This is a genomic window from Xanthobacter sediminis (assembly GCF_043195015.1).
In the GTDB taxonomy this organism is placed as follows: domain Bacteria; phylum Pseudomonadota; class Alphaproteobacteria; order Rhizobiales; family Xanthobacteraceae; genus Xanthobacter.
On the sequence record NZ_JBAFWH010000002.1, the window covers coordinates 57,672 to 288,357 of the forward strand.

Annotated in this window: 186 protein-coding genes, 2 tRNA genes and 1 CRISPR repeat array (1 of these 189 running past the window's edge); of the genes, 109 read left to right on the forward strand and 79 right to left on the reverse strand. The window is 68.8% G+C overall.

Annotated features, from left to right (window positions below):
• Positions 1-265 precede the first annotated feature (265 nt).
• A complete protein-coding gene (locus V5F61_RS02310) occupies positions 266-871 on the forward strand; it encodes a DUF938 domain-containing protein (protein WP_393987449.1) in 606 nt (201 codons plus the stop codon).
• A gap of 18 nt (positions 872-889) precedes the next feature.
• Here V5F61_RS02310 and bla read toward each other — a convergent pair whose 3' ends face one another.
• The 6 genes from bla to mgtA all read right to left on the reverse strand — a co-directional run bounded on the left by bla (position 890) and on the right by mgtA (position 9,350).
• Positions 890-1,771 carry a class A beta-lactamase gene (bla, locus tag V5F61_RS02315; RefSeq protein ID WP_393987147.1) on the reverse strand — a complete coding sequence of 294 codons (882 nt, stop codon included), beginning with the start codon at positions 1,769-1,771 and terminating at the stop codon, positions 890-892.
• A 678-nt stretch (positions 1,772-2,449) separates the two neighbouring features.
• Positions 2,450-2,532: transfer RNA gene (locus V5F61_RS02320), tRNA-OTHER, on the reverse strand.
• 341 nt (positions 2,533-2,873) lie between these two features.
• The gene (gene ggpS / locus V5F61_RS02325) at positions 2,874-4,391 is read right to left on the reverse strand and encodes a glucosylglycerol-phosphate synthase (RefSeq protein WP_393987148.1); all 1,518 of its coding nucleotides are present in this window, start codon (positions 4,389-4,391) and stop codon (positions 2,874-2,876) included.
• Positions 4,388-5,212 carry an HAD family hydrolase gene (locus V5F61_RS02330; RefSeq protein ID WP_393987149.1) on the reverse strand — a complete coding sequence of 275 codons (825 nt, stop codon included), beginning with the start codon at positions 5,210-5,212 and terminating at the stop codon, positions 4,388-4,390. The genes ggpS and V5F61_RS02330 overlap by 4 nt, the downstream gene beginning before the upstream one ends.
• The gene (locus tag V5F61_RS02335) at positions 5,209-6,369 is read right to left on the reverse strand and encodes an NAD(P)H-dependent glycerol-3-phosphate dehydrogenase (RefSeq protein WP_393987150.1); all 1,161 of its coding nucleotides are present in this window, start codon (positions 6,367-6,369) and stop codon (positions 5,209-5,211) included. Before V5F61_RS02335 ends, V5F61_RS02330 begins: the two co-directional genes overlap by 4 nt.
• Before the next feature lie 404 nt (positions 6,370-6,773).
• On the reverse strand, positions 6,774-9,350 hold the full coding sequence (mgtA, locus tag V5F61_RS02340; RefSeq protein ID WP_393987151.1) for a magnesium-translocating P-type ATPase: 2,577 nt from the start codon (positions 9,348-9,350) through the stop codon (positions 6,774-6,776).
• A 292-nt stretch (positions 9,351-9,642) separates the two neighbouring features.
• On the opposite strand from mgtA, the gene V5F61_RS02345 reads away from it, so the two are divergent.
• Together V5F61_RS02345 and V5F61_RS02350 are read left to right on the forward strand one after the other, a co-directional pair.
• On the forward strand, positions 9,643-10,323 hold the full coding sequence (locus V5F61_RS02345) for a dienelactone hydrolase family protein (protein ID WP_393987152.1): 681 nt from the start codon (positions 9,643-9,645) through the stop codon (positions 10,321-10,323).
• Complete coding sequence (locus tag V5F61_RS02350) at positions 10,320-10,985, forward strand: phosphoribosyltransferase (protein ID WP_393987153.1); 666 nt, start codon at positions 10,320-10,322, stop codon at positions 10,983-10,985. Before V5F61_RS02345 ends, V5F61_RS02350 begins: the two co-directional genes overlap by 4 nt.
• Here the strand turns inward: V5F61_RS02350 and V5F61_RS02355 are convergent.
• From V5F61_RS02355 to V5F61_RS02380, 6 genes are all read right to left on the reverse strand, one after another.
• On the reverse strand, positions 10,973-11,419 hold the full coding sequence (locus V5F61_RS02355; protein WP_393987154.1) for a YbhB/YbcL family Raf kinase inhibitor-like protein: 447 nt from the start codon (positions 11,417-11,419) through the stop codon (positions 10,973-10,975). The two genes, V5F61_RS02350 and V5F61_RS02355, sit on opposite strands and share 13 nt — an antisense overlap.
• A 124-nt stretch (positions 11,420-11,543) precedes the next feature.
• Positions 11,544-11,756, reverse strand: coding sequence for a ChaB family protein (locus tag V5F61_RS02360; protein ID WP_393987155.1), 213 nt, complete (start codon positions 11,754-11,756; stop codon positions 11,544-11,546).
• Positions 11,757-11,781: 25 nt separating this feature from the next.
• Positions 11,782-12,198: a DUF3775 domain-containing protein gene (locus V5F61_RS02365; protein ID WP_393987156.1), complete on the reverse strand. Its 417-nt coding sequence runs from the start codon at positions 12,196-12,198 to the stop codon at positions 11,782-11,784.
• Between the two features lie 93 nt (positions 12,199-12,291).
• Positions 12,292-12,843 carry a hypothetical protein gene (locus V5F61_RS02370; RefSeq protein WP_393987157.1) on the reverse strand — a complete coding sequence of 184 codons (552 nt, stop codon included), beginning with the start codon at positions 12,841-12,843 and terminating at the stop codon, positions 12,292-12,294.
• 48 nt (positions 12,844-12,891) lie between these two features.
• Positions 12,892-13,422 (reverse strand): flavin reductase family protein, encoded by a 531-nt coding sequence (locus V5F61_RS02375; RefSeq protein ID WP_393987158.1) that lies wholly within the window; start codon positions 13,420-13,422, stop codon positions 12,892-12,894.
• A 297-nt stretch (positions 13,423-13,719) separates the two neighbouring features.
• Complete coding sequence (locus tag V5F61_RS02380) at positions 13,720-14,766, reverse strand: helix-turn-helix domain-containing protein (RefSeq protein ID WP_393987159.1); 1,047 nt, start codon at positions 14,764-14,766, stop codon at positions 13,720-13,722.
• Positions 14,767-15,179: 413 nt separating this feature from the next.
• Between V5F61_RS02380 and V5F61_RS02385 the strand changes: the two genes are divergently transcribed.
• Positions 15,180-15,521 carry a hypothetical protein gene (locus tag V5F61_RS02385; RefSeq protein WP_393987160.1) on the forward strand — a complete coding sequence of 114 codons (342 nt, stop codon included), beginning with the start codon at positions 15,180-15,182 and terminating at the stop codon, positions 15,519-15,521.
• Between the two features lie 102 nt (positions 15,522-15,623).
• Here the strand turns inward: V5F61_RS02385 and V5F61_RS02390 are convergent, their stop codons facing one another.
• The gene (locus V5F61_RS02390) at positions 15,624-16,793 is read right to left on the reverse strand and encodes an alpha/beta hydrolase (protein WP_393987161.1); all 1,170 of its coding nucleotides are present in this window, start codon (positions 16,791-16,793) and stop codon (positions 15,624-15,626) included.
• Positions 16,794-16,858: 65 nt separating this feature from the next.
• On the opposite strand from V5F61_RS02390, the gene V5F61_RS02395 reads away from it, so the two are divergent.
• Both V5F61_RS02395 and V5F61_RS02400 read left to right on the forward strand, forming a co-directional pair.
• Complete coding sequence (locus V5F61_RS02395) at positions 16,859-17,599, forward strand: hypothetical protein (RefSeq protein ID WP_393987162.1); 741 nt, start codon at positions 16,859-16,861, stop codon at positions 17,597-17,599.
• Between the two features lie 28 nt (positions 17,600-17,627).
• Positions 17,628-18,692 (forward strand): AI-2E family transporter, encoded by a 1,065-nt coding sequence (locus V5F61_RS02400; protein WP_393987163.1) that lies wholly within the window; start codon positions 17,628-17,630, stop codon positions 18,690-18,692.
• 18 nt (positions 18,693-18,710) lie between these two features.
• On the opposite strand, the gene V5F61_RS02405 is transcribed toward V5F61_RS02400, so the two are convergent.
• The gene (locus tag V5F61_RS02405) at positions 18,711-20,171 is read right to left on the reverse strand and encodes an alpha/beta hydrolase (RefSeq protein ID WP_393987164.1); all 1,461 of its coding nucleotides are present in this window, start codon (positions 20,169-20,171) and stop codon (positions 18,711-18,713) included.
• A 237-nt stretch (positions 20,172-20,408) separates the two neighbouring features.
• Here V5F61_RS02405 and V5F61_RS02410 point away from each other — a divergent pair, with 237 nt between their 5' ends.
• On the forward strand, positions 20,409-20,816 hold the full coding sequence (locus V5F61_RS02410) for a hypothetical protein (protein ID WP_393987165.1): 408 nt from the start codon (positions 20,409-20,411) through the stop codon (positions 20,814-20,816).
• Positions 20,817-21,110: 294 nt separating this feature from the next.
• On the opposite strand, the gene V5F61_RS02415 is transcribed toward V5F61_RS02410, so the two are convergent.
• Together V5F61_RS02415 and V5F61_RS02420 are read right to left on the reverse strand one after the other, a co-directional pair.
• Positions 21,111-24,563, reverse strand: a complete 3,453-nt coding sequence (locus V5F61_RS02415) for an AAA family ATPase (protein ID WP_393987166.1) — start codon at positions 24,561-24,563, stop codon at positions 21,111-21,113.
• Positions 24,560-25,819, reverse strand: a complete 1,260-nt coding sequence (locus V5F61_RS02420) for a metallophosphoesterase family protein (RefSeq protein ID WP_393987167.1) — start codon at positions 25,817-25,819, stop codon at positions 24,560-24,562. Before V5F61_RS02420 ends, V5F61_RS02415 begins: the two co-directional genes overlap by 4 nt.
• 280 nt (positions 25,820-26,099) lie before the next feature.
• On the opposite strand from V5F61_RS02420, the gene V5F61_RS02425 reads away from it, so the two are divergent.
• Both V5F61_RS02425 and V5F61_RS02430 read left to right on the forward strand, forming a co-directional pair.
• Positions 26,100-26,882, forward strand: coding sequence for a hypothetical protein (locus V5F61_RS02425; RefSeq protein ID WP_393987168.1), 783 nt, complete (start codon positions 26,100-26,102; stop codon positions 26,880-26,882).
• Between the two features lie 140 nt (positions 26,883-27,022).
• Positions 27,023-27,412, forward strand: a complete 390-nt coding sequence (locus V5F61_RS02430) for a TfoX/Sxy family protein (RefSeq protein WP_393987169.1) — start codon at positions 27,023-27,025, stop codon at positions 27,410-27,412.
• Positions 27,413-27,690: 278 nt separating this feature from the next.
• On the opposite strand, the gene V5F61_RS02435 is transcribed toward V5F61_RS02430, so the two are convergent.
• Both V5F61_RS02435 and V5F61_RS02440 read right to left on the reverse strand, forming a co-directional pair.
• Entirely contained in the window at positions 27,691-28,587 is an 897-nt protein-coding gene (locus tag V5F61_RS02435) for an alpha/beta hydrolase (protein ID WP_393987170.1), read from the reverse strand.
• Between the two features lie 192 nt (positions 28,588-28,779).
• Positions 28,780-30,231: a DEAD/DEAH box helicase gene (locus tag V5F61_RS02440; RefSeq protein ID WP_393987171.1), complete on the reverse strand. Its 1,452-nt coding sequence runs from the start codon at positions 30,229-30,231 to the stop codon at positions 28,780-28,782.
• A gap of 275 nt (positions 30,232-30,506) precedes the next feature.
• On the opposite strand from V5F61_RS02440, the gene V5F61_RS02445 reads away from it, so the two are divergent.
• The gene (locus V5F61_RS02445; RefSeq protein WP_393987172.1) at positions 30,507-31,664 is read left to right on the forward strand and encodes an MFS transporter; all 1,158 of its coding nucleotides are present in this window, start codon (positions 30,507-30,509) and stop codon (positions 31,662-31,664) included.
• Between the two features lie 124 nt (positions 31,665-31,788).
• On the opposite strand, the gene parE is transcribed toward V5F61_RS02445, so the two are convergent.
• Positions 31,789-33,828 (reverse strand): DNA topoisomerase IV subunit B, encoded by a 2,040-nt coding sequence (gene parE, locus V5F61_RS02450; protein WP_393987173.1) that lies wholly within the window; start codon positions 33,826-33,828, stop codon positions 31,789-31,791.
• Positions 33,829-34,061: 233 nt separating this feature from the next.
• On the opposite strand from parE, the gene V5F61_RS02455 reads away from it, so the two are divergent.
• The 3 genes from V5F61_RS02455 to V5F61_RS02465 all read left to right on the forward strand — a co-directional run bounded on the left by V5F61_RS02455 (position 34,062) and on the right by V5F61_RS02465 (position 38,063).
• The gene (locus V5F61_RS02455) at positions 34,062-35,312 is read left to right on the forward strand and encodes an MgtC/SapB family protein (RefSeq protein ID WP_393987174.1); all 1,251 of its coding nucleotides are present in this window, start codon (positions 34,062-34,064) and stop codon (positions 35,310-35,312) included.
• 124 nt (positions 35,313-35,436) lie between these two features.
• Positions 35,437-37,239, forward strand: coding sequence for a single-stranded-DNA-specific exonuclease RecJ (recJ, locus tag V5F61_RS02460; RefSeq protein WP_393987175.1), 1,803 nt, complete (start codon positions 35,437-35,439; stop codon positions 37,237-37,239).
• Between the two features lie 140 nt (positions 37,240-37,379).
• On the forward strand, positions 37,380-38,063 hold the full coding sequence (locus tag V5F61_RS02465; protein WP_393987176.1) for a YoaK family protein: 684 nt from the start codon (positions 37,380-37,382) through the stop codon (positions 38,061-38,063).
• Positions 38,064-38,215: 152 nt separating this feature from the next.
• Here V5F61_RS02465 and V5F61_RS02470 read toward each other — a convergent pair whose 3' ends face one another.
• The 6 genes from V5F61_RS02470 to V5F61_RS02495 form a co-directional block, all read right to left on the reverse strand.
• Positions 38,216-39,607, reverse strand: coding sequence for a GntP family permease (locus V5F61_RS02470; protein ID WP_393987177.1), 1,392 nt, complete (start codon positions 39,605-39,607; stop codon positions 38,216-38,218).
• A gap of 252 nt (positions 39,608-39,859) precedes the next feature.
• A complete protein-coding gene (gene argC / locus V5F61_RS02475) occupies positions 39,860-40,912 on the reverse strand; it encodes an N-acetyl-gamma-glutamyl-phosphate reductase (RefSeq protein WP_393987178.1) in 1,053 nt (350 codons plus the stop codon).
• A 102-nt stretch (positions 40,913-41,014) separates the two neighbouring features.
• Positions 41,015-41,989, reverse strand: a complete 975-nt coding sequence (glpX, locus tag V5F61_RS02480) for a class II fructose-bisphosphatase (RefSeq protein ID WP_393987179.1) — start codon at positions 41,987-41,989, stop codon at positions 41,015-41,017.
• Positions 41,990-42,034: 45 nt separating this feature from the next.
• Positions 42,035-43,339, reverse strand: a complete 1,305-nt coding sequence (locus V5F61_RS02485; RefSeq protein WP_393987180.1) for a homoserine dehydrogenase — start codon at positions 43,337-43,339, stop codon at positions 42,035-42,037.
• 87 nt (positions 43,340-43,426) lie between these two features.
• Complete coding sequence (locus tag V5F61_RS02490) at positions 43,427-44,647, reverse strand: LL-diaminopimelate aminotransferase (RefSeq protein ID WP_393987181.1); 1,221 nt, start codon at positions 44,645-44,647, stop codon at positions 43,427-43,429.
• A 124-nt stretch (positions 44,648-44,771) separates the two neighbouring features.
• Positions 44,772-45,110, reverse strand: a complete 339-nt coding sequence (locus V5F61_RS02495; protein ID WP_393987182.1) for a hypothetical protein — start codon at positions 45,108-45,110, stop codon at positions 44,772-44,774.
• 325 nt (positions 45,111-45,435) lie between these two features.
• Here V5F61_RS02495 and phaC point away from each other — a divergent pair, with 325 nt between their 5' ends.
• Both phaC and V5F61_RS02505 read left to right on the forward strand, forming a co-directional pair.
• On the forward strand, positions 45,436-47,340 hold the full coding sequence (gene phaC / locus V5F61_RS02500) for a class I poly(R)-hydroxyalkanoic acid synthase (protein WP_393987183.1): 1,905 nt from the start codon (positions 45,436-45,438) through the stop codon (positions 47,338-47,340).
• A 441-nt stretch (positions 47,341-47,781) separates the two neighbouring features.
• Positions 47,782-48,360 (forward strand): hypothetical protein, encoded by a 579-nt coding sequence (locus tag V5F61_RS02505; protein WP_393987184.1) that lies wholly within the window; start codon positions 47,782-47,784, stop codon positions 48,358-48,360.
• A gap of 96 nt (positions 48,361-48,456) precedes the next feature.
• Here the strand turns inward: V5F61_RS02505 and V5F61_RS02510 are convergent, their stop codons facing one another.
• Genes V5F61_RS02510 through V5F61_RS02520 form a run of 3 tightly spaced genes read right to left on the reverse strand, consistent with a single transcriptional unit; the run spans position 48,457 to position 51,506 of the window.
• Complete coding sequence (locus tag V5F61_RS02510; RefSeq protein WP_393987185.1) at positions 48,457-49,467, reverse strand: YcjF family protein; 1,011 nt, start codon at positions 49,465-49,467, stop codon at positions 48,457-48,459.
• Between the two features lie 52 nt (positions 49,468-49,519).
• Positions 49,520-50,980 carry a YcjX family GTP-binding protein gene (locus V5F61_RS02515; RefSeq protein ID WP_393987186.1) on the reverse strand — a complete coding sequence of 487 codons (1,461 nt, stop codon included), beginning with the start codon at positions 50,978-50,980 and terminating at the stop codon, positions 49,520-49,522.
• Between the two features lie 4 nt (positions 50,981-50,984).
• On the reverse strand, positions 50,985-51,506 hold the full coding sequence (locus V5F61_RS02520; RefSeq protein ID WP_393987450.1) for a SixA phosphatase family protein: 522 nt from the start codon (positions 51,504-51,506) through the stop codon (positions 50,985-50,987).
• Positions 51,507-51,784: 278 nt separating this feature from the next.
• Here V5F61_RS02520 and V5F61_RS02525 point away from each other — a divergent pair, with 278 nt between their 5' ends.
• The 3 genes from V5F61_RS02525 (at position 51,785) to V5F61_RS02535 (ending at position 59,738) form a co-directional block, all read left to right on the forward strand.
• Positions 51,785-53,173: an FAD-binding oxidoreductase/lyase gene (locus V5F61_RS02525; RefSeq protein WP_393987187.1), complete on the forward strand. Its 1,389-nt coding sequence runs from the start codon at positions 51,785-51,787 to the stop codon at positions 53,171-53,173.
• A 296-nt stretch (positions 53,174-53,469) separates the two neighbouring features.
• Positions 53,470-55,434: an autotransporter assembly complex protein TamA gene (locus V5F61_RS02530; RefSeq protein WP_393987188.1), complete on the forward strand. Its 1,965-nt coding sequence runs from the start codon at positions 53,470-53,472 to the stop codon at positions 55,432-55,434.
• Positions 55,434-59,738 carry a translocation/assembly module TamB domain-containing protein gene (locus V5F61_RS02535; protein ID WP_393987189.1) on the forward strand — a complete coding sequence of 1,435 codons (4,305 nt, stop codon included), beginning with the start codon at positions 55,434-55,436 and terminating at the stop codon, positions 59,736-59,738. The genes V5F61_RS02530 and V5F61_RS02535 overlap by 1 nt, the downstream gene beginning before the upstream one ends.
• Positions 59,739-60,111: 373 nt before the next feature.
• Here V5F61_RS02535 and V5F61_RS02540 read toward each other — a convergent pair whose 3' ends face one another.
• Positions 60,112-60,462, reverse strand: coding sequence for a hypothetical protein (locus V5F61_RS02540; protein ID WP_393987190.1), 351 nt, complete (start codon positions 60,460-60,462; stop codon positions 60,112-60,114).
• Positions 60,463-60,579: 117 nt separating this feature from the next.
• On the opposite strand from V5F61_RS02540, the gene V5F61_RS02545 reads away from it, so the two are divergent.
• The 5 genes from V5F61_RS02545 (at position 60,580) to V5F61_RS02565 (ending at position 68,515) form a co-directional block, all read left to right on the forward strand.
• Positions 60,580-62,358: a potassium/proton antiporter gene (locus V5F61_RS02545; protein ID WP_393987191.1), complete on the forward strand. Its 1,779-nt coding sequence runs from the start codon at positions 60,580-60,582 to the stop codon at positions 62,356-62,358.
• 109 nt (positions 62,359-62,467) lie between these two features.
• Positions 62,468-62,758, forward strand: coding sequence for a hypothetical protein (locus V5F61_RS02550; RefSeq protein WP_393987192.1), 291 nt, complete (start codon positions 62,468-62,470; stop codon positions 62,756-62,758).
• A gap of 104 nt (positions 62,759-62,862) precedes the next feature.
• A complete protein-coding gene (locus tag V5F61_RS02555; protein WP_393987193.1) occupies positions 62,863-64,044 on the forward strand; it encodes an aminotransferase in 1,182 nt (393 codons plus the stop codon).
• Positions 64,045-64,203: 159 nt separating this feature from the next.
• On the forward strand, positions 64,204-65,355 hold the full coding sequence (locus V5F61_RS02560) for an efflux RND transporter periplasmic adaptor subunit (protein ID WP_393987194.1): 1,152 nt from the start codon (positions 64,204-64,206) through the stop codon (positions 65,353-65,355).
• 4 nt (positions 65,356-65,359) lie between these two features.
• Positions 65,360-68,515: an efflux RND transporter permease subunit gene (locus V5F61_RS02565; protein WP_393987195.1), complete on the forward strand. Its 3,156-nt coding sequence runs from the start codon at positions 65,360-65,362 to the stop codon at positions 68,513-68,515.
• A gap of 50 nt (positions 68,516-68,565) precedes the next feature.
• Here the strand turns inward: V5F61_RS02565 and ppk2 are convergent, their stop codons facing one another.
• Together ppk2 and V5F61_RS02575 are read right to left on the reverse strand one after the other, a co-directional pair.
• The gene (gene ppk2, locus V5F61_RS02570; protein WP_393987451.1) at positions 68,566-69,333 is read right to left on the reverse strand and encodes a polyphosphate kinase 2; all 768 of its coding nucleotides are present in this window, start codon (positions 69,331-69,333) and stop codon (positions 68,566-68,568) included.
• Positions 69,334-69,573: 240 nt separating this feature from the next.
• Complete coding sequence (locus tag V5F61_RS02575; protein ID WP_393987196.1) at positions 69,574-70,059, reverse strand: hypothetical protein; 486 nt, start codon at positions 70,057-70,059, stop codon at positions 69,574-69,576.
• A gap of 561 nt (positions 70,060-70,620) precedes the next feature.
• Here V5F61_RS02575 and V5F61_RS02580 point away from each other — a divergent pair.
• On the forward strand, positions 70,621-71,460 hold the full coding sequence (locus V5F61_RS02580; protein ID WP_394103997.1) for a MipA/OmpV family protein: 840 nt from the start codon (positions 70,621-70,623) through the stop codon (positions 71,458-71,460).
• 240 nt (positions 71,461-71,700) lie between these two features.
• On the opposite strand, the gene V5F61_RS02585 is transcribed toward V5F61_RS02580, so the two are convergent.
• A complete protein-coding gene (locus tag V5F61_RS02585; RefSeq protein WP_393987198.1) occupies positions 71,701-72,054 on the reverse strand; it encodes a hypothetical protein in 354 nt (117 codons plus the stop codon).
• Positions 72,051-72,896, reverse strand: coding sequence for an AAA family ATPase (locus tag V5F61_RS02590; RefSeq protein WP_393987199.1), 846 nt, complete (start codon positions 72,894-72,896; stop codon positions 72,051-72,053). Before V5F61_RS02590 ends, V5F61_RS02585 begins: the two co-directional genes overlap by 4 nt.
• Positions 72,897-73,329: 433 nt before the next feature.
• Here V5F61_RS02590 and dksA point away from each other — a divergent pair, with 433 nt between their 5' ends.
• Positions 73,330-73,746 carry an RNA polymerase-binding protein DksA gene (gene dksA, locus V5F61_RS02595; protein ID WP_393987200.1) on the forward strand — a complete coding sequence of 139 codons (417 nt, stop codon included), beginning with the start codon at positions 73,330-73,332 and terminating at the stop codon, positions 73,744-73,746.
• A gap of 165 nt (positions 73,747-73,911) precedes the next feature.
• Here the strand turns inward: dksA and V5F61_RS02600 are convergent, their stop codons facing one another.
• Positions 73,912-76,152, reverse strand: coding sequence for a flagellar biosynthetic protein FliO (locus tag V5F61_RS02600; protein ID WP_394103998.1), 2,241 nt, complete (start codon positions 76,150-76,152; stop codon positions 73,912-73,914).
• 198 nt (positions 76,153-76,350) lie between these two features.
• On the opposite strand from V5F61_RS02600, the gene V5F61_RS02605 reads away from it, so the two are divergent.
• The 30 genes from V5F61_RS02605 (at position 76,351) to V5F61_RS02750 (ending at position 109,344) form a co-directional block, all read left to right on the forward strand.
• Positions 76,351-79,284 (forward strand): hybrid sensor histidine kinase/response regulator, encoded by a 2,934-nt coding sequence (locus tag V5F61_RS02605; protein ID WP_393987202.1) that lies wholly within the window; start codon positions 76,351-76,353, stop codon positions 79,282-79,284.
• A gap of 91 nt (positions 79,285-79,375) precedes the next feature.
• On the forward strand, positions 79,376-80,083 hold the full coding sequence (locus V5F61_RS02610; protein WP_393987203.1) for a hypothetical protein: 708 nt from the start codon (positions 79,376-79,378) through the stop codon (positions 80,081-80,083).
• A gap of 596 nt (positions 80,084-80,679) precedes the next feature.
• The gene (locus V5F61_RS02615; RefSeq protein ID WP_393987204.1) at positions 80,680-82,191 is read left to right on the forward strand and encodes a DUF3300 domain-containing protein; all 1,512 of its coding nucleotides are present in this window, start codon (positions 80,680-80,682) and stop codon (positions 82,189-82,191) included.
• A 415-nt stretch (positions 82,192-82,606) separates the two neighbouring features.
• Positions 82,607-82,972 carry an NADH-quinone oxidoreductase subunit A gene (locus V5F61_RS02620; protein WP_393987205.1) on the forward strand — a complete coding sequence of 122 codons (366 nt, stop codon included), beginning with the start codon at positions 82,607-82,609 and terminating at the stop codon, positions 82,970-82,972.
• Positions 82,963-83,547, forward strand: a complete 585-nt coding sequence (locus tag V5F61_RS02625) for a NuoB/complex I 20 kDa subunit family protein (RefSeq protein WP_393987206.1) — start codon at positions 82,963-82,965, stop codon at positions 83,545-83,547. Before V5F61_RS02620 ends, V5F61_RS02625 begins: the two co-directional genes overlap by 10 nt.
• Before the next feature lie 30 nt (positions 83,548-83,577).
• Positions 83,578-84,186 (forward strand): NADH-quinone oxidoreductase subunit C, encoded by a 609-nt coding sequence (locus V5F61_RS02630; protein ID WP_393987207.1) that lies wholly within the window; start codon positions 83,578-83,580, stop codon positions 84,184-84,186.
• Positions 84,187-84,197: 11 nt separating this feature from the next.
• Positions 84,198-85,418 (forward strand): NADH-quinone oxidoreductase subunit D, encoded by a 1,221-nt coding sequence (locus tag V5F61_RS02635; protein ID WP_393987208.1) that lies wholly within the window; start codon positions 84,198-84,200, stop codon positions 85,416-85,418.
• Between the two features lie 78 nt (positions 85,419-85,496).
• Complete coding sequence (gene nuoE, locus V5F61_RS02640) at positions 85,497-86,159, forward strand: NADH-quinone oxidoreductase subunit NuoE (RefSeq protein ID WP_393987209.1); 663 nt, start codon at positions 85,497-85,499, stop codon at positions 86,157-86,159.
• A 5-nt stretch (positions 86,160-86,164) separates the two neighbouring features.
• Positions 86,165-87,460 (forward strand): NADH-quinone oxidoreductase subunit NuoF, encoded by a 1,296-nt coding sequence (gene nuoF, locus V5F61_RS02645; RefSeq protein WP_393987210.1) that lies wholly within the window; start codon positions 86,165-86,167, stop codon positions 87,458-87,460.
• A gap of 4 nt (positions 87,461-87,464) precedes the next feature.
• Complete coding sequence (locus tag V5F61_RS02650) at positions 87,465-87,833, forward strand: bleomycin resistance protein (RefSeq protein ID WP_393987211.1); 369 nt, start codon at positions 87,465-87,467, stop codon at positions 87,831-87,833.
• A 43-nt stretch (positions 87,834-87,876) separates the two neighbouring features.
• On the forward strand, positions 87,877-89,946 hold the full coding sequence (gene nuoG / locus V5F61_RS02655) for an NADH-quinone oxidoreductase subunit NuoG (RefSeq protein WP_393987212.1): 2,070 nt from the start codon (positions 87,877-87,879) through the stop codon (positions 89,944-89,946).
• A gap of 102 nt (positions 89,947-90,048) precedes the next feature.
• Positions 90,049-91,068, forward strand: a complete 1,020-nt coding sequence (gene nuoH, locus V5F61_RS02660; RefSeq protein WP_393987213.1) for an NADH-quinone oxidoreductase subunit NuoH — start codon at positions 90,049-90,051, stop codon at positions 91,066-91,068.
• Positions 91,069-91,120: 52 nt separating this feature from the next.
• A complete protein-coding gene (gene nuoI / locus V5F61_RS02665; protein WP_393987214.1) occupies positions 91,121-91,609 on the forward strand; it encodes an NADH-quinone oxidoreductase subunit NuoI in 489 nt (162 codons plus the stop codon).
• 297 nt (positions 91,610-91,906) lie between these two features.
• Positions 91,907-92,527: an NADH-quinone oxidoreductase subunit J gene (locus V5F61_RS02670; protein ID WP_393987215.1), complete on the forward strand. Its 621-nt coding sequence runs from the start codon at positions 91,907-91,909 to the stop codon at positions 92,525-92,527.
• 10 nt (positions 92,528-92,537) lie between these two features.
• Positions 92,538-92,846, forward strand: coding sequence for an NADH-quinone oxidoreductase subunit NuoK (gene nuoK / locus V5F61_RS02675; RefSeq protein ID WP_393987216.1), 309 nt, complete (start codon positions 92,538-92,540; stop codon positions 92,844-92,846).
• Positions 92,847-92,850: 4 nt separating this feature from the next.
• Positions 92,851-94,776, forward strand: a complete 1,926-nt coding sequence (gene nuoL, locus V5F61_RS02680) for an NADH-quinone oxidoreductase subunit L (RefSeq protein WP_393987217.1) — start codon at positions 92,851-92,853, stop codon at positions 94,774-94,776.
• 5 nt (positions 94,777-94,781) lie between these two features.
• Entirely contained in the window at positions 94,782-96,293 is a 1,512-nt protein-coding gene (locus tag V5F61_RS02685; RefSeq protein ID WP_393987218.1) for an NADH-quinone oxidoreductase subunit M, read from the forward strand.
• Positions 96,294-96,306: 13 nt separating this feature from the next.
• Positions 96,307-97,737: an NADH-quinone oxidoreductase subunit NuoN gene (nuoN, locus tag V5F61_RS02690; RefSeq protein WP_393987219.1), complete on the forward strand. Its 1,431-nt coding sequence runs from the start codon at positions 96,307-96,309 to the stop codon at positions 97,735-97,737.
• Between the two features lie 3 nt (positions 97,738-97,740).
• Positions 97,741-98,508, forward strand: coding sequence for a biotin--[acetyl-CoA-carboxylase] ligase (locus tag V5F61_RS02695; protein WP_393987220.1), 768 nt, complete (start codon positions 97,741-97,743; stop codon positions 98,506-98,508).
• 159 nt (positions 98,509-98,667) lie between these two features.
• Positions 98,668-100,338, forward strand: a complete 1,671-nt coding sequence (locus V5F61_RS02700; RefSeq protein ID WP_393987221.1) for a ribonuclease J — start codon at positions 98,668-98,670, stop codon at positions 100,336-100,338.
• A 51-nt stretch (positions 100,339-100,389) separates the two neighbouring features.
• Positions 100,390-100,794 (forward strand): methylmalonyl-CoA epimerase, encoded by a 405-nt coding sequence (gene mce / locus V5F61_RS02705; protein WP_393987222.1) that lies wholly within the window; start codon positions 100,390-100,392, stop codon positions 100,792-100,794.
• A gap of 10 nt (positions 100,795-100,804) precedes the next feature.
• Positions 100,805-101,077: a DUF1467 family protein gene (locus V5F61_RS02710; protein ID WP_393987223.1), complete on the forward strand. Its 273-nt coding sequence runs from the start codon at positions 100,805-100,807 to the stop codon at positions 101,075-101,077.
• 812 nt (positions 101,078-101,889) lie between these two features.
• Entirely contained in the window at positions 101,890-103,212 is a 1,323-nt protein-coding gene (gene proS / locus V5F61_RS02715; RefSeq protein ID WP_393987224.1) for a proline--tRNA ligase, read from the forward strand.
• On the forward strand, positions 103,209-104,507 hold the full coding sequence (locus V5F61_RS02720; RefSeq protein WP_393987225.1) for a lipoprotein-releasing ABC transporter permease subunit: 1,299 nt from the start codon (positions 103,209-103,211) through the stop codon (positions 104,505-104,507). Before proS ends, V5F61_RS02720 begins: the two co-directional genes overlap by 4 nt.
• The gene (locus V5F61_RS02725; RefSeq protein WP_394103999.1) at positions 104,507-105,238 is read left to right on the forward strand and encodes an ABC transporter ATP-binding protein; all 732 of its coding nucleotides are present in this window, start codon (positions 104,507-104,509) and stop codon (positions 105,236-105,238) included. Before V5F61_RS02720 ends, V5F61_RS02725 begins: the two co-directional genes overlap by 1 nt.
• Positions 105,239-105,727: 489 nt before the next feature.
• Positions 105,728-106,576, forward strand: coding sequence for a tonB-system energizer ExbB (gene exbB / locus V5F61_RS02730; RefSeq protein WP_394104000.1), 849 nt, complete (start codon positions 105,728-105,730; stop codon positions 106,574-106,576).
• Between the two features lie 12 nt (positions 106,577-106,588).
• A complete protein-coding gene (exbD, locus tag V5F61_RS02735) occupies positions 106,589-107,062 on the forward strand; it encodes a TonB system transport protein ExbD (protein ID WP_393987228.1) in 474 nt (157 codons plus the stop codon).
• Positions 107,059-107,901 carry a TonB family protein gene (locus V5F61_RS02740; protein WP_393987229.1) on the forward strand — a complete coding sequence of 281 codons (843 nt, stop codon included), beginning with the start codon at positions 107,059-107,061 and terminating at the stop codon, positions 107,899-107,901. Before exbD ends, V5F61_RS02740 begins: the two co-directional genes overlap by 4 nt.
• A 159-nt stretch (positions 107,902-108,060) precedes the next feature.
• Positions 108,061-108,825, forward strand: coding sequence for a hypothetical protein (locus V5F61_RS02745; RefSeq protein WP_393987230.1), 765 nt, complete (start codon positions 108,061-108,063; stop codon positions 108,823-108,825).
• 84 nt (positions 108,826-108,909) lie between these two features.
• The gene (locus V5F61_RS02750) at positions 108,910-109,344 is read left to right on the forward strand and encodes an EamA family transporter (RefSeq protein WP_393987231.1); all 435 of its coding nucleotides are present in this window, start codon (positions 108,910-108,912) and stop codon (positions 109,342-109,344) included.
• A gap of 47 nt (positions 109,345-109,391) precedes the next feature.
• On the opposite strand, the gene thiL is transcribed toward V5F61_RS02750, so the two are convergent.
• The 7 genes from thiL to glyA form a co-directional block, all read right to left on the reverse strand.
• Complete coding sequence (gene thiL, locus V5F61_RS02755) at positions 109,392-110,399, reverse strand: thiamine-phosphate kinase (protein ID WP_393987232.1); 1,008 nt, start codon at positions 110,397-110,399, stop codon at positions 109,392-109,394.
• Position 110,400: 1 nt separating this feature from the next.
• Positions 110,401-110,910: a transcription antitermination factor NusB gene (gene nusB, locus V5F61_RS02760; protein WP_393987233.1), complete on the reverse strand. Its 510-nt coding sequence runs from the start codon at positions 110,908-110,910 to the stop codon at positions 110,401-110,403.
• Positions 110,907-111,398 (reverse strand): 6,7-dimethyl-8-ribityllumazine synthase, encoded by a 492-nt coding sequence (ribH, locus tag V5F61_RS02765; RefSeq protein ID WP_393987234.1) that lies wholly within the window; start codon positions 111,396-111,398, stop codon positions 110,907-110,909. Before ribH ends, nusB begins: the two co-directional genes overlap by 4 nt.
• Positions 111,399-111,531: 133 nt before the next feature.
• On the reverse strand, positions 111,532-112,143 hold the full coding sequence (locus tag V5F61_RS02770) for a riboflavin synthase (protein ID WP_393987235.1): 612 nt from the start codon (positions 112,141-112,143) through the stop codon (positions 111,532-111,534).
• The gene (gene ribD / locus V5F61_RS02775; RefSeq protein ID WP_393987236.1) at positions 112,144-113,295 is read right to left on the reverse strand and encodes a bifunctional diaminohydroxyphosphoribosylaminopyrimidine deaminase/5-amino-6-(5-phosphoribosylamino)uracil reductase RibD; all 1,152 of its coding nucleotides are present in this window, start codon (positions 113,293-113,295) and stop codon (positions 112,144-112,146) included.
• A gap of 9 nt (positions 113,296-113,304) precedes the next feature.
• Positions 113,305-113,865, reverse strand: a complete 561-nt coding sequence (nrdR, locus tag V5F61_RS02780; RefSeq protein WP_393987237.1) for a transcriptional regulator NrdR — start codon at positions 113,863-113,865, stop codon at positions 113,305-113,307.
• Between the two features lie 27 nt (positions 113,866-113,892).
• Positions 113,893-115,206, reverse strand: a complete 1,314-nt coding sequence (glyA, locus tag V5F61_RS02785) for a serine hydroxymethyltransferase (protein WP_393987238.1) — start codon at positions 115,204-115,206, stop codon at positions 113,893-113,895.
• 350 nt (positions 115,207-115,556) lie between these two features.
• Here glyA and dnaE point away from each other — a divergent pair, with 350 nt between their 5' ends.
• Positions 115,557-119,018: a DNA polymerase III subunit alpha gene (dnaE, locus tag V5F61_RS02790; protein ID WP_393987239.1), complete on the forward strand. Its 3,462-nt coding sequence runs from the start codon at positions 115,557-115,559 to the stop codon at positions 119,016-119,018.
• A 77-nt stretch (positions 119,019-119,095) separates the two neighbouring features.
• On the opposite strand, the gene V5F61_RS02795 is transcribed toward dnaE, so the two are convergent.
• Positions 119,096-120,466, reverse strand: coding sequence for a dicarboxylate/amino acid:cation symporter (locus V5F61_RS02795; protein WP_393987240.1), 1,371 nt, complete (start codon positions 120,464-120,466; stop codon positions 119,096-119,098).
• 305 nt (positions 120,467-120,771) lie between these two features.
• On the opposite strand from V5F61_RS02795, the gene V5F61_RS02800 reads away from it, so the two are divergent.
• The 14 genes from V5F61_RS02800 (at position 120,772) to lpxB (ending at position 135,804) form a co-directional block, all read left to right on the forward strand.
• The gene (locus tag V5F61_RS02800) at positions 120,772-121,773 is read left to right on the forward strand and encodes a 30S ribosomal protein S2 (protein ID WP_393987241.1); all 1,002 of its coding nucleotides are present in this window, start codon (positions 120,772-120,774) and stop codon (positions 121,771-121,773) included.
• Positions 121,774-121,901: 128 nt separating this feature from the next.
• Positions 121,902-122,825 carry a translation elongation factor Ts gene (gene tsf / locus V5F61_RS02805; RefSeq protein WP_393987242.1) on the forward strand — a complete coding sequence of 308 codons (924 nt, stop codon included), beginning with the start codon at positions 121,902-121,904 and terminating at the stop codon, positions 122,823-122,825.
• 23 nt (positions 122,826-122,848) lie between these two features.
• A complete protein-coding gene (gene pyrH / locus V5F61_RS02810; protein ID WP_393987243.1) occupies positions 122,849-123,613 on the forward strand; it encodes a UMP kinase in 765 nt (254 codons plus the stop codon).
• 328 nt (positions 123,614-123,941) lie between these two features.
• Positions 123,942-124,505: a ribosome recycling factor gene (gene frr, locus V5F61_RS02815; protein ID WP_393987244.1), complete on the forward strand. Its 564-nt coding sequence runs from the start codon at positions 123,942-123,944 to the stop codon at positions 124,503-124,505.
• Between the two features lie 43 nt (positions 124,506-124,548).
• Positions 124,549-125,316, forward strand: a complete 768-nt coding sequence (locus V5F61_RS02820; RefSeq protein WP_393987452.1) for an isoprenyl transferase — start codon at positions 124,549-124,551, stop codon at positions 125,314-125,316.
• On the forward strand, positions 125,316-126,185 hold the full coding sequence (locus tag V5F61_RS02825; protein WP_393987245.1) for a phosphatidate cytidylyltransferase: 870 nt from the start codon (positions 125,316-125,318) through the stop codon (positions 126,183-126,185). The genes V5F61_RS02820 and V5F61_RS02825 overlap by 1 nt, the downstream gene beginning before the upstream one ends.
• Before the next feature lie 10 nt (positions 126,186-126,195).
• Positions 126,196-127,389: a 1-deoxy-D-xylulose-5-phosphate reductoisomerase gene (gene dxr / locus V5F61_RS02830; RefSeq protein ID WP_393987246.1), complete on the forward strand. Its 1,194-nt coding sequence runs from the start codon at positions 126,196-126,198 to the stop codon at positions 127,387-127,389.
• A 56-nt stretch (positions 127,390-127,445) separates the two neighbouring features.
• Positions 127,446-128,603 (forward strand): RIP metalloprotease RseP, encoded by a 1,158-nt coding sequence (gene rseP / locus V5F61_RS02835; RefSeq protein WP_393987247.1) that lies wholly within the window; start codon positions 127,446-127,448, stop codon positions 128,601-128,603.
• A gap of 184 nt (positions 128,604-128,787) precedes the next feature.
• Positions 128,788-131,295 (forward strand): outer membrane protein assembly factor BamA, encoded by a 2,508-nt coding sequence (gene bamA, locus V5F61_RS02840; RefSeq protein WP_393987248.1) that lies wholly within the window; start codon positions 128,788-128,790, stop codon positions 131,293-131,295.
• 63 nt (positions 131,296-131,358) lie between these two features.
• On the forward strand, positions 131,359-132,435 hold the full coding sequence (gene lpxD / locus V5F61_RS02845) for a UDP-3-O-(3-hydroxymyristoyl)glucosamine N-acyltransferase (protein ID WP_393987249.1): 1,077 nt from the start codon (positions 131,359-131,361) through the stop codon (positions 132,433-132,435).
• A gap of 5 nt (positions 132,436-132,440) precedes the next feature.
• The gene (gene fabZ, locus V5F61_RS02850; protein ID WP_393987250.1) at positions 132,441-132,923 is read left to right on the forward strand and encodes a 3-hydroxyacyl-ACP dehydratase FabZ; all 483 of its coding nucleotides are present in this window, start codon (positions 132,441-132,443) and stop codon (positions 132,921-132,923) included.
• Between the two features lie 2 nt (positions 132,924-132,925).
• Positions 132,926-133,732 (forward strand): acyl-ACP--UDP-N-acetylglucosamine O-acyltransferase, encoded by an 807-nt coding sequence (gene lpxA / locus V5F61_RS02855; RefSeq protein ID WP_393987251.1) that lies wholly within the window; start codon positions 132,926-132,928, stop codon positions 133,730-133,732.
• 9 nt (positions 133,733-133,741) lie between these two features.
• Positions 133,742-134,629: an LpxI family protein gene (locus V5F61_RS02860; RefSeq protein ID WP_393987252.1), complete on the forward strand. Its 888-nt coding sequence runs from the start codon at positions 133,742-133,744 to the stop codon at positions 134,627-134,629.
• Positions 134,630-134,643: 14 nt separating this feature from the next.
• Positions 134,644-135,804, forward strand: a complete 1,161-nt coding sequence (gene lpxB, locus V5F61_RS02865) for a lipid-A-disaccharide synthase (RefSeq protein ID WP_393987453.1) — start codon at positions 134,644-134,646, stop codon at positions 135,802-135,804.
• Positions 135,805-136,063: 259 nt separating this feature from the next.
• Here lpxB and gltA read toward each other — a convergent pair whose 3' ends face one another.
• The 4 genes from gltA to V5F61_RS02885 form a co-directional block, all read right to left on the reverse strand.
• The gene (gltA, locus tag V5F61_RS02870; RefSeq protein ID WP_393987253.1) at positions 136,064-137,374 is read right to left on the reverse strand and encodes a citrate synthase; all 1,311 of its coding nucleotides are present in this window, start codon (positions 137,372-137,374) and stop codon (positions 136,064-136,066) included.
• Positions 137,375-137,476: 102 nt separating this feature from the next.
• On the reverse strand, positions 137,477-138,112 hold the full coding sequence (gene mobA / locus V5F61_RS02875; protein WP_393987254.1) for a molybdenum cofactor guanylyltransferase MobA: 636 nt from the start codon (positions 138,110-138,112) through the stop codon (positions 137,477-137,479).
• A gap of 133 nt (positions 138,113-138,245) precedes the next feature.
• Positions 138,246-140,960 (reverse strand): glycosyltransferase, encoded by a 2,715-nt coding sequence (locus tag V5F61_RS02880; protein WP_393987255.1) that lies wholly within the window; start codon positions 140,958-140,960, stop codon positions 138,246-138,248.
• Positions 140,961-141,219: 259 nt separating this feature from the next.
• The gene (locus V5F61_RS02885) at positions 141,220-141,717 is read right to left on the reverse strand and encodes a hypothetical protein (protein ID WP_393987256.1); all 498 of its coding nucleotides are present in this window, start codon (positions 141,715-141,717) and stop codon (positions 141,220-141,222) included.
• Between the two features lie 208 nt (positions 141,718-141,925).
• On the opposite strand from V5F61_RS02885, the gene V5F61_RS02890 reads away from it, so the two are divergent.
• Positions 141,926-143,545, forward strand: a complete 1,620-nt coding sequence (locus tag V5F61_RS02890) for a glycoside hydrolase family 17 protein (RefSeq protein ID WP_393987257.1) — start codon at positions 141,926-141,928, stop codon at positions 143,543-143,545.
• Here the strand turns inward: V5F61_RS02890 and V5F61_RS02895 are convergent.
• Positions 143,505-143,903, reverse strand: a complete 399-nt coding sequence (locus tag V5F61_RS02895; protein ID WP_393987258.1) for a hypothetical protein — start codon at positions 143,901-143,903, stop codon at positions 143,505-143,507. The two genes, V5F61_RS02890 and V5F61_RS02895, sit on opposite strands and share 41 nt — an antisense overlap.
• Before the next feature lie 140 nt (positions 143,904-144,043).
• Between V5F61_RS02895 and glmU the strand changes: the two genes are divergently transcribed.
• The 3 genes from glmU to V5F61_RS02910 all read left to right on the forward strand — a co-directional run bounded on the left by glmU (position 144,044) and on the right by V5F61_RS02910 (position 148,707).
• Positions 144,044-145,390, forward strand: coding sequence for a bifunctional UDP-N-acetylglucosamine diphosphorylase/glucosamine-1-phosphate N-acetyltransferase GlmU (gene glmU / locus V5F61_RS02900; protein WP_393987259.1), 1,347 nt, complete (start codon positions 144,044-144,046; stop codon positions 145,388-145,390).
• Between the two features lie 159 nt (positions 145,391-145,549).
• Positions 145,550-147,373, forward strand: a complete 1,824-nt coding sequence (gene glmS / locus V5F61_RS02905; RefSeq protein ID WP_393987260.1) for a glutamine--fructose-6-phosphate transaminase (isomerizing) — start codon at positions 145,550-145,552, stop codon at positions 147,371-147,373.
• A 170-nt stretch (positions 147,374-147,543) separates the two neighbouring features.
• A complete protein-coding gene (locus V5F61_RS02910) occupies positions 147,544-148,707 on the forward strand; it encodes a GGDEF domain-containing protein (protein WP_393987261.1) in 1,164 nt (387 codons plus the stop codon).
• Positions 148,708-148,718: 11 nt separating this feature from the next.
• Here the strand turns inward: V5F61_RS02910 and V5F61_RS02915 are convergent, their stop codons facing one another.
• Both V5F61_RS02915 and recG read right to left on the reverse strand, forming a co-directional pair.
• A complete protein-coding gene (locus tag V5F61_RS02915; RefSeq protein ID WP_393987262.1) occupies positions 148,719-149,264 on the reverse strand; it encodes a YbaN family protein in 546 nt (181 codons plus the stop codon).
• Between the two features lie 87 nt (positions 149,265-149,351).
• A complete protein-coding gene (recG, locus tag V5F61_RS02920) occupies positions 149,352-151,445 on the reverse strand; it encodes an ATP-dependent DNA helicase RecG (protein WP_393987263.1) in 2,094 nt (697 codons plus the stop codon).
• Between the two features lie 120 nt (positions 151,446-151,565).
• Between recG and V5F61_RS02925 the strand changes: the two genes are divergently transcribed.
• The 7 genes from V5F61_RS02925 (at position 151,566) to V5F61_RS02955 (ending at position 158,486) form a co-directional block, all read left to right on the forward strand.
• Positions 151,566-152,228, forward strand: coding sequence for a protein-L-isoaspartate(D-aspartate) O-methyltransferase (locus tag V5F61_RS02925; protein ID WP_393987264.1), 663 nt, complete (start codon positions 151,566-151,568; stop codon positions 152,226-152,228).
• Positions 152,229-152,364: 136 nt separating this feature from the next.
• Positions 152,365-153,600 carry an alpha/beta hydrolase gene (locus tag V5F61_RS02930; RefSeq protein WP_393987265.1) on the forward strand — a complete coding sequence of 412 codons (1,236 nt, stop codon included), beginning with the start codon at positions 152,365-152,367 and terminating at the stop codon, positions 153,598-153,600.
• A gap of 236 nt (positions 153,601-153,836) precedes the next feature.
• Complete coding sequence (gene yajC, locus V5F61_RS02935; protein WP_393987266.1) at positions 153,837-154,184, forward strand: preprotein translocase subunit YajC; 348 nt, start codon at positions 153,837-153,839, stop codon at positions 154,182-154,184.
• Between the two features lie 18 nt (positions 154,185-154,202).
• A complete protein-coding gene (secD, locus tag V5F61_RS02940; protein WP_393987267.1) occupies positions 154,203-155,810 on the forward strand; it encodes a protein translocase subunit SecD in 1,608 nt (535 codons plus the stop codon).
• 13 nt (positions 155,811-155,823) lie between these two features.
• Positions 155,824-156,942 (forward strand): protein translocase subunit SecF, encoded by a 1,119-nt coding sequence (gene secF / locus V5F61_RS02945; protein WP_393987268.1) that lies wholly within the window; start codon positions 155,824-155,826, stop codon positions 156,940-156,942.
• Positions 156,943-157,015: 73 nt separating this feature from the next.
• Positions 157,016-157,396: an Mth938-like domain-containing protein gene (locus V5F61_RS02950; protein WP_393987269.1), complete on the forward strand. Its 381-nt coding sequence runs from the start codon at positions 157,016-157,018 to the stop codon at positions 157,394-157,396.
• A 181-nt stretch (positions 157,397-157,577) separates the two neighbouring features.
• A complete protein-coding gene (locus tag V5F61_RS02955; RefSeq protein WP_393987270.1) occupies positions 157,578-158,486 on the forward strand; it encodes a phytoene/squalene synthase family protein in 909 nt (302 codons plus the stop codon).
• 91 nt (positions 158,487-158,577) lie between these two features.
• Here the strand turns inward: V5F61_RS02955 and V5F61_RS02960 are convergent, their stop codons facing one another.
• From V5F61_RS02960 to uvrA, 4 genes are all read right to left on the reverse strand, one after another.
• Positions 158,578-159,681 carry a serine/threonine protein kinase gene (locus V5F61_RS02960; RefSeq protein WP_393987271.1) on the reverse strand — a complete coding sequence of 368 codons (1,104 nt, stop codon included), beginning with the start codon at positions 159,679-159,681 and terminating at the stop codon, positions 158,578-158,580.
• Positions 159,682-159,690: 9 nt separating this feature from the next.
• Positions 159,691-161,091, reverse strand: a complete 1,401-nt coding sequence (gene trmFO, locus V5F61_RS02965; protein ID WP_393987272.1) for a methylenetetrahydrofolate--tRNA-(uracil(54)-C(5))-methyltransferase (FADH(2)-oxidizing) TrmFO — start codon at positions 161,089-161,091, stop codon at positions 159,691-159,693.
• 227 nt (positions 161,092-161,318) lie between these two features.
• Positions 161,319-161,483 (reverse strand): DUF1127 domain-containing protein, encoded by a 165-nt coding sequence (locus tag V5F61_RS02970; protein WP_393987273.1) that lies wholly within the window; start codon positions 161,481-161,483, stop codon positions 161,319-161,321.
• A gap of 674 nt (positions 161,484-162,157) precedes the next feature.
• Complete coding sequence (gene uvrA, locus V5F61_RS02975; protein WP_393987274.1) at positions 162,158-165,268, reverse strand: excinuclease ABC subunit UvrA; 3,111 nt, start codon at positions 165,266-165,268, stop codon at positions 162,158-162,160.
• A 501-nt stretch (positions 165,269-165,769) separates the two neighbouring features.
• Here uvrA and ssb point away from each other — a divergent pair.
• The 6 genes from ssb to V5F61_RS03005 all read left to right on the forward strand — a co-directional run bounded on the left by ssb (position 165,770) and on the right by V5F61_RS03005 (position 171,964).
• A complete protein-coding gene (ssb, locus tag V5F61_RS02980) occupies positions 165,770-166,321 on the forward strand; it encodes a single-stranded DNA-binding protein (protein ID WP_393987275.1) in 552 nt (183 codons plus the stop codon).
• A 207-nt stretch (positions 166,322-166,528) separates the two neighbouring features.
• Complete coding sequence (gene gyrA / locus V5F61_RS02985; protein ID WP_393987276.1) at positions 166,529-169,282, forward strand: DNA gyrase subunit A; 2,754 nt, start codon at positions 166,529-166,531, stop codon at positions 169,280-169,282.
• On the forward strand, positions 169,279-169,890 hold the full coding sequence (locus tag V5F61_RS02990) for a LysE family translocator (protein WP_393987277.1): 612 nt from the start codon (positions 169,279-169,281) through the stop codon (positions 169,888-169,890). The genes gyrA and V5F61_RS02990 overlap by 4 nt, the downstream gene beginning before the upstream one ends.
• A 408-nt stretch (positions 169,891-170,298) precedes the next feature.
• Complete coding sequence (gene coaD / locus V5F61_RS02995; protein ID WP_393987278.1) at positions 170,299-170,799, forward strand: pantetheine-phosphate adenylyltransferase; 501 nt, start codon at positions 170,299-170,301, stop codon at positions 170,797-170,799.
• 60 nt (positions 170,800-170,859) lie between these two features.
• Positions 170,860-171,423 (forward strand): peptidylprolyl isomerase, encoded by a 564-nt coding sequence (locus V5F61_RS03000; protein ID WP_393987279.1) that lies wholly within the window; start codon positions 170,860-170,862, stop codon positions 171,421-171,423.
• A gap of 85 nt (positions 171,424-171,508) precedes the next feature.
• Positions 171,509-171,964, forward strand: a complete 456-nt coding sequence (locus V5F61_RS03005; RefSeq protein ID WP_393987280.1) for a peptidylprolyl isomerase — start codon at positions 171,509-171,511, stop codon at positions 171,962-171,964.
• 106 nt (positions 171,965-172,070) lie between these two features.
• Here V5F61_RS03005 and V5F61_RS03010 read toward each other — a convergent pair whose 3' ends face one another.
• The 4 genes from V5F61_RS03010 to V5F61_RS03025 form a co-directional block, all read right to left on the reverse strand.
• On the reverse strand, positions 172,071-172,856 hold the full coding sequence (locus V5F61_RS03010) for a peptidase (RefSeq protein ID WP_393987281.1): 786 nt from the start codon (positions 172,854-172,856) through the stop codon (positions 172,071-172,073).
• A gap of 129 nt (positions 172,857-172,985) precedes the next feature.
• Complete coding sequence (locus V5F61_RS03015) at positions 172,986-174,158, reverse strand: GNAT family N-acetyltransferase (protein WP_393987282.1); 1,173 nt, start codon at positions 174,156-174,158, stop codon at positions 172,986-172,988.
• 73 nt (positions 174,159-174,231) lie between these two features.
• Complete coding sequence (locus V5F61_RS03020) at positions 174,232-174,975, reverse strand: glycerophosphodiester phosphodiesterase family protein (protein WP_393987283.1); 744 nt, start codon at positions 174,973-174,975, stop codon at positions 174,232-174,234.
• Between the two features lie 23 nt (positions 174,976-174,998).
• A complete protein-coding gene (locus V5F61_RS03025; RefSeq protein ID WP_393987284.1) occupies positions 174,999-175,463 on the reverse strand; it encodes a RidA family protein in 465 nt (154 codons plus the stop codon).
• Between the two features lie 126 nt (positions 175,464-175,589).
• On the opposite strand from V5F61_RS03025, the gene V5F61_RS03030 reads away from it, so the two are divergent.
• From V5F61_RS03030 to V5F61_RS03065, 8 genes are all read left to right on the forward strand, one after another.
• Positions 175,590-176,426 (forward strand): EipB family protein, encoded by an 837-nt coding sequence (locus tag V5F61_RS03030; protein WP_393987285.1) that lies wholly within the window; start codon positions 175,590-175,592, stop codon positions 176,424-176,426.
• 21 nt (positions 176,427-176,447) lie between these two features.
• Positions 176,448-176,750 (forward strand): acylphosphatase, encoded by a 303-nt coding sequence (locus tag V5F61_RS03035; RefSeq protein WP_393987286.1) that lies wholly within the window; start codon positions 176,448-176,450, stop codon positions 176,748-176,750.
• A 118-nt stretch (positions 176,751-176,868) separates the two neighbouring features.
• On the forward strand, positions 176,869-178,410 hold the full coding sequence (locus V5F61_RS03040; RefSeq protein WP_393987454.1) for a glycosyltransferase family 39 protein: 1,542 nt from the start codon (positions 176,869-176,871) through the stop codon (positions 178,408-178,410).
• Entirely contained in the window at positions 178,407-178,877 is a 471-nt protein-coding gene (locus tag V5F61_RS03045; protein ID WP_393987455.1) for a GNAT family N-acetyltransferase, read from the forward strand. Before V5F61_RS03040 ends, V5F61_RS03045 begins: the two co-directional genes overlap by 4 nt.
• 246 nt (positions 178,878-179,123) lie before the next feature.
• Positions 179,124-179,837, forward strand: a complete 714-nt coding sequence (locus V5F61_RS03050; protein ID WP_393987287.1) for a glutathione S-transferase N-terminal domain-containing protein — start codon at positions 179,124-179,126, stop codon at positions 179,835-179,837.
• Positions 179,838-179,966: 129 nt separating this feature from the next.
• Complete coding sequence (locus V5F61_RS03055; protein WP_393987288.1) at positions 179,967-182,096, forward strand: tetratricopeptide repeat protein; 2,130 nt, start codon at positions 179,967-179,969, stop codon at positions 182,094-182,096.
• A 216-nt stretch (positions 182,097-182,312) separates the two neighbouring features.
• Positions 182,313-182,404, forward strand: a tRNA-Ser gene (locus V5F61_RS03060).
• Positions 182,405-182,650: 246 nt separating this feature from the next.
• Entirely contained in the window at positions 182,651-182,782 is a 132-nt protein-coding gene (locus tag V5F61_RS03065) for a hypothetical protein (protein ID WP_394104001.1), read from the forward strand.
• A 138-nt stretch (positions 182,783-182,920) separates the two neighbouring features.
• Here V5F61_RS03065 and V5F61_RS03070 read toward each other — a convergent pair whose 3' ends face one another.
• A complete protein-coding gene (locus V5F61_RS03070) occupies positions 182,921-183,583 on the reverse strand; it encodes a class I SAM-dependent methyltransferase (RefSeq protein ID WP_393987290.1) in 663 nt (220 codons plus the stop codon).
• Positions 183,584-184,041: 458 nt separating this feature from the next.
• Here V5F61_RS03070 and V5F61_RS03075 point away from each other — a divergent pair, with 458 nt between their 5' ends.
• Positions 184,042-185,730, forward strand: a complete 1,689-nt coding sequence (locus V5F61_RS03075) for a DUF262 domain-containing protein (RefSeq protein WP_393987291.1) — start codon at positions 184,042-184,044, stop codon at positions 185,728-185,730.
• A 202-nt stretch (positions 185,731-185,932) separates the two neighbouring features.
• Here the strand turns inward: V5F61_RS03075 and V5F61_RS03080 are convergent, their stop codons facing one another.
• Positions 185,933-187,744 carry a ShlB/FhaC/HecB family hemolysin secretion/activation protein gene (locus tag V5F61_RS03080; RefSeq protein WP_393987292.1) on the reverse strand — a complete coding sequence of 604 codons (1,812 nt, stop codon included), beginning with the start codon at positions 187,742-187,744 and terminating at the stop codon, positions 185,933-185,935.
• Between the two features lie 4 nt (positions 187,745-187,748).
• The gene (locus tag V5F61_RS03085) at positions 187,749-195,377 is read right to left on the reverse strand and encodes an MBG domain-containing protein (RefSeq protein WP_394104008.1); all 7,629 of its coding nucleotides are present in this window, start codon (positions 195,375-195,377) and stop codon (positions 187,749-187,751) included.
• Here V5F61_RS03085 and V5F61_RS03090 point away from each other — a divergent pair.
• Positions 195,298-195,582: a hypothetical protein gene (locus V5F61_RS03090; RefSeq protein WP_394104009.1), complete on the forward strand. Its 285-nt coding sequence runs from the start codon at positions 195,298-195,300 to the stop codon at positions 195,580-195,582. The two genes, V5F61_RS03085 and V5F61_RS03090, sit on opposite strands and share 80 nt — an antisense overlap.
• Before the next feature lie 672 nt (positions 195,583-196,254).
• Positions 196,255-197,544, forward strand: a complete 1,290-nt coding sequence (locus tag V5F61_RS03095; protein WP_393987294.1) for an RsmB/NOP family class I SAM-dependent RNA methyltransferase — start codon at positions 196,255-196,257, stop codon at positions 197,542-197,544.
• Positions 197,545-197,596: 52 nt separating this feature from the next.
• Here the strand turns inward: V5F61_RS03095 and V5F61_RS03100 are convergent, their stop codons facing one another.
• The 11 genes from V5F61_RS03100 to V5F61_RS03150 form a co-directional block, all read right to left on the reverse strand.
• Positions 197,597-199,624, reverse strand: coding sequence for a YgiQ family radical SAM protein (locus V5F61_RS03100; protein WP_393987295.1), 2,028 nt, complete (start codon positions 199,622-199,624; stop codon positions 197,597-197,599).
• Positions 199,625-199,755: 131 nt separating this feature from the next.
• A CRISPR array of direct repeats spans positions 199,756-201,527; the repeat unit is 32 nt; unit sequence GTTTCGATCCACGCCTCCGCGCGGGAGGCGAC.
• Positions 201,528-201,731: 204 nt separating this feature from the next.
• The gene (gene cas2 / locus V5F61_RS03105) at positions 201,732-202,022 is read right to left on the reverse strand and encodes a CRISPR-associated endonuclease Cas2 (protein ID WP_393987296.1); all 291 of its coding nucleotides are present in this window, start codon (positions 202,020-202,022) and stop codon (positions 201,732-201,734) included.
• 28 nt (positions 202,023-202,050) lie between these two features.
• A complete protein-coding gene (cas1c, locus tag V5F61_RS03110; protein ID WP_393987297.1) occupies positions 202,051-203,085 on the reverse strand; it encodes a type I-C CRISPR-associated endonuclease Cas1c in 1,035 nt (344 codons plus the stop codon).
• On the reverse strand, positions 203,082-203,723 hold the full coding sequence (gene cas4, locus V5F61_RS03115; protein WP_393987298.1) for a CRISPR-associated protein Cas4: 642 nt from the start codon (positions 203,721-203,723) through the stop codon (positions 203,082-203,084). The genes cas1c and cas4 overlap by 4 nt, the downstream gene beginning before the upstream one ends.
• A 308-nt stretch (positions 203,724-204,031) precedes the next feature.
• Complete coding sequence (gene cas7c / locus V5F61_RS03120) at positions 204,032-204,979, reverse strand: type I-C CRISPR-associated protein Cas7/Csd2 (protein ID WP_393987299.1); 948 nt, start codon at positions 204,977-204,979, stop codon at positions 204,032-204,034.
• A complete protein-coding gene (gene cas8c, locus V5F61_RS03125) occupies positions 204,976-206,736 on the reverse strand; it encodes a type I-C CRISPR-associated protein Cas8c/Csd1 (protein ID WP_393987300.1) in 1,761 nt (586 codons plus the stop codon). The genes cas7c and cas8c overlap by 4 nt, the downstream gene beginning before the upstream one ends.
• Positions 206,733-207,437, reverse strand: a complete 705-nt coding sequence (gene cas5c, locus V5F61_RS03130) for a type I-C CRISPR-associated protein Cas5c (protein WP_393987301.1) — start codon at positions 207,435-207,437, stop codon at positions 206,733-206,735. Before cas5c ends, cas8c begins: the two co-directional genes overlap by 4 nt.
• A 71-nt stretch (positions 207,438-207,508) precedes the next feature.
• The gene (gene cas3 / locus V5F61_RS03135; RefSeq protein WP_393987302.1) at positions 207,509-209,845 is read right to left on the reverse strand and encodes a CRISPR-associated helicase Cas3'; all 2,337 of its coding nucleotides are present in this window, start codon (positions 209,843-209,845) and stop codon (positions 207,509-207,511) included.
• Positions 209,846-210,101: 256 nt separating this feature from the next.
• Positions 210,102-210,620, reverse strand: a complete 519-nt coding sequence (locus V5F61_RS03140) for a hypothetical protein (RefSeq protein ID WP_393987303.1) — start codon at positions 210,618-210,620, stop codon at positions 210,102-210,104.
• The gene (locus V5F61_RS03145) at positions 210,617-211,042 is read right to left on the reverse strand and encodes a DUF3617 domain-containing protein (protein ID WP_393987304.1); all 426 of its coding nucleotides are present in this window, start codon (positions 211,040-211,042) and stop codon (positions 210,617-210,619) included. Before V5F61_RS03145 ends, V5F61_RS03140 begins: the two co-directional genes overlap by 4 nt.
• A 53-nt stretch (positions 211,043-211,095) precedes the next feature.
• The gene (locus tag V5F61_RS03150; RefSeq protein ID WP_393987305.1) at positions 211,096-212,064 is read right to left on the reverse strand and encodes an OmpA family protein; all 969 of its coding nucleotides are present in this window, start codon (positions 212,062-212,064) and stop codon (positions 211,096-211,098) included.
• 112 nt (positions 212,065-212,176) lie between these two features.
• On the opposite strand from V5F61_RS03150, the gene V5F61_RS03155 reads away from it, so the two are divergent.
• Positions 212,177-213,265 (forward strand): hypothetical protein, encoded by a 1,089-nt coding sequence (locus tag V5F61_RS03155; protein WP_393987306.1) that lies wholly within the window; start codon positions 212,177-212,179, stop codon positions 213,263-213,265.
• A gap of 391 nt (positions 213,266-213,656) precedes the next feature.
• On the opposite strand, the gene V5F61_RS03160 is transcribed toward V5F61_RS03155, so the two are convergent.
• Positions 213,657-214,637 (reverse strand): NAD(P)H-dependent glycerol-3-phosphate dehydrogenase, encoded by a 981-nt coding sequence (locus V5F61_RS03160; protein ID WP_393987307.1) that lies wholly within the window; start codon positions 214,635-214,637, stop codon positions 213,657-213,659.
• Positions 214,638-214,640: 3 nt separating this feature from the next.
• Positions 214,641-215,711 (reverse strand): tRNA (adenosine(37)-N6)-threonylcarbamoyltransferase complex transferase subunit TsaD, encoded by a 1,071-nt coding sequence (tsaD, locus tag V5F61_RS03165; protein WP_393987308.1) that lies wholly within the window; start codon positions 215,709-215,711, stop codon positions 214,641-214,643.
• A gap of 75 nt (positions 215,712-215,786) precedes the next feature.
• On the opposite strand from tsaD, the gene hemC reads away from it, so the two are divergent.
• The 4 genes from hemC (at position 215,787) to V5F61_RS03185 (ending at position 221,059) form a co-directional block, all read left to right on the forward strand.
• Complete coding sequence (hemC, locus tag V5F61_RS03170; protein ID WP_393987309.1) at positions 215,787-216,764, forward strand: hydroxymethylbilane synthase; 978 nt, start codon at positions 215,787-215,789, stop codon at positions 216,762-216,764.
• Between the two features lie 321 nt (positions 216,765-217,085).
• Complete coding sequence (locus V5F61_RS03175; RefSeq protein WP_393987310.1) at positions 217,086-217,784, forward strand: uroporphyrinogen-III synthase; 699 nt, start codon at positions 217,086-217,088, stop codon at positions 217,782-217,784.
• Positions 217,785-217,868: 84 nt separating this feature from the next.
• On the forward strand, positions 217,869-219,377 hold the full coding sequence (locus V5F61_RS03180; RefSeq protein ID WP_393987311.1) for a hypothetical protein: 1,509 nt from the start codon (positions 217,869-217,871) through the stop codon (positions 219,375-219,377).
• Positions 219,374-221,059: a heme biosynthesis protein HemY gene (locus V5F61_RS03185; RefSeq protein WP_393987312.1), complete on the forward strand. Its 1,686-nt coding sequence runs from the start codon at positions 219,374-219,376 to the stop codon at positions 221,057-221,059. The genes V5F61_RS03180 and V5F61_RS03185 overlap by 4 nt, the downstream gene beginning before the upstream one ends.
• Before the next feature lie 248 nt (positions 221,060-221,307).
• Here the strand turns inward: V5F61_RS03185 and V5F61_RS03190 are convergent, their stop codons facing one another.
• On the reverse strand, positions 221,308-221,607 hold the full coding sequence (locus V5F61_RS03190; protein WP_393987313.1) for an antibiotic biosynthesis monooxygenase family protein: 300 nt from the start codon (positions 221,605-221,607) through the stop codon (positions 221,308-221,310).
• A gap of 155 nt (positions 221,608-221,762) precedes the next feature.
• Between V5F61_RS03190 and V5F61_RS03195 the strand changes: the two genes are divergently transcribed.
• On the forward strand, positions 221,763-222,176 hold the full coding sequence (locus tag V5F61_RS03195) for an EVE domain-containing protein (protein ID WP_393987314.1): 414 nt from the start codon (positions 221,763-221,765) through the stop codon (positions 222,174-222,176).
• Positions 222,173-222,835 (forward strand): class I SAM-dependent methyltransferase, encoded by a 663-nt coding sequence (locus V5F61_RS03200; protein ID WP_393987315.1) that lies wholly within the window; start codon positions 222,173-222,175, stop codon positions 222,833-222,835. Before V5F61_RS03195 ends, V5F61_RS03200 begins: the two co-directional genes overlap by 4 nt.
• An 18-nt stretch (positions 222,836-222,853) precedes the next feature.
• Here the strand turns inward: V5F61_RS03200 and V5F61_RS03205 are convergent, their stop codons facing one another.
• Positions 222,854-223,225 carry a DUF423 domain-containing protein gene (locus V5F61_RS03205; RefSeq protein WP_393987316.1) on the reverse strand — a complete coding sequence of 124 codons (372 nt, stop codon included), beginning with the start codon at positions 223,223-223,225 and terminating at the stop codon, positions 222,854-222,856.
• 311 nt (positions 223,226-223,536) lie between these two features.
• Here V5F61_RS03205 and acs point away from each other — a divergent pair, with 311 nt between their 5' ends.
• A complete protein-coding gene (acs, locus tag V5F61_RS03210) occupies positions 223,537-225,495 on the forward strand; it encodes an acetate--CoA ligase (protein WP_393987317.1) in 1,959 nt (652 codons plus the stop codon).
• Between the two features lie 211 nt (positions 225,496-225,706).
• On the opposite strand, the gene V5F61_RS03215 is transcribed toward acs, so the two are convergent.
• From V5F61_RS03215 to V5F61_RS03225, 3 genes are all read right to left on the reverse strand, one after another.
• The gene (locus tag V5F61_RS03215; protein ID WP_393987318.1) at positions 225,707-225,979 is read right to left on the reverse strand and encodes a hypothetical protein; all 273 of its coding nucleotides are present in this window, start codon (positions 225,977-225,979) and stop codon (positions 225,707-225,709) included.
• 108 nt (positions 225,980-226,087) lie between these two features.
• Positions 226,088-226,516 carry a TIGR02301 family protein gene (locus V5F61_RS03220; RefSeq protein WP_393987319.1) on the reverse strand — a complete coding sequence of 143 codons (429 nt, stop codon included), beginning with the start codon at positions 226,514-226,516 and terminating at the stop codon, positions 226,088-226,090.
• A gap of 77 nt (positions 226,517-226,593) precedes the next feature.
• The gene (locus V5F61_RS03225) at positions 226,594-227,355 is read right to left on the reverse strand and encodes a YkgJ family cysteine cluster protein (protein ID WP_393987320.1); all 762 of its coding nucleotides are present in this window, start codon (positions 227,353-227,355) and stop codon (positions 226,594-226,596) included.
• A gap of 247 nt (positions 227,356-227,602) precedes the next feature.
• On the opposite strand from V5F61_RS03225, the gene lepA reads away from it, so the two are divergent.
• Entirely contained in the window at positions 227,603-229,408 is a 1,806-nt protein-coding gene (gene lepA, locus V5F61_RS03230; protein ID WP_393987321.1) for a translation elongation factor 4, read from the forward strand.
• An 86-nt stretch (positions 229,409-229,494) separates the two neighbouring features.
• Positions 229,495-229,695 (forward strand): YegP family protein, encoded by a 201-nt coding sequence (locus tag V5F61_RS03235; RefSeq protein ID WP_393987322.1) that lies wholly within the window; start codon positions 229,495-229,497, stop codon positions 229,693-229,695.
• A 54-nt stretch (positions 229,696-229,749) separates the two neighbouring features.
• Here V5F61_RS03235 and V5F61_RS03240 read toward each other — a convergent pair whose 3' ends face one another.
• On the reverse strand, positions 229,750-230,445 hold the full coding sequence (locus tag V5F61_RS03240) for a TIGR00266 family protein (protein WP_393987323.1): 696 nt from the start codon (positions 230,443-230,445) through the stop codon (positions 229,750-229,752).
• Between the two features lie 205 nt (positions 230,446-230,650).
• On the opposite strand from V5F61_RS03240, the gene V5F61_RS03245 reads away from it, so the two are divergent.
• Positions 230,651-230,686, forward strand: partial view of a pepsin/retropepsin-like aspartic protease family protein gene (locus V5F61_RS03245; protein ID WP_393987324.1) — the beginning only. Its footprint extends 1,080 nt past the window's final position; the window shows 36 of its 1,116 coding nt (coding positions 1-36); it begins with the start codon at positions 230,651-230,653; its stop codon lies beyond the right edge, outside the window.

The following is a 230,686-nucleotide window of genomic DNA, read 5'->3' on the forward strand; positions in this document are numbered from 1 at the left end:
GCGCGGCCCCGGCGACCCGTGCGCGCGGCCGCTTCTTTCCCGCGCGCGCGCCGCCGGACGTCGCATTCGAAAGAGCCTGTGGCATGGCCGAAGGTTACCGCAATCCCGCACGCCATTGAAGGCACGCGCCGCCGCCGGCCGTTCACCCTTTCTTACGCAGCGTTGCCGTTCCCGCGCGGTTGAGGCGCGCTGCCGCCTCGGGCACCATGCGAGGGTGGTTCGCGCCGTCGCGCGCCACAGCGCGAGGAGGTATTGCGTGTCCGGCATCGAAACTCAGGCCCGCCTTTCCGCGCCCTCGGCGGCGCGCAACCGCGAGCCCATCCGCGCGGTGCTGAGCCCGCTGCTTGCGCCCGGCGCGCGGGTGCTGGAGGTGGCCTCCGGCTCCGGCGAGCACGCGGTGCACATGGCGCGGGCGCGTCCGGACCTGACGTGGCAGCCCTCCGACCCCTCGCCCGAGGCGCGGGCCTCCATCGCCGCCTGGATCGCGGCGGAGGGCCTTGCCAACATGCGCGCGCCCCTCGCCCTCGATGCCGCCGCCGATTGGCCGGTGGAGGCGGCGGACGCTGTGGTGTGCATCAACATGCTCCACATCAGCCCCTGGGCGGCCACCGAGGGGCTGATGCGCGGTGCAGCCCGCCTGCTGCCGCCGGGCAGCCCGCTCTATGTCTACGGCGCCTTCCGCCGCGCCGGCATGCCTACCGTGGAGAGCAACGCGGCCTTCGACGCGGACCTGCGCCGGCGCGATCCGCGCTGGGGCCTCAGGAAGCTGGAGGACGTGGCGGCCTGCGCCGCCGGGCAGGGGATCGACCTTGAGCAGGTCGTCGAGATGCCCGCCAACAATCTCTCCCTGGTCTTCCGGCGGCGCGCCTGAGTCGCGCGTTTCCGGCTCTCACCGCAGCACCTCGACCAGGGCGCGGCCGATCTCGGCCATGACGGCGTCGCGCGCCTCCAGAGAAAGGTCGGTCTGCGTGAGATAGACGGCGGCCACCACCGGCGGCCGACCCGGCGGCCACATCATAGCGATGATGCCGCGCGAGCCGTGGCCGCCCGCGCCGGTGCGATCGGCGATGCGCCAGCCGGCGGGAAGCCCCGCGCGCAGCAGCGCCCCGGCCACGGCATCGGCCTCCAGCCATGCGGTGAGCTGCCCGCGCGAGGCGGGCGAAAGCACGTCCGCGAGCAGCAGCGCTTCGAGGCTGCGGGCCGCCGCTGCCGGGGTGGTGGTGTCACGCGGGTCGCCGGGCGTGCCAGCGTTGAGGGCGGTTTCCCAGCGGTCGAGCCGGGTGGCCTCGTCGCCCATGGCACGCATGAAGCGCGTCAGCCCCTCCGGGCCGCCGATCTGCGCCAGAATGAGGTTGGCGGCGGCATTGTCGCTCACGGCGGTGGCCGCCGCGCACAGCGCGCCAAGGGACAGCCTGCCGCCCGCATGTGCTCCGGTGACTGGCGAATGGGGCTGGATGTCGGCGGGCGTCACCGTCACCGGAGCGTCGAGCAGCGCCGCGCCGCGATCTACTTTCGCCAGCACGGCAGCGCAGGCGAAGGCCTTGAAGGTGCTCATGAGCGGGAAGCGCTCGTCCGCCCGGTGGCTCCAGCGCCGGCCGCTGCCGGTGTCGCGGATGGCGACCCCGAGGCGCCCGCCGGTGCGCGCCTCGATCTCCGCGAGGCGCGGAGCGAGCGTCTCGGCCCGCGCAGGCGGCGCGTGCCAGAAGCCGGATGTGCCGGCGAGGGTGGCCGCGGCCAGGAGGCGGCGTCGGCTGAGAGTAAGGGCGGCCATGGTGCTCCGGTCATTCACGCGGCAGGGGGCTTCCGTAGCGGGGGAAAGCGGCGGCGCGGCGGCGGTTGCGTCCGCGCCGCCGCTTCGCGGCCTCCCCCGCGCCCTCCACTTCTGCATGCGGTGCAGGGCGATGATCGCATCAGCGGCGCGAAGTGAACCCATGGGGGCGGGGTGGAGCGGCGCCGAGGGCGCGTGGGACAGTCGGAAAAGATCCGTGAGCCCGGCAGCGTGCGTGCACCGGCGCGGGCGGCCGAGCGCATCCGAGGCTGGTCTTTGCCGGTGCTTCACGCGACTGGACGGGCCTTTGACTGGCACCAAGGGAGTGCCGCCCGACCGTCGCGCGGGCTGACCAAGGCACCGAGAGCCAGCTCATGAGCCTTTGCCGTCATTCCCTTTTCTCGAAATCCCCGACGCGGGACGTCCGGCGGTCTCGCGGACACCGGCCGGCTGAGGGCGCATGCGAAGGGTGAGCGGCGAGGCCGCGCCGGCCGATCGTTCCGGCGCCGAAGGGGCGGTAGCTTGGGCCTCGAAGCCCGTCGGCGCCATGACAAAGCAGTCGGGCGTTCGATTGCGCGAGCCTGCCGCGCCCACGCCTTCCCCAGGCATCTGCGGGCCCGGCGCCTCGGACGGCCGCACCTAGCCTTGCACCGCCATCGGCGGAAGCCGGAAAAATCAGAGTGGTGTCCCCGGCGTGACTCGAACACGCGACACCAGGTTTCATCCCACTTCGGCTTTCGCCGCCGCCTTGGGCCCTCGGGGCCGCCGGCGTTCGTGGTCTGGACTATCCCTTCGCCATGGCCTGCGGAAGATTCCGCGAGGCTTTAGGCGCCGCCCGTCTAGTCTCTACACCTTCCGCCGTCCGGATGGAGGCATCACGGGCCGGGCGGCTTGGCTCGGGATCGGCATGGCCAAGCGGCCGAAGCTTTCCCCGACTTTGAGCGGATTCACGCCGGACGTTTCCGCCACGGGTGCCCAATTTTTAGGAAACCTGTGCTCTATCCTGCTGAGCTACGGGGACCTGCCCCTCATATAACGGCGTGCCCGCCGCCGCGCCAGCCGGAATGTGGCGCCATCCACGCCCTCTCGCGACGCCCTCTCGCCCTCAGGCGACATCGCACGCCGCGACGCCGCGCACGCTTGGCGCGCGCAGGGCCTCAAAGCCGGCGAGGGTGGTCTCGGCCCAGTCCTCCAAGGTGAAGCGGCGGGCGGAAGCGCGCAGCAGCCCCATGCGGCCGCGCGCCTCTGCCTCGGGCATGGCGAGCGCCTGGTCGAGGGCCTTGTCCATGTGGGCGTTGGAGAAGGGGTTCACGGGAATGGCGCCTTCCAGCAGCACCGCCGCCCCGGCGAACTCGGACAATATGAGCACCCCGCGCCCGTCCTCCCCCTGGGCGGCGCAGAATTCGCTCGCCACCAGGTTCAGGCCGTCCGCCAGGGGCGTGATGGCGGCGACGTCGGCGGCTTTGTAGTAGGCCACCAGCTCCGCCAGCGGGATGGCGGTGGAGACGAGCGAAACCGGCTGCCACTCGAAGCTGCCGAAGGCGCCGTTGATGCGCCCGGTCAGCTCCTCGATGCGCTGCTGCACGTCCTCATAGGCGCTCATGCCCCGGTTGGCGCCCACTGACACCAGCATGAAGCGCACCCGGCCGTGCAGCTCGGGCCGGCGCGCCAGCAGGCGCTCGAAGGCTTCGAGCTGCTGGATGTTGCCCTTGGTGTAGTCGGTGCGCGAAACGGAAAGCACCAGTTGCGCCCCGCCCAGACCGGCGCGGATGGCCTCCACCTTCTCCGCCACCGCGGGGGCCGCCGCGAGCGCCTCGATATGCCTGAAGTTCACGCCCACCGGCGTGGTGTCGATGCGCACGGTGCGCCCGCGCGCCGAAAGGGCGAGGGGGGTGAACATCTCGTTGAGGGCGGTGCCCTCGTGGGTCATGCTCGGGTCAGTCTCAGCGTCGCGCAGCGGGCGGGCGCCGGCGATGGAATGGGCCACCGCCATGAAGTTCTGCGCATAGCGCGGCACGTGGAAGCCCACCGCGTCGCAGGCGAGCAGGCTGTCCACGATCTCCCGCCGCCAGGGCAGCACGTTGAACATGTCCGGCGCGGGGAAGGGGGTGTGGTGGAAGAAGGCGATCCGCACTGAGGGCTTGAGCTGGCGCAGGTAGCCCGGCACGAGCCACAGGTTGTAGTCGTGCACCCACACCACGGCGTCATCAGCCGCTTCCTGCGCCGCGGCTTCCGCGAAGGCCCAGTTGACAGCCCGGAAGGTGGGCCAGTCCACGGGGTCGTAATTGTAGCGCTCCTTGAAGCCGTGGAGGATGGGCCAGAAGGCTTCCTTGGAGGTGACGTGGTAGAAGCTGCGCACCTGCTCGGCCGTCAGCGGCAGGCGGCTGACGGCATAGGTGCCGAAGCTGTCGGAGATTTCCACCACGCGCGCGAACCCCGGCTCGGCGGGGTCCTCCGCCTCCTTCCAGGCCACCCAGGCGGCGCGGTCGATGCGGCCGATGAGCGCCTTCAGCGTGGGCACGATGCCGTTGGGGCTCCCGTGCTCCCGGAGGACCGTCACGCCATCCTCCACCACCTCCTCGTAGGGCGCGCGGTGATAGACGATGACGAGATCCGATTTCATGAGCTCCCCTCCGGAGGCGTGGGGTGAAGGTTGAAGGCGGCGATGGCCTCCGCGATGCCGCCGGCGCCGGGCGTGCGGCAGTGCCGGGCGTGGGGCAGGGCCGCCGTCGCGTCCAGGAGCGCGGCTTCGGCGCCGCCCACCACCGCGCCGTGAAGGCCGGTGCGGAACATGGCGAGGTCGTTCAGCGTGTCGCCGGCCACCAGCACGTCCGCGCGCGGCACGCCGATGTGGTCGATGAGCGCCAGCAGGGTGGAGCCCTTGTTCACGCCGCCCGGCAGCACGTCGAGGAAGCAGCCGGCGGAAATCAGGATGTCGAGTCCCGACGCCTCCAGCGGGCGCACCGCCGCGGGATCGTAGGCGGCGGGGTCGTAGTGATAGGACATGCGGTGGCGGAAGGGCGTGTCCTGCGGCCGCAGGCCCGGCGCCCCTGCCAGGGTCTCCCGCACGAAAGCGGAGCGCGCGCCCCAGGCGGCCGCGATGGGCGCCTCCAGCTTATGGATGAAGGACAAGGCGGGGCGGCCCGCCCGCAGCTCCACCTGCGCCACCGTGGTGCCCACGTCGGCCACCACATAGTCGGGCAGGGGCACGCGCGGGCCGTCCCCCGCCTCGCCGGCGCACAGGGCGCGGATGAAGTCCGGATCGCGGCCGGTGACGAAGATGAGGCCGACGCTGTCGCGGTGACGGGAAATCCAGTCGTACAGCGCCGCGCGCATGGCCAGCGTGCCGCCCAGGAAGGTGCCGTCGAGATCGGTCGCGAGCACGAGGCGCCAGGTGGGCGCCGTGGTCGGGGATAGGACGCGCGCGCGCGTCACCGCCGTCACGGCAGCAGGGCCTCGAAGCGGCGCGTCACCTCGGCTTCGGCGGGGTGGGGGAAGGCAAGGTCGAGGGCGCGCGGCTCGGCCTGGATGGGCGCGGCCCAGAAGGCGGCGAAGGCCTCGCCGATGGGCCGGCCTTCGGCCACCACGGCGCGGACCATCTCGCAGATGGGCATGTGGAGGCCAAGGCGGCGGGCGAGGTCCGTCACCGTCACCGCATTGTGGCGGCCTTCCACCAGCACCGCCGCGCCGCCGAAGGCCTCGCCGTCGGAGCGGCCCTGGCCGCGGGCGAAACCGTAGCGGAAGTTGCGCGACTTAGGGCTGGAGCAGGTGAGCATGAGGTCGCCGAGGCCGGAAAGCCCGGTCACGGTCTCGCGCCGGCCGCCGAGGCGCACCGCCAGCTCCTTCATCTCGTCGAGCCCACGGGTGATGAGCGCGGCGCGGGTGTTCTCCCCGAAGCCGGCGCCCGCCAGCATGCCGCAGGCGATGGCGACCACGTTCTTCACCGCCCCGCCCACCTCCACGCCCGCCATGTCATCGGAGACGTAGGGGCGGAAGCTATGGCAGGTGAGGCTCGCGGCCATGCGGGCGCCGGGGCGGGCGTGGGGCGGCACGTCGGGCCCCGCGGCGCAGGCGACGGTGGCGGCGGTGGGGTGGCCGGCGGCGGTCTCGTCCGCGAAGGTGGGGCCGGAGACGACGCCGATGACGCGACCCGGCGCCGCCGCCTGCGCTACGGCCGACATCATGAGCCCGGTGCCGGCCTCGATGCCCTTGGCGCTCACGAACAGCGGCACCTCGGGCGCCGCGAGGCCGCCCATCCGCCCTGCCATCTCGCGAATGGTGGGGGAGGGCGTGACGAGCAGCACCGCCTCGGCGCCCTTGAGCGCGGCGGTGAGATCGGCGGTGGGCGTGATGCCGTCGGGCAGGGGAATGTCGCCGAGGCGCGCGGTGTTGCGTCCGGTGCGGGCGATCTCGGCGGCGCGTCCGGCGTCACGCAGCCACAGGCGCACCCCGCAGCCGGCGCGGGCCGCAACGACCGCGAGGGCGGTGCCCCAGGCTCCGCCGCCGAGCACCGTAAGCGTGGCGTAGGGCCTTGGCGTCAAGGGGGGCGGACAGGCGGCAGGCCACCGGGGCTGTCGCGACAGTGTGTCGAAGTCGGTCATGGGGTCCCCCTGTGTTGCAAGGGCGTGCCGCGCGCCGCGTGAAGCGGGTGGCGACGGGGCAAGAATTGCCCGGAAAGGCCTCCGTAGAGGCTCGATAGTTCAACGGATCATTGAATGTATCATATCTGCAACATGGAGCGAGTGTCAAATCTCGCCGTGACAGATATGGATATCGTCCTGTCTATTTGATGGCGTGATGGTGGAGAAATTGAAAATGCAACGTATATTTGTTTTTATTTTATAAATATAATCAAATATAAGTTTTTATAATTCATTTCGAATGATAAAAAATACGATAAGCATAATAATACAATATTATTACATTTATCGTACGGGCATTCCATTCATTTCTGCGGGGCGAAGGAAGCCTCTCGGCCCGTTCCGCCTGGGGTGGGGCGGGCTCGTCAGGGGCGGGAAAGCCAGTGTCTCCGGAACGACTTGGCGTGATGTTGGCGATGCCACACGTGGGCGCCCGAATAAAAGCGCTTCTTAGTCCACTCCACGCCCACCACATAAAGCACCACGATCCCCGCGCTTGCCGCCAGGAGGCTGGCGGGAACCGGCACGAAGCCGAATGCCTCCGCCACCGGCGGGATGAAGGGCAGGGCCACCGTGAGCGCCGCCACCAGCAGAGCGGCGGCGAAGAGGAAGCGGCTTGGCCGGCTGCGCCAGCTCGGCATATGCGTGCGCAGCACGAGGATCACCGAAAGCTCGGTGAGTACGGAGAGCACGAACCATGTGCTCTGGAACAGCGCCTCGCCGGCCTGGAACACGCCGAGCAGCACCGCGAAGGTGAGGAAATCGAACAGGGTGCTCACCAGCCCGAACACCAGCATGAAAACGGCGATGGCGCGGATGTTCCAGCGCTGCGGGGCGGCGAGGGCCTCCTCGTCCACATTGTCGGTGGAGATGGCCATGGCCGGGATGTCGGAGAGGAAGTTGTTGAGCAGGATCTGCTTGGCGAGCAGCGGCAGGAACGGCACCACAACAGAGGCGAAAGCCATGGAGATCATGTTGCCGAAATTGCCGGAGGTGGCGATGGAAATATACTTCAGCGTATTGGCGAAGGTGCGCCGGCCATCCACCACCCCCTGCCGCAGCACGTCCAGATCCTGCTTCAGCAGCACGATGTCTGCCGTCTCGCGCGCCACGTCCACTGCGTGGTCCACGGAAACGCCGGCATCGGCCACGTGGAGGGCGGGCGCGTCGTTCACGCCGTCGCCCAGGTAGGCCACCGCGTGGCCGCGGTGCTGGAGTGCGCGGATGATGCGCTCCTTCTGCTGCGGGTCCAGCTCCACGAACAGGCTGGCCTGCTCGGCGAGGTGCCACAGGGCCTCGTCGCGCATCTCGTTCATCTGCCGGCCGGTGATGAGGTGGCGCGTGTCGAGCCCCACGGCGGCGGCCACGTGGGCGGCCACGTGGCGGTTGTCTCCAGTGAGGATCTTCACGGCGATGCCGAGCTTCTCGATCTCACGCACCGTCTCGGTGATGCCCTCCTTCAGCGGGTCGAAGAAGAGCAGGAAGCCCTCGAACACCATGCCGGCCTCGTCGGCGCGGGCGTAGCCGGGCTGCGGCGGCAGCCGGCGGCTGGCGATGCCGAGCACGCGGAAGCCCTCCTCGCCGCGGGCGCGGAACAGCTCCTGGAGACGCGCCCGCCCGGCCTCATCGAGCGGCACGGGGCCGGAGGGGGAGGCGAGCGCGTCGCAGCAGTCCAGCACCGGGTCGAAGGCGCCCTTGGTCACCATCAGGTGTCGGCCGTCCTCCTCCACCACGATGGTGAGGCGCTTGCGCACGAAGTCGTAGGGGATCTCGTCCACCTTGGCGCCGCCGGGGCAGGGGCAGCCTTTCGCTTCCGCCGCGGCGACGATGGCGGCGTCGAGCGGATTGGCGATGCCGCTTTCCAGCCGCGCGTTGAGGGCGGCGAGGCCGAACACCGCGAGGCTCTCGGCACCCGCCGGATCGAGGGCGGCGTTGAATTCCACCACGCCCTTGGTGAGCGTGCCGGTCTTGTCCGTGCACAGCACGTCCACGCTGCCGAGGTTCTCGATGGCCTCCAGCCGCCGCACGATGACACCGCGCCGCGCCATGCCCCGCGCGCCGGCCGCCAGCGTGATGGAGACGATGGCCGGCAGCAGCTCCGGCGAGAGGCCCACCGCCAGCGCCACCGAGAACAGGAGCGATTCCACCACCGGCCGGTGCAGCAGCAGGTTCACCGTGAACACGAAGATGACGATGCCCGTCATCACCTGGGTGAGCAGGTAGCCGAAGCCGCGGATGCCGCGCTGGAACTCGGTGTCTGCCCCCTCGCGCGAGACGTGGCCGGCGATCTGCCCGAGCTCGGTGGCGCTGCCGGTGCGGGTGATGAGGACGGTGGCGGTACCGCTCTGCACCGATGTGCCCAGGAACACCATGTTCGTGCGCCCGGCGAGGGCGGCATCGGCCGCCACCGGCTCGGGAGATTTCTCCACCGGGAAGGTCTCGCCGGTGAGCGCGGCCTGGGAGACGAGGAAATCGCGCGCCGCCATCACCCGCCCGTCGGCGGGCACGAGATTGCCGGCGGAAAGCTCCACCACGTCGCCGGGCACGAGGTCCTCGGCGGCGATGGTCCGGGCCTCGCCGGCGCGGCGTGCGAGGGTGCGCAGCGCCAGCTTCGCGCGCAGCGCCGCCACCGCCTGGGAGGCCCGGTATTCCTGGAAGAAGCCCATCAGCGTCGAGCCGAGCACGATCGCCATGATGATGCCGGCGTCCGTCCATTCCCGCACCGACGCCGACACGACGGCGCCGAACACGAGGATGAGTACCAGCGGGCTCTGGTATTGCCGCAGCAGCAGGCGCAGCACGCTGGCGCGGCGGCTGGCGGAAAGGCGGTTGGGGCCGAACTGCGCGCGCCGGCGCTCCGCTTCCTCTGGGGTAAGCCCCTCGGGGCGCGCCTCTAGCGCGGCAAGGACGTCAGGGAGCGGCGAGGACCATGGATCAGTCATGGCGGGGTGCCCGGTTCGGCCAGCGGACGAGATGGAGCATCCTAGCGCAGCCGTGCGACCTCGGGGTGATGTCGTGTCGCGGCGCACGCCGACCGCGTGCGCCGGCTTTGCGCTCGATCAATGATCGCCATCCCCCATTGCACGGAAACTTCGGGATACGGCCCGGCGGGGGAGCCGGGGCCGGCGGCCGCCGGCCCGTCCGTGGCGATCCTTCCTGCCTTTGCCTCCGGGGTGTATCCTCTCGGCGCCGCAGTCCTGGATCGGCCTCGGTGACACCGAGGGAGTGCATCGCATGGTGCAACAGGCCGTCTCGCACGCTTCATCCATGGTGCGCCCGTGCGCCATCCCGCCGCTCGGCCTTCCCGGCGAGCTCGGCGTGCCCGGTGGCGCGCGGGGGCTCGTGGTGTTCGCCCACGGCAGCGGCTCCGGCCTGGGCAGCCCCCGTAACCGCGCGGTGGCGGAGCATCTGCGCCGCGACGGCCTCGCCACCCTGCTGTTCGACCTGCTGTTGCCCGCAGAGGAGGGCGACAGTCGAAAGATGTTCGATCCCCTGTTCCTGTCCGACCGGCTGCTCCAGGTGCTCGACTGGGCGGGCGGTGTGCGCGAGGCGCGGGGGCTGGCGGTGGGCCTGTTCGGTGCTAGCACCGGGGCGGCGGTGGCGTTGGCGGCCGCGGCCCGTTTCCCCGACCGTATCGATGCCATCGTGGCACGCGGCGGCCGGCCCGATCTGGTGCTGCCGGTCCTGGCCCTGGTGCGGGCGCCGACGCTGCTGCTGGTGGGCGGCGCCGACGAGGAAGTGCTGGAGCTGAACCGGCGCGCGCTGATCCGCTTCGGCGGGCCGGTGGCGCTGGAGGTGGTGCCGGGTGCCGGCCATCTGTTCGCGGAGCCGGGCGCGCTCGATCAGGTGGCGTTGCGCGCCTCGGCCTGGTTCCTGCGCCATCTCGGTGCGGGTGCGCAGGGGAGGGGGCCATGAACCGCTTTCGCGACCGCACCGATGCCGGGCACCGGCTCGCCGCCGCCCTTTCCGGCTATGCTGGGCGCGATCCGGTGGTGCTCGCCCTGCCGCGCGGCGGGGTTCCGGTGGCGCTGGAGGTGGCGGAGGCGCTCCATGCGCCGCTCGATCTCCTGCTCGTGCGCAAGATCGGCCTGCCGGATCAGCCGGAGCTGGCCATGGGCGCGGTGGTGGACGGGGCGGCGCCCATCGTGGTGCGCAACCGCGACATCATCGCCTTCTCCGGGGTGGACGAGGAAGCCTTCGAGGCCGTCTGCCGGCGCGAGCTGGCAGAGATCGAGCGTCGGCGGGCGCGCTACATTGGTGCGCGGCGCCGCGCGCCCATCGCCGGGCGGGTGGTGATCGTGGTGGATGACGGCATTGCCACCGGCGCCACGGTGAAGGCGGCGCTGGAGGCGATCCGCGCGCGCGGACCACAGGAGCTGGTGCTGGCGGTGCCGGTCGCGCCGCCCCAGGTCCTCGCCGCGCTGCGGTCGCTGGTGGATGACATCGTGTGTCTGCTGACGCCCGAGGCGTTCGACGCCATCGGCTATTTCTATGACGACTTCACCCAGGTGGAGGATGCCGCGGTGGAGGCCGCGCTCGCCCGATGCCCGGTGCCTGTGCCCGATCAGCGCGCGTAGAGGCCGGTGATGCGGGCGGTGTCGGCCGCCTGGAGGCGCGCGGCCCGTGCCACGTCGGCGGCCGAGGGCTGCAGGCCGCATTCCAGCCGCTGGGCATTGAGGGCGAACAGCTCGAACACGTAGCGGTGGGTGCCGTGGCCGCGCGGCGGGCAGGGGCCGCCATAGCCCAGCTTGCCGAAATCGTTGATGCCGCCGCGGATGCCGTAGAGCACCTGCCCCTCGGTGAGGCTGGAGAGGTTGGGGGGCAAGTCAAAGATGGCCCAGTGGTGGAAGGTGCCGCGGGGCGCGTCGAGATCGGTGCACACCAGGGCGAAGCTGCGTGTCGAGGAGGGCGCCGCGCTCCACTGGAGAGGGGGAGACACGTTCTCGCCGTCGCAGGTGAAGCGGCGCGGCATGGGCTGGCCGTTGGTGAAGGCCGGGGAGAACAGGCGCATCGAAATATTCCTCGGTGCCGTACTGGCAGGGGAAATCCGGGCGGAACGCCGTGTTGCCAGCGGCGGTCGGAGATCGGTGGGCGATCTCCATGACAGCCGCGCGGCGCTCCTGCAATCGGGAACATCACGTTTGAATGGGAACCCAGCGCGAACCGTCCTTCACATACCTCCGCTTCACCGCGGCCCAGGCGATGCGGTGTGCCGCTTCCTCGCGGCGGGGGTCGTCGAGGTGCGCGGCGAAGGCGGTATTGAACGCCGCGCGATAGATGTCGCACGCATGCTCGGGCAGGTGGTGCCGCACCGCCGGCGGCAGGTCGGCATTGCTCCGGTAGGGCATGGCGAATCGCGTCCCTACCGTCAGGTCATGCTTCGGCTTCGATGTCCTCGCACGAATAGCCGAGCTGGGAGAGCGCTTCCTCAAGGTAGTCCGAGAGCAGCGGTATGCCGAGCAGGTAGCTGGCGGTGCGGTTGTTGTGCGCCCGTGCGGCCTCGGCGTGCAGCTCGTCCCAGGTCGCGCTTTCGCCGTCGCCGCGGCCGAGCCAGGCGAGGGTGACGAGGTCCACCTGCTCGTCTTCGTTCAGGTCGCGGATGAAGCTGACGATCTCGCTGCGTACCGGATCGTCGGGGTGATCCTCCAGCACCGAGAGCATGGCGTCGTCGGCGGCGTTCGAGCCGGGATCGGGGTCGGTCACCGCGTCCTTCACGTCGAATTCCCGCGCCAGCTGCACGAGGAAGCACACCTTCTCGACGGGGATGGAAAGGTCTGGCGTTTCGGCCATGGCACGTCTCCTCGCAAGGTTGGCAGCGGCGTCCGCCGCCACGTGAACGTAACGCATTTTCACGCCGCGCGGGTTCCTGGGCGTTGAGCATCGTCAAACCCGGGTGCCGCCGGAAGCGACCACGACCACCTCCGCCCGTGCCAGCCGGCGGAACAGGTTGCGCTGGCGCACCAGGGGCCACCACTCGTAGAGAAAGATCTCCAGCGGGCGGGAGTTCGCCACCCAGCCGAGAATCACGAGGCTCTCCACCACGAAACTGGAGAAGGTGCCGGCTCCGAGCATCCCCGCCGCCTCGCGGGCGAGGAACAGGCACAGGGCCAGCACCGCGCCGCCGATGACCAGCATGCGCTGGCCGATGCGGAACAGCTCCCGCAGCTCGCGGGAGACTGCGGTGGCGCGCTCGCCGAAGAAGTTGCGGATCGCCTCGCCCACGCCACGCGCCTCCGGGCGCTCCGCCTCCTCGGCGGGCAGGTGGATGAGGATGCGGATGGGAGCGCGCACGGGCAGTTCCCGCGCCCAGCCGACGATGAACTCCTCCGCATCCGCATCGAGGTCCCGCTCGCGGAAGGGGAAGGGATCGAGCATGTTGAAGAGCTGGAGGACCCGTTCCAGGCGGATCTCGATGGCATCTTCCGGCTCGCTCACCGCTGTCCCCCTCGGGTTCGGGCGCACCCGCCGCGTGCGGCGCGGTCCTCAGGGCATCCGCGAGGGGATGGTGATGATCTCGCCGTCCACCGCGAACCTGCCGTAGCCCTGGTGGTGGATCGTCTTCGGCGCCTTGCGCGCTGGGTCGCGCCACGCTCTCACCACTTCCAGGATGAACAGGTTGTAGCTGTTCACCATGCGTGTGTTCACCACCCTGCATTCAAGATTGGCGAAGCATTCGGCGATGAGCGGCGCGGCCACCTCGGCAGCGGGCAACGGGGTGAGACCGAAGGCGGAGAACTTGTCGGTATCGGCGCCGGAGCAATTGCCGATGCCCACCACCTTGTGCGCCAGCTCCACGTCCGGAATGGCGATGACGCATTCCTTCGTGGCCTTCAGGGCGGCGTGGCTGAAATCGGCGACCGAAACCACGCAGGCAACGAGCGGCGGGGTGAACTCCACCATCATGTGCCACGACATGGTCATGACGTTGTGCCGCCCCCGGTGGCTGGTGGCGAGCAGCACCACCGGCCCCGGCTCCAGCAGCCCGTAGACCTCGCCGAGGGGAAGGTCCTTCACGGCCGGCGGCGTGCCCGCACGGGCACGGGCTTCATCTCGGCGGGACGCGCGGCGCTGAAGCGCAGGGCGAGGATGCCGAGAGATGCGATGAAGGCGAGCGGGACCAGGGACCACATGGCAATCTCCCTCCTGGGAGCTTGGCCGGAGGCCGCGCAAGAGCGACATCCGCGACTGGAATGAAAGCCCCGGGCGGCGCGCGGGTCCTTGCTCCCAATCAATTGGGGAGCCTCCTCGTGGCAAAAAAGGGGCTCACGATTTCTTGAGCGGAGCTTTCCGTAGCGGCAGACTGGTTGCCGCCTAAGGCTGGAGGCGGCCGAGCACGTTGCCGAGATCGTGCAGCCCGTGGTGGAGCCTGGGTTCGGCCGGGGGAGGGCCAGGGCGCGCAGGCGCGCCGCAGGCGCGGGCGGCGCTGGGGGAAAGATCGAACTCGGCCCGGAATGCCCGGCTGAAGCCCGAATGATCCATGAAGCCGAGCGCTTCGGCGATCTGCGCCACTGTCCGCCGTTCCCGCGGATCGCCGAGCATGGCGAAGGCCGTGAGCAGCCGCTGGCGCTGAATGTAGCGGGAGACGCCGCCCAGCTCCTCGAACAGCCGGTACAGCCGCGAGCGCGAGACGCCAAGTGTGCGGCACAGGCTTTCCGGCGAGAGCGCTGGGGAGGCGATGTTCTGCCGGATGATGCGTCGCGCCCGCTCCCGCAGGGTGTGGGCCACGAGCGCGCCGGCGCCGGCGGCATCGTCGGCATGGGGCGCAATGGCGGCAGCCACCAGGGCGCGCGTCGCCGCCGCGATCTGCGGCAGGTCCTGCGCGGAGCTGCGCGCCAGATGGCGCGCAAGGCTCGCCAGATGATCGGCCAGGATGCCGCCGAGGCCTTCCAGGGGCAGGTCCGCCGGGGCGTCGTCGAGACGCACGGCGAGCTGGGGGAAGAGGTCGCGCGGGAGGAACAGGCTGATCACCCGCTCGTCCGCCCCCATGCCGTGGAACGGCGACGCGAGGGAGCGCAGGCCGAACACGGGCGGGCCGCCAGCGGCCGGCGGGCACAGAACCAGGCACCAGTGGTCCAGCGCCGGTTGCCGCCAGTGCCGCCATGAGCGCACATAGCCGGCGCCCGGCATGGTGGCGACCGTCAGTGCCATGCTGCCGAGGTCCCACACCTCCTGCTCGGCCACGAAAGCGCCGTCCGGCGCGCTCGCCAGCGAGAGGTCCACCACCGGCGCCGTGAAGTCACGCCACGCGGCGAACTGGTCCGCCGGGGCGAAGGCGCGGGTGCTGAACCGTCGCGGCGCCGCAGGCTCGGCTTGCGCATGTGCCGGGCTCGGTGGGAGCGAGGGGATGAAGGAGGCCATCTGGTGTGCGGGAGTGTCCGGGGCCAAGCGGGAACGGTGATGCGCTGCAGGGGCTCGCACGTACCACGCAGGCGGTGCGCCCGTAACGCTTTCCGTTGGGATTGTGGTGCGAACATGGCTGCAATCGCACGATCACGCGGGTGTTCCGCGCGGCGTGATTGGGACGCACGGCACAGGCGCGGTACGTCACGCTCATGGCAAGGGGGGGCCTTGCGGCTAGATTCGCGGGTGTGATGCGTGAAGGCCGGCCGCGTTGCGGCGGGGAGGTGAGGCCAGAACGTCACCTGCCGCCTCCCCGAGGGACTCCCGTCGGATATCACCCCCTCCTGATGGGAGTGGCCGCCGCGTCATGAAGAGGCGCGGCACGGGGCTTGGCTCCGTGCCGCGCCCGCATTTCTTGAGGAGGTCGGCAGATGCTGTCCCGACGCGATATCTTCAGTTTTCTCATCGGTGCCGGCGCGGCCACGGTCGCCGCTGCGGCGCCGGCGGAGGCGCAGCAGTGGCGCCCGCCGAACCAGCGCTCCATGGCGCCGCCGATCAACCAGCCGCCGGCGCCACGCAGCCAGAGCCGTCCGCCGCCCCGGCGGGGCTACACCTGGGTGCCCGGCTACTGGTCCTGGAGCAGCCGGCGCCGCACCTATGTGTGGAATGACGGCGCCTGGATGCGCGATCGGCCCGGCTATCGCTATGTGGGGCCGCAATGGGTGCTCCGCCGCGGCGAGTGGGTGTTCGTCCCCGGCCGCTGGGTGCGCTGAGGACCGTCGGCGCCGCGGATCGGCCTCAGTGGCGAGGGACGGCGCCGCGCGCCGGAAGCCGTCCTTCCGTCCACGCGCCTTTGAGCCTCCGCGCGGGTGGGCCTATCGCGACAGCCCGGCGCGGAACACCTGGATGGGGGCGGTGACGACGGCGCCCACGGCGCCGCCCACCGCATCCACCGCGCCGACCGGTCCGCTCACGCCTTCCGAGATCTGCTGCCCGGCCACGAGCTGGTCGCCGATAAGGCGCACCATGTCGGCCTGGGTGGCGAACTTGGAGTGGTTGAGGCCGTCGCCGCCCTGCAGGGCGGTGAGATCGAGCACGGTGATGCCCTCCCCATGCTCCAGCCGCGCGGCATAGGCGGGGTTCGTGAGGTCCACGGCGCCGACCCGCTGCACATCCCCCGCGATGGTGCGGGAGAGGCTGAGGGCGTGGTCGTTGCGGGAAACGAAGATGGTCATCTTGGGCCGCTTCGGCCCCATTTCCTGAACCTGCCGCTCGAACACGTCGATGTCGAGATCGGGCGAGGCGAGGATCACGTTGCTGATCTTGGCCGGGATGCGCCCATCCTGCAAAGCGAGCTGGCGCAGCGCCTCCACCGCGAGCCACGCGCCCATGGAGTGGGCCAGCACCACCACTTCGTCCACATGGGGGCTGCGGGCTGCGGCGCCGAGCACGTAGGCAAGGTCGGAGCGCGAGAAATTGGCGCTCTCGCGATCGTAGACATAGCCCGTGATCTGCCCGCGCGAGGGCCAGGTGAACAGCACCGGCGCGAGGTTCGAGCTGCTGTCGTTCACGAACTGGGCGAAGCGGAACACCGCCGCGTCGAATGGCGTGTTGAAGCCGTGCACGAACACCAGCACGCGCCGCTTGTTGTTCGGCAGGCCCTGGAACCAGGGCAGCACCTGCTTGCGGGCGAGGGGATCGACCTGCGTCACCACGAACTCGCGCGCGGGGTCTCCCGGCACGCGGGTGGGCCACTGGATGGAGCCGGGCTCGCGATTGGGCGGAATGCTCACCACGATGTTGGCGAAGGAGAGGCTCTCGCCGCGCTCGCCGGTGAAGAGCACGCCCTCCACCTCCGAAGGCGCGCGGGTGGTGGCCACCAGCATGTCCACCTTGGATGAGCCCGCCTCCGCGCCCACGGCCACCGGGACCAGCACGCCCTCCGGCCGCGCGCAGCCGGAAAGGGCGAGCGGCACTGCGCAGGCGGCCGCGAGCGCCAGCATCCGTCCCGCGCGAAAGAAGAGGCCGTGGTTGCCTGTTGCCATGGTCGTGGGGCGTGTCCTGAAGGAGCTTCGTGCGTTCCTCATAGAGTATCGCGCGACGGATGAGAATGAACTTTCGCCAAGATCGGGCGGAGGCGGCGCCTGATGCGGCGAAAGGTGAAAAAACGCTTCATGTCGTTCCGCCGGGATGTGCGGCCCGTGACGGCAATGCAGCTAGATTTCATGCGGCCTCGCCACCGCTTGCCGGCTCTGCTATTGCGTTGCGGTGTGTTGCGGAAGGCGGTTTTTCCATGGGTGGGACGGCGAACGAGATTCATCTGCACCTGAGTGACGTGAAGAATTTCTTCCAGGTTCCCGAAATCGACCCCTTCGAAGGCGATGATCTCGACATTTCCGGTATCGATCAATTGATGGATGCGCTGAAGGCGCAGGGAGACTGGAAGCGCAAAAGTCTGCGTGCCGTGGTTCATCTGCCCGCCGCCGACGCGGGAGATCCGCGCATCGGCAACATGACGAAGTATCTGGAGCGCTATTGCGACAAGCAGATCCAGTATAATCGCCGCAAGATCGCGGAGCTGAGACTGGAAGGGCGCCACGCCCTGCGGGTGGGGTTGCTGTTCCTTTTCGTCTGCCTCGCCCTTTCAGCTGCGACGGAAAAGCTGGTCGGCTCGGAGTTGCTGGTGGGGCAAGTGCTGGTGGAAGGCTTCATCATCGCCGGATGGGTGGGGCTGTGGCACCCGCTGGACATGCTGCTCTACGCCTGGTGGCCCAATGCGCGGGACATCCGGCTCTACGAGAAGATCAGGTCCATGCGGCTCGACTTCGCATTCGATCACGAGACGGTCTGAGGCCGATGGCCGGGGGAAGGGGTGAACCATGCGGGTGTTGATCGCTCTGGTGGCGGCGGTGGCGGTTGGCTGCGCGCTCTATGTGGCGGAAGGGCTGTTCGCGCCCGTGGCGTTCGCGCTGTTCGTCATCGCCGTGGTGTGGCCGCTGCAGAGGCGGCTCCAGGCATACCTGCCGAAGCTGGTGGCGGTGCTGGTTACGCTCGTCGTCACCCTCGCGGTGGTGGGGGCGGTCACCTCCGTGGTGGTCTGGGGCTTCAGCCATGTGGGCCAGTGGGTGTTCCTGAACGCCGCCCGCTTCCAGCTCCTCTATGCCCAGCTCGGTGAATGGCTGGAAGGCCACGGCTTCGTGCTCGCGGCCGTGGTGGCCGAGCATTTCGACGTGCGCTGGCTGCTGCGCCTGTTCCAGGATGTATCGGGGCGGGTGCAGGGGCTGGCGAGCTTCCTGGTCTTCACCTTCGTCTATGTGCTGCTGGGCCTGCTGGAGGTGGACGCGCTGGCAAGCCAGCTCAAGGCCCTGGAGCGGCGCAGCCGTGGCGACTTCTCCGGCGCTTTCCTGCTGGCGGCGGGCGCTGACACCGCCCGCAAGCTCCAGAAGTACATGGCCGTGCGCACGCTCATGAGCGTCGCCACCGGCGCGGTGGTGTGGGTGTTTACCCTCACGGCGGGGCTGGAGCTGGCGCTGGCCTGGGGCGCCATGGCCTTCGCCTTCAACTACATCCCCTTCATCGGCCCGTTCATCGCCACCCTGCTGCCCACGCTGTTCGCCCTGGCGCAGTTCGAATCGTGGGAAATGGCGATGTTCGTGTTCGTGAGCCTGAACCTCATCCAGTTCCTGTCGGGCAGCTACATCGAGCCGCGCCTCGCCGGCAAGGCGACGGCGGTCTCGCCCTTCCTGGTGCTGTTCGCGGTGTTCTTCTGGGCCTTCCTGTGGGGCGTGCCGGGGGCCTTCATCGGCGTGCCCATCCTCATCAGCGCGGTCACCCTGTGCGCCCACCATCCGGCGACGCGGGCGGTGGCCGACGTGCTCTCCGGCCAGCCGGCGCATGAGGAGCATGCGGCGAAGGCGCCCGTGGCGGAGAGGCACGGGGCCTGAGGTCCCGGCCCCGCCCGCTCAGGGGCGGGGCGGCAGGCCGGCGTCCACCCGCTCCAGCAGGTAGGGGAAGAACGGGTTGGAGGACATGCGCACCAGCATGTCCACGTTCACGATGAGCGCGCCATATTCCCCCCGCGCGGCGATGTCGCCGAGCCGCACGCCGAAGTCGTCGGCGGGATCCGGCGTCAGGCCGTAGAGCCCGTCGGTGAGCGGGAACGGCAGCGCCACGTGGGACAGCGAATAGACATCGGGCGGGTAGGAGAGGGCGAGGGGCGCCACCTCCTCCGCCGTGGTGCCGGCGGGTGTCACGCGCACCTCAGCCTGGCCGGAGTCCGGGCTCACGTTGGTCACCACGGCGGTGCGGAAGCGGCGCGGGGCCAGCGGCAGCAGGCGCGCGAGCGCGGTGTCTGCGCGGGCGTTCAGAAGCTGCTCGAAATGGGTGTCGCGGTTGATGTCGAACAGCACCAGCTCGCTGCCGTTGTCTTCGAGGCGGGCGTGGAGTGTCTCGATCACCGCGCGCGTGCTCACCGTGTGGTCCAGCACCGACTGGAAGGTGAGTACAGGGGCGAGCCCGGCGAGCCGCCCATCGCGCAGGTGGCGGTCGATATTGGCCTGAAGCGCCCGTGTGAGCAGGAAGGACTGGCGCGCCGCCTGCACCGGAAACGAATTGTATTTGAACGGGTTGAACTCCGGGATGATGGACAGCCACGCGGCCTTGGCGAAGGCGGGAAACACCGCCGGCCAGCCCGCGATGCCGGCGAAGCGGGCGAATTGCGTGACCCCCACCATGGGCGAGATCAGCACGATCTTCTCCGGTGCCACCAGCTTCGGGTCGTCGAGCGCGTCGAGGGCGTGCATCAGCGCCAGCGCGCCGCCGTTGGAATAGCCGACGATGTGAATGGGCTTGCCGGGCCCCACGCGCCGGCGCGCCTCGCGCATGGCGAGGCGGGTGGCTGCGATCCAGTCCTCATAATCCGCAGCCGTCAGCCCGCCCGGCACGGTGCCGTGCCCCGGCAGGCGGATGGCGATGGAGAGGAAGCCGCGCGCCGCATAGCGCCGGGCCAGATGGCGCAGGCTGTAGGGCGAATCCGTGAGGCCGTGCAGGAACACGGCGGCGCCCACCGGGTCGCCTTCCGGCTCCAGCACGAAGGTGCGGTTGAAATCCTGCGCGAAGTGGCCGGGATAGGCGGGGCTCTGGGCGAAGTAGCGGTTGAAGCGCTCGCGGTCGCGCGGCGGCAGCTTGTCCGTCACCTCCATGCGCACCGCCTCGAACACCTTGTCCTCGGCGGCGAGGTAGGCGGAAAGGTCGGCGGTGGCCAGCGCCGCGCGGCTCATCTCCTGCGGCACGAAGGTATGCCAAGGCTCCAGCGGCGGTCCCCGCCAGGCATCCACCGCGCGCACGGCGAGGATGGTCGCGAGCACGATGAGAAGGCCGATGCTGATCCGCCGCATCCAGCGCCAGAGCCAACCGAGGATCATGCCGCCCTCCTCCTCCGCCTTGCCGCGCCCGGCGCGGCCGAAGGCGCTCTATAGCCGCGGGCCGTCCCTGCACCAAAGGACAATTCCAACGCAATGGTAATCGAGGGTGCCGCTCCCGCCATCGCCGCGCGCGTTTGGGATAAGCGGGACAGGGGCGGGACGCAGCGCTCATCCGTTCCGTACCGCTCCGGTGCAAAGATCGCCCCGACAGGTGAAGCGGAAACCGGGTGTGTCCGAATGAGCAGGGTGAAGGGGCCCGCCGGAGGTGCAGGCGCGCAGGGGGCGACTCTCGATGCGGCGAATCTCGATGCGGTAGTGCTGGAGCAGATCTTCCTTTCGGCAGGCGTGGAGAATGTCGCCGAGCGGCTGCGCCGCCGCCGCCTGCTGCGCCGCCTGCTGCGCCGTCCGGCGGCGCGGATCGCCAGCCGCAGGCTGAAGCGCAAGCGGCTGCTGCACCGGCTGGACCGCCAGGCGCTGGGGCAGCGGCTGCGCCCGATGCATCAGGAGCGGCGCGTCGAGGTGCGTCGGGCGCTCAGCCTGGTGCGGCCCGCCCGAGCCGCGCCGCCGAAGCCTGCGCCGCGCCAAAGCCGCATCGGCCGCTGGGCGCAGGCGGGATGGGCCGGCCGCGCCAGCCGCGGCTGGTGAGGCCGACACCGGTGGCTCCGGGGCTGGTCCCCACCCCTGTGGATTTCATCGCCGCCCGGTGACGGGATGCCAGCAGGCTTCCCCATGCTGGAGAGGGCTGGAGCATCGGCCGCGCGGGTGCGCTTAAACCCGCCTTCGGGCGGATTTCACGCCATTGGCTCCGGTCCACCGGAGGGCACAGCTCGCGCTTCTTTCATGCACCGCGCGGGTTTGACCGAAGGCTTATGGAGAGCGGCACGCGACAAGGACCCATGAACCCGGCTCGGTGAGCCGGGTTCATGGGCCTCTTCGGCATCAGAGCTGGATGACCTGCGCCTCCCGGCCCAGGGCGCGGGTTGCGCACTCCGCCACATGGATGTGGTGAGTGAAGACGATGACCTGCGTGACCGCCCCAAGGCCGGCGAGCAGGCGCATGCCCGCTTCCGTGCGGCCCTCGTCGAAGGTCACGAACAGGTCGTCCGCCAGGAACGGCAGGGGTGTCGCCCGCCGGGCGTGCTCCTCGATGGCGGCGACGCGCAACGCAAGAAAAAGCTGGTCCGCCGTGCCTTCGGAGAGGGCATCGACCCCGTGTAGCCGCCCCTCACGGATGGCCGCGAGGCGGGGTGGGTCCCTGTCGTAGTCGATGCCGATGCCGCTCCACCGCCCATCGGTGAGGGTGGCGAAGGCTTCCGCCGCTCGCGTCACGATGGGGCTCTGGTGGCGCGCGCGATACCGTTCGACAGCGAAGCCCAGCAACCGGGCGGCCACATGGGCGCGGGTGAAGCGCTCCATCGCGTCGCCCAGGTCGGCGATGGCGTCCTGCATGTCCTGGGCGGCGCCGGCCGCGCCGGCCTGCGCGGCCTGGGCCTTCTGCTCTTCCTGCGCCCGCGTGTCCGCCACGATGGCGGTGTCACGCGCTGCGCGGGCCGCCTCGTGCTCTGCGGCGGCCTCTTCCGCGTGGCGTGTGAGGGCCTCGTCGTCCCGTCCGGCGATCTCGTCGCGGATCTCCTCCACGGCGCGCGCGCCGCGCAGGCCGTCGAGGCGCTGCCGGGCGGCGGCGATCTCCCCGTCGCAGCGGGCCGCCTGCTCCAGCCGTTCCAGCTGCGCCGGCAGCTCGGCCGGCTGCGTCACGCCGGCACGGGCGAGCACCTCGGCAAGCCCCGCCTCGGCCCGCGCCTGGGCGGCGCGCGCGGCGGCGGCGGCGGCATCGCGCTCGGCCAGCTGGGCATCCGCCGCCTCGGCGCGGGTGCGGGCCTGGAGCGCGGCTTCGACCCTGCGCCGCAAGGCGCGCACGGTGGCGAAGAGGTCGTCGGAGGCCGGTTCCCCAAGGCGGCCGAGCAAGTCTTCCGCGCCCACGGTGAAGGCCCGCTCGTCCTGCTCGATGCCGGCGATGCGCCGTTCCGCCGTCGCGAGCTCGCCATGGAGGCTGGCCGCCTCGTGCCACAGGCCGAGGGCGGCGCGGGCCTCGTCCGCCGTCGCGCCGGGGCGAATGGCGAGGGTGGGGAATACCTCCGCCGCCTCCGCCGCCAGCCTGTCGCGCTCGGTGTCGAGGGTGGAGCGGCGCGCGTCGAGTTCGGCAGCGTCACGCACGTGGCGCTCACGATCGCGCCGCAGCTCGCGCTGGCGCTGGAAGGCCGCCTCAAGCGCGGCGATGGCGGCCCGCAGCTCCGCCATGCGCAGGGGCGCATCGCCCAGGGGCGGCAGGTGAAGGTCTGTCCGCAGCGCCTCGGCCTCGGCGCGGTCGCGCCGCGCTGCCTCGGCCTGCTGTGAGGCCTCGGCCTGTTGCGCCAGGAGGGCGTCGGCATCCTTGCGGATGCTGTCCACCTCGCGCAGCACGGGCAGGGAGGCCTCTTCCGCCGGCAGGCCGCTCGCGTTCCACAGCACGTGCCAGGCTTCCCGCGTCGCATCGAGGCCGGCCTGCGTGGTCGCCACGCGGGCGTCGGCGGTGGTGAGGCGGGCATCCAGCTCCGCAAGGTCGAGCTCGGTGCGGGCGAGATCGGCGAGGCGCCGGCTCTCGGTCTGGCGCTCGTCGGCCAGCCGGTCGGCGGCGGTGAGCGCGCGCTCGAAGGTCTCGGCCTCCGCGGCGTCGCCGGGAAGCACGGCGCGCTGGGCGAGGAGCGCGGGGCGCAGGGCGCGCCAGGAGGTGTCGCGGGCCTCGCGCGCGGCGGCGATGGCACTGGCCGTGGGGGCGGTGCCGGCGCCGTCGAGCACGCTTCGCCGTGCCCGGAGCTGGGCGCCCTGCGCGGCGAGGTCCGCGCGCTGCTCGCAGGCGCGCGCATGAACGGCCACCGCCTCCGCCACGCGTGCAAGGGCGCCTTCTGCGACCGCATGGTCGGGCAAGGGCCGGCGCAGCAGGTCGTCCGCCCGCCAGGGCCCGAACGGCAGCCGCGCGACATGGGCGGCCAGCGTCTCGCGGGCGGCGGCTAGGCGGCGGGCCAGGGTTTCGGCGGCGGCGGCGCGGGTCTCGGCACCGTCGAGGGCTTCGAGCCGGCGCCGGAGCGGAGCGGGGTCCGCCACCGGCGGCAGCTGTTCGGAATCGGTGTCGCGCTGGCGCCGTGCGAGGGAGAGCGCATCGGCCTCCAGCGTCTCGCGCCGGGCCGCATGGGCGCGCAGGCCGTCCGCCAGGGCCTCGGCCCGCGCCAGCAGCGGCCGGCCGGGCAGGCGGGCGCGCAGGGCCTCCACGTCCGGCAGGTCGAGCCCGGCGGCGATGCGCGCCAGGCCCACGCGGGCGGCGTCGGCCTCGCGTCGCCGGTTCGGCAGGCTCGCCAGCTTGTTCTCCACCTGCGCGCGCACCTCATCGCGCCGGGCGATGTCGTCGGCGAGGGCGAGAACGGCGTCGTCCACTGTGACGGCGTCGCGCGCGTCGCGGGCCTGCTCTGCGGCCAGGACGGCCAGGGCGGTCGTCTCGGCCGCGCGGTTGCGGGCGTCGAGCCGCGCGCGGGCCTGCATCGGGAAGGCTGTCTCTACCTCTGGCAGGGAGCCGAGGGCGTCGCGGGCGGCCTCGGCTGTCGCGATGGCGCGCAGCTCCCGCGCCGCATCGAGCAGGGCGCGGGCGCGGTTGGCGGCGCGCAGGGCTGCCTCCTCCGCGTCGATGGCCTGGGCGCGCGCATGCGCGGCCTCTTCCGCCTCGGCCCGCAGCCGGGCCACGGCCTCGCCACGCAGCTCGTTGTCCTGGCGGGCCTTGTCGGCCTCCTTGTAGCGTGTCACCGCCGCATAGAAGGGCAGGCCGGCCGCCGCACGGGCGGGGTTGAACACGGCCGCCGCGTCCGCCTTCATCTCGTCGCGCAGCGCCGCCACCCGGGAGAGGCCGGGCGCCGCCGCCACCAGCGTGTCGGCCAGGTCGCCGCCGCCCGCCAGCAGCTTGGCGCCGCCCTCGCGCAGGCGCGCCTGGTCGAGGCCGAAAATGGCGAGGAAGGCGTCCCGGTCGTGGGCGCCAAGGAAGGGGACGAGCAGGTCGTCTGGCAGCGGGGCCTCCGTCTGCGGGTCCACCAGGGTCGCCTGCCGGCGCTTCAGCCGGGCGAAGGAGAGAGGGTGCCCGTCCGCGCCGGCGATGGTGGCCGAGAGGCGCATGGACTTGTAATCGTGCAGGAAGCTGAAGCGCGAGCGCTCCTCGATGCCGAACAGCACGTCGCAGGCGGCGGAAAGGGCGGTGGTCTTGCCGGCCTCGTTGGTGCCCAGCACCACCACCACGCGGGCGGCGGGGTCGAAATCGAGCGTGCGGTCGGTGAAGCGGCCGTAGCGGTCGAGGCCGAGGCTGAGGAACCTCATGATGCGCTGCCCTCGCTATCGGAAAGCCGCGCCAGGACCATCTCCCGCGCCTGCGCCACCGCCTCTTCGATCAGCGCGTCGAGATCAGCGCCATCGTGGCCGAGGGCCTTCAGCCCCGCCTTGGGCGCGCGATCGTGCAGCTTGCGCAGGGCGGCGCCGATGTCGTCCCGCAGGCCCGGATCGGCCGCCACTTCGGCCAGGATGTCGCCGAAGTCCGCGAGCAGGGGCGCGGGCCGGGGCGGGGGCACCTCCAGCCGCACCGAGACCTTCTCGACGAGCAGCCGGTCCCCGGCCTCGGCGGCCACCGCCGCCATGTCTTCCCGCAGCTGCGCCGGGTCCGCGCGCAGCGCCGCTGCCAATGGGGTGCTGCCGGTGAAGGTGAGGCGCACGGCCAGCGGGCGGCCGTCGGCGCGTTCCACCGCCTCGGTGAGGGCGGCACGCGCGCGGTCCAGCATGTCCTCACGCGTGGCCGCGCCGGAAAGGTCGATGTCAACGGTGTCGAAGCGGGCGGCGTCGAGGGCCAGGGCGTCGAGCGCGGTGATGCGCCCGTCCTCCACCCGCACCAGGGTGGCACCCTTGGGCCCGGTCTCGCGCGCGTGGCGCCCCTGCAGGTTGCCGGGGAAGACGATGGCGGGGTGCTCGCTCACCACCTCGCGCTGGTGGATGTGGCCGAGCGCCCAATAGTCGTATCCCGCGCGCTCCAGGTCGGCCACGGTGCAGGGGGCGTACACTTCGTGTCCCTCCCGCCCGGTGAGGGAGGTGTGCAGCACGCCGATGTTGAAGTGCCCCGGCACCGGCGCCGGATAGCCGAGGGCGAGGTTCTGCGCCACGTGGCGCTGGGCGAAGCCGCGCCCGTGCAGCGCCACCTTCAGCTCCGGGAGCGTCACCGTCTCCGCTTCCTCCACCGAGAAGCTGTGCACGTTCTGTGGCAGCGGCAGCTCCCGGCTGATGACCGAGGCGGCATCGTGGTTGCCGCGCAGGATGAACACCGGAATGTTTTCCCGCGCCAGCCGTCCCGTCTGCCGCACGAAGGCGTGGCCGGTGGAGAAGTCCTTCCAGTCGCCGTCATAGATGTCGCCGGCGATGACCACGAAGTCCACCTGCCGCGCCAGCGCCGCCGAGACGAGGTTTTCCAGCGCACGCCGCGAGGCGCCCGTGAAGGGGGCGGCCTCCGGCCCGCGGCGGGCGAGGCCGCGCAGGGGGCTGTCGAGGTGCAGGTCGGCGGCATGGAGGAACTGGAACGAGCGGGACGACATGCGGGAATCACCGTGGCGCGCGGGCGCGGCACGCAAGAGTGCGGGCTGGGCTCCCCTCTTGGCAACCCGGCCGTGCTCCCGCTTGCCGTTGCCGCCGCGACCTTTTTCGCGGGAGGCGGGATTGCCAATGCGTCTTCCGCTTGTATGGTCGGCCCGCGCCCATTTCGCAGCGGTGGGTGTTGGAGGTATGATTGAACTTGAAGGGGAGGTCGGGCCTCCGCCGCCGGACGGGTGGCGCCGCCCCGGGCCCGGTCGCCCCGCCGTCGCTGGAGAACCGCCCATGACATCCGCCCTGCCGCCCACCGCCGCCGTGGTGGCCCACATCGTCGATGCCGTCGCGCGCGCGCCGCTGGTGGAGGAACCCTTCTGGCACCTCGAGCTTTCGGGCATCTTCCCGCAGGAGCTTTATGGCGCCATGCGCGCCGCCATGCCCGAAGGGAACGATTATCGCGCGCTGAAGGGCCGCAACAACGTGAACATCATGGCCGACGGCTCGGCCACGCGGGTGAAGATCGACCTTTATCCGGAGTACATCCGCCACCTGCCTTCCGAGAAGCGCAGCGTGTGGGCCCTGGTGGGCGAGGCGCTGTGCGCGGATGAGGTGAAGGAGGCGTTCAAGCGGCGCCTGGAGCCCGGCCTCAGCCGCCGGTTCGGCCCGCAATACATGGAGACCGGCCTGTTCCCGGTGCCCATGCTCACGCGTGACGTCGCCGGCTATGAGATCCCGCCCCACACCGACACCAAGTGGAAGGGCATCACCATCCAGTTCTATTTGCCGGAAGACGAGAGCATCGCCCATGTGGGCACGCGCTTCGACCGGCGGCGCGCCGACGGCGGGTTCGAGCTTGCCCAGCGCATGCGCTTCGCCCCCAACACCGGCTACGCCTTCGCGGTGGGCCCGGACACCTGGCACTCGGTGGACAGGCTGGGGCCCGAGGTGCGCACGCGCGACACCATCCTCCATACCTATTTCGTGGACAACACGCCCATGCTGGCGTTCCGCAACCGCGGCAAGCGCGTGGGCAACTTCCTGCTCAACGAATTGCGCAACCTCGCGGGCTGAAGCCATTCGAGCAATGGCGCGCAGCGGTGTTGCCTTCGGAAGTGCGGAACGGCGATAAGCTGAAGCGTATCCGGTGAATTCGCATTCGCCGGATACGCTTCAGGCGCGGCCCTTGGGCTGATCGGTACGGACGCATCGGCATGGACCCGGAAACCATCTGCGACCTGTTCAGCGCCTTCGGGCCGGTGCGCCTTCGGCGCTTGTTCGGCGGCGCCGGCATCTATGCCGATGGGGTGATGTTCGCGCTGGAGGCGGGCGGCCTCATCTACCTGAAGGCCGATGCCGCCTTCGCCGCCGATCTCGCGGAGCGTGGCTCGGCCCCGTTCGGCTATGTGGCGAAGACCGGCCCGCGCACCATCGCGAGCTTCTGGCGCGTGCCCGACGCGGCGCTGGACGACGCCGACGACCTCGCCGCCCTCGCCCGCCGGGCCCTGGAGGTCGCGCGCGCCGCAGCATCGCAGAAGGCCGCGCGGAGTGGCGCGCGCGCTGCCGGGGCCCCGCGCCGCCGCCGGATTGCTCCACCCGCGTGAGGGCGCGATCCGTCACCGCGCGGCGATACGGTGCTTGAGCGCCTGCACGAGACCGTCAGGCTCCGCCCGCGGCCTTAACGCGAGGCGCGCGAGGTCCGCATAGACCGCGGGCCGCGGTGAGGTGCACCCCTGCCGCCAGCCCTGCACGTGTCCCTGTGGACGCCCGGCGCGTGAGACATCGGGGCCTGCGAGTCGTCTCTCGAGAGGGCGCGTCCGGCGCGGATGATGAGGGGATCATCCGTCAGTCGACGATCCAAAATATGAGATATCCGAACCCGTCACCGCGCGGTGATGAAGTCTGCGAGGGTGGGGACCAGCGCCGCTGCCAGGGGCAGGGCGGGGTTCATGTAGGTGGCGAGGTTCGCGTCGCGCGCCGCCGGGGCGGTCTTCAGCACATGGTTCATGCCGGGGACTGGGACAAGACGCGCGGCGGGACGGGCGGCGGCGAGGCGTTCGGCGTCCGCCATGGAGATCTGGAGATCGTGTGTGCCCTGCACCACGAGCACGGGGACGGAGACCTGGGCGAGCGCGGCGGCCGGATCGAGCGGCAGCCAGGACATGAGATAGGGTTGGACACTCGGACGGTAGAGGGCGGCGAGCTCCGGCGGCACGTCAGCGGCCGGCTCTCCCCGCTCCAGGGCGGCGCAGATGCGGCCGGATCGCGCCCGCAGCATCTCGGGAACGCCGGCATCCTCAAGCTGGCGGGCGACGACCGCGCAGGCGGGCCGCCCCGCGCCGGCGATGAGGATCAGCCCATCCACCGCCGCGCGCCGGGCGGCGAGGGTCGCGACCAGCGCGCCCTCGCTGTGGCCGATGAGGAACACGGGCCCCGGAGAGAGCCCGGCGGCCCGCGCCCGCGCCGTGAGAACGTCGAGCCAGGAGAGGGCATCGTCCACATAGGTGCCGAAGCGCAGGTCCTCCTCGCGCCCGCTGCCGGCGGCGCTCGCGGCGATGCCGCGCTTGTCGATGCGCAGGGTCGCGGTGCCGCGGGCGGCGAGCCCGTGGGCGAGGAGCTTCAGGCTGTCATTGCGGGCGTGGGGCAGGTTGCCGTCCCGATCCACGGGTCCGGATCCGGAGAGGATCAGGACGAGGGGGGCCTGGGTCCGGCTGCGGGGCAGGGCCAGCGTGCCGCGCAAGGGCCCGTTGGCGATGTCATGCTCGCCAAAGGTTTCCATGGAGAGGCCAGGCTGCCGTAACGCAGCGGTTTGCAGGGCGGCCGCGGCCGGCGGGGCCACCTTGTCCGCGGAGGCGCGGGCAGACGCCGCGCAGAGGGCCAGGGCAAATACGAACCACGGCAAATGCCGGCGCGCCCCCGGAACGGTGCCGCTTACCCTTTGGGAAAGACGGCGCCGGGGGCGCGGCAGTTTTCAGCTCGCCTTCACCCGCACGGGGCGGAGCAGGAAGGCGGGCAGGTGGGACATGTCGGCGGGCTCGTTCACCGGAGCGCGCTCGCGGCGGGTGGGGCGGGCCTCGGCGGCCTCCTCGCGCTGCGGGCGACGGGGGCGCTCGGCGCGGGGCTGCTCCTCGGGTCGGGCCGGCGTCTCGGCGCGCGGCTGCTCCTTGCGGGGCTCCTTCTCGCGCTCGCGGCGGGTTTCGCCGCGCCCCTCCTTCTCCACCTTGCGCTTGCCGCGCAGGCGGCCGTCCTCGCGCTCGCGGCCGTCCTTCCGCTCCTTCTCCCGCGGCGGGGCCTCGCCCAGGGGGGGGCCCTGCCAGGGGATGTCATTGCCGATGAGCTTCTCGATGGCGGCAAGGGACTTGGCGTCGGCGTGGGTCACCACCGTGAAGGCGGTGCCGGAGCGCCCGGCGCGGCCGGTGCGGCCGATGCGGTGCACGTAATCTTCCGCATGGTGGGGCACGTCATAGTTGAAGACGTGGCTCACCGCGGGGATGTCGAGGCCGCGTGCCGCGACGTCGGAGGCCACCAGCAGGTTGGCATCACCGTTGCGGAACTGGTCCAGGGCCTTGATGCGGGCGTGCTGGTCCATGTCGCCGTGCAGGCACACGGCATTGAAGCCGTGCTTCTGCAGTGAGCGATGCAGCACCGCCACATCCCGCTTGCGATTGCAGAAGATGATGCCGTTCTGCAGGTTTTCGCTGTCGCGGATGAGGCCCCGCAGCACGTCGCGCTTCTCCCAGTCCTCCCGGCCGGAGGCCACCAGGAGCTGTGCCACCGTGGCGGCGGTGGAGGAGGGCTTGGCCACCTCGATCCGCACCGGGCTCGACAGGAACTGGTCCACCAGGCGCTGGATCTCCGGCGGCATGGTGGCCGAGAAGAACAGCGTCTGCCGGGTGAAGGGCACGAGCTTGCAGATGCGCTCGATGTCCGGGATGAAGCCCATGTCCAGCATGCGGTCGGCCTCGTCGATGACGAGCACCTCGATGCCGGAGAGCAGGAGCCGCCCGCGCTCCACATGGTCGAGCAGGCGGCCGGGGGTGGCGATGAGCACGTCAACGCCGCGCAGGAGCTTTGAGTCCTGGTCGCCGAACGAGACGCCGCCGATGAGCAGCGCCACGTTCAGCTTATGGTTCTTGCCGTAGCGGACGAAGTTTTCTTCGACCTGGGCGGCAAGCTCGCGCGTCGGCTCCAGAATCAGGGTGCGGGGCATGCGTGCCCGAGCGCGCCCCTGCTCCAGCAGCGTCAGCATGGGGAGGGTGAAGGCCGCAGTCTTGCCGGTTCCGGTCTGCGCGATGCCGAGCACGTCTCGGCGCGCCAGCACATGCGGAATGGCCTGGGCCTGAATGGGTGTGGGCTGCGTATAGCCCGTGTCGGCGACAGCCGCGAGAACCTTCTCGCTCAGGCCGAGTTCGGAAAATGACATTGCATCTTTTGGATGCGGCGGCGCGCCGCTGATCGAACGTCCCGTGCCGTACGGGCTCAGACGAGTGGTCGTCGGTCGGCGCGCTTGGATTCGACATAACTCGGACGACGGTTAGCACCATATGAAAAACAAACGGCATGTCAATGCGTACGTCAGCCTTCCCGTTTCGTCAGCGCAACGCAGGGCGGGGCTCATGGCGCGCATGCGGCGTATTGACCTGCCCGCCGTCTTGGAGGAGGGCTGTATTCCGCTCCCGTCCTGCCCCGGTTCCTCCCATGCCCTTCCTGCTCGTTCTCGGCCTCGCCACCTTCGCGAGCACCTTTTCCATGCGGGCCGTGGACCCCATGCTCAACATCCTCGCGGCCGATCTGAACGTGACGCTGCAGCAGGTGGCCATGCTGGCGAGCGCTTTCACCCTGCCTTACGCCACCATGCAGCTCGTGTTCGGCCCCATCGGCGATGCGGTGGGCAAGGTGCGCCTCGTGCGGTTCAATCTGGTGCTGCTGACGCTCGGCCTCGCCGCCTCGGCGCTGGCGACGGGCCACCACATGCTGCTGGCCGCGCGGGTGTTCTCCGGCGCCTTCGCCGGGGGCATCATCCCGGTGGTGCTGGCCATGGTGGGGGACCGGGTGAGCTTCGACAGGCGCCCCCTGGCGCTCAGCCGCATCCTGCTGGCGCTGGTGCTGGGGCAGCTCCTGGGCTCTGCGGCCTCTGGCTTCATCGCCGCATGGGTGGGGTGGCGGGAGGTGTTCGCCACGGCGAGTATCGTCGCCGGCGCGGCGGCGCTCGCCGCTTTCCTCGGCATCAAGGAGCTCAAAGCGAGCGAGCCGCTGTCCTTCGGCGCGTCCCTCGCCCGCTACGGCACGGTGCTGCGCAATCCCCTTTCCATCAAGGTCTACGGGGTGGTGGCCATCGAGGGCGCCTTCTCGTTCGGGGTGTTTCCCATGGTGGCGCCGCTGATGGTGGCCCACGGGCTGGGCGATGCGGTGGAGGCCGGGCTGGTGCTCGCCGCCTTCGCCATCGGTGGCGCCTTCTACAGCCTCGCGGTGCCGCTGCTTGTGCGCACCCTCGGCCTCGGCGGAATGATGGGCGTGGGCGCCGTGAGCCTCGGCCTGCTGTTCATCGCCTCCGCTTTGGTGCCGAACCTCGTGATGGTGGCGGGGTTGTTCGCCCTCGGCGGCTTCACTTTCTATATGCTGCACAACGTGTTGCAGATCCTCGCCACGGAGCTGGCCCCGGAGGCGCGCGGCTCGGCGGTGGCGCTGTTCGCGTCATCCTTCTTCATCGGCCAGGCGCTGGGGGCCCTGGTGATGGCGCAGGTCGCCGCGCGCGCCGGGGTGGAGCCGGTGTTCCTCATGGCCGGCGCGGTGTTGATCGCGCTCGCCTACCCCGCCTCGCGCCTTGCGCCACGGGGGAGCGCCAAGCCGGGCTGAGGCGGCGGGCGCCCCGCCTTCATGCCAAAGGGCCCGATGAGCTTTTCTCACTGGCCCTCTGGCCAAGCCCGCGCTTTGCTTGAGCGACCCGCTTGGCGCCGGTCAAAGACCGGGGCCGTTGGGATCAGATGTCGAGCAGGTCTTCGTCCGCGAAGGCGGCATGCTCGGAGATGAACACGAAGCGCGCTTCCGGCTTGTTGCCCATCAGCCGCTCCACGATGTCGGCGGTGGCGGCGCGCTCGGCGTCCTGGATGCTCACGCGCTGGAGGGTGCGCGTCTTCGGGTCCATGGTGGTTTCCTTGAGCTGGGCCGGCATCATTTCGCCGAGGCCTTTGAAGCGGCCCACCTCCACCTTGCCCTTGGCGGCGAACTCCTTCTTCAGCAGCTTTTCCTTGTGGGCATCGTCACGCGCATAGAGCGTCTTCGCCCCCTGCGTGATGCGGTAGAGCGGGGGCACCGCGAGATAGAGGTGCCCCTCCTCGATGAGATGCGGCATCTGACGGAAGAAATAGGTGACGAGCAGGGAGGCGATGTGCGCCCCGTCCACGTCCGCGTCGGTCATGATGATGACCTTCTCGTAGCGCAGGTCCGTGTCGCGGTAGCTTGATCCGGTGCCGCAGCCCAACGCCTGGGTGAGGTCCGAGATCTGCTGGTTCTGGGCCAGCTTGTCGCGCCCTGCGCTCGCCACGTTGAGGATCTTGCCGCGCAGGGGCAGCACCGCCTGGGTCTTTCGGTCGCGCGCCTGCTTGGCGGAGCCACCGGCCGAATCGCCCTCCACGATGAACAGTTCGGAACCGGCCGCCTCGGTGTTGGAGCAATCGGCGAGCTTGCCCGGCAGGCGGAGCTTGCGCACCGCGGTCTTGCGGGAGATCTCGCGCTCCTGCTTGCGGCGCAGGCGCTCCTCCGCCCGGTCTATGACGTGCTCGAGTAGCCGGCTCGCCTGGTTCGGGTTGGCGGCGAGCCAGTGGTCGAAGGGGTCGCGCAAGGCGCTTTCCACGATGCGCGCGGCTTCCGTGGTGGCGAGCCGGTCTTTCGTCTGGCCCTGGAACTCCGGCTCGCGCACGAACACGGAAAGCATGGCGGCGCAGCCGGTGGTCACGTCGTCGCCGGTGATGACGGCGCCGCGCTTGCCCTGGCCGGAGCGCTCGGCATGGTCCTTCAGGCCCTTCAGCAGGGCGGCCCGCAGCCCGTTCTCGTGGGTGCCGCCGTCGGGCGTGGGAATGGTGTTGCAGTAGGAAGCGATGCCCCCGTCGCCATCCGCCACCCAGGCCACCGCCCACTCCACTGAGCCATGACCGCCCGGCTTCTGGATGCGGCCGGAGAAGATGTCCGGATGCACCAGGGTGTGGCCTTCGAGGTCGGCGGCGAGATAGTCCCTGAGGCCGCCGGGGAAGCGGAACACCATCTTCTCCGGCACGCCCTCGACGCCCCTGAGAAGCTCCGCGTCGCACGACCAGCGGATCTCGACCCCGCCGAACAGGTAGGCCTTCGACCGCGCCATGCGGAACACCCGTGCCGGCTCGAAGCGCAGCGCGGGGCCGAAGATCTCGGGGTCGGGGTGGAAGCGCACCCGCGTGCCGCGCCGGTTGGTGATGCGGCCTACCTTCTCCACCGGGCCCTCGGGAATGCCCTTGGAGAAGCGCTGGCGGTAGAGGGTCTGCTCGCGCGCCACCTCCACCTCCAGGTGGTCGGAGAGGGCGTTCACCACGGACACGCCGACGCCGTGGAGGCCGCCGGAGGTCTCATAGACCTTGCTGTCGAATTTTCCGCCCGCATGCAGGGTGGTCATGATGACCTCCAGCGCGGACTTGCCGGGAAACTTGGGGTGGTCCTCCACCGGGATGCCGCGCCCGTTGTCGGTCACGGTGAGGTAGCCGTCGGTGCCCAGGTGCACCTCGATGAAGGAGGCGTGGCCGGCCACCGCCTCGTCCATGGAATTGTCCACCACCTCGGCGAACAGGTGGTGCAGCGCCTTGGCATCCGTGCCGCCGATGTACATGCCCGGCCGCCGGCGCACCGGCTCCAGCCCCTCCAGCACCTCGATGTGGGCGGCGGTGTAGTCGGAGGCCATGGCGGGAACGGCGGTGGCCTTGCTCCGCCCCGGCGCCTTGGCGGCGGCACGGGAGCGGGAGGCGGAGCCGAAGAGATCGTCGGTATCGGACATGGATCGTCGATAGCAGAGGGCAGGGGGCCGCGCACGCGAATCGTGTTCCGGCGCGACCGTCACTGGCGACATGATGGCAGAGCTTGCGCCGGATGGGAACAAAATAGAAACACATCGTGGCGCGAAGCTGAGCGTTCACCAGGGGAGGCCGGCGACCGCAGAGCGGACCTCCTCCGCCGGTTCGGTTAGGATCGGGCGGAAGCGGCAGTCCCGCCCGAGCGGCCTGGAGCATCATGGACCATCTGATCTTTCATCTCGCGGTCTCCCTCGCCATCGGCCTCCTGGTGGGGGTGGAGCGCGGCTGGCGCGAGCGCAAGGAAGAAGAGGGCAGCCGCACCGCCGGCGTCCGCACCTTCGCCTTGATCGGGCTGCTCGGCGGCGTCAGCGCCGCCCTCTCCCAGGCGCTGGCGAGCCCGGCGCTGCTGATCGTGGCCGGGCTTGCGGCCAGCGCGCTGTTCGCCGCCTTCAAGTATCGCGAGATGGTGCGTGATGACGACTATTCGATTACCGGCATCGTCGCCGCCATCCTGGTGTTCGCCCTCGGCGCGCTGGCGGTGGTGGGCGACACCCAGGCCGCCGCCGCCGGGGCCATCGCCGTCACGGTCCTGCTTGCCGAGCGGGAGATGCTCCACCGTATGGTGCGGCATCTCACCTGGCCCGAGCTGCGCTCCGCCGTGCTGCTGCTGGTGATGACCGTCATCGTGCTGCCCCTGCTGCCGGACCGGACCATAGACCCGTTCGACGCCATCAACCCGCGCCAGATCTGGCTTTTCATGGTGCTCACGGCCACGATCTCGTTCGCCGGTTACGTGGCGGTGAAGGTGGCGGGGCCTGAAAAGGGTATTCTCTTCTCCGCGCTCGGCGGCGCCATGGTGTCGTCTACGGCGGTCACCATCGCCTTCGCGCGGCGCGCCAGTGGTGGCGAGCCCGCGGGCCTGCTGGCGGGAGGCGCGGCGCTGGCGGCGATGGTCTCGGTGCTGCGCGTGCTGGTGATCTGCCTGCTGGTGCGGCCGGAGCTGCTTTTGCATCTCGGCCCGCCGGCCCTTGCGGCCGCCGCCGGGTTCGGCGCCTGCGGCACGCTCATGATGCGCCGGGGCGCCGGCGCGCGGGGAGAAGCGGCGCTCGGCAACCCCATCGATGTCGCTCCGCTCGCCGCCTTCGCGACCCTGTTCGGCGTCGTCTCTGCGGTCAGCGGCTTTCTGCTGAAAGCGGTGGGGCCGGACAGCCTCTATGTGGTGAGCGCGGTCGCCGGCCTCGTGGACGTGGACGTGCCCTCGCTGAACGCCACGCGCCTCGCCGGAAACGGCCTTTCCATGGAGGGCGCGGCCTTGTGCATCCTGATCGCGCTGGGAATGAACGGGCTGGGGCGGGTCGTCTTCGCCACGGCCGGTGGCACGCGCGCCTTCACCGCGCGCTTCGCCGGCGCCACCGGTGTGGCCGCCGTGGCGGCGCTGGCGATGCTGCTGGTGACGCACGCGCTCTGATCCCATCGGCGCCGGTCTGTGGTCGGCGCCGCGCGGGCTTCGCTCGAACACCGTGCCCCGCCCGCATGGTGGCCCTGCGCGCGGGTGCCTCGACGCGGCCTTTCCGCTCTGGCTTCATGCCGGCGTGAGCATCGCCCTGACGAATCGCCCCTTCCTCAATGTGTCGCACTCCGCCACCGGTCGCGCCTGGCGGGAGCGGCTCGACGCGCGCGGCGCGCAGACGGCGCTCGCCATGGCCCAGCGCTACGGCGTGAGCGAGCTGCTGGCCCGCGTGCTCGCGGGGCGCGGCGTGGGGCTGGAGGAGGTGGAGACCTATCTCGACCCCGCCATCCGCACCCTGCTGCCCGATCCCGATACCTTGACCGACATGGCGCCCGCGGTGGAGCGCCTCGCTTATGCCGCCATGCGCGGCGAGAGCGTGGCCGTGTTCGGCGACTATGACGTGGACGGCGCCTGTTCCACGGCGCTGCTGGTGGGGGTGCTGCGGGCGGCGGGGCTCGACCCCCGCTTCCACATTCCGGACCGCATCTACGAAGGCTACGGCCCCAACGTGCCGGCCATCGAGGCGCTGGCCGCCGAGGGCGTGACGCTGCTGGTGACGGTGGATTGCGGCACCACCTCCGCAGAGCCGCTGGCTGCCGCGCGGCGCCTCGGCATGGACGTGGTGGTCATCGACCACCATCAGGCGAGCGAGGCGCTGCCGCCCGCCCATGCCATCGTCAATCCCAACCGGGAGGACGACCTCTCCGGCCTCGGCCATGTGTGCGCGGCGGGGCTCACCTTCATCACCGCCGTGGGGCTGGTGCGGGCGCTGCGGCAGAAGGGTCATTTCGGCACCGCGCGGCCGGCGCCAGACCTGCTGGAGGCGCTGGACCTGGTGGCCCTGGCGACGGTGGCGGACGTGGTGCCCCTGAAGGGGCTCAACCGCGCCTTCGTCACCAAGGGGCTCATTACCCTCAGGCGGCGCAGCCGCGTGGGCCTCACCGCGCTGATGGACGTGGCGCGGCTCGACGGGCCGCCGCGGCCCTATCACCTCGGCTTCATCCTGGGGCCGCGCATCAATGCGGGCGGGCGCATCGGCGATGCCGCCCTCGGTGCGCGCCTGCTGCTCAGCTCCGATCCCATGGAGGCGAAGACCATCGCCGCCGAGCTGGATCGCCTCAACACCGAGCGGCAGGAGGTGGAGCGGGCCATCGTCGTCGCCGCCGAGGCGGAAGCCCAGGCGGCCCTCGGCCTCAACGACGAGGGGCCGGTGGTGGTGGTGAGCGGCGAGGGCTGGCACCCCGGCGTGGTGGGCCTCGTCGCCTCGCGGCTCAAGGAGCGCTTCCAGCGCCCGGCCTTCGCCATCGCCCTCAACGGGGCGACGGGCACCGGCTCCGGCCGCTCGGTGCCGGGGGTGGATCTCGGCCGCGCGGTGCGCGAGGCGGTGGAGAAGGGGCTGCTGGTGAAGGGCGGCGGCCACGCCATGGCGGCCGGCCTCACCGTGGAGCGCACCCGCCTCGGCGAGCTGCGCGCCCATCTGGAGACGAAGCTCTCCGCCGACGTGGAGCGCGCCCGTGCCGAGGGCGCGCTGACGGTGGATGGCGCCCTGACCGCCGCCGCCGCCACTCCGGCGCTGGCCGAGACCATCGCCCGCGCCGGGCCCTTCGGCGCCGGCAATGCCGAGCCCGTGTTCGCCTTCCCCAACCACAAGCTCGCTTATGTGGAGAGCTTCGGCGCCGGCCACGTGCGGGCGCGGCTCATGTCGGGCGACGGATCGGGCCTGCGGGCGGTGGCGTTCCGGGTGGCGGAGGAGCCCCTGGGCCGCGCCCTGCTGGCGGCGCGGGGGCGCCCGCTGCACGTGGCGGGCACGCTGGAGCCGGACACATGGCAAGGCGAGACGCGGGTGTCCCTGCGCATCAAGGATGTGGCGGAGACGGTGGGCTGAGGCTTCGCTCCGCCCCTCGTTCCCCCCTCCCGGCTTCCCCCGCCTGGCCCCGCTGGCGGGCGATAGGCTGTGCGGCCATGGCGCCGGCGGGGCATGATGCGCTGCGGTGCGTCGATTCTGTGGGGGATGTCGTGCGCCGAATGTTGCCGATCTTGCTGTGCTTCAATGCCGGCTTCGTGGATACGGCCGGGTTCGTGGCCCTGGGCGGCCTCTTCACCGCTCATGTGACGGGAAACATCGTCACCTTCTCGGCCGCGGTGGCCGAGGGCCGTGCGCCGGAGATCGGGAAGGTCATCGCCATACCGGTGTTCGCGGTGGTGGTGGCGGTGGCGCACCTGCTGGGCCGGGCCATGGCGATGCACGGGCAGAGCGACTTCCGCATCCTCATGGCGATGAAGCTGGTGCTGCTGGCCCATGCGGCGCTGGTGGCGATCACCCTCGGGCCCTTCCTCGATCCCGATGCGCCGAGCGCTCTGATGACCGCCATGACCCTGGTGAGCGCCATGGCGCTGCAGAACGCCCTGCACCGCACCCATCTGAAGGACCTGCCGCCCTCCACGATGGTCACCGGCACCATCACCCAGATCCTGGTGGATGCCATGGCCCTGTGGCGCCCCCACCCGGAGACGGACCGCCCCGCCACCCGCGAGCGCCTGGGCCGCTTCGGCGCCAATTTCGCCGCCTTCGTCGGCGGTTGCGCCCTGGCGGCCTTCCTGTATCTGCTGCTGGGGATGTGGGCGCTGATGGTGCCGCCGCTGGTGGCCGCCGCGGAGATCTTCGCGCTGCCGCCGGAGGAGGCCGGGAAGGGCGCGCGGATGGGCTGAGGCGAGGTGCCCGAAACGAAAACCCCCCGCACGCCGGTCGGCATGCGGGGGTACGTGGCATCAGGGGCTCATGCAGGGGCCGGTGGGTGGTTCCCATGGACCGTCCGCGCGAACCCGGCCGGGCGCCCGGCCAGAGGCCGCGGCCGTTGGCCTCAGTAGAGGCCGGTAAGCCAATAGAAGGCGATGACGAAGAACACCGCCGCCGTCTTGATGAGGGTGATGGCGAAGATGTCGCCATAGGACTGACGGTGGGTCAGTCCGGTCACCGCGAGCAGGGTGATGACCGCGCCGTTGTGGGGCAGGGTGTCCATGCCGCCCGAGGCCATGGAGGCCACGCGGCTCATCACTTCCAGCGGAATGCCGTAGGCGTGGGCCTGGGCGATGAACTGCTCCGACATGGCCGCGAGCGCGATGGACAGGCCGCCCGACGCCGAGCCGGTGATGCCGGCGAGGGTGGTGACGGTGATCGCCTCGTTGATGAGCGGATGGGGAATCGCCGACAGGGCTGACTTGATGACCAGGAAGCCAGGCAGCGCCGCGATCACCGCGCCGAAGCCGTACTCGGTGGCGGTGTTCAGGCTGGCGAGCAGGGCGCCGCCCACGGCATCCTTGGAGCCGCCGGAGAACTTGCCGGCGATCGCCTTGAAGCCGAGCAACGTCACCGTGACGATGCCCAGCAGCAGCGCCGCCTGCACCGCCCAGATGGCGGCCCAGGTGGCCGTGGGCACGCTCACGGCCGCGGCGCCGGGCACCAGCGTGGCGCTGGCGGTGGGCTCGAACCAGGTGGGGATGAGGCGGGCGAAGATCAGGTTGGCGATGCCAACCACCACCAGCGGGGAAAGGGCGAGCAGGGGCGACACCAGCGGCACGCTCTCGTCCACCACCACCTCGTTGAGGTGGCCGGTGCCGTAGCCCTCGCCCTTCTTCTGCGCCTGCTTGCGGCGGAACTCCAGGTAGGAGAGGCCGACCACCAGGATGAAGGCGGTGCCCACAAAGCCGAGGATCGGCGCGGCATAGGCCGTGGTCTTGAAGAAGGTGGTGGGGATGATGTTCTGGATCTGCGGGGTGCCCGGCAGGGTGTCCATGGTGAAGGAGAAGGCGCCGAGCGCCACCACCGCCGGCAGCAGGCGCTTGGGAATGCCCACCTGGCGGAACATCTCCGCGCCGAACGGATAGACCGCGAACACCACCACGAACAGCGACACGCCGCCATAGGTGAGCAGCGCACCCACAAGCACGATGGACAGGATGGCGCGCGAGGGCCCCAGCAGCTTCACGATGGCCGAGACGATGGAGCGCGAGAAGCCCGAAAGCTCAATGAGCTTGCCGAACACCGCGCCCAAAAGGAACACGGGAAAGTAGAGCTTGATGAAGCCCACCATCTTTTCCATGAACAGGCCGGAAAAGACGACGGGAACCGCGCCGGGATCGGTCAAAAGCACCGCGCCGAGGGCGGCGACCGGGGCGAACAGGATGACGCTGAAGCCACGATAGGCCACGAACATCAGGAAGAAGAGCGCCGCTAGGCAGATGATGAAACTCATCGGCGTTGAATCCAGAAGGCACGAATGGAGGGAACGTCGAGTCTATATGCCTGTGCATGCACAGGCATGGGGAAGCTATCCTGCCATAATCGAGGCGGCGACTCGTTCCAGGTTGATATCCACCAGGATATTTACGATCTGGTAACCATGCCGTAACGGAACAAGGCCCGCGCCAGCAACCTTCCCATACGAAAACGACCGCCGCGGCGGGGCCGTGGCGGTCGTCGAGAGATCGAAGCCGGCGGGGCCGGGTCAGGGCATCAGCGCGATCTGCTCCAGGCCCGTCGCCTCGGGGAAGCCGAGCACCAGATTCATGTTCTGCACCGCCTGGCCGGAGGCGCCCTTCACCAGATTGTCCAGGGTGGACAGGATGATGGCACGGCCGGGCACGCGATCCGCCACCACGCCGATGAACACCATGTTGGAGCCGCGCACATGGCGCGACTGCGGTACCGCCCCGAAGGGGAGCACGTGCACGAAGCCCTCGCCCTTGTAGTAGGTGGCGATGAGATTGTGCAGGTCCTGTGCGGTGGCGCCGGTGGTGCGCACGTAGATGGTGGCGTAGATGCCCCGGTTCATGGGCGCCAGCACTGGCACGAACATGGGCGCCACCGGTCGGCCGGCGGCCTTGGTATATTCCTGGTCCAGCTCGGCCATGTGGCGGTGCGAGCCCACCGAATAGGCGTGGATGCCCTCCGAGACCTCGGAGAACAGCATCGCCTCCTTCGCAGAGCGCCCGGCGCCGGACATGCCGGTCTTGGAATCGATCACGATGGTCTCGGGGTCGATGGCGCCGGCTTCCAGCAGCGGCACCACCGGCAGGATGGAGGTGGTGGTGTGGCAGCCGGGATTGGCCACCAGCCGCGCCTTGCGGATCTCCTCGCGGTAGATCTCGACCAGGCCGAACACCGCCTCCTGCTGCAACTCCAGGGCGGCATGGGGGTGGCCGTACCACTGCTCGTAGGCGCCGGGGTCGCTCAAGCGGAAGTCGGCGGAGAGGTCCACCACCTTCACGGTCGGCGAGGCCGCCAGCACCTTGCGGATGACCTCCTGCGTGGTGCCGTGGGGCAGGGCGCAGAACACGAGGTCCACGGCGGTGAAGTCCACCGCGTCGATGGTCACGAGCGTCGGCAGGGGAAAGGGCGCGAACTGGGGGAACACGTCGGCCATGGACATGCCGGCCTTGCGGTCGGCGGTGAGGGCGACGATCTCGACCCGCGGATGGCGCAGCAGCAGGCGCACCAGCTCGGAACCGGTGTAGCCGGAGGCGCCGAGAACCGCGATCCTTGCCTTTGCTTCCGCCATCTTGCTCTCCTCGCCTCGCCGCACGCACATCGTGCGGGCAATCCTGAGGCGACGCTCTCTACACCCTTCCCGTATCAGGGAAAAGACAGCCGGCGCGGGTGCCTACGCCTCGATGCGGAACTTGCGGAAATCGCGGTGCTGGGTGGTGATGCGGCGTACGGTGCCGGTGGCGGCGCGCAGCACCATGGTGTCGGTCTCGATCACTTCGCGGCCGAAGCGCACACCTTTCAGCAATGCGCCATCAGTGATGCCGGTGGCCGAAACGATGCAGTCGCCCCGCACCATCTCCTCCAGCTGGTAGATCTTGGAGCCGTCGCGGATGCCGAGCGCCTTGGCCTGCTCGCGCTTCTTCTCGCTGTCGATGACGAGGCGGCCCTGCATCTGCCCGCCGATGCAGCGCAGCGCCGCCGCCGCCAGCACCCCTTCCGCCGCGCCGCCGAGGCCGAGGTAGATGTCCACCCCGCTTTCCTGCGGATTGGTGGTGTGGATGATGCCGGCCACGTCGCCGTCGGTGATGAGCTTGATGGCCGCGCCGGTCCTGCGCACCGCTTCGATGAGCGGGGCGTGGCGGGGCCGATCGAGGATGAGGGCTGTGATTTCAGAAGGCGGCACGCCCTTGGCTTCCGCCAGCGCGCGCACGTTCTCTTCCGGCGCCTGCGAGAGCGAGACGATGCCCTCCGGATAGCCGGGCCCGATGGCGAGCTTCTCCATGTAGACCGGCGGCACCTTCAGCAGCGAATCCGCCTCGGCGATGGCGATCACCGAGATGGAGCCCTCCATGTTCTTGGCGCACAGGGTGGTGCCTTCGAGCGCATCCACCGCCAGGTCCACCTTCTCGCCGCCGGTGCCGAAGGCCTCGCCCACGAACAGCAGTTCCACCTCGTCCTTCACGCCCTCGCCGATGACGAGGGTGCCGCTCACGGGCAGGCCCTTCATCTCGCGGTGGCAGGCGGCCATGGCCGCGAGGTCGGCGGCCTGCTCGTCGCCTCGGCCACGCAGGCGGGCGGCAGCGACGGCGCTGCGTTCGGTGATCTGAGCCAGATCAAGGGAGAGGCGGCGGTCCAGGGTCTGGGGCATTCTCTGGGCCAGGGGAGCGGCACACATGATTCGAAACCTCTCGCCTCAGTCCTTTTCGATGCGGATGACCTGCGGCAGCGAGCTCACCACCCCGTCCGCCTCGATGGCGGCGATGGCGCGCCGCACGGCCGCTTCCGAGGTGGCATAGGTGATGAGGATCACCCGCGCCGTGCCCTGGGCGCGCTCGCCCTGCGCACCGTCCGGGCGGCGCTGCACGATGGATTCGAGCGAGATGCCCTCGTCCGCCATGCGGCGGGCTATGGTGGCCGCGGTGCCTGGCTTGTTCACCACCGAAAGGCGGATGTAGTAGCCGCCCTCGTGGCGCTGCATGGGCGCGCGCTCGGGCTTCATCAGGGTGGCCACGGGCTGCCCGAAGGCGAAGCTCTTGGCGCCACGCGCCACGTCGGCGAGGTCGCCGACCACGGCGGAAGCGGTGGCGTCGCCGCCGGCGCCGGGGCCCACCAGGGTGAGGTTCACCGCGTCCGCATCCACCGCCACCGCATTGGTGACGCCGGAAACCTGGGCGATGGGCCAGTGCTTGGGCACCATGGTGGGATGCACGCGCTGCTCGATGCCGGTCTCGGTGCGCAGGGCCACGCCCAGCAGCTTCACCTTGTAGCCGAGGTCATCGGCAGCCTCGAGGTCCTCCAGGGTGAGCTGGCGGATGCCCTCCACATAGATGGCGTCCGCATCCACCTGGGTGCCGAAGGCGAGCGAGGTGAGGATGGCGAGCTTGTGGGCAGTGTCGAACCCGTCGATGTCGAACGTGGGGTCGGCCTCCGCATAGCCCAGGCGCTGGGCCTCGGCGAGGCAGGTGTCGAACGCGAGCTTCTCGTCCGCCATGCGGGTGAGCATGTAGTTGCAGGTGCCGTTGAGGATGCCGGACACCCGCTCCACCGCATTGCCCGAGAGCGATTCGCGCAGGGTCTTCACGATGGGGATGCCGCCGGCCACCGCTGCCTCGAAATGGAGGCCGGCGCCGGTGGCTTCGGCGCGCCGGGCCAGCTCCGCGCCCCATTTGGCGAGCAGGGCCTTGTTGGCGGTCACCACCGGGCGGCCGAGATCGAGGGCCGCCAGCACCGCGGCCTTGGCCGGGTCGTCCGCCCCGCCCATGAGCTCCACGAAGACGTCGATGTCGGGGTCGCGGGCCAGCGCCACCGGGTCCTCGTGCCAGCGCACGCCGGAGAGGTCGACCCCGCGGTCGCGGGTCCGGTCGCGGGCGGCGACCGCCACCACCTTGATGCCGCGGCCGGTGCGGGCGGCAAGGTCGCCTGCGCGCCGTTCGAGCATGCGGATGACGGCGGCGCCGACGGTGCCGAGGCCGGCGAGGCCCACTTTCAAGTCGCTCATGGATCGGACCGGTTCTTCGGTGGGAACAGGACGCCCGCGCGAGGCGGGCGTGATGTCTGGAGAGAGTGGGTGCCGCGCCGGGAGGGGTCAGCCGGTGGCGGTGAGGGGCATCACATTGTGGAGGGTATGGCCGGCCTGGTCGAAGAAGCGGCGGATGTTGCGCGCCGCCTGGCGGATGCGCTGCTCGTTCTCCACCACGGCGATGCGCACGAAGCCGTCGCCGTGCTCACCGAAGCCGACGCCCGGCGCCACCGCCACTTCCGCCTTCTCGATGAGGAGCTTGGCGAACTCCACCGAGCCCATGGCGCGGAAAGGTTCCGGAATGGGGGCCCAGGCGAACATGGAGGCCTTGGGCGAGGGCACCGGGAAGCCGGCGCGGCCGAAGGAGTCCACCAGCGCATCACGGCGCTTCTTGTAGGTCTCCCGCATCTCCGCCACGCATTCCTGCGGGCCGTTGAGGGCCGCGGTGGCCGCCACCTGGATCGGCGTGTAGGCGCCGTAGTCGAGATAGGACTTCACGCGCGAGAGCGCGGCGATGAGGCGCTCGTTGCCCACCGCGAAGCCCATGCGCCAGCCGGCCATGGAATAGGTCTTGGACATGGAGGTGAACTCCACCGTCACGTCCATGGCGCCCGGCACCTGCAGCACGGACGGCGGCGGGTTGTCGTCGAAATAGAGCTCGGCATAGGCAAGGTCGGAGAGGACGATCAGCTCGTTCTTCTTCGCGAAGGCCACCACGTCCTTGTAGAATTCGAGATCCGCCACGCAGGCCGTGGGGTTGGACGGATAGCACAGCACCACGGCGATGGGCTTGGGGATGGAGTGGCGCACCGCCCGCTCCATGGCATGGAAGAATTCCGGGCCCGGCTCCACCGGCACCGAGCGGATGACGCCGCCCGCCATGAGGAAGCCGAAGGCGTGGATGGGATAGGAGGGATTGGGGGTGAGGATCACGTCTCCGGGTGCGGTGATGGCCTGCGCCATGTTGGCGAAGCCCTCCTTCGAGCCCAGAGTGGCCACCACGTGGCGCTCGGGGTCCAGCTTCACGCCGAACCGGCGCTCATAGTAGCCGGCCTGCGCCCGGCGCAGACCGGGTATGCCCTTGGAGGCGGAGTAGCGATCGGTGCGGGGGCGGCCGATGGTCTCCTTGAGCTTCTCGATCACATGCGCGGGCGCCTCCAGGTCGGGGTTGCCCATGCCGAGGTCGATGATGTCCACCCCGGCATTGCGGGCAGCGGCCTTCACACGGTTCACTTGCTCGAACACGTAGGGCGGCAGCCGGCGAATGCGGTGGAAATCGGTGGTCATCTGATTGCTCCAGGGTGCCGCGCGTCTTGTTACTCCCGGCGCGGCGGACGGGTCTTTTAGCACTCTTCGCGGAATCAAGAAGCAACGAATGCGATGGTTCTGGGGCGAAGAGGCATGTGAGGCATCAATTCCCGGGTGTCGCGGCGGCCTGGGTGGCGGCGTCGGCCCTTGCCACGTTCGCCTGCGAGGCGCGCTCGAGGTCGCCCTGCAGCTTGGCGCGGTCGGCCTCGGACAGCGGCTGTGCGCCGGGGCGCGTGGTGGTGCCCAGGGTGGGGTGGGAATCACCCTGGACTTCCGGTACCTGCGGATTGGGCGGCAGCAGCGAGAGCGAGCCGTCACCCGAGCACCCGGCGAGGGCGCCCGCCGTCGCGAGCAGCGCCAGGGCGAGCGCGCGCCGCGCCATCGGGCCCGGGTGCCGGCGCGGGGAGGGGCGGGTCCGGTTGCAGGGGCGCATCATGGACATGAATGCACGCTTGTCCCTCGGGTTGTGGGCGGCCTCCGTAGTCCCGCGAGGCTCGATCCGGGTCCGTTCGTCCGCTAATATGCGCAAAAATCGGAAACGCGAAACAAGCGACACCAAAGTCCGCTAAAAAAGCGGAACACAACAAGGGGATGGCGGAATGTCCGCACGCGAGGGAACGCCCGACATCGAATTTCCGCAGGCCTTTGCGCCGCGCCCTTTTGGGGCGGGCGGGGCGCCTGCCGCCGCCGCGGAGCCGCCCGGCTCCGGCCTCCACGCCTCTCACCCAACGGTTGCAATTCAGGGATGCAGCCCCAAGGAGCGTGACATGACCACTTCCGCCGCCCCGTCCGCCCCGCAGCCGGAGCCGAATGGGGGCGCCCCCGCGCAGCCGCTCCAGGGTGCGCCAGCGGCCGCACCCGCGGCCGTTCCCGCCAAACCCGCGGCCCCGGCGGCGGAGGAGCCCAAGAGCCTCAACGTGGAGACCTTCGCCCACAATCTCGCCCAGCTGGTGGAAGAGAGCGGCAAGGCGGTGGCGGCCTATCTCGCCCCGCGCGAGGCGGGCCGCACCGACGATCTCGCGGACGACATCGCCGATGCGCTGAAGACCGTGGGCCACGTGGCCGAATACTGGATGACCGATCCCCAGCGCGCCGTGGAGGCCCAGACGCGCCTGATGGGTGGTTATCTCTCGGTCTGGGCCGGCACCATGAAGAAGCTCGCCGGCGAGAAGACCGAGCCGGTGGCTGCCCCCGATCCGAGGGACTCTCGCTTCAAGGACGAGGGCTGGCAGGAAAGCCCCATCTTCGACGCCCTGAAGCAGGCCTATCTGGTCACCTCCAACTGGGCCAACGACATGGTGAGCGAGGCCGAGGGCCTCGACCCCCATGTGCGCCACAAGGCCGAGTTCCTGGTGAAGCAGATCTCCAACGCGGTCTCGCCCTCCAACTTCGTGCTCACCAATCCGGAGCTGATCCGCGAGACGCTCTCCTCCTCCGGCGAGAACCTCGTGAAGGGCATGCGCAACCTCGCGGAGGACCTCACCGAGGGCGGCGGCACGCTGAAGATCCGCCAGACCGACATGAACGCCTTCGAGGTGGGGCGCAATCTCGCGCTCACCCCCGGCAAGGTGGTCTACGAGAACGAGCTGATGCAGCTCATCCAGTATGCGCCGACCACGGACAGCGTGAAGAAGACGCCCGTGCTGATCGTGCCGCCCTGGATCAACAAGTTCTATATCCTCGATCTCACCCTCGAGAAGTCGCTCATCAAGTGGCTGGTGGACCACGGCATCACGGTCTTCACCATTTCCTGGGTGAACCCCGACGCGCGGCTCGCCGCCAAGGGCTTCGACGACTACATGCGCGACGGCATCATGGCCGCGCTCGACACGGTCGCCATCGCCTCCGGCGAGCGGCGGGTGCACACGGTGGGCTATTGCGTGGGCGGCACCCTGCTCGCCGCCACCCTCGCCTACATGGCCGAGACCGGCGACGACCGCATCGCCTCCTCCACCTTCCTCACCACGCAGATCGACTTTACCCATGCGGGCGATCTGAAGGTGTTCGTGGATGAGGAGCAGCTTGCGGCGATGGAACGCAAGATGAAGAAGATGGGATACCTGGAAGGCAGCAAGATGGCGACCGCCTTCAACATGCTGCGCTCCAATGATCTCATCTGGCCTTATGTGGTGAACAACTACATGAAGGGCAAGTCGCCATTCCCGTTCGATCTGCTTTACTGGAACGCGGATTCCACGCGCATGCCGGCGGCGAACCATTCCTACTACCTGCGCAACTGCTACCTCACCAACAACATCGCCAAGGGCAAGGCGGAGCTGGCGGGCGTGCGGCTGGACATGCACAAGGTGCAGGTGCCCGTCTATTCGCTGGCGACGCGGGAAGACCATATCGCGCCGCCGAAATCGGTCTATGTGGGCGCAAACCTGCTCTCGGGCCCCGTGCGCTACGTGCTCTCGGGCTCCGGCCACATCGCCGGCGTGGTGAACCCGCCCGCGAAGAACAAGTACCAGTACTGGTCCGACGGCCCCATCGGGCCGGACTTCGACCTGTGGCTGGAAGGCGCCCAGGAGCACAAGGGGTCCTGGTGGCCCGACTGGCTCAACTGGTTCTCCTCCTGGCACCCGGACGAGGTGCCCGCCCGCGAGGTGGGCGGCGGCCGCCTCACCCCCATCGAGGACGCGCCGGGCCGCTACGTGCGGGAGCGCTCCTGAGCGCTCCGGCTCTGCGGGTCGGATCGGGATGATTGCGCCGCGTCCCCCAGGGGGCGCGGCGCTTTCTTTTGCGGCGGTGCGTTTTGACGGCCCGGCGTCTCGCCGGACGATGCGCGGGTGTGGGTCAGCGCCGGGCGCCTGTATGTCGCGCGCTGCCGGCCCGCGGCGAGAACGGCCTTGCGCGCGGCCCCGGCTTCGCCGACACAGGCGCCGCAGCGAGGTACCATGCCCCAACCGACCGAAGCCCTGACCTATTCCTATCACCCCCGCCTGGGCGGCGCCGGCGTCCGGCTCGCCTTGGGGGGGGATGCGCTCGAGTGGCTGGTGGGCCCGCGCGAGGGGCGCCTGCGGCTCGCCGATGTCGCGCGCTGCCGGCCCGCGGCGAGAACGGCCTTGCGCGCGGCCCCGGCTTCGCCGACACAGGCGCCGCAGCGAGGTACCATGCCCCAACCGACCGAAGCCCTGACCTATTCCTATCACCCCCGCCTGGGCGGCGCCGGCGTCCGGCTCGCCTTGGGGGAGGATGCGCTCGAGTGGCTGGTGGGCCCGCGCGAGGGGCGCCTGCGGCTCGCCGATGTCGCGCGCCTCACCTTGCGCTTCCTGCCGGCCAAGTTCGCGAGCGCCACCTTCGAGGCGGAGATCATCGGCCGGGAAGGCTCGCGTCTCGTCGCCGCCTCCGCCTCGCGCACCTCGCTCACGGCGGTGCAGGATCAGGGGCCGGAATATGCCCGCTTCGTCCGCGCGCTCCATGCCGCGCTGGTGCAGGCGGGCGCGACGGTGGAATGCCGGGGCGGCTACGGCGCGCCGCGGTGGTGGCTCATGGTGGTCCTCGGCATCGTGGCGGCGTTCGGGCTCGCCGCGGTGGTGGGGTTCACCCTGGCCCAGGGGCAGTGGAGCACGGCGGGGATCATCGCGCTGCTGTCGGTGGTGGTGGGCTGGCCCACGGCGGAAACCTTGGCGCGCAACCGCCCGCTGCGCTACCGGCTCGCCGCGCCGCCGGCCCATCTGCTGCCGGCATGAGGCGCCCCGGTGTTCTGACTGAACGCGGCGGGCATCGCACAAGCGCGATGCGGACGGACCAGGGACCCGTCAGCCATGCTCAGGGGCCCTTCGGCCTCACTCCTCTTCCGCCTTGCGCAGCAGGCCGGTGGCCACATCCGCGAGGCGCGGCGCCGGCAGGGCGGTGAAGGGCAGGGGCCGCGTGACGGCGATGGCGGCGAGGCCCAGTCGCGCCGTGAGCAGGCCGTTCACCACGCCTTCGCCCAGCTTGGCGGAAAGGCGCGCGGCGAGGCCCTGGCCGATGATCTGCTGCACCAGCGTGTCGCCCGCCGCCATGCCGCCGGTGATGGCCAGGTGGCCGAGGACGTGGCGCACCAGCCGCACCATGCCGAGGGCGCCGGGCCGCCCGCCGTAGAGCTGCGCCAGCCGCCGCATCAGCGAGACCGCCGTGTAGAGCACGAAGGCGAGGTCCACCAGCGCCCGCGGCGACACCGCCGTGACCACCGATACGTTCTTGGCCGCCTCCGAGACCATCTGCCGGGCGCGGGCATCGAGGGCCGGCAGCAGCGTGCGCTCGGTGAGGCGAATGAGGTCCGCGCCGTCGATGATGCCGCCGAGGTGGCCCTGAAGCTCCTCCCGCGCGCGGGCGAGGGTGGGCTCGGCGGCGGTGACGCGGAGCATGTCGCGGGCCACCGCCTCGGCCAGGGCGCGGTCGTCCTGGGCAAGGGCGTCGGCGGCTTTCTCGCGCACCTTGTCGAGATGGGCGAGGCGGGCAAGGCCGAGGCCCTCGCGCGCCAGCACGGCGACGCCCGCCGCCACCAGCGCCGCCGAGAGGCCCAGCCCCACATAGCCGAGCACCGGCGACTGGGCGTAGAGATCGCTCACCAGCCGGCTCAGGCCCACATAGAGCGCGAGGCTCGCCACGCCCCCCGCCGCGGTCCAGAACAGTCCGCCGAGCGACATGCCGAAGCGGGAGCGCCGGGTGGTTTCATTCCGCATGGGCACCGGCAGGTCCGCCTCGGGCGCGGGCTCCGGCGGGGCGAGGGCGATGTCGCTGTCCTTGTCGTCGAGCTTGAACACCTGCGGCCGGCGCGGGGGGCGCTGCGGGCTCACGCGGTCGTCGGTCATGTCCTCTCCCTGCGGGTCCCCGCCTCGATGCGGACCGCATGCGTGGTGGGCCTCACGCCAGCCGGTCGCCCAGCAGGAATTCGAGCGCCCGGTCGAGGCGAATATGGGGAATGGCCGCGGCCGCGCCAATGCCGGCCGGCGGGCGGAACCGCAGGAAGCGGAAATCCGCCTCGTCCACATGGGCGCTGGCGAGGCCTCGGAAGCCGGCACCGGAGGGATCGAACAAAGCGTCCGGATCGGCCGGCAGGTCGCCGGGGAACACCGCCACCTCCTCCTCCCCGTCGAAGAGGTGGCCGCCCGCCTCCTGGCCCCGCTCCGGGGTGCCCACGATGGCGTCGAGCTCGTCGCCGTTGCGGCGCACGCGGGCCTCGCGGGTGGCACGGATGGCGGCCAGCGCCACCACGTCCAGCCGCGCGCCATGCTCGTGTGCCCGCCCGCGCGCCCGCTCCACCAAGCGGGCAAGAATGGCCTCCAGCCGGTCGTGGCTCGAATGGTGCAGGTGGTCGGCCTTGGTGGCGGCGAACAGAACCTTGTCGATGCGCGGCCGGAACAGGGCGCTGATGAGGCTGTTCCGCCCGGTGCGGAAGGCGGCGAGGATGCCGTCCAGCGCCCGCTCCAGGTCGGCCAGCGCCGCGGGGCCGGCATTGAGGGCGGAAAGCGCGTCCACCAGCACGATCTGGCGGTCGAGCCGGGCGAAGTGATTGCGGAAGAAGGGGCGCACCACCGCGTTCTTATAGGCCTCGAACCGCCGCTCCATCATGGCCGCGAGCGAACCCGGCAGGGGCGCGCCCACGCCCGGCGGGTCGATGGGCGCGAAGGTGAGGGCGGGCGAGCCCTCGAGGTCGCCGGGCATCAGGAAGCGGCCGGGCGGCAGCAGGCTCATGGCCAGCTTCTCGGAGCGGCAGGCGGACAGATAGGCGGTGAAGAGGGTGGCCAGCTCGCGCGCGTCGCTCTCCTCGGCTGGCGCGTCGGCGCGGCGCGCCGTCACCGCCGCCAGGAACGGCCCCGCCACCGCCGCGCGGGCCGGCGCGCGGGCGAGCTCCAGGCTCTGGCGGGCGAAATCGGCGTAGCTCATGTCGAGCAGCGGCAGGTCCAGCAGCCACTCGCCGGGATAGTCCACGATGTCGAGGGTAAGGGTGCGCGCGGCCCCGCGCTGGGTGGCGTAGCGGATGGAGAGGCGCAGCTCGCTGACCCGCGTGGTGGAGGCGGGCCATTCCCGCGCGCCGGCCAGGGTGGCGAGATGGGCCTCGTAGGCGAAGCGCGGCACCGCGTCGTCCGGCTGGGGCTCCAGCTCGGCACGGGCGATGCGGCCCGATTGCAGGGCCTCGAACACCGGCAGCCGCCCGCCCCGGATGAGCGCGTGCACCAGCGCGGTGGTGAAGATGGTCTTGCCCGCCCGCGACAGGCCGGTGACGCCGAGCCGCAGCGTGGGGTGGGCGAGGCCCTCAACCCGGTCGGCCAGGGTCGCGAGCGCGATGCGTGCGTCCTCGACGGCTCGGGTGAAGGGCGCCATCGGCTCAGGCGCCTCCCATCAGGTCGCGTGGGACGATGAATCGGTCGAGGCGGCCGCTGGCCGGGGTGGCGGCGCTCCAGTCGTCCACCGGCAGGTCGATGACGGCCAGCCCCCCGGTGGGGAATTTCTCCGACAGGCGCTGGAGATCGGGCGCGGCGCCGCTGGCAATGAGGCTCGCCGCCAGCTCCTCCATGCCGGGATTGTGGCCCACCAGCATGAGGGTGTGGATCTGCCGGGGCTGCTCGCGCACCACGGAGAGCAGGCGGGCGGCGCTGGCCTCGTAGATGCGTGGCTCGCTCGCCACGGTGGGCACCGGCGGCATCTGCCCGCACACCAGTTCCCAGGTCTCGCGGGTGCGGCGGGCGGGGGAGACGAGCACGCGGTCGGCGGTGAGCCCCTGCTGGGCCATGTAGGCCCCCAGGCGGGGCGCTGCGCCGCGGCCGCGCGGGGCCAGCGGGCGTTCCTGGTCCGCCACGCCGTTGGGCCAGTCGGACTTCACGTGACGCAGCAGGATGAGACGGCGCATGAGATGACCAGGCTGCTTCAAGACGGGCCCCTTATGCCGGGCTCGATGCCGCATCGCAACCCGCACGCTGACGCGCCGCCGCGTCGCGCCCGCCGCCGGGCGGTATCTCACGGCCATGCCAGGGCTTTTCGTCGCGGCGGAAACGTATTTTCAAAGCTGTCGGCGCAGATTTGGGGCAGACTTGCCCGAGCGGGCTCCCCTTCGGCGGGGCCTCCGCCCGTGCCGCTCGATTCCGCAAGGCGCCGCAGCGGGTGCCATGACATGACGGATGCCATGACATGACAGGACCCACGACCAGAAACACCCCTCAGCCGGCCGCAGCGCCCGCGCGGGACGCTGCCCTCACCCCCACCCGCGACTGCGATGTGTGCGTGGTGGGGGACGATGCCGCGGGCCTTCTCATCGCCTGCGACCTTGCTGCGCGCGGCCAGGAGGTGGTGCTTTTCCCGACCCCCGGTGAGGCGCCGGCGCTCGGCCTCGATGCGTCGCTTTCGCCGGGGTTCGCCCTTCCGGCCCGTGATCTGGTGGCGCAGGTGGGCGCCGTCGATGCGGCGGAGCTCCTTGCCCTTTCCGTGGAGGCCGCGCAGCGCGGGGTGCTGCTGGCGCAGGAAGCGGGCCTCGCCATCGGCCCCAAGGGGCGGCTGAAGGTGGCGCGGGCCCACGCGGCCGGGCAGCTCGCCGCCGAGCATGAGGCGCTCCAGGGGCTGGCGCCTGATTCGAGCGTGCTGCTCGGCACCGCCGACGTGGCCGGCCTGCTGGGCACGACGGCCTTCACGGCCGCGCTCGGCCTCGCGCCCGCGCACCGGCTGGACGCCGCCGCCTTCCGCGCGGTGCTGGCGGCCGCGGCGGCGGAAGGCGAGCTCGCCATCATGCCCGCCACCCAGGCGCTCTCGGCCGATGTGCACGGGCTGCGCAAATATGTGACCGCGCCGGGGGTGCGGGTGCGGGCGTTCCATGTGGTGTTCAGCGGCGGCGCGGCCCTGAGCCGCGTGGCGCCGGAGCTGGCGCCGAGCCTGGTGCCCACGCCCTGGGTCTGCGGCCGCTTCCATGTGGCGGGCGCCGATGCCGCCTTTCCAGGACTTGCGGAGGAGGTGGGGGGCACGGGCCTGCGCTGGCACTGGGATGGGGAGCGCCTCTCCCTCGCTGCCGAGACGGCGACGCGGGTGGCCGGGCGCGCCGCCGCCGCCCGCATCCTGCGCCGCCACGGCGCCGCCGTCGCTCCCGGCATCCAGGAGGTGCCCGGCGAAGAGGCGCGCGGTCTTGTCCTTTCGCAGGCCCGCCGCCGGATGCCGCTGATCCAGGAAGGGCCGAAGGGCGTGTGGTATTGCGTCACGCCGGGCGTCGACGCGCTCACCCATGCCATCATGGGGGCCGACCTCGTGGTGCGCGCCATTGCCGACCATGACGACCGCATCCGCCTGCTCGGCCCGTTCGGGCTGGAGCCGGCGGAGACGCGGCCGGTGCCCCCTCTGGGCCGGATGGCCGACTATTGGCGCAGGCACGTGGCCGACGGGCTGCCCGGCCCGGCGGATGCCGCGGTACCGGGCGCGCCTGCGCCGGGTGGCGGGTCTGCGGGAATCGGCTCCATGGTGGCGGCCTTCTGGCGGCGCTGCGCGCGTGTGGCTGCGCGGCTGGTCGGCGACGCCGAAAGCGCCTCCCGCGAGTGATTCCGGGCACGCTGTGGTTTCGCGTGGGTGCTCCAGCTCTGGCCAATTTTGTGCCGGGGATACGCCCCGAAGGGCGCCGGCTGGCGCGCCGTGCGGCGACAAGATGCTGGACCTGCCGCGTGAGCGGCGAATAGGAGGTGAACGGAGGAAGCGGCTACCCTAAGGCGAAATTTACGGACTGCACGTAGCGTGCCCTGCGGGAACCGGCGATCTGCCCGCCCCGGGGGGCTTGATAATCCGCCTTCGCAGGGCGGGGATCGTTTGTTAGACACGAGTGGACTTCGACACGAGCGGAAATGGCGAACCCGGCGAGATCTTCTGGTACCTTCCGTCTGCGCCCGGTGGCCCTGGCCGCGGTGATGACGGCGCTCGGGGTGCTGCCGGCGAAGGCCGACGAGGGCGGCCTGTTCGACCCCATCATCAACTTCTTCAATCCGAATCGCGAGACGGCCGAGGACGGCCCCGCCATCGACGCCGTGCCCTACACCATCGACATCGAGGTGGTGAACGCCGACCGCAGCGTGCGCAGCGCGGTGCTCGACGCCTCTAACCTGGAGAGCCTGAAGTCGCGCCCGCCCGCCGGCGCCGCCGGCCTCGTACGTCGGGTGACGGCCGACCGCGAGCGCATCATCGCCGCGCTCTATGCCAACGGCTATTACGGCGGCACCATGGAGATCACCATCTCCGGCAACCGCCTGGACACGCCCAACATCTTCGACATCGTGGAGGCGAGCCGCGCGCGCGGCCCGGTGCCGGTGAAGATCGTGGTGGACCCCGGCCCCCCCTTCACCTTCGGCACCGTGCGCATCCTCGACGCCGCCACGCGGCAGCCGCTCGCGGATGCGCCCTCCCTGCGCCTGCTGCGCCTGGAGCCCGGCCAGCCCGCGCGCGCCGACGCCATCGTCGGGGCCGAGGCCACCTTGTCCAATCACTGGCGTGACGCCGGCTACCCCTTCGCCAAGGTGGCTGACAAGCAGGTGGTGGCGGACCATGCCGACAACCGCCTCAACGTGACGCTGCTGGTTTCCCTCGGCCGACAGGCCACCTTCGGCGACTTCACGGTGACGGGGGCGGACTTCCTGCCGCCCGGCTTCATCGAGGACCGCATCGAGATCCGGCCCGGCGAGCCCTTCTCGCCGGAGCGCCTCGCGGCGCTGCGCCGGCGGCTCTCCAAGATCGACGCCATATCCGGCGTGCGCATCCGCGAGGCGGACCACCTGAACGCGCGGGGCGCGCTGCCCATCACCATCGAGGTGACGCCGCGGGCGCCGCGCTTCTTCGGTTTCTCAGCGAAGTATTCCAACACCGACGGTTCCTCGCTGAACGCCTATTGGGGCCATCGCAACCTGTTCGGCGGGGGCGAGACCCTGCGCCTCGATTCCAGCGTCTCCTGGTTCGGCCAGAAGTCCGAGGCGGTGCCGGATGCGGACCCGTTCGGCTACCGGCTCGCCGCCACCTTCACCAAGCCCGGCATCATCACCTCCGCCGACGATCTTGTGGCCGAGGCGGCGGTGCTGCGCGAGGTGACGAACGCCTATGTGCGCGAGGGCGTCACCCTCGTCACCGGCATCCGGCGCCGGTTCAACGACCAGTTCTCGGCCCAGGTGGGTATCGATTTCGAGGATTCCAACGTCCAGGACGCCGACACCAAGGGCGACTATTTCATCCTCGGCGTGCCCGTGGACTTCAACTTCGACAGCACCGATTCCTCGCTCGACCCCTCACGTGGCATGCGCTTCGCGGCCACCGTGGAGCCCTTCGCCTACCTGGGCGAGAGCGGCGCCGGGCCGGTGATGGCCAAGGCCACCCTTTCCGCCTACCACGCCTTCGACGAGGAGAAGCGCTACATCATTGCCGGGCGGGTCTCCACCGGCGGCTACGTCGGCGCCGATCTCCAGGACGTGCCCGCCCAGCGGCGCTTCTACGTGGGCGGCGGCGGCTCCCTGCGCGGCTACGACTACCAGTCCGCGAGCCCGCGCAACGCGCGCGGCGTCATCATCGGCGGCCTCTCCTTCTTCGAGGCGTCGGCCGAGATGCGCGTGCGCATCACCGACACCATCGGCATCGTGCCCTTCCTCGACATGGGCTCGGCCTACGCCACCGAATATCCCGACTTCAGCCAGATGAAATATTCCGCCGGCATCGGCCTGCGCTACTACACGGCCATCGGGCCGCTGCGGCTCGATCTCGCCATTCCGCTCAATCCGGGACCCGACGACGGCTCGTACGGCGTCTATGTCAGCTTGGGGCAGGCGTTCTGATGGCGGCGCGCGGCATATCCTCCCTTCTCCTGCGTGGCGCCGGCTATGCCCTGGCCGCCGTGGCGGTGATCCTCATCGCCCTGTTCGGGGGGCTGCAGACCGGGCCGGGCAAGACGCTGCTCGCCCGCGTGGCCTCTTCGCTCGCCTCCGTCTCCGGGCTCACGGTGTCCATCACCGACATCCGCGGCGGCGTGCCGTGGGATATGAGCATCGGCCGCGTCGCGGTGGCGGATGGCAAGGGGCCGGTGGCGGAAGTGGAGGCGCTGCGCCTCTCCTGGCATCCGCTCTCCCTGCTGTCCGGCGTGGTGAACGTGGAGGCGCTGGAGGCGCGCCGCATCGCGGTGGAGCGCCTGCCCGAGCTGCCGCCCACCCAGAGCGCGCCGGCCAAGAGCACGCCCACTAAGCCGGCGTCCGGCGGTTCCTCCTTCATGATGCCGGTGCGGCTCGGCCGGCTGGCGGTGGAGGACATCTCCCTCGGCGCGCCTGTGCTCGGCCATGCGGCGCAGCTCTCGCTCACCGCCTCGGCCGACCTGATGGCGGCGGGCAAGGGCCTTGCGGCCGATTTCGCCGTCGAGCGCAGGGATGCGCCGGGCACTGTGAAGGGCCGGGTGCATTACACGCCGGACAACCGCATCCTCGATGTGGACATCGCTGCCAGCGAGCCGGCCGGGGGCCTCGTCGCCCGCGCCGCCGGCATGGAGGGGCTGCCGCCCCTGGACGCGCGCGTGAGCGGCAAGGGGCCCATCGACGCCTGGGACGGCCGGCTCTCCCTTTCCGCCGGCGACGTGGCGCAGGTGACGGGCGCCGCCGGAGTGCGCGCGGTGGGCAGTGGCCATCGCGTCAATGTCGCGCTCGACGCCGACGTCTCGAAGCTGCTGCCGCCGGCCGTGGCTCCTCTTCTGGAGGAGCGCACCGAGATTTCCGCCACCGCGCTCGTGGAAGCCGCCGGCCCGGTGGAGGTGGAGACCCTCACCGTGCGCGCCACCGGCTTCGGCGTCGCCGCCAAGGGCAGGGTGGATGCCGAGGGCGCCTCCACCGACCTGGCCTTCAGCGCCGTGGCGGGAGATGCGGACCGCTTCCAGAAGCTGGCGCCGGGCGTCGGCTGGAAATCGGTGAAGCTCGAGGGCGGACTCAAGGGCCTGCTGGCCACGCCCGCCCTTTCGGCCCGTCTCGATGCCGCCGGCCTCTCTGGCGCCGGCTATGGCGCCGGCGCGCTCGCGGCCGAGGTGAAGACCGCGCCCGACAGTGGCGCGCTGAATATTGCTCTCGATGCCACCGCGTCCGGCCTTACCGCCGCCGACGCCAAGGTGCGCGGCGCTCTCGGCGACACTGCGCGCATCACCGCCACGGCCGTGAAGCCGGCGGCTGGCGATGTGGCGCTGACCGGCTTTACGGCCCAGCTCGCGGCGCTGTCGGCCCGCTTCTCCGGCACCGCCAGCGCCGATGCGGCCCGCGGCACCTTCCGGCTGGAGCGGCTGGACCTCGCAGCTTTCGGCCCCCTCGCCGGGCGCCCGCTCGCCGGCACCGCCCGGCTCGAAGCGGACGTGACGGGCGCGGACGGCTACGATCGCCTCACGCTGAAGCTCGCTGGCGGTACCGAGAACATCCGCACCGGCATCGCTGCCGTGGACGGCCTGTTCGGCGCCACCAGCCGGCTCGTCGGCACCCTCGCGCGCGCGGGCGCCGACGCCTTCACCGTGGAAGGGCTGACGCTGGCGGCAACCGGGCTCGACCTGAAGGTGGACGGCACCCTCTCGCGCCGGCTCGCGGACCTGAAGGCGAACCTCATCCTCGACGACCTGAAGCGGGTGGAGCCGCGTCTCACCGGCCGGCTGGACGGTTCCGCCGCCTTCTCCGGCAGCCTTGACGCACTGGCGGTGACGGCGCGCCTCGCCGTGCCCGAGGGCGCCGCCATGGGGCAGAAGATCGAGGGCCTGGCCCTTGGGCTGGAGGCCCGCGATCTCACCGCTCTGCCCTCGGGCCGCTTCACGCTCGACGGGCGCATCGCCGGCAAGCCGGCCACCGGCGGCGGCGCCTTCGCGCTGGGCGACCAGGGGGCGGCGCGGCTCGATGGGCTCGATCTCGCCATCGGCTCGGTCACGGCGCGCGGCGATCTCGCGCGCGGGGCGGATGGCCTCCTCGCCGGGCAGCTCGCGGTCGCGGCCGGCAACCTCGCGGACCTTTCGGCCCTGGCGCTGACGGAACTCGCCGGCCGGCTCGACGCCAAGGTGGAACTCGGCACCGCTGCCGGGCGCCAGACGGTGGCCGTGAACGCTACCGCCGACAACGTGCGCGCCGCCGGCCAGAGCGTGGGCGCCGCGCGCGTCAACCTCAACGTGGCGGACCCCGCCGGCCAGCCGGTGCTGGACGGCACCGTGAGCCTCACCAATGTGGAGGCGGGCGTTTCCATTCCGCGCGCGAGCCTGCAGGCGCGCCGGGCAGGGCAGGGCAGCGCCCTCACCCTCGATGCCCAGGTGAACGGGGCCAATGTGGCCGCCGCGGCACAGGTCGCCTACCAGGACGCAATTTCCCGCGTGCGGCTCGACCGCCTCAGTGTTGCCCGCGGCGGCACCACGCTCGCCACCTCGGCTCCGGCGAACATCACCATCGCCGACGGCGCGGTCGCCATCGACCGGCTGGCGCTGGCGAGCCGGGGCGGCGTGCTCACCGTCTCCGGCCGCGCGGGCTCCAGCCTCGACCTCAATGTGGACGTGCACGCCCTGCCGCTGGCGGTGGCGGAGCTGGCGGCGCCCGGGCTCGGCCTCGCCGGCACCGTGAGCGGCACCGCGCGGGTGCGCGGCTCCGCCGACCGGCCGGAGGGGCCTTACGACATCCAGGTCTCGCGCCTTTCGACACCGGATCTCGCCAAGGCCGGCGCCGGCCCCTTCGATATCCGGACTGCCGGGGCGCTGGGTGGGGGGCGGGTGACCACGCGCACCACCATCACCGGCAACCATCTGTCGAACTTCGCCATCACCGGCTCGGCGCCGCTCGGGGCCGGCGATCTCGACCTCGCGGTGCGCGGCGGGGTGGATCTTCGCATCGCCAACGCCTCCCTCGCCGCCATGGGTAGCCAGCTCACCGGCAACGCGGCGATCGACGCCACCGTGCGCGGCACCGCCGCGGCGCCACGCGCCGGCGGCACGGTGCGCATCTCCGGCGCGCGCTACAATGACGGCGCCAACGGCATCACCCTCGACCGCATCGAGGGCGTGATCGCCGGCACCGAGCGTTCGGTGACGGTCAATTCCCTCACCGCCCGCACGCCCAACGGCGGCAGCATTTCCGCGCGCGGCTCGGTGGGCCTCGACCCGGCGGCCAACTTCCCCGGCCGCATCGAGGTGACCATGCAGAATGCCGGCCTCGTGAACAGCGAGATGATCCGCCTCGTCACCGAGGGGCGCATCGCGGTGGAGGGGCAGTTCACCAATGATCCTCATCTTACGGGCCGGGTCGACATCCGCGCCATGGACGTGAATATCGCGGAGCACCGGGCGGGCGGCGTGCAGGCGCTGAACGTGCGCCATGTGAACGATGCGCGCGGGCGCGACGCGGCCCGAGCCACCCCCCCGGCACCCAAGCGCGAGCGCGGCGGCGGGGGAAGCGGCGGCATCACGCTCGACCTGACGGTGGCGGCGCGCAACAACATCTTCGTGCGCGGCATGGGCATGGAGGCGGAGCTGGGCGGCGAGCTGCGCGTGAGCGGCACCAGCCGCGCCCCCGTCACCCAGGGTGGCTTCGACATGCGGCGCGGGCGCTTCGACATCCTCGGCAAGCGCCTGAACTTCACCCGCGGCAAGATCACCTTTACGGGCAGCACCGACCCCGACCTCGACTTCATCGCCGAGACGACAGCCAACGACATCACCGCCCGCATCCTGGTGACGGGGCCGGCCTCGCAGCCCGAGATCACTTTCACCTCCGAGCCCACCCTGCCGCAGGACGAGGTGCTGGCGCGCCTGCTGTTCGGCCGTAACGCCGGCTCGCTCACGGCGGCGCAGAGCCTGCAGATCGCCCAGACCATCGCCCAGTTCTCGGGCGGCGGCGGGGTGCTGGAGCAGATGCGCCGCTCGCTCGGGGTGGACAGCCTGGACGTGGGCACCAACGCCGCCGGCACCGGCGGGCAGGTGGGCCTTGGCCGGCGCATCAATGACCGCATCTACATGGGCGTGCGCCAGGGCACGACGCCCAATTCCAGCCAGGTCACCGTGGATGTGGACGTGACCAAGAACATCCGCCTGCAGGGCGCCACGGGTGCGGATGGAAACACGTCGGTCGGTATCGGCGCCCAGTGGGACTATTGACCCCGGGCGCCCGCCGCCGACCGAACCTGGGAGGCCGCGGCCGAACAGGTGCCGCTTTCGGCGGCCCCCGGGGGCGGGTACTTCAGGTTGTGCCTGCGGGCCTTCCGGAGCACGGGCAGGCCGCGGCCGGCAGCTCATTCACCCGTTGGAAAAGGGCTGCGGCCGTTCGTCGCGCTAGGCGATTCCGTGAGGGTTCGCCATGCCCCGCGGTATGAAGATAGGACCTCCGGGCGCGATGGCTCGCGATCGGACGCCCCGGCACGGCGGCGGCCGCTGCCAAGTGCAGGGCGCCACATTATGGGAGCGCGACGCGGGCTATGGAATCGCGTGAATTCTCAGAAGTGAACCGGATTATGGTTCAATTCGCGCGTGTTCAATGAAGCCGCGGGCCGGCTTCCGCGCCCGCAGCGGCGGTTCCCACGCGGATGGTGCTGATGAGCGCGATGCTCGCGCTTGCGTCCGTCGGCGGTTCGGAAAGCCCGTACCAGGCTATGGGTGCCGCCGTCAGGCAGCGGCCCTCCGCATCGAGAGGATAGATGCCAACTCCCGAAGCAAATTCGCTTTCTGTCTGAGCGATATCGATCGCCAGGTCTCGATCGAGGCAGATGGTCTCTGCCTGCCTCGCCCACAGGCCGTTGGCCACGATGGCGAACGGGACGATGAGATATGCACTGACGTTGCCGAGCCACGGCATTTCCAGAATCCTTGCGAACGCGTTCGGCATGCCCCCGGAACCGCCCAAGAATTTCCGCAACAATCCGGACCTTACGCGCCAGCCGCCGGTGGCGCTACTGTTGCAGGTGCGCATCATGAGCGGCTTACAGTGGGGTGACGTGGCGCAATGAGCTCGGTGGTCGTCTCCAATGCCGTTCTTCTGGTTGTAGCCGCGCTGCTGGTCGCGGGCACCCTGTCGAGCCTGCTTGCCGCCCGTTTCGGCGCGCCCATTCTGCTGCTGTTCCTGCTGGTGGGCGTGCTGGCGGGTGAGGGCGGGCCCGGCGGCATCCACTTCAATGACTATTGGGCCACCTACATGGTGGGCTCGGCGGCGCTGGCGGTGATCCTGTTCGACGGCGGGCTGCGCATGCGCATGAGCGCCCTGCGGGGCGCGGTGGCGCCGGCGGTCACCCTCGCCACGGTGGGGGTGGTGCTGACGGCGGCGCTGGTGGGGCTGGTGGCCACGCCGCTGCTGAAGCTGTCGCCCATGGAGGGCTTCCTGGTCGGCGCCATCGTGGCTTCCACCGACGCTGCTGCGGTCTTCTTCCTGATGCACGCCCAGGGCCTGCACCTCGGCCGGCGGGTGGGCTCCACCATCGAGCTGGAATCGGCCACCAACGATCCCGCGGCGGTGTTCCTCACGGTGCTGCTGGTGGAACTGCTCTCCTCGAACCTTTCGGACCCCGGGCCCATGGTGCTGCTGGGGGTGGCGCGCGAGCTGGCGGTGGGCGCGGCGTTCGGGGTGGCGGGCGGCGTGGTGCTGGCGGCGCTGATGAACCGGCTCGCCTTGCCGGGCGGGCTGCATCCGGTGCTGGCGGTGGCGGTGGCGGTGCTGCTGTTCGCGCTCACCTCGCTGGCCCACGGCTCCGGCTTCCTGGCGGTGTTCCTCGCGGGGTTCGTCATGGGCAACAGGCCTGTGCGCGCCATCGCGCCCATCACCAGCTTCCTCAATGCCGTGACCTGGATGTGCCAGATCGTCATGTTCGTGATGCTGGGGCTCCTGGTGTCGCCGCAGAAGATCCTGGAATATGCGCTGCCGGCGCTGGGGGTGGCGGCGTTCCTCATCCTGGTGGGTCGGCCGGCGGCGGTATTTGCCTGCCTGTCGCCGTTCCGCTTCTCGCTGGACGAGAAGGCCTTCATCTCCTGGGCGGGGCTGCGCGGGGCGGTGTCCATCTTCCTCGCCACCATTCCCATGCTGGCGCACCTGCCCCATGCAGAGGTGTATTTCAACGTCGCCTTCGCGGTGGTGGCGGTGTCGCTGGTGCTGCACGGCTGGACCATGGTGCCCGCCGCCCGGCGGTTCGGGGTGGCGCTCTCAGATCCCATGCCCTCGGTGCGTCGGTTCGAAATCGACCTGCCGGGGCAGATGGATGTGGAGCTGGTGGCCTATCCGGTCGCGGAAGGCGCGCCGGCCGGCACGCCCGGCGCGCTGCCCGCCTGGGCGCGGCTGGTGATGGTGGCGCGCGGCGGCCAGACCCTGACGCCGGAGGCGGCGGGCCAGTTGCGGACGGGCGACTATGCCTATGTGCTCGCCCCGCCGCAGCGGGTGCACGGGCTCGACCGCCTGTTCCGCCAGCAGGACGCAGCGGCGGCGACGACCGACGTGGCGGCCTTCCCCTTCGTCGGCGCGGTGCGGCTGGGCGACCTCGCGGGGCTCTATGGCCTGCCGGTGCCGCAGGAGGAATGGGGCCTCAGCATCGCCGATGCCTTCGCGGACCGGGCCAGCGACCGCGTGGCGCCGGGCATGCGCATCGTCTACGGCCGGGCGATGATCGAGGTGCGGGACGTGGATGACGGGCGCGTCACCTGGGCGGTGCTGCGGCTGGAAGGGGGGCGGCTGCGCCGCGGTCTGCGCCGGCTGCGCGGCCTGCTCGGCCTGCCGGAGCCGGACGCGGACGACGAATGATGCGTGCCGCGCGGGCCCGGCGCCCGTTTGCGCTTCGGCAACCGCGCGGCCATCTTCCCGCCTCGCGACGCGGGCAGAAGCGGGCCGGCGCCACGGCGGGAGCGGGACCATGCGATTGTTCATGCGGAGGCGGGGCGAGGCGGACGGAAGCCGTGACGCGGCCCGCGCGCTCGCCGATCGGGTGCGGACGGCGCTCCAGCTCGATGCGGACGCGACGGTTTCCGTGTCCGAGATTTCCTGCGGCGATCCGGCCTGCGGCGGTGCCGAAACGGTGGTGCTGGTGATGCGCCCCGGCCGCCGCACCGAGGCGGCGAAGGTGCTGTGCCCCATGGCGGAGGTGACGCAGGAGGCGCTGCTGGCGGCGCTGAAGCCCCTCGCCGGGCCCGAAGGCGTGCGCTGACGGCGCCGGGGCGGGGTGGATCGCTCTTTCGCTGTGCCGGCGAAGGGGCTAAACGGCAGGCGGCCGGCGCCGATGGGCGCGGCCCCAATCAGACGATGCACACCATGACCTTCTCCGCTCCGCTGCGTCCCCTCAACACCATCTATTCGGCCCTGCCCACCACCATCTTCGAGGTGATGTCGCAACTCGCCCGCACCCATGATGCGGTGAACCTGGGCCAGGGCTTCCCGGACGACCCCGGCCCGCTCGACGTGCGCGAGAAGGCGGCCGATGCGGTGCTCAACGGCTGGAACCAGTATCCCTCCATGATGGGCCTGCCGGAGCTGCGGCAGGCGGCCGCCGCCCATTTCCGCCATTGGCAGGGGCTCGATCTCGATCCCGACACCGAGGTGATGGTGACTTCCGGCGCCACCGAGGCGCTGGCCGCTGCCCTGTTCGCCCTCATCGAGCCCGGCGACGAGGTGGTGCTGTTCCAGCCGCTCTATGATGCCTACCTGCCGCTGGTGCAGCGCGCCGGCGGCATCGCCAGGCTGGTGCGCCTGGAGCCGCCCTCCTGGGCCATCACCGAGGAGAAGCTGAAGGCGGCATTCTCGGACCGCACCAAGCTGGTGCTGCTCAACAATCCGCAGAACCCCACCGGCACCGTGCATTCCCGCGCCGAGCTGCAGCTGCTGGCGGACTTCTGCCTGCGCTTCGGCGCCTATGCGGTGTGCGACGACGTGTGGGAGCACATCGTGTTCGACGATATCGGGTTCACGCCGCTGATGGCGCTCGACGGCATGCGCGAGCGCACGGTGAAGATCTCTTCCGCCGGCAAGATCTTCGGCATGACCGGCTGGAAGGTGGGCATGGTGTTCGCCGCCCCGCCGCTGATGAAGGTGGTTTCCAAGGCCCACCAGTTCCTCACCTTCACCACGCCGCCGAACCTCCAGGCGGCAGTGGCCTACGGGCTCGGCAAGGAGGACGGCTATTTCACCGCCATGCGTGCCGGCCTCCAGCGCTCGCGCGACCGGCTGACGCGCGGGCTCTCGGCGCTCGGCTTCCGGGTGCTGCCGGCGGAGGGCACCTATTTCCTCACCGTGGACCTCTCCGCCCACTCCAACGCGCCCGATGACGAAGCCTTCTGCCTCGATCTGGTGAAGGCCCACGGGGTGGCTGCCATTCCGGTCTCGGCCTTCTACGCGCAGGATGCGGTGAGGAGCGTGGTGCGCTTCTGCTTCGCCAAGAGCGACGCCACCCTGGACCGGGCCCTGGAGCGGCTCGCGGGGCTGCGGCTCGGCGCCTGACCTTTGGGAAGTCTGGGCATCCCCTTGCGTCAGCGGCGACCATCCGCCGCGCATTCGCCTTCAAACCTGTCCAAACCGTAATTGGACCTGCCCGAAGGAGTGGCGTTGCATCGCGGCGACATCGGGGCCGGGTGGCCCGGGGGCGGGATCGAGGGTGGTATGACGACAGACGGGCGAAGGCGCGGCGGGCGGGTCCTCGTGGCGGTATTCTGCCTCGCGGCGGCGGGAGCCGGCGTGTGGGCGTGGCAGGAGAAGCCATGGGCCACAAAGGCACCCGCCGGCGCGGCGGAGGCGCAGCCCCGCGCTACGGCAGTGCTGGTCGCTCGCGCGGCGCGCAAGCCGATGCCGGTGCGCGTGGAGGCGCTCGGCACCGTCGAGGCCATGGTGACGGTTCCCATCCGCTCCCGCGTTGCCGCGGAGGTGGACAAGGTGGGCTTCCAGGACGGCGCCGTGGTGGCGGCCGGTGACCTGCTGTTCGTGCTCGATTCCCGTGTCATCGACGCGCAGATCAGCCAGGGCGAGGCCACCCTGGCCAAGGACCGCTCGCAGCTCGACAAGGCGCGGCGCGACGTGGAGCGCTATTCGAGCCTCGTCACCCGCAATGCCGTGTCCCAGGTGCAGGTGGAGGACGCCAAGACCACCGCCGACATGCAGCAGGCCACCGTGGCGCAGGACGAGGCCAACCTGCACGCCCTCAAGGTGCAGCGCGGCTATTACGAGATCCGCTCGCCGGTCAGCGGGCGCATGGGCGTCTCGGCGGTGCGTGCCGGCGCGGTCATCAAGGCCGACGACACCCTCGCCACCGTGCGCCAGCTCAAGCCCATCTATGTCGCCTTCGGCCTGCCCGAGCGCTACCTCACCGAGGTGCGCCGGGCCGATGACGCCCATGTGGCCATCACCCTCCAGGGCTCGGGCGAGACCATCTCCGGCGGCAAGGTGGCGGTGATCGACAACACCGTCGACCCGCAGACCGGAACCATCACCGTGCGCGCCGTGTTCCCCAACGAGGACGAGCGCCTGTGGCCCGGCACCCTCGGCGCCGTCACCGTGACGCTGCGGGTGGAGGAAAATGCCGTCACCATTCCCGGCGAGACGGTGCAGGTGGGCCAGGACGGTTCGTTCGTGTTCGTGGTGGAAGACGGGCTCGCGCGCGTGCGGCCGGTGACGGTGGCCCGTACCGTGGACGGGGAGGCGGTGATCGCCAAGGGGCTCGACGGCACGGAGACTGTGGTCACCGACGGCCAGCTCGCCCTGCGCAACGGCAGCCGGGTGAACGTCAAGCGGCCCGCCGCTCCGGCCACGGGGAGCTGAGGCCATGCTCGCGGAACTGTGCATCCGCCGGCCGGTGATGACCACGCTGCTGATGCTGGCGCTGGTGGTGGCCGGCCTGTTCGCCTATCGCCAGCTTCCCGTCGCCGCGCTGCCGCGGGTGGACTTCCCCACCATCACCGTCACCGCGACCCTGCCCGGCGCCAGCCCGGAGACCATGGCGACGGCGGTGGCCACGCCCATCGAGCGCCAGCTTGCCACCATCGCCGGCATCTCCTCGCTCACCTCGTCGAGCACCCAGGGCTCGACCTCCATCACCGTCCAGTTCGACCTGAACCGCGACATCGACGCCGCCGCGCTCGACGTGCAGTCCGCCCTTTCCGTGGCGCAGCGCCAACTGCCGGACGAGATGACCACGCCGCCGAGCTTCCGCAAGGTCAATCCCGCCGACGCGCCGGTGATTCTGCTCGCCATCTCCTCGGGCACGCTGCCCCTCTCGGCCGTGAACGAATATGCGGACACGCTGATCGGCCAGCAGATCTCCCAGCTTCCCGGCGTGGCGCAGGTGCAGATCTACGGCAGCCAGAAATATGCGGTGCGCATCCGCGTGGACCCGGCGGCGGCCGCGGCGCGCAACATCTCGGCATCCGATATCCAGGGTGCGGTGCAGGCGGCCGCCTCCAACACGCCCATCGGCGTGCTCTCCGGCCCCAAGCAGACCTTCACCATCGACATGGGCACCGCCAGCGCCAGCGCGGACCAGTTCCGCCGGCTGGTGGTGGCCTGGCGCAACGGCGCCCCGGTGCGGCTCGACGAGATCGCCCGCGTCAGCGACGGGGTGGAAAACGAGCGCGTGGCGAGCTGGTTCAACGACGACCGCGCCATCATCGTCGCCGTGGTGCGCCAGCCCGATGCCAACACCGTGGCCGTGGTGGACGAGGTGAAGAACCACCTGCCGGCCTTCCGCGCGCAGCTTCCCGCCTCGGTGGACATCAACGTTCTGATGGACCGCTCCACCTCCATCCGGGAGGCGGTGGCGGATGTGCAGAAGACCCTGTTCGAGGCCATCGTCCTCGTGGTGCTGGTGATCTTCCTGTTCCTGCGGAACGTGCGCGCCACCATCGTGCCGTCGCTGGCGCTGCCGCTGTCCATCATCGCCACCTTCGCGGCCATGTGGCTGTTCGGCTACTCCATCAACAACATGACGCTGCTGGCGCTCACCTTGTGCGTGGGCTTCGTGGTGGATGACGCCATCGTGGTGCTGGAGAACATCTACCGGCACATGGAGGAAGGGGTGAAGCCGTTCCGCGCCGCCATCATCGGCTCGCGGGAGATCGGCTTTACCATCATCTCCATGACGCTCTCGCTGGTGGCGGTGTTCATCCCCGTGCTGTTCATGGGCGGGGTGGTGGGGCGCATCTTCCGCGAGTTCGCGGTGACCATCTCGGTGGCCATTCTGGTCTCGGGCTTCGTCTCGCTCACGCTCACGCCCATGTTGTGCGCCCGCGTGATGAAGGCACCGGACCACGCGCGCCGGCCGAGCCTGTTCTTCCGCGTGACAGAGCGCATGTTCGACGCTTGGCTCGGCGCCTACCGGGTGGCGCTGGATGTGGTGCTGCGGCACCGTTTCCTGATGCTGCTGGTGACGTTCGCGACCATCGGCCTCTCGGCCTATCTCTACGTCATCATTCCCAAGGGCTTCTTCCCGCAGGAGGACAACGGCTTCATCACCGGCACGGTGGAGGCCGCCACCGATACCTCCTTCGACGCTATGGTGGAGCGCCAGCGCCAGGTGGCGGACGTGGTGCGCCAGGACCCGAGCGTCGCCTATCTGGTCTCCACCGCCGGCGCCACGGGGTCGAGCCGCACCACCAACACCGGCCGCCTCTTCGTCGCCCTGAAGCCGCGCGACGAGCGGGCCCTTTCCGCCAACGGCGTGATCCAGGAGCTGCGCAAGCGCGTGGCGCAGGTGCCGGGCGTGCGGGTGTTCTTCCAGCCGGTGCAGAACATCTCCGTGGGCGGGGTACAGTCCAAGAGCCAGTTCCAGTTCACCCTGCAGAGCTCGGATTCGAAGACCCTCTACGAGGCCGCCCAGCGCATGGAGGCGGAAATCGCCAAGCTGCCGGGCCTGCGGGACGTGACGAGCGACCTGCAGATCACCAATCCGCAGCTCACCATCGACCTGGACAAGGACAAGGCGGCCGCCCTCGGCATCACCGAGCAGATGCTGCGCGACGCCCTCTACACCCAGTTCGGCACCCGGCAGGTGGCGACCCTCTATACCGACACCAACCAGTATTCCATCATCGCCGAGGCGCAGCCCCGCTTCCAGAAGGATGCGGCCGACCTCTCGCGCGTGTACCTGCGCACCGCTTCCGGCGCGGTGGTCCCCATCGAGACGGTGGCCGACATCCGCCGCACGGTGGGCCCGCTCCAGGTGGCGCACCAGCAGCAGCAGCCCGCCGTCACCGTCTCCTTCAACCTCGCGCCCGGCACCTCCCTCGGCCAGGCGGTGGCGGAGATCGGCGAGGCGACGCGGGTGGCCGACCTGCCGGCCAGCATCATCACCGGCTTCCAGGGCACGGCGCAGGTGTTCCAGGATGCGCTGGGCAACCAGGTGCTGCTCATCCTGGCGGCGGTGCTGGTCATCTACATGGTGCTGGGCGTGCTCTACGAGAGCTTCATCCACCCGCTCACCATCCTGTCCGGCCTGCCCTCAGCGGGCATCGGCGCGCTCATCACGCTGATGGTGGCGGGCATGGAGCTTTCGGTGATCGCCATCATCGGCATCATCATGCTGGTGGGCATCGTGAAGAAGAACGCCATCATGATGATCGACGTGGCCCTGGAGCGCCGTCGCGCCGGCCTCAGCGCCCATGATGCCATCCGCACCGCGGCCCTGCTGCGCTTCCGGCCCATAATGATGACGACGCTGGCGGCCATCTTCGGTGTGCTGCCCATCGCCCTCGGCGCGGGCGCCGGGTCGGAGCTGCGCCAGCCGCTGGGCGTGGCGGTGGTGGGCGGCCTGCTGGTGTCGCAGATGCTCACGCTGTTCATCACGCCGGTGGTCTATCTCTATCTCGACCGGCTCGACCAGGTGGTGCACCACGCCATCTCCGGCCGCCACGCGCAGGAGGAGGCGGCCGATGCCGCCGCCGAAGCCGCCGCCCAGGCGCGCAAGCCGCGCGCGGCCGCGGAATAGTGCGGCGGGGCGGCGTCGAAGCCGCCCCATTCATCTCAGAGCGTTCCGGCTCAGAAGCGTTCCGGCACCGTGCGGAAGGGGCGGTCGGAGGGCTCGTAGCCGTGGGGCTTGTCGCGCTTCGGCAGCTTCACCTTTTCGTGCGGAACTTCCTCGTAGGGGATCTTGGAGAGAATGTGGGAGATGACATTGAGCCGTGTGCGCTTCTTGTCATCGGAATGCACCACGTACCAGGGCGCCCACTCGGTGTCGGTGGCGGCGAACATCTCGTCCCGCGCGCGGGAGTAGTCGTACCAGCGCGAATAGGACTCGAGGTCCATAGGCGAGAGCTTCCAGACCTTCCGCGGATCGTCGATGCGGCTCTCCATGCGGCGGGTCTGCTCGTCCTCCGAGACCTCCAGCCAGTATTTCAGCAGGATGATGCCGGATTCCGCCATGGCCTTCTCCACCAGCGGGGTGCCCATGAGGAACTTCTTCGCCTGGTCCTCGGTGCAGAAGCCCATGACCCGCTCCACCCCGGCGCGATTGTACCAGGAGCGGTCGAAGATCATGATCTCGCCCGCCGCGGGGAAGTGGGGCACGTAGCGCTGGATGAACATCTGCGACTTCTCCCGCTCGGTGGGCGGGGGCAGGGCGACCACGCGGAAGATGCGTGGGCTCACACGTTCCAGAATGGCCTTGATGACGCCACCCTTGCCGGCGCCGTCGCGGCCCTCGAACACGATGCAGACCTTGGCGCCGGTCTGCTTCGCCCAGAGCTGGAGCTTCACCAGCTCGGCATGCAGATCCTTCAGGTGAGCCTCGTAGGCCTTGCGCTTCATGCGCTCCGGCGGGCCTGGCTCCGCCAGCGCGGCGGCGTCCTGCGGGGCGTCGCTTCCATCGGGGCGGGCGGTGTCACCTCCGGTGTTGGCGTCCTCGGCCTTGCCCTTGCCGTGCTTGTCCTTCCTGTCCTTGCTCATGGCGGTGCTCCTTGGGCTGTGTCGTCGTTTCGCCACGGCGTGCCCCTCCGGCGGGCGGTGCCGGCTGGAGGGGGCGTCGGCTTCGCGGATGCGCGGGCGCCCTCAGGCCCAGCTGAGGAAGAAGCCCACGTCGCCCGGCATGCCGTTGGGCCAGTCCACGATCATGGCCTTCAGCTTGTAGTGGCCCTGGCGCAGGTGGTCGCGCCACAGCTCGAAGGCCTGGCGCGGCCGGCCGGTGAGGGTGTCGGGCCAGCCCTCCTCGGCGTTGTTGATGGCGCGTCCCTTGTCCGTGCACAGGGTATTGGGGAAGCGCATGACCATGATTTCGGTCTCGCCGCGCTGGGCGGCCAGCTTCATCTTGTTGATGAGGTTCTGGGCGATGCCGTGCAGCACGTCGGGGGTCAGGTCGAGGGGCGCGGAGAGGGTCTTCACCAGCTCTGCCCTCGCTTGCTCCTCCCGGTCCATGGCGGCAAGCTCCTTGCTGAGCTTCGCCTGTTCCAGCTCCTGCATGTAGTGCCGCAGGTCGTCTGCCGACATGAAGCTCTCGTCGCCCAGGGTGGCATGCTGCTCGGTGGCTGCTCCGGTCATGACAAAATCCTTCTGACGCGAGGTGGGGGAACACGCTGCAGAACCATCCTGTAGCGGAGGCGCGGCGGCGGCTTTACGGCATGTCAACCATCAACGGCGAAAGCGCCACCGCTCCGTGGCGGTAGGGCATGTATAGAAGGTTCGAGAGTACCTCGATTTTCATCGTTGCAGGCCGCATGGCTAGGCCGGGCTGCGGTCTCGCCCAGTCATGGCGCGTCTTTCCCTCCCTGGGCGTGCTGCTATTCCGGCTGCGCGGAAGCTGTTTCGCCGATGGCCGAGGGATTGTACTTCCGGAGAACTCGGCCGGGGAAGAGCGTCCCACGAGTTTGCCGCGGGAATGATGCCTCTGGCCGCTCCGCAAGGTCCGCGCGCCGGCGGTGATGGGCGGGGACGGAATGGCAGTGCTATTTTTGCAACCACGAATGAACATGATGCGGCTAGATTTCCCGCTCCGCACTGCGCGATGGCCTCGGCTGATTCGAGGCGCGCTGGAAGCGGGCTGCCGGCCGGTTGTTTCCTGCCGGCGGAAGCGCAGGTCAGCGTGCTCATTCGAGGTGTTTCATGGCGGTGTTCGGGCGGGGTCTCATCACGGCGTGTCTTGCGCTCTGCGCCACCGGGGGCGCCATGGCGGGGGACCTTGCGTCGGGGTCGTCCGCCGCGCCGCGGGCCACCATCGAGGACTGGTACCTCACCCTCGGCGTCTCCGGCCGCCTGGAGCCGGATTATCCCGGCTCCGGCAGCTACACCGTCCGGCCCGGTGCCATCTTCTCCATTTCCAAGGCGAGCCAGCTCAACGTCTTCCGCAGCGTGGACGACAATCCCTCCATCGCCTTCCTGGATACCGGGACCTTCCGCCTGGGCGCCGTGGGTCGGCTCGACTGGGGGCGGGACGAGGACGCCTCCGACCGGCTGACCGGCATGGGCGACATCGGCATGGGCGTGGAGGCCGGCGGCTTCGCCGAGTGGTACGCGTTCGACTGGCTGCGCCTGCGCGCGGAGCTGCGCTACGGCATGGGCAGCTTCTCCGGCGTCGCCGGAGATCTTGCGGCTGATTTCATCTACACCCTGGACCGCTGGCGCTTCGCGGTCGGGCCGCGCCTTTCCTACGCCGGCTCCGGCTACATGGAGACGTACTTCGGCATCACGCCGCTGCAGTCGCTTACCGCCACCGCCATGGGCAATCCGCTGCCGGTGTATCAGGCGGGTGGAGGCTTCGATCTCGTCGGCGTCACCGGCCAACTCACCTACAATTTCCGCAACGGCTTCGAGGCGGGCGTCTACGGCGGCTACGGCTACCTGCTCGGCGATGCCGGCGACTCCCCGCTCACCACCGACCGCGGCCAGTTCCGCACCGGCGTCTCGCTGAGCTATACCTTCAACATCGGCAAGGCCTGGTGGTGAGCCGGGCGGTCGTGCGCCGCGCCTGATAAGGCGCTTCTCGCCTTCGTCCGAGCTTCGGGGTGATCCGGCCGCGCGTCTCCACGCCAAAGGGGAGGGCAAGGCCTCGGGCTTTGCCACGGCGGATCAGCGGGGGCCGGACGTCTCTTCCGGCACCCGAGCGCTGGCCTTTCAATTCCCGTGAAGGCCGGAGAGGGGTGCTTCCCAGGCGGATGGGCCCCTTCCCGGTGAGGTTCTCGGGCGCTATCCCTGCCGACCGCCGTGGCCGCTGCCGTCGCGATCCGGCGCATGATCGCCGCCTTTCTCTTCCCCTGCGTCCGACCGATGGCTGGCGCCATAGCCGATGATGAGGGCGCCGCCCGCGGCAGCGGCCGCCGCGCCTGCGGTGCTGCTTGCGGAGGATTCGGCGGCGGGGGCGGGCGTCTCCGAATCGGTATCGCGGGCGAGGCCGAAGTCGGCCGCGGGCTCGGATACCTCAGCGGTGGGGGCGCGCGACGGTGCCTCGGTCCCGCGGCGGCGGCGCACCAGGGCGAAGAACAGCGCGATGGGCACCAGCGCCACCAGCAGCGGCAGGATGATGGAGGCGTCCACCGTCAACGGCCCTCGCGACGGGCGAGGAAGGCGAGGCGCTCGAAAAGGTGCACGTCCTGCTCGTTCTTCAGAAGCGCGCCGTGGAGCGGGGGGATGGCCTTGCGCAGGTCCTGCGCGCGCAGGGTGTCGGCGTCCACGTCCTCGGCCATGAGCAGCTTCAGCCAGTCGATGAGCTCGGATGTGGAGGGCTTCTTCTTCAGGCCGGGCACCTCGCGCAGCTCGTAGAACAGGCGCAGCGCCTCGCTCACCAGCCGCTGCTTGATGCCGGGGAAGTGCACCTCCACGATGGCGCGCATGGTCTCGGCGTCGGGGAAGCGGATGTAGTGGAAGAAGCAGCGGCGCAGGAAGGCGTCGGGCAGCTCCTTCTCGTTGTTGGAGGTGATGATGACCACGGGGCGCCGGCGCGCCTTCACCTGCTCGCCCGTCTCGTAGACGTGGAACTCCATGCGGTCGAGTTCCTGCAGCAGGTCGTTGGGGAACTCGATGTCGGCCTTGTCCACCTCGTCGATGAGCAGCACCGGCCGCTCGTCGGCGGCGAAGGCGCTCCAGAGCTTGCCCTTGCGGATGTAGTTGGCGATGTCGTGCACCTTGGGATCGCCGAGCTGACTGTCGCGCAGGCGTGCGACGGCGTCATACTCGTAGAGTCCCTGCTGGGCCTTGGTGGTGCTCTTCACGTGCCATTCGATGAGCTGCGCGCCCAGGGCCTGGGCCACTTCCTGGGCCAGCACCGTCTTGCCGGTGCCGGGCTCGCCCTTCACCAGCAGCGGACGCTCCAGGACGATGGCGGCGTTGACCGCGACCTTGAGGTCGTCGGTGGCGACATAGCTCTCGGTGCCCTCGAAACGCATGGACGCTCTCTTCCTCGTTGGGCCGGCGGGCCTTCCCTGTCCGGGCGCACGGCCGTGCGTCGCGGGGACGCAGTGGCCGCGCGCGCAGCCGGTGGTTGCGGCGGCATTGCGACGACGCAGGCCATGGGCGAAGGCGCCGAAGCCGCTGCTGCGCTGCGGCAGGGTCGGCAGGGGCGGGGACTTCGTCAAGCCCCGTCGCGATGTGCGCCCGATCGGGGCCGCTGGCAATGACAGTTGTCGTGGGCGGACGGCGTCGATATAAGCGCGGCGACCTTGGAGCGTCATTCCTGCCGGGAAAGGTCGCCTCGCCGCGCTTGATGGTGGGACGCCGCTCCAGTTCGTCGACGGGGCAGGCTTTGCCGCATCTGCCGGAGGCCGGGCGGGCGGATCCTGTACCGCGGGGATCAACGACGCTTTTTTGAGGACATGGCTGATGTCGATCCAACTCGACGAGGACTATCGGCCCCGTGAGGACGAGCCCTTCATGAATGACAGGCAGCGGGAATATTTCCGGCTGAAGCTGTTGCGCTGGAAGGACGATATCCTGCGGGAAGCGCGTGAAACCCTGCAGCACCTTCAGGACGAGAACCAGAACCATCCCGACCTCGCCGACCGGGCGTCGTCGGAGACCGACCGCTCCATCGAGCTGCGGGCCCGTGATCGCCAGCGCAAGCTGATCTCCAAGATCGATGCCGCCCTCCAGCGGATCGAAGACGGGAGCTACGGCTATTGCGAGGACACCGGAGAGCCGATCTCGCTCAAGCGGCTGGAAGCGCGTCCCATCGCCACCCTTTCGGTGGAGGCGCAGGAGCGGCATGAGCGTCGCGAGCGGGTGTATCGCGACGATTGACGCTCGGGTTCGCGAGCGTCGGGCGGTTCCCTTTGCCAGGCGGCGGGGTGCTGCCAAGCGCACCACGGACGAAAAAGCCGGCCCCGAGACATCGGGGCCGGCTTTTTTCTTGATCCGCTCTCTTCGGAGCGGGGAGCAGGGCCTTGGCCCGCTCCCCGGAGCCGGTCATCGCGAGGACGGCGTGCGGCCCAGCAAGGTCGCCATCTCCGCATCGAACTCGTCCAGGAAGCCGGCATCGTCGTCTGCGGCTTTTTTCTCTTCGGCCGGCGCTGCGGCCGGCTTGGTGATGGTCGCGTCGGGGACCATCCTGGGCAGGACATCGGCAAGCGGTCCCGCTTCGGCCGGGCGGGCGGAAAGCACGGGCTCACGCACCACGCGGACGGGCTCGGTCGCGCGGCTCGGCAGGGTGGTGACCTCGGGCGCCTTGCGCGCCGGCTCCTCCGGATGATCCGCGCGCCGGGTGGCACGCAGCCAGCCGTCGGAAAACAGCTCCCGCGCCTTGGCGCGGGCGGTCGTCTCCGCAGGGGCGTCATTCGGGGAGGTCGCTTCGTCCGAAAGGAAGCGTGCGTAGTCGGCCGAGGCCGCTCCGGCGCGGGCCTTCGGCTCCACACGCGGCGCCGTGGCTTCAGCGTGGCGCGGGGGCACCACGATGCGGGGCTGTTCAGCCGGAGCGGCGACGGGCGTATTCACCTCGGCGGCGGCGCCCTCAATGTCCTCGAGGAGGTCGGACAGGGAGAGACGCAGGCTGTCGTCCTGCGGGCGGGCGAGCGCGGCATCGAGGCGCTGCGCCATTTCCCGCAGCTGCGGCTCCACGGCCGCGTGGGGGCGCACTTCAGGCGCGGCATCCAGGCGCGCAGCAGGCCGGAGGGCGGGGTGGGCCGGCGCCTCCACCACAGGGGCAACGGCGGGTGCTGCGCGGTCCAGAGCCGAAACCTCCAGCGCGGCAGCCATCTCCGCCGCGATCTGATCGGCGAGCGCATTTTCCGCAGCCCTTTCGGCCGCCGCCTTCTCTGCAGCGGCACGCTCCGCTGCCACCTTCTCTGCGGCTGCCTTCTCGGCCGCCGCCTTTTCCGCAGCGGCGCGTTCCGCTGCCGCCTTCTCTGCGGCTGCCTTCTCGGCCGCCGCCTTTTCCGCAGCGGCGCGTTCCGCAGCTGCCTTTTCCGCGGCAGCCTTTTCGGCCGCCGCCTTTTCCGCAGCGGCGCGTTCCGCAGCTGCCTTTTCCGCGGCAGCCTTTTCGGCCGCCGCCTTCTCCGCAGCGGCGCGCTCCGCTGCTGCCTTTTCGGCCGCGGCGCGTTCCGCAGCGGCTTTTTCCATGGCTGCCTTTTCGGTGGCAGCCTTCTCTACAGCGGCTTTGCGGGCTGCTGCCTTTTCGCTTTCTCCCGCGCCGGCGAAGGGCGCTTCAGCCGCATCGGTGCCCTTCACACCCGGTCGCCCGGTCCCCAGCAGGAGGGCGAGACCGCGCTTGGCGGCATCCTCGGACAGGCGGGGCTGGATGGCGGCGGGCTCGGGCGCGGCTTCCTCCGAAACCAGCCGGTCGGCCTCCTGCAGCAAGGCGGCGACCCTGCGATCGATCCGCTTGATGGTCTCGGCGGCCTCGCGCTTCTGGTCGTCGGGGAGCGCGGGCAGGCGCTGGCGCAGGGCTGCGGCCTGGGCCTTGCGACGGTCGGCCGCCAGACGCAGCTCGTCGGCGCGTTCCTGCGGCGTCTTGTCCGCGGTGGCAACCGTGGGTTCCGCGGCGGGCCTGGGCTCCGGCGCAGGGGCGCGGGCCGTCACCCGCTGCGGCGGGCGTCCGGCGGCATATTCTTCCTCAGCTGAGGCTTCGGCATCGACAGGTGCGGCCGGCCGCTCCACCGCAGGGGGCTCCACCGGTGCCGGGCGGCGCTGGATCTCGGGCATGCGAGGCGGCATGCGGGGCTCGGCGGCCGGAGCCGAGAGCGCGGCCGCCGGAGCGGCGGCAGCCAGGGCCTCAGCCTGCGGGGTGGGCGGAAGCTGAGTCTTCTCGCGGGCCGCGTCCGGCCGCGGCGCGGCCAGCGGTGCCTTCGCGGCGGAGGGCACGGAGCGCTGGGCCTCCCGCTCGATCGGGGTGGCGGGGCGCGCGGGGGCGGCGGCTCGGCTGCCGTTGATGTTCTGTTCCACCACCACGTCGTTGCTGCCGCCGGTGAGCAGCAGGTGCTCCACATCGTCGCGGCGCACCAGCACGAGCCGGCGGCGCGGATCGAGGGAGATCGCGTCGACGATGGAGAGGCGGGGGCCGGGGCGTCCGCGTCCGGCGGCTCGTCCCGGCATGCCGGCGCCCAGCCTGCGCATCACGAAGACGGTGATGCCGAGCAAGGCGGCGATCACGACTACGGAGATCGCGAGGCGAACCGAAAAATCGAGCTCCGCGCCAAACAACTGCTGTAACATCACGCCTCCGTCGCGCAGCCTTCGGGGTTTCGAGTCATAGCGGGCGGATGACTCTGCGTCTGCATGTTAAGGCTCACCACTTAAGCATTTGTTGATAATCATGGCAGGATTTCAGTCGGTGACGAATCTGCGCGTATGCATGTGCGGCTGCGCGGGGAGCGGACCGGTGCCTCGGCGCGGAAGAAAAAAGGGTGTGCGATGAGCAAGACGAATGCGGCGGGGCACGCACCCCGGTCGACCGCCCGGGCGCGTCTCGGTGGCCAGGCGCTGCGCACAGTGGCCCTGGCTGGCGTCGCCCTCCTGGCGTCGGCGTCGGCTGCGGTGGTGGCCTATACGGGCGCGGCCGGCCCGTTCCTGTCAGGGCTGATCGGCGGCTTTGCCGTGTTCGGCGCGCTGTGGGCGCTCCTGCGGCTGTGGAAGGGGCTGAACGGCGAGGCCGAGACCGGCGAGGTCGCGAAGCCGGCGGTGGTCGCCGATTCCGCGGATGCCATGGCCGTGGTGGAGGATGGCGAGCGGGTGGTGGAGGCCAACGCCGCCTATCGCGCCATGTGCCGCAACGAACGCGGCGAGCCCCCGAGCCCGGAACGTTTCCTCTCGCGGGTGCCCGGCACCCAGGCCGCCATGTCCGAGCTGCTCAACGCGGTGGCGGACGGCAAGGCCTTCACCCGCCGCATCAGCTTCGATTCCGGCAGCGGCGGCCGGCAGATCGAGATTTCCGTGCAGCCCCTCGACAGCCGGCGCCGGGTGCTGTGGAGTCTTCGCGTCATAGAGGCGCAGGAGGCGGCCAGCCCCGCGGCCGCGCCGGTGGCTGCCGCATCCGCCGGCACGTCCCAGGCCGGCCCTGTCGCACCGGCCTCCGCTGGCGCATCTCAGGCCCCTGCCGCCGCTTCGGCGTCCGCGGCATCCCGGGCTGCACCCGCCGCACAGGCTTCGGCGCCGGTCTCCGCAGCCGCGGCGCCGGCGCCCGCCACGCCCAGGGCCGCAGCACCAGGCGTGGCGACGGACAGCAGTCCGCGCGTCGGTCCCGAAGGCGCTGTCGGGGCTGCGTCCGTTGCAACGACGGTCAGCAAGGTCCCTGAGCCGTCTGTTGCGAAATCTCCGCCGCAAACTGCCAAAGCGCCGCCGGTTGCAGCGCCGCCCGCCGCCAAGGCGGCAGCCGCGCGCCCCGCGGAGGCGGTGGTGGAGGCCGCACCGCCTGCCGCGCTCGACGAGGAAACCGCCGCCGCCCTGCTGGAGGCGTGGGAGCGCGCGCCGGCCGGCGTCGCCCGCTTTGGCCGTGAGAAGGTAGGGCTGGCCAACGCCAGCCTGTGCCGCCTGCTCGGCTACAGCCTGGCCGAATGGCCGGTGGAGGGCATGGCGCTCCAGGAGGTGGTGGCGCCTGCTCATGTTTCCTACCTGCGCGGCGCGCTCGGCGCCGGGCGTGGCCCGGCGAGCCTGGAGCTGGACCTGACCCGCAAGGACGGGCGCGCTCTCGCGGTGTTCATGCGCCTCGGCGTGTGCGATGCCGCCGGCGAGGCCACGGCCATCATCCTGCCGCGCTCGGTGCTGTCGGCTTCCGGCGCGGCTCCGGCGGCGCCGGCCACCCAGCCCACCCCCGCGTCCGCACCGGCGCGGGCCGCGGGCGATGTGGACCGCTTCTTCCTGCGGGCGCCGGTCGCGCTCGCGCTGCTGGATGCCCAGGGCCGCATCCGCGCCGCCAACGCGGCCTTCGCACGCCTGTTCGGCCCTGATGCCGCAGCGGCCGGCAAGCCCCTGCGCGCGGTTATCTCCGAGCGCGACGCTGCGGCGGTGGACGCCTTCCTGGGCGAGGCGCGCTCCGGCGCGCAGCCGTCGGGCTCGTGTGACGTCACGGCCACGGGGGCCGGCGGTCGCTCCGCCCGGCTCTATGCGGCGCCGCTGGGCGTGGCGGCGGGGCCGGGGGACGACATCGCCCTGTGCGCCATCGATACCTCCGAGCAGAAGGCCCTGGAGGCGCAGTTCGCCCAGTCCCAGCGGCTGCAGGCGGTGGGGCACCTCGCCGGTGGCGTGGCGCACGACTTCAACAACGTGCTCACCGCCATCATCGGCTATTGCGACCTGCTGCTGGCCAAGCACCGGCCGAGCGATCCGTCCTTCCCGGACATCATGCAGATCAAGCAGAACGCTAACCGCGCTGCGGCCCTGGTGCGCCAGCTGCTCGCCTTCTCGCGGCGGCAGACCCTGCGCCCCCAGGCGGTGGAGCTCACGGACGTCATCTCCGACGTGTCCGAGCTGCTGCGGCGCCTCATCGGCGAGCGCATCACGCTGGAGGTGCAGCACGCGCGCGACCTGTGGCCGGTGAAGGTGGACGTGAACCAGTTCGAGCAGGTCATCGTCAACCTGGTGGTGAACGCGCGCGACGCCATGCCCGACGGCGGCACGCTGACCGTGCGCACGGCCAACGTGCCGGCCGGCGCCTGCGCTGCCTACGGCGCCGGCAACCTCGCCCCCGCCGACTATGTGGTGGTGGAGGTGGAGGACACCGGCACCGGCATTCCGCCGGACATCATCGACAAGATCTTCGAGCCCTTCTTCTCCACCAAGGAAGTGGGCAAGGGCACCGGACTCGGCCTTTCCACCGTCTACGGCATCGTGCAGCAGACGGGCGGCACCATCCTGGCGGCCAGCGAGCCGGGCAAGGGCAGCGTGTTCCGGGTGTTCCTGCCGCGCTATGTGCCCTCCGAGGAAGCCGAGCCCCAGCGTGCGGCGGAGCCGGAAGTGAAGATGGGCGATTCCACCGGGCAGGGTCGCATCCTGCTGGTGGAGGACGAGGACGCGGTGCGGGCCTTCGCCAGCCGCGCCCTCTCCGCGCGCGGCTACGAGGTGCTCACCGCCGCCAGCGGCGTGGAGGCGCTGGAATTGCTCGCCAAGGGCGGACAGCCGGTGGACCTCGTCATCTCCGACGTGGTGATGCCGGAGATGGACGGGCCGAGCCTGCTCAAGGAGCTGCGGGCGCGGGACCCGGCCATGAAGGTCATCTTCATCTCCGGCTACGCGGAGGAGGCGTTCGCCCGCAACCTGCCGCCCTCGGAGCACTTCGCGTTCCTGCCGAAGCCGTTCTCGCTGAAGCAGCTGGTGGCGGCGGTGAACACCGCCATGCGCGGCGGGGAATAGCCCCCTGCCGCCGGATGGGCTGCCTCCTTCCCGTTGGGCGAAGAAAGGCGGCGGCCTTTCTTCGCCCAACGGGAAGGAAACGGTCCCGTCCATGCTTTCGCCCGCCCCGCGCGCTGCCATTGCCGCGCTTCTCGCCGCCACCGTGGTCGGTGCCATGATCCCATCCGCGCGGGCCTTCGAGCCGCCGCCCGTCACCGTCTGGCCCGACAGTGTTCCTGCGCGGCTCGCGGCCCTCGCGCTGCTGGAGAGCCTGAACGCCGAGCTCCTGAGCCACCCCAGCGCGACGCTCACGCTGGACCGCTGGTGCGCGGCCCACCGGCTGGCGCCCGAGGGCACGAGGATCGTGGCCGAGCGTGGTCCGGGGGCGGAAAAGCCCGCCGATGACGCCGTGCGGCAGGCACTGCGGGCCGGGCCGCAGGAGCGGATCGCCTATCGGCGGGTGCGCCTGCGCTGCGGCGAGAGGGTGCTTTCGGAAGCCGACAACTGGTACCTCCCCGCGCTGCTGACGGAGGAGATGAACCACCGGCTCGAAACCACTGACACCGCCTTCGGGCGGGTGGTGCAGCCCCTCGATTTCCACCGTCGGACCCTGTCCGCCACGCTGTTGTGGCAACCAATGCCCGAGGGGTGGGAAATGGGCGCCGCCATGCCGACGGCGTCCGGTACGCCGCTTTCGCCGCCCGCCCACGTGCTGGAGCACCGCGCCGTGCTGACCCTGCCGGACGGTACGCCCTTCAGCGCGCTGGTGGAGACCTACACCCGCGGCGTGCTCGATTTTCCCTGGCCAGTCCTCCCCTAACGGCAGTCGGCCCAACCGCGCGGGCCGAATTCCGCGCAACTCCGCATGGACTTGGAACCCGCCTCAACCTAGGCTTGGCCGCAACGGTATCTGGCGGGAGGATGGCCATGGGGCGGGGCAGGCGTTCCGGGCTTGATGTAAGAAGACGCGAGGGGCTCGCCGGCTGGTCGCGGATCGCGGTGGCGCTGGTGTTCGGCTGGTCGTCGACGGTTGGGCCGGTCTTGGCGCAGACACCTCCTGCGCCACCTGCGCCGGAATCGGTGCCGAGCACGGTGCCGGCGGCCGCTGGATCCGCGCCCGAGGCTGCTCCTGCGGGCGTGGCGCCGTCACCCGTGCAGCCCGCCGCCGGCGTATCCACCTCGGATGGGGAAGCTGCGACGCCGAGCCAGGGAACGGCTCCGGCCGCTTCCACCCCCGAGGCGCCCGGAGCGCCTGCCGCCGCCGTTCCGGCATCACCCGGGCTGGAGGCGGCGCCTGTGGCCGCCTCAGCTCCGGCGGCGCCTGCTCCTGTGGCGGGAAACGCGGCCCCGCCGCCGCCGCCCGCGCCGGAGCAACTGCCTGTGTCCGGACAGGCTCCGCCCGCGTCGGGCGGGGCCGTGCAGCCCGCGAATCTCTACACTGTGGCGGAGCTGGAAAAGCTGCTCGCGCCCTACGCCCTCTATCCCGATCCGCTGCTGGCGCAGCTGCTGCCCGCCACCACCTTCCCGCTGCAGATCGTCCAAGCGGCGCGCTGGCTGGAGAAGCACAAGAAAGCGGTGGCGAAGGGCGATTTCTCCGGCGTCGATGACCAGAGATGGGACCCCACGGTGAAGGCGCTGGCGCGCTTTCCCGAGGTGGTGAGGAAGCTCGACAAGGATCTGGAGGCCACCACCGCCATCGGCTACGCCTTCGCCAACCAGCCGGAGGACGTTTCCGTCGCCATCCAGGCCCTGCGCGCGAAGGCGGAAGCGGCCGGCAACCTCCAGACCACGCCCGAGCAGGTGGTCACCACCCAGCGCGGCAGCGATGGGGGCGGTGCCCGCACGATTTACATCACCCCGGCGCAGCCGGACGTGGTCTATGTGCCGCAATACGACTACTCCAGCATCTACAACACGGCGGGCCTCGGGCTTTTGGGCTTTGGCGCGGGTGTGCTGGTGGGCAGCGCCTGGAACAATTCCTGGAACTGGGGCGGCGGCTGGGTTTATCCGCCGGTGTGGCCGGGCTATCCGGGATGGCGTCCGCCGCGTCCGGGTCCCTGGCCCGGCCCCGGGCCTCGTCCTCCGGGACCGGGCCCCTGGCCGCGCCCACCCGGTCCGTGGCCGCGTCCGCCAATCCCCGGCCCGGCTCCGATTCCCGGCCCTGGCGGCGGCCTTAAGCCTTGGCGTCCCGGCCCGGGCCATGTGCCGGGTGGCCCAGGTTATCCGGGACGGCCCGGCTATCCGGGCGGGCCCGGCAAGCCCGGCTTGCCGGGGGGGCCCGGTCTCCCCGGTGGTCCGGGTTATCCCGGCGGCGGCTCCGGAGGGTCTGGGGGTCCGGGCCCCGGCATCGGTCCCGGGTTTCCCGGCGGCCCCGGGTATCCGGGAAGGCCCGGTGGCCCTGGCGGTCCCGGTATCGGCCCTGGGCGTCCTGGTCGCCCCGGTGCCGGTGTCAGCCCCGGCTTTCCCGGCGGTGCTGGCGGCCCTGCCTATCCAGTCCGTCCAGGAAAGCCCGGTCGGCCGGGCGGTCCCGGCATGCCCGGGGGGCCGGGTTATTCCGGCGCCGGCCCTGGCTTACCCGGAGGTCCAGGGGGGGCGGGCGCGCGTCCACCTCGTCCCGGGGGCCCTGGCATGAAGCCGTCGCCCGGCCAGCCGAGCTTTGTGCGTCCGCCGCACATCAGCCCGCCCCAGCTGCGCACGCCGCAGTTCAACAGGCCGAATGTACGGCCGCCGCAGATGGGCGGCCCGCAGACGGGAGGCCCCAAGGTGCGCGGCTCGCAGATGCGCCCGCCCAAGGGCGCCGGTTACGGCATGGCGCCAGGGCGCGGCGGGGGGCCGACTCAGTTCCGTCCTCCGCCGCGTGTTGGCGGCCCTGGCGGGCCGAAGATGCCGCCGCGCGGGGGGCGGCCCATGCCCATGGGTGGCCGCTGAGGCTTCTCCTAGCGCGCTCACCCGGGCGGCGGCGTTGCCGCCCGGGTGATTCCCTGCAGGATCCTTTCTGCAGCCATGAATTCGCCGCAGCTCTCAGGGTCACCGGGTGCTTCGGCGGGTCCGCAGAACGCCGGCGGCCGCACTTTTTGCCGCCGGTTTTCGGCTCCTGCCGTGGGAAATTTGTTGTCTGTGTGCCGCTGCGTACCAGTGCCTTCGAATGATGCGGAAGCATTGTGACTGCAAGACTTTCCGTGGCTCTGCCCGTGCCCTCCGGGGCACGTTCTCCACCGAAGCGCGCACTTGCCTCGCATCTGGGGGTGGGCTAAGGCTGCGGCGTGTTTCGAACTTCTCCAACCGAGGCCGGCGCGGTAGCTCCTTCCAGTCTGCCGCCCATGCGTCCCGAGGTGCGGGCAACATGAACGCCTTGCTCATGGATTATCTGCCGGTGGTGATCTTCATCGGCGTGTCGCTGGTGATCGGGCTTGCGCTGCTCGTGTCGCCTTTCCTCGTGGCCTACAGCAATCCCGATCCCGAGAAGCTGTCGGCTTACGAGTGCGGCTTCAACGCCTTCGATGATGCCCGCATGACTTTCGACGTGCGGTTCTACCTGGTGTCGATCCTGTTCATCATCTTCGACCTCGAGGTAGCGTTCCTGTTCCCGTGGGCGGTGACCTTCGGCGGGCTGGGCGACCTTGGCTTCTGGTCCATGATGATCTTCCTCGGCATTCTCACCGTCGGCTTCATCTACGAGTGGCGCAAGGGAGCTCTGGAATGGGACTGACCCCTTCTGCGGCCAAGCCGGAAATCGCAGCGGCCCCCAAAGGCATCATCGACCCTTCTACCGGCAAGCCGGTGGGCGCGACCGATCCCTTCTTCAAGGAAGTCAACGCGGAGCTTGCCGACAAGGGCTTCCTGCTCACGACGGCTGACGACCTCATCACTTGGGCGCGCACCGGCTCGCTTATGTGGATGACCTTCGGTCTCGCCTGTTGTGCCGTGGAGATGATGCAGGTTTCCATGCCGCGCTACGACGTGGAGCGCTTCGGCTTTGCCCCGCGCGCTTCGCCGCGCCAGTCGGACGTGATGATCGTCGCGGGTACGCTGACCAACAAGATGGCCCCGGCCCTGCGCAAGGTCTACGACCAGATGCCGGAGCCGCGCTACGTCATCTCCATGGGCTCGTGCGCCAATGGCGGCGGCTATTACCATTATTCCTATGCGGTGGTGCGTGGCTGCGACCGCGTGGTGCCGGTGGACATCTATGTGCCGGGCTGCCCGCCCACTGCGGAGGCGCTGCTTTACGGCGTGCTGCTGCTGCAGAAGAAGATCCGCCGCATCGGCACCATCGAGCGCTGAGGCTTGAGGGCTCAGGACGGGATTGTTGAGATGGACGAGACCCTGAAAGATCTGGCCGCTCACATCGCTGGCGTCCTCTCGGGCGCGGTGAAGGGTTGGCAGGTCGCCTTCGGTGAGCTCACCCTCGAGGTGGAGCCGGCCCAGATCGTGAAGGTGGCCACTTTCCTGCGCGACGATCCGGCGTGCCTGTTCCACTGCATCGTGGATGTATGTGGGGTCGACTATCCGGAGCGCGAGAAGCGCTTCGACGTGGTTTATCATCTTCTTTCGCTCAAGCAGAACCTGCGCATCCGTCTCAAGGTGCAGACGGATGAAGAGGGGCCGGTGCCGTCCATCTGTGGCGTGTTTCCGGGCGCCAACTGGTTCGAGCGCGAGGCTTATGATCTTTACGGCATCCTGTTCACCGGGCATCCCGAGCTGCGTCGCCTGCTGACGGACTACGGCTTCGACGGCTACCCGCTGCGCAAGGATTTCCCCACCTCCGGCTTTGTCGAGGTGCATTATGACGACGAGCTGAAGCGCGTCGTCTACGAGCCGGTGCGTCTTGCGCAGGAGTTCCGTAACTTCGACTTCCTCTCGCCATGGGAGGGCGTGGAATACGTCCTGCCGGGCGACGAGAAGGCATCGAAGGCCGGCTGAGGGAGCGAACGATGGCACAGGAACTCGCAACCGACGTCGAAGAGCTGAAGCCGGCCGACAAGGTCCGCAACTTCAAGATCAATTTCGGCCCGCAGCATCCCGCGGCCCATGGCGTGCTGCGCATGGTGCTCGAGCTGAACGGCGAGGTGGTGGAGCGGGTGGACCCGCACATCGGCCTTCTGCATCGCGGTACCGAGAAGCTCATCGAATCCAAGACCTACATCCAGGCCGTGCCCTATTTCGACCGGCTGGATTACTGCGCGCCCATGAACCAGGAGCACGCCTACTGCCTGGCGGTGGAAAAGCTCCTGGGGATCGAGGTGCCCAAGCGCGGCCAGCTTATCCGCGTGCTGTATTCCGAGATCGGGCGCCTGTTGTCGCACATTCTCAACGTCACCACGTTCGCCATGGATGTGGGCGCGCTGACGCCGCCGCTGTGGGGGTTCGAGGAGCGCGAGAAGCTCATGATCTTCTATGAGCGAGCCTCTGGCAGCCGCATGCATGCCGCCTATTTCCGTCCTGGCGGTGTCCATCAGGACCTGCCGCGGGCGCTGGTCGAGGATATCGGCACCTTCTGCGAGACCTTCCCCAAGGTGCTCGACGATCTGGACCGCCTTGTCACGGGCAACCGTATCTTCAAGCAGCGCACCGTCGACATCGGCAATGTATCGCTGGAGGACGCGCTGGCCTGGGGCTTCTCGGGTGTGATGGTGCGCGGCTCTGGCGCGGCCTGGGATCTGCGTCGTGCCCAGCCCTACGAATGCTATTCGGAGCTTGAGTTCGACATTCCCGTGGGTGTCCACGGTGACTGCTACGACCGCTACGTGGTGCGCATGGAAGAGATGCGCCAGTCCACCAAGATCATGAAGCAGTGCGTGGAGCGATTGCTGAAGGAAGGTGGGCCGGTTTCCACTTCCGACGGCAAGGTCTCCCCGCCTTCGCGGCGGGAGATGAAGCGCTCCATGGAAGCGCTCATCCACCACTTCAAGCTTCACACCGAGGGCTTCCATGTTCCGGCGGGCGACGTTTACGCCGCGGTGGAGGCGCCGAAGGGCGAATTTGGCGTGTATCTCGTGTCGGACGGGACCAACAAGCCGTACCGCTGCAAGATCCGCGCTCCCGGTTTTGCGCACCTGCAGGCCATGGATTTCCTCTCGCGCGGCTACATGCTAGCCGACGTGTCGGCCATCCTCGGCTCGCTCGATATCGTGTTCGGCGAGGTGGACCGCTGATGTCCCGCCCTTCCGCCATCTGCCCCGTGCGTGAGCGCCGCTGTGCGGCCGGCTCCGCCGCTGGCCTGGAGGTCTGAGATGACCGTTCGTCGCCTTGCTGCCGAGCAGCCCGAGAGCTTCGCCTTCACCCCCGAGCTGGAGGCAATCGCGAGCGCGCTCATCGCGAAGTACCCGGAGGGGCGCCAGGCGTCGGCCGTTGTTCCGTTGCTGTGGGAAACGCAGAAGGCTGCTGGCGGCTGGCTGCCGGAGCCGGCACTGCGCGCTGTGGCAGACCGTCTGGGTATGGCCCATATCCGCGTGCTGGAGGTAGCCACCTTCTACACGATGTTCAATCTTGCGCCGGTGGGGAAGTATTTCGTGCAGCTCTGCGGCACGACCCCCTGCATGCTGCGCGGTTCGGACGACCTCAAGGTGGTGTGTCAGCGCCGGATCGGCGACCAGGGGCACGTCTCTGCCGACGGCACCTTTTCTTGGCTTGAGGTGGAGTGCCTCGGTGCCTGCACCAACGCGCCCATGGTCCAGATCAACGATGACTTTTTCGAGGATCTCACGCCTGAGAGCCTGGAAAAGCTGCTGGATGATCTTGCTGCCGGTCGCCCTGTGAAGGTTGGGCCGCAGAATGGCCGTCACGGCTGCGAGCCCATCGGCGGGCCGATCGCGCTCACCGATCCCGCCATCTATGCGCCGCGGCCGAAGCAGGAGGAGACCTCCTCCGCTCCTGCACCGGCCGCCGGGGAGTGATGACCATGCTCGCCGACAAGGACCGCATCTTCACGAACCTCTACGGCCTGCAGGACTTCAGCCTGAAGGGCGCCATGTCGCGCGGCCACTGGGATGGCACCAAGGCCATCCTGGAAAAGGGGCGTGACTGGATCATCAACGAGATGAAAGCCTCCGGCCTGCGCGGCCGTGGTGGCGCCGGCTTTTCGACCGGCCTCAAGTGGTCGTTCATGCCCAAGCAGTCGGATGGGCGGCCCCATTATCTGGTGGTGAACGCGGACGAGTCCGAGCCCGGCACCTGCAAGGACCGCGAGATTCTGCGCAACGATCCGCACACGCTGATCGAAGGCTGCCTGATCGCCTCCTTCGCCATGGGCGCGCACGCGGCCTACATCTATGTGCGTGGCGAGTTCATTTATGAGCGCAAGCGCCTGCAGCAGGCCATCGACGAGTGCTATGCCGCTGGCCTCCTCGGGAAAAACAACGTCCACGATTATCCCTTTGATCTCTATGTGCACCACGGCGCCGGTGCCTACATCTGCGGTGAGGAAACGGCGCTGCTGGAGAGCCTTGAGGGCAAGAAGGGCATGCCGCGGCTGAAGCCGCCGTTCCCCGCCAACATGGGCCTCTATGGTTGCCCTACCACGGTGAACAACGTGGAGAGCATTGCGGTGGCGCCCACCATTCTGCGGCGGGGCGCGTCGTGGTTCTCATCCATCGGCCGGCCGAACAACGTAGGCACGAAGCTCTACGGCATTTCCGGACACGTGAACAAGCCGTGCGTGGTGGAGGATGCCATGGGCATCACCTTCCGCGAGCTCATCGAGAAGCATGGCGGCGGCGTGCGGGGCGGTTGGGACAATTTGCTCGCCATCATCCCCGGCGGTGCCTCGTGCCCGGTGGTTCCTGCGGAGCAGTGCGAAGAGCTCATTATGGACTTTGACGGCCTGCGTGCCGTGAAGTCGTCCTTCGGCACCGCAGGCGTGCTGGTGATGGACAAGTCCACGGACATCGTGAAGGCCATTGCGCGCATCTCGTATTTCTTCAAGCACGAGAGCTGTGGCCAGTGCACGCCCTGTCGCGAGGGCACGGGCTGGATGTGGCGCGTGGTGAACCGCATGGCGGAGGGGCGCGCCCACAAGCACGAGATCGACATGCTGCTGGAGGTGACGACCCAGATCGAGGGTCACACCATCTGCGCGTTGGGAGATGCCGCGGCGTGGCCGGTGCAGGGGCTCATTCGTCACTATCGTCATGTGATCGAAGAGCGCATCGAGCAATATGCGGCCAATCCGCATCCGCACCCGGTGGCTGCGGAATGAGGTGATGGGCCGCATCACCCAGCTGTGCCCCACCTTCGCCGCCGCAGATCCGCAGGCGGCGGCAGAGTGGTATCGGGACCGGTTGGGATTTGTGGTGAAATTCGTGATGGACGGCTACGCGATCGTAGGCCGGGACGATGTGGAGTTTCATTTTTGGCGGTGCGCCGACCGGGCGATCGCGGAAGCCACGTCGGCCTACGTAAGGGTGGACGACATCGACGCCATGCACGCGGAATTCGCGGGCGCGGCGGAAGGCGGGCGCATCTCTCCGGTCGCGGACCGGGAATGGGGGATGCGCGAGTTCTATGTCTGGGACCCGGACGGCAATCTCTTGCGGTTCGGTGTTCCGGTGGCCGCCGCGGAGGCGGCCTGAAGCAGGGTCCGCGCCGGGCGCGGCAAGAGGCGAGGTGGAAGGGATGGCGAAGATCGTCGTCGACGGCTCCGAGATCGATGTCCCGGCCGAGTTCACGCTGCTTCAGGCGTGCGAGGCGGCGGGGGTCGAGATTCCGCGATTCTGCTTCCATGAGCGCCTCTCCATCGCCGGCAACTGCCGCATGTGCCTGGTGGAAGTGAAGGGCGGTCCGCCCAAGCCCACCGCCTCGTGCGCCATGGCGGTGAAGGATCTGCGCCCTGGCCCCAACGGCGAGCCGCCCGTGGTGCTCACCAAGAGCCCCATGGTGAAGAAGGCGCGCGAAGGGGTGATGGAGTTCCTGCTCATCAACCACCCGCTGGATTGCCCTATCTGCGATCAGGGCGGTGAGTGCGACCTGCAGGACCAGGCGATGGCCTACGGCGCCGATACCTCGCGCTTCGCCGAGAACAAGCGCGCGGTGGAAGACAAGTACATCGGCCCGCTGGTGCGCACGTCCATGACGCGCTGTATCCAGTGCACCCGCTGTGTGCGCTTCACTACCGAGGTGGCGGGCGTGCCGGACCTCGGCGCCATCGGCCGCGGCGAGGATACGGAGATCACGACCTATCTCGAGCATGCCATGCGCTCGGAGATGCAGGGCAATGTGGCGGACCTCTGCCCCGTGGGCGCGCTGACCCATAAGCCATATGCCTTCCACGCCCGGCCGTGGGAGCTCATCAAGACCGAGTCCGTCGACGTTATGGATGCGGTGGGCGCGAACATCCGCGTGGATACCCGCGGCCGCGAGGTGATGCGCATCCTGCCGCGCGTCAATGACCTCGTGAACGAGGAGTGGATCTCCGACAAATCCCGTTATGTGTGGGACGGCCTGAAGGTGCAGCGCCTCGACCGGCCGTACCTGCGCAAGGGCACGCGGCTGGTTCCGGCCTCCTGGAACGAGGCGTTCGTCGCCATCGCCGCCAGGGTAAAGACTGCGAAGCCCGAACGGATCGGCGCGCTCATCGGCGACCTCGCCAGCGTGGAAGAGATCTTCGCGCTCAAGGGCCTGATGACGAAGCTCGGCAGCGCCAACATCGACGCCCGCCAGGACGGCGCGGCGCTCGATCCGGCGCTGGGCCGCGCCACTTATGTGTTCAATCCGTCCATCGCAGGTATCGACGATGCGGATGCGATTCTGCTCGTGGGAACGGACCCGCGCCATGAGGCCTCGGTGCTCAACGCCCGCATCCGCAAGCGGTGGCGTCAGGGCGGGCTCAAGGTTGGCCTCATCGGCCAGCAGGTGGATCTGACCTACACCTACGATTATGTCGGTGCAGGCCCTGACAGCCTCGCCCATCTTGGCGCCTTCGGCGAGGTGCTGAAGCAGGCAGAGCGCCCGATGGTCATCATCGGCCAGGGTGCGCTCTCGCGCGCGGATGGCGCAGCGGTGCTTTCGCTGGCGGCGCGTGTCGCCACCGAGTGCGGCGCGGTGAAGGACGGGTGGAACGGCTTTGGGGTGCTGCACACCGCCGCCGCCCGTGTCGGCGCGCTGGACGTCGGCGCTGTCCCGGGCGCGAAGGGGCTGAATGCGAAGGCCATGGCGGCTGCCGGTGCGCTCGATGTCGCGTTCCTGGTGGGGGCCGACGAGATCGACGTCGCTCCGGGTGCCTTCGTTGTCTACATCGGTACCCACGGCGACCGCGGCGCGCACCGGGCGGATGTCATTCTGCCGGGCGCGGCCTACACGGAGAAGTCGGGCCTTTATGTGAACACCGAGGGCCGGGTGCAGTTCGCCAATCGCGCTGCTTTCCCGCCGGGGGAAGCTCGCGAGGAGTGGGCGATCCTGCGCGCGCTTTCGGAGGTGCTGGGCCAGACGCTGCCCTTCGACAGCGTCACGGCGCTGCGTGCGAAGCTGATGGCGGCGTACCCGCATCTCGGCCGCGTGGACCAGATCGAGCCGGGTGATGCCGCTGCCATCGCAAAATTGGCGAAGCTCGGCGGAGATGTGGACAAGGCGCCGTTCGCGCCGGCCATTTCGGATTTCTATCTGACGAACCCCATTGCCCGCGCGTCCGCCGTCATGGCGGAGTGCTCGGCCCTGCGCGCGGCTTCGGCCGCGGAGGCGGCGGAGTGAGGCGCATGGTTCGTCACGAAGCACAACAGTTCGCGCCGCAAGCGGCGCGCCCGGCGCAGGCGACGGCCTGCGCGCGGGAAGCGTGAGGGGGCGAGAGCACCGATGAGCTGGCAGGATACCCTTATCCAGGTACTGATCATCATCGGCCAGAGCTTGGCTCTGCTGGTGGCGCTCCTGATCTTCATCGCCTACATCCTGCTCGCCGATCGCAAGATCTGGGCGGCGGTGCAGATGCGGCGCGGCCCCAATGTGGTTGGGCCGTTCGGCCTATTCCAGTCGTTCGCGGACCTGCTCAAGTTCGTGCTGAAGGAGCCCACCATCCCGGCCGGCGCCAACAAGGTGCTGTTCCTGCTGGCGCCGCTGGTGACCTGCGTGCTGGCGCTCGCGGCCTGGGCCGTGGTACCGATCGCCGATGGCTGGGTGATCGCCGACATCAATGTGGGCGTGCTCTACATTTTCGCCATCTCGTCGCTCGGCGTTTACGGCATCATCATGGGCGGCTGGGCTTCGAACTCGAAGTATCCCTTCCTCGCCGCCCTGCGCTCTGCGGCGCAGATGGTGTCCTACGAGGTCTCCATCGGCTTCGTCATCATCACGGTGCTGATGTGCGCGGGCACGCTGAACCTCAGCGGCATCGTGGAGGCGCAGAACGGGCGGCTCGGCTTCCTGAACTGGTACTTCCTGCCGCTGTTCCCCATGTTCGTCATCTTCTACATCTCGGCCCTGGCTGAGACGAACCGGCCGCCCTTCGATCTGGTCGAAGCGGAATCGGAGCTGGTTGCGGGCTTCATGACCGAGTATGGCTCCACGCCCTACCTGCTCTTCATGCTTGGCGAGTACGTGGCCATCATCACCATGTGCGCCATGGCGACCATCCTGTTCCTGGGCGGCTGGCTGTCGCCGCTGCCGTTCGCACCCTTCACTTGGGTGCCGGGGGTGGTGTGGTTCGTCGTGAAGGTCAGCTTCATGTTCTTCCTGTTCGCCATGGCGAAGGCGATCGTTCCGCGCTACCGCTACGATCAGCTCATGCGCCTCGGGTGGAAGGTGTTCCTGCCCATCTCGCTGGTGGCGGTCGTCGTGGTGGCCAGCGTCCTGCACTTCACGGGGACTGCGCCCCAATGAACGTGCACCCGAACCTTCAGATCAGCCGCCCGATGGCGGCGGGAGAGCGCCCATGAAGCTCGATCAGGCCGCGCGCGCCCTGTTGCTGACGGAGCTGGTCTCCGCCTTCGCCCTCACCATGCGCTACTTCTTCGCGCCGAAGGCGACGCTGAACTACCCCTTTGAGAAGGGGCCTCTGTCGCCGCGCTTCCGCGGGGAGCACGCGTTGCGTCGCTACCCCAACGGCGAGGAGCGGTGCATCGCCTGCAAGCTTTGCGAGGCGATCTGCCCCGCGCAGGCCATTACCATCGAGGCCGGCCCACGCCGCAACGACGGCACGCGGCGCACGACCCGGTACGACATCGACATGGTCAAGTGCATCTATTGCGGCTTCTGCCAGGAAGCCTGCCCGGTGGAGGCGATCGTGGAGGGGCCGAACTTCGAGTTCGCCACCGAGACGCGCGAAGAGCTCTACTACGACAAGGAGAAGCTGCTTTCGAACGGCGACCGGTGGGAGCGCGAGATCGCGCGGTCCATCGCGCTCGATGCCCCGTATCGTTGAGCAGGCGTCTGCGGCGGCGTCAGCCGGCGGAGGCGAGAAGTTGAGGCGCCGTGATGAGCACGGCAGGAACGCAAGGGCGGTCCCCAGGACAGGTCCGGAACGTTCGAACTGGACTTGTGAGCAGGGCACGCCCGCGGGAATGCCGGTCGGGCGGCCGGGCTCGAAACGGTGGACTTGTGGGATGGGTCAGAGCTATCGACGCATCGGCCGCTGGGCGCCGCTGTCCGTGAGGGGCAGCGCGGCGCTCAAGGCGGCGCAAACGAGCGCGGAACTGGCGCGCAGAGGGGGGCTCTCCGCATGAGTGTCGCGGCAGCGTTTTTCTATCTCTTCGCGTTCGTGCTGGTGGGATCGGCCTTCATGGTCATCTCCTCGCGAAACCCCGTGCAGTCGGTTTTGTTCCTCATTCTCGCCTTCGTGAATGCGGCGGGCCTGTTCCTGCTGATCGGCGCCGAGTTTCTCGGTCTGATCCTGGTCGTGGTTTATGTTGGCGCGGTGGCGGTGCTGTTCCTGTTCGTGGTGATGATGCTCGATGTGGACTTCGTTGAGCTGCGCCAGGGCTTCCTGCAGTACCTGCCCATCGGCGTGTTGATCGGCCTGATCTTCCTTGCCGAACTGGTGCTGGTGGTGGGGGCCTGGGTCACGGGCCCCGGCATTTCCGCCGCAGTTTCCGCCGGCGCGGCGGCCGGGCACGTGAGCGAGGTCGGCAATGTGCAGGCGATCGCGAAGGTGCTCTACACGGACTACATCTACTACTTCCAGTCGGCGGGCTTCGTTCTGCTGGTGGCGATGATCGGCGCCATCGTGTTGACGCTCCGCCACAAGGTGAACGTGAAGCGTCAGAACATCTCCGCCCAGGTGGCGCGGACGCCCGAGGCCGCCATCAAGGTGGTCAAGGTGCGGCCCGGCCAGGGGCTCTGAGGGGGTCGCCATGGAAATCGGTCTTTCCCACTACCTGACGGTGGCGGCGATCCTGTTCACGCTGGGGACGCTCGGTATCTTCCTGAACCGGAAGAACGTGATCGTCATCCTGATGTCGATTGAGCTGATCCTGCTGTCGGTGAACATCAACCTCGTGTCGTTCTCAGCCTTCCTCGGGAACCTCACCGGGCAGATCTTCGCACTGCTCGTGCTCACCGTGGCGGCGGCCGAAGCGGCCATCGGCCTCGCCATCCTCGTGGTGTTCTACCGCAACCGCGGTTCGATCGCCGTCGAGGACATCAACGCCATGAAGGGTTGAGGCCATGTATCAGGCGATCGTCTTCCTGCCGCTCGCAGGCTTCCTCATCGCGGCGCTGTTCGGTCGGGCCATCGGCGCCCGCGCCAGCGAAGTGGTGACCACCACTTTCCTGTTCATCTCCTGCCTGTTTGCTTGGATTACTTTCGTGAGCGTCGGATTTGACGACCATGAAGTTCGGATCCATCTTCTGGAATGGATTGATGTCGGCGGCCTCAAGATCGACTGGGCTCTGAGGATCGACAGCCTCACTGCGGTGATGCTGATTGTGGTGACCACCGTGTCCAGCCTCGTGCACCTCTATTCCGTGGGGTACATGCACGAGGACCCGCACCGGCCGCGTTTCTTCTCCTACCTGTCGCTGTTCACCTTCGCGATGCTGATGCTGGTGACGGCTGATAATCTGGTGCAACTGTTCTTCGGCTGGGAGGGCGTGGGCCTCGCGTCCTACCTGCTCATCGGCTTCTGGTACGAGAAGCCCTCCGCCAATGCCGCGGCCATGAAGGCGTTCGTGGTCAATCGCGTCGGCGACTTCGGTTTCATGCTGGGCATCTTCGCCGTGTTCGTGATGACCGGCTCGGTCGCCTTCGATCAGGTGTTCGCGGCGGCGCCTTCGCTTGCCGGCAAGACCATCAATTTCCTCGGCCACAATTGGGATGCGCCGACCGTCATCGCGCTGCTGCTGTTCGTCGGCGCCATGGGCAAGTCGGCTCAGTTGCTGCTCCACACCTGGCTGCCGGATGCCATGGAGGGCCCGACGCCGGTGTCCGCCCTTATCCATGCGGCGACCATGGTGACCGCCGGCGTGTTCATGGTGGCGCGCATGTCGCCCATCTTCGAGCTGTCGCCGACCGCCCTCGACGTGGTGATGCTGATCGGCGCGACCACAGCCTTCTTCGCGGCGACGATTGCGCTGGTGCAGAACGACATCAAGAAGGTGATCGCCTACTCCACCTGCTCGCAGCTCGGCTATATGTTTACGGCCATGGGGGCGGGGGCGTATTCGGTGGGCATGTTCCACCTGCTGACCCACGCCTGCTTCAAGGCGCTGCTGTTCCTGTGCGCAGGCTCGGTCATCAACGCGATGCACCACGAGCAGGACATGCGGCACATGGGCGGCCTCTACAAGAAGGTGCCCTTCACCTACGCCATGATGCTGATCGGGACCCTGGCCATCACCGGTTTCCCGTTCACCGCCGGCTATTATTCGAAGGACGCCATCATCGAGTCGGCCTACGCCAGCCACAATGCCTTCGCCCTCTATGGCTGGGCCATGACTGTGCTCGCGGCGGCGCTCACCTCCTTCTATTCCTGGCGCCTGATATTCATGACCTTCCATGGGAAGCCGCATGATCAGCATCATTACGATCACGCGCACGAGTCGCCCCTGGTCATGACTTTGCCGCTGGCGGTGCTTGGCGTCGGGTCGGTCGTGGTGGGCTTCGCGCTCTACGGCGTGTTCGTGGGGGAGGATGTGCACGCCTTCTTCCGCTCCTCGATCTTCATGGGTGCGGAGAATCATATTCTCCATGCCATGCACGAGATCCCGGAGCTGATCGTGCTCGCACCCACGGGAATGATGGTGATCGGCTTCGCGATCGCCTACTGGTTCTACGTGGCCAACCCGCGGCTTCCCGCCGCGCTCGCGTCGGCTCTTCCGGGCCTCTACAGGTTCCTGCTCAACAAGTGGTACTTCGACGAGCTCTACGATTTCCTGTTCGTCCGTCCGGCCATGTGGATCGGGCGGGTGCTCTGGAAGCGGGGTGACGGCACCATCATCGATGGCCTTGGTCCCGATGGCGTGTCCGCACGGGTGCTCGACGTCACCGGCCGCGTGGTGCGGCTGCAGAGCGGCTACCTCTATCATTACGCCTTCGTGATGCTCATCGGCGTCGCGGCCCTTCTCACCTGGTTCATGTTCTCCGGAGTGTGACGCCGATGACCGACTGGCCCATCCTATCCGTCGTCACCTTCCTGCCCCTCGTCGGCGCGCTGTTCATCCTCGTGGTGCGCGGCGACGACGAGGTGGCCGCCCGCAACGCCCGCTGGGTGGCGCTGTGGACGACGCTGGTGACCTTCGTGGTGTCCCTGCTGCTGCTGCCGGGCTTCGATCCGGCCGCGCCAGGCTTCCAGTTCGTTGAGAAGAAGGCGTGGCTCGGCGATATCGCCGCCTACCATATGGGCGTCGACGGCATTTCGCTGCCGTTCGTGATCCTCACCACCTTCCTCATGCCGTTCGCCATCCTGGCCTCCTGGGAGAGCGTGCATAAGCGGGTGAAGGAGTACATGATCGCCTTCCTGGTGCTCGAAACCTTCATGATCGGCACCTTCTGCGCGCTCGACCTCGTGCTGTTCTATTTCTTCTTCGAGGCCGGCCTCATCCCGATGTTCCTGATCATCGGCATATGGGGCGGACCGCGGCGCGTGTACGCGGCGTTCAAGTTCTTCCTCTACACCCTTGCCGGCTCCGTGCTGATGATGCTGGCCGTCATGGCCATGTATTGGCAGGCGGGCACGACCGATGTGCCGACGCTGCTCACCTACGGCTTCCCCTCGCATATGCAGACATGGCTGTGGCTGGCCTTCTTCGCGTCGTTCGCGGTGAAGATGCCCATGTGGCCGGTGCACACATGGCTGCCGGACGCCCACGTGGAGGCGCCGACGGCAGGCTCGGTGATCCTGGCGGGCATCCTGCTGAAGATGGGCGGCTATGGCTTCATCCGCTATTCGCTGCCGATGTTCCCGGAGGCGAGCCATTATTTCGCGCCGCTGGTGTTCACCCTCTCGGTGGTGGCCATCATCTACACGTCGTTGGTTGCCCTGGTTCAACAGGACATCAAGAAGCTGATCGCCTACTCGTCGGTGGCCCACATGGGTTTCGTGACCATGGGCATCTTCACCATGAACGAGCAGGGCCTTCAGGGCGCCATGTTCCTCATGATTTCCCACGGCTTCGTCTCGGGTGCGCTGTTCCTGTGCGTCGGTGTCATCTACGACCGTATGCACACCCGCGAGATCGCAGCCTATGGCGGCCTCGTGAACCGCATGCCGCTTTATGCCACTGTGATGATGATCTTCACGATGGCGAACATCGGCCTGCCGGGCACCTCCGGCTTCGTGGGCGAGTTCCTCACGATGCTTGCGGCGTTCAAGGCGAACACGTGGGTGGCCTTCCTGGCGGCCACTGGCGTGATCCTCTCTGCCGCCTATGCGCTCTACCTCTACTGGCGGGTGATCTTCGGCAAGCTTGAGAAGGACAGCCTGAAGAACATCCTGGACCTGTCGCCGCGCGAGGTGGTGATTATGGTTCCGCTGGTGGTGCTCACCATTCTGTTCGGGGTGTGGCCGGCGCCGATCCTCGACATGACGTCCCATGCGGTGAACGCGGTCGTCGCGCGCACCGATCAGGTGGCGGGTGCGGTGAAGACCGCGCTCCTCCTCACCTTTTGATTTCGAGGTTGTCATGACGCAGCTCCTGCCTCCGCTCGGCGCGGTCCTGCCCGAACTGGTGCTGGCCGTCTCCGCCATCGTGCTGATCCTCATCGGCGCGGTGCGCGGCGAGGGGGCGGCCAATTTCATCACCGGCCTTGCCATCGCCGTGCTCGCGGCGGCCGGGGTTCTGGTGCTCCTCGGGCCGGGCGGCGAGACGGTCGCCTTCAACGGCTCGCTGGTGATCGACCCGTTCGGCCGCTTCATGAAGGGGCTCGCTATCCTCGGCGCCACGGTCTCGCTGATCATGGCGGTGGATTGGCAAAACCGTGAGAAGCTCGCGCGCTTCGAATATTCGGTGCTGTTCGTCATCGCGACGCTCGGCATGTGCATGCTGGTGTCGGCGGGCGATCTGATCGCGCTTTACCTCGGCCTGGAGCTGATGAGCTTCTCGCTCTACGTGCTCGCCGCCATTAACCGGGACTCGGTGCGTTCCACTGAGGCGGGCCTTAAGTATTTCGTGCTGGGCTCCCTGTCCTCGGGCATGCTGCTTTACGGTGCGTCTCTGGTCTACGGCTTCACCGGTTCGGTGAACTTCGAGGTGATTGCGACTGTGGTGAAGGAGCCGAGCATCGGCCTCATCTTCGGCCTCGTGTTCGTGCTCGCCGGGCTGTGCTTCAAGATCTCGGCGGTGCCGTTCCACATGTGGACGCCGGACGTCTACGAGGGCGCGCCTACTCCGGTCACGACCTTCTTCGCCACCGCGCCAAAGGTGGCCGGCATGGCCATCTTCATCCGTGTGGTGCTGGAGGCGTTCCCGCACATCGCCTCGCAGTGGCAGCAGATCGTGGCTTTCGTCTCGATCGCCTCGATGGTGCTCGGCGCCTTCGCCGCTATCGGCCAGCGGAACATCAAGCGCCTGCTTGCCTATTCCTCCATCGGCCACATGGGATTCGCGCTCGTTGGTCTGGCGGCGGGCACGGCCGAGGGCGTGCGGGGCGTGCTGGTGTATATCGCGATCTATGTTGCGATGACGCTGGGCTCTTTCGCATGCGTGCTCACCATGCGCCGGCAGGGCCGCGCTGTTGAGAACATCGACGATCTCGCGGGCCTTGCGCGCAATAATCCGTTGATGGCGCTCATGTTCGCGGCGCTGATGTTCTCGCTGGCGGGCATTCCCCCGCTCGCGGGCTTCCTCGCGAAATACTACGTCTTCGTCGCAGCCATCCAGGCCGGCCTCTATGGGCTCGCGGTCATCGGCGTGCTCGCGTCGGTCGTCGGCGCCTATTATTATCTTCGTGTCGTCAAGGTCATGTATTTCGACGAGCCTGCGGACGCGTTCGATCCCATGCCGACCGAGCTGAAGGCGGTTCTTGCGCTGAGTGGGCTTTTCACCATCTTCTATTTCGTCTATCCCGCTCCTCTCATTGAGGCGGCCGGGGCCGCCGCCCGCTCGCTTTTCTGATCGATGGCACAATACGAATTCCAGGGTTCCACGGTTCCCATCATCCGCTTCACCGAGATCGGCTCCACCAATGCGGAGGGTCTCGCCCGGCTTGCGCGGGGCGAGATCATGCCGGTCTGGCTCGTGGCGGATATCCAGACGGCCGGGCGCGGGCGGCGCGGCCGGCCGTGGACCTCGGAGCTTGGCAATCTCTTCGCAACGCTGGTGTTGCCCAACCCGGCGCCGCTCGCCAATCTCGCCCAGCTCTGCTTCGTGGCGGGCTTGGCGGTGCGTGACGCGGCGCTCGCGGCTGCACCGCAGATCCCCGCTGATGCGCTGAAGCTGAAGTGGCCCAATGACCTGCTGCTCCATGGCGGCAAGCTGGCGGGCATTTTGGTCGAGGGCGGTACCGATGCGAACGGCCGGCCTGCGGCGGTCATCGGCTTCGGTGTGAACTGCCTGCACCATCCCGAGGACCTCCCCTACAGGGCCACCAGCCTTGAAGAGGCGGGGGCGCCAACGGCGCCAGACCGCCTGCTGGAGGCGCTCGATCTCGCCATGGCGGTGCGGCTCAACCAGTGGCATGCGGGCGCCGGTTTCGCCGGCATCCGGTCCGACTGGATGCGGCATGCCCTCGGCATGGGGGATCAGGTAAGCGTCAAGATCGGTGAGCGTGAAGTGGTGGGCCGGTTCGAGAACATCGATGCCCGAGGCGCCATGATGTTGCGCCGACGCGACGGTATCGCCGAGATCATCACTGCCGGAGACGTCTCGCTGCGTCTGCCGGAGTAGCGCGAGATGTATTGCAGGAGCTGGCGGCGGGCTCCGGCGGGAGGCTGGCCGTTGCGGCCGGTGCCGCTGTAGCTCGGTGTGGCGAAAGTCTTTTGGAACGGCACCGTCCGCGATCCTCCAGCGGCGGGTGGAACCCTGCGGGAGGAAGTGATCGGCACAATGGCGGCATCGGACGAACTCGTATTCGCGCCCCTCGGCGGAGTGGGCGAAATCGGCATGAACCTCGCGCTTTATGGCTCCGGGCCGAAGAAAGCGCGCAGCTGGCTCATGGTCGATTTCGGCATGAGCTTCGCCGGAGATGAGGCGCCGGGGGTGGATCTGGTGCTACCGGACATCCGCTTCCTGGAAGCCGAAAAGAAGAATATCGCCGGGCTCGTGATCACCCATGGGCATGAGGATCATATCGGCGCGGTGCTCGACCTGTGGCCGCGCCTGCGGTGCCCCATCTACACGACCGCGTTCACCGCCGGCCTGCTGGAGGCAAAGCGCGCCGGCGAGCCGGGAGCTCCTTCGGAGCTTCCGGTGACCGTGGTGCGCTCGGGTGAGCGGGTTCAGATCGGGCCGTTCGAGGTTGAGTTCATACCGGTCGCCCACTCCATCCCGGACAGCCACGCGATCGCCATCCGTACCGGGGCGGGACTGGTGGTGCACACGGGCGACTGGAAGCTCGACCCCACGCCCATGGTGGGCAAGGCGACCGATACGGCGCGGCTTGCGGCCCTCGGCGACGAGGGGGTTCGCGCCATCGTCTGCGATTCCACCAACGCCATTCGCGACGGCGTCTCGCCCTCCGAGGCGGATGTGGCGGCCTCGTTGAAGGAGATTGTTGCGAAGGCCAAGCACCGTGTGGCCTTCACCACCTTCTCGTCCAATGTCGCGCGCATCCGGGGCATTGCCGAGGCGGCGATGGCGGCCGGGCGCGAGGTGGTGGTCGTGGGTCGCGCGCTGGAGCGGGTGATCGGCGTGGCGCGCGAGCAGGGGCTGCTGGACGGCATCCCGGCCTTCCGCAGCGCGGACTTCTACGGCTACCTGCCCCGCGAGCGCGTGGTGGCCATCCTCACCGGCAGCCAGGGTGAGCCGCGCGCGGCGCTGAAGCGCATCGCTGACGACGACCATCCGGAGATTGCGTTCTCGCCGGGGGACCTGGTGGTGTTCTCGTCGCGCACCATTCCCGGCAATGAGAAGGTGGTGAACCACATCGTCAACGCCCTCATCAAGCGTGGGGTGGAGGTGATGACCGACCGGGACGGGCTGGTGCACGTCTCCGGCCATCCGCGGCGCGGCGAGCTTGAGAAGATGTATGCGCTGGTGCGGCCGCAGGTGGCGGTGCCGGTGCACGGCGAGGCGCTGCACCTGCACGAGCACGCCAAGCTCGCGCGCAGCCTCGGCGTGCCCGAGGTGGTGAACTGCTACGATGGGCAGATGCTGCGGCTCGCGCCCGGCCCGGTGGAACGGGTGGGGGAGGTACCGTTTGGGCGCCTTTACAAGGATGCCCGCCTGCTGCTGCCCGAAGGGGCGCGCGCGCTCCCGGAGCGGCGCAAGCTTAGCTATGTAGGCGCCATTTCGGTGGCGGTGGCCGTCGACAAGCATGGCGCGCTCGCCGGTGATCCCTCGGTGGAGCTGACCGGCGTTCCGGAGCGCGGCGAGGGCAATGTGGATATGTTGGACCACGTGCTCGACACTGTGGTCACGACCCTGCAGGGCCTGCCCAAGGCGCGCCGGCGTGATGCCGATGCCCTGGCGGAGTCGCTGGAGCGTGCGGTGCGCGGGGCGGTAAATGCGGTGTGGGGCAAGAAGCCCGTTTGCCACGTCCACGTTCTTGAAGTGTGATGGACGAAACGCGCCGCCGGCCGCCGCGCCGGCCAGAAGGATGAGGGAACCATGATCGGACGGCTGAACCACGTGGCCATTGCGGTGCGCGACATCGCCGCTGCGTCGAAGCTCTACCGGGACACGCTGGGCGCGGAGGTGTCTGCAGCCGTGCCGCAGGAAGAGCATGGTGTGACCACGGTGTTCGTGACGCTGCCCAACACCAAGATCGAGTTCCTGGAGCCGCTCGGCGAGAATTCTCCCATTGCGAAGTTCCTGGAGCGTAACCCCGATGGGGGCATCCACCACATCTGCTACGAGGTGGACGATATCCTTGTGGCGCGCGACCAGCTGAAGGCCAAGGGCGCGCGCGTTCTGGGAACGGGTGATCCGAAGATCGGCGCCCATGGCAAGCCGGTGCTGTTCCTGCACCCGAAGGACTTCAACGGCACCCTGGTCGAGCTCGAGCAGGCGTGAGGCGCAGGCGATGTCGGTTGCAGCCGTCGTCGCCATCTATTTCGTGGCCTGGTGGATCACGCTGTTTGCTGTGCTCCCCTGGGGCGCGCGCGCGCAGGGAGAAGAAGCGGGTGTGACGCCGGGCACTGATCCCGGCGCGCCCGCGCGGCCAATGCTTCTGCGCAAGATGCTGGTGACGACCGTCCTCGCCGCTCTCGTCACCGCCGCCATCTTCTATGTGGTGACAAGCGGGATCGTCGCCCTGGAAGATCTCCCCATGCCCTTCAAAACTCACGACGACTGACGGATCGCATTCGCGGGGCACGGCTGCGCCATCGCCTTGCTGTGTGCAACCAAGAGGTTGAAATTTTTTTTTTCAGCGCACGCCTTGGGCCGGCGAAAACAGGGGAATTTGCTGCACTGCAGCGCGCGAAATGAGGCGTCATCGGTCCGCGTAGGGGGAGGGGCGCGACTCGGATGATGCCAGTTATGGCAAATCATTGTTATAATTTGCCGGCTCCACTCCCCTGGTTCGGACGCCCGTGTCCCGCTCCCGCTGGGGGGTGGTTGAGCGAGGGGGCGGCGCGCGCGTGATGCTCGCCGGGAACGCTCGCGAGGGCCAGAAGGGGCGCGGATAGCCGCACACGGCGCCCTGGGTTCAATCCGCCGGCAGGTGGTGTGATGGCAGCCAAGAGCTTGGTAACAAAAAGAAAAGGCGAGACCCGATGGTCTCGCCTTTTTCATTCCCACGGCTCCTGTGCCACCTGCGGGTCTGATGCCCACTCTGGGATGGCCCGGCCAATCCGTGATGCCGATTCCGTATGCGCACGCCCTTTGGAGCGGTGCCCGGCCGGCTGTTGTTTTTCGATTCCTCCCGAGACCCGGACCGAATGTCCCGCCCGGTGTGCCGGGCTGGGGACGATCCCCTTTCTTGTGCGGGCTCAAACTAGAACAAGATTCTGTCGTTTGTCATCCTTGCGCCGCAATAAGATGCACGCTGCGCCGCAACATGATGGCGCTCTGCGGCGCATTTCGGCGGCGCTCTTGTGTTTTGCCGACGCTTCCGCTTTCACTCCGCGCGACCCTTTCCGATCTCCATAGCCGTCGAGCCTTGCGATGCGCCTTTCCCGTTATTTTCTGCCGATCCTGCGTGAAGTGCCCCGGGAGGCGGACATCGTCTCCCACCGCCTGATGCTGCGCGCGGGCATGATCCGCCAAGAGGCTGCGGGAATTTTCGCCTGGCTGCCGCTGGGCCACCGCGTGCTCAACAAGATCTGCGGAATCATCCGCGAGGAGCAGAATCGCGCCGGCGCCATCGAGATGCTGATGCCGACCATCCAGAGCGCCGACCTGTGGCGCGAGAGCGGGCGCTACGACGATTATGGCAAGGAGATGCTGCGAATCAGGGACCGGCACGACCGCGAGATGCTGTTCGGCCCGACCAACGAAGAGATGATCACGGACGTCGTCCGCGCCTATGTGAAGTCCTACAAGTCGCTGCCTCTGAACCTCTACCACATCCAGTGGAAGTTCCGGGACGAGGTGCGCCCGCGCTTCGGCGTCTACCGCTCCCGCGAGTTCCTGATGAAGGACGCCTATTCCTTCGATCTCGACGCGGCCGGCGCGCGGCATTCCTACAACAAGATGTTCGTGGCCTATCTGCGCACCTTCGCGCGCATGGGGCTGAAGGCCATCCCCATGGTGGCGGATACCGGCCCCATCGGCGGTAACCTCTCGCACGAGTTCATCATCCTCGCCTCCACCGGCGAGAGCGAGGTGTTCTGTCACGGCAACTACCTGGAAATGGCGCCGCCCCCGGCCGACGTGAACTTCGACGACGCCGCAGGCCTGCAGAAGGTGTTCGACGACTTCACCTCGCTCTATGCCGCCACCTCGGAGAAGCACGACGAGGCGGCCTACAATGCGATCCCCGAAGAGAAGCGCCTCGCCGCCCGCGGCATCGAGGTGGGCCACATCTTCTACTTCGGCACCAAGTATTCCGAACCCTTCGGGGTCTCGGTGCAGGGGCCGGACGGAAACGCGCACACCGTCCACATGGGCTCTTACGGCATCGGCCCCTCGCGCCTCGTGGCCGCCATGATCGAAGCCTCCCATGACGACGCGGGAATCATCTGGCCGGACGCGGTCGCCCCCTTCCAGGTGGGCATTCTCAACCTGAAGAGCGGCGACAGCGCCACCGATGCCGCCTGCGAGAAGCTGTATGCGGAGTTGACCGCAGCCGGCTACGACGTGCTCTATGACGATACCGAGGAGCGCGCCGGGGCCAAGTTCGCCACGGCCGATCTCATCGGCCTGCCGTGGCAGGTCCTGGTGGGGCCGAAGGGCCTCGCCGACGGCAAGGTGGAACTGAAGCGCCGTCGCGGCGGCGAGCGCGAGCTCATCGCGCCGAGCGACATTCTGGAGAGGCTGAAGGCATGACGGCGCGCGCGTCCACGGGGGTGAAGGCCGAGGAACCCACCGGAACGCGGCCTTTCGCGCCCTTCGAGTGGATGCTCTCGCTGCGCTACCTCCGGGCGCGGCGCAAGGAAGGCTTCATTTCGGTCATCGCCGGCTTCTCCTTCCTCGGCATCATGCTGGGGGTGGCGACGCTCATCATCGTCATGGCGGTGATGAACGGCTTCCGCCAGGAATTGCTCAGCAAGATCCTCGGCCTGAACGGCCACGTGCTGGTGCAGCCGCTGGAAACCCCGCTGACCGATTATGCCGCCGTCGCCGAGCGCATCTCCAAGCTCAACGGCGTCCGCCTTGCGGTGCCGCTGGTGGAAGGGCAGGCGCTGGCCTCCTCGCAGTTCGGCGCCTCGGGCGTGCTGGTGCGCGGCCTGACGGAGAAGGACCTGAGGGGCCTGCCCTCGGTGGCGCACAACGTCCGCTCCGGCACGCTGGAGGGCTTCGACACCGGCCAGGGCCTCGCCATCGGCAAGCGCCTGGCGGACCAGCTCTCCCTGCGCGCGGGCGACAACATCACCCTGGTGGCTCCGCGCGGGGCGGTGACCCCCATGGGCACCTCGCCACGCATCAAGGTCTACAAGGTGGCGGCCATCTTCGAGGTGGGCATGTCGGAATACGACAGCGCCTTTGTCTTCATGCCGCTGCCCGAGGCCCAGGCCTATTTCAACCGCAACGGCGACGTGAACGCCATTGAGGTCTATATCGACCATCCCGACGACGTGGAGGAACTGCGCGGGGCCATCCAGGCCGCCGCCGAGCGGCCGGTCTACCTGGTGGACTGGCGCCGCCGCAACGCCACCTTCTTCAATGCCCTTCAGGTGGAGCGGAACGTGATGTTCCTCATCCTCACGTTGATCGTGCTGGTGGCGGCGCTGAATATCGTCTCCGGCCTCATCATGCTGGTGAAGGACAAGGGGCGCGACATCGCCATCCTGCGCACCATGGGCGCTTCCCAGGGAGCGGTGATGCGGGTGTTCCTCATCACCGGCGCCTCCATCGGGGTGGTGGGCACGCTGGTGGGGCTCATCCTGGGCGTGGTGGTGTGCCTCAACATCGAGGGCATCCGGCAGTTCATTTCCTGGCTCACCGCCACCGAGCTGTTCTCGCCCGAGCTCTACTATCTCTCCCGACTTCCGGCGGAGATGAACTTCAGCGAAACCGCTACCGTGGTGGTGATGGCGCTGGTGCTGTCCCTGCTCGCCACGCTCTACCCCTCCTGGCGCGCCGCGAGGCTCGATCCGGTGGAAGCCCTGAGATACGAGTGATGGATCAGCCCACCCGCCGCCCCACAGGCTCCCCCGGCATGCCGACACGCCCGAACCACGCCCTCGCCCTCACGGGCGTCGTCCGCCGCTACTCGGAAGGGGAGGGGGCGCTCGAAATCCTGCGCGGGGTGGATCTCGCCATCTCCCCCGGCCAGTCGGTAGCGCTGGTGGCGCCTTCCGGCACGGGCAAGTCCACGCTGCTGCACATCGCCGGCCTGCTGGAGCAGTCGGACGCGGGCGAGGTCTTCATCGACGGCAAGCCCACCGCCCGCCTTCCCGATGCGGAGCGCACGCGTATCCGCCGGCTGCACATCGGCTTCGTCTACCAGTTCCACCATCTGCTGGGTGAGTTCTCCGCGCTCGAGAACGTGGCCATGCCGCAGATGATCCGCGGCCTCTCCCACAAGGAGGCCAACGCCCGGGCCAAGGACCTCCTGACCTATCTCGGCCTCGGCCCGCGGCTGTCGCACCGGCCGTCCGAGCTTTCCGGAGGCGAGCAGCAGCGCGTGGCCATTGCCCGCGCCCTCGCCAACGCGCCGCGCCTGCTTCTGGCCGACGAGCCGACGGGGAACCTCGACCCGAGGACCTCCGACCACGTTTTCGGCGCTCTCACCGAGCTGGTTCAGGCCACGGGCGTCGCCGCCCTCATCGCCACCCACAACCTCGATCTCGCCGCCCGCATGGACCGGCGGGTGACACTGCGGGAAGGCAAACTGGTGGAGATGGCCTGAGGCGACGGCTGTTCCGTCCGAAGGTTGATTCCAACCGCCTGTGTGTCTTGGCCCGTGCCTTGGGGGAGACGCGGCTGCGTGCTCCCGCGTCAGCGCGAGGACTCTTCCGGAGCCATGCCGTACCGGGGTGACACCCTCCTTCCGCAGCGGCGTGCTCGGTTATGGAAGCAAGGGGGGTAGCGAACGGGGCAAATGGGGGTATAACGCTATTGCGAGCCATTTCCCGATTGCGGGATCGCCAGCGACCCCTGATAGTTGAAGCAATTCCGGTGACGCGCGATGCCCCTTTGCATTTCCGCCTCGCTGCCTAAGGCGGCGTCTTTCATTCGTTCTGGTTTCTGCGCGGTCGCGTTGCTCGCCTGCGCCGGGCTTTCGTCGGTACCCGCCGCGGCACAGGCGCCTGCCGATTCCGCAGCCCCTCATGCCGCGCATTCCGGCGCCGCGCCGACGGCTCCCGCCGCGTCCTTCCTTCCCGCGTCCGTGGGGGCAATGCCTGCGCTCGCATCGCCGGCTGCCGCCGTGGCCCCGGCTGAGCCCGCTGTCGCCCCCCATGCCGGGGGCGAGGCCACAACCGGGGTTTCCGCCGCCACTCCCGTGGCGACCGAGGTGGCGCCTCCCGCCAGCGTGGATTCGACCTTGCCGCACAATCTCTCCCCCTGGGGCATGTTCCTCGCCGCCGACATGGTGGTGAAGAGCGTCATGGTGGGCCTCGCCCTGGCCTCGGTGATGACCTGGACCGTGTGGTTCGTGAAGTCGCTGGAACTGATGTTCGCCCGCCACCAGGTGAGCCGGACCCTGAAGGCGCTGCGCGCCGCGCCCACCCTCATCGCCGCCTCCCGCGCCATTCCCAAGGGCAACGGCCCGGCACCGGCCACCGTCCACGCCGCACTCGACGAATGCGAGGTCTCCGAGGGGCTTTCGGCGGAAGGCATCAAGGAGCGCGTGGCCATTTCGCTCAGCCGTATCGAGGCGGGCGCGGGGCGGCGGATGTCCGGTGGCACCGGCGTGCTGGCCACCATCGGCGCCGTGGCGCCCTTCGTCGGCCTGTTCGGCACGGTGTGGGGCATCATGAATGCCTTCATCGGCATCTCGAAGGCGCAGACCACCAATCTCGCCGTGGTGGCGCCCGGCATCGCCGAGGCGCTGCTCGCCACCGCCATCGGCCTCGTGGCCGCCATTCCGGCCGTGGTCATCTACAACCTGTTCGCCCGTGCCATCGCCGCCTACAAGGCGCGCCTTGCCGACACCTCCGCCGAGGTGATGCGGCATCTCTCCCGCGATCTCGACCGCGCGAGCGAGGCCGGCCATGCGCGCAACCTGCGCGCTGCCGCCGAGTGAGGGGCGCGCGCCATGGCCGCGAAGCTCGACCACGGCGGCGAGGATCTCGCCGAGAACCACGAAATCAACGTCACGCCGTTCATCGACGTGATGCTGGTGCTGCTCATCATCTTCATGGTGGCGGCGCCCCTCGCGACGGTGGACGTGAAGGTGGACCTGCCCACCTCCAACGCCCAGCCCCAGCCACGCCCCGATAAGCCCATCTACCTCTCGCTGAAGGCCGATCACTCCCTCGCCATCGGTGACGACACGGTGGACCGCACTGCCCTCGGTCTCGCGCTCGACAAGGCCAGCAACGCCGATCGCGAGCAGAGGGTGTTCGTGCGGGCCGACAAGTCGGTGGACTACGGGACGGTGATGGAAGTGATGAACCTCCTGCGCACTGCCGGTTACCTGAAGGTGGCCCTGGTGGGCCTGGAGGGGCCGCCCGGCGGCGGCGCTTCCGCCACGCCGGCGGCGCTTCCGCCTGCGGGGGCTGCACGGTGAGCGCCGTGCACTGGCACGACTTCGACAGGAATCACTTCCGGAATTCCGCGCTCCGCTGGCTGGCGGCGGGGCTGTTGATCGTCGTCCTCCACACCGCCTTCGTCTATGCCGCGCTGTTCTGGAACAGGATGGAGGCGGCCTCGGCGCCGCCGGCGGCGGTGATGATCGAGCTCGCCCCCATGCCGGTGAGCACGCCGTCACAGAACCAGGATGTGGCTCCGGGCCCGGAGATGATGCAATCTCCGGTGACGACACCGGACGCGCCCGACAATCCGGAGGATGCGCCGCCGCCCCCGGAGCCGCTGAAGCAGGAGGTGGCTGAGGACGCGCCCGAGCTGCCGCCTACGCCCACCCCTTCCGAGGTGGTGCTGCCGGCCGCGCATCCCGAGCCTATGCCCAAGCCCGTGGAGGCGCCGAAGCCCAAGCCTGAGGAAAAGCCGAAGAAGGAGGCCAAGCCCACCCGCCGCAAGCAGGCGCCGGTGACCTCGGCTGCCCCCCGCTCGGAGGCCGCCCCCGCGCAGACCACCGCCGCTCCCTCGCCGGGCGTCGAGGCTTCGAACTCCCGCGCGCGGGCGACCTGGGCCGCCATGATCTCGGCGCACCTCAACCGCTTCAAGCGCTACCCGCCGGGGGCTCAGGGCGTCACCGGGCGGCCTTCGGTGCGGTTCTCGCTCGATGGATCGGGCCGGGTCACCTCCGCGAGCCTCATCCGCTCCTCCGGGTCTTCCGCCCTCGACGACGAGGCGGTGGCGACGGTGCGGCGGGCCTCTCCCTTCCCGGCGCCGCCGGACGGGCGTGGGGCGAGCTTCAGCGTGCCGGTGAACTTCACGCATCGCTGACGAGCAGTGAACCGGCGCCGTGCCGAGGGCCGGCGCCGGTCCGCCTTCTCCCCGCCGGGGAGCAGGCGCCGGGGGGAGCTGGCCTTTACCCCTGGGGAAGCCTCTGCTAACGCTACGCCATCAGGGCGGTTCACTTGCGGAACCGGGGCGCTTGCGGAGATGAGGCGGCTCTACATCCACGTTGGAACGCACAAGACGGGAACCACGTCCATCCAGTGGTATCTCAGCCGTCACGCCCGCACCTTCCGGGGCTATGGCTTTCATGTGCCGCAGGCGGGGCGCATCGCGCGCGGGTTTGCCGGGCATCACAATGTCGCCTGGACCATGCTGGAGGACACGCGGGCCGAACCCCGCCAGGGCGGTCTTGACGCCGTGCTGATCGAGTTGGACATGGCCCGTGCGGTGCGGGCCGTCCTGTCCTCGGAGGATTTCGAGTTCCTCGCCGACCGCCCGTTCGACCTGAGGCGCTTCGAGGGGCGCATCCTGAGCGCGGGGTGGACTCCGGTCTACATCATGTTCCTGCGCGCGCAGGGCTCCTACATGTTGTCCGTCTACCACGAGCTGAGCAAGCGCCCGGACCACGCGCACTTCGGCGCCTTCTCGGAGGAGGTGCTGGCGCGCGGCACCTTCCGCTCCCGGCAGGACCATGTGCTGCACTTCGACTATGACCTCCTGGTCGCCAAGTGGCGGGCCATGACGAAGGGCGAGTTGCGGATCATTGCCTATGACGCCGCGGCGAAGGGGCGGGGGGTGGTGGGCGAGCTCGTCCGCGTCATGGATGCGCCTGCGCGCCTGGGGGAACTGAGGCAGACCCGCATCAACGCGAGCACGGGGACGGTGACCGACGACATGAGGGCCGCCGCCCAGCGCGTCGAAACGAAGTACCTGCCCAGCTTCATGCGGCAGACGGGCCTGCATGGCTGATCCCCGCCCGCGGTCTTCCCCGCGCGGCGCTTTCGGCTATGGTCACGCTGCCGGGCGGAGCCGCTCGGACGCGAGGCGCGCCAGATGTCTTCCCTTCCCGCTTCCTGGCTTTTCTGGGCGCTGCTCTCGGCGGCGTTCGCGGCGCTCACGGCCATTTTCGGCAAGGTGGGGGTTTCGGGTGTCCATCCGGATCTCGCGACCCTGATCCGCACGGTGGTCATCCTGCTGTTGATCGCGGCCATGGTGACGGCCGGCGGCGCCTGGAGCCCGCCGTCCGAGATCGCGCCGCGCACGTGGCTGTTCCTGGTGCTCTCGGGCCTCGCGACCGGGGCCTCCTGGCTGTGCTACTTCCGCGCGCTGAAGCTGGGCGAGGCGGCGCGGGTGGCGCCGGTGGACAAGCTGAGCGTGGTGCTGGTGGCGGTGTTCGGCATCGTGTTCCTGGGCGAGCGCCTCAGTGCGCTGAGCTCTTTCGGAGTGCTGCTGATCGCCACCGGCTCGGTGCTTGTGGCGCTCGGCTGAGCGCCCTCGGCTCCTCTGGGCCCGGCTCGGCGCGGGGTACCGCGCCTTCAGAAGTGGCTGTAGCTGCCGGGGCCCAGGTCGAGCGGGTGGCCGCCGGCGTCCAGCACGTCGAGCCCCTCTTCCGCCCGTGTCTCACCGATCAGCGCCACCGGCACTCCGGCTTCCGCCGCTGCGTGCACGAAGGCGCGCACCTCTCCGTGAGGGACGAGGGCGAGAATCTCATAATCGTCGCCGCCGGTGAGGGCTGCCGCGCGCAGGGTCTTGTCATGGCCAACCGCAGCCGCGGCGGCGGCGGAGAGCGGCACACGATGCGCCTCGATGCGCCCGCCGCAGCCGGAGGCGGCCAGCATCTTGGCGAGGTCACCCACCAGCCCGTCGGAAACATCCATGGCCGCAGCCGCATGGCCGCGCAGGGCCGGTGCCAGCGCGAGGCGTGGTTGGGGAACGAGGTAGCGGTTCAGAAGATGGGCGCGCTGCTCGCCGGAAAGGCCTGCGAACGCCGTCTGCCCCGGCACCTGCCGTAGCCGCAGGCCGAGGGCGGCATCGCCGATGGTGCCTGAGACGAGAATGGCCTGCTCCGGCCGCCCGCCCGTGCGCGGCACGAAAGCACCCTTCGGTACCGTGCCGAGGGCGGTGAGGGTCAGAGTGACAGGGCCCGGCGTCACCACCGTGTCGCCGCCCAGCAGCGGGCAGCCGAAGGCGTCGGCGTCGACGCCGAGGGCGGCGGCGAATGCCTCCATCCAGGCGTCCGGAATGTCCTTCGGCACCGCCATGGCGAGGAGCGCGCCCAGGGGCGCGGCGCCCTTGGCGGCGAGGTCGGAGAGGTTCACGCGCAGCAGCTTGCGCGCGATGCTCGCGGGCGGATCGTCGGGAAAGAAATGCACGCCGGCGACGATGGCGTCCTTGGTGAGGACGAGGTCCGCGCCCGCGGGCGGGGAGAGGAGGGCGGCGTCGTCCCTGAGGCCGAGGGCCTCAGGCGCACGGGCCAGAGGTGCGAAGAAGCGCGCGATGAAGCGGTCCTCGCCCGAGCCTGGCTCGCGCGTGCCGCCGGTCATGTCAGGCGGCTCCCGGGCCCGCGAACTCGCGGGCACGCAGCTCGTGGGCGAGGGCATCGAGCACGGCGTTCACCATGCCCGTCTCATCGCGGTCGAGGAACGCGCCGGCCACGTTCACATATTCGGCGATGACCACGCGGGCCGGCACGTCCGGCCGCGACAGCAGCTCGAAGGCACCGGCGCGCAGCACGGCGCGCAGCACCGCTTCCACGCGGCGCAGCGGCCAGCCGTGCGCAAGAGCGTTGTCCACCAGCGGGTCGATGCGCCGCTGATCGGCCAGCACGCCCTCCACCACGATGCGGAACAGCTTGACGTCGGCCTCCGGAAACTGGGTGCCCTCCACCTCCTGCCCGAGCCAGTGGCTTTCGAACTGGGCGAGGATGTCGTGGATGGGGGTCTGCGCCAGGTCCATCTGGTAGAGCGCCTGCACGGCGCCGAGGCGGGCCGCGCTCTTCTTCATGGGCCAGGTGGTGGCGGGACCGGTCGCAGGACCGTTGGCGGCTTCGCTCATTGCTCCAGGCTCCTGCGCAGGCGCAGCAGCGAGAGCGCCGCCGCGGCGGCGCCGCCGCCCTTGTCGCCCTCGCTCACGCGGGCGCGCTCCCAGGCCTGGGCCTCGGTATCCACGGTGAGGATGCCGTTGCCCACCGGCAGGGCACGGCCGAGGCCGAGGTCCATGAGGCCACGCGACGATTCGCCGGCCACGATCTCGAAATGGTAGGTCTCGCCGCGGATCACGACGCCGAGCCCCACCACCGCATCGATGGCGTCGCCGGACATCTCCGCCGCGTCGAGGGCGATCTCGGCGGCGATCGGCACTTCCAGCGCGCCGGGCACCGTGATCACGCTCACCTCAACGCCCGCCGCCTCCAACACGGCGCGGGCGCCGGCGAGCAGCTCGTCGGCCAGGGCTTCGTAATAGCGCCCCTCGACGATGAGCACGCGGGCGCCTTCCAGCAGCTCGTCCTTGGCCTGGGAGCCTTCCCTGCGCGTCGTCACCATGGGCTTCGTCTCCGAACGTGAGGCCGCGAGGCGTACAAGAGCGCGCCCGCCTGCGCAAGCGTGGGGCCTGCGCCCCTGGCGCAGACCACACCCCAACTTCTTGAATATAGGCCGCTCGGCCCCCGGCGGGGACTCAGGCGCGGGGGAATTCCGCGAGCCGGGCGGCGTAACGCGCCATCACGTCCACCTCGAAGTTCACCGCCTCGCCGGGGCGCACGCCGCCCCAGGTGGTGACCGCCAGCGTGTGGGGAATGAGCAGGCAGGAGAAGGCCCGGCCCTCCACGGTGTTTACCGTGAGGGAGGTGCCGTCCAGTGCCACCGAGCCCTTCACCGCCACGAAGCGCGCGAGCGCCTCCGGCACCTCGAACTCAAACCGGGTGGTGGCGCCGAGATCCTCGCGCTTCAGCACCTTGGCGGTGGAATCCACATGGCCGGAGACCATGTGGCCGCCCAGCTCGTCGCCGAGCTTGAGTGAGCGCTCCAGGTTGATGCGGCGGCGCGGCTGCCATTCGGCGACCGTGGTGATGGCGAGCGTCTCCGGCCCGGCGTCCACGGTGAAGAGGGTCTTGCGCGGGCCACCGGCGGTGGCCGAGGTGACCGTCATGCACACGCCCGAGCAGGCGATGGAGGCGCCGAGGGCGATGGTGGCGGCGTCGAAATCGGTGGCGATGGTGAGGGTCTTGACCTCGCCGCGGGGCTCCGCCGCGACGATGTCGCCCACGTCGGTGATGATGCCGGTGAACATTCAGCGTCTCCACAAGCGCAAGAGATGATCCGCCCCGAGGTCCTCGTGCTCCACCTCGGCGAAGCCGACCGGCGCGAACAGGCGCTGGAGCGGACGGCCCGGCAGGGCGGGCACGGCGTCGGCGCCCAGCGCCACGGGGCTCGTGAACAGCGCCACCTCGTCCACCAGCCCGCTGTCGAGGAAAGCGGCGGCGGTGGCGGGGCCGCCCTCCACCATCAGGCGGGTGACGCCGAGCATGCCGAGCAGCTTCGCCACGGCGGGCAGGTAGAGCCGGTCCTCCGGGCCGCCGCGCGGCGCGCGCAGCACCTCCACGCCGCGCTCGGCGAGGGCGGCGGCGCGGTCGGCCGGGGCGTCCTCGGCGGTGACCACCCACAGCGGCACCTCGCAGGCGGTGCGAACCAGAGCGGAGTCGAGCGGCAAGGAGAGGGCGCTGTCGAGCACCACGCGCACCGGAGAGCGACCCTCGAAGCCTTCCAGGCGCGTGGTCAGCATGGGGTCGTCGGCGAGCACGGTGCCGATGCCCACGAGGATCGCGTCCGCATGGGCGCGCATGAGGTGCGCCCGCGCCCGTGCCTCCGGGCCGGTGATGACGGCCGGGCGCGGGCCGGGCAGGGCGGCCTTGCCATCGGCCGAGACAGCCATCTTGAGCAGGATGTGGGGCCGGCCCGCAGTGACACGGCGGATGTGGCCGGCGTGGTCGGCCAGCGCCTGTTCGGCGCCCACTCCGACCGTCACCCAGATGCCGGCCGCGCGCAGGCGCGCGACGCCGCGCCCCTTCACCCGGTGGTCGGGGTCTTCGATGGCCGCCACCACGCGCTTGACGCCGGCGGTGATGACCGCATCGGCGCAGGGCGGCGTGCGGCCGTGGTGGGAGCAGGGCTCCAGCGTGACATAAAGGGTGGAGCCGCGGGCCGCCTCGCCCGCCTGGGCCAGGGCCTGGGGCTCGGCATGGGGGCGACCGGCGGCGGCGGTCGCGGCGGCGCCCACCACGCGCGGGCCCGCCGGGCCATGCTGCACCACCACCGCGCCCACGGAAGGGTTGGGCCAGGTGCGGCCGAGCCCTGTCTGCCCCACGGCCAGCGCCTGGGCCATGAAGTGCTCGTCCTCCTCGGGGGAGGCGACATGAACGGGAACCGGGGACGCTGGCGCCATTTTATACGATCAATCCACGCTGCGCGGCGCACGGGCGCCCGCCTTGCCTTCCAGGCGCTCCGGCGTGTCGCGGCCGGCTGCCGCTTCCGCCACGTCCATGTCGAGGGAGGAAGGATCGCCGTCGCCGGAAAGCTCGGCCAGCGCCGATTCGAAATCCTTGGCCTCGCGGAAGTCGCGGTAGACCGAGGCGAAGCGCACATAGGCCACGTCGTCGATCTGCTTCAGGCCGGCCATCACCAGCTCGCCAATGGTGCCGGAGGGGATGTCGCCGTCGCCCATGCTTTCGAGCTGGCGCACCACGCCGGTGATCATGCGCTCCACCCGTTCGGCGTCCACCGGCCGCTTGCGCAGCGCGATCTGGACCGAGCGGGCGAGCTTGTCGCGGTCGAAGGGCACCCGGCGGCCGGAGCGCTTCACGATCATGAGCTCGCGCAGTTGCACGCGCTCGAAGGTGGTGAAGCGCCCGCCGCAATCAGGGCAGATGCGCCGGCGGCGGATGGCGGTGTTGTCCTCGGTGGGACGGGAGTCCTTCACCTGGGTGTCCAGGCTCCCGCAATAGGGGCACCGCATCTAAGATCCGCCTCCGGCGCTCAACGCTCAGGGATAGATGGGGAAGCGCTTCAGCAGGGTCGAGACCTTCTCGCGCACCGCCGCTTCCACCAGCGAGTCCTCGTCGGTCCCCTTCTGGGAGAGAACGCCCAGCACCTCGGCGATGAGGTCGCCGATCTGCTGGAACTCCGCCACGCCGAAGCCGCGGGTGGTGCCCGCCGGGGTGCCGAGGCGCACGCCGGAGGTCACGAACGGCTTCTCGGGGTCGAACGGGATGCCGTTCTTGTTGCAGGTGATGTGGGCGCGGCCCAGCGCAATCTCGGAGACCTTGCCGGTCAGCTTCTTCGGCCGCAGGTCCACCAGCATCAGGTGGGTGTCGGTGCCGCCGGAGACGATGGCGAAGCCGTGGCTCTTGAGGGTCTCGGCCAGCGCTTTCGCGTTCTCCACCACGTTCCTGGCGTAGAGCTTGAACTCGGGGCGCAGCGCCTCGCCGAAGGCCACGGCCTTGGCGGCGATGACGTGCATCAGCGGGCCGCCCTGGATGCCCGGGAAAATGGCCGAGTTGATCTTCTTGGCCAGATCCTCGTCATTGGTCAGGATCATGCCGCCGCGCGGGCCGCGCAGGGTCTTGTGGGTGGTGGTGGTCACCACATGGGCATGGGGGAACGGGCTCGGGTGCGCGCCGCCCGCCACCAGGCCCGCGAAATGGGCCATGTCCACCATCAGGAGCGCGCCGACGCTGTCGGCGATCTCGCGCATCTTCGGGAAGTCGATGACGCGCGGATAGGCCGAGCCGCCGGCCACGATGACCTTGGGCTTGTGCTGGTCGGCGAGGCGGGCGACTTCCTCGTAGTCGATATACTGGTCTTCCTGCCGCACAGTGTAGGGCACGGCCTTGAACCACTTGCCGGACATGTTGACCGGTGAGCCGTGGGTCAGGTGGCCACCCGCCGCCAGATTCAGGCCGAGGAATGTGTCGCCCGGCTGCATGGTGGCGAAGAACACGCCCTGGTTCGCCTGGCTGCCCGAGTTGGGCTGCACGTTGGCGAAGGCGCAGCCGAACAGCTTCTTGGCGCGCTCGATGGCGAGGTTCTCGGCTACATCCACGAACTGGCAGCCGCCATAGTAGCGCTTGCCGGGATAGCCTTCGGCATACTTGTTGGTGAGCACGGAGCCCTGGGCTTCCAGCACGGCGCGCGAAACGATGTTCTCGGACGCGATAAGCTCGATCTCATCGCGCTGGCGACCCAGCTCCGCGTCCACCGCGCCGGCGATCTCGGGATCGGTCTCGGCGAGAGAGGCGGTGAAGAAGCGGTTCTTTTCCTCCAGAATGGAGGCGGGGTTCGCGTCCTGCGAGGCCATGGCAGGTCTCCGGTGATGTCGGGGTACTGTGGACCAATCGGAGGGGAGGTGTCTGACGAGAAGAGCCCCATCCGGACGGGTCCCTGCGCTTATCACACGGTGCGCTTGCTGTCCAAAGACGATTGGGGGCGAGGGTTGGATGTCAGGCGGTATTAAGGTGAGTTGCCCCGGGTCGTCGGCACCGTGGGCGCGGGTGATGGCGAGTTTTCGCCACAGTTGATCAATTTTCCTTGCGAACGGCGCAGAGGCACGCCGCGGGCGGGCATCACGCCCCGGCGGGCGTTGACCATGCCCCGCCGGCGGGTGTCTTCTGGCACCCCAAAAGCCTCCCCCCGAGAGAATGCGTTTCCATGTCCGAGCTCGGCTTCGTCCACCTGCACGTCCATTCGGCCTATTCGCTGCTGGAGGGGGCGCTGACCATCGGCAAGCTGGCGGATTTCCTGAAGGGTGACGCGCAGCCCGCCGTGGCCCTGACGGATACCGGCAACCTCTTCGGTGCGCTGGAGTTTTCCGAGAAGATGGCGGGCGCGGGCATCCAGCCCATTCCCGGCGTCTCCCTGGCGCTGGAGGTGCCGGAGCCGCCGGGGCCGCGCGGCGTCATCCGCGCCCGCAAGCCGCGAATCGTGCTGCTGGCGCAGAAGGAAGAGGGCTGGCGCAACCTCATGCGCCTCGTCTCGCGCTCGTACCTGGAGACGCCGAGCGACGAGGAGCCGCGCATCCAGCTCGACTGGCTGGCCGAATCGTCGGGCGGGCTCATTGCCCTCACCGGCGGGCCCGCTGGTCCGCTGGACATGGCGCTCGCCTCCGGCCACGCGGATTTCGCCGCCGACCGGCTGGAGAAGCTGCTCGGCCTGTTCGGGGACCGGCTCTACATCGAGCTGCAGCGCCACGGTGCCGATGCCGAGCGCCTCGCCGAGCCGGCGCTCGTGGATTTCGCCTATGACCGGGGCATCCCGCTGGTGGCGGCCAACGAGCCCTTCTTCGCCGCCCAGTCGGACTACGAGGCCCACGACGCCCTCATCGCCATCGCCGAAAGCAAGATCGTCGCCGATGGCGACCGCCGCCGGCTGACGCCCGAGCACCGCTTCAAGACCCAGGCGGAAATGCTGGAGCTGTTCGCCGACCTGCCCGAGGCGACCGCCAACACCATCGAGATCGCCCGGCGCTGCGCCTACCGGGTGCGCACGGTGAAGCCCATCCTGCCCCGCTTCACCACCGCCGACGAGACAGAAGCGGGGATGGACGCCGAAGCCGCGGAGGCCGCCGAGCTGGAGCGGCAGGCCAGGGAGGGCCTCGCCCAGCGCCTTGCCAAGCACGGGCCGGCCGAGGGGCTGGATGTGCCCGCCTATGAGCAGCGGCTCGCCTACGAGCTCTCCATCATCAACCGCATGAAGTTCCCCGGCTACTTCCTCATCGTGTCGGACTTCATCAAGTGGGCCAAGGCCCACGGCATTCCGGTGGGGCCGGGGCGCGGCTCGGGCGCCGGCTCGCTGGTGGCCTATTCGCTGCAGATTACCGACCTGGACCCGCTGCGCTTCCACCTGCTGTTCGAACGCTTCCTGAATCCCGAACGCGTCTCCATGCCCGACTTCGACGTGGACTTCTGCCAGGAGCGCCGCGACGAGGTGATTCACTATGTGCAGGAGCGCTACGGCCGCGCCCAGGTGGCGCAAATCATCACCTTCGGCACCCTGCAGGCGCGCGGCGTGCTGCGCGACGTGGGGCGCGTGCTGGAGATGCCCTATGGGCAGGTGGACAAGCTCTGTAAGCTGGTGCCGCAGAACCCCGCCAATCCGGTCACGCTGAAGCAGGCCATCGAGGAGGAGCCGCGCCTGCAGGCCGCGCGCGACCAGGAAGAGGTGGTGAAGCGCGCCTTCGACATCGCCGTGAAGCTGGAGGGGCTGAACCGCCACGCCTCCACCCACGCGGCGGGCATCGTGATCGGGGATCGCAAGCTGCACGAGCTGGTGCCGCTCTACCGAGACCCGAAGTCCGACATGCCGGTCACCCAATACAACATGAAGTGGGTGGAGCAGGCGGGCCTCGTGAAGTTCGACTTCCTCGGCCTGAAGACGCTGACCACCATCGACAAGGCGGTGAAGCTCGTCCACCGGCGCGGCATCGACCTCGACATCTCCAAGATTCCGCTCGACGACCCGAAGACCTACGCCATGCTGGCCAAGGGCGAGACGGTGGGCGTGTTCCAGGTTGAAAGCGCGGGCATGCGCCGCGCCCTGGTGGACATGAAGGCCGACCGCATCGAGGATATCGTGGCGCTGGTGGCCCTCTACCGGCCGGGCCCCATGGCCAACATCCCCGTCTATTGCGACTGTAAGCACGGCCGCGCCCAGCCGGACTATATCCACCCCAAGCTGGAGCCCTACCTGAAGGAGACGTTCGGCGTCATCATCTACCAGGAACAGGTGATGCAGATCGCCCAGGCCCTCTCGGGCTATTCGCTGGGCGAAGCCGATCTTCTGCGCCGCGCCATGGGCAAGAAGATCCGCGCCGAGATGGACAAGCAGCGCGCCCGCTTCGTCGATGGCGCCATGGCCGGCGGCGTGGAAAAGGCGATGGCGGACCAGATCTTCGACGTTCTGGCCAAGTTCGCGGACTACGGATTCAACAAGTCCCACGCGGCGGCCTATGCGCTCGTCGCCTACCAGACGGCGTGGCTGAAGGCGAACTATCCCAACGAGTTCCTGGCCGCCTCCATGACCATGGACATGGGCAACACCGACAAGCTGGCCGAATTCCGCCAGGAGGCCCAGCGCCTGGGCATCAAGGTGGTGCCGCCCTCCGTCAACCGTTCGTTCCGCGAGTTCGCGGTGGAGAGTGGCGACATCATCTATGCCATGGCCGCCATCAAGGGGGTGGGCGGGGCGGCGGTGGACGCACTGGTCGATGCGCGCGGGAACAAGCCCTTCAAGAGCCTCGCCGATTTCGCCACTCGCCTGCCGGTGAAGATGGTGAACAAGCGCACGCTGGAAAGCCTGATGGCGGCCGGCTGCTTCGACGCGCTGGAACCCAACCGCGCCCGCGCCTTCGCGGCGCTCGAGGCCATCGTCGCCGAGGCGCAGCGGGTGGAGGCGGACGCCCAGTCCGGCCAGAACGACATGTTCGGCTCCGGCCCGGTGGCGGCCAAGCTCCCCATCCCGGAGGCCGCTCCCTGGCTGCCGGCGGAGCGGCTGCAGAAGGAATATGACGCGGTGGGCTTCTTCCTCACCGGCCACCCGCTCGACGACTATGCCGAGGCGCTGAAGAAGATGCGGGTGCAGACCTTCGCGGAGTTCTCGCGATCGGTGCGCGCCGGCGCGGCGGCGGGCCGGCTCGCCGCCACCGTAGTGTCAAAGCAGGAAAAGAAGACCAAGTCCGGCACCCGCATGGGGATCGTCGGGCTTTCGGACCCCTCCGGCACCTATGAGGCGGTCATGTTCTCGGAGGCGCTTGCCCACTATCGCGACCTGCTGGAGCCGGGCACGCCGGTCCTTATGATGGTGGCCGCCGAGTTGAATGGAGAGGATGTGCGCGTGCGCATCAATTCCTGCGAGCGGCTGGACGAGGTCGCCTCCCGCGCCCACAAAGCGCTGCGCATCTTCGTGCGCTCGCCCGATCCCCTCGACGGCATCGCCAAGCGCCTGGAGGCGGGCGTGGGGCAGGCCAAGCGCGACGGCGAGGTGAGCCTCGTGCTGCTGATGGAGGACGGGCGGGCCGAGGTGGAGGTGCGGCTCGACGGAAAATATGCCGTCTCGCCGCAGATCGCCGGCGCCATCAAGGCGATTCCCGGCGTGGTGGCGGTGGAGGCCGCCTGATGCCGCTCCTCTGATCGGTGGGATAGGCGGCGCGCGACGAGGGGCGGCACGGCCCCTTCCGGCCGCGCGCGCGTTGCTCATGCGGTGCCGGATACCCCCGCCGTGCCTTCCAGCCGCTCGATGCGCGCCTTGGAATTATAGGCGGCCTCGTCGAGGATGCCCTGGCGCTTGGCGACGATGGTGGGCACCAGCGCCTGCCCGGCCACGTTCACGGCGGTGCGGCCCATGTCCAGGATGGGGTCGATGGCCAGGAGCAGGCCTGCGCCCTGCAGCGGCAGGCCGAGGGTGGAAAGGGTGAGCGTCAGCATCACCACCGCGCCGGTCATGCCGGCGGTGGCCGCCGAGCCCAGCACCGACACCAGGACGATGAGCAGATAATCGCTGGTCTCGAGCGGCAGGTGATAAAACTCGGCCACGAAGATGGCGGAGATGGCCGGATAGATGGCGGCGCAGCCGTCCATCTTGGTGGTGGCGCCCAGCGGCACGGCGAAGGCGGCATAGGCTCTGGGCACGCCGAGCTCGTTCTCGGTCACCGCTTCGGTCACCGGCATGGTGCCCACCGAGGAGCGCGAGACGAAGGCGAGCTGAATGGCGGGCCATGCGCCGGCGAAGAAGCGCAGCGGGTTGAGCCCGTGGAGCGCGAGCAGCGCCGGATAGACCCCGAACAGCACCAGGGCGAGGCCGATGTAGACCGCGGCGGCGAACCAGCCCAGTTGCCCCAGGGCCTCCCAGCCATACTGGGCGACGGCGGTGCCGAACAGGCCCACCGTTCCGAGCGGCGTCAGCCGGATCACCCACCACAGCACGCGCCGCACCACCGCCAGGGCCGATTCGTTGAAGGCGAGGAAGGCAGCGCCCTTTTCGCCCACGCTGAGGGCGGCGGCGCCGACGACGATGGAGACGACCACGAGCTGCAGCACATTGAAATTGAGCGTCGTCGTGGCCTGGCCGCCGCTGATCCGGGTGGAGGCCTCCAGGGCGAACACGTTGGCGGGAACGAGGCCCCTGAGGAAGTCCAGCCATGCGCCGGAGCTGCGTGGTGCCGATTCGGCCGCCGCCGTGACCGCCGTATGCAGTCCAGGCTTGATGATGAGGCCGAGGGCGATGCCGATGACCACGGCGATCAGCGCCGTGATGGCGAACCACAGCAGCGTGTTCCACACCAGGGCGGCGGCATTCGACAGGCGCCGGAGGTTGGCGATGGAGGCGACGATGGCGGTGAACACCAGCGCGGGCACCAGAGCGCGCAGCAGCTGGACGAAGATGGAGCCGATGGTCTGGAGCGTGGTCGCCAGCCAGTTCAGCCCTTGTTCCGGGGTGCTGCCGATGGCCCGCGCGAGCAGTCCGAGCGCGAGGCCCAGCAGCAGCCCCAGGATGACCTGGACCCCGAAGGACGGCAGAAGACGGTTCCAGTGAAAGGACTTGGACGGTGATGCGACGGTGGTCATGAAGGCACCTCCACTTTGCGGCACGCCTCTTCCGCACATTGGCGGCGACCGCCTAAGGCACCATATTATAGTAAATAGATCGAATAAATTACTTTATATCGAGACTGGGTCGCGGCCGGTTTAGGGTCGGTCATGTGGCTTCGCCTTGTCCCCCGTCGTCGTGCATTGCGGGCCTTGCTTCCGGTGGGCCCTTCGCGTATATGGCCCGCCATCCCACACGCGGACAAAAGGCCTCTGGCCATCCGGTGCTCTCTTTCCCTGTCGGGTTCGAGGGTACGTCCGCGGAGGTTCAACCGGAGATAAAAATGGCTCTTCCCGATTACTCGATGCGTCAGCTGCTCGAGGCTGGTGTGCATTTCGGCCATCAGTCCCACCGCTGGAACCCCAAGATGGCTCCGTACATCTTCGGCGTTCGCAACAACATCCACATCGTAGACCTGTCGCAGACCGTGCCGGCGCTGCATCGCGCGCTGCAGGCTGTGTCCGACACCGTGGCCCAGGGCGGCCGCGTGCTGTTCGTCGGCACCAAGCGCCAGGCGGCCGACCAGGTGGCCGACGCCGCCCGCCGCTCGGCCCAGTATTACGTGAACCACCGCTGGCTCGGCGGCATGCTCACCAACTGGAAGACCATCTCCAACTCCATCGCCCGGCTGAAGAAGCTGGAGGAGACCCTCTCGGCCCCGGAGGCTTCCTCCGGCTACACCAAGAAGGAGCGTCTCACGCTGTCGCGCGAGAAGGACAAGCTGGAGAAGGCCCTGGGCGGCATCCGCGACATGGGTGGCCTGCCGGACCTGCTGTTCGTGATCGACACGAACAAGGAAGACATCGCGGTGAAGGAGGCCCAGCGCCTCGGCATCCCGGTGGCGGCTATCCTCGACACCAATTGCGATCCCGACGGCATCGCCTTCCCGGTGCCGGGCAATGACGACGCCGGCCGTGCCATCCAGCTCTATTGCGATCTCGTCGCCCGCGCCGCCATCGACGGCATCGGCCGCAGCCAGGGCGACCTGGGCATCGACATGGGTGCCGAGGAAGTTCCGCTGCCCGAGGATCTGCCCGCTGAAGGCGTGTGGATGACCTTCGAGCCCCTTTCCGGTCCGCGCGGCGTCGCCGACGACCTGAAGAAGCTCACGGGCATCTCGCCTGAGATCGAGCAGAAGCTGAACGAGCTGGGCGTGTTCCATTTCTCGCAGATCGCCGGCCTCGACCAGATCGACGCCGACCGCATCGGCGACGAGGTGGGCCTTCCGGGCCGCGTGGATGGCTGGATCGCCCAGGCCAAGGAACTTTCCGCCGAGGCCGAGTGATCTGCGCGAGAGCGTGATCTCGTCGCGAGGCTGAAAACGAATCAAGAGTAATCGGGGGCGCGGGGCGTCCCCGGCGGCCGGCTCGGGACAACCGTGGCCGGCCGTGGTGCGAGAAGAAGGGATTGAACATGGCTGCGATCACCGCCGGGCTCGTCAAGGAACTGCGCGAAAAGACCGGCGCAGGCATGATGGACTGCAAGTCCGCGCTCACCGAGACGAGCGGCGACGTCGAGGCCGCCGTGGACTGGCTCCGCAAGAAGGGTCTCGCCAAGGCCGCCAAGAAGGCCGGCCGCGTGGCCGCCGAGGGTCTCGTCGCCGTGGAATCCTCCGGCCGCTTCGCCGCCGCCGTCGAGGTCAACGCGGAGACCGACTTCGTCGCCCGCAACACCGACTTCCAGGCCTTCGTGCGTGAGACCGCCAAGGTCGCCCTCAACACCAACGGCACCCTTGATGCCGTGGCGAACGCCAAGTTCCCCGGCTCGGACGTGACGGTGGCCGACAAGCTCACCGCTCTCATCGCCACCATCGGCGAGAACATGACCCTGCGCCGCACCGCCAAGATCGAGGTCTCGGCCGGCGTGGTGGCGACCTATGTCCACGGTCAGGTGTCCGAGGGGCAGGGCCGCATCGGCGTGCTGGTGGCGCTGGAATCCGAAGGTGACGTGGAGAAGCTCACCACCCTCGGCCGCCAGATCGCCATGCACGTGGCGGCGCTGAACCCGCTGGCGCTCAACGCCTCCGGCATCCCGGAGGAGACCATCGCCCGCGAGAAGGCCATCCTGCTCGAGAAGCACCAGGGCAAGCCCGCCAACGTGCAGGACAAGATCGCCGAAAGCGGCATGAAGAGCTTCTTCAAGGAGAACACCCTCCTCGACCAGGCCTTCGTGCATGACGGCTCCAAGTCGGTGGCCCAGGTGCTGAAGGAGGCCGAGGGCCAGGTCGGCGCGCCGATCAATCTCATCGCCTTCGTGCGCTTCGCTCTCGGCGAGGGCATCGAGAAGGAAGAGACCGACTTCGCGGCCGAGGTGGCCGCCGCCGCCGGCCAGTCCTGAGCGAACGGGGAAGGGGCGTCCCCATGTCGTTCGACGATTCGGATGTTCCCGAGCCCCGGCGCCCGTTCGCGGCGCCGGGGCTTCCCTATCCCCGCATCCTGGTGAAGGTGTCGGGGGAGGCGCTGATGGGGTCGGAGCCGTTCGGCCTGCATCCGCCGACCGTCGCGGCCATCGCCCGCGATCTCGTGGCCGCGCGCGCGCTCGGCTGCGAGGTGGCGGTGGTGGTCGGGGGCGGCAATATCCTGCGCGGCGCACGGGTGGCCGGCGAGGATCTCGACCGCGCCACGGCCGACCACATGGGCATGCTGGCCACCGTCATGAACGGTCTCGCCCTGGAGCAGGCTATCGAGAAGGCGGGGGCGCCCGCCCGCACCCTCTCGGCGGTGCCCATGCCCACCGTGTGCGAGCCCTATGCCCGGCAGCCGGCCCTGCGGCACCTGCGGCGCGGCCGCATTGTGCTGCTCACCGGCGGGACCGGAAATCCTTATTTCACCACAGACACGGGCGCGGTGCTGCGTGCCGCCGAGCTCGACTGCGACGCGGTGCTGAAGGCCACCAACGTGGACGGCGTCTACACCGCCGACCCCAAGAAGGATCCTTCGGCCACCCGCTACGAGCGGCTCACCCACGATCAGGCGCTCGCCTACGACCTGAAGGTGATGGATGCCGCGGCGTTCGCTCTCGCCCGCGAGGCGGCGTTGCCCATCATCGTCTTCTCCATCCGTGAGCCGGGGGCCATCGCCCAGGCGGCGACGGGCTCCGGCCGGGTCACCGTGGTGGCGCCCTGAGGCCGAAGACGCGGCATTTTGGCGTCTTCGGCTACGGAACGCGTTCGTTCACTAATCTAGCGCACGCCGCACCGGGCTTCAGTCCGGTGCGGCGTCGTGCTTGGTCCGGGTCGCGGAATTCGGGAGGGGGGCGCTGCTGCCCTGTCGGAAGATGGCGGGTTGGGTTTTCGGTGGTTTCATCGTCCGGCGCTCCGGTCGCCGAAGCCACGCGGCGGGCAGGCACTGACGCTGGCACACAGATTTGTTCATTTCGCCGTCGCCCTCGGCGGGGCGACAGGCTAAAAGGTTCGGCCGCAAGAGCCGAGACGCGACAGCACAGAGGATTGCCATGACCACCGCTTCCTTCGATCTGGCCGACATCAAGCGCCGCATGCAGGGCGCCATCGGCGTGCTCAAGGACGAGCTCGGGGGCCTGCGCACCGGTCGCGCGTCCGCCAGCCTCGTGGAGCCGATCATGGTGGAGGCCTACGGCGCGCGCATGCCACTGAACCAGGTGGCCACCGTCTCCGTGCCCGAGGCGCGCCTGCTCCAGGTGCAGGTGTGGGACCGCGGGATGGTGAGCGCGGTCGAAAAAGCCATCCAGAACAGCAACCTCGGCCTGAACCCGAACACCGAGGGCCAGGTGCTGCGGCTGCGCATTCCGGAGCTGAACCAGGAGCGCCGCCAGGAGCTGGTGAAGGTCGCCCACAAATATGCCGAGGCTGCCCGCGTCTCCGTGCGTCATGTGCGGCGCGACGGCATGGACCAGCTCAAGAAGCTGGAAAAGGACGCCGAGATGAGCTCCGATGACCTGGAGCGGCTCTCCAAGGACGTCCAGAAGGCCACCGATGAGGCCATCGTCGAGGTGGATCAGGTGGTGGCCCACAAGGAAAAGGAAATCCTTTCGGTCTGAGCCGCGCGGGAAGGAGCCCACGCCCTTGAGCCCTGAGCAAGCCATGTCCATGCGCGCCGCCGCGCGCGATGCCACCGGTGCCGAAGAGGTGCCGGCGGTGGTGCCCGTGCACGTGGGCATCATCATGGACGGCAACGGGCGCTGGGCCACCTCGCGCAAGCTGCCGCGCATCGAGGGGCATCGACGGGGCGTGGAAGCCCTGCGGCGGTGCGTGCGTGCGGCGCAGGACATCGGCATCCGCTACCTCACCATCTACAGCTTCTCCCACGAGAACTGGTCGCGGCCGGTGTCCGAGGTGTCGGAGCTGATGCGGCTCCTGAAGTTCTTCATCCGCCACGACCTCGCCGATCTGCACGCCCAGAACGTGCGGGTGCGGGTGATCGGCGAGCGGACAGGCCTCTCCAAGGATATCCGCGCCCTGCTCGACGACGCGGAGGCGCTGACCCGCGCCAACGGGGGGCTCACGCTGGTGGTGGCCTTCAACTATGGCGCGCGGCAGGAGATTGCCGCTGCCGCTGCCTCTATTGCCGCCGATGCCGCCGCAGGGCGCATCAGGCCCGAGGACGTGAGCGTCGAGATGATCTCCGAACGGCTGGAGACCGTGGGCATTCCCGATCCCGACCTCATCGTGCGCACCTCCGGGGAGCAGCGGCTTTCGAATTTCCTGCTGTGGCAGGCGGCTTATGCGGAATTCGTGTTCCTGCCCATCTACTGGCCCGATTTCGACAAGGCCGCGCTTCTGTCCGCCGTCAACGAATATGCGCGGCGCGAGCGCCGCTTCGGCGGTGTGGCGCCCGCTCCGGCGCGCTGATGCCAGTGTCTGAACCGGCCCCGCCGGCTGAAAATCCGGCGCAAAAGGCGGCCGGAACGTCCCGCGCGAGCGATCTGAAGCTGCGCTCGGTCTCCGCGCTGGTGCTGGTGCCGGTGGTCCTGGGGGTCACGGTCCTGGGTGGCTGGCTTTTCGCCGCCATGTGGGTGCTGGCCGGGCTCGCCATCCTCCACGAGTGGTCCGCCATGGCGCGGCTTTCCCATCGCACCCCCTGGCTCGCGATCGGCGCGCTGGTGCTGGCGGGTGCGGGCGCCCTGGTGCTGCTCGGCCACGGTTCCTATGCCTTCAGCCTCGTTCTTGGGGGAGCGGCAGTGGCGGCGCTGGCGGTGCCGCGCCAGAGCGCGTGGAGCCTCTCGGGGGTGCTGGTGGCGGGCGCTGCGGCGCTGCCCATCGTGGCGCTGCGGGGGGACGGGGCGCTGGGCCTGCTGGCGGTGCTCTATATCTATGCGGTGGTGTGGGCCACGGACATTTTCGCCTATTTCGTCGGCCGTGCCCTGGGGGGGGCGAAGCTGTGGCCGCGCGTGTCGCCCAACAAGACATGGTCGGGCGCCCTCGGCGGCGCGGGCGCGGGCATCCTCGCGGGCGTGGCGGTGGCGGCCGTCGGTGGAATCGGAAACCTCTGGCCGGTGGGCCTCATCGCGCTGGCGCTCAGCATCCTGAGCCAGGGCGGTGATCTCGCTGAATCGGCGGTGAAGCGGCGCTGCGGCGTGAAGGATGCGAGCCGCCTCATTCCCGGCCACGGCGGCATCCTTGACCGGCTTGACGGGTTCGCGGCGGCTTCTCTTGCGGCTCTGCTGCTGGCCGCGCTGCACGGTGGTGTAAGCCCCGCCGCGGCCCTCCTGATGTGGTAGGAAGGGACCCATGGAACACCGATCGGACCTCTCCTGCCAACGCCTGACGCTTCTGGGCGCCACCGGCTCCATCGGCCGCAGCGTGGCCAAGGTTCTCGCCGACACGCCCGGTCGTTTCCAGGTGGAGGCCGTGGCTGGAGGGCGCGATGCCAGGGCGCTGGCGGAGGTGGCGCGCGCGCTGGGCGCCCGCTTCGCGGCCATCGCGGACCCTTCCGCCGGGCGGGCGCTGGCCGAGGCGCTCTCCGGCAGCGGTATCGCTAACGGCGCCGGTCCTTCGGCAGTGCTGGAGGCTGCCGAGCGCGAGAGCGACCTCGTGGTGAGCGCCATCGTCGGCGTGGCCGGGCTCGCGCCATCGGTGGCCGCGCTGGGCGCCGGGCGGCGGATGGCCCTCGCCAACAAGGAATGCCTGGTGGCGGCCGGCGCCTTCTTTATGGCGGAGGCGGCGCGACAGGGCACCGAGCTGCTGCCCATGGACAGCGAGCACAACGCCATTTTCCAGGCCCTTTCCGCCGCGCCCGCGAAGGCGGTGGAGAAGGTGACCATTACCGCTTCGGGCGGCCCTTTCCGCCTACGCAGCCGCGAGGAGATCGCCCGCGCGGCCCCCGCCGATGCGCTGAAGCACCCCAATTGGTCCATGGGCGCCAAGATCACCATCGATTCGGCGACCCTGATGAACAAGGGCCTGGAGCTGATCGAGGCGCACCACCTGTTCGCCTTGCCGCCCGAGCGGCTCGACGCGGTGGTGCATCCCGAATCGGTGGTGCACGGGCTCGTGTCGTTCGTGGACGGCTCGGTGGTGGCGGGGCTCGCGGTGCCGGACATGTGCGTGCCCATCGCCCATTGCCTCAGCTATCCCGAGCGGTTCGTGACCACCAGCCGGCGGCTCGATCTGGTCAAGGCCGGGCGCCTTACCTTCGAGGCGCCGGACGAGGGGCGCTTTCCGGCGCTGCGCCTCGCGCGCGAGGCCATGGCGGCGGGCGGGGCGGCGCCCACCCGCCTCAATGCCGCCAACGAGGTGGCGGTCGCCGCCTTCCTTGAGGGGCGCATTTCCTTCTACGGCCTGACCGATCTCGTGGCGGAGACGCTGGAGCGGCTGGGCGGGGCCGGGGCTCCAGCTTCCGCGGAGGAGGCTCTGGCGCTCGATGCCGAGGCGCGACGCCTCAGCGCGGGACTCTTGCCTAAGTTCGCCGCAAAGGCATCCTAAGAGCATGAAGCGCGCAGTGCGGCTGCGCCTTCCGCAGCGTGCGAGGACAATGGACGATGGACGCGGTTTCGGCTTTGGGGACGACACTCACCGGTTTCGGCTCATCCCTGCTGGGCTACGTCATACCATTCCTGTTCGTGCTGACGCTGGTGGTGTTCTTCCACGAGCTCGGTCACTTCTGGGTGGCGCGGCGGGCGGGTGTGCGCATTCTCACCTTCTCGCTGGGCTTCGGTCCCGAAATCGCCGGCTTCAATGACCGGCACGGCACGCGCTGGCGCCTGTCCGCCATCCCGCTGGGCGGCTACGTGAAATTCTATGGCGACGAGGACGCGGCGTCCGTGCCGGACCAGCAGGCGCTCGCGCGCATGACGCCGGCCGAGCGCAAGGAGAGCTTCTTCTTCCAGCCGGTACGCTGGCGCGCGGCCATCGTGGCCGCCGGCCCGGTCGCCAATTTCATCCTGGCAATCGTCATCTTTTCCTTCGTCTTCATGGCGTTCGGCCGTCCGGTCTCGGCGCCGCGCGTGGACCAGGTGAGCCCCGGCAGCGCCGCCGAGGCGGCCGGCTTCAAGCCTGGCGACCTCGTGCTGGAGATCGACGGCGACAAGGTGGAGAGCTTCGCCGACATGCAGCGCATCGTCGGTATCCACGCCGGGCAGGCCCTCACCTTCCGGGTGGAGCGCGGCGGCGCCGAGGTGAGCCTGAAGGCCACGCCCGAGCTGAAGGAAGTGAAGGACGGATTCGGCAACGTCCACCGCACCGGCCTGCTGGGCATCTCGCGCTCCCTTGCGGAAGGCGACGTGACCATCCATCGCTACGGCCCGCTGGAGGCGGTGGGCATGGGCGTTCAGGAGACCTGGTTCGTGGTGGCCCGCACCTTCGATTACCTCGGCGGGCTCATCGCCGGGCGGGAATCGGCGGACCAGCTTGGCGGGCCGATCCGTATCGCCCAGGTCTCGGGCCAGGTGGCGACCTTCGGAATCGGCGCGCTGCTCTCGCTGGCGGCGGTGCTGTCGGTGTCGATCGGGCTTCTTAACCTCTTTCCCATTCCGATGTTGGATGGGGGCCACCTTCTGTTCTACGCTTTTGAGGCGATGCGTGGTCGGCCTTTGAGCGCGCGCACGCAGGACATCGGGTTTCGGATCGGGCTTGCGCTGGTGCTCATGCTGATGATCTTCGCGACCTGGAACGATGTTCTGCATATCGCTGCAATGTAAGGGGTTTGTGGGGGCGCCGGGAGTCGTGGCGGGAACGCAACGGTACCGGCAAAAAGGACGGGCGGAACGCTGGGCTCGGTTTGCAGCGCAGTGAAAAGCTTGTACAAGCGCCCCACAGGGTGAGAATCCGCTGCGGCCTCGTCGCGGGTTTGCGTTCGTCAAATTTTTCAGGGTTGCGCGCCACATGACTGCTCCGCTCCGAGTGTTGAGAAAGCTGGCTGCCGCAGTGGGAATCGCCGCCTGCGTGGCGGTTTCCGCGGGTGCCGGTTCCCTCGTGGTGGCAGGGCCGGCCGCGGCCCAGTCGAGCTCCATCGTGGTGGAGGGGAACCGTCGGGTGGATGCGGATACGATCCGCTCCTACTTCGGCTCCGGTCCTTACACCGCCGCAAAGATCGACGAGGCCTGGAAGGCGCTTTACGGCACCGGCCTCTTCTCCGACGTGCAGGTGACGCAGTCCGGCGGACGCATCATCGTTCGCGTGTCCGAGAACGAGGTGATCAACAAGGTCGCCTTTGAGGGCAACAAGAAGATCAAGGACGAGGTTCTGGCCGGCGAGGTGCAGTCCAAGCCTCGCGCGCCCCTCTCCAAGTCGACTGTCCAGGCCGACACGCAGCGCATCATCGATGTCTATCATCGCTCTGGCCGCATGAATGTGCGTGTTAATCCGGTCACCATCGATCGCGGCAACGGCCGTGTGGATCTGGTGTTCGAGATCAATGAAGGCGACAAGCTCGGCGTCGCGGATATCAAGTTCGTCGGCAACAAGGCCTTCTCGGACTGGAAGCTGAAGGACGTGATCTCCACGACCACGACCAACTGGCTTTCCTTCCTGAAGTCCACCGATGTCTACGATCCGGATCGGGTGAATTCCGACCAGGAGCTTCTGCGCCGCTTCTACCTGAAGAACGGCTATGCGGACTTCCGCATCCTTTCCGCGACGGCGCAGCTCGATCCTGCGGGCAAGGGCTACATCATCACCTTCACGCTGGACGAGGGCGAGCCCTACAAGTTCGGCAAGGTGGATGTCGTCTCCAACATCCATGACATCTCCGGCGACTCTCTGCGTGGTGTGGTGCGTGCCCAGGAGGGGCAGGTCTACAACGCCGAGCTCGTCGAGAAGACTGTGGAGAACCTCACCATTGAGGTCTCCAAGAAGGGCTATGCCTTCGCCCAGGTGCGGCCGCGCGGTGATCGTGATTTCGAGACGAAGAAGATCAATGTTCTCTTCGTTGTGGAAGAGGGGCCTCGCGTCTACATCGAGCGCATCGACATTCGCGGTAACACCCGCACGCGTGACTGGGTGATCCGTCGCGAGTTCGATCTCGGCGAGGGAGATGCCTACAATCGCGTCCTCGTGGATCGCGCCGAGCGTCGCCTGCGCAATCTCGGCTACTTCAAGAATGTGAAGATCACCAACGAGCCCGGTTCGGCCCCTGATCGCATCATCCTCGTGGTGGATGTGGAAGATCAGCCCACGGGTGAGTTCGCGGTGTCCGGCGGCTATTCCACCTCGGACGGCCTGATCGGCGAAGTCTCGCTGGGCGAGAAGAACTTCCTCGGCCGCGGCCAGTATGTGAAGGTGTCTGGTTCCTGGGGTCAGAACGCTCAGGGTGCTGAGTTCTCCTTCACTGAGCCCTACTTCCTTGGCTACCGCCTCGCCGCTGGCTTCGACCTTTATTGGAAGGAGACGCAGCCGACCAGCTACACCACCTATTCCACGAACATGGTGGGTGGTGGTCTGCGCTTCGGTCTGCCCATTACGGACGAGGTGACGCTGGCTCTGCGCTACAATCTCTATCAGCGTGAGCTCTCCGTCTGCGATACCTCGACGTATTACACCCTGGCGCTGCAGGAGTACTGCCTGACCACCACCTCGTGGGCGGTGCGCGAGGCGGTGGCGCAGGGGTCGACCATCACTTCGGTGGCGGGCTACACCCTGTCGTTCAACGGTCTGGATAATAACCAGAACCCGACGCAGGGCCTCTACGCCGAACTGAAGCAGGATGTCGCGGGCCTTGGTGGCGACGTGAACTTCTTCCGCACCACTACCGACATCCGTCACTACACGCCTCTCGCTTACGGCGATGCGGTGCTCATCCTGCGCGGTCAGGCTGGTTATGTGGACTCCTGGGGTAACCAGGACCTGAACATGACCGACAACTTCTTCATGGGCCCGAATCTGGTCCGCGGCTTCGCTCCCTCCGGTATCGGTCCTCGTGACGTCGCGCCCTGCGCCGCTTCGAATGCCGGTACGCCGTCCTACGTGAACTGCCTGCAGAACAACACGACGGCGCTGGGTGGCACGGTCTACTGGGGTGTGTCTGCCGAGGTGCAGTTCCCGTTGGCCTTCCTGCCGAAGGACATCGGGGTGAAGATGGCGGTGTTCGCGGATGCTGGCTCGGTCTACGACTACAACGGTCCGACCTCCTTCCCGGATGTCTACAACTGGAACGGTACGAACTTCTATGGCAACCCGAACCTCGTGAATTGCGCGAGCACGGGCTACACGACGAAGAACGCCATCGGCAACGTCTGTGTGGCCGACGATAATGCGATCCGCTCCTCGATCGGCGCGTCGCTGATCTGGCAGTCGCCCTTTGGTCCCCTGCGCTTCGATTATGCCTGGGCGATGTCGAAGGCCGACTACGACCAGATCCAGCAGTTCCGCTTCTCCGGCGGCACCCGCTTCTGATCCCTTTCCTCAAGGCAGGCGCCGGAGAGCTGCGGCTTTCCGGCGCCTGAGTGTGTTTTGGCCATGACGCAGACCACCTTCTTCCCGCTTCCGGAGCCGTTGACTCTGGAGGCCGTCGCGGAGCTGAGCGGCGCCCGTCTGGTCAATCCGTCCAGCGCGGGGGATGCGCAGCGCTCAGAGCAGCGGATCCGTGGTGTCGCGACGCTTGAGACCGCCGGTCCCGAGGATCTCGTGTTCTGCGACACAGTGCAGTTTGCAGAGAAGATGGGCACGACCCGCGCCGGCGCGTGCATCACTGCTGAGCGGTTCGCCTCCTCGGCGGCATCTGGTCTGCCCTTGCTCTTGGCGGCGCGGCCGGCGGCGGCTTTCCTTATGGTGACGCGCGCCCTGTTTCCCTCAGCGCTGCGGCCTCTGCCCATTTTTGGCCAAGAGGGGATTGCGCCGGGGGCGCTGGTGCATCCGTCAGCGCGGCTGGAGGCGGGGGTAACTGTGGATCCGGGTGCCGTGGTGGGGCCGGAGGTCGAGATCGGCTCTGGCACGGTCATTTGTGCGGGGGCGGTGATCGGGCCGAAGGTTCGCATCGGTCGCAACAGTGCGGTGGGACCGGCGGCGAGCGTCATTCATGCGCTTGTTGGTAACAACGTGATCATCCATGGCGGCGCGCGTATCGGGACCGACGGCTTCGGTTATCAGCCGAGCCCTCGCGGGCACCAGAAGGTGCCCCAGCTGGGGCGGGTGGTGATTCAGGACGATGTGGAGATCGGCGCCAACACGACCATCGATCGCGGCGCGCTTTCCGATACGGTGATCGGCGAAGGCAGCAAGATCGATAACCTCGTGCAGATCGCCCACAATGTAGTCATCGGCCGGCACTGCATCGTGGTTTCTCAGACCGGCATCTCCGGTTCCACGCGGCTCGGCGATTTCGTGATGCTTGGTGGCCAGGTCGGCGTGGTCGGGCATATCACCATTGGCGACGGAGCGCAGATCGCCGCATCCAGCAACGTGAAGGGCGACGTGCCGCCAGGCGTGCGCTGGGGGGGGTCGCCTGCGAAGCCGGTGCGTGAGTGGTTTCGCGAGGTGACGACGCTGAAAAAGCTGGCCGCGCGCCGCGCCACTGACGACGATGGGGAAGGATGAGACGCATGAGCGAGACGCAGCCGCAGGAAGCCGCGCCGGAGGAGAAGGTTCTGCAGAGCGCTGACATCCAGCGCGTGCTGTCATGCCTGCCGCATCGGTACCCGTTCCTGCTCGTGGACCGCGTCGAGCAGATCGATGGCGACCGCTCATGCGTAGGCATCAAGAATGTCAGCGCCAACGAACCCCATTTCCAAGGGCACTTCCCCGGCAACCCGGTGATGCCGGGTGTCCTCATCATCGAGGGCATGGCGCAGACGGCGGGTGTGGTTTGCGTGATGGGAAAAGATAGAGCGAAGCCAGCGCTGGTCTATTTCATGACCATCGACGAGGCGAAGTTTCGGCGTCCGGTGGTGCCTGGCGACGTGCTTGAATACCACATGACGCGCATCACCCGGCGGCGGAATATGTGGTGGTATCGTGGTGAGGCGAAGGTGCGGGGCGAGTTGGTGGCGGAGGCCAAGGTCGGCGCCATGATCGTGGAGAATTGAGCGTGCCCAGGATCGACCCCACCGCGCGTGTGGAGAACACGGCGGGTCTCGCCGACGATGTGGTGATCGGCCCCTATTGTGTCGTCGGGCCTCATGTCGTGCTCGCAGAGGGGGTTCGCCTCCACGCTCACGTCAGCATCCAGGGCGACACCACCATCGGCGCGCGCACGGAGATCTACCCCTTCGCGTCCTTTGGTACGCCGCCGCAGTCGGTTCACTACAAGGGCGAGCGCACGCGGCTTGAGGTCGGAGCGGACTGCCTGCTCCGGGAACACACCACCGCCAACATCGGCACGGCGGGAGGAACCGGCGTCACCCGCATTGGTGATCGCGTCATGATGATGACCGGCTCCCACGTGGGCCATGATTGCACTGTGGGCGACAACGTCATTTTCGCGAACAATGCCGTGCTCGGCGGTCATGTGAGCGTCGGCGAGTTCACCTTCCTTGGCGGCCAGTGCGCGGTGCATCAGTTCACGCGCATCGGCGCGCAGTGCATGATCTCCGGCCTCACGGGCGTGCGGGAGGATGTCATCCCCTTTGCCAACGTGCTTGGGCAGGCGGGCAAGCTGGTGGGGCTCAACGTCATCGGGATGAAGCGGCGCGGCTTCACCAAGTCGCAGCTCCATGAGGCGCGGGCGGTCTATCGGGAGCTCTTCTTCGGGGAAGGGACCTTTGACGCCCGGCTGGACCGTTTACGGGAAAAGGTGGAAACCTCAGAGTTTGCAGCTCACGTGGTGGCCTTCATTGATGCCGATCGCAAGCGCCCCATCTGCCATCCCTCCCGGGGCGTGAGCGGGGAGGCTTGAGCCTTGCCCATGGCGCCGTCGGTTGAAAAACATGACGTCGGCGGGCCGCTGCGGGCGCAGGGGCCGCTCGGCATCGTGGCGGGCAGCGGCGCCTTTCCTGCCGCAGTGGCGGAGGCCGTGCGCGCCCAGGGGCGCGAGGTGGTTTTCTTTCTCATCAGGGGCTTTGCCGATTCTGCGCTCGAACGCTACGAGCACCATTGGTTTCGTCTCGGCTCGCTGGGGCAGGTGACGGCGAAGGCCAAGGCGCGGGGCATCCGGCAGGTGGTGATGGTGGGCGGCCTCACACGCCCTCGGGTGCAGGACCTCGGCCTCGACTGGACCATGCTGCGTCTCCTGCCGCGTATCGCGCGCCTCTTCCGCGGCGGCGACAATCATCTTCTCTCGGGGGTCTTGGGGCTCGTGGCCGAGCAAGGCTTCGAGCTCTGCGGCGCTCACGAGGTGGCGCCCCGCCTGCTGCTGCCGGAGGGCGTTCTGGGCACGCGCGCGCCCAGCACGCAGGCGCGGCAGGACATCACGCGCGGCCTCGATCTCATACGCACCCTGGGCCCGTTCGACGTGGGGCAGGGTGTCATCGTGGTGGATGGGCTCGTGGCTGCCGTGGAAGCGGCGGAGGGCACGGACCAGATGCTCGCGCGCTATGGCGAGATGCGGCGCAGTGGTCGGCTGCGCTTTCCCGCGGGGCGCGGCGTGCTGGTGAAGGCGCCGAAGCCGGGGCAGGACCGGCGTATTGATCTGCCGTCGCTGGGCCCTGCGACGGTCTCTCGCGCCGCCGAGGTTGGGCTCGCGGGGATTGCCTTCGAAGCGGGTGGAGCCATCGTGCCTGACGTCGGGGCGCTGGTTCTGGAGGCGGACCGCAGCGACCTCTTCGTGGTGGGCGTGGCGGGAAGCGCGGCGTGACGGCGCGCATTTTCATGGTGGCGGGGGAGGAGTCGGGCGATCAGCTCGGCGGCGCCCTCATGCGCACGTTGCGTGCCACGGCTGCTGCGGATGTCGAGTTTCACGGTGTCGGCGGAGCACGCATGGCGGCGCAGGGGCTCCAAAGCCGCTACCCCATGGAGGATCTCACCGCCATCGGCGTCAGTGCGGTGCTCGCCAAGCTGCCGACTATTCTGCGGCGCCTGCGCGAGACGGTGGAAGCGGTGCTTGCCGACCCGCCGGATGTGCTGGTGCTGATCGATGCTCCGGATTTTACCCATCGGGTGGCGGCCCGCGTGCGTGCGGCGAACCCGCGCATTCCCATCGTGAAATACGTTTCGCCCACGGTGTGGGTGTGGCGCGAGGGGCGCGCGCGCGCCATGCGGCCCCATGTGGATGCGCTCCTGGCGCTGCTGCCGTTCGAGCCGGAGGTGCATCGGCGCCTCGGGGGGCCACCCACCTTCTATGTGGGCCATCCGCTGCTGGAGCGGCTGGATGACCTGCGGCCCGATACGCAGGACGAGGTGCGCCGGCGCGCGGCTCCGCCGCGCGTGCTGGTGCTGCCTGGGAGCCGCCGGCGGGAGATCGTGCGCCTGGGGCCCCAATTCGGCGCGGCGCTGGCCCAGGTGGCTTCCGCGCGGGAGGTGGACCTGGTTCTGCCCACGCTGCCGCATCTGCGGGAACTGGTGGAGCAGACCGTCTCGCGCTGGACGGTGCGGCCGCGGATCACCACCAGCGAGGGGGAGAAGCATGAGGCTTTCCGCACCGCGCGGGCCGCGCTCGCCGCTTCCGGGACGGTGACGCTGGAGCTGGCGCTGTCCCATATCCCCCATGTGGCGGCCTACCGGCTCGGCTGGCTGGAGGCGCAGATCGCGCGGCGCGTGCTGAAGGGCACCACGGTCATTCTGCCCAATCTGGTGCTCGGCGAGAATGTGGTGCCCGAGTTCCTGCAGGAATTCTGCACGGTGCCGGCGCTCGTCGGGGCGCTGGGTGACGTGATCGCGGATACGCCGGCCCGGCGCCGCCAGGAAGAAGCGTTCACCCGCCTCGACGGCATCTTCGGCATCACCGGCCCGAGCCCCAGCCACCGGGCCGCGGAGGTGGTGCTGCGCCTCGCCCGTGATGGCCGCGCGGCTGCGTTGCCCGCGCCGGAATAGGCGTCTCTTCCTCACCTTCTCCTGGCGATCCCAGGGCCCGGGGACGTCGCAGCCCAAAGCTGATGCGAGCAGGTCTTGGTGTGAAGAGACCTTCCCATCAGGCGTGCGGTTAGCAGCGCCTTTACGGCCCGCCGGCTGTATCATTCACGCTATTTTCGGGCCCGGAAACGACGACGGGGCGGAGCCGTGGTGGCTCCGCCCCGTCGTGAAGGCCTTTCCTGCGGGCGCGCCCGGCTGGGCAGCGCCCGCAGGCCAGCGTTCACTTGCGCTGGGTCATGGCGATGTAGTCGCGGCGATCGGCGCCGGTGTAGAGCTGACGGGGACGGCCGATGCGCTGGCTCGGGTCCTCGATCATCTCCTTCCACTGGCCGATCCAGCCCACGGTGCGGGCGAGAGCGAACAGCACGGTGAACATGGTGGTGGGGAAGCCCATCGCCTTGAGGGTGATGCCCGAGTAGAAATCGATGTTCGGGTAGAGCTTCTTCTCGATGAAGTACTCGTCATGCAGCGCGATGCGCTCCAGCTCCACGGCGACGTCGAGCAGCGGATCGTCCTTGATGCCAAGCTCGCCGAGCACCTCGTGGCAGGTCTTCTGCATGATCTTGGCGCGCGGGTCGTAGTTCTTGTAGACCCGGTGGCCGAAGCCCATGAGGCGGAAGGGATCGTTCTTGTCCTTCGCGCGGGCGACAAACTCGGGGATGCGGTCCACGGAGCCGATTTCGGCGAGCATCTTGAGGGCCGCCTCGTTGGCGCCGCCATGGGCGGGGCCCCACAGGCAGGCGATGCCGGCGGCGATGCAGGCGAAGGGATTGGCACCGGAGGAGCCGGCCAGACGCACGGTGGAGGTGGACGCGTTCTGCTCATGGTCGGCATGGAGGATGAAGATCCGGTCCATGGCGCGGGCGAGAATGGGGTTCACCTTGTACTCTTCGCAGGGAACCGCGAAGCACATGTGCAGGAAGTTGGACGTGTAATCCAATTCATTCTTGGGATAAACAAAAGGCTGGCCCACGGAATACTTGTAGGCCATGGCCGCCAGGGTCGGGATCTTCGCGATCATGCGGATCGACGCGATCAGGCGCTGGTTCGGATCGGAAATGTCGGTAGAGTCGTGATAGAAAGCCGACAGGGCGCCGACGCAGGCCACCATGATGGCCATGGGGTGGGCGTCGCGGCGGAAACCGTTGAAGAAACGGGTCATCTGGTCGTGAACCATCGTATGATGGGTCACGGAACGGTCGAACTCCGCCTTCTGGGCGGCGGTCGGCAGTTCGCCGTAGAGCAGGAGATAACAGGTCTCGAGGAAGTCGCCGTTCTCGGCGAGCTGCTCGATGGGGTAGCCGCGGTAGAGCAGCACGCCCTCATCGCCGTCGATATAGGTAATCTTGCTTTCGCAGGAGGCCGTCGAGGTAAAGCCGGGGTCGTAGGTGAACATCCCGGTCTGGCCGTAGAGCTTCGAGATGTCGACTACGTCAGGCCCGATAGTTCCCCCGCGGACCGGCAGATCCCAGCTCTTTTCGCCCAAGCTGAACTTGGCGGCTTTGGCCCCGGAGTTGTTGGTGGCGTCCATGGATCCCTCATCCTTTGGGCGGACTGGGCAGCTTCGCGGATGCGAACCCGCCGCAGCGCAGTCCTAAACCCTCCCCAATCCTGCCGCAAGCATGACCATGCTTCATCGGCAGGCACGGGAGCGGGATTCAGCGGCGGCAAGGTCTGCCGGGGTGTTCACGTTAAAGAACGGGTCGCCGTCCGCCGCATCCCAGCTTTCTGTTACGGCGCCAAGCGCGGCAAGGAGAAGCCCGACTTTCCGCTGCCCCGCAGCGAGCGCCTCCGCAAGGGGCGCGCGCGCCGCCTGGGGCCACAAGGCAATGACATGATGCACGTGCCCCGCAGAGGCCGCGCAGACCACCCCTGCGGTCTCGGCATACCGGTGTATGATTCGGGAGACCAGATCATGCGGGAGGAAGGGCGTGTCCGCCGCCACCGTCAGGAGAGGGGCATCGGGCGCTTCCCGCGCCAGCCATTCGAGTCCGGCCAGGACGCCGGCGAGCGGGCCGGGCCGCTCGCCTACCGTGTCGGGAATCAGCGGCAGGCCGAACGGGGCGTAAAGCTCCGGCGGATCGTTGGTGTTGATGGCGAGGGCATGGACCTGCGGCGCCACGCGGGCAATGACATGGGCAATGAGCGGACGGCCGGCAAGACGCACCAGCGGTTTCGGGAGGGGCGGGGAGGGCGCCTGCGGGCCCGCCATGCGGCGCCCGTGGCCGCCCGCGAGGATAAGGCCAAAGGGGAGGGGGGAGGCGCTCACGGGCGGCGTTTCCTCGCGCTGGCTATTGCATGCAAAAACGCCCGGCCGTGAAGGCCGGGCGCAGGACGATGGAGAATGGCGGACGGCCCGGCGCCATGGCCGGGCATTCGCGGGAGGGGCTTTCGCGCCGCGCTCAATCCACCAGGGCCGGGGGACGGGGACGGCTGGAGTCGACGCGACGCGGCAGCACCGCCGAGATGCGCGCGGCGAGCGCCTTCCAGGGGGCGAAGTCGTTCAGGCGCGAGTTCTCGAACCAGCCGATGAGCGCGGCCGCCATGAACGGCAGGCTCTGCACCATGAGCGCGATGCCGTAGAGGTTGATCTCGCGGATGTGGCGCCAGTCGTTCTTGGTCAGCGCCACGCCGGGCAGGTTGTTGAGCACGATGAGTGCGATGCCGGACAGCAGCAGCAGGCCGCCCAGGGTCGCCTCCGGCAGGGCGGGGAAGTGGCGGGCCGCGCCGGCCAGCCAGTTCTGGCCCTTGGCGGTGCGGGCGAAGGCGAGATCCTTGTAGCGGAAGCCGTCCAGCACCGCCTTGGCCACCGTGTACTGCACCGCGCTCGCCGCCACCGCCGCGCCGAGCATGCGCAGCGGCGTCGTCTCCACCCGCAGCCGGTACAGGCTGACGAAGTGCATGAGATAGACCAGGAAGGTCATCAGGATCGGCAGGGTCAGCACATAGGCCGGCACCGAGACGCCGAACAGCAGCACGAAGGGCACGAAGGCGAGGGAGGCCACCGCCATGAGGGCGCCCACCGATTCCGAGCCGAGCCAGGATATCCAGCCCAGGACGAAGTGGCGCTTCTGGGCGGTCGTCAGGCGCGAGCGGCCGGGCAGGAAGCGCCGCCAGTGCTTCTTGATGATCTGGAAGCCGCCATAGGCCCAGCGGTGACGCTGCTTCTTGAAGGCCTCGAAATTGTCGGGCAGCAGGCCGTAGCCGTAGCGCTTGCGGGTGTAGTGGGTCTTCCAGCCGTTCTCGGCGATGGAGAGGCCGAGGTCGGTGTCCTCGCAGATGGTGTCGGACGACCAGTTGCCGGCCTCCACCATGGCGGCGCGGCGGATAAGGCACATGGTGCCATGCACCACGATGGCGTCATCCTCGTTGCGCTGGACCATGCCGATGTCGAAGAAGCCGGCATACTCGGCGTTCATCGCCTCGTGCAGCGGGCTGCGGCCGGCGTCGCGATGGTCCTGCGGGGCCTGAACGAGGCCGACGGTCGGGTCCTCGAACACGGGCACGAGGTCCTTCAGCCAGTCGGGCGTCACCACATAGTCGGCGTCGATGACGCCGATGATCTCGGCATCGGCGGCGGTGTGCTCCAGCGCGATGCGCAGGGCGCCGGCCTTGAAGCCCGCGACCTTCTCCGCATTGATGAACTTGAAGCGGTCGCCGAGCTTGGCGCAATGCTCGCGCACCGGCTCCACCATTTCCGGGTCCGGCGTGTTGTTGACGATGATGATGGCTTCGAAATTCGGGTATTCGAGCTTCGCCAGCGCGTCGATGGTCTCGATCAGCATCTCCGGCGGCTCGCGGTAGGCGGGCACGTGGATGGAGACCTTGGGGAAGCGCGAGGGCGCTCCGGGCTTCAGCGATTCCACCAGCCGGTGCGGGCCGTTGCCGAAGGCGATGGCGGCCATCTCCTCCACCCGGTAGAGCAGCACGAACACCAGGGGCACCAGCATCACCACGCTGAGGGCGAGGGTGACGTAGTCACCGCCGGTGACGTAGTGGTTCATCCAGTAGTCCACCACGGTCGCGAGCCATGCGGCCACGCCGTTGGCGGTGCCGGCGAGCACGAGGCCCTGCGACATGGTCAGCTCGCGCATGCGCAGCAGCGGCAGGGTGAACAGCACGCCGAGCAGCAGCGCCATGAGCATGGTCTGGGTGTAGGTGTGCTCGTAGATGGGGCCGGTGAGCGGGAACTTCAGGTTCCGGTCGGCATCGAAAACGCCCCAGTACTGGCCCACCGAGCCTTCGTTCTGCTTCTTGGGCAGGTCGAACGCCTCGATGATGTTGTATTCGATGCCGAGCGCGTCCGCGCGGGCCGCGAACTCGCGGATGATCTTGGCCTGCTCGATGGGGTCGGGCACGCTGGCGCCGCGGTTGAAGCCGTGGGAGGGCCAGCCGAACTCGCCGATGACGATGCGCTTGCCGGGATAGGCTGCGCGCAGGCGGTTGTAGGCGTTGATGGTGTAGTCCACCACTTGGTCCGCCGGCACGTCCTCCCAATAGGGCAGGATATGGGCGAGGATGAAGTCGGCGGAAGCGGCGACCTCGGGGTGGTCGAGCCAGGTGTTCCAGATTTCGCCGGTGGTCACCGGCACGTTCACCTGCCGCTTGACGTCCCGGATAAGGCCGGCGAGCTCGGTGTCGTCCATGTCGCCGCGCAGCAGGGTCTCGTTGCCGACCACCACCGCCTGCACGTTGCGGTTCTTGCGCGCCACCTCGACCAGGCCGGCGAGCTCGCGCTCGTTCCCGGCCTTCGCCTTCTCGATGACCTCGCCGGTGTCCTTGTCCTTGTCGCGGTTCAGCCACGCCCCGGCGGTGACCCGAATGCCCTGCTCGCCGGCGATGGGCGCGATCAGTTCTTTGCCGTTGGTGGAGGAGTACGTCCGCACGCCGCGCGTGTAGGGCGCGACCACCTGGACGTCCGCGCGGATCTGGTCCGCATTGGTCGGCGCCTCGCCCTCGGGGCTCATGTTCCGGCTGAAGGGGGCGAACGACAGGCTCTGGAAGCGATCCGTGATGTTCGGAGCGCTTACCTCGGGACGCAGGGAAATCCACATCGCGGCGTGGATCGATGTCACAACCGCAATGACCGCCGCCGCAGCGGCAAGACCGGGACGCATGGCGAGGCCCACCCAAATCCGGGATATCTCGAACCCCGAGCGCCGGAGGACGGCGGAGGGTTCCGGAAGACCAAAGGGAGGCATCCTTTCGACCTGCCCCACGGTCGGCACCGCGACGGGGCCGACCCTTGCGTCAGACGCGGGCTCGGCCTTTACGTTGCGATGCGACGAAACTCTAACATGTTCAGCTTTGGAGATAAATCCTGATCGTGGCGGTCATGGGACGTGGCTGCGTCAGCCCCATGACCCCGCGATGATCTTATTGTTGCGCCGGAGCTGTCGTGGCCGAGGGCGGCGCGGCGATATAGTCGGGGTTCACCCAGCACTGGTGGGCGCGCGCATCCACCCGCTCGCGAGCCTTGGGGTCGAGCTTGCCCTGCCGCACGAGGCAGCGGAAGGACAGCTTCAGGTGCTCGGTGGGGCAGCCGAAGCGCTCGTAGATCTCAAGCTGGCGACGCGCGGTATCGATGTCGTCGTTCCAGAGCAGTGCGGCAATGCGCCGCCCCGTCCAGACACATTCGGGCAGGCCGGCGGTGCCGGGCAGCTTGGCGGCTTCGTTGAACTCCTCCACCGAGCGGCGCTGCGCCTCGATGGCGGCTTTCTGCTCGGGGGTGAGCTGCGGCTCCTGGGCCGCGGGCTTCTGCTCGGGAGGCGGGGAGGACTGGGCCGCCGCCGGCGCGAGCCCCGCGCCGATGCTGCACGCGAGGGCGAGGGCGCCCGCCAGGGCCTTGATCTTGTAGCGTTGCATGAGGGCCATGATCTTCAGAAGGTATGCGCGGAGCGATCCGCGGCGACACGTTAGGGGAAGGCGGTGATTTTGTCAGCATGACGGCACGGCGGTGCCGGGCAGTCCGTTCTTTGGTCTTGCGCGTCCGGGCTTCACACCGCCCCCGCGAAGCTTTATTTGCCGCGGGTCGTTGCGTCCGCCGATCCGGCGCCCGCCGGAGTTCTGCCCTGGAGTCCTGATGTCCCGATCCGCGCGGCTGCCGCTCGCCCTCGCGTTCATCGTCGCAGCCCTCATCAGCATATTGTGGGGATGGCTCGGTCAGCCGGTGGCCATGCCGCCCTCGCCCCTGGCGGCGGGAGAAAAGCTGCCCTGCGTCTCCTATGCGCCGTTCCGCGACGGGCAGTCGCCGTTCGAGAAGGGGCTCTCGATTCCCGAGGCGCAGATCGAGGAGGATTTCGCCCAGCTCGCCAAGATCACGGGCTGCGTGCGTACCTATTCCATCGAGATGGGGCTCGACAAGGCGCCCGCCATCGCGCGCAAGCACGGCCTCACCATGCTGCTCGGCATCTGGCTCGGGCCGGACGTGGACCGCAACCGGGTGGAGCTCGACACCGGCGTGCGTCTCGCACAGGAAAATCCGGACGTGGTTAAGGCCGTGGTGGTGGGCAACGAGGTGCTGCTGCGGGGCGAGATGTCGGCCACCGACCTTGCCTCCACCCTGCGGTGGGTGAAGTCGCAGGTGGGCGGCGTGCCCGTCACCTACGCCGACGTCTGGGAGTTCTGGGAGCGCAACAAGGGCCTCACCGAGAACGTGGATTTCGTCACCATCCACATCCTGCCCTATTGGGAGGACCTGCCGGTTTCCGCTGCTGAGGCCGGGCCGCACGTGGACGAGATCCGCCAGAAGATGGCCGAGGCATTTCCCGGCAAGGAGATCCTGATCGGCGAAACCGGCTGGCCCAGCGCCGGCCGCATGCGCGAGGAGGCACTGCCTTCGCCCTCCAACCAGGCGCGGGTGATGCATGACGTGGTCGCCCTCGCCAAGAAGCGCGGCTACCGGGTGAATGTCATCGAGGCGTTCGACCAGCCCTGGAAGCGCCGTAGCGAGGGCACGGTGGGCGGCCACTGGGGCCTCATCGACGCCTCGACCCGCACCCCAAAGTTCGAATGGGGCAAGCCGGTGGAGGATTTTCCCGGCTGGCGGATGCACATCGCCGTCGGGCTCGTGGCCGTGGCCGCCGCCTTCGGCGCCGCCTGGCGCGCGGGGCGCGGGCGGGAGGTGACGCCGGCCGAGTGGGGCGCGGTGTCGCTGGTCGCCCTCGCCGGCGGGGCGACGCTGGGCGCCGCCATCTCGGCGCTGCCGCTGGAGAGCCTCGGCGTGGTGGGATGGCTGCGCAACGGGTTGCTGCTGGCGGTGTCCGCCGCCTGCGTGGTGGCGCTGCCCGCGGCCATCGGCGCCGGGCAGGGGCTCGCCCCGTTCTCGGTGGCGCTCGACGGGCGGCTGCGCGCGCGCTCGGGCACCATGGCGGTCGCCGCCGCGCTGATGCTGGTGCTGGGCGTCGCGGCCGTGGGCACGGTGGCGCTCGAGCTGGTGTTCGACCCGCGCTACAAGGATTTCCCGGTGTTCGCGCTCACCGGCATCGTGGCTGCGCTGTTCGCGCCGCTGCTGGTGCGGCGGGCCGATCGTGAGGGCACGGGCCTGGGCGAGACGATCGCCGCGTGGATGATGCTGGCCGGCGGCCTCTACGTGCCGCTCAACGAGAGCTTCTCCAACTGGCAGGCGGCGTGGTTCGGTGTGCTCTGCCTGGTGCTGGCCTTCACGCTGTGGCGGGTCCAGGCCGTGCAAAGGAAAGGATGAGCCCCATCGCCGCCAGGGCGCCGGCGATCTCATTGTGGAACACCAGCGCGAGGGCGCTGAACACCATGGTCATGGCAAAGGCGGCGAGGGAGGGGGCAACGAGCTGGATCAGCGCCCCGGCGAGGGCCAGCACCCCGAACACGTTCCACAGGGACAGCGTGAGCACCGCGGCGCGGCCGTAGCAGCCCATGCTCTCCAGCCCCGCCTCGCAGGCGAGGCCCACCAGCGCCGGCTCCACCACCATGTAGCGCATGTAAAGCGCCCAGCCCACCGCGCCCATGCCGAGGGGAATCAGCCAGTTGAGGCTCTTGGGGCCGGGGCGGAACAGGGGCCGTTCGGCATAGGGGATATCGGGCATGGCGGAGGGTCCGGAAGATCAGCTTCGGCGGCCCGCTTTAAGAGCTGCCGCCGGTGACGTCCAGAGGAAAGGGGCGTCGGCGCCGCCCTTCCCGTGGCGCGGAAGGCGCGATAAGGGACTGCGCGCAAGGAGAGAGCCTCATGAGTGAACGGAACCTGCTCGTGGTGGTGCTGGCCGCCGGTGAGGGCACGCGCATGGCCTCGCGCCTGCCCAAGGTGCTGCACAAGGTCGCCGGCCGCACCATGCTCCACCATGTGCTGGAGGCGACCCGCGCCGCCGGCGCCACCCGTACGGCCGTGGTGGTGGGCCCCGACCGCGATGACGTGGCCGACGAGGCGCGCCGGGTGACGCCGCAGGCGCAGGTGTTCGTGCAGCGCGAGCGGCTGGGCACTGCCCATGCCGTGCTCGCCGCCCGCGCCGCCATCGCGCAGGGCGCCGACGACATCCTGGTGCTCTATGCCGACACCCCCCTGATCCGCCCGGAGACGCTGGCGCGGCTGCGGGCGCCCCTGGCCGAGGGTGCGGCGGTGGCGGTGCTGGGCTTCCGGCCGGAGGACCCCACGGGCTACGGCCGCCTGCTGACCGAGGGCGACGCCCTCCTCGCCATCCGCGAGGAAAAGGAGGCGAGCGCCGCGGAGAAGGCGGTGGACTTCTGCAATGCCGGGCTCATGGCCCTTTCCGGCGCCAGGGCGCTCGGCCTGCTGGAGCGCATCGGCAACGCCAACGCCAAGGGCGAATATTATCTCACCGACGCGGTGGAGCTGGCCCGCGCCGATGGGCTCGGCGCCGTGGCGGCCGAGGCCGACGCGGAGGAAGTGGCCGGCGTCAACAGCCGCATCCAGCTCGCCGAGGCGGAGGCTATCCTGCAGCGGCGCCTGCGCCGCGCCGCCATGGCGAAGGGCGCGACCCTGGTGGCGCCGGAGACGGTGTTCCTCTCGGCGGATACCGTGCTCGGCCGCGACGTGGTGGTGGAGCCCAACGTGGTGTTCGGCCCCGGCGTCACCGTGGGCGACGATGTCACGATCCACGCCTTCAGCCACCTGGAGGGCGCGGTGGTGGAGGCGGGGGCCAGCATCGGGCCGTTCGCGCGGCTGCGGCCGGGCACGCGGCTCGAAAGCGGGGTGCGCATCGGCAATTTCGTGGAGACCAAGGCGGCACACGTGGAAAAGGGCGCCAAGATCAACCACCTTTCCTATGTGGGAGATGCCCATGTGGGCGCGAACGCCAACCTTGGCGCCGGCACCATCACCTGCAATTACGACGGTTTCGGCAAGTACCGCACGGAGATCGGCGCGGATGCCTTCATCGGCGTCAACTCGGCCCTGGTGGCGCCGGTGACTATCGGCAAGGGCGCCTTCGTGGGCACCGGCGCGGTGGTGACCGAGGACGTGCCGGAGGATGCGCTGGCGCTCGCCCGCAGCCGGCAGGTCGTGAAGGCCGGCTGGGCCCGCGCCTTCCGTGCTCGCAAGGCGGCGGAGAAGGAATAGGCCTGGAGCGCCGCCATACGGTTGCCGGGATAGGAACCGAAAGCTGAAGTGATTCCGCTCCCGCTGCCGTGGCGGGGTAGGAAATGAGAGAGTTTTGCCGCGCACCCTGATTCCCTCCCGGGCGCCCGGGGCGCGCAACGCAACATGGAGCTTCAGTGCATGTGTGGCATCGTCGGCATCCTCGGTAAGGGCCCGGTCGCGGATCACATTCAGGAAGCGCTGCGGCGGCTGGAGTACCGGGGCTATGATTCGGCGGGGATCGCGACCCTGGAGCAGGGCCGCCTGGAGGTCTGCCGCGCCGAGGGCAAGCTGCGCCACCTCGAGCACAAGCTCGACCGGCACCCGCTCGGCGGCCACATCGGCATCGGCCACACCCGCTGGGCCACCCACGGCAAGCCTTCCGAGCGCAACGCCCACCCCCACGCCACCAAGCGGGTGGCGGTGGTGCACAACGGCATCATCGAGAACTTTCGCGAGCTGAAGCAGGACCTCACCGAGCTCGGCGTGTCCTTCCGCAGCGACACCGATACCGAGGTGGTGGCCCAATTGGTGGACCGTGAGCTGCTCGCCGGCCGCGACCCGGTGGCGGCGGTGGCGGCGGTGCTGCCGCGCCTCAGGGGCGCGTTCGCGCTCGCCTTCCTGTTCGACGGCCATGACGACCTGCTGATCGCGGCGCGGCGCGGCTCGCCCCTCGCCATCGGCTACGGCCAGGGGGAGATGTTCCTGGGTTCCGATGCCATCGCCCTTGGCGCCCTCACCGATCGCATCGCCTATCTCGAAGAGGGCGATTGGGCCGTGCTCAGCCGCGAGGGCGTCACCATCCGCAACGAGGACGGCGCGGTGGTGGAGCGGGCGGTGCAGCGGGTGCCGGCCGGCGCGCTGCTGGTGGACAAGGGCAACCACCGCCACTTCATGGCGAAAGAGATCTACGAGCAGCCGGAGGTCATCTCCTACACCTTCGGCCATTATCTCGACCTCGCCGCCGAGCGCATCGCGGTGCCGGAGCTGCCGTTCGATCCCAAGGAGGTGCGCCACATCTCCATCACCGCCTGCGGCACCGCGCTCTATGCCGGCGCGGTGGCGGAATACTGGATCGAGCAGTTCGCGCGCATTCCCGTCTCCACCGACATCGCCTCCGAGTTCCGCTATCGCGAGACGCCGCTGGAGCCGGGCGGGGTCACCATCGTCATCTCCCAGTCGGGCGAGACCGCCGACACGCTCGCCTCCCTGCGCTACGCCAAGGCGTGCGGGCAGAAGGTGGTGGCGGTGGTGAACGTGCCCACCTCCACCATCGCGCGGGAGGCGGACATGGTGCTGCCCACCCTGGCGGGGCCGGAGATCGGCGTCGCCTCCACCAAGGCCTTCACCTGCCAGCTCGCGACCCTGGCCTGCCTCGCGGTGGCCTTCGGCCGCGCCTCCGGCCGGCTGGCGGAGGATGACGAGCGTCGGCTGGTCCGCGCCTTCATGGAGGTGCCGCGCCTGATGACGGAGGCGCTGAAGCTCGCCCCCGACATCGAGGTGCTGGCCCGCACCCTCGCCAAGGCGCGGGACGTGCTCTACCTCGGCCGCGGCACCAACTACCCGCTGGCGCTGGAAGGCGCGCTGAAGCTGAAGGAGATTTCCTACATCCACGCCGAGGGTTATGCCGGCGGCGAGCTGAAGCACGGCCCCATCGCTCTCATCGACGAGAAGATGCCGGTGGTGGTCATCGCCCCCCATGACCGCATCTTCGAGAAGACCGTCTCCAACATGGAGGAGGTGGCCGCGCGCGGCGGCAAGATCATCCTCGTGACCGACCCCAAGGGCGCCGAGGCCACCCATGTGGGAGAGGCGCAGAAGCTCATCCTGCCGGAGATGCCGCCCGCCGTGTGCCCGATGGTCTATGCCATTCCCGCGCAGCTCATCGCCTACCACACCGCCGTCATCATGGGCACGGACGTGGACCAGCCGCGCAACCTCGCCAAGTCGGTGACGGTGGAGTGAGGGGCTGACCGTTTTCTCCATGGTGTGGCGGGCCATTTGTCAGCGTGGCGTGCGGGGTGACATAATGCGCAGCGGCGGTTGAGCTCGCCCTGCAAGGGCGGCAGCCGGTGTGGGGCTCGTCTCCTGTTCCGCGCGTGGTGGAGGGGGTGGAAGGGGGAAGGTCGCAGCGGATGCAGTCGGCAGGGTTCGCGCTGGTGATGAACATGGCGGTCGCCCTGCTGTTCGCGGCGAGCTATGTGGCCATCGCGTTGCTCAATCGCGGCAACCGCGCGCCGATCTGGTTCGCCGCCAGCTATGGCGTGGGCATGTTCACGCCTCTGGCGCAGTTGGGGCTCGCCTATAGCGGTTGGACCCGCCCATTCGCATTCCTGGTGTTCGCCAGCTTCGCCTCTGGCCTGCTGCTGATGGTACCTGCACTGGCAGTGTTCTATCGCCGCCGCCCGCCATGGGCCGTGGTGGGGACGATAGCGGCCTATGCGCTGGCGGTGGTGCTGATCCTGCCGCTGCTGCGCCGCAACAGCCTGGCCTATGAGCTGCTCTATCAATCCCCCTTCTTCCTGGCGATGGGCGGCTGCGTGTGGGTGATCCTCAGGTGCAGCCCGCGGCGCACCGGCGATGTCGTTCTCGCCGGCATGTTTGCGTTGCTGGCGCTGCACTTTCCGGCCAAGGCGGTGGTGGCGACCTATGTGGGAACAGGCGATGGAGCGGCGGGCTACATCAATTCCACCTATGCGCTGATCTCCCAGGTCAGTTCCGGCATCATGCTGGTGGCCACCGGGCTGGTGCTGCTCATCAAGGCCCTGCAGACGGTGATCGTGGAAAAGCAGGCCGACGCGGAGACCGATCCCCTCTCCGGCGTGGCCAACCGGCGCGGCTTCGTGCTGCGGGCGGAGCGCATATTGGCCGAGGCGGCGCCGCAGCGGCGCCCCTTGTCGGTGCTGCTTTTGGATCTGGATCGCTTCAAGGCTGTCAACGACACCCATGGCCATGCGGTGGGTGACGCCGTGATCCGGGCATTCGCGCAGATGGTGGGGCGCACGGTGCCCCAGTCGGCGCTTGCCGCGCGCATGGGGGGCGAGGAATTCGCAGTGCTGCTGGATCACACCGCCCTCAAGGCCGCCCGCCTGCATGCGGAAACGCTGCGCCTTGCGGCGGCGACATGCAGCGATGGCGGCTTGCCGCCGGTCACGGTGAGCATTGGCGTGGCGGAGCTCGGCTGGCCCTATGATCTTGAAGGAGCGATCGCCCGCGCGGATGCCGCGCTTTACGCGGCCAAGGACCAAGGACGCGACAAGGTCGTCTGCGCCGCCCCGCGGCTGTCCGGCGCTGCCTGAGGCGGTGGCGCTCAGTTGGGCCTTGTGACGATGAATGCCGTGAGCAGGGCGAACAGGCCCCCCAGAAAGATGAGCACCGGATCGGGCGCGCCGAAATACCAGGCGCCGCCGAAGGAGCCGACGAAGCTGGTGAGGGCGAACCCCTTTGCCACCAGCGGAATGGCTCCCGTTTCCTGCCAGCGGCGCACGCTGGGGCCAAGATAGCGGTGGTTGAGAAGCCAGGCCTCGATGCGCGGTGAGGAACGGGTGAAGCACCAGGCGGCGAGGATGAGGAACACCGTGCCCGGCATCATGGGCACGACCATGCCGATACACCCGATCGCAAGGAACACCACGCCGGCGCCGAACAGCGCCCGCCGGTAGAGCTCGGCTCGCAGGGCGCGCGCATCCATGCGCCGGTGCGCGGCGCGCGCCGCCCGCGCGCGGGCCTCCTTTGTCGCGCTGCCGAGGAAGCTCTGGTCCGGACCCCGGCGCGCACCGTGGTCGGGGCCGTAGTCCGAGCCTTGGCCAGGGCTCTCGGCCGAGGAAGCGGAAGGCGGACGGGAGGGCGCGATCATGGTGCGACCATGCCGCCTCCGCCTCCGGACAGCAAGGGGGAAGGGCCGGCGCGGCGGCATCGCTCCCGTACGCGGTGCGCGCCAGCCTCACCCAGCCGAAAGCAGGCGCACCGCGGCATCGCGCTCATGCAGGTACAGCAGGGTGTGCAGCGCCTCGGCGCCCGGCCCCGCGAGGTCGGGATCGGCGCGGATGACGGCGGCCGCGGCGGTACGGGCCGCCTCCATCTCCGCCCCGTGGAACTCCATGCGGGCGATGCGGAACCCGGGCATGCCACTCTGCCGCGTGCCGAGCACGTCGCCCTCGCCGCGCAGGCGCAGGTCCTCCTCCGCCAGGCGAAAGCCGTCCTGGCTCTCGCGCAGCACGGAAAGGCGCGCCTTGGCGGTTTCGCTCAGGGGGCCGCGATAGAGCAGCAGGCAGGTGGAGGCCTTCTCCCCGCGCCCCACCCGGCCGCGAAGCTGGTGGAGCTGGGCAAGGCCGAAGCGCTCGGCGTGCTCGATCACCATCAAGGTGGCGTTGGGCACGTTCACCCCCACCTCGATGACGGTGGTGGAGACCAGCAGCCGCGTCTCGCCGGCCGCGAAGCGCGCCATGGCGGCATCCTTGGCCGCGCCGGACATGCGCCCGTGCACCACGTCCACCCGGCCGCCGAAATGCGCCTTCAAATCCTCGAACCGCTCGGTGACCGAGGTGAGGTCGCTCGCCTCGCTCTCCTCCACCAGGGGGCAGATCCAATAGGCCTGGGCGCCCTGGGCGAGGGCGCGGCCCACCCCAGCCACCACCTCGCCGAGCCGCTCCATGGGCAGGGCGCGGGTATCCACCTCCTGCCGGCCCGGAGGCTTCTCCCGCAGCTCGCAGGAGTCCATGTCGCCGAACAGGGTCAGCACCAGGGTGCGGGGAATGGGGGTGGCGGTCATCACCAGCATGTCCACGCCGTGTCCCTTGCGGGCCAGCGCCAGGCGCTGCTCCACCCCGAACCGGTGCTGCTCGTCCACCACGGCGAGGGCGAGGTCTTGGAACACCACGTCGTCCTGGATCAGGGCGTGGGTGCCAATGAGGAGCTGCGTGCGCCCTTCCGCGAGATCGGCGAGCAGGGCGGCGCGGGCCTTGCCCTTCTCCCGCCCCGTCAGCACCGCCACCCGGATGCCCGCCGCCTCGGCCAGGGGCGTGATGGTTTCGAGGTGCTGGCGGGCGAGGATCTCGGTGGGCGCCATGAGCGCCGCCTGCCGCCCGGCCTCCATGGCGGTGGCGGCGGCGAGCAGGGCCACCACCGTCTTGCCCGAGCCCACGTCGCCCTGCAGCAGCCGCAGCATGCGCGTCTCGGCCGCGAGATCGGCCCGGATGGCGGAAAGCGCCTGCTGCTGCGCGCCGGTGAGAGCGAAGGGCAGGGCCGCCAGGATGCGCCCTGAGAGGCTGCCGTCCCCCACCGTCGCGCGCCCGCCGGCCTTCTCTTCCCGTGCGCGGACCAAAGCGAGGGTGAGCTGGTGGGCGAACAGCTCGTCGAAGGCGAGCCGCCGCCAGGGGGCGCCGGTGGGCACCGCCTCTTCCGGCGTCGCCGGGCGGTGGAGCCGCAGCAGCGCCTCGCGGAAGGTGGGCCAGCGCCCCGCGGGGCCGGCGCCCTCGGGAATCCACTCGGCGAGTTCCGGCACCCGGCCGAGGGCGGCCTCCATGGCGCGGCGCAGGTAGCCGGCCGCGAGGCCCTCCACCAGCGGATACACCTGCTCCACCGGCGGCAGGCGGGCGAGGCCCGCCGCATCCAGCACCCGCTCCGGGTGGGTCATCTGCCGCATGCCGTCATAGAGCGAGATGCGGCCGCACAGCCAGCGGGTCGCACCCACGGGCAGCATGTGCTCCAGCCGGGCGCGATCCATCTTGAAGTGGGCCACGACCAGGCTGCCGCTCGCATCGGAAACATAGGTGCGGTGCGGGCCCCGGCTGCCTTCAAGCGGGTGCTGGTGGCCGTCCACGCGCACTTCGAGGGTCACATCCGTCTCTGGGAGAGCCTCGGCGATGGTGGGCCGCGCCCGCCGGTCCACGAAATGGGAGGGCATGTGCAGCAGAAGGTCCAGCACCCGCGGCGTTTCCCGCCCCAGAAGGCGCGCGAACGGGCGCAACAGCTTCGGTCCAATGCCGGGAAGGCTGTCGAGCGGAGAAAAAAGCGGATCGAGCGAAGCCGGGCGCATGGGGCAGGGGAGGGGTGGCTGGTTTCTTAAAGTAGCATGCGAACTTAAAGTTAAAGTTCAACTTGAGATATGACCAAAATTCTTGTTCCTTCAATGGGTCATCGGGGGAGGTTGAGGCGAATGATTAGCGGGGCCGACAGCGAGGGCGAGAAGGCCGAGCGGATGGCTTTCATCCTGGCTCTGCGCCAGCACGGCATCCGCGACGTGGCGGTGCTGCGCGCCATGGAGCTGGTGCCGCGCCCGCTGTTCGTGGACCCGCACCTGCGCGCCCATGCCTATGACGATGTCTCGCTGCCCATTCCCTGCGGGCAGACCATGTCCCAGCCGAGTCTCGTCGCCGCCATGACCGAGGCTCTGGCAGTCACTGCCGAGCATGCGGTGCTGGAGGTGGGGACCGGCTCGGGCTACCAGGCGGCGGTGCTTTCCCACCTGGCGGCGCGGGTGGTGACGGTAGATCGTTACCGGACACTCATTTCAGAAGCGGTGGCGCGCTATGAGGTGCTGGGGTTGCGAAACCTGGCCGCCTATGTGGGTGACGGCATCCAGGGCATGGCGTCGCGCGCCCCGTTCGACCGCATCATGGTGACGGCCTGCGCGCGCGAAATCCCGCCCGCGCTGCTCGACCAGCTCAAGTTCGGCGGCGTCCTCATCATGCCCATCGGCAAAGGCGACGAGGTGCAGATGCTGGTGCGCGTGGTGAAGGAGCACGCGGGCAACCAGGTGCGGGAGCTGATGCCGGTGCGCTTCCTGCCGCTCATTCCGGGCACTGCGGCCACACTCTGAGAAGAATCGTGCGCGCGTGGCCGGAAAGCCGGCGGCGGCCGATTGCGGAGGCGCCCGCGCTCACCTATCCACAACAGGACATTGGATGTGGGGTGAGACGTTGCGAATCCTGGCTGCGCTTCGGTGGCGCGATGTCGTGTCGTTTCTGGCGGTCGCTTTTCTGGTCGCGGCCTGTGGCGGGCGGCCCACGGGGGCGCTGATTCCAGTGCCCGACGAGGTGCCCGGCACCTCGCACGTCAACATGGCGGTGGCTACCGTGCGCGCGCGCACCGATGGGCCGGATATCTACACCGGCGAGCGCGGGGCCAGGCCGACCTTCATGGAGATTGACGTCTCCATTCCGCCCGACAGCGCCCGCGCGCCGGGAGACGTGCAATGGCCGAAGACCGTGCCCGGCAATCCGGCCACCGATTTCGTCACCACCCGTGTCGAGGACCTGACGCAGGACCAGGCCATCAAGTGGTTCAATGTCCGCATCAAGCGCGCGCCCGGCCGGCAGGCGCTGGTGTTTGTGCATGGCTACAACCAGCGCTTCGACGACGCGGTGTTCCGGTTCGCCCAGATCATCCACGATTCGGGAGCCGACGTGGCGCCCGTGCTGTTCACGTGGCCTTCGCGTGGCAGCCTGCTTGCCTATGGCTACGATCGCGAAAGCACCTCCTATTCGCGCGACGCGCTGGAACGGCTGCTGACTTTCATGGCCAAGGACCCCAACGTGGGCGAAATCTCCATTCTCGCCCACTCCATGGGCAATGTGGTGGCGCTGGAGGCCCTCAGGCAGATGGCCATCCGCAATGGCCGCATCCTGCCGAAGATCAAGAATGTGATGCTGGCTTCGCCTGACGTGGATTCGGACGTGTTCCGCGTCATCTTCGGCGAGCTCGGGGAGCCGCGGCCCAACTTCACGCTCTTCGTCTCACAGGACGACAAGGCGCTGGCGGTGTCGAAGCGGGTATGGGGCGACGTGCCGCGCATCGGCCAGGTGGATCCCACCCAGGAGCCCTACCGCACCGAGTTCGAGAAGAACCACATCACCGTGCTCGACCTCACCAAGCTGAAGACCGACGATCCCCTCAATCACGGCAAGTTCGCCGCGAGCCCCGAGGTGGTGCAGTCCATCGGTGCCCGCCTCGCGCAGGGCCAGACCATGACCGATTCCCGTGTCGGCGTGGGCGAGCGAATCGTGCAGTTCTCCGCCGATGCCGCCTCCACGGTGGGTACCGCGGCGGGCCTCGTCATCGCCGCTCCGGTGGCGGTGGTGGACCCCAACACGCGCGACAACTACGCGACTCAGATGCATCAGCTCAGCTCGAGCATCTCGGACACGGCTTCCTCTGGCGCCGAGGCCGTTTCAGTGCCGGGCACGAAATAGGCGCGCCGGGCGCCCCGCACCGCGGGTTTCGGGCGATCCCGAAGCCGGTGGAGGCGGCGCCCGTGCACGCTGCCGGGTCGTATTCGCCGCTGAAATTCAGGACGCGTTTGCAAACCACCGGGCGGTGGTTATAGTCCGCCCGCTTCGCCGCCACCGGCGTTGCATGGGCTCCGCCCGGCGGGCATCGCTCCCGGGTAGGTCCCGACCTTCCGATTCCCAGACGAACGAGGACGCAAATGTTCATCACGCCTGCTTTCGCCCAGGGCGCTCCGGCTGCCGGCGGCGGAGCCGACATGCTCATTCAGCTCGCCCCGTTCCTGCTGATCTTCGTGGTGATGTATTTCCTGATCCTGCGCCCCCAGCAGAAGCGGGCCAAGGCGCACCAGGAGATGGTGACCGCGCTCCGCCGCGGCGACGTGGTGGTCACCGCCGGCGGCCTCGTCGGCAAGGTCTCGCGCGTGGTGGACGAGAACGAGATCGAGCTTCAGGTCGCCGACAACGTGCGCGTCCGCCAGATGCGCTCCCAGATCGCCACCGTCCGCTCCAAGGGCGAGCCGGCGAAGGACGAGCCGGCAGCCTCCTGATTTCATAGATCGCGCGACATGCTGCATTTCTCACGACTCAAGACAGCGGCGATCCTCGTCGCGGTCGCCCTCGGCATCCTGTTCGCACTGCCAAACGTGCTGCCGCAGAGCGCGCTCGCGCACCTGCCCACGTGGCTGGCGTCGAGCCGCGTGACGCTCGGCCTCGACCTGCAGGGCGGTTCCCACATCCTTCTGGAAGTGGATGGCGCGGCGCTGCGCAAGGAGCGCGCCGAGCAGATGCGTGACGAAGTGCGGCGCGTGCTGCGCGATCAGAAGATCGGCTACAGCAACCTCGCCGTTCGCGACACCACCATCACCCTGCGCCTGCGCGACCCCGCGGACATGGACAAGGCGCTCGTCGAGCTGCGCAAGCTCGCCGCGCCGGTCAGCAACGCCATGTTCGGCAGCACCAGCAGCGAGATGGATCTCACCGTCTCCTCCGGTGCTGAGGGCGCCATCACGCTGCAGCTTACCCAGGCCGGCCTCGACGCACGCATGCGCTCGGCAGTGGATCAGTCCATCGAGATCATCCGCCGCCGTATCGACCAGCTCGGCACGGTGGAGCCGAACATCCAGCGCCAGGGCCTCACCCGCATCCTGGTGCAGGTGCCCGGCCTGCAGGACCCGCAGCGCCTGAAGGCGCTGCTCGGCCAGACCGCCAAGCTCTCGTTCCGCATGGTGGATCAGTCGGTCTCGCCCGAGCAGGCGCTTGAGGGTCGTGCGCCGCCGGATTCCGAGGTGCTCTACGGCCAGGACGGCCGGCCTTATCTCGTCGAGAAGCAGGTCCGCGTCTCCGGCGAGGATCTGGTGGATGCTCAGCCGGGCTTCGATCCCCAGTCCCGCGAGCCCATCGTCTCCTTCCGCTTCAATTCCAACGGCGCCCGGCGCTTCGCCGCCACCACCCAGGATGCGGTGGGCCGGCCCTTCGCCATCGTGCTCGACAACCAGGTCATCTCCGCCCCGGTGATCCGCGAGCCCATCCTCGGCGGATCGGGCCAGATTTCGGGCTCCTTCACGGTGCAGCAGGCCAACGACCTCGCCATCCTGCTGCGGGCCGGCGCGCTGCCGGCTCCTTTGAAGGTGGTGGAAGAGCGCACGGTGGGCCCGAGCCTCGGCGCCGATTCCATTGAGGCTGGCAAGGTCGCCGCCTATGTGGCCGCAGGGCTCGTGGCCGTCTTCATGATCGCGGTCTACGGACTGTTCGGCGTGTTCGCGCTGATCGCCCTGGCCGTGCACGTCACCTTGATGTTCGCGCTCCAGTCCCTGCTCGGCGCGACGCTGACCCTGCCCGGTATCGCCGGCGTCGTGCTCACCATCGGCATGGCGGTGGACTCCAACGTCGTGATCTTCGAGCGCATCCGCGACGAAGCGCGCGAGGGGCGGGCCGCCATCTCGGCTATCGACAAGGGGTTCGTGAACGCGCTCGGCACCATCCTCGACGCTAACGTCACTTCGCTCGCCACGGCCGCCATCCTGTTCCTCATGGGCGGGTCGGGTCCGGTGCGCGGCTTTGCCGTCACCTACATCCTCGGCCTTCTCACCACCATGTTCACGGCCTACACCCTCACCCGCCTGATGATCGCATGGTGGGTGAAGTGGCAGCGCCCGGCGAAGCTGCCGATTTGAAGGTGCGCCGCCCATGCCATTGATCGATTACATTCCGGCGCACACCCACATCGGGTTCATGAAGCTGCGCCGCTTCAGCTTCCCCTTCTCGGCGGTCATGTCCGTGTTCGCCGTGGTCCTGTTCGTGACCGTGGGGTTCAACCTCGGCATCGACTTCCGCGGCGGCACGCTGATCGAGGCGCAGACCTCGCAGCCCGCGGCGGATGTCGGCGCCTTGCGTGAGCACCTGATCGACATCGAGATCGGCGATGTGCAGATCCAGGAGTTCGGTTCGCCGCGCGACGTGCTGATCCGCCTCGGCCACGTGGGCGAGAATGAGCAGGCCCAGCAGGCCATCGTCAATGACGTCAAGACTGCGCTGGGGCCGGACTACACCATCCGCCGCGTGGAGACGGTGGGCCCGAGCGTTTCGGGCGAGCTGGTGCGCCAGTCCATTCTCGCCATGGTGCTGGGCGCGGCGGCGGTGCTCGCCTATCTCTGGTTCCGCTTCGAGTGGCAGTTCGCGGTGGGTGCCATCGTGACGACGATGCATGACATCTTCGTCACGCTGATGATCTATTCGCTGCTGGGGATCGATTTCGATCTCACCTCCATTGCCGCCATCCTCACCATCATGGGCTATTCGCTCAACGATACGGTGGTGGTGTATGACCGCATCCGCGAGATGCTGCGGCGCTACAAGAAGATGCCGCTGCCGGAACTGCTGGACACGGCGGTGAACGCGACTTTCTCGCGTACCATCATCGTTTCCACCACCACCTTCTTCGCGACTCTCGCCCTCTATTTCTTCGGTGGCGAGGTATTGCGCGGCTTCTCGTTGGCGATGACCGTGGGCGTGGTGATCGGCACCTATTCCACCATCTGCGTCGCCGCGCCCATCCTCATCCACCTGGGCCTGCGGGCGAGCACGGTGGAGCCGAAGGAGGAGGCAAAGCCGATCTCCGCGCCACTGGAGGCGTCTCCCGAGGATGTGCTGGACGTGGAAGAGGCGGCCGAATTCATCGAGGCCGAGGAAGCCGCCGAAGGCAAGTCCGCTCCGGTGCCGGCGAAGGCTCCCGGTCAAGCCTCCGGCAAGCCGGGCGGCAGGGGGGGCAAAGGCGGCGGTTCCAAGGGCGGCAGGCGGCGCGGCTGAGGCGTGTCGCCGCCACACCGGGCGATGGCGGCCCCTCTGTAGGACATGTGACGGGTCAATCGGGAGCTGAGCCATGAGCGTGCGGCCGGATGAACCCTTCCTCCCGCGGCAGGTGCCCATCGACGGATACGGGGCGAACTTCTTTCATTTCGCCGGCATGTCGCATTCCGGTTCCCTGTTGGCGTTGCCTGCCGGGCTTCGACCTTGGGCACCGAAGGCCTGGGGAGAGCTGGACGCGGCGGCATTCGCGCCCATCGTCGCGGAGGCGGGCGCCTTCGAGCTGCTGTTCATCGGTACCGGTCGCGACCCCGCTCATTTGAAGGAGCCGCTGAAGCAGCTCCTGCGCGATGCGGGTCTGCGCTTCGAGCTGATGCCGACAGGCGCGGCGGCGTCCACCTACAATGTCCTTCTGGAGGAAGGGCGGCCGGTGGGTGCGGCCCTGATCGCGCTCTAACGACCTGTGTATTCTCCACTATCGGATTGTCGCGTGTTCTTTGGACGACCCCTGAAAGGCTGCTGCGGGCGTGACGCGCTTTCGCGCAGCTGCACGGGCATCGCGACAGAGGTGTGGCTCCGGCGTTGAGCGATTCCATTCGCCCTTGGCGGCAGGCGGCCTCTCGGCGTATCCAACGGCGATGTCTGCCGAAGCCTCGTCCACGGGCCGCCTTGATGCGGCCTATGTCCACTGCGCGGATCTGGTGCGTGCCCAGGATCGCGACCGGTTCCTGGCCGCTCTGTTCGCGCCGGAGCCGGTGCGCCGGCACCTTCTCGCGCTCTATGCCTTCAATCTCGACGTGGCGCGGGTGCGCGAGATGGTGCGCGAGCCCCTGCCGGGCGAGGTGCGTCTCGCCTGGTGGCGCGAGACCATCGCGGGCGAGGGGCGCGGCGCGGTAGAGGCCCACCCCGTGGCCCATGCGCTGCTCGACACCGTCTCCCGCTTCGGCCTGCCGATGGCAAGCCTCATCAATCTCATCGATGCGCGCATCTTCGATCTCTACGATGATCCGATGCCGAGCCTCGGCGACCTGGAGGGCTATGCCGGCGAGACGGCGGGGGCGCTGCTCCAGCTCTCGGCGATGATGCTCGCGCCCGGTGCGGCCAGCGCGGCGGCGGAGGCTTCGGGGCACGGGGGCGTCGCCATCGCGCTCACGGGGCTGATGCGGGCCTTTCCCATCCATGCGGGCCGGGGGCAGTGCTTTCTGCCCCTCGATCTCCTCGCGCGCCACGGGCTCGACCGGGAGGCTGTGGTGGGGGCACGGGATTTGCCGCGGCTGCGCGACGTGCTCGCGGACGTGCGTGCGGAGGCAGGGCGGCACTTGTCCCTTGCCGGCGACGCCCTCGCAGCGCTGTCGCCCGTCACGCGCAAGGCGCTCGCCGCGCCCTACCTTCAGCTTGCGCTGGTGCCGGCCGACCTGAAGGCGCTGGGGCGTGTGCGGGATCCCTCCCGCGAGATCGCCGGGCTTGCCCCTCTGTGGCGAACCTTCGCAATGTGGCGGGCGGCGCGGCGCGCAGGCGCGGGCAGAAGCTGGGTGAAGGGCACATGACAGCCGCGGCCCCCACGGCGTGCCGACGAGCCCCTGGGTCGTCCTGGGGAAGGTGATGGGTGCCGTCCGCGGGCGGGGTTACCCCTCGCTTTCAGGCAGCCGGGCGGGTGATGCGGTCGGTGAGGTTGAGGCGCGCACGGGCGATTTCCGCCACCTGGGCGCCTATCGCCGGGGAGCCGGCGAGGGTCTCCAGCATTTCGATCTGGTTGCGCGCGATGAGCAGCAGCAGGTCGTCACGCACCATTCCGTCCGCCGCCCGCGGCAAGGCCGGCACGATCTGGAGATGGTCGAGGTGGGGCCGGTCGGGCAACGCACGGGCGAGGTGGGCGCGCAGCTCTTCCACGGTCACCGGCGCGCGGGGCTCCACGAAGGCATAGAGGCCCACCTTGCCGCCCAGGGTCTGGAAGTCCGCCATGTGCGCGTCGGCGACAGCGGGATGCTCCCTGAGGGCAGCAATGATGCGGGGCCCCACCTGCGTCACGCGCGGTCCGCGTCCTTCGGTATCCGAATAGGAGAGGAGTCGCCGCGTCACGAAGCGGTACACCTTCTTGCCGGTGGCCATCCACACGCGCGTGAGCACGCTTTTCTTGGCCAGCATGACCTTCTCGCGCGTGGTCAGTTCGTCGGGGCAATAGGTGCGCTTGTGCTTCAGCAGGTGGCGCAGATCTTCGTAGGCGAGCACGCGACCGAGCTTCCAGCGCCGGCTGACGGGCAGGGCGAGCTGGAAGTCCATGAGCCAGGCTTCGCCGTCCGCGCCCCGCAGCCAGTTCTGCTGCTTGGCGAGATCATTGTGGACATAGCCGGCGGCATTCAGGGTGCGCAGCGCCTTGCGCGCGGAATGAAAGAAGTGGCTGTCGCCCACGGGGCGGGCGATCTGCAGCGGCACGCCCTCGATCCACCCGCGCACGAGGAAACGGTGGCCCACCGCCAGCAGCGGCGTGGTGACGCCGGTGCGCGTCACCTGCTCCAGTGCCTTCACCTCGTGGTGCGCAAGCTGGCGCGCCAGCAGCGCGAGCCAGGGCGAAACCTCGTTCCAGCGCCGGCGCACCGCGGGCCAAGCGCGGCCGGTCGAGTCGGTCCAGGTGCCGCGCTCCACCACGGAGAACACGTCGCGCTTCAGCACCGTGTCCACCACGAAGCGGGAGGGGTCGGCATGGTATTCCACGGGTGGAACGGGACGAATGGTGCGCGCCATGTCCGCCTCTTAAGCCGCCACGGCGGTGGAGTCGAGCCACGCCGCCACATCTGCGAGGGCGCGGGCCGCGAGCGCCTTCTTCTTGGCGAGCGCCTTTTCGGCACCGCGCAGCCGCTTGCCGCCTTCGCCCTTCGGGGCCTCCGCCAGGGGCGGGAACAGTCCGAAATTGACATTCATGGGCTGGAACGAGCGTGGTCCCTCGCTCTCCGCCTCCAGGTGTCCGCCGGTGATGTGGCCGAGCAGCGCGCCCAGCGCAGTCGTGGGGGGAGGGGGCACCACGCTCTCGCCGCGCCGCTCGGCTGCGGCGAAGCGCCCGGCCAGCAGCCCCACGGCGGCGCTTTCCACATAGCCCTCGCACCCGGTGATCTGCCCGGCGAAGCGCAGGCGCGGCTCCGCCTTCAGGCACAGGGTCTTGTCCAGGAGCCGCGGCGAATTGAGATAGGTGTTGCGATGCAGGCCGCCGAGCCGCGCGAACTCCGCCCGCTCCAGGCCGGGAATGGTGCGGAAAACGCGCGCCTGCTCGCCATGCTTCAGCTTCGTCTGGAAGCCCACCATATTATAAAGTGTGCCCAGCCTGTTGTCCTGGCGCAGCTGCACCACCGCATAGGGCTTCACGCCGGGGGTGTGCGGATTGGTGAGGCCCACCGGCTTCATGGGGCCGAAGCGCAGGGTCTCGCGGCCGCGCTCCGCCATCACCTCGATGGGCAGGCAGCCGTCGAAATAGGGGGTCTTGAGCTCGAAATCGCGCAGGGGCGCCTTCTCGCCGGCCAGCAGCGCATCCACGAAGGCGTTGTACGCCTCCTCGTCAAGCGGGCAGTTGATGTAGTCTGCGCCGGTGCCGCCCGGGCCGACCTTGTCATAGCGCGACTGGAACCACGCCTTTCCCATGTCGATGCTGTCGAAATGGACGATGGGGGCGATGGCGTCGAAGAAGGCGAGCGCATCCTCGCCCGTGCGCTCCAGCACGGCGGCCGCCAGATCCGGGGAAGTGAGGGGGCCGGTGGCAATGATGACCTTGTCCCACTCGGCCGGCGGCAGAGCGGAAATTTCCTCGCGCCGGATCTCGATGAGGGGATGCTCGGCGAGGGCGCGGGTGACGGCCTGGGAGAAGCCCTCCCGGTCCACCGCCAGCGCGCCGCCGGCGGGCACCTGGTGGGCGTCGGCCGCGGAAAGGATGAGCGAGCCGGCGCGGCGCAGCTCGGCATGGAGCACGCCCACGGCATTGCCCTGCGCATCGTCAGAGCGGAAGGAATTGGAGCAGACGAGCTCCGCGCAGCCGTCGGTCTGGTGCGCCTCGGTGGACCGCAGGGGGCGCATTTCATGCAGCACCACCGGCACGCCCCGCTGGGCGAGCTGCCAGGCGGCCTCCGAACCGGCGAGCCCGGCGCCGATCACATGAACGGCTTCCATGCGCCCTTCTCCTCTTGCTTGGCCGGAAACGCGCGCCGCACCGTCGCAGGGAAGGCTGCTGGCGGGCGCGCAGAACGGCGTGTGTGCCACAGGCGGGAAGCCGGCTTCAAGCCCACAGACACCACGGGCTGTAGAGACGGGGGAATATGGGCGCTCAGGCGGCTGCACAAACGAAAATGGCCCCGGTGCGGGGCCATCTGCGTGACAGAACGAAGAGTTGTGCCGGATCAGGCGGCGCGGAGCGAAGCCTCGCGCGCGAGGGCGCGGATCTCGCTGCGGGCGACATTGATGTCGGCAAGGCTGCGATCGTCGAGCTCGGACAGCTCGGTCACAGTGCGGTTGTAGACCTGCCAACGACGGATCTGGCGCGCAAGAAGGCCCCAGAGGAACATGATCGATCTCCTTGGATACTTTTCCAGGGCTGGCGCTGCAGGGCGCGCCCCGGTGGTTGCCGTGAACATAGACGCGGTCTGCTCTTCGTAAAATGGCGGACGCTGCATTGCAGCAATGCGTAAGCCACATGCAGAAGCCGTCATCCGGCCTTTTTCATGAATGCAGCAAACACAAGCTGTTGCGGCAGGGTACGCCTGCGGGTTGAGCGACCTGCTTAAATTTCAATCAATTCGCTGCTGCCGCCTGCCGTTTTCGCGTTCGACCTATTTCTAGGGGAGAAGCGTAGTCGGCATGAACACGCACCCGCCCATCGGTGCGGGCAAGACGCGGCTCCGCCGCGAACCAGCGGTATCCACCTGACGGCATAATCGAGCGAAGCGGCGGTCGCGTACCCGGGGAAAATGTGCGCGCACGGCCATGCCAAACACTCATGCGTCTATCTCATGGGCCCTCGGCAACCCGCCGGCGTTTGAATGAAATCCACCCGACGCTGGTCGCGGAGATGCGCTGAAAGTATCCCTTGGAGCGCGTTCCGTAAGGTGTGCACAGCAAAAGACGCTCACGGGGGCATGTTGCCGGACCTTCCCTGCGATGGTGGCCAAGAGGCCGCGCACCCACAGGCTTGACCGGAGCTGCCCCTTTTCGCGCGTCCTGTCCCGGTGGGGCTGGCGCGTTACGAGGTCCGGCGGACGCGCCGCCGGGAGGGGCGGGCATTCGCCTGTTCCGCATCCTCCGAAGCCGTGGCCTCCGCTGGCTTGGCACCAGCCTCTGCGCCAGCGTCGCGCGGCGCACTTGCCGCTTTTGCACCGACGCCCGCGGCTGCCGCGACCAGCTTCGCCGCATCGGGATTGGGGCGGCGCTCCAGCACCTCCGCCAGAAAGCGCCCGGTGTGCGAGCGCGGATTGGCCGCTACGGCCTCGGGCGTGCCGGCCGCGACGATCTCGCCGCCGCCGTCCCCGCCCTCAGGGCCGAGGTCGATCACCCAGTCGGCGGTCTTGATGACCTCCAGATTGTGCTCGATCACCACCACGGTATTGCCTTGCTCCACCAACTCGTGCAGCACCTCCAGCAGCTTTTTTACGTCATGGAAGTGCAGGCCCGTGGTGGGCTCATCCAGGATGTAGAGCGTGCGCCCGGTGGCGCGGCGGGACAGCTCCTTGGACAGCTTCACCCGCTGCGCCTCGCCGCCGGAAAGGGTAGTGGCCTGCTGGCCGACCTTCACATAGTCGAGGCCCACGCGCTCCAGCGTTTCCAGCTTCTCGCGCACGGAGGGCACCGCCTTGAAGAATTGCGCGCCCTCCTCCACCGTCATGTCGAGCACATCGGCGATGGACTTGTTCTTGAAGCTGACTTCCAGCGTCTCGCGATTGTAGCGCTTGCCCTTGCAGACATCGCAGGTGACATACACGTCCGGCAGGAAGTGCATCTCGATCTTGATGACGCCGTCGCCCTGGCACGCCTCGCAGCGCCCGCCCTTCACATTGAAGGAGAAGCGCCCGGCCCCGTAGCCGCGGGCCTTGGCTTCCGGCAGGCCGGCGAACCACTCGCGGATGGGCGTGAACGCCCCGGTATAGGTGGCGGGATTGGAACGCGGGGTGCGGCCAATGGGCGACTGGTCGATGTCAATGACCTTGTCGAGGTGCTCCAGCCCCTCCAGACGGTCGAACGGCGCCGGTGCCTCGCTGGCATTGTTGAGGCGGCGGGCGACCGCCTTGTAGAGCGTCTCCAGCAGCAGCGTGGACTTGCCGCCGCCGGAAACACCGGTGATGGCAGTGAACAGGCCGAGCGGGATTTCGGCGGTGACATTCTTCAGATTGTTGCCGCGCGCCCCGACGAGGCGAAGCATCCGCTTGGGGTCGGGTGCCCGCCGTGCCGGTACGCCGACGTTGAGCGCGCCGGAGAGATAGCGTCCGGTGAGCGAGGCGGGATCGGCGAGAATCTCTGCCGGCGTGCCCTGGGAGACGATTCGCCCGCCATGGATGCCGGCGCCGGGTCCGACATCCACCACATAGTCGGCTGCGAGGATGGCGTCCTCGTCATGCTCCACCACGATCACGGTGTTGCCGAGGTCCCGCAGGTGCTTGAGCGTCTCCAGCAGGCGCGCGTTATCACGCTGGTGGAGGCCGATGGAGGGCTCGTCCAGCACATAGAGCACGCCGGTGAGGCCGGAGCCGATCTGCGAGGCGAGCCGGATACGCTGGCTCTCTCCGCCCGAGAGCGTGCCGGAGGCGCGCGCCAGGGTGAGATACTCGAGGCCCACGTCCAAAAGGAACCGCAGCCGCTCGCGGATCTCCTTCAGGATGCGCCCGGCGATCTCGTTCTGCTTGTCGGTCAGCTCGCCCGGCAGCGTCTCGAACCAGCGCGCGGCGGCCTTCACGGAAAGCTCGCCCACCTGCCCAATGTGCCTGCCCGCGACCTTAACAGCCAGCGCCTCCGGCTTCAGCCGGTAGCCGCCACAGGCCGAGCACGGCACTGTGGAGAAGTATTTGGAGATCTCCTCGCGCGCCCAGTCGCTGTCGGTCTCCTTCCAGCGGCGCTCAAGGTTGCGCACCACGCCTTCGAAGGCCTTCTCGGTGTCGTAGGCGCGCATGCCGTCGTTGTAGGAGAAGGTGACCTTTTCACCTTCGGAGCCGTAGAGCAGCACGTCTTGTGCCTTCTGCGGCAGGTCGCACCACGGCACGTTGAGCTTGAAGTGGTAGTGCTGGGCGAGGGCGTCCAGCGTCTGCCCGTAGTAGGGCGAGGTGGATTTCGCCCAGGGCGCGATCGCCCCCTGCTTCAAGGAGCGCATCCTGTCGGGCACCACGAGGTCGGCGTCGATGGTCTGCTCCACGCCGAGGCCGTCGCAGGCCGGGCAGGCTCCGAACGGATTGTTGAAGGAGAACAGGCGCGGCTCGATCTCCGGAATGGTGAAGCCGGAGACGGGGCACGCGAACTTCTCCGAGAACAGGATGCGCCGCGGCGCGCCGGTTTCGTCCTTCTCGTCCGCGAACTCGGCAACGGCAATGCCCTCGGCGAGAGAAAGCGCGGTCTCGAAGCTGTCGGCGAGGCGCTGCGCGAGATCTGCGCGTACGACGATGCGATCCACCACCACGTCGATGTCATGCTTGAATTTCTTGTCGAGGGCGGGTGCGTCCGCGATCTCGTGGAAGGTGCCGTCGATCTTGACCCGCTGGAAGCCCTTCTTCATCCATTCGGCGAGCTCCTTGCGGTACTCGCCTTTGCGCCCGCGCACCACGGGTGCCAGCAGGAAAAGCCGCGTGCCCTCGGGCAGCGCGAGGGTGCGGTCCACCATCTGCGACACGGTCTGGCTCTCGATGGGCAGGCCCGTGGCTGGCGAATAGGGCACGCCCGTGCGCGCCCACAGAAGGCGCATGTAATCGTAGATCTCGGTCACCGTTCCCACGGTGGAGCGCGGATTCTTCGAGGTGGTCTTCTGTTCGATGGAGATGGCGGGCGAGAGGCCGTCGATCTGGTCCACGTCCGGCTTCTGCATCATCTCCAGAAACTGGCGGGCGTATGCGGAAAGGCTTTCCACATAGCGGCGCTGGCCCTCGGCATAGATGGTATCGAAGGCGAGCGAACTCTTGCCCGAGCCGGACAGGCCGGTGAAGACCACCAGCGCATCGCGCGGGACGTCCAGGTCCACGTTCTTCAGATTGTGCTCGCGCGCGCCACGGACGGAGAGCGTGCGGGCGTCCCGCCGCCCCGCTGTCCGGTCGGTGGTGTCGGCAGCAGGCGTTGCGGAGGGGGCCGTGCCCCTGAGGGAAGAAGCGCGATCCGACATGAAATCCAACCACGCGCGGCAGGGGGGCCGGCGCGAAATGTTTAGGGCAGGGAGGCGCCCGCCACTGGCGAGACGCAGGTGAGGGCCACGTGGCAAACGGCACAGATCGCAGCGTCTCCGGGCGGGCGCGTGCCGCTTGCCCATGCCGCGCGGATCCGTTTCGCCTCGGGAGTTTCGCTCATGGCCATGGCTCAAACTTAGTGAAGTATGTGCGTTGCGGAAGGGAACATATAGAGAACTCTGCTGCCGCGCGAGTCAAAATTTCGGACACTGGGTGAAAAATGCCGCTTGTCTCACGGGTGTGTAGCGTCTAGAACGTAACAAGAACATCCGCTGGCGCTGTGGTCTCTGGCAGGCGTGGCCCCCATTTCGCGGCTTTAAGCTGCGTCGAGTCTTTGTGGTGGACAACACGGGTTGGGCCTCGCATGTCCCGGCGTGCCGGCTAGGGTGCGCGGCAAGACAGGCGTGCGATGGCGCGCAGGCACAACAGGAGGCAAGGCGATGGCCGGCAGTGTCAACAAGGTGATCCTGATCGGCAATCTGGGGCGCGATCCTGAAGTCCGCACGTTCCAGAGCGGCGGCCGGGTCTGCAACCTGCGCATCGCCACTTCGGAAAGCTGGCGCGACAAGGCTTCCGGCGAGCGCAAGGACCGCACCGAGTGGCACACGGTCGCGATCTACAACGAGAACCTCGTCAATGTGGCGGAGCGTTTCCTGAAGAAAGGCTCGAAGGTCTATCTCGAAGGCCAGCTCGAAACCCGCAAGTACGAGAAGGATGGCCGGGAGGTCTACGTGACCGAGGTGGTGTTGCGGCCCTTCCGTGGCGAGCTGACGCTGCTGGATGGCCGCGTCGGCGGCGAGGGCGGTGAGGAGTTTGGCGGCGGCGGTTCCGATTTCGGTTCCCAGGGCCCCATGGGTGGCGGCGGGGGCGGGTATGGTGGTGGCTACGGCGGAGGTGGCTCTCGCCGCTCCGGCGGTGGCGGCTCCGGCTCCGGTGGCGGCTCGGGTGGTGGGCGGCCCTCCAACGATCTCGACGACGAGATACCGTTCTGAGGTTCCTCCTTGGTCGCTCGGGCGTTCCGGCGCCGGGCGGCCATTTCGACACAAAAGGGCCGGAATGTTCTCCCGTGCTGGCTGCGGTTGCTGCAACTAGCTGAATTTAAAGGGTAAAAAATCACTCTCGGGATGGTGTTTCGCTGGCGTCGGGCGCGTGAATCGGCTAAAAGTCTGTAGCGAAAATCACCACGAGAGTATCGACTTTTGGCTGAGCCCGAGACGCCGAAGCCCGGCAGCGAGCTGCCTTCGGACATCACGCCGGTTTCCATCACCGAGGAGCTGTCGCGCTCCTATCTCGACTATGCCATGAGCGTCATCGTCGCGCGCGCGTTGCCCGACGTGCGCGATGGTCTGAAGCCGGTGCATCGGCGCATCCTGTTCTCGATGCATGAGAATGGCTACGAGTGGAACAAGCAGTATCGCAAGTCTGCCCGCGTGGTCGGCGACGTCATCGGTAAGTATCATCCTCACGGCGACCAGTCGGTCTATGATGCGCTGGTGCGCATGGCTCAGGATTTCGCCATGCGGGTGCCGCTGGTGGACGGTCAGGGCAATTTCGGCTCGGTGGATGGCGATGCGCCGGCGGCCATGCGCTATACCGAGGTGCGTCTCGAGAAGATCACCAACGCGCTGCTCGACGACCTTGATAAGGATACTGTCGACTTCCAGGAAAACTACGACAATACCGAGCGGGAGCCGAGTGTCCTTCCCGCCAAGTTCCCGAACCTGTTGGTGAACGGGGCGGGCGGCATCGCCGTCGGCATGGCGACCAACATTCCTCCGCACAATCTGGGGGAGGTGATCGATGCCACGGTGGCGCTCATGGACGATCCCTCCATGGAGCCAGAGGCGCTGCTGGATCTGCTGCCGGGGCCGGATTTCCCCACTGGCGGGCTCATTCTCGGCCGCAGCGGCATCCGCCAGGCGTATCTCACCGGGCGCGGCTCCATCCTGATGCGGGCGAAGGTCGCCATCGAGAGTCTGCGCAAGGATCGCGAGGCGCTGATCGTCACTGAGATTCCCTACCAGGTGAACAAGGCGACTATGGTCGAGAAGATCGCCGAGCTGGTGCGGGACAAGCGGGTGGAGGGCATCTCCGAAATCCGCGACGAAAGCGACCGCGACGGCCTGCGGGTGGTGATTGAGATCAAGCGCGACGCGCAGGCGGACGTGGTTCTGAACAACCTGTATCGTCAGACGCTGCTTCAAACCTCCTTCGGCGTGAACATGGTGGCGCTTTCCGGCGGCAAGCCAGGCGTGCTGACACTGCATGACACGTTGACCGCGTTTATCGCCTTCCGCGAGGAGGTGGTGAGCCGGCGCACCAAATTTCTGCTGCGCAAGGCGCGCGATCGCGCCCATGTGCTGGTGGGCCTCGCCATTGCCGTTGCAAACATCGACGAGGTGATCCGCCTCATTCGCACCGCGCCGGACCCCGCGAGCGCCCGCGAGGCGCTGATGGGACGGGACTGGCCGGCGAAGGACATGGCGCCGCTCATCGCCCTGATCGCCGATCCGCGCCACAAGCTGCAGGAGGACGGCACCTATCGCCTCTCGCTGGAGCAGGCCCGGGCCATTCTGGATCTGCGCCTGCAGCGCCTCACCGCCCTCGGGCGGGACGAGATTGCCGACGAGCTCGACAAGCTCGCTGCCGAGATCGCTGATTATCTGGACATCCTGGCGAGCCGGGAGCGGATGCGTGGGATCATCCGAGACGAGCTCATGGCCATCAAGGCGGAGTTCGGCACCCCCCGCCGCACGGAAATCGTCGAAGGCTTCGGGGATCTCGACGACGAAGACCTGATCCAGCGGGAGGAGATGGTGGTCACCGTCTCCCACGCCGGCTACATCAAGCGCGTGCCGCTTTCCACTTACCGGGCGCAGCGGCGCGGCGGCAAAGGCCGCTCGGCGATGCAGACCCGCGACGAGGATTTCGTCACCCGCCTGTTTGTGGCCTCCACCCATGCGCCGGTGCTGTTCTTCTCGTCCAAGGGGCAGGTCTACAAGCTGAAGGTGTGGCGCCTGCCCGCGGCCGCTCCGCAGGGCCGGGGCAAGGCGCTCATCAATATTCTGCCGCTGGATTCCGACGAGCGCATCACCTCTGTGGTACTGCTGCCGGAAGACGAGGCCGAGAACGAGCGCCTGCAGATCATGTTCGCGACCACCTCCGGCACCGTGCGGCGCAACGCGCTCTCGGATTTTGCCCAGGTGAACCGCAACGGCAAGATTGCCATGAAGCTGGGCGAGGGCGAGGCCATCGCCGACGTGGGGCTTTGCACCGAGGATGACGACGTGCTGCTCACCACCGCCGGCGGCGCCTGCATCCGCTTCCCGGTAACGGATGTGCGCGTGTTCAAGGGGCGCGACAGCGTGGGCGTGCGCGGCCTTCGGCTGGAGGAGGACGACCGCGTCATCTCCATGGCCATCATCCGCCATGTGGAGGCGAACGCCGACGACCGGCTCGCCTATATCAAGATGCGCCGGGCCCTGCGAGGCGAGCCCTCCGAGGGCGGGGAGGCCGACCAGGAGGAGGGCGCGAGCGGCAATGGGCAGCTCGGACAGGACCTCTACGCGGAGATGAGCGCGAAGGAACAGTTCCTCCTCACCATCTCCGAGAATGGCTATGGCAAGCGTACCTCTTCCTATGAGTACCGGGTGACCGGGCGCGGCGGAAAGGGCATCGTCGCCATGGCGGTGAACGAGCGCAACGGGCGCCTCGTAGCTTCCTTCCCGGTGGAGGATGCGGACCAGATCATGCTGGTGACCGACGGCGGCCAGCTCATCCGCTGCCCGGTGGACGGCATTCGCATCGTCGGGCGCGCCAGCCAGGGCGTCATCGTCTTCAACACGGCGGATGGCGAGCGGGTGGTCTCGGTGGAGCACATCAGCGAAGACACCGGCGGCGAGGAGGCGTTGGCGGGAGACGATGACGGCGAGGACGGGGTGCCGGAGGCATGATCCCGCTCGACAGCCTCGCTTTGTTCGTGCTGGCCTGCCTCGCCCTGGCGGCGACGCCGGGGCCGAACGTGGCGCTGATCGTCGGCACCAGCCTGAGATACGGCCACCGGGCGGGCATCCTCACCGCCGCCGGAGTCAATGTGGGGCTCATCGCCCAGCTTGCCGTGGTGGCGGCGGGGCTTGCCTATCTGGTGGAGGCGTTTTCCCACAATTTCGACCTCGTGCGCTATGCGGGCGCGGCCTATCTGGTGTGGCTCGCCATTCGCCAGTGGCGCAGCGCCGGCGCCGGCCCGGCGACCTCCGCGCCATCGGCCCACGCCGCCTTCGGGCGGGGGCTTGCCGTGGCCTTCGCCAATCCCAAGACCTTGCTGTTCCACGCGGCCTTCCTGCCGCAATTCGTGACCGACACGGCCAATCCCCTGTCGCAGATTGCGGTTCTCGCCGTGGTGTTCGCGGCGGTGGCCCTGGCGGGTGACATCCTGTGGGCGCTGGCAGCGGACCGGGCGCGGTCGGCCCTGTCGGGGCGTTTCGCGCAGATCGCGGACCGGGTTTCGGCGGGTATTCTGGTGGGCGGTGCGGCGGTGCTGCTGGCCGCCGGGCGCCGATAGGGCGGAGTGATCGCCCGCGGCACTGCGTGCGATACTTCCCTTCGCCTGGGCTGGGAAAAGCCGGAGCTTCCCTCATCCGGAGCCCACGGGGGCATAACCCGGCTTGTGGTTGCATGCATGAATGGTGGTCCCACTGGCTCGCACGCCGGGAAATTGGCGTGGCGAGAGGGGGCGCCGCACGCGATTCGCGTGGCAGCTTCACGGAGCGGGCCTCCCCTTTCGAGCAAGGGGCACGACAGGTCCGGCATCAGCGTTTTCATCGCCTCGCGGCGGGCCGCAGCCCGCGCGGCGGGCGGCCATGGTTGCGTTGGGAGCGCCGGGCCGCTAACCCTTCCCCACCAAGGCCGCATGCCCCATTGGCGCAGATCGCGGCTGCATCCACAGGGCAGGAACAGGGGGCAGGTGCTCATGAAAGCCCGCACGGCCATCTACGGCGGCTCGTTCGATCCGCTCACCAACGGGCACCTCGACGTGGTGCGCGCCGGCTGCCGGATGGCGGACCGGCTGGTGATCGCGGTGGGCGTCCACCCCGGCAAGACGCCGCTGTTCTCCCCCGAGGAGCGCCTCGCCATGCTGGCTGAGGTCTGTGCGCCGGTGGCCGCAGCCGAGGGCGCGACCATCGAGGCGATCACCTTCGACGGGCTGATCGTCGCCACCGCGCGGGACGTGGGGGCGAGCCTGCTCATCCGGGGGCTGCGCGACGGCACCGACCTCGACTATGAGATGCAGATGGCGGGCATGAACGCGGCCATGGCGCCGGCGATCCAGACCGTCTTTCTTCCCGCTTCCCCTTCCGTCCGCCCCATCACCGCCACGCTCGTGCGGCAGATCGCGGCCATGGGCGGGGATGTCTCCGCCTTCGTGCCGGCGGTGGTGCTGGCGCGCCTCAAGGCGCGCTTCCAGCGCTGAGCCAACCGGCCATTGCCGAAGTTTCCGCCCCCGTTCCGGGGCCATTTCGAGGAGAACCTCATGCTGCGAGTCTTCGGCCGTCTCTGCGCCGGACTTCTCATCGCGCTCGCCTTCGCGCTGCCCGCGGCCGCGCAGTCGAAGAGCGATCCGCAGAACACGCTTTATCTCGACACGCCCTATGGCCGGGTGGTGATCGCGCTGCGGCCCGATCTCGCGCCCAAGCATGCCGAGCGCCTGAAGCAGCTCGCCCGCGACGGTTTCTACAACAACGTGCCGTTCCACCGGGTCATTGATGGCTTCATGGCCCAGACCGGCGACGGCCAGTATGGCAACGGCACCGGCGGCTCCAAGTATCCGAACCTGCCGGCTGAGTTCTCCAACGTGCCGTTCAAGCGCGGCGTGGTGGGCATGGCCCGCTCCTCCAGCCCGAACAGCGCCAATTCGCAGTTCTTCATCATGCTCGACGAGACCCCGAGCCTGAACGGGCAGTACACCGTGGTGGGCGAAGTGGTTTCCGGGATGGAGTATGTCGACAAGATCAAGAAGGGCTCGGCCTCTGCCAACGGCACGGTTTCGAACCCTGATCGCATCGTGAAGATGCAGGTGGCCGCCGACGCCAAGTGAGGTCGTCGCCCGTCGCGCCGATATCGGCCCCCGCCGGAAAGCCGGCGGGGTTGCCGCACCCCTCACCCACTGAAAGGATAACCCCGTGAGTGAAGAGATCCTGGTCCTGGAGACCACGCAGGGCCCCGTGACCATCGCCTTCCGCGCCGATGCGGCGCCTGGCCATGTGGCTCGCATCAAGGAGCTGGTGTCCGAGGGCTTCTACAACGGCGTGCCGTTCCATCGCGTCATCGAGGGTTTCATGGCCCAGACCGGTGATCCCACCGGCACCGGCATGGGCGGCTCGGGCAAGAAGCTGAAGGCCGAGTTCAACGACGTGCCGCACAAGCGCGGCACCGTCTCCATGGCCCGCGCGCAGAACCCCGATTCCGGCGACAGCCAGTTCTTCATCTGCTTCGCGGACGCCCGCTTCCTCGACCGCCAGTACACGGTGTGGGGCGAGGTGATCTCGGGCATGGAGAATGTGGACAAGATCAAGCGCGGCGAGCCGGTGAAGGACCCCGACAAGATCATCTCCGCCAAGCTGGAGCCCAAGGCCTGAACAGGCCGCGACGGCTAAAAAGAAGGGCGCCCCGCCGGGCGCCCTTTTCATTTGTCCGGCCCATGTGGCGGGCTGCCGGCGTCGCAGCACCGCCCCCGCGCGGGCGTCAGACCTCTTCCGTCGGCTTGGGCGGAACGTAGGTCTGCACGTCCTTCAGGTAGGGCGGGCGCGGAATGGAGCTGTGCGCCGCCCGCAGCGCCGCCGACCAGCGCTCGCGCAGGTCGTGGAAATAGGGCTCGCCGGGCTCGATGCGATACTTCAGCTCGGCCTGGAGCTTGTCCGGGCACACCACCATCACGTCGATAGGCAGGCCCACGCCCAGGTTCGAACGCATGGTCGAATCCATGGAGATGAGGCTGGTCTTCAGCGCGTCCGCGATCTCCATCTCGTAGGTGACGGCGCGATCCAGCACCGGCTTGCCGTATTTGTGCTCGCCGATCTGGAGGAAGGGGGTGTCCTGCGTGCATTCGATGAAATTGCCGGCGGAGTAGATCATGTAGAGCCGCATGGGGCCGCCCACGATCTGCCCGCCGAGCAGGAAGGACACCTCGAAATTGATGGCGCTCGACTGCTCCATCACCGTGCCGTTCATGCGGTGCACCTGCCGGATGGCGCGCCCCACGAGCTGCGCTGCCTGGAACATGGTGCGCGCCTCGCGCAGCTGGTGGCGCTCGCCGGTTTCGGCGTCGTCCACACCCTCGTTCAGCAGGCTGATGACCGACTGGGTGACGGAGAGGTTGCCCGCGGAGGCGATGCCGAGGGCGTGCCGGCCCGGTTCCTCGAAGATATGGAGCTTGCGGAAGGTGGAGATGTTGTCGAGTCCGGCATTGGTCCGGGTGTCGGCGATCAGCACCAGGCCGTCGCGCACGAGAACTCCACAACAATACGTCATATCCACCCCCTCGTTGCGGGAGCCCGGACTATAGCGACGGCCCCTCCCGTCCCGCAACGTGGCGTGGGGCAGGAATGCCATTCGGATCAGAGGTGTGGCGTTCCTGCCAGGGGCCGCTTCAGGCGCGGCTCAGTCGTGCTCGGCCTCGCCGCCGCGACGGAAGGGGCCGAGGTCCGTGAGCACGGCGGCGTCCTCCTCCATGTAGCTGCGCTCGTGCTCCAGATATTGCGCCACCGCCGCCCGAAGGCCGGGGTGAACGATGTAGTGGGCGGAATGGGTGGTGGTGGGCAGGTAGCCACGCGCCAGCTTGTGCTCGCCCTGGGCGCCGGCCTCCACCACCTTGAGCCCGCGCGCGATCGCGAAGTCGATGGCCTGATGGTAGCAGACCTCGAAATGCAGGAAGGGGTGCTCCTCGACGGCACCCCAATAGCGCCCGTAGAGGGTTTCCGCGCCGAGGAAGTTCAGCGCGCCGGCGATGTAGCGCCCCGCGCGCCACGCCATCACCAGCAGGATGCGGTCCGCGAGCCGCTCGGATACGAGTGAGAAGAAGGCCCGGTTGAGATAGGGCGAGCCCCACTTGCGGGCGCCGGTATCCATGTAGAAGGCGAAGAAGGCGTCCCAGGCCTCTTCCGTCAGGTCGCGCCCGGTGAGCCACTCGATGGTGATGCCGGCGGCCAGCGCCTCGCGCCGCTCCTTCTTCAGGGCCTTGCGCTTGCGCGAGGCGAGGGCGCTGAGGAAGTCGTCGTAGCTGCCGTAGCCGGCGTTGGTCCAGTGGAACTGCCGGTCGGTACGCTTCAGGAAGCCCTGGGCGGCAAGGCTTTCCCATTCCTCTTCGGTACTGAAGGTCACGTGGGCGGAAGAGGCCTCGCGCAGGCGCACCAGTTCCTTCAGCCCGCCGGCGAGGGCGGCGCGGGCTTCGGTGTCGGCGGGGTCGCGCAGCAGCAGGCGGCGGCCGGTGACGGGTGTGAAGGGCACCGCCACCTGCAGCTTGGGGTAATAGTGCCCGCCGGCGCGCTGGTAGGCGTCCGCCCAGCCCTGGTCGAAGACGTATTCGCCGCGCGAGTGGGTCTTGAGATAGGCCGGCGCCACCGCCCGGGGCGCGCCGTCCGGGTCGTCGAGCACCAGGTGCTGCGGCAGCCAGCCGGTCTTGGCGCAGGCGCAGCGGGCCTCCTCAAGGGCCGAGAGGAAAGCGTGGCTGACAAAGGGTTCCGGTCGCTCCGCCCCGCCCGCCGCGCAGGCGTCCCACCGGGCCGCCGGGATCTCGGAGAGGGAGGTGAGGATGCGGATGCGGGCTTCGGGCATGGAGCCTACAGTGTGCACCGCACCGCCGCCCAAAAAGCGCGACGGACGGTCGCACCCCTTCGCCGCCCGCGGATCAGGGGCGAAAGCCCTCGAAGATCATCTGGTCCGCGAAGCGGGCGGCGCGGGCGCGGTCGGCCGCGGTGCGCACGGTCCAGGTGAGGAGCGGCAGGCCCAGCCGCCGGGCGATGCGCGGGCCGAGGGCGTCGAGATCGGCCACCCGGTAGGCCACGAACTGGAAGCGCGACTGCGGCCAGTGGAGCAGGTGGCCGAGGGCGAAGCGCTGGAGCGCGTCGAGCGGATGCTCGTCCTCTCCCTCGTAGTTCCGCTCCGCCACGATGCCGCGCGGTACCGCGGGCGCCTCCCGGCGCACCACGGCCAGCAGCCGCGGATCAAATGACATGAGCGCCGCCGGCCCGCCATAGGTGGCGACGCGCGCCGCGGCGCGGGTGGCAAGGGAGATGGCCGGCGCGTGCGCGCTCTTCAGTTCGATGACCAGGGGCACCCGCCCGTCCACGCGCTCGAGCAGGTCGTCGAGGCGCATCATGTGGTCGCCGGTGGCCCGGAATGGCAGGGCCTGGAGCTGCGCCGCGGTGAGGGCCTGCAGCGGGCCTTCGGCGGTGGTGAGGCGCTGCAGCGTCGAATCGTGGAACACCATGGGCACGCCGTCGGCGGAAAGCTGGAGGTCCACCTCGATGGCGAACCCCGCCCGCACGGCCGCATCCACCGCCGATGGCATGTTCTCCACAATGCCGGAGCCGGCATCGTGGAGGCCCCGGTGGGCGACCGGCCGCGCGGTGAGCCAGGACAGGTCGCCCATGGGGCGGTTCCGGCGGGGCCTGCTCAGGCGACCTCGATCACCGCTTCCACTTCGACGGCCGCATCGAACGGCAGGGCGGCGATGCCCACGGCGGAGCGGGCGTGGCGGCCCTTGTCGCCCAGCGCCGCGACCAGCAGGTCGGAGCAGCCGTTGACCACCTTGGGCTGGTCCACGAAATCCGGCGTCGAGTTCACGAACGCGACCAGCTTCACCACCCGCACCACCTTGTCGAGGTCACCGATGGTGGCCTTGGTCTGTGCCAGCAGGTTGATGGCGCACAGGCGCGCGGCATCCTGGCCGGTGGCGATCTCCACGCCGCCGCCGAGCTTGCCGGTGATGATCTTGCCGGCAGCGTCGATGGAGACCTGGCCGGAGATGAACAGCAGGTTGCCGGTGCGCACCACGGGCACGTAATTTGCGAGCGGCGGGTTGGGCGTGGGCAGGGTGATGCCGAGTTCGGCGAGCTTGCTTTCGACGGAAGAGGTCATGGTAAGTCCTTGTGGGTTCCTGCCACACGGTGTGCGCAATTGGGCCTTCCTCTTCGCTGAAGGCGGGGCGGGACGCAAGCGCGCCGAGCGGCGGGCCTGGCGGCGGCGAGGTGAGGAGAGGCGGGCATGAGGCTTCCATCGATCATGGTCGCGTTCCTGGGCGCATGCGGGCAGCTCGCCCTGGCGGCGGCCTTCTGCGGGCCGGCGGCGGCCTTCGCCCTGCTGCCCCACCGCGCCAGCTACACGCTCACCCTCGATGGCTCGCGCCCTACCGGCCAGCTCGAGGACATGAGCGGGCGCATCGATTACCAGATGACCGGCGATGCCTGCGCCGGCTACAGCACCCTCACCCGCCAGGCAAGCGAGAGCCGCGGCGGGCAGGCCGGGCCGATGACCCAGACCGTCACCTCCAAGTCGTGGGAGGCGGGCACCGGCGAATCCTACCGCTTCGAGAGCACGAGCGAGACCGGCGACGACACCACTGAGGTGGAGGCGACCGTCACCCGCGAGGGGACGGACCGGCTGAACGTGGCCGTGACCAAGCCCGATGACCGCGCCTTCACCCTCGACGGCATTATCTTGATGCCGACCCAGCACGTGCTGAAGGTGCTCGCCGCCGCGGCGGCCGGGGAGGGCACCCTCGCCGCCAAGGTCTATGACGGCTCCAGCGACCCGCAGAAGGTTTATGACACGTTGGCGGTTATCGGCCGCGCGCGCAGCGGCGGCGCCCGCCTCGCCCCGGCAGCGGAGGCGGCGCTTGCCGGGCATCTCTCCTACCCGGTGGCCGTCAGCTACTACGACCGCGGCGCCATCGACGAGGCGCCCGCCTATGTGATGAGCTTCACGCTCTACGACAACGGCGTCGTGGGCGACCTGCGGATCGATTACGGCCGCTTCGCGCTGATCGGCAGCATGTCCTCGTTCGAGGCGCTGCCGGCGGGCGCGGCGGCCTGCGAGCGCTGAGCGGGACGGCGGAGGAAGGCCATGACGGAAGCCTTGCGCGTGGTGCACATCACCCTGCGGGGCCGGGTGCAGGGGGTCGGCTACCGAGCCTGGTGCGCCTACGAGGCACAGGTGCGCGGCCTGAGGGGCTGGGTGCGCAATCGCGCCAACGGCGCGGTGGAGGCGGTGGTGGCCGGCGACGAAGCGCTGGTGGCCGCCATGGTGGATGCCTGCCGCGCGGGGCCGCCCGGCGCGCGGGTGGACGACCTGCTCATCCACGAGGCGTCCGAAGCCGCGCTGGCCGCCGGAGACGGGGAGACCTTCGTGATCCTCGACACCCTGTGACCCGTTTGCACCACCTTGGCCGCGATGCATCATGGCGGCCGGTGCCTCGGTGGCGCCGCGGGCCCAATGCTGTTTATAGAAGCGAGGCCGCCGTGTCCTGGAGTGCGTCAGTCTCGTGATGGAAAATCAAGCACGTGCCCCCGGCGCGGGGACCCTGGACGAGCGTCCCGCTGGCAACGCGGGCGAGCTGCCGTTCTGGGCGCGGCCGAAGAGCGTTCTCATCATCGTCGGCATCTGGTGCGTGCTCCACGCCATCATCGGCGCCTTCCTCGAATCGGCCATCAATGTCGACGACGCCATCGAGAGCTACCTCGTCCAGTCACTTGAGCTGACTTACGTTCCACGCAACCCGCCGTTCTTCGACTGGCTGCTCTACGGCCTTCAGGTCATCGTGGGGCCGGGGCGGCTGGGCTTCGCCATCCTGCGCTATGCGCTGCTGTTCGCGTGCGCGGCGCTGGTCTATCGCGTGGCGCAGCGGATCATCCGCGATCCGCGCCTGCAGGCGGCCGCGGTGTATTCGCTCTCGGCGCTGTGGGTGGTCGGCTACCATAGCCACCGCATCCTCACCCATTCCAACGTGATGATCGTCGCCATCGCCGGGGCGATGCTCACGCTCATCGCCATCGCGCGGCGGCCGAGCACGCAGCTTTACGCCGGCCTGGGCGCCTGGATCGCGGTGGGGCTTCTGGGCAAGTTCGGCTTCGCGGCCTTCCTCGGCGTGCTGGTGGTCTCCTGCCTGCTGGAGCCCACCTACCGCCGCGCGGTGCTCGACAGGCGCATTCTCGTCACCGCCCTGGTGGCGGCCGGGCCGCTCGCGGTCTACGGCCTTGCCCTGCACGTGCTCGGGCAGGACGTGGTGGAGGCCACCGCCCAGACCATCGGCGCCACCAATTTCGCCTGGGACGACGTGGTGCAGAGCTATGTGGTGGCGCTGGTGGGCTATGCGCTGCCCTTCATCGCCCTCGCGGCCCTGATCTTCCTGCCCTGGAACCGGGGGGAGGGTGCATGCGTCGGCATGGACGGGCACCGCGATGCCGCCCGCCGGGTGCTGCGCAACGTCATCATCATCGGCCTGCTGGTCACGCTCGTTTCGGTGGTCGCGGTGGGCACCACGAACCTGCGCGACCGCTACTTCCATGTCTTCCTGCTGCTGCTGCCGGTCTATGTCTTCGCCGAGCTGGAGCGCATGGGCGGATGGCGGCAGCGGGTGGCGGCCTATCTCGGCATCCTGCTCGCGATCGCGGTGGGGGTGCTGGTGGTGCGGGTGGCCATCCCCCTGTGGCCGGACCCGCGCCTGTGCGGGCGCTGCGTCGCCGCCGAGCCGCTGCACCGGCTGGCGCCTACCGTGATGCAGGCGCTCGGCCCCGCCCCGACCCTGGTGGCCGATGACCGCACCTCGGCCGGCCGGCTGCGCGCCGCCATTCCCGATGCCCGCGTGGTGGTGGTGGGCGAATCCCAGTATCGGCCGCCGGCGCGGCCTGCCAGCGGCTGCGCGCGCATCACCGGCATCGCCAACGGCCTGCCGTTCCGCCTTTTGCCGCCGCCGGGCCGCAACACCGTCGAAATGTCCGTGAAGTGGTCTTCGCCCCTGATGAATCCTCATCGCTGGAGTGACTGGCAGTTCACGCCGCTACCTCCGGATGATCCCCTGTGCCGATAAGACTGCATCCCGACGGACTGATCTTCCGCCTCGCCCGCGAGCAGGATCTGCCGGCGGTGATCGCCCTGTTTGCCGCCGACGACGTGGGCGGCCACGGCGACACCACTGACCCGGAAGCCTATGGCGCCTATCTGGAGGCGTTCCGCGCCATCAGCGCCAACCCTTCCACCCGGCTCTACGTGGCGGAATTCCAGGAACGGGTGGTGGGCACGTTCGAGCTGGTCTTCATTCGTGCCCTGCCGGGGCGAGGCGCGTCGCGCGCCCTTATCGAGGGGGTGCAGGTGGTGCCGGACCTGCGGGGCAAGACCCTCGGCACCCGCATGGTGCGCCACGCCATGGCCGAGGCGCGCGCCGCCGGCGCGGCGACGCTGGCCCTCACCTCCAACAAGCGGCGGGTGGATGCCCATCGCTTCTACGAGAAGCTGGGCTTCGCGCCTTCGCACCTCGGCTTCAAGATCGACCTCTGAGGGCGGGCGGGTCCTGCCGGCGGCCCATCTGCGTGCAACCGGGCTCCTCTTGCCGATTTCGTGCGGTATGGTTAGGTCTTAACCATGCGCCGCCGGCAGGATGGAAAGCCGGAACCGGGGGCGCAGGTCCCGATTTGAAGGATCGAGACGCAGCCGGCGAGGCGGCGGCTTCCGCCCGATCGCCGTCGGATCACGTCCCTCGGCCGCGATGACCGGTCGGAACGACAGAGTTTCGGGGAGCGAATCGTGGCACAGGTCCAGACCCAGCCCATCGAGTTCCATTACTGGCCCACGCCCAACGGCTGGAAAATCTCCATCATGCTGGAGGAGTGCGGGCTGCCTTACGAGGTGCGGCTCGTCAACATCGGCAAGGGCGACCAGTTCAAGCCCGAGTTCCTGGCCATTTCGCCCAACAACAAGATGCCGGCGATCGTCGACCCGCAGGGGCCGGACGGGCAGCCCATCTCGGTGTTCGAATCGGGCGCGATCCTCCAGTATCTCGGTCGCAAAACCGGCCTCTTCTACCCCGCCGACGAGCGCGCACGTGTGGAAGTGGACCAGTGGCTGTTCTGGCAGATGGGCGGCCTCGGCCCCATGGCGGGCCAGGCGCACCATTTCCGCATCTACGCCCCCGAGAAGATTCCCTATGCCATCGAGCGCTACACCCATGAGGTGCACCGGCTCTACGGCGTCATGAACACCCGCCTCAAGGACCGGGATTTCCTGGCCGGCGCCTATTCCATCGCCGACATCGCCTGCGTGGGCTGGGCCAAGCTGTGGGAGCGGCAGGGCCAGAACATCGAGGAATTCCCTTATTTCAAGGCTTGGCTTGCACGCGTGCTGGAGCGCCCGGCGGTGCAGCGCGGGCTCTCCCTGAGCGCCGAGGAGCGCGGCAGCTTCGACCTCTCCAAGGACAAGGACGCCCAGGCGGTCCTGTTCGGCCAGCGCGCCCGCGGCTGAGGCCGCTCCCGCCGGGGCCGGTTGCATCCCGCTGCCGCTCGCGCCGGAGCGCGGGCCGATTGCGTTTCCATCCAGCCGGAAGGTGCTCTAAGACAGTCGCGCACACGCACCGCCTGGAGCCGCCGAGCCATGTCAACCGATGCACGCGCTGCCTTCAGCCGGGCGACTGAGCTGCATCGCCAGGGCAAGCTGGACGAGGCCATAGAGATTTACCGCCGGCTCGCGAAAGCGACCCCGGCGTTCGAGGTGCAGCGGCTCCTGGTGTTTGCCCTGCTGCAGACGCGTCGCTTCAAGGATGCGCTGGCGGCGGCGCGCCGCGCGTGCGAGGCCTTTCCCGCCCTCGCCGGGGCCCATGTGCTCCTGGGTGCCGCCTTCCAGGCGAGCCGAACCTGGGACAAGGCTCTCGTGGCCTACGAGGCCGCCGCCACGCTGGATCCCGCCCTCGCGGAGGCCCAATATCTCGCGGGCAATGTGCTGGTGGCTCTGGGCCGCGACGCGGAGGCGGTGACCCGCTTCGATGCCGTGTTGGCGCTCGATCCGCGCGCGGCTGAGGCGCTCGCCAACCGTGCCGCCGCCCTCGCGCGTGAGGGGCACCTCCATGACGCGCTGCGCGACTGCGAGGCGTTGACAGCCATGCAGCCGTGGGAACCGCGCCATTGGCTTATGCGCGCCGGTACCCTGCTTGAGCTCGGCCGCCTCGACGAAGCGGGAGCGATGGCCGCGGAGGCCCTCCGCCTCGATCCCGGCTCGGCCGATGCCCATTTCCTGCGCGGACAGATCTGCCTTGGCCTCGCTGACCTGGTGGCGGCCCGCGCCGCCTTCGGCGCGGCGCTGGCGGCTGCGCCCGATCGCGTTTCCCTGGCGGCCCATCTCGCGCGGGCGCTGCGTCAGCAGGGAGAGCCGGAGGAAGCGCTGGCGGTGTGCGACACCGCCCTGGCGCGTGATCCCGCCTGCGCCGCTGTGATACAGGAGCGCGCCGAAGTGCGGCGCGCCCTGGGTGACCTTTCCGCCGCGCTGGCGGATGCTGAAGCCGCTACGGCCCTCGATCCCGCCATGGCTGCGGCCCATGTGACGGTCGCACTGCTGAAGCTCGATCTTGGCGATACCGAAGGCGCCGCCGCTGCCCGCGCTGCCGCTCTGGCTGCGGATGCGGACTTCCCGCCCGCCCGCTACCTCGCCGGTGCGGAGCATCTCGCCCACGGGCGGTGGGCCGAGGGCTGGGCGCTCTACGAGGCGCGCGCCGGGCTGCTGCCTCCGATCCATCCGCTGCCGCCGTTCCGGCGCTGGGATGGGAAGGAGCCGGTGGAGGAGCTGGTCGTGCTCGGCGAGCGGGGCATGGATGATCTCCTCCACTTCGGGCGGCTGCTGCGCGTGCTGGCGGATCGGGGGCTGCGCGTCCGTCTTCTCACGCAGGCGGGGCATGTGCCACTGCTGGCGCGGATCGATGCGCGGGTGCGGGTGGTGAGCGATCTCCATGGGCTCGATTCCGCCCGGCCGGGCCTGCGCTGGGTGCCGCTCGCGAGCCTGCCCGGCCTGCTGGCGCCCGATCCGGCGCAATGGCCGCAGGCGCCTTATCTCACCGCTGATCCGGAGCGGGTGGGGCGCTGGCGCACATGGCGTCTCGCGGAGCCGCCGGCCCCGCCGGAGCCCGAGCCGGCGGAGGCGGACGCCCTCGCGCCGCAGGAGCCGGAGGGCACGCCCCCGCCACCGGGAGAGGCCTCCGCCGTGGCCGAGGGCGAGCCGGTCCCTGAGGAGCCGCCCGCGCCCCGGCCGCCGCGCCTGCGCATCGGCATCGCCTGGCAGGACGATTCCCAGCCCGCCGCCGACCCCGGCCGCGCGCTTCCGCTCTCCGCCTTTGCGCCCCTGGCGGCGCTGGAGGATGTGGAACTGGTGAGCCTGCAGGGGGGAGCGGCCGAGGAACAGCTCGATGCGGTGCCCTTCGGCGCCGGCGTCGTCCGTCTCGCAGCCGACAGGGACGCGGACGGCACCTTCGTGGACACCGCCGGCATCCTGCAGCACCTCGACCTCGTGGTGAGCGGTGACAGCGCTCTCGCTCACCTGGCCGGCGCCCGCGGGCGCGCCGCTTTCCTCGCTCTGCGGGCGGTGCCCGACTGGCGCTGGGGCCGCGCGGGAGAGCGCGCCGCTCTTTATCCGAGTCTCCGGCTGTTCCGTCAGCGCCGGCCAGGCGAGTGGGACGAGGTCTTTGCCCGCATCACCGGGGCGGTGGAAGACCTGCTGCGGACGAAAGAGGCGCCGTGAGCCCCTGGGGCCGCTGATCCCCGCGCATCGGCCGCCGTGCAACGTGTTGATCGTCTCCGGCTTGCGCAGTTGCCAATGGATACGCGGAGGCGCACCCCGAGGCCTGTGGGACCGGCCGTGCGCCGGGAGCGGGCAGGGCGGGAACTACGGTTTCGCTGGAAAACGCACTCTGCCGCCTTGCAAAGCCGTCTTTGGTTCGGCATAGGAGTGCGAGCGGGAGACGTGGCCGAGAGGCTGAAGGCACTCGTTTGCTAAATGAGCAGACCCCCAAAAGGGTCTCGAGGGTTCGAATCCCTCCGTCTCCGCCACTATCTAACTTATTGATTTTATTGTCGATTTTTCTGTGTCACGGGGCCTGTTCGACATGCCGCCCGACACATATTGGTAACCTCTGGCGCCGTGGGTCGACATGGACTTTTCAGTTCCATGTTCCATCTTGATTCGTGCCCCAATGGGCAGGGCGCCATCCCCATCCCATTAGGCCCGATCGACGCTCTGGAAGCGCGCGCGGTGCCTGTATCCTATCTGGCAGGGCTATGGAGCTGGTTCAGGCCGTGGACGACGGTGACATCATGCGGTTCAGTTTGGCGGCTCTGGCTGATGAGATCGCAGCCCTGAAAAAGCAGGAGATGAGGGAGAAGCTGAAGTCGATCCAGCCCCCATCGCTGCCCGGTGCAAGGCGTTGAGCCTCCGACGAATCCAGCGCGGTTCATCTTCACGTTGGCTGCATGGATCGGGCGCTGAGCCTCGGTGATGCTGGTGCAGATTTTGCCGGCGTCGCCCAGGCCAGCGCCAGCATCGAGCACTCTACAATTGCAGATGAATTACTTAGAATTCAAACGAAATCCAATATCAAAATATCCGAAAGGATGAAGAGCGAAATGAGTGACGGGAAACCCATTCGCAGCAATGACTTCCGTCACCGCTTTGTGTACTCCATACGGAATAGCCTCAAGGGCGCTCCAAACAACGAAATCATTGCAAATGATGTATCCGCCTGGCTTGACCTTGCGCAGCGCGACAGCTAGGTCCTTGCTGACCATATCGTAACCGTGTCCGGCGTCGATATATGCAAAATCAAAATAATTGTCGTCGAACTCCGCGAGCAATTCCCAGGACAAGCCCTTGCGCGCTTCGACCGTGCCGACCTCCAGTTCTTTGGCCACGTGCTCGCTCTGGAACGGCGTATAGTTGATATCCAGGAGATATAGCTTTCTTGGCTGTGCGAGGTCTATCAGCGTCCGCGCGAAACGGCCCGTCTGTGTACCCACTTCAACGCCGATCCCCCCTTTGGGCAGGTCGGCAATGATATCTCCGCGGCTGGGAAACACGCGACACCCGGCCAACAGCGCATGGGGGATGGCCGGGGCCGCCCCGTTGATGAGAAAAAGAGGCTCCAAGCCTGTCGCTTGCATGTAGACGCGCAACGTGTTCTGAAACACCTTCAGGGCGGCGTAGACATCCTGCCGCAGCTCTCGCTCGTTCATACCTTGCCTCCGCTCTGCACTGGCCCAATCCTACGTCGGCAAGGCCCCTCGGGCGCCCATGAAGCCGGTGGACGTGCAACTCCATTCCTTGGGATGAACTAGCTCCTGCAAACCTCTTGATGCAAGGTCAATTTAACCACTACTGCGCTCGGACCTGTTCAACGAGAACTGGAAGAAGAAATGTCTCAGCCGATGTCGAAAAGGGCACGGCGGACATCGCGGGTTGAGGTGGCGATGCGGCCTCGCGGGCATGGGCAAGACTGTCCCGGCCGGCGCGCTTGGCGTTGCCCCCAAGTTCTATCCAGCGTTGAGTTTGTTCTGGCGGTTGGGTTTGGGCTTGTCAGCCGCGGGTGGAAGGTGGCGGCGAAGGCGGAGGGGGTCTGCAAGTCGAGGGCTGAATGCGGTTGACAGGGGCAGGGGCGACTTGCACGTTCCTGCCAGGTTGCAGGGAGCTGATCGTGGCGAAAAAAATTAACGGCGCAGAATATCCTCTTTCTAAAATTTTCTCGTCCGATTTTGAGTACGTCATCCCTTCCTACCAACGGCCCTATGCTTGGACCATCGATCAGGCCGGCGAGCTTTTCGATGACCTTATTGCTTTCTTCCAGGCAGAGCAGGAGGAGGGCTATTTCCTCGGCAGTATCGTGCTGATCAAGTCCGAGGACAGCGCTTATGCGCAGGTGATCGACGGACAGCAGCGCCTGACGACACTTACCATCCTGCTCGCGGCGATGGCTTGCGCGAATAATGGCGAGGACAGGGAAGAGCTGCGTTCCTACATCCTCGAGCCGGGTAAAAAGATGGAAGGGATTCTACCGAAGCCCCGACTGTCGCTGCGCGAGCGCGATAAAGAATTTTTCGCAAAATACATCCAAGGCTTGCAGTTGGCAGCACTGATCGAGCTCGATCCGTCGTCGCTGGACAACGAATCTCAGGTCAACATTCGTGCAAATGCCAGGCATTTCGTCCAGGCAGTCGCCGACGCCCTGCCGACACCGGAGAAGCTGAGGGCCTTTGCCGCCTTTTTGCTCACGAGATGCTATCTCGTGGCTGTTTCGACGGCGAGCCAGGAATCGGCCTTTCGCGTATTTTCGGTGATGAACAGCCGAGGCCTCGATCTTCAGCCGACTGACATTATCAAGGCCGATACGATCGGGAAGCTGAAGAGCGAAGGCGATCGCAAAATCTATAACGATAAATGGGAGCAGATGGAGGTTGCGCTTACACGCGACGGCTTCCGCGACCTCTTCACCTACATTCGGATGATATACGCTAAGGAAAAGCCGAAACGGATACTGCTTGAGGAGTTCAGAACTCACGTTCTTCCGAAAAATCCGGATCCGAAAATATTCATCGACGACGTTCTCGATCCCTTTTCCGATGCCTTGGGTGCGATCCGAAACGCGTCTTATTCAGCGACATCTCATGCGGAGACTGTCAATTATTATATCAGGTGGCTTCAGAGAATCGACAATTCTGACTGGATTCCGCCAGCTGTGCTTTACCTCAAAGAGCAGAAGAACAAGCCAGAGCGGGTGGCGCGCTTCTTCGAGCTGCTCGAGCGCCTTGCTGCCTATATGCACATCTGTCGCTGGAACGTGAACGACCGCATCGAGGCCTATGCGAAACTGATCGACGATATACAGTCGGGTGCCGAGCCTGACGATATGACGCAATTCGAATTCACGCATGAGGATCACGAAGCGTTTCGCGATGCGCTGGATGGGAACATCTATGAACTGACGCCGCGCCGGCGCAACTATTTGATCTTGCGGCTCGATTCCTTCATCTCGGACGGCGCTGCAAGCTACGACCCCTCGGCCCTGACGATCGAGCACGTGCTGCCGCAGACGGTGCCGCCGAATAGCGAATGGACGAGGTGGTGGCCGGACGCCGCTGAGCGCAAGGTGTGGGTGCATAAGCTCGCAAATCTAGTACCGCTGAATAAGAAAAAGAATTCATCTGCGCAGAATTACGAGTTCGAGCAGAAGTGCAGCATATATTTTTCCGGCTCAAAAAATGTTTCTTCATATGCATTAGCCAGTCAGGTGATGGCGCAGAAGGAGTGGACGCCGGATATAGTTGGGGCGCGTCAGCAGAAACTTCTCGAAATATTGTGCGATAACTGGCGTATTCAATCTGCTTAGTGCGAGTGGGGCTGGTCTGCGTCGGGAATGGCAGAAACGTCCCAGTTGCTGCCCTTCGATCGCGCATGACAGCGATGATGGCACACGCCAGCGCATCGGACCGCGCCGAGGGCCGCTGGCGGTCGGCAGAGACCGATCCGGAAGGCGCGGTCCCCCCCCCGGACGGCACCTCGAGCGGTGCTATGCCTTCCGCCGCTCGTCTTCAATAGCTGGCGTAGAGCCGCGCCTGGAAGGTGAAGTCGCCGGCCTGGGTATAGGTGGCGTCGGTGAGGGCGACGCCGCCGACGAGGGTGGCGGTGAAATTGCGGCCCAGCGTGTAGTCCACGCCAAGGCCGATGCCCGCCAGCGAATAGTCGTTCTGCGCCACCGGCCCGAGCACGCCCTCATAGCTATAGGTCCGGCCCCAGCCGACGTCCACGAAGGCAAAGGGGGACGCCTGGTCGGTGACCCCAGGCACGCCCATGGCCGAAAGGAGGGCGAAGGTGGGGGTGCGCAGCTCGTTGCGCCACACCAGGCCGGTATCCACCGTGGCGTCGTCCAGGGTGTAGCCGCGTGTCGCGTAAAGGCCGCCGAGGCTCAGCTGCTCGGTGTCCGGCAAGGGCTGGCCCGCAGCCGTCCCGAAGAGGTCGCTCACCCAGCTGAAGCCGGCCGGCAGCCGTGTCGCCCGGTTGAGGTCGCCCGTGCCGTAGACATAGGTCACGTCGGTGACGCGCCCGCCGCTGTAGATGCTCCAGCGCGCGCTGGTGTTGCCGCCGATCACGCCACCCGGATTGCCGATGAGCTTGAGGTCGAGGCTCGTGGTGCCGTAGGGGTCCGAACGGGAGATGGACCAGCCGGCGATCAGCTCGAAAAGATCCGCGTTCGCCCCGCCGATGTCTTCGCCCGTGAAATAGCTGGTGCGCGACACCGTCTTGCCGGTGGCGCCAAGGATCAGGTCGCCGGCATAGAGGCCGGGTGCGAGATTGGAGATCGCGGTACGGTAATAGACCGGGATTTCCAGTGTGGTGTTGTCATAGGCGAAGAGGCCGGCGGCGCCGTTTTGGCGGGTGGCCACATAGTTGGGAACGATCTCGATGCCCTGGCGCGCCCCGGTGGAGACGACGAAGCGCGCGGCCTGGCTGTAATAGCTCGGCTGTTCCGGCCCCGTGCCCACCGCGGCGGGATCGCTCCAGAAATTGGGGCTGCCGGTGACCTGATAGGACAGGAAGCTCTCCGGCACGCCGAACACTGCGGCGCCGAAGCCCGCATAATAGCGATCGAAGCCGGTGGTGTGGGTGCCGGTGTTGGACCAGCCGGCGAACACCTGCCACGGCTTCTGCGGCGTCACCTCCAGGGTGAGGGTCGAGAGGCCCAGCTCATCGCCCGGCGCGAAGACGCCGTTGACCGAACGATAGGGATAGCGGTTGAGCCAGGCGAGGTCTTCCTCCAGGGCGTCGGCGGCGATGCGCTGGCCCGGTGCCGCGCGCACGCGGCCCGCGAGGCCGGCCTCGGTGCCGGGCTCCGCGCCCGACACCTTCACCGCGCCCGTGCGGAACTCCACCACTCGCAGCGTGAGGACGCCCCCGGTGACCTCCTGAGGCGGCAGGGTGACGGAGACGAAGGGATAGCCGGCGGCCCGGTAGACCTTGGCGATGGCTGCCTGGATGTCGGAGATGCGCTTGCGCGACAGGGGCTGGCCAAGGAAAGGAGAGAGCGCCTGCTGGAGGGCAGCGCGGTCCACCTCGCCGATGGCGCCGATGCGGATGCCCTGGCCCGCATTGCGGGCGACGCTCTCCTTCGGCCCGATGAGGCTGATGCCGGAGAGGGTGACACCGAGGGAGGTGTCGTCGGGGCTGCCGCCAAGATCTTTCGGCCCGATGACGAGGCGCCCCTGGCCGGACATCACCGGCGGCAGATTGCGCTCCACCGGCGCGATCACCTGCGCGAGCGCCGGCGCGCCGCTCAGGGACATGCCGCCGAGCGCCAGTATGCCGAGGGAGCCGAGCTTCTTCGCCCTGCGTGCTGAAATGGCCATCGCCTCAACGCCCCCCGAAGCGCAGCCAGGGACCGGTCGGCAGATTGTCCGGCACCGGCGCGAGGGTGCATGGAGCGCCCGATGAGGAACCGCCACACGCGGCCAACTGCTGCTCCTCCGGCTGTGTGTGGTCCAGGAAGAAGACCAGGTCCCGGGTGTCGAGCGTTTCCACATACTGGTCGGGCGCGCTCGTCTCCACGAAATCCGGCCGGGCCTGCGCCGGCGTGCTGGTGCCGACCACCGTCAGGATGCCGGGTACATAGGCCAAGGCATAGTTTGCGGACGCAGAAAGGCTACCCTGCAGGATGGGGTAGCGCCCGGCCGCGGAATTGCCGTTCGCAGGGCTTGCGAGAGCGCCGGTGAGCATATCGCCATTGACGAGGCCAAGACCGCCCAGACTGTAGGTGAAGACCGGGTTCTCCGCACCCACGCGCCGGCTCTGGCTGTCGGCGGTCACCACCAGCGGGCGCGTGCCGACCGCCACCGTTGCCCCTGCATAGGTCAGCGCATAATTGTCCGAGGCCGCGAGCGTGCCCTGGGTGATGGCATAGGCCCCCACGTTCGCGGCGGACGAGGCCGCCGTCGCCAGAGCCCCGGAGAGGGTATCGCCGTTCACGAGGCCAGCGCCGCCAACGGTGTAGGTCAACTCCGGCAGCACGTTGCCATAGACCATGCTCTGCACGTCGGCCGCGATGGTGACGGGACGCGGCGTGATGGTGACAGTCGTGCCCACATAGCTCAGCGCATAATTGGCCGAGGCCGCGAGCGAGCCCTGGGTGATGGCATAGGTCCCCACGTTCGCGGCGGACGAGGCGGCGGTCTCCAGCGTTCCGGAAAGCGTATCGCCGTTTACGAGGCCCGCGCCGCCAACCACATAGGTCAGCACCGGCACAGCATCGCCATAGATCATCGCCTTGGCGTCGGCGGCGACGATGATTGGCCGAGGCGTAACAGCGATGTTCGCACCGACATAGGTCAGCGCATAATTGGCCGAGGCCGCGAGCGTGCCCCGGGTGATCGCGTAAGTGCCGACCCCCGATGCGGACGAGGCGCTGCTGGCGAGCGCCCCAGTCAGGATGTCGCCGCCATACAGCGTCCCGCTGGTGAGCCCGTAGGTGAGTGTCGGAACCGTGTCGCCATAGCGCATGGTCTGGGCGTGCGCCGTCACCGTGATCGCCGCCGGAGAGACTGTCAGCGTGCCCGGTGCGTAAGCGATGCTGTAGTTGGCGGAGGTCAGGCCCGAGGCGATGATGGAATAACCGCCCGCATTCACCGCCCCTTGGGACGTGCCGCCGTAGGCGAGCGTGCCGCCGAGGCTCGCCGCCGTGTCGCTTCCCACGAAGCCGCTGTAGGTCACGCCGTTCCCGCCGGAATAAGCCGCGCCATCATAGGCCTTGGTGTCGTCGCTGGCGGTCACGGTGAGTGCCGCCTTGGTGACGAGCAGCGCGCCGGAGACGAAGGAGATGTCGTAGCCGAACTGGCTCGAATACAGGCCCGAGAGCTTCAGATCCGCGCCGGAATAGGTGCCCACATCGGCGCTGGAGGCGGTGTAGGCGGCTGTGCCGGAAACAAGGGCGGCCGTATAGCCTGGCGGGTTGTAGACCAGCGTGCCCACATCCGTCGAGACGGCGGAGCCGTCATAGGTCTTTGTGCCGGAACCGCCGGTTATCGTCAGTCCGGTCATGAAGCCGCGCAGCAGCGGCGCGGTGAATCCCTCATAGATGCGCCACACCGTTCCCGTGCCGCCCGCGTCGTCCACATTCCAGCCGGCGGCGGCGAAGGCGGCGAGAGAGGTCATCTCAGTGGAGGCGAGGCCGGTGACGCCGGTGGCAGAGCCCACCCCCACGCCGAGGCCGGTGCCCGAGGCGGTGGTGTCCCAGAAGCTCGCGGTGACCGTGCCGGAATTGTTGCCGATGAGGCCGCCATAGGGCGCGGCGTCGGACGGCAGGGCGCCGGTGGCATAGCTGTTCGCCACCGTGCCGCTGTTCACGCCCGCGAGGCCGCCGGAGGTGGCGCCGCCAATGATGGCGCCGGTGGCATAGCTGTTGGTGATGCTGGCCGAGTTGACGCCCACCAAACCGCCGGCGGTGCCGGTGATGCCGAAGCCCGCCGTAACCGTGCCCGTGGCGAAGGAGCCGCTGATGGTCCCGGCGGAATTGTAGCCCACGAGGCCGCCGGAACGGCCGTCCGCGCCCACGGTCACCGCGCCCTGTGCATAGGAGCTGCTCACCGTGCCGCTATTGGTGCCGACGAGGCCGCCCGCGGCGCTGGCATCGGCGGTGGTCACCGTCGCCGAGGAGGACGAGCCGGTGATGGTGCCGGTGTTGGTGCCGGCGACGCCGCCCAGCGACCCGGTGCTTGCCGCGCCCGTATTGCCCACTGTGCCGGAGGTGATGACATTGCTGAGGGTGCCCGCATTGGCGCCGACGAGCAGGCCCGCATTGAGGCCGGCCACCGAGCCGGAGAGCGTCAGATTGCTCACGCTGCCGCCCACGCCGATGACGCCGAACAGGCCCGCCGAAAGGGTCGGCCGATTGACCAGGAGGCCGCTGATGGTATGGCCAGCGCCGGCGAGACTGCCGGTGAAGGCGGTGGTCGCAGAGCCGATGGAGCGGAAGCCGGCGCCGGAATTCCAGCCCGAGGTTCCGCTGGCATCGATGTCCGCCGCCAGGATGAAGTTCTGCGTCAGCAGGCTGGTGGAGGCGAGGCCCTGCAGACCGTACACGTCCACGATCTGGTACGGCGTCGCCGAGGTGCCGTCGCCCCCCGTGGCCCGCAGGAAGGTGGCGTTGGTGCCCAGGACGAAATTGGCGGCGCTGAACGAGGCCAGCGTCGCGGAGACCTGACGCCACGTGCCGGCGCCCAGATTGAATGCGCCGACGTTCACCGCCCCCAGCGCGGTGGCGGTGCCGGTCGTGGAAATGACCAGGTTTCCCGTGCCCACATTGACGGCGCCACCGAACGTAATGTTGCCGCCACTCGTGGTGATCCCGTAAAGGATGCCCGCAGACCCGTTGATGTCTCCATCCACCGTCACATTGCCGCCGCCCGAGGCGTTGAGGCGCAACGTGTACGCGCCCGTCCAGGACACGGAATCGGCAACATGGAGATCTCCGGCCGCGGCGAGCGCCAGGCTTCCCGAGACGGTGAAAGCACCACCGCTGTCGAGCGAGAGCAGACCGGACGAACTCAGATTGCCGTCGATGGTGTAATTTGCGGTGCTCGCATCGAGATAGACGCCATAGCCGGCCGTCGTGGTCAGTGGCGCAAACGTTGCCGCATTCAGGAACGAGAGGTCCGTGTCCGCATAGGAACCGCGCGCCGCAATGTATTGCGTCAATGTGGCGGAAAGGGCGGTCTCGTCGGTGATGACGTGCGCCGCGCCGGCATACAGGGCGGCGTTCTGGATGCCATTGGTGCCGACCACGTCGGATATGGCCGCGCCCTTGGCGCTGCCGTTGTCGAGATAGGTCAGCACGCTGCCGGAGGTAAGCGCCGAGGCCGGCGCGAGGATGTAGTAATAGCCATTCGCGCCCGACCCGGCGCTGCCCAAGGCGTTTCCGCCGGACACCGCCGTCACCGTTGATCCCGCCAGCACGGTTGTGCCTGCGTCACTATAGGCAACGCCGGAAATGGCCACCGGCGTCGTGGGATAGCGCCAGGTGAAATAGGGGTAGAGGTTCGTTCCGGTTCCCCAGACGGACGCGGAGAAACCGGCTGGCAGGCGGCCCTGCAACTGGGCGGTGGTGAGGCCGGTGATTGAGCCAGTGCCACCTGCGATGCCAGTCGCCTGGCCACTGGTCTGCATGTCCCAGTAGGTATGGGTGATGGCGGAGCCGGAATTGTTATTATAGCCGGCGAAGCCGCCGACTCCCGAGGAGCCGGTCACATATCCCGTCGAATAGGCGCTGGTGATCGTGCCGTTGACGAAGTTCACGCCCACGAACCCGCCGACGTTCGCGGCCGTTCCAAGCCCGATCACGCGGCCGGTGGCATAGGAATCGGTGATCGTCCCCTCATTGTGGCCCACGAAGCCGCCGATCGGGCCTGAGCTGCCGGTGACCGTTCCCGTCGCGTAGGATTGCGAGATGGTGCCGCCATCACCGGAATAGCCGTTGGCGCCCACGAGGCCGCCGATATAGCCATAGCCGTCGCCTGTGGCCGTGCCCGTGACGGTGCCGGTAGCATAGGACTGGGTGATGCTGCCGTCATTGCTGAGATAGCCCACGAGGCCGCCGATTTGGTATCCGGCGCCGGTCACGCTGCCGCTTGCCGACGATCCGCTGACGGTGCCGCCATTGACGGCGCCGATGAGGCCGCCGGTATTGGCTTCGGTCGTGCTCTGGCCGGACACCGTCGCGCTGGCCGAGGCGGCGGACACCGAGCCGCCCAGCATGTAGCCGATGAGCGTTCCCACGTCGTCATTGCCGGTGATGCTGCCGCCAGAGAGCGTCACGTTGCTGATGGTGGCGCCGCTCGTGTAGCCGAACAGGCCGACATAATCGGTGCCGCCGCGATTGATGGCGAGGCCGGTGATGGTGTGCCCCAGGCCATTGAAGCCGCCCGTGAAACGCGTGCTGCTGTCGCCCAGCGGCACGAAGCCAGACGCCCCCCAGAGCCCGCCATAATAGCCATTGCTGCCCACGGCGAGGGCGCTTGTCATGTTCAAATTGGCGCCCAGCGTGTAGCCGGCGCCAAGGTCCAGCGACATGAGTTGCAACGCCGCCGGGGTGGCGATCACCGTTGAATATTCACTGCGCAGCATGGGCCGCGTCTCGCCTTCGATCATCACCCAGGTGTTGGTGAAATCGAAACCGGTGTAGCTGCTCTGCGAACGCGGCGCGCCGGAGATGTCGAGGACATTGCTCGACACCAGGGATCCGCCGCCTACGATGTTTCCGACCACGGACGACTGTCCCGTGGAATGTGAATCCCAATAGGCATTGGTCAGGGTGATGGTGCTGCCAAGCACATGGCCGATCAGCCCCCCGACGTCGCTTGAACCCGTGACCTGGCCGCTGGCATAGACATTGGTCATCGTCAGCGCATACGACACAAAGCCGATCAACCCTCCGACGTAGTCCCCGCCGCTGACTGCACCCGTCGAATAGCTGTCCGAGATCGTCGTGATCCCCTCGATATCCCCCACGAGGCCACCAAAGGCATAACCCGAAGAGGTCGACGCCACCGAGGCCGACGAGGAAATATTCGACAGGGTCGACTGGCTGATTACACCCCCAACACCCCCGCCGACCCGAAGTGCGGCGACGCTTCCGGAAACATGAATGTTGCTCAGGGTCGACGAGATACCCTGGCCAACCACGGCGCCAACAATTTCGTAACCGGTGATGTTGACGTTGGACAGGGTAAAATCCCGCAGGACCGCATTGCTGTTCGTCGCGCTGAACAACCCGACATTGCCCGACGTGGAACGATTGATGGTCAGGCTGTCGATGAAATGCCCGAGGCCGGTAAAGGTCCCCGTGAACGGCGTTGCAAGCGTGCCCAGCGGAGCAAAGCCCGCGCCGCTGTTCCAACTGGTGGTCGCCGAGGCGTCGATGTCGTTCCCCAACGCGTAATAGCCGGACGTGCCAACCGCCTGTAGGCCGGCGACGTCATGGATCAGCGTGTAGGACTGGCCACCGATGGCGAGCGAGGCACCACTGTCCGGCAAGGACACCCGCGCGCCGTTGGTGAGGGCATAACTGGTACCATAGGCAAGTCCGAGCAACGCATCAGCGCCGCTGAGCGTCACATCCTTGCTGATCGTCAGCGCCCCCGCCGCCGACAGCGTGTAAAACGCATTGGCGGAGGCGTTCGACAGGACGCCGTTGATTGTCAGATCACCGGACGTGGTGGAGATCTGCAGCGAGCCATTGCTGGTGATCGGCCCCGACACCGTCAGGGACTGGCCATTGGTGAAGGCAAACGACCCGGCCGCGCTCGACGCGCCAAGAGTCCCCACCAGATTGCCGCTATGCGTCAGCGAAACCGAACCGCCATTGGCCGCCGTTGCCGTCAGCATCCCCACCTGGATGACCGAGCCGCCGGACTGGTTGATGCCGCCGGAGCCCGCGCTGAGGACGAGCGCGCTCCCGGCATTGCTGCCGGTGATGTTGGCGTTGATGAAGATGCCGCCCGTGCTCGCATCGGCAAGCAAGGTGAGTGTCCTGGCCGTCGACCAGAAGACATCCGCATCGACGCTGATGTTGCCTGCCTCCGAGCCTGCCCCATTCGTCGTGATGGTAACGTTGGTTTGGGAAAGATAATCATTCAAGGTCGTGTTGCGAATATTCGCACCACTGGCCTGCGGACTTACGACCCAGGAAGACGACCCTACATCGACCTGGATTAGGTTGCTGCTCGATGATGAGATGGTCACATTGTAGGGGTCGATGAGCCAGGTGCCGGTGGTACCCTGCTCGGAGAGCGTCGAAACAATCAGGTTGTCGCCCAGAAGCAGGTTATGGCCCGAGGTCTCCACCTGCCCGCCCGCGGCCGTGCCGGCACCGGTCGCCGAAATGCGGCCGTTGAACGTGGTCGTATCATCGGCCCACACCACCACCCGGCCGCCCGCCCCCGCCGTGCCGTCGGCGCGGATCGTCGCGCCAGCCTCCACCGTCGTGGTCTGCGCGGTGGCCACGTCCTCGGCGAGATATTTGGTGGTGGCGTCATAGCCGCCCTGATAGTCGCCACCCACCAGCACGAGGCCGCCGGTCGTGCCCGAGGCGTCGAGGTTCGCGCCGGAGGCGAGCGTGATGTTCCGGCCCGTCACCACGATGGTGCCGCCCGCGTCGCCCTCGCCCGCCACGTCCAGAGGGGCTGACACCTTTGCCGTACCGCCGGAAACCCGGATCTGGCCGCCCTTCGCCTTGCCGTTGGACGCTGCTGCCCGCGCCGCAACTTTCTGGCTGACATTGACCGTGCCGCCGTCGCCCGCGGTCAGGAAGATACGTCCGCCCCTGTTGGCGACGCCGGTCGCCTTGGTGATGCTGCCCGTGTTGCCGGCCAGCGCATAGACATTGCCGCCGTTGGCCTTCAGCTCCACTTCCGCCGCCTTGATGACGCCGGATGTCTTGGCCTTGGTGTCGGCGCCGCCCACCTTCACCACGAACTTGCCGTCGGAGAGGGCGGCGTCGCGCACCAGCACCTCATAGCCCGCCGCGAGGCCCACCGTGCCATTGGGTGCGGTGATGGTGCCGGCGTTTTCGACCTCGCGGGCGATCAGCGCCACGTCGCCGCCCAGCGCGCCGATGGTGCCGTAATTGATCACGCTCGCGGGGCTCGATCCGCGGAAGGTCATGGTTCCGCCGGCGTTGAACGCGGCGTTGGAGACGTCATGGGTGGAGGCGACAAAGCTGCCGCCGGTGGTCACCTGCCCGGTGGGGCCGACGGTGATGCCGTTGGGATTGACGAGATAAAGGCTGCCGGAGGCGGAAAGGCTGCCGTCGATCTGGGAGGGGGAAAGGCCGGTGACGCGGTTGAGGGTGGCGCCGGTGCCGTTCTCGAAGCGCACGTCGGTGCCCGCGCCGAGGGAGAAGGAGCCCCAGTTGATGATGGCGTTGCGCGACGACTGGGTGATGAGGAGACTTCCGGCAGAGGGCGACGAGATTGCCGCGCGGCCGGAAACCACCGAGCCGCCGCTGGGGAGAACACTCTGCGCGAAGGCGTGGGGCGCTGCGACAGCCAGGGCCGAACCCGACAGCAGCGCCAGGGTTCGACGGCGGATCACGCGCGCCGGGCTCGGCGCGAAAACGGTGGTGCCCGCCATCTCAAGCCTCGTGCCGCTTCGCCCACGGGCTGCGGGCCGTGATGCTGGGGTTTCGTCCGGCAGGTGAGGCAGGTGACGCCACAGGGCGGATGCGCGCGCCAAAAACGCAAAACGGCGTCGCCGAGTTGTCGCGAGGGCGCGACATGCCCGACTGCCGGCTTCCCCTGCCGAGCATCCTGTCCCCCGTTCGTGCACCATCCCCTGGACGGTATTCTTTTATATCCTAGCCCAGCAGATTCGGAGAGGCCATTTCCCAGGGCGTGTGGAGGTACTTCCCACGGTTGAGCAGGCGGAATTCTCCATCCGGCACCTTCGGGGACGCATGGCGGACCGGCCGCAGCCGGGGCGGATCATGCGACAGCGCGGGGCGGAGGAGGGGAGCGCTTGAACTGTTTTGCGTCCGCACGTTCTGGCGGGGCCATCAAGGCCATGGCGGAAGGCCCGCCAGGGAGCGCGGTGGGACGTCGGCGGAGCGCCCGCCGCCTGTGCACCCTACCGCCCAAGGTGGCCGGCACCGCGCGCGAAGCCACCGATGTCCCTTGCCGACGCCTCGCGGGCTTCCTCCACCGTGCGGATTGGATGGGTGAGCTTCCACATGGCGGCACCCTGCAAGGGAGAACCTGGGCCGACTGCGCGCAATGGTCAAAAGCCGCGCTGTCCTCTATGGTGCCGCCCCTTTTCCCAGCCTGATCGCCTCCCCGTGAACCCTGCCGCGCGCCTGCAAGCCCTTCTCGATCTGATGCATGAAGTCGACAGCGTGGCCCGCCCCGCTGATGCTGTCGTGTCGGCGTGGTTCCGGGCCCGCCGCTATCTCAGCGAGACGGATCGTGGCCGTATTTCCGATCTGCTCTACGCGCTGCTGCGGCACCACGCGCGGCTGGGCTGGTGGCTGGCGCGGCACGGCCGCCCGGATACGCCGCGCAACCGGCTGCTGGCGTGGCTCGTGCTCGATTGGGGCAAGGCGCCGGATCAGGTGCAGGGCTTGTTCAACGGTGGAAAATTCGCGCCTGCCGTCCTGAAGGACCACGAGCGCGCGCTGCTGGTGAAGCTGCAGGGCTGCGCCATCGACCACCCGGCGATGCCGGACGACGTGCGTTTCGAGTGTCCATCCTGGGCTGCTGAGCCCTTGCGGCGCCGTTTCCAGGATTCCTTCGGGCTTGAGATGGCTGGGCTTCTGACGCCGGCCCCGCTCGATCTGCGCGTCAACCCGATCAAGGCCACGCGCGAGGCCATGCTGCAGGCGCTGCGGGACCTTGGCCTGAAGGCCGAGGTGTCGTCCATGGCGCCCTATGGCATTCGCGTGAATGAGCGCCCCTCGCTGGCGCGCCTGACCATGCTCAAAAGCGGGGAGGTCGAGATCCAGGACGAGGGCTCGCAGCTCGTCGCCATGGTGGTGGACGCGCGGCCGGGCGAGCGGGTGGTGGATTTCTGCGCCGGAGCCGGCGGCAAAACCCTGGCCATCGCCGCGCAGATGGCGAACAAGGGCCATGTGATCGCCTGCGATGTCCTCGCCACGCGCTTGAAGCGCGCCGCCGAACGCTTCCGGCGGGCGGGGCTCCACAATATCGAGACCAGGCCCCTGGCCAGCGAGACGGACCGCTGGGTGAAGCGCCACAAGGGGGGCTTCGATCGGGTGCTGGTGGATGCGCCCTGCAGCGGCACCGGCACCTGGCGGCGCAATCCCGACGCGCGCTGGCGCGTGCTGGGACCGGGACTTGAAAACCTCCTGCCGCTTCAGGCCCGCATTCTTGCGAGCGCGGCGCGGCTCGTGAAGCCCGGCGGGCGGCTGGTCTATGCCACCTGCTCCATGCTGGCCGAAGAGAACGAGGAGCAGGTGGCGGCGTTCCTCGCGGCGCACCCCGCTTTCCATGTGGTGCCGCTCAGCGAGGTCGCGCCGCAGCTCACGGGGTCGGCGCATCCGGACTATCTGGCGCTGACGCCCGCGCGGCATGACACGGATGGCTTCTTCGCCGCCGTCATGCAGCGCGACGCCGCGCCGGCGGCCGAGGAGACGCCCTCGGCCGCGTAAGTCCTGGCGCGGGGTTCTCTGCGCGGAGCCGGGTGGAGGCCGCGCGGCCCGCTCACTTTTTCAGGGGCACGCCCTTCGTCGTGAAGCGCTGCGTCCCGCCCGTGCGGCGCACGGGGCGCGGCGTGCCGGCGGCCTTGCCGGTGCCGGGCGGCTGGTGCGCCGGCACGAGCTGGTCGGGGCGCGGGCCGATGAGGTCGGCGCGGCCCATCTGCTTCAGGGCCTCGCGCAGCAGTGGCCAGTTGTCGGGGTCATGGTAGCGCAGGAACGCCTTGTGCAGCCGGCGCTGCCGCAGCCCCTTCGCCGTCACCACCCTGTCGCTCGCCCCATGCCGCACGCCGCGCAGCGGATTGACGCCGGTGTGGTACATGGTGGTGGCCGTGGCCATGGGAGAGGGCAGGAAGGTCTGCACCTGATCGGCGCGGTAGCGGTTCTTCTTGAGCCAGAGCGCGAGGTTCATCATGTCCTCGTCGGTCGTGCCCGGGTGCGCGGCGATGAAATACGGAATGAGATAGTATTTCTTGCCTGCCTGCTTCACCGCCGCGTCGAACATCTCCTTGAAGCGATCGTAGGTGCCGATGCCCGGCTTCATCATCTTGTCGAGCGGGCCGCGCTCGGTGTGTTCGGGCGCGATCTTCAGGTAGCCGCCCACGTGATGGGTCACCAGCTCCTTGATGTATTCGGGGCTCTTCACCGCGAGATCGTAGCGCACGCCGGAGGCGACCATCACCTTCTTGACGCCCTCCACCTCGCGCACCTTGCGATAGAGCCGGATCAGGTCGTCGTGGGAGGTGTTCAGGTTTGGGCAGATGTCGGGGAAGACGCAGGACGGCCGCCGGCACGCGGCTTCGATCTTGGGGTCCTTGCATGCCATCCGGTACATGTTGGCGGTGGGCCCGCCGATGTCCGAGATCACCCCCGTGAAGCCCGGCGTCTTGTCCCGGATCAGCTCGATCTCGCGCAGGATCGATCCTTCCGAGCGGTTCTGGATGATGCGCCCCTCGTGCTCGGTGATGGAGCAGAAGGTGCAGCCGCCGAAGCAGCCGCGCATGATGGTCACCGAGAACTTGATCATGTCCCAGGCGGGGATCTTCGCCTCGCCGTAGGAAGGGTGCGGCGCGCGGGCGTAGGGCAGGTCGTAGACCGAATCCATCTCCGGGCTGGTCAGCGGGATGGGCGGCGGGTTCAGCCACAGGTCGCGGTCGCCGTGGCGCTGGACCAGCGGGCGGGCGTTGCCGGGGTTGCTCTCGCGGTGCAGCACGCGCGAGGCGCGGGCATAGGCCTCAGGATCCTGCTCCACCTGCTCGTAGGCCGGCAGCCGGATCACGACATCGCCGGGGCGGCGGGCCGCGCCCTCATCGGCGGCGTCGAGATCGTCGGCGTGGAGCTCCGTGTAATGCTCCGGCACCCGGCGGAACAGTGCGACGCCGCGGATGGAATCGAGATCGCGCGGCGGTTCGCCGGCGGCGATCCGGTTCGCCACCTCGATGATGGCGCGCTCGGCATTGCCGTAGACCAGCAGGTCCGCCTTGGCGTCCGCCAGGATGGAGCGGCGCACCTTGTCGGACCAGTAGTCGTAATGGGCGATGCGCCGCAGCGAGGCCTCGATGCCGCCGAGCACGATCGGCACGTCCTTGAACGCCTCGCGGCAGCGCTGCGTGTAGACGATGGTGGAGCGGTCCGGCCGCCGGCCGCCTTCCCCGTCGGGCGTGTAGGCGTCGTCATGGCGCAGCCGGCGGTCCGCCGTGTAGCGGTTGACCATGGAGTCCAGGTTGCCGCCGGTGACGCCGAAGAACAGCTTCGGCCGGCCCAGCACCTTGAACGGCTCGGCCGACTGCCAATCGGGCTGCGCGATGATGCCGACCCGAAAGCCCTGGGCTTCCAGCAGCCGGCCGATGATGGCCATGCCGAAGCTGGGATGATCCACATAGGCGTCGCCCGTCACCAGCACGATGTCGCACGCGTCCCAGCCGAGCGCCGTCATCTCGGCGCGGCTCATGGGCAGGAACGGCGCCGCCTTGCCGGAAGGGGGCCGGCGGCAGGGCAGGGAATTCAAGGGTTTTTCGGTGGCTGGGGCATCCATGGGCTCCACGCATAAGACCCCACTGCGGCAAATTCAACTCAACGGGCCCCGGCCGTGGACACATGCCCTCGGCCATGGCGGGACGGCGGCAGTGACGGAGGAGCCCCCCGAAAGGCGGGCAAGAGAGCGGGGCTTCCATCTACACCTCCGCACGGGAGGCGACTTCGTGGCCTGGAACGGCGATGGCGAGATCATCGTGTTTCGATCCACGCCTCCGCGTGGGAGGCGACAAAACGGGTGGTCCATCCTGCGCGACCACATGCTGTTTCGATCCACGCCTCCGCGCGGGAGGCGGCGCTCTCCAATGCCACCGTCAATCGAACCGTATCAGTTTCGATCCACGCCTCCGCGCGGGAGGCGACAGGTCGTCGCTTTCACGGCTCCACTGGAGAAACGGTTTCGATCCACGCCTCCGCGCGGGAGGCGACAGTCTTGCCGCGCCCTGGATCGCCTTCCACTGTCATGTTTCGATCCACGCCTCCGCGCGGGAGGCGACCCGGCTCCGACAAGCTCATCGACCTGGTCTATTCCGTGTTTCGATCCTCGCCTCCGCGCGGGAGGCGACCGCTTCTCGTGAGCTTGCTCCACGACACTGCGCGGGTTTCGATCCACGCCTCCGCGCGGGAGGCGACCCATGCTCGCGCCCGTCCGCGTCACCGCCCCGGCTGTTTCGATCCACGCCTCCGCGCGGGAGGCGACCGAAGAACCTCAATGACGTGCTGGCGGACACGCTGTTTCGATCCACGCCTCCGCGCGGGAGGCGACCCGACATAATGGGAGAGGCTCGCCTTTGCCTTCTCGTTTCGATCCACGCCTCCGCGCGGGAGGCGACCTCACCATCTAGGATGAGGTCAGGGTTGACCTCGAGTTTCGATCCACGCCTCCGCGCGGGAGGCGACCAGCACCGTGGTCGGCCACCGACAGCGCGCCACGTTTCGATCCACGCCTCCGCGCGGGAGGCGACGCGGCGCAAATGGGGCGCTTACACCTGAGGATCAGTTTCGATCCACGCCTCCGCGCGGGAGGCGACTTGCGGGTCACCGTCATCTGGCACCCGAGGTGCTCGTTTCGATCCACGCCTCCGCGCGGGAGGCGACCACAGCGCATCCTCCACCTTCTGCCGGTCGGCGCTGTTTCGATCCACGCCTCCGCGCGGGAGGCGACGCCTCAGGCACCGCCACATCCGGTAGGTCACGCCCGTTTCGATCCACGCCTCCGCGCGGGAGGCGACTTGACCGCGATCTCATAGGCGGCAACCGCTCCCGTTTCGATCCACGCCTCCGCGCGGGAGGCGACGCGCCCATGAGGCTCTGGCCGCCCTTGTAGAGCCGGTTTCGATCCACGCCTCCGCGCGGGAGGCGACTTTGAGGGGCGTGGATGGTATCGGTCGCAAATCGCAGTTTCGATCCACGCCTCCGCGCGGGAGGCGACGCTCCCACCTCGGCCGGCTGACGTAGCAGATCATTGTTTCGATCCACGCCTCCGCGCGGGAGGCGACCGGGGACGGCCGGGAATAAGGGTGTAGTCATCCGGTTTCGATCCACGCCTCCGCGCGGGAGGCGACCAGCCTCGAAAGCCTCACCGCCGCCGTGAACGAGGTTTCGATCCACGCCTCCGCGCGGGAGGCGACGGTTTCGGGGGCGGCGGGCGTGCGCCGGCTTACGCCACGGTTTCGATCCACGCCTCCGCGCGGGAGGCGACTCACATAGTCCGGCGCCCCATCCAGCATCTTCTGGTTTCGATCCACGCCTCCGCGCGGGAGGCGACCGGGAAGTCATCCGGCCGCACCACGAAGCGCTCCCGGTTTCGATCCACGCCTCCGCGCGGGAGGCGACGATCCCCCACGGGCTCCCCAGCGGGCCGCTCTGGGAGTTTCGATCCACGCCTCCGCGCGGGAGGCGACTGCCTTCGGATAACCGTTTCAAATCAGGTTGGAAATGGCGCTATTTCCGCGAACCTCGGGGCGCGGGGCGTTTGAGATCGTTGGGGCTTCAAGGGGCGCGTGGCGGTTTTCAGGCGGTTCAGCGCTTTGCGTGCTGGTGCGAACCTGCCGGGGGAAGCGTGATCGCTTCGGGTTCGCGCCGCTATGGTGGCCTGTGCGCCAGGGTCAGATCACGAGCGGGCCGTTCAGGTCGACGGCCGGCTTCGCGCCCACGTGCTCCACGCGGCGGCGCCAGTCGGCACCGAGAAAATAGTAACGCAGGCTGTCGTGGGCGGGGTCGATGAGGCTTTCCAGCTCAGCCCGCAGCCTGGTCCATTGCGCGGGGTCCACTTCCACCTCGAACACGGAATACTGCACCCGCTGGCCGAAATCCCGGCACGCCTTGGCGACGCGGCGCAGCCGGCGCTCCCCGCCGGGCGTGCTCGTGCGCACATCGTAGGTTACCAGCACCATCATGCGCGGCCTCCCTCAGAGCTTCGCCGGCTCATTTCCAGATCCAGGGCGGATAGGCATCGAGATCCCCGCGCAGGTGCCGCGCCAGGAGCTGCGCCTGCAGGTGGGGCACGAGGCCGAAGGGCGCCTCTTCCTCGATGAAGGGGTGGAGCCGGGTCTCGCGCTTGCGCTCCTGCCAGGCGGTCAGCACCGTGCGGCGGCCATCGTCCGTGAGCAGGACGGCGCCGCCCTCCTTTTCCTCGAAGTCGCGCGCCCGCAGTTGCCGGCGGTTGATGAGGGAGAGGGCGAGGCGATCCGCCAGGATGGGCCTCAGCTCTTCCATGAGATCGAGCGCGAGGCTCGGCCGGCCCGGCCTGTCGCGATGGAGGAAGCCGACCGCGGGGTCGAGCCCGACCCCTTCCGCGGCGCTGCGGCAATCATGGGTGAGCAGGGTGTAGAGGAAGGACAGCACCGCGTTCACGGGATCGCGCGGGGGCCGCCGGCTGCGGCCGCGGAAGCGCAGCGCTTCGTCCGGCGAGCGCACCAGATGGTCGAACACCGAGAAATAGGCGAGCGCGGCCTCGCCTTCCGCCCCGCGCAGAGCGTCCAGCCCCTCCTTCTCGAAGGCGACCCGGCGCAGGATGCGGGCTATTCTCTCCACCATGGCCTCGACAGCGCCGCGCGCCTGGGGCTCCATGTCCGGCCCATAGTCCCTGAGGGCGCGCTGCAGCACCGCGCGCTGGTTGGCGATCTTGCCGGAGACGATGGAGCGGACGATTTCGTCCGGCGCATCGGAGGCCCGGTATTGGGCGCGGCGCAGCAGCACGTTGCCGGAGACCGGCCCCTCAAGCCGCGCGCGGAAGCGGCCCACCCGGTCCAGCAGCACCAGCGCCACGCCGCGCTCGGCCAGCGCTTCCATCAGCGGCGGAGAGAGGAGGATGGCGCCGAAAACCACCACCGAGCCCAGCATGTGGAACGGCACCCGCGCCCGCTCCGCGCCCTCGATGTCCACCACCAGGTTCTCGCCTTCCTTGCGCAAAGCGGCGCCTTCGGTGGTCACGTAGAGCGTGTTCAGGAGCTTTTTCACGGCGTGTCTCCCGCCTGTTCGAGCGCGGCCCCCACGGCGGCGGCGCGGAAGGCGAGGGCGCTGCGCCCGCCAAGCCGCGGCCGGCACAGCTCCACCAGGGAGCAGGAGCGGCAGCGCTCCGCCTTGTACTGGGCCGGGGGCGTGCGGCCGGAGGCGAACAGGGCAGCGAGGGTCGCGGTGGTGTCCTCGGTCAGTTGCCGCAAGCCGGCATCGAACGGCACCACGACCCGGCGCTTGGTCTCTCCATAGAAGAGCGCGCCCTCCGGCACCGGCCGGCCGGTCATCTCCTCCAGGCACAGGGCCTGGGCGCAGAGCTGCACCTCGTCAGCGCGGTGGAGCTTGGCCTTGCCGCGCTTGAATTCCACCGGATAGGGCGTCTCGCCCTCCGGCCCGGCGTAAAACTCCACGAGATCGGCGACGCCGGAGAGATTGAGCCTGCGGCAGGAGAGCGGCAAGGCGGTGACCCGGCGCACCGCCCCGCGGGCGTGGCTGGAGGGCGTGTGGGCCTTTTCGTGCAGCACCCGCCCCTCGGCGGTGAAGCGGTTCTCCTCCCACAGGCGCTCCAGATGGATGAGCGCCGCCTGCCGCAGGCAGAACACCGCATGCTGGAGCGCGGAGAGGGGAATGGGATCGTCCAATGCAGGAAGGTCCAGTGCTGGTGGGCGAAGCTCTTACTTTCTGCGAGGCCAGCGATTGTAGCCGACTTCAGGATCGTTAGAGCGGAGAGCTTGAATAAGCTCCCTTTCCTTCTGTCGTACTTCGGAGTCACTGGCGGTCGTGGAGGACCATATGATCTCCCGCGTTATCGTGAAGGATGTCCGCTCTTCATCGGAGAAGTCGCGAGCGATGTATTCATCGCTCGCGCTTCCAAAATAATTTATGCTGTTTGTCAGATCCATCCCGACATATATTTTACCGTTTGGATACAATATTTTATATATGATCTTCACGGTTCGATGATCTCCACCCCCTCCGGCAAGTCCTCCTTGTCCAAGAGCACCTCGTAATCCTCGAAGCGGCGGGCGGGCGGGTAGTTGGAGAGGCGCTGGTCGTCGATATCGAAGAGATCGCCGTTCACGCGCCGCTTCACGCTCACCCGCTTGAACAGGCGGGAGGCCGCCTCGTTGCCGAGCGCGGAGGCGTGCTTGAAGGCGATCACCCGGCGGGTCTCCATCTCGCCGCGGGCGGCGGAGCGGTCGTGCTCGAACATCACCTTCAGAGCTTCAAACAGGTGGGCGAGGTCCGCCTCGCCGAAGCCGGTACGTTCGGCGAGCTTGGCGTTGACGAAGATGTGGGCCCGGTAGAGGCCGTAGGGCACGATGTGCTTGCGGCCCATGGTGCGGTTCTCGGTGCGCTCGTCGCCGCCCTCCTTCTCGCGGTCCGCCTTCTCCTTCTCGGTGGTGGCGGCCATGCGGGTGATGGAGATTTCAAGCGGCAGGATCTTCTCCACCGAGGAGGCGAAGGTCACCTGCACCGGCCCGCGCACCTGCCCGGCATTGATGCCGGTGCTCATGACAGCGCCGAAGGTGCGGACATCGTAGAAGTTGTCGCACATGAAGGCCGTGAGAGCCCTGCCTTCCGCCTCATCCTTGGGATTGAGCTTGGCGTCCTTGTCGACCTTGGGGTCGTCCTTGCGCACCGCCTTGTAGGCCTCGCGGTGGCGCTGGTTGAGGATGGCGCCTTCCTGCACATAGATGCGGTAGCCGGGCTCGCTGCCCTTGGCGAGCTCCGTGTAGTTGCGGATCTTGCGCTTCAGCGAGACATCGGTGACGAGGCCGGTGCTGGTCTCCGGGTCAATGCGCGGCAGGTTGCCGGCGTCGGGGTCGCCATTGGGGTTGCCGTTGGTGACGTCGAACAGGAACACGATGTCATAGCGGTTGGCGAGCGCGGTCATTGGGCGGCCTCCCCGGCCTCTTCGGTCTCGGGTTTCTCGGGTTTGCGGAAGAAGTCGTTGCGCTGGTGGTAGTAGCCGAGCGCGAACAGGGCCTGGCTGCGGTCGGGCAGGCTGGCGGGATAGGGGTCGGCGCCGGGCTCCATCAGCTCCATGATGGCGCCGATCAGCTTTTCGAGATTGATGCGGCGGCCGGGATTCTGCTTGCCTACCTTGGAAAGGTGGTTGACGGCATGGGCGTCGATGTAAGGAAAGACCTTGCGCGGCTGGGCTGAGGCGGCGCCGTAGAACTTGTCCTTGATGGTGGCATTGATGTTCCGGCCCAGCGCATCTTCCTGCGCCCGCTCGTAGACGGCGAACAGGCGCCCGAGGAGATAGCCGGGGTCCTTGCATGTGAGGTCGAGCGACACGGGCGCCTCCGCCTGGAAGTTCCTGATGAGGACGGATTTGAGGATGCCCACGCGCAGCGCGTTCACGTCGTGGTCGGCGCGCAGGCGGGTGATGATCGAGGACAGGAGCGTGAGCGGGTAGGGCGCGCCGGTGAGGATGGCGCGCATCCATTCGCCAGCGAGGTTGGGCTGGATGTTCTCGGTCTTGCGCAGGCTGGCCGTTTCCACCAGCAGGCGCCACATGGAGGGCGCGGGCTCCTTCGGCGGGGGCTCCACCTTCAGGCGCTCGTGGTGCTCCGCGTAGCGCCGGGCGATGGTGCCGAACTCGTCCTCCACGTAGAAGCGGATGGAGAGGCGCGAGGCATTGGGCGCGAGGCCCAGCACATGGAAGCGCACGCCGGGCGCAAGCGCGGGCTGGAACTCGCCGATGGGCTGTCCCTTCCGCAGCCGCTCAAGGATGTCCGAGACCTTCTGTGCCTCGGTCTTCAGGTCGGGCTCCATGAGGAGCGCAGCCAGTTCGTCCGCCATATCGGCGGAGGCGTCATCCGCGGCCTCGGCCCAGAAGATGGTGGAGGCGTCGCCGATCTGGATGCGGTGGCCGCTGTTGCGCTCAAGAAAATGATTGAGCGCGGTGGTGTAGGCGAAGGCCGCCGCCTCCGACACCGGCGCGTTGTCGCCCTGCTCGTGGCCGTACGAGGTAAAGGCGTCGAGATTGAAGGAGACGATGGAGGCGCCGGAGGATTGCGCGCCCCACACCCCCTTGATGGCCGGGTGCAGCCGCGCCACCGGCGCATGGGCGCCCGTGACGAGGCAGGCGGCCTGCGATTTCTCCCCGTCCGCGGAGAGGCGCGCCCACAGGTCCCGCGCCGCCGGGCGGTCGTGGATGCGGATGTTGTCGAGCCGCTCGCTCTCCAGGGCGAAGACGAGGTTCTGGTCCTTCATCTCCTCCGGCCAGCCCAGCGCCTCGAACTGCTCCGGGGTCCACCAGTCGAGGAAGCGCGCGAAGGCCAGGAGGCCGGCATCGTTCGTTCCGGCGAGCCATTCATGATGCTTGTCGATGAAGGCCTGGTGCTCCAGCGCGGTGCGCTTGCCCTCGCCGGCGGTGATGCCGAGCACATAGGCCGTCTTGTCCCACAGGAAGCTGGGTGCGATGCCGGAGGTGCGCTTGGGCGGCTGGGGCACCGCCATCGGCGGCGCCACCTTCTTCTTGCCCGTGCCCTGCCGCAGGTCGATGGGTGCGCCGTCCGGAATGCCGTCCGCGTTCAGCGAGATCAGGAAGCCGATCCCCACCTGGGAAAAGCCGAAGGCCGGCACCTCTCCCCGCGAGGCCATGCGCTCATAGGCGCGGGCCAGCGCCGCCAGCGCGCTCATCGCAGCACCTCAGGCGAATCCGGTGCTGGCACCTTCAGCACGCCGTCCTTCAGCGTGGCCCGGAAGAACAGCGAGGCGCCGTCGCCCGCGTGGTCGATGTCGTAGAGCATGAAGCCGAGGTCGCGCGGGTGCCCGAAGCCCAGGTCCGGCGTCATGTCCTCCGGCTTTCGGTTCTCGGCCTCTTCCCAGGGGGTATCCGGCTCGATCAGCTCGAAATCGGCGGCGAATTCCCGCGTGCCCAGGCAGGGCTGGTGGAAGCACTGGCCGCGCCGGGCCCGCCGGCTGAAGGTGTCGAGATGCTTGGCGGGGTTGTCGTCCGCCCCCGCGCGGCCAGTCATCTCAAAATGAGCGCAGATGATGTAGGCGACATCCACCAGCACCGTGGCGGCCCGCTGCTGGCGGTTGTCCTCCACCACCAGCGTGAGATTGGAGATGTCGCCGCTCTTCATGGCCGTGGCGATGGCCCGCGACGGTGCCTTGGCGCCCACTTCGTTACGGCGGATGGACTGGAAGCGGGGGCGCTTCAGCACCCGGATCTCGTCCACCACCCAGCGGATCGCCGGCTTCCAGTGGATCGCCTCCAGGATGCCGCGCGCGGCGGAGGGGGTCATCACGTCATAGGAGACGCGCTCAACCTTCATCTCCGGGCGCGTAAAACAGGCCCGCGCGCCGCTGACCTTGAGACGGACACCAAACCCCATCGGCGGGCTCCCGAGGATGCCTTCCCTCTGCGGAAGAGGAATACACGGTTAGGTTGATTCGAGGTTCAGTGCTACAGGATAAAGTCCCCGCCCAGCTCGTCCGCCCGTTCCCATGCGAGGCCGGTTTCCGGGCTGTAGAGGCTGTCCGTCCGCAGCACTGCGAACTGGTCGGCGAAGCCTTCCACGTAGGCGACATGGCCGTTGCGGATCAAGGTGTCTCGGTCTCGGGGTGGCACGCCCACCACATGGCCCTGGAGCCGGCGCGCGGCGGCGCCGGCCGGCATCGCGCCGGCGCGCAGCGCATCGAGGGTCGATCGTGCTTCCGGTGCGCGCGTGATGATCACGGGCGCCATGCCGTCCTCGATCAGGCGGAAGTTCTCCCCCACCGTGCGATAAGCGAAAGCCGTGCTGCCGCCGCTGAGCCCGAAAAGCGACAGCGCGGATTTTCCCACCTTCTGGCCATCGGCATTCGGCACGCTGATGCGGTCCAGCCCGTCCCCCGTTTGCCAGTAGACCTCCTTGAAGTAGTCTTCGATGGCGGTCTTGCAGAACAGGTCGTCGTGTTTCTTCGCCACCCGCTCCATGGCCTGCGCGAAGCGGGCGATCTCGCTGGGGGGCTTTGCGTCGCTGGGCGTGAAGACAATGATGCGGCTCTCCTCCCGGCTCCAGCGCCATTCCCGATTTACCCTGCCGGCGGCCTGGATGATGGAATCGAGCCCCGCCATGGCACGCCACGCGCGGGGGAAGGACACGTCCACCCCCGCTTCGATGAGGCTGGTGGAGATCACCCGGCACGCCTCGCCGCCGATGAGCCGGCGGCGCACTTCGGCGAGGATCTGGCGACGGTCGGCGGCGGTCTGGCGGGTGGAGAGGTGGACGAGGCCGGGCAGCTCCGCCGCCTGCGCCGCCCGGTAGAGATTGAGCGCATGGCGACGGCTGTTGACGATCACGAGGCCCTGGGGGTGGCCCCGCATTTCCTCCACCAGCGCCGGGTCGTCGAGCTTGCCGGGGCGGACCTCGGGCGTCACCCGCCGGAAGGCGGCGTCGAGGCGCTCGGGATCGGGCGCGAGCGCTTGGGTGGTCTTTGAGCAGAAGCCGCCCTTGAAGCGATCGTCCAGCAGGGCCGGCTGGGTGGCCGTGCACAGCACGATGCTGCAGCCGTAGTTGCGCGCAAGCTCGTCCAGCATGGCCACGCAGGGGCGCAGCACGTTGAGCGGGATCACCTGCGCCTCGTCCAGGATGATGACGGCGTTGGCGATGTTGTGCAGCTTGCGGCACCGCGAGGTGCGATGGGAAAAAAGGCTCTCGAACAGCTGCACGTTCGTGGTCACCACGATGGGCGCCGCCCAGTTCTCCATGGCGAGGCGCCGCTTCGCGTCGAGGCGCTGATCGTTGTACACCGCCGCGCCCTCCTCCGGCTCCAGCGCGGAATGGTGCTCCAGGATGAGCTCGTCACCGAGCACGCCGCGGAACACGTCGGCCGTCTGCTCGATGATGGAGGTGAAGGGGATGGCGTAGATGATGCGGTCCATGCCGTGCTGCTTGGCATGCTCCAGCGCGAAGGCGAGCGAGGCCAGCGTCTTGCCGCCGCCGGTGGGCACATCCAGGGTGAACACCCCGCGCGGCAGCGCCGCGCGCTCCCGCACATGGGCGAGAACCTCCTGCCGCAGCTGGTACAGGGGTTCGGCGCGCCGCTCTTCCGGCACGGCGGCGCGCATGGCCTCCATGTGAGCGTCGAACGCGGCGATCAGCGTGTCGATGTGCGCGCCGAGGGGCTGCCAGTCGCGCTCCTTCGCAGGCCCGCCGACGGATTCGTAGAAGCGCTCGGTGCCGATGAAATCCGCATCCACGAGGCAGGAGAACAGCATGCGCCCGAGCGTCGCGAGACGGAAGGCGAGCGCGTCCTTGTCCTTCAGGTCGAGCTTGAAGTTGGCCGGCAGCAGGCTATGCAGGGGCGGCATGGGGAGGTCGCGCCAGGCATCCGCCAGGGCGGGAATCGTGACGCTGGCGCTGTTCAGCCGCCTTTCGAGGGTGGAATCGCCGGCGCCCTGCTTGTCGGGAAGGCCGGCATGGTGCCCGCAGATGCCGTAGGCGAGAAGCTCGGCCACGATCTTGTCGATGAGCGGGGCAGCCTCCGCCGCGCGCATGATGGTGCGCCCGCCCGCGGTGGAATGATCGACGCTCGATCCCTCGCCGCGAATGTAGGCTTGGAAGAGCGGGCTGAACTTGCCGAGGTCATGCAGCAGGCCTGCAAGGTGAGCCGCTGCGGACCCGCCGAACTTGCCACCGTGCTCGGCAGCGAGGCGCGCCACGGTTTCGAGGTGCGCCAGCAGCGGCTCCCAGTCCGCCAGGTCGTTCCGTTCCGTCGAGTGGGCATAGAAGGCGGAAAGGGTGGGCTTTATCGTCATGCGGCGGCCTGCAAGCTCCTGGAGCCGCCCTTCGCCGCCGAAGCCGGGCACCGCCGGCTGCAACGCGAATCGCGAAGAGTGACAACCCATGCGAGCATGCGCGGGTGGCGCCGTCGAGGTGCGATGGTGCGCCCGAGCGTCGCGGGGTCTGGCCCTCCGAAGGCCGGCGAGCTTGGGTCATGGGCTTAACATCAAGCCCCGCGCGGCGCCCTGGCGAACCCGGTATCGCGCCGCTCGCGGAGCGATGCCATTGGGATCAGTCGGCAAGCACCTCTATGAAGCGGCGGGCGACCCAGCCGGTCTTGCAGGGGCCGAGATAGGCGCGGCGATAGGGCTTTTCGGTGGGTGTCGCCTCGCTCACGCGGCAGCGCTCCGCCAGGAAGGGGCCGGAGGCGTTCTCGGGCACGTCGTCATAGATGATGCCGACGAACGTGTCGTCGTTGTGCTCGGGATGGGTGGCGATCACCAGCCGGCCGGGCCCGAGGCGGCCGCGCTCGGCGGCTTTCACCGAAGGAGCCTCGCGCACCGAAAGGAAGCCGTCGCCGCCGGCCTTGAGGCCGGAAACGCGGGCGATGGCGCCGCCTGAATCGATCGGCGTGCCATTGTCCATCGCGGGATTGAGCATCACCATCGGCGGCGCCTTGATCTGCGACGCCGGCAGGGGGGCGGCCGACTGGGCGGCGGCGGGTGCGGCGAGCCAGAAAGCGGTCCAAAAGGCGGCCTGGGCGAGTGCGACCGCCAGGGTTTGCGCCGGCGCGCGCCGGGGCTGGCTCACGGGCACGGCCCGATGCGCTTGCCGCGCTGGACCAGAGTCATCGGCGGGTTGCCCGCGTTGGACATGGTCACCCGGCCTTCCATGGTGGTGCCGCGGTAGAAGAACTCGGCGGTCTGCTCAAGGGCGCCGCAGGTCTGGCGGAAGGTGACGCGCTCGGCCTCCGCCGTGACATCCTGGATCTTGCAATCCAGGCCTTCCGCGAGGATCGCCTTGCGGATGTCGTCGGCGGACCCGCGGGCGGTTCCCGCCATCGTCGCATCGATGCATCGCGTGGCGACGATCCATTGGCCGGGACCGTTTCCGCCGTCGCTGGCGGTCTGCGTTTCCCACAGGCCGGGCTCCATGCGCTCCTGCGCCAGCGCGGCGCAGGGGGCGAAGCAGAGGGCGAGAACGAGGACGGGAGAGGCCAGAATACCACGCATGCTCATGTCTCCTGGATGGGAAGGCGGCGGTGCGACGCTGCGGGGGATGCGTATCACCGCTTCACGAGCTCCACGCGGCGGTTCCTGGCCCGGCCCGCCTCGTCCTCGTTGGGTGCGACGGGCGACGCCATGCCGGCTCCGAACGGCGTGAGCCGGGCGGCGGCGATGCCCTGGCGCTTCAGGTCCTCCACCACCGCGGCGGCGCGGCGGCGGGAGAGGTCCACATTGTAGTCGAATGCGCCCTTCGCATCGGTGTGGCCGGTGACGACCACGGAGATGGACGGATCGGCCTTCAGGAACTTGGCGATCTCGTCGAGGGTGGGGCGCGATTCCGGCTTGATCCCGGCGCTGTCGAAGTCGAACAGGATGCCGTAGAGCGCCACTCGGCCTTCGGCGGTGAGCGCCCTGGCCATGGCGTCGGCGTCGATGAAGGCGATGCGCCCGGTCTCGATCGGCTTCTCCTCCACCGCGATAACACGCACCAGGGGTCCGCCCTTGTTCTCACCCACATAGACGCCCGCATAGACATTGCCCGTGGGGCGCTCGGCGCGGGCGAGCAAATAGCGCACGCCCTCGCCGTAGCGGTAGTTTATGGCTCCGTCGCCGGCGAAGGTGCTCATGCGGTAGGGGCTGCCGATGCCCTTGATGCAGCTCGCGTTGCCACAGGAATAGAGGATTTCGAACCCCTTCGATTTCAGGGAGTCCTCGTAGTTCTTGATGATCTCCAGTCCGGAGCGGCCCTTCGGCGCGTCGTAGCGGATGCGCGTGACCTTGCCTTCCAGCTTGATCGAATTGCGATCAGTGAACGTCTCGCCCTCGGCGCGGATGTCGACAGGCGCGTTGATGAGCCGCTGCTCGTCGAAGGCGAGGGCTTCGTAGGCAATGATTTCCGATCCTTCGTAGCGGCCTACGAGCGGATGGTCCTTGGAGCCGGGCACGTCCTTTGCGGCCGCCGGCGCGCCGGCAAGGAAGGCGGCGAGCAGGCAAAGGAGGGGCCCGAGGGTGCGGCGCTGCTTCAGCATCGAAGCTGGCTCCTCGCGGGAATGAGGTGTCAGACCGGTTTACAGCGCCCCCCGGCCGCGCGAAATTCCCCCGCCGGGGAGTGATTGGCCACGCTCTCGGCGGAAGGGGGGCATGGTGGTCAGACGTGTCTCCAAGCGAAGATGGCATGACCTGGAGCTGATCTGCTCGACAGGGGTCGGCATTGCGGCCATCGCGCCCCATGTCAGCCGCACCCTGCGGGAGATCGTCGGCGCCGACGCCGGCGCTATCTTCTGGATGGACGCGCAAGGCCTGCCCACCGGCTTCTTCCACGAGGATACCCACGCCGGCGCCCGCGATCTCTTCGCCAACGCCTTCGAGCGCCTCTTCCTCGGCGAATCCGAGCTCAACGTGGCGACCCTGGCGCGCAGGAGCGGCGCCGATGCCGGGCACCTCCTCGCCCCGCCGCCGAGCTATTGGAAGTCCAACACCTTCAACCTTCTGGTGCGGCCCAGCGGGCACCATCACGCCATCGACCTCAGGATCGATCACGAGGGTGTTCCCCGCGCGGTGGTGCTGCTGTTCCGAGTGCGGCGCCGACCGTTCGACGAGGCGGACCTGGCGCTCCTGCGGCTGTCGGCCGGCCTGCTGCGCCGGGCTTTCGTGGAAGCGCCGGGCTCCGACCGCTGGACCTCGCGCGCGCCGCCGGCACACCTGCTCGTGGACCGGGCCGGCGGCAGGCTGCTCTTTGCCTCGGCTTCCGCCCACGCTCTGCTTCAGGAGGGCAACCATGTCGCCCAGGGCGTCCCCGCGACCGGCCCCCTGAGCGCGCCGCCGGCCTTCGCCGCCGTCCTCTGTGCTCGGCTCGGCGCGGAGGCGCGGCCACGGCTGGAACTGCCCTCGCCGAATGGGCGGCTGGTGGTGGTGGCGGAGGAGCTGGCGGCCCCCGCCGAGGGGCGGGCGGTGCTGCTGACGTTGCAGCCGCAGACGCCGTTCCGGCTGGGGCTCGTCGAGCGCATCCTGGAGCAGGACGTGTCGCCCAAGCAGAAGACCCTGCTTCTGGCGGCCGCCTCCGGCGCCTCGCGCACGGAGGCGGCGCGGCTGGCGAGCACCAGCCCCGAGGCCATGAAGAAGCACCTGCTCGCCATCTTCGCCGCCACCGGCGCGCGCTCCTGGATCGATCTCGGCCGCATGTTCGGGGCCGGGGAGGCGGCGGCGGAACATGATGCGGCGGGCCGCTGACTGATCGCGGCGGACCCGGCCGGCGTGGTGCGCGCCAAGTCGCATCCGGACCGCTTCCAAGCCTCATGCTGAAGGTCCGTGAGGCTCTCCCACGGGCGGTTGGTCAAGCCCGTGCGGCATTCGGGCGAAAGCCACGCGCCGGTCAAAGGTGCGGCTTCTGTTCTGGCTTGCCGGGGTCGGGGCCGGGACAGGGCGACGCGCTTGCCGGTCCTCGCCCGTCGTGGGCTCGGCCTATGCCGGGGGGCGCGCGCCTGCTGGCCGTGCCGGTGGTCGTTGCCCCGGTCTCAATGTTCCGCCTTCTGCTGGCGATGCGCGAGCCGGGTGCCGGACGCACGGGCTTGCCGTCTCGACGCTCCCGGCCCGGCGCCAGAGTGGCCGCCGCGTGCGGCTCTCAGCGCTCCGCCTTCTGCGGACGGGCCATGAGGGCTTCGATGGCGGCGTCGATGGAGAGCCGCTCGCGCAGCACCGCGTCCACCGCCGCGCTCACGGGCATCTCCACAGCCTGCGCCGCAGCCATCTCCACCAGCACGCCGGCGGTGAAGGCGCCTTCCGCCAGCTTGTCGGGCGTCGCGCTGCCGGCGCCCAGGGCGGCGCCGAAGGCGAAGTTGCGGGACTGGGGGCCGGAGGTGGTGAGGATCAGGTCGCCGAGGCCGGAAAGGCCGGTCATGGTCTCCGGCCGCCCGCCGTAGGCCTTCGCGAACCGCGTCAGCTCGGCGAAGCCGCGCGCCACCAGGGCCGCGCCCGCGCTGGCGCCGAGCCGGCGCCCGGCCACGATGCCGGCGGCGATGGCCAGCACGTTCTTGGTGGCGCCGCCGATCTCCACGCCCCGCACGTCGGTGGAGAAATAGAGCCGGAGCGTGGAGGAGCCCAGGGCGTCGCACAAGGCGCGCGCCAGCGCCTCGTCCGCGCTCGCGAGGGTGACGGCGGTGGGCAGGCCGGCGGCCACGTCGCTCGCGAAGCTGGGGCCGGAGAGCACGGCGGGGATGGCGGTCGGCGCCTCGGCGGCGATCACCTCGGTGATGAAGGCCCGGGTACCGCGCTCGATGCCCTTGGCGCAGGAGACGACGGGCGTGCCGCGCGTGAGCAGCGGCGCCAGCTCGCGCGTCACGGCGCGGCACGCCTGCGCCGGCACCACCAGCAGCACGGCATCGCATTCCGCCGTCAGGGCGAGGCTGGCGGTGGGCGTCACGCCCGGATCGATGGCGATGCCGGGCAAGGCGCGGCGGTTCTTGCGCCGGGCGAGCATGTCGGCCACCTGGAAGGCGTCGCGCGCGTAAAGGCGCACCTGCCGGCCGGCGCGGGCGGCGGCATTGGCGAGGGCAGTGCCCCAGGCACCCGCGCCCACCACGCCGATGGTCTGGAAGGAAGCCACGGCTCAGGCCCGCGCGTGGGCCGAGGCGGCGGCCGCGGGATCGAGCGGCCAGCGGGCGCGGGGGCTCACCTCCAGCGTGTCCTGCAGCCCGCGGGAGAGGCGCTCGGCGCCGGCCCAGGCAATCATAGCGCCATTGTCGGTGCACAGGTTCGGGGCGGGCATGGCGAAGCGGGTGTTGAGCTCGGCCGCCTGGCGGGCGAGGGCGGTGCGGATGGCGCCGTTGGCCGCGACGCCGCCGGCCACCACCAGCGCCGTGGGCCCGCGCCCCAGCCGGTCACGGAAGGCGCGGGCACCGGCCTTCACCCGGTCCACGATCACCTCCACCACCGCCGCCTGGAAGCCGGCGCACAGGTCCGCCACGTCGTCGTCGGTGAGGGGGGCGAGCTTCTCCGCCTCCAGCCGCACGGCGGTCTTGAGGCCGGAGAGGGAGAAATCGGGCTCGCGCCGGCCCAGCATGGGGCGGGGGAAAGCGAAGCGGGCGGCGTGGCCCTGGGCGGCCTGGGCCTCCACCTGCGGGCCGCCGGGGTAGGGCAGGCTCAGCATCTTGGCCACCTTGTCGAAGGCCTCGCCCACGGCGTCGTCCAGCGTGGTGCCGAGGCGGGTGTAGCGGCCCACGTCCTCCACCGCCAGAAGCTGGGTGTGGCCGCCGGAAACCAGCAGCAGGAGGTAGGGAAAGGCCACCCCATCGGTGAGGCGGGCGGTGAGGGCGTGGGCTTCGAGGTGGTTCACGGCCACCAGCGGCTTGCGGGCGGCGAGGGCGATGGCCTTGGCCGTGGTGAGCCCGACGATGACCCCGCCGATGAGACCCGGCCCCGCGGCCGCCGCAACGCCCGAGAGCTCGGAGAAGGAGAGATTCGCCTGCCGCATGGCCTCGGCGATCACGTGGTCGAGGATCTCCACATGGGCGCGGGCGGCGATTTCCGGCACCACGCCGCCATAGGGCGAGTGGATGGCGATCTGCGAGCGGATCACGTTCGAGCGGATGGCGCTGGCGCCGGTGGGCGAGCGCGACACCACGGCGGCGGAGGTCTCATCGCAGGTGGTCTCGATGCCGAGAACGAGAAGATCCGCCAAGTTGCCCCCGCTTTCCGCGCTGCGCCGGAACGCCGCTCTACCCCGATTTGATTCCTGCGCGCATTGTACGCGCCCATGAGTGCAGACACGAACACCCAAAAGCGCCATTCCTCAGGCATTTCCGCAGATGCGTCCGCGCCGCGGCTCACCATCGGCACCCGTGGTAGCCCGCTGGCGCTGTGGCAGGCCCATGCGGTGCGCGCGGCCCTCGCGGCGGCCCTCGGCCGGGCGGAGGAGACCATCGCGGTCGAGATCATCCGCACCACCGGCGACACCATCCAGGATCGCGCGCTGGCGGAGGCGGGCGGCAAGGGCCTCTTCACCAAGGAGATCGAGGATGCGCTTCTCGAGGGGCGCATCGATCTCGCGGTGCATTCGGCCAAGGACGTGGCGACCGTGCTGCCAGAGGGCCTGCACCTTGCCGGCTACCTGCCGCGCGCCGATGTGCGCGACGCGCTCATCCTGAAGCGCGGCGCCAGCCTCGACGATCTCGCCCCCGGCGCGAAGGTGGGCACCGCCTCCCTGCGCCGTGCGGCGCAGATGAAGCGCCTGCGGCCAGACCTGAAGGTGGAGCTGCTGCGCGGCAATGTGCACACCCGCCTCGCCCGCGTGCGGGAAGGGGATTTCGACGCCACCCTGCTGGCGCTCGCCGGCCTCACCCGGCTCGGCCTCGCCCATGAGGCGGGCGCGGTGCTGGAGACGCGTCATTTCCTACCGGCGGTGGGGCAGGGGGCGGTGGCCATCGAGTGCCGGGTGGCGGATACGCCGACCAACGCCGCCATCGGCGCCATCGCCTGCCGCGACACCGGCATCGCGCTCGATGCCGAGCGCGCCTTTCTGGCCGCGCTCGACGGCTCGTGCCGCACGCCCATCGCCGGGCTCGCGACGGTGGAAGGGGGGCGCGTGCGCCTCTCCGGCCTGGTGCTGGCGCTCGACGGCACGGACGCCGCCGAGGCCGAGGAGAGCGCTCCCGTCGCGGAGGCCGCCGCCCTCGGCGCGCGCTGCGGCGCGCGGCTGCGGCAGAGCGCGCCCGCCCGCGCCCTTGGGCTCTAGGGCATTTTCAGGCGAAGTGGATGCCGGTTCGCATGAAGAACATGCGTGGTTTCAATAATCTGGAACGATTGCCGCGCGCCGGTGCGGGCGGCAAACGCTTTGGAGCATATGCGGTGAATATCCACTCACCGAACGTGCTCTAGCCCTTTGCTGCGCCGCAAATCCGGATGCAGAACCGCTGCACGCTTTTGCCGGATTTGCTTTAGCTGCACGATGAAACGCATCCTCGCGCGGTGGGCCTGCCCGCGCGGCGTGGGGGTGCCCTCGGAGCGGAATGTCGCTCCATCCGCGTGCCGGCCAGAGTGAACGGGACATGACGCCATGCACTTCCTGATTACCCGCCCGGAGCCCGCCGCGAGCCAGACCGCGGAACGCCTGCGCAAGCTCGGCCATGAGGCGACGGTGGACCCCATGCTGCGCATCGCGCCCACCGCCGCGCCGCTGCCGGCGGGGCCGTTCGATGCGGTGGCCTTCACCTCCATCAACGGGGTGAAGGCGTTCGCGGCCCATCCGGAGGGGCGGGGCCTGTTCCACCTGCCGGCATTCGCGGTGGGCACACGCACCGCCAAGGAAGCGCGGGCGGTGGGCTTCCATCACGTGACAGATTGCGCGGGCGATGCCGATGCTCTTGCCGGCCGCCTTGCGCAGGCACTGCCGGAGGGCGCGCGCGTGCTCAACCCGGCCGGCGAGGACCGCGCGGCGGACCTCGCCGAGCTGCTGACGGCGCCGGGGCTGGAGCTGGTGCTCACCATCATCTATGCCGCCGAGCCGGCGGACGCCCTCTCGCCCGAGGCGCGGGCCGCGCTGGAGGCGGGGCGCGTCGATGCCGCCCTTCATTTCTCCCAGCGCACCGTGAAGACCCTTCTCGCCTGCGTGGCGGCGGCGGGGCTCGGCAGCCGGCTCGCGGGGGTGCGGGAGTTCTGCCTGTCCGAGCAGGTGGGCGGGCCGCTGGTGAAGGCCGGCTACCCCATCGAGGCGGCGTCCGCGCCCAATGAGGACGCGCTGTTCGCGTTGTTCTGATCGCGCTGCGGCGGCCGAAGGTTGCGATGGATCGCCGGGCGGTCTATCGGGAGAAAAAGGCGGATCGACCCCACGAGGAGGCCCATGGCGAGCGACAATCCCAATGCGGCCGGCGGTTCATCCCGTCGCCCCCGCACTCCGCCGACCCTCGACCTGAAGGCCGAGGAGGTGCGCGCCGAATCCGGCAGCGAAGCCACGCCCCCTGCCCAGGCCGCCAGCGAGACGGCCGCCAAGGCTCCCGCCGAGGGGACCGGGCCTGCCGCGCCCGGCCCCGAATCACCGGCTTCCGGCGCTGAGGCGCGCGTTGGCGCCGCGCCCGCCGCCGAAGATGCCGGCACGGCCGGGGCGCCGGAAGGCGCTCCCTCCGATGCTGTGACGCAGCCCGAAGCCGCTTCGGCGCCGGAGCCCGTCGGCCCGGATGCTTCGAGCCAGGATGCCCAAGGCCCGGCAGGTCCGCTTCCGCAGGCGCCGCGCCGGGGCGGGGCCGGAACGGTTGTCGCGGCCCTGGTGCTGGGGGCTCTCGCCGGCGGCGCGGCCGGTGGCGGCGTCTTCTATTACCTCGCTCAGAACGCGCCACGACCGCAGGCGGTGGACCTTTCCCCGCTCGCCGCCCGCATCGCGGCGCTGGAGGCCCGCCCAGTGGCTGATGCCGCCGCCCTCGCGGCTGTGCGGCAGGGCCTGAGCCAGGCGGATGCGCGCGTCTCGGCCCTCGACACCGCCGTTTCCGGGCTCAAGGCGGCCCCGGTCGCCACTACGCCCGCTGCGCCGAACGTGGACGCGCTGAAGGCGGCCCTCGGCAAGACTGATGGCGCCGTTTCCGATGTCGCCGCCCGGGTGGCCGCGCTGAAGACCAGCCAGGACAGCCTGAAATCCGCCCAGGATGCCCTTCAGTCCGCCATTGCAGCCGCGGCCTCCGCCGCACAACAGGCGCAGACGCAGGCGCAGCAGGCCCAGACTCAGGCGCAGGTGCTCGGCCCCCGGCTCGACGGGCTCGGCAGCCATATCGATGCGGTGCGCAAGGAAGCCGCCGATGCGGCCACCGCTGCCGCCGCGGTCAACCGTGGCGCGGCCTCCGTGCTGGTGCTCGGCACCCTGAAGCAGTCCGTCGATGCCGGCCGCCCGTTCGCGCCTGAGCTGGACGCCGCCCGCGCCCTGCTGGGGCCGCGCGCGGCGGCGCTGGAGCCGTTCGCTGCCACGGCGCAGGCGGGCTTTCCGCCCCTGCCGAAGCTGGCCGACCAGCTCGCCCGCGCCGGCGGCGCCGCCATCGACGGCCTCACACCGGCGCCCGAGGCGGCGCCGGCGGATGCCTCGCTGGTGACGCGCTTCCTCGCCAGTGCCCAGAGCCTCGTGAAGGTGCGCCCCGCCGACAGCGTGGACCCGGAGAGCCTGCGCGGCCTCCTCGACCGCGCAGTGGCCGCGGTGCGCCTCGGCGATATCGCGGGCGCGCTTGCCGCCCTGAAGCAGCTTCCGCCCCCAGTGCAGGAGAAGCTGGCCGCCGTGACGGCCGAGCTCGACGCCCGCCGCCGCGCGGCCGAGGCCGCCACCACGCTCTACCAGCAGGCCCTCGCCGCCATTTCGGGGAAGACGCCGTGACCCGCCTCGTCATCATCCTCGTCGTTCTCGCCGGCCTGGCCTTCGGCGCCTCCTGGATCGCCGACCGGCCGGGCGAGATTTCCGTCGTCTGGCAGGGCTGGCGGGTGGAGACCACAGTGCCGGTGGCGCTTGCCGTCATCGCTGTGGTGACCGGCGTGATGCTCGCCATCTGGCGGCTGCTCGCTTTGCTCATCGCCTCGCCGAAGCTGCTGGCGGCGCTGTCGCGGCGCAAGCGGCGCGACCAGGGTCTGAAGGCCGTGAGCCGGGGCCTGCTCGCCATCGGCTCCGGCGATGCCGCCACCGCCCGCAAGGCGCGGGCCGAGGCGGCGCGGCTGCTGCCGCACGAGCCGCTCACCCACCTTCTCACCGCCCAGGCCGCCCAGTTCGACAACGACCCCGAGGCCGCCATTGCCGCCTTCACGGCCATGGCCGCGCGGCCGGAGACGCGCCTTCTGGGCCTGCGCGGCCTGCACATGGAGGCGCGCAAGGCGGGCGACCGCGCCGCCGCCGCCACCATCGCCGCCGAGGCCGTGGCCGACGCGCCGACACTGGGCTGGGCGGCGGATGCCGTCATCGAGGCCCACTGCGCGGCCGGCGACTACCGCGCCGCGCGCACAGTGCTGGAGCGCCAGATGGCGCAGAAGGGCATTGACAAGGCCCAGTATCGCCGCCGCCGCGCAGTGCTGCTGACCGCCGAGGCCCTGGCGCTGGAGCATTCCGACCCGCTGGTGGCGCGCGAGCTGGCGCAGGAGGCGGTGCGCCTCGCGCCCACCCTGGTGCCTGCGGCCGCCTGCGCTGGCCGGCTCATGGGCGCCGCCGGGGAGCTGAAGAAGGCGGCGAAGATCGTCGAGACCGCCTATGCCGCCAACCCGCATCCCGAGCTGGCGGAGGTGGAAGCGCACCTGCGCCCCGGCGATGCCGCCCTCGACCGGCTGCGGCGGGTGCGGATGCTGGCCGGCAAGGCGCCCGGCCATGTGGAAAGCGCCATCGCGCTCGCCCGCGCCGCCCTCGACGCCCACGAATATGACGAGGCCCGCCGCACCCTGGAGCCGCTGCTGGAGGCGCCCACCCAGCGGGTGTGCCTGCTGATGGCCGAGCTGGAGGCCGCCGAGAACGGCGACGTGGGCAAGGCCCGCGAGTGGACCGCCCGCGCCGTGCACGCCGATCGCGATCCGGCCTGGATCGCCGACGGGGTGGTTTCCGATCACTGGCGGCCCATCTCCCCTGTGACCGGCCGGCTCGATGCCTTCACCTGGGCGGTGCCGCCCGGTGTCTTGGCGGCGCCGATCCTGGAGCACGGCGCGGAGCGGGTCATGGCCGCCATCGCCGCTGTGCGCGCCGGGGAGCAGGCCAAGGCGCTGGCGGAGGCCGCCGCCCGCGCGGCGGAGAGCGGGGCGCTTCACGGCGCGGCGCCGGCCGCCGACCCTATGGGCGCGGTGGACGGCCTCGGCGGGGGTAAGCCCTTGGCGGAAGATCATCCGGCGGACAAGCCGGCGGCGGACCTTCATGCCGAGGACCGCCCGGCCGAGCCGGCGGGCGGGGAGGCCCCCGCCGCCGAGGCTCAGCCGCGCCGGCGGACTGCCGCTCCCATCGTCGCCATGCCGCCCCTGCCGGATGATCCCGGACTGGGCACCGACGAGCCGGAGCCATCTGCGCCCAAGCGCCGTTTCTTCGGTATCTGATGCCGTTGGCGCCGGTTCCGCTGAAGCGCCGCGCGGGGCTTGAGCGGGGGTCCATGACGACCACCGGCTGATGAGGAAAGCACGCGGGCCCTTGGTGTGAGCGCCACTGCTGCTCCGGGCGGACGAATCGAAAAGGCCCCGGCGATGCGTTTCGCCGGGGCCTTTTCATGCGCGCCGCAGGTCTCATGCCATCCCGCTCGGCCATGGCCTTCGACCGGTGCCGGGCGGGCTCTGCTCAAGCGGGGGGCTCAGAAGGCGGTGAAGAGGGCTTCGTGGTGCTCCACCTGGGGCGGGGCGGCCATGTGCGGCCCGGCGAGGCGGCGCCATTCCTGGAATTCCGGCGCCTCGCGGAAGTGGACCATGTGGTCCTCCACGCTGTCCCACGTCACCACCAGGAAGTAGCGGTTGGGCGCCTCCACCGAGCGCTCCAGCCGGAGGCCCCGGCAGCCGCGCGAGCGCTGGAAGAAGGGTGCGGCTTCCTTCACCGCCGCCTCGAAGGCCGCGCGGGCGCCGTCCTTCACCTCGATGGTTGCGACCTCATAGACCATACTGACATCCTCGCTTACGGCGGCCGGGTGCCGCCGGCCCCTTCTTACACGATCTGGGCCGGCCGCGCGTTGCCGCCCCGCCCGCGCGGCTTGCAATGGGCGGGCGAAAGCGGCACACCGGTGCGGTTCTTCCCACCAGCATTTCGAGCGCGCCCATGGCCCATTGGCTCTACAAATCCGAACCCTTCAAATGGTCCTGGGACATGCAGGTGAAGGCGGGCGAAAAGGGCACCCACTGGGACGGCGTGCGCAACCACCTCGCCAAGCAGCAGATGCTGGCCATGAAGACGGGCGACACCGGCTTCTTCTACCACTCCAACGAGGGCAAGGAGATCGTCGGCATCGTGGAGGTCATCAAGGAGGCCTATCCTGACCCCTCCGACCCCACCGGCAAGTTCGTGATGGTGGACCTCAAGGCGGTGAAGCCGCTGAAGCATCCCATCAGCCTTGCCGCCATCAAGGCGGACCCGCGCTTCCAGGACATGGCGCTCATCAAGTATTCCCGGCTCTCGGTGCAGCCGGTTACCGACGAGGAGTGGGAGATTCTCTGCGCCATGGGTGGCGTGTGAGCCGCCCCATCGCCGATCCCGCAGCCTTCATCCGCGCCGAGACGCGCCTGCGCCCCACGGCCCTGGTGCCGGAGATTTCGCTCCATGTGGCGGATGAGGCAGTGCCCATCTGGCACCGCACCGAGGAGGAACTGGGGGAAATGGGCCTGCCGCCCCCGTTCTGGGCCTTCGCCTGGGCGGGCGGGCAGGCGCTGGCGCGGCATGTGCTCGACCATCCCGAGCTGGTGGCGGGGGAGGACGTGCTTGATTTCGCGTCCGGTTCCGGGCTGGTGGGCATCGCGGCCATGAAGGCGGGGGCGCGGCGCGTCACCTGCGCGGACATTGACAGCTTCGCCCTTGCCGCCATCGCCCTGAACGGCGAGGCCAATGCCGTGGCGCTCGCGCCGGTGGGGGAGGACCTCATCGGCCGCGACCTTGGCTGGGGCACCGTGCTCGCCGGCGACATCTGCTACGAGAAGGATCTGGCCGAGCGGGTCTATGCGTGGCTGCTGGCGCTTTCCCGGCGCGGAGCGCGGGTGCTCATCGGGGATCCCGGCCGCACCTACCTGCCCAGGGAGCGGCTGGAGCAGCTTGCCGAATACCATGTTCCGGTGACGCGCGAGCTGGAGGACATGGAGATCAAGCGCACCTGCGTCTGGCGGCCGCGCGCGGACGCTTAGCTTCAACCAATTCGGGACTCAGGCGCGGCGCGCCACCAGCGCGGAGCCCGCCACCACCAGCCAACCGGCGATCATGAGGCTGCCGCCGAATGGCGCGCTGCCGCCGAGCAGTTTCGCCTCCAGCAGAGCGCGGGAGGAAAGATCCCCACAGAACAGCAGGGCGCCCAAGACCAGCGCCGATGCGCCGATGCGCAGCGCTGCCCCGCCCCGGCCGACCTGGAGCGCCAGGGCGACCAGCCCGCCCACGGCGGCGGCGTGCAGGATCAGGAAATAGGCGGCGGTCTCCAGCATGGAGCCGCCGGCCACATGGGCCGAGACGGCCGCCGCCGCGACGCCGCACGCGCCCATGAGCCCTGCCAGCAGAAGCAGGAATCGTGTCCACAGATCCATCGCCGCGCTACCTCCACATGAATGTCGTTATAGGGCGCTAGCACCGGCGGGGAAATCGGCCGGGAGGCCGCAGGGGGCGTTCCATGCGGCGAGGCGCACGGCTCGGCGAGAAGGATATGCACCCAAAGTCGGGCTTCCGGGTGCCTTGTGGAGCGGGATGGAGGCCAGCATAATCCCGCCAAATAATGGCGAGCCCAAATCGCCGATAACCAAAGATTGCAGGCGCTCCGGTCCGTGCTCACGGCGAAGCGCAGGCGGTGGAAATAACCAAGGTTGCGGGCCGGCCGGCCCGCTGAAGGGAGGCAAGAGCCATGTCCGATAAAGTCTATGATGTGCCGTCCGTCTGGGCCGAGAAGGCTTATGTGGACGATGCCCGCTACAATGCCATGTATGCCGCCTCCGTTGAGGACCCGAACACCTTCTGGGGCGAGCATGGCAAGCGAATCGACTGGTTCCACCCCTACACCAAGGTGAAGAACACCTCGTTCGATCCCGGCCACGTCTCCATCAAGTGGTTCGAGGACGGCATCACCAACGTTTCCTATAACTGCGTCGATCGCCACCTCGAGACGCGCGGCGACCAGCCCGCCATCATCTGGGAAGGCGACAGCCCGGACGAATCGAAGGTCATCACCTATCGCGAGCTCTCCAGCGAGGTGAACAAGCTCGCCAACGTGCTGCGCAACCGCGGCGTGGAGAAGGGTGACCGCGTCACCATCTACCTGCCGATGATCCCCGAGGCCGCCTATGCTATGCTCGCCTGCGCGCGGCTCGGTGCGGTCCATTCCATCGTGTTCGGCGGCTTCTCCCCGGACAGCCTCGCGGGCCGCGTCTCGGACTGCGGCTCCAAGGTCATCATCACCGCCGACGAGGGCCTGCGCGGCGGCCGCAAGGTGCCGCTGAAGGCCAATGTGGACGCGGCCATCAACCAGATCGGCGGCGACAGCGTCGACCACGTGATCGTGGTGCGCCGCACCGGCGGCAAGGTGGACATGACCCCCGGCCGCGATGTCTATTACGATGATGCCGCCGCGCAGGTGACGGACGAGTGCCCGCCCGCGCACATGCACGCAGAAGACCCGCTGTTCATCCTCTACACGTCCGGTTCCACCGGCAAGCCGAAGGGCGTGCTGCACACCACCGGCGGCTATCTGGTCTATGCGTCCATGACGCATCAGTACATCTTCGACTATCACGACGGCGACGTTTACTGGTGCACGGCCGACGTGGGCTGGGTGACCGGCCATTCCTACATCGTCTACGGCCCGCTCGCGAACGGCGCCACCACGCTGATGTTCGAGGGCGTGCCCAACTATCCCAACACCTCCCGTTTCTGGGAAGTGATCGACAAGCACAAGGTCACCATTTTCTACACCGCGCCCACCGCCATCCGCTCGCTGATGCAGGGCGGCGAGGAGCCGGTGAAGAAGACCTCGCGCGCCTCCCTGCGCCTGCTCGGCTCGGTGGGCGAGCCCATCAATCCCGAGGCCTGGGAGTGGTATCACCGCGTGGTGGGTGACGAGCGCTGCCCCATCGTCGATACCTGGTGGCAGACGGAAACCGGAGGCATCCTCATCACCCCGCTGCCCGGCGCCACCAAGCTGAAGCCCGGCTCGGCCACCCGCCCCTTCTTCGGCGTGCTGCCTGAAGTGGTGGATGCCGAGGGCAAGGTGCTCACCGGAGCCTGCGAAGGCAACCTCGTGATCGCCGACTCGTGGCCGGGCCAGATGCGTACGGTCTACGGCGACCATGAGCGCTTCGAGCAGACCTACTTCTCCACCTATCCCGGCAAGTACTTCACCGGCGACGGCTGCCGCCGCGACGAGGACGGCTATTACTGGATCACCGGCCGCGTGGACGACGTCATCAACGTCTCCGGCCATCGCATGGGTACGGCGGAGGTGGAAAGCGCCCTCGTCGCCCATCCGAAGGTGTCCGAGGCGGCCGTGGTGGGCTTCCCGCACGACATCAAGGGCCAGGGCATCTACGCCTATGTGACCCTGATGGACGGCGTGGAGCCGACCGAGGAGCTGCGCAAGGAGCTGGTGGGCTGGGTGCGCCGCGAGATCGGCCCCATCGCCTCGCCCGACCTGATCCAGTTTGCGCCGGGCCTGCCCAAGACCCGCTCGGGCAAGATCATGCGCCGCATCCTGCGCAAGATCGCCGAGGACCAGTTCGAGAGCCTGGGCGACACCTCGACCCTCGCCGACCCGACGGTGGTGGAGGATCTCATCAGCAATCGCCAGAACAAGCGCGACGCGGCGGCCTGAGGCCGCGCCTCCGTAATCCGCGAGCAAATCCGGCCGGCGCCCCTAGGGGCGCCGGTTTCGTTTCCGGCGCGGCGCGGCCGTGGCGCGCAAAAAAAAAGAGGGCGGACCGGCTATGCGCCGATCCGCCCAGGTGGAAGCGTTCCTCAAACTCGAAACAAAATCTCGAAGGGCCGCGCTGCTCCCGCGAGGGGGAGGGCGGAGGCCGGCGGCCTCAGTGACGGTTGGGCGGCACGGTGTATTCGCCCGCGCGCACACGCTCGGAAACGCGCTCGACGAACTCGGCGCAGGCCTCCTCGCCATAATTGGCCACAAGGTTCCGCAGGGCCGTGAACAGCGCCGCCTGAACGAGGCAATCCTCTTCCAGGCCGTCGCGCACCGCCTCCACCCAGGCGTCGTTCAGATAAGTGAGAGCCGCGTGGCGATCGTCCGCCGCCATGTCCGAAATATCGGGAAGGTCGATGGCTAAGTTCGGCAGTGTGGACACGTCTTGGCCTCCGGCCGCGCGCTGGCGGCGACAGGAAGACATTACCACGGTGCGCGGCATGTGAATGCCAATTCTAACCAAAAGGTTAACGGTTGCCGGGGCCGTTAATCAGTTGCCGCCGTAGCGCACCACGATCTCGTGGGCGAGGCGCGCGCCTTCCTCCAGCTGGCGCTCCACGGCCGCGCGCGCGGCCGGCGTGCAGTCGCGGTAGACCTGGGCAAAGCTGGAATAGCCCCGGTTGAAGGAGGCGATCAGCTTGCCCTTGCGTGCCTCCGAGGGCTGCTCGGTCTCGATGAGGGTCGCCATCTCGTCGCGCCAGCGCTGGGCTTCCGCGCCGGCGCCGCACAGGGGGCGCAGGTAATGCAGGCCGCCGAGGATCTCGGCGAGCCGCAGCAGGTCGTCGTCATAGGGCGGGGCTGCCCCCTCGGCCGTGGGCGCGGCGGCCGCGGGCCGCACGGCGCCGAGCGGCGCGGGGGCGAATGGCGCGGCCAGCAGCCCGGCCAGGGCGAGAATCGGAAGGTGGCGGCGGATGCGCATGGCTCGTCCAGGGTTCGCCCCTGTGGTGCGACCTTCCGTGGCCGGGGTCAAGGGCGAGCTGCGGGCGCCCCGCGCGCTCAGTTCTTGAGCCGGTCGAAGGTCGAGGCCATCTCCTCGCGGCTCACCACATCCAGCGCCACCGCCGCGAACGGGTCTCCGCCGGCCGCGAACTCGGCCTCGCAATCGGGGCGGGCGAGGGCGATCTTCAGCGCCGCCACCAGATCATAGAGGCCCCAGGCGAAGCCGGCGTCGCGCATGGCGGACTGCAGGGCGTTCTGCACCAGCCCGCGCACGGTGCGGTGCGGCTCCGAGACGGGCACGTTGTCGAGCCCGCCCTCGAGGGCGGAGACGCAGGCTTCCTCGTTGAACGAGGCATGCCCGCGGCAGGCGAGGGGGCGCACCGGGTACACCACGCAGATGCCCTCGGCCAGGAACGGGCACTCGCGCACCAGCGCCATCGGCCGCACGTTGCCGGAGGGTTCCACGAAATCGGCGGCGCCGTAGAGGCGGCCAACCAGATCGATACCCACGGTCTTGAAGCCGGATGCCATGCCGCGCACGTAGCGGGCCACCATCAGCACCTCGGGGGCGGTGGCGGCCACCAGGATCTGGCAGCAGGTGCCGCAGCCTTTGCGGCAGGCGAGCTGGGGTAGCTCGCGCGTCTGATCTTCCACATTGCGCTCGAAGCTGCTGAAAGCCTGCATCCACAGGCGATCAAGAAGGTCGGGCCGGGCCCGGTGGGTGGTGAAGGTTTCGAGGAAGCCGCTGTGCTGGGCCTTGAAGAAGGCCAGCGGGCCTTCGGCTTCGGCGGCCTCTTCCGCGCTCTGGGCAATGGGCACGATGAACCTCCACGCAACAAAATGATCGATCTGCAAAACGCGAACGAACCTCACGCCGAAGCTCGTTTTGATCTGGCGCAAATATTTCGCCCCAAGGCGGGTGCGAACAATTCGGGGAAACTGCGTAGACGGCGAAGGGCGTGCGGCGAGAGCTTGGCGGTGGTTTCTCGCGGCGCGAGGGGCGGTGGGCACCTGACGCCGCGCGCGGCGCCTTGTGGGCTCCGCACGCCGGTGCTATGCGGCGCGGATGACCGCCAGCGCCCAGAAGAACATCCGCAACTTTTCCATCGTCGCCCACATCGACCATGGGAAGTCGACCCTCGCCGACCGCCTGATCCAGATCACCGGCGGGCTCTCCGAGCGCGAGATGACGGATCAGGTGCTCGACAACATGGACATCGAGCGCGAGCGCGGCATCACCATCAAGGCGCAGACGGTCCGCCTCTCCTATAAGGCGCATGATGGCGAGACCTACACGCTGAACCTCATCGACACCCCCGGGCACGTGGACTTTGCCTATGAGGTGAACCGCTCGCTCGCCGCCGTGGAAGGCTCGCTGCTGGTGGTGGACGCCTCCCAGGGCGTGGAGGCGCAGACCCTCGCCAACGTCTACCAGGCCATCGACAACAACCACGAGATCGTGCCGGTCCTCAACAAGGTGGACCTGCCCGCCGCCGAGCCGGAGAAGGTGAAGGCGCAGATCGAGGACGTGATCGGCCTCGACGCTTCCAACGCCATCGGCATCTCCGCCAAGACCGGGCTCAATGTCGATCAGGTGCTGGAGGCCATCGTCACCCGCCTGCCGGCGCCCATGGGTGACCGCGACGCGCCCCTGAAGGCGCTGCTGGTGGACAGCTGGTACGACACCTATCTCGGCGTGGTGGTGCTGGTGCGCATCGTCGATGGCGTGCTGAAGAAGGGCCAGCGCATCAAGATGATGGGCTCGGGCGCGGCCTACGACGTGGACCGCGTGGGCGTGTTCACCCCCAAGATGGTGGCCATGACCGAGCTTGGTCCGGGCGAGATCGGCTTCCTCACCGGCTCCATCAAGGAAGTGGCGGACACCCGCGTCGGCGATACCATCACGGAAGAGAAGCGCCCTTGCGCGGAGGCGCTGCCGGGCTTCAAACCGGCCCAGCCGGTGGTGTTCTGCGGCCTGTTCCCGGTGGATGCGGCGGATTTCGAGGATCTGCGCGCGGCCATGGGCAAGCTGCGCCTGAACGACGCCAGTTTCTCCTATGAGATGGAGACCTCCGCTGCGCTCGGCTTCGGCTTCCGCTGCGGCTTCCTCGGGCTCCTGCACCTGGAGATCATCCAGGAGCGGCTGGAGCGTGAATTCAACCTCGACCTCATCGCAACGGCGCCTTCGGTCATCTACGAGATCCAGATGACCGACGGTTCGGTGCTCGACCTGCACAATCCGGCCGACATGCCGGACGTGGTGAAGATCGAGGAGATCCGCGAGCCGTGGATTCGCGCCACCATCCTCACGCCCGACGACTATCTGGGCGCGGTGCTGAAGCTGTGCCAGGACCGGCGCGGCAACCAGATCGAGCTCACCTATGTGGGCGCGCGGGCCATGGTGACCTATGACCTGCCGCTGAACGAAGTGGTGTTCGATTTCTATGACCGGCTGAAGTCCATCTCCAAGGGCTATGCCTCGTTCGACTATCAGATCACTGAATATCGGGTCGGCGACCTCGTGAAGATGTCGATCCTGGTGAATGCCGAGCCGGTGGACGCGCTGTCCATGCTGGTGCACCGCACCCGCGCCGAGGCTCGCGGCCGCGTGATGTGCGAGAAGCTGAAGGACCTCATTCCCCAGCACCTCTTCAACATCCCGATCCAGGCGGCCATCGGCGCCAAGATCATCGCCCGCGAGACCATCAAGGCCCTGCGTAAGGACGTGACCGCCAAGTGCTACGGCGGCGACATCACGCGCAAGCGCAAGCTTCTGGACAAGCAGAAGGAAGGCAAGAAGAAGATGCGCCAGTTCGGCAAGGTGGAGATTCCGCAGGAAGCCTTCATCGCCGCGCTGAAGATGGACGAGTAAATCCCTTCGCACGCATGGCGCGAGGGGGCGAATCATCGCACCCTTCGCCCCGGCGCGGCCCATGCCGCCGACCGGGAGAACGAGCCATGGCGAAGTTCGAGGTCTTCAAGGACAAGGCGGGCGAGTTCCGCTTCCGCTACAAGGCGTCCAACGGGGAGATCATGTTCTCTTCCGAGGGCTACAAGGCCCGGGCCTCGGCCCTCGACGCCATCGAATCCATCAAGAAGAACGCCGCCGGCGCCACGGTGGATGACCTGACCAAAGGCGAGGCTGCCAAGCCGGCCTGAGGCCGGGCGTGGGCGGCAGCCCCGGCCCCCTGTGGAGGGGCCGGGACGGTCGTCTCACTGCCGCTGCGTGGGCAGGTAGGGCGCGAGCGCGTGGGCGAGCTTGGCGGGCGTGAGGGTCTGCAGCCACACGTTGCCGGGGCCGCGAAGGCGCGCCAGGAATAGCCCGTCGCCGCCGAACAGCGCGTTCTTCACACCGGAAATGGTGGTGATCTCGAACGACACGCTTTCCTCGAACATGCCCACGTGGCCGGGATGCACCAGCAGCTCCTGGCCCGCCTGCAGGGTGTAGCTCACGATTTCCCCGCCCAGCTCCACGAAGGCGCTGCCCGAGCCGGTGAGATGCTGGAGCACGAAACCATTGCCCCCGAATACCCCGGCGCCCAGGGACTGCTGCACCCCAATAGCGAGCGAGAGCCCCAGCGAGCCCGCGAGAAAGCCGTGCCGGTGGATGAGGAACCCGCGGCCGGGCGCCACCTTCGCCTCGATGATGTTGCCGGGCACGGTGGCGGCGAAGGCCGCCAGCCCCTCGCCGCCCTCCGCCATGAACTCGGTCATGAACAGGCCGCCGCCCGAGATGGCGCGGCCGATGGCGGAAAAGAGGCCGCTCGCCCCGCCGGTGGCGGCGGTGGTGCGCATGGAGACGTTGGGCGTCATCCAGGAGAGGCGGTCGGGCTCGGCAAGCACGCCTTCTCCCGGTTCCAGGGTGAAGGTGACGACGGGAAGAGTGGTGCCGGTGATCTCGCTGCGCATGGCATCCTCGCTCGCGACGGGGCGCGGCTGCCGGAAAGGGGGCACGCCGCCGGCCCAGACAAGCAGCATCGCGGCGTGGCGGCAACGCGCCCGGCGGCGGTGTTCGCGGCTGTCCCCTGCGGTATCACGCCACGGCGCGCCAAGCGCGGCGCATGCTTTGATGCCGCCTGCGCCGCCGGCGCGACCATTCGGCGAGGGGGAACCTATGGCCTTCATTCGCTTTCCGTTCATGGCCCGGCCG

Excerpts from the sequence above, each read along its gene's own strand:
- bla (WP_393987147.1), bottom strand. The coding sequence starts at position 1,771 with ATGGCCGCCCTTACTCTCAGCCGACGCCGCCTCCTGGCCGCGGCCACC.
- ggpS (WP_393987148.1), bottom strand. The coding sequence starts at position 4,391 with ATGAAATCGGATCTCGTCATCGTCTATCACCGCGCGCCCTACGAGGAG.
- V5F61_RS02335 (WP_393987150.1), bottom strand. The coding sequence starts at position 6,369 with ATGACCGACTTCGACACACTGTCGCGACAGCCCCGGTGGCCTGCCGCC.
- mgtA (WP_393987151.1), bottom strand. The coding sequence starts at position 9,350 with ATGACTGATCCATGGTCCTCGCCGCTCCCTGACGTCCTTGCCGCGCTA.
- V5F61_RS02345 (WP_393987152.1), top strand. The coding sequence starts at position 9,643 with ATGGTGCAACAGGCCGTCTCGCACGCTTCATCCATGGTGCGCCCGTGC.
- V5F61_RS02350 (WP_393987153.1), top strand. The coding sequence starts at position 10,320 with ATGAACCGCTTTCGCGACCGCACCGATGCCGGGCACCGGCTCGCCGCC.
- V5F61_RS02355 (WP_393987154.1), bottom strand. The coding sequence starts at position 11,419 with ATGCGCCTGTTCTCCCCGGCCTTCACCAACGGCCAGCCCATGCCGCGC.
- V5F61_RS02360 (WP_393987155.1), bottom strand. The coding sequence starts at position 11,756 with ATGCCCTACCGGAGCAATGCCGACCTGCCGCCGGCGGTGCGGCACCAC.
- V5F61_RS02365 (WP_393987156.1), bottom strand. The coding sequence starts at position 12,198 with ATGGCCGAAACGCCAGACCTTTCCATCCCCGTCGAGAAGGTGTGCTTC.
- V5F61_RS02380 (WP_393987159.1), bottom strand. The coding sequence starts at position 14,766 with ATGGCCTCCTTCATCCCCTCGCTCCCACCGAGCCCGGCACATGCGCAA.
- V5F61_RS02385 (WP_393987160.1), top strand. The coding sequence starts at position 15,180 with ATGCTGTCCCGACGCGATATCTTCAGTTTTCTCATCGGTGCCGGCGCG.
- V5F61_RS02390 (WP_393987161.1), bottom strand. The coding sequence starts at position 16,793 with ATGGCAACAGGCAACCACGGCCTCTTCTTTCGCGCGGGACGGATGCTG.
- V5F61_RS02395 (WP_393987162.1), top strand. The coding sequence starts at position 16,859 with ATGAACTTTCGCCAAGATCGGGCGGAGGCGGCGCCTGATGCGGCGAAA.
- V5F61_RS02400 (WP_393987163.1), top strand. The coding sequence starts at position 17,628 with ATGCGGGTGTTGATCGCTCTGGTGGCGGCGGTGGCGGTTGGCTGCGCG.
- V5F61_RS02405 (WP_393987164.1), bottom strand. The coding sequence starts at position 20,171 with ATGATCCTCGGTTGGCTCTGGCGCTGGATGCGGCGGATCAGCATCGGC.
- V5F61_RS02410 (WP_393987165.1), top strand. The coding sequence starts at position 20,409 with ATGAGCAGGGTGAAGGGGCCCGCCGGAGGTGCAGGCGCGCAGGGGGCG.
- V5F61_RS02415 (WP_393987166.1), bottom strand. The coding sequence starts at position 24,563 with ATGAGGTTCCTCAGCCTCGGCCTCGACCGCTACGGCCGCTTCACCGAC.
- V5F61_RS02420 (WP_393987167.1), bottom strand. The coding sequence starts at position 25,819 with ATGTCGTCCCGCTCGTTCCAGTTCCTCCATGCCGCCGACCTGCACCTC.
- V5F61_RS02425 (WP_393987168.1), top strand. The coding sequence starts at position 26,100 with ATGACATCCGCCCTGCCGCCCACCGCCGCCGTGGTGGCCCACATCGTC.
- V5F61_RS02430 (WP_393987169.1), top strand. The coding sequence starts at position 27,023 with ATGGACCCGGAAACCATCTGCGACCTGTTCAGCGCCTTCGGGCCGGTG.
- V5F61_RS02435 (WP_393987170.1), bottom strand. The coding sequence starts at position 28,587 with ATGGAAACCTTTGGCGAGCATGACATCGCCAACGGGCCCTTGCGCGGC.
- V5F61_RS02440 (WP_393987171.1), bottom strand. The coding sequence starts at position 30,231 with ATGTCATTTTCCGAACTCGGCCTGAGCGAGAAGGTTCTCGCGGCTGTC.
- V5F61_RS02445 (WP_393987172.1), top strand. The coding sequence starts at position 30,507 with ATGCCCTTCCTGCTCGTTCTCGGCCTCGCCACCTTCGCGAGCACCTTT.
- parE (WP_393987173.1), bottom strand. The coding sequence starts at position 33,828 with ATGTCCGATACCGACGATCTCTTCGGCTCCGCCTCCCGCTCCCGTGCC.
- V5F61_RS02455 (WP_393987174.1), top strand. The coding sequence starts at position 34,062 with ATGGACCATCTGATCTTTCATCTCGCGGTCTCCCTCGCCATCGGCCTC.
- V5F61_RS02465 (WP_393987176.1), top strand. The coding sequence starts at position 37,380 with ATGTTGCCGATCTTGCTGTGCTTCAATGCCGGCTTCGTGGATACGGCC.
- V5F61_RS02470 (WP_393987177.1), bottom strand. The coding sequence starts at position 39,607 with ATGAGTTTCATCATCTGCCTAGCGGCGCTCTTCTTCCTGATGTTCGTG.
- argC (WP_393987178.1), bottom strand. The coding sequence starts at position 40,912 with ATGGCGGAAGCAAAGGCAAGGATCGCGGTTCTCGGCGCCTCCGGCTAC.
- glpX (WP_393987179.1), bottom strand. The coding sequence starts at position 41,989 with ATGCCCCAGACCCTGGACCGCCGCCTCTCCCTTGATCTGGCTCAGATC.
- V5F61_RS02485 (WP_393987180.1), bottom strand. The coding sequence starts at position 43,339 with ATGAGCGACTTGAAAGTGGGCCTCGCCGGCCTCGGCACCGTCGGCGCC.
- V5F61_RS02490 (WP_393987181.1), bottom strand. The coding sequence starts at position 44,647 with ATGACCACCGATTTCCACCGCATTCGCCGGCTGCCGCCCTACGTGTTC.
- V5F61_RS02495 (WP_393987182.1), bottom strand. The coding sequence starts at position 45,110 with ATGTCCATGATGCGCCCCTGCAACCGGACCCGCCCCTCCCCGCGCCGG.
- phaC (WP_393987183.1), top strand. The coding sequence starts at position 45,436 with ATGACCACTTCCGCCGCCCCGTCCGCCCCGCAGCCGGAGCCGAATGGG.
- V5F61_RS02505 (WP_393987184.1), top strand. The coding sequence starts at position 47,782 with ATGCCCCAACCGACCGAAGCCCTGACCTATTCCTATCACCCCCGCCTG.
- V5F61_RS02510 (WP_393987185.1), bottom strand. The coding sequence starts at position 49,467 with ATGACCGACGACCGCGTGAGCCCGCAGCGCCCCCCGCGCCGGCCGCAG.
- V5F61_RS02515 (WP_393987186.1), bottom strand. The coding sequence starts at position 50,980 with ATGGCGCCCTTCACCCGAGCCGTCGAGGACGCACGCATCGCGCTCGCG.
- V5F61_RS02520 (WP_393987450.1), bottom strand. The coding sequence starts at position 51,506 with ATGCGCCGTCTCATCCTGCTGCGTCACGTGAAGTCCGACTGGCCCAAC.
- V5F61_RS02525 (WP_393987187.1), top strand. The coding sequence starts at position 51,785 with ATGACAGGACCCACGACCAGAAACACCCCTCAGCCGGCCGCAGCGCCC.
- V5F61_RS02530 (WP_393987188.1), top strand. The coding sequence starts at position 53,470 with ATGGCGAACCCGGCGAGATCTTCTGGTACCTTCCGTCTGCGCCCGGTG.
- V5F61_RS02535 (WP_393987189.1), top strand. The coding sequence starts at position 55,434 with ATGGCGGCGCGCGGCATATCCTCCCTTCTCCTGCGTGGCGCCGGCTAT.
- V5F61_RS02540 (WP_393987190.1), bottom strand. The coding sequence starts at position 60,462 with ATGCCGAACGCGTTCGCAAGGATTCTGGAAATGCCGTGGCTCGGCAAC.
- V5F61_RS02545 (WP_393987191.1), top strand. The coding sequence starts at position 60,580 with ATGAGCTCGGTGGTCGTCTCCAATGCCGTTCTTCTGGTTGTAGCCGCG.
- V5F61_RS02550 (WP_393987192.1), top strand. The coding sequence starts at position 62,468 with ATGCGATTGTTCATGCGGAGGCGGGGCGAGGCGGACGGAAGCCGTGAC.
- V5F61_RS02555 (WP_393987193.1), top strand. The coding sequence starts at position 62,863 with ATGACCTTCTCCGCTCCGCTGCGTCCCCTCAACACCATCTATTCGGCC.
- V5F61_RS02560 (WP_393987194.1), top strand. The coding sequence starts at position 64,204 with ATGACGACAGACGGGCGAAGGCGCGGCGGGCGGGTCCTCGTGGCGGTA.
- V5F61_RS02565 (WP_393987195.1), top strand. The coding sequence starts at position 65,360 with ATGCTCGCGGAACTGTGCATCCGCCGGCCGGTGATGACCACGCTGCTG.
- ppk2 (WP_393987451.1), bottom strand. The coding sequence starts at position 69,333 with ATGAAGCGCAAGGCCTACGAGGCTCACCTGAAGGATCTGCATGCCGAG.
- V5F61_RS02575 (WP_393987196.1), bottom strand. The coding sequence starts at position 70,059 with ATGACCGGAGCAGCCACCGAGCAGCATGCCACCCTGGGCGACGAGAGC.
- V5F61_RS02580 (WP_394103997.1), top strand. The coding sequence starts at position 70,621 with ATGGCGGTGTTCGGGCGGGGTCTCATCACGGCGTGTCTTGCGCTCTGC.
- V5F61_RS02590 (WP_393987199.1), bottom strand. The coding sequence starts at position 72,896 with ATGCGTTTCGAGGGCACCGAGAGCTATGTCGCCACCGACGACCTCAAG.
- dksA (WP_393987200.1), top strand. The coding sequence starts at position 73,330 with ATGTCGATCCAACTCGACGAGGACTATCGGCCCCGTGAGGACGAGCCC.
- V5F61_RS02600 (WP_394103998.1), bottom strand. The coding sequence starts at position 76,152 with ATGTTACAGCAGTTGTTTGGCGCGGAGCTCGATTTTTCGGTTCGCCTC.
- V5F61_RS02605 (WP_393987202.1), top strand. The coding sequence starts at position 76,351 with ATGAGCAAGACGAATGCGGCGGGGCACGCACCCCGGTCGACCGCCCGG.
- V5F61_RS02610 (WP_393987203.1), top strand. The coding sequence starts at position 79,376 with ATGCTTTCGCCCGCCCCGCGCGCTGCCATTGCCGCGCTTCTCGCCGCC.
- V5F61_RS02620 (WP_393987205.1), top strand. The coding sequence starts at position 82,607 with ATGAACGCCTTGCTCATGGATTATCTGCCGGTGGTGATCTTCATCGGC.
- V5F61_RS02625 (WP_393987206.1), top strand. The coding sequence starts at position 82,963 with ATGGGACTGACCCCTTCTGCGGCCAAGCCGGAAATCGCAGCGGCCCCC.
- V5F61_RS02630 (WP_393987207.1), top strand. The coding sequence starts at position 83,578 with ATGGACGAGACCCTGAAAGATCTGGCCGCTCACATCGCTGGCGTCCTC.
- V5F61_RS02635 (WP_393987208.1), top strand. The coding sequence starts at position 84,198 with ATGGCACAGGAACTCGCAACCGACGTCGAAGAGCTGAAGCCGGCCGAC.
- nuoE (WP_393987209.1), top strand. The coding sequence starts at position 85,497 with ATGACCGTTCGTCGCCTTGCTGCCGAGCAGCCCGAGAGCTTCGCCTTC.
- nuoF (WP_393987210.1), top strand. The coding sequence starts at position 86,165 with ATGCTCGCCGACAAGGACCGCATCTTCACGAACCTCTACGGCCTGCAG.
- V5F61_RS02650 (WP_393987211.1), top strand. The coding sequence starts at position 87,465 with ATGGGCCGCATCACCCAGCTGTGCCCCACCTTCGCCGCCGCAGATCCG.
- nuoG (WP_393987212.1), top strand. The coding sequence starts at position 87,877 with ATGGCGAAGATCGTCGTCGACGGCTCCGAGATCGATGTCCCGGCCGAG.
- nuoH (WP_393987213.1), top strand. The coding sequence starts at position 90,049 with ATGAGCTGGCAGGATACCCTTATCCAGGTACTGATCATCATCGGCCAG.
- nuoI (WP_393987214.1), top strand. The coding sequence starts at position 91,121 with ATGAAGCTCGATCAGGCCGCGCGCGCCCTGTTGCTGACGGAGCTGGTC.
- V5F61_RS02670 (WP_393987215.1), top strand. The coding sequence starts at position 91,907 with ATGAGTGTCGCGGCAGCGTTTTTCTATCTCTTCGCGTTCGTGCTGGTG.
- nuoK (WP_393987216.1), top strand. The coding sequence starts at position 92,538 with ATGGAAATCGGTCTTTCCCACTACCTGACGGTGGCGGCGATCCTGTTC.
- nuoL (WP_393987217.1), top strand. The coding sequence starts at position 92,851 with ATGTATCAGGCGATCGTCTTCCTGCCGCTCGCAGGCTTCCTCATCGCG.
- V5F61_RS02685 (WP_393987218.1), top strand. The coding sequence starts at position 94,782 with ATGACCGACTGGCCCATCCTATCCGTCGTCACCTTCCTGCCCCTCGTC.
- nuoN (WP_393987219.1), top strand. The coding sequence starts at position 96,307 with ATGACGCAGCTCCTGCCTCCGCTCGGCGCGGTCCTGCCCGAACTGGTG.
- V5F61_RS02695 (WP_393987220.1), top strand. The coding sequence starts at position 97,741 with ATGGCACAATACGAATTCCAGGGTTCCACGGTTCCCATCATCCGCTTC.
- V5F61_RS02700 (WP_393987221.1), top strand. The coding sequence starts at position 98,668 with ATGGCGGCATCGGACGAACTCGTATTCGCGCCCCTCGGCGGAGTGGGC.
- mce (WP_393987222.1), top strand. The coding sequence starts at position 100,390 with ATGATCGGACGGCTGAACCACGTGGCCATTGCGGTGCGCGACATCGCC.
- V5F61_RS02710 (WP_393987223.1), top strand. The coding sequence starts at position 100,805 with ATGTCGGTTGCAGCCGTCGTCGCCATCTATTTCGTGGCCTGGTGGATC.
- proS (WP_393987224.1), top strand. The coding sequence starts at position 101,890 with ATGCGCCTTTCCCGTTATTTTCTGCCGATCCTGCGTGAAGTGCCCCGG.
- V5F61_RS02720 (WP_393987225.1), top strand. The coding sequence starts at position 103,209 with ATGACGGCGCGCGCGTCCACGGGGGTGAAGGCCGAGGAACCCACCGGA.
- V5F61_RS02725 (WP_394103999.1), top strand. The coding sequence starts at position 104,507 with ATGGATCAGCCCACCCGCCGCCCCACAGGCTCCCCCGGCATGCCGACA.
- exbB (WP_394104000.1), top strand. The coding sequence starts at position 105,728 with ATGCCTGCGCTCGCATCGCCGGCTGCCGCCGTGGCCCCGGCTGAGCCC.
- exbD (WP_393987228.1), top strand. The coding sequence starts at position 106,589 with ATGGCCGCGAAGCTCGACCACGGCGGCGAGGATCTCGCCGAGAACCAC.
- V5F61_RS02745 (WP_393987230.1), top strand. The coding sequence starts at position 108,061 with ATGAGGCGGCTCTACATCCACGTTGGAACGCACAAGACGGGAACCACG.
- V5F61_RS02750 (WP_393987231.1), top strand. The coding sequence starts at position 108,910 with ATGTCTTCCCTTCCCGCTTCCTGGCTTTTCTGGGCGCTGCTCTCGGCG.
- thiL (WP_393987232.1), bottom strand. The coding sequence starts at position 110,399 with ATGACCGGCGGCACGCGCGAGCCAGGCTCGGGCGAGGACCGCTTCATC.
- nusB (WP_393987233.1), bottom strand. The coding sequence starts at position 110,910 with ATGAGCGAAGCCGCCAACGGTCCTGCGACCGGTCCCGCCACCACCTGG.
- ribH (WP_393987234.1), bottom strand. The coding sequence starts at position 111,398 with ATGGTGACGACGCGCAGGGAAGGCTCCCAGGCCAAGGACGAGCTGCTG.
- V5F61_RS02770 (WP_393987235.1), bottom strand. The coding sequence starts at position 112,143 with ATGTTCACCGGCATCATCACCGACGTGGGCGACATCGTCGCGGCGGAG.
- ribD (WP_393987236.1), bottom strand. The coding sequence starts at position 113,295 with ATGGCGCCAGCGTCCCCGGTTCCCGTTCATGTCGCCTCCCCCGAGGAG.
- nrdR (WP_393987237.1), bottom strand. The coding sequence starts at position 113,865 with ATGCGGTGCCCCTATTGCGGGAGCCTGGACACCCAGGTGAAGGACTCC.
- glyA (WP_393987238.1), bottom strand. The coding sequence starts at position 115,206 with ATGGCCTCGCAGGACGCGAACCCCGCCTCCATTCTGGAGGAAAAGAAC.
- dnaE (WP_393987239.1), top strand. The coding sequence starts at position 115,557 with ATGTCCGAGCTCGGCTTCGTCCACCTGCACGTCCATTCGGCCTATTCG.
- V5F61_RS02795 (WP_393987240.1), bottom strand. The coding sequence starts at position 120,466 with ATGACCACCGTCGCATCACCGTCCAAGTCCTTTCACTGGAACCGTCTT.
- V5F61_RS02800 (WP_393987241.1), top strand. The coding sequence starts at position 120,772 with ATGGCTCTTCCCGATTACTCGATGCGTCAGCTGCTCGAGGCTGGTGTG.
- tsf (WP_393987242.1), top strand. The coding sequence starts at position 121,902 with ATGGCTGCGATCACCGCCGGGCTCGTCAAGGAACTGCGCGAAAAGACC.
- pyrH (WP_393987243.1), top strand. The coding sequence starts at position 122,849 with ATGTCGTTCGACGATTCGGATGTTCCCGAGCCCCGGCGCCCGTTCGCG.
- frr (WP_393987244.1), top strand. The coding sequence starts at position 123,942 with ATGACCACCGCTTCCTTCGATCTGGCCGACATCAAGCGCCGCATGCAG.
- V5F61_RS02820 (WP_393987452.1), top strand. The coding sequence starts at position 124,549 with ATGTCCATGCGCGCCGCCGCGCGCGATGCCACCGGTGCCGAAGAGGTG.
- V5F61_RS02825 (WP_393987245.1), top strand. The coding sequence starts at position 125,316 with ATGCCAGTGTCTGAACCGGCCCCGCCGGCTGAAAATCCGGCGCAAAAG.
- dxr (WP_393987246.1), top strand. The coding sequence starts at position 126,196 with ATGGAACACCGATCGGACCTCTCCTGCCAACGCCTGACGCTTCTGGGC.
- rseP (WP_393987247.1), top strand. The coding sequence starts at position 127,446 with ATGGACGCGGTTTCGGCTTTGGGGACGACACTCACCGGTTTCGGCTCA.
- bamA (WP_393987248.1), top strand. The coding sequence starts at position 128,788 with ATGACTGCTCCGCTCCGAGTGTTGAGAAAGCTGGCTGCCGCAGTGGGA.
- lpxD (WP_393987249.1), top strand. The coding sequence starts at position 131,359 with ATGACGCAGACCACCTTCTTCCCGCTTCCGGAGCCGTTGACTCTGGAG.
- fabZ (WP_393987250.1), top strand. The coding sequence starts at position 132,441 with ATGAGCGAGACGCAGCCGCAGGAAGCCGCGCCGGAGGAGAAGGTTCTG.
- V5F61_RS02860 (WP_393987252.1), top strand. The coding sequence starts at position 133,742 with ATGGCGCCGTCGGTTGAAAAACATGACGTCGGCGGGCCGCTGCGGGCG.
- lpxB (WP_393987453.1), top strand. The coding sequence starts at position 134,644 with ATGGTGGCGGGGGAGGAGTCGGGCGATCAGCTCGGCGGCGCCCTCATG.
- gltA (WP_393987253.1), bottom strand. The coding sequence starts at position 137,374 with ATGGACGCCACCAACAACTCCGGGGCCAAAGCCGCCAAGTTCAGCTTG.
- V5F61_RS02880 (WP_393987255.1), bottom strand. The coding sequence starts at position 140,960 with ATGCGTCCCGGTCTTGCCGCTGCGGCGGCGGTCATTGCGGTTGTGACA.
- V5F61_RS02885 (WP_393987256.1), bottom strand. The coding sequence starts at position 141,717 with ATGGCCCTCATGCAACGCTACAAGATCAAGGCCCTGGCGGGCGCCCTC.
- V5F61_RS02890 (WP_393987257.1), top strand. The coding sequence starts at position 141,926 with ATGTCCCGATCCGCGCGGCTGCCGCTCGCCCTCGCGTTCATCGTCGCA.
- V5F61_RS02895 (WP_393987258.1), bottom strand. The coding sequence starts at position 143,903 with ATGCCCGATATCCCCTATGCCGAACGGCCCCTGTTCCGCCCCGGCCCC.
- glmU (WP_393987259.1), top strand. The coding sequence starts at position 144,044 with ATGAGTGAACGGAACCTGCTCGTGGTGGTGCTGGCCGCCGGTGAGGGC.
- glmS (WP_393987260.1), top strand. The coding sequence starts at position 145,550 with ATGTGTGGCATCGTCGGCATCCTCGGTAAGGGCCCGGTCGCGGATCAC.
- V5F61_RS02910 (WP_393987261.1), top strand. The coding sequence starts at position 147,544 with ATGCAGTCGGCAGGGTTCGCGCTGGTGATGAACATGGCGGTCGCCCTG.
- V5F61_RS02915 (WP_393987262.1), bottom strand. The coding sequence starts at position 149,264 with ATGATCGCGCCCTCCCGTCCGCCTTCCGCTTCCTCGGCCGAGAGCCCT.
- recG (WP_393987263.1), bottom strand. The coding sequence starts at position 151,445 with ATGCGCCCGGCTTCGCTCGATCCGCTTTTTTCTCCGCTCGACAGCCTT.
- V5F61_RS02925 (WP_393987264.1), top strand. The coding sequence starts at position 151,566 with ATGATTAGCGGGGCCGACAGCGAGGGCGAGAAGGCCGAGCGGATGGCT.
- yajC (WP_393987266.1), top strand. The coding sequence starts at position 153,837 with ATGTTCATCACGCCTGCTTTCGCCCAGGGCGCTCCGGCTGCCGGCGGC.
- secD (WP_393987267.1), top strand. The coding sequence starts at position 154,203 with ATGCTGCATTTCTCACGACTCAAGACAGCGGCGATCCTCGTCGCGGTC.
- secF (WP_393987268.1), top strand. The coding sequence starts at position 155,824 with ATGCCATTGATCGATTACATTCCGGCGCACACCCACATCGGGTTCATG.
- V5F61_RS02950 (WP_393987269.1), top strand. The coding sequence starts at position 157,016 with ATGAGCGTGCGGCCGGATGAACCCTTCCTCCCGCGGCAGGTGCCCATC.
- V5F61_RS02955 (WP_393987270.1), top strand. The coding sequence starts at position 157,578 with ATGTCTGCCGAAGCCTCGTCCACGGGCCGCCTTGATGCGGCCTATGTC.
- V5F61_RS02960 (WP_393987271.1), bottom strand. The coding sequence starts at position 159,681 with ATGGCGCGCACCATTCGTCCCGTTCCACCCGTGGAATACCATGCCGAC.
- trmFO (WP_393987272.1), bottom strand. The coding sequence starts at position 161,091 with ATGGAAGCCGTTCATGTGATCGGCGCCGGGCTCGCCGGTTCGGAGGCC.
- V5F61_RS02970 (WP_393987273.1), bottom strand. The coding sequence starts at position 161,483 with ATGTTCCTCTGGGGCCTTCTTGCGCGCCAGATCCGTCGTTGGCAGGTC.
- uvrA (WP_393987274.1), bottom strand. The coding sequence starts at position 165,268 with ATGTCGGATCGCGCTTCTTCCCTCAGGGGCACGGCCCCCTCCGCAACG.
- ssb (WP_393987275.1), top strand. The coding sequence starts at position 165,770 with ATGGCCGGCAGTGTCAACAAGGTGATCCTGATCGGCAATCTGGGGCGC.
- V5F61_RS02990 (WP_393987277.1), top strand. The coding sequence starts at position 169,279 with ATGATCCCGCTCGACAGCCTCGCTTTGTTCGTGCTGGCCTGCCTCGCC.
- coaD (WP_393987278.1), top strand. The coding sequence starts at position 170,299 with ATGAAAGCCCGCACGGCCATCTACGGCGGCTCGTTCGATCCGCTCACC.
- V5F61_RS03000 (WP_393987279.1), top strand. The coding sequence starts at position 170,860 with ATGCTGCGAGTCTTCGGCCGTCTCTGCGCCGGACTTCTCATCGCGCTC.
- V5F61_RS03010 (WP_393987281.1), bottom strand. The coding sequence starts at position 172,856 with ATGACGTATTGTTGTGGAGTTCTCGTGCGCGACGGCCTGGTGCTGATC.
- V5F61_RS03015 (WP_393987282.1), bottom strand. The coding sequence starts at position 174,158 with ATGCCCGAAGCCCGCATCCGCATCCTCACCTCCCTCTCCGAGATCCCG.
- V5F61_RS03020 (WP_393987283.1), bottom strand. The coding sequence starts at position 174,975 with ATGGGCGACCTGTCCTGGCTCACCGCGCGGCCGGTCGCCCACCGGGGC.
- V5F61_RS03025 (WP_393987284.1), bottom strand. The coding sequence starts at position 175,463 with ATGACCTCTTCCGTCGAAAGCAAGCTCGCCGAACTCGGCATCACCCTG.
- V5F61_RS03030 (WP_393987285.1), top strand. The coding sequence starts at position 175,590 with ATGAGGCTTCCATCGATCATGGTCGCGTTCCTGGGCGCATGCGGGCAG.
- V5F61_RS03035 (WP_393987286.1), top strand. The coding sequence starts at position 176,448 with ATGACGGAAGCCTTGCGCGTGGTGCACATCACCCTGCGGGGCCGGGTG.
- V5F61_RS03040 (WP_393987454.1), top strand. The coding sequence starts at position 176,869 with ATGGAAAATCAAGCACGTGCCCCCGGCGCGGGGACCCTGGACGAGCGT.
- V5F61_RS03055 (WP_393987288.1), top strand. The coding sequence starts at position 179,967 with ATGTCAACCGATGCACGCGCTGCCTTCAGCCGGGCGACTGAGCTGCAT.
- V5F61_RS03070 (WP_393987290.1), bottom strand. The coding sequence starts at position 183,583 with ATGAACGAGCGAGAGCTGCGGCAGGATGTCTACGCCGCCCTGAAGGTG.
- V5F61_RS03080 (WP_393987292.1), bottom strand. The coding sequence starts at position 187,744 with ATGGCCATTTCAGCACGCAGGGCGAAGAAGCTCGGCTCCCTCGGCATA.
- V5F61_RS03090 (WP_394104009.1), top strand. The coding sequence starts at position 195,298 with ATGATGGCGTTGCGCGACGACTGGGTGATGAGGAGACTTCCGGCAGAG.
- V5F61_RS03095 (WP_393987294.1), top strand. The coding sequence starts at position 196,255 with ATGCATGAAGTCGACAGCGTGGCCCGCCCCGCTGATGCTGTCGTGTCG.
- V5F61_RS03100 (WP_393987295.1), bottom strand. The coding sequence starts at position 199,624 with ATGGATGCCCCAGCCACCGAAAAACCCTTGAATTCCCTGCCCTGCCGC.
- cas2 (WP_393987296.1), bottom strand. The coding sequence starts at position 202,022 with ATGATGGTGCTGGTAACCTACGATGTGCGCACGAGCACGCCCGGCGGG.
- cas7c (WP_393987299.1), bottom strand. The coding sequence starts at position 204,979 with ATGACCGCGCTCGCCAACCGCTATGACATCGTGTTCCTGTTCGACGTC.
- cas8c (WP_393987300.1), bottom strand. The coding sequence starts at position 206,736 with ATGAGCGCGCTGGCGGCGCTGGCCCGCGCCTATGAGCGCATGGCCTCG.
- cas5c (WP_393987301.1), bottom strand. The coding sequence starts at position 207,437 with ATGGGGTTTGGTGTCCGTCTCAAGGTCAGCGGCGCGCGGGCCTGTTTT.
- cas3 (WP_393987302.1), bottom strand. The coding sequence starts at position 209,845 with ATGACGATAAAGCCCACCCTTTCCGCCTTCTATGCCCACTCGACGGAA.
- V5F61_RS03145 (WP_393987304.1), bottom strand. The coding sequence starts at position 211,042 with ATGCGTGGTATTCTGGCCTCTCCCGTCCTCGTTCTCGCCCTCTGCTTC.
- V5F61_RS03150 (WP_393987305.1), bottom strand. The coding sequence starts at position 212,064 with ATGCTGAAGCAGCGCCGCACCCTCGGGCCCCTCCTTTGCCTGCTCGCC.
- V5F61_RS03155 (WP_393987306.1), top strand. The coding sequence starts at position 212,177 with ATGGTGGTCAGACGTGTCTCCAAGCGAAGATGGCATGACCTGGAGCTG.
- hemC (WP_393987309.1), top strand. The coding sequence starts at position 215,787 with ATGAGTGCAGACACGAACACCCAAAAGCGCCATTCCTCAGGCATTTCC.
- V5F61_RS03175 (WP_393987310.1), top strand. The coding sequence starts at position 217,086 with ATGCACTTCCTGATTACCCGCCCGGAGCCCGCCGCGAGCCAGACCGCG.
- V5F61_RS03180 (WP_393987311.1), top strand. The coding sequence starts at position 217,869 with ATGGCGAGCGACAATCCCAATGCGGCCGGCGGTTCATCCCGTCGCCCC.
- V5F61_RS03190 (WP_393987313.1), bottom strand. The coding sequence starts at position 221,607 with ATGGTCTATGAGGTCGCAACCATCGAGGTGAAGGACGGCGCCCGCGCG.
- V5F61_RS03195 (WP_393987314.1), top strand. The coding sequence starts at position 221,763 with ATGGCCCATTGGCTCTACAAATCCGAACCCTTCAAATGGTCCTGGGAC.
- V5F61_RS03205 (WP_393987316.1), bottom strand. The coding sequence starts at position 223,225 with ATGGATCTGTGGACACGATTCCTGCTTCTGCTGGCAGGGCTCATGGGC.
- acs (WP_393987317.1), top strand. The coding sequence starts at position 223,537 with ATGTCCGATAAAGTCTATGATGTGCCGTCCGTCTGGGCCGAGAAGGCT.
- V5F61_RS03220 (WP_393987319.1), bottom strand. The coding sequence starts at position 226,516 with ATGCGCATCCGCCGCCACCTTCCGATTCTCGCCCTGGCCGGGCTGCTG.
- lepA (WP_393987321.1), top strand. The coding sequence starts at position 227,603 with ATGACCGCCAGCGCCCAGAAGAACATCCGCAACTTTTCCATCGTCGCC.
- V5F61_RS03235 (WP_393987322.1), top strand. The coding sequence starts at position 229,495 with ATGGCGAAGTTCGAGGTCTTCAAGGACAAGGCGGGCGAGTTCCGCTTC.
- V5F61_RS03240 (WP_393987323.1), bottom strand. The coding sequence starts at position 230,445 with ATGCGCAGCGAGATCACCGGCACCACTCTTCCCGTCGTCACCTTCACC.